This window comes from Brevundimonas diminuta, assembly GCF_039673845.1.
GTDB classification, from domain to species: domain Bacteria; phylum Pseudomonadota; class Alphaproteobacteria; order Caulobacterales; family Caulobacteraceae; genus Brevundimonas; species Brevundimonas diminuta_E.
In genome coordinates this window covers 113,096-313,159 of the sequence record NZ_JBDJMK010000003.1, presented here as the reverse complement: position 1 = coordinate 313,159, position 200,064 = coordinate 113,096, and the positions used below count along the sequence as shown (strand labels likewise).

The 200,064-nt window shown below is 68.0% G+C and carries 192 protein-coding genes, 1 tRNA gene and 1 pseudogene (1 of these 194 running past the window's edge); 100 read left to right on the top strand and 94 right to left on the bottom strand.

Annotation, left to right across the window (positions count from 1 at the left end; translation table 11 throughout):
- The 10 genes from ABE454_RS05000 to leuB form a co-directional block, all read left to right on the top strand.
- Window positions 1-537, top strand: a 537-nt coding sequence (locus ABE454_RS05000; protein ID WP_346529700.1) for a hypothetical protein, incomplete at its 5' end; no start/stop codon positions are given.
- Window positions 538-641: 104 nt separating this feature from the next.
- Window positions 642-2,384, top strand: a complete 1,743-nt coding sequence (locus tag ABE454_RS04995) for a dihydroxy-acid dehydratase (RefSeq protein WP_346529698.1) — start codon at window positions 642-644, stop codon at window positions 2,382-2,384.
- 12 nt (window positions 2,385-2,396) lie between these two features.
- Entirely contained in the window at window positions 2,397-3,410 is a 1,014-nt protein-coding gene (gene ilvC / locus ABE454_RS04990; protein WP_346529695.1) for a ketol-acid reductoisomerase, read from the top strand.
- A 31-nt stretch (window positions 3,411-3,441) separates the two neighbouring features.
- A complete protein-coding gene (gene ilvG, locus ABE454_RS04985) occupies window positions 3,442-5,148 on the top strand; it encodes an acetolactate synthase 2 catalytic subunit (RefSeq protein ID WP_346529692.1) in 1,707 nt (568 codons plus the stop codon).
- A 2-nt stretch (window positions 5,149-5,150) separates the two neighbouring features.
- Window positions 5,151-5,402, top strand: a complete 252-nt coding sequence (locus tag ABE454_RS04980; protein WP_346529689.1) for an ACT domain-containing protein — start codon at window positions 5,151-5,153, stop codon at window positions 5,400-5,402.
- Window positions 5,399-6,652: a 2-isopropylmalate synthase gene (locus ABE454_RS04975; protein WP_346529687.1), complete on the top strand. Its 1,254-nt coding sequence runs from the start codon at window positions 5,399-5,401 to the stop codon at window positions 6,650-6,652. The genes ABE454_RS04980 and ABE454_RS04975 overlap by 4 nt, the downstream gene beginning before the upstream one ends.
- Entirely contained in the window at window positions 6,636-7,607 is a 972-nt protein-coding gene (locus ABE454_RS04970) for a branched-chain amino acid transaminase (RefSeq protein WP_346529684.1), read from the top strand. The genes ABE454_RS04975 and ABE454_RS04970 overlap by 17 nt, the downstream gene beginning before the upstream one ends.
- Complete coding sequence (gene leuC / locus ABE454_RS04965; protein ID WP_346529682.1) at window positions 7,594-9,054, top strand: 3-isopropylmalate dehydratase large subunit; 1,461 nt, start codon at window positions 7,594-7,596, stop codon at window positions 9,052-9,054. The genes ABE454_RS04970 and leuC overlap by 14 nt, the downstream gene beginning before the upstream one ends.
- A complete protein-coding gene (leuD, locus tag ABE454_RS04960; RefSeq protein ID WP_346529680.1) occupies window positions 9,047-9,649 on the top strand; it encodes a 3-isopropylmalate dehydratase small subunit in 603 nt (200 codons plus the stop codon). The genes leuC and leuD overlap by 8 nt, the downstream gene beginning before the upstream one ends.
- Window positions 9,649-10,764, top strand: a complete 1,116-nt coding sequence (leuB, locus tag ABE454_RS04955) for a 3-isopropylmalate dehydrogenase (protein WP_346529678.1) — start codon at window positions 9,649-9,651, stop codon at window positions 10,762-10,764. The genes leuD and leuB overlap by 1 nt, the downstream gene beginning before the upstream one ends.
- A gap of 55 nt (window positions 10,765-10,819) precedes the next feature.
- Here leuB and ABE454_RS04950 read toward each other — a convergent pair whose 3' ends face one another.
- Window positions 10,820-11,413 (bottom strand): TetR/AcrR family transcriptional regulator, encoded by a 594-nt coding sequence (locus tag ABE454_RS04950; protein ID WP_346529675.1) that lies wholly within the window; start codon window positions 11,411-11,413, stop codon window positions 10,820-10,822.
- A 163-nt stretch (window positions 11,414-11,576) separates the two neighbouring features.
- Between ABE454_RS04950 and ABE454_RS04945 the strand changes: the two genes are divergently transcribed.
- The 5 genes from ABE454_RS04945 (at window position 11,577) to ABE454_RS04925 (ending at window position 20,131) form a co-directional block, all read left to right on the top strand.
- Window positions 11,577-12,764 carry an efflux RND transporter periplasmic adaptor subunit gene (locus tag ABE454_RS04945; RefSeq protein WP_346529673.1) on the top strand — a complete coding sequence of 396 codons (1,188 nt, stop codon included), beginning with the start codon at window positions 11,577-11,579 and terminating at the stop codon, window positions 12,762-12,764.
- 30 nt (window positions 12,765-12,794) lie between these two features.
- Window positions 12,795-16,064: an efflux RND transporter permease subunit gene (locus tag ABE454_RS04940; protein ID WP_346529671.1), complete on the top strand. Its 3,270-nt coding sequence runs from the start codon at window positions 12,795-12,797 to the stop codon at window positions 16,062-16,064.
- Complete coding sequence (locus ABE454_RS04935; RefSeq protein ID WP_346529669.1) at window positions 16,065-17,504, top strand: efflux transporter outer membrane subunit; 1,440 nt, start codon at window positions 16,065-16,067, stop codon at window positions 17,502-17,504. It abuts the gene before it with no gap.
- Between the two features lie 189 nt (window positions 17,505-17,693).
- Window positions 17,694-18,860 (top strand): glutamate 5-kinase, encoded by a 1,167-nt coding sequence (proB, locus tag ABE454_RS04930; RefSeq protein ID WP_430825676.1) that lies wholly within the window; start codon window positions 17,694-17,696, stop codon window positions 18,858-18,860.
- Window positions 18,857-20,131: a glutamate-5-semialdehyde dehydrogenase gene (locus tag ABE454_RS04925; protein WP_346529666.1), complete on the top strand. Its 1,275-nt coding sequence runs from the start codon at window positions 18,857-18,859 to the stop codon at window positions 20,129-20,131. The genes proB and ABE454_RS04925 overlap by 4 nt, the downstream gene beginning before the upstream one ends.
- Window positions 20,132-20,320: 189 nt before the next feature.
- On the opposite strand, the gene ABE454_RS04920 is transcribed toward ABE454_RS04925, so the two are convergent.
- Together ABE454_RS04920 and ABE454_RS04915 are read right to left on the bottom strand one after the other, a co-directional pair.
- Window positions 20,321-22,762, bottom strand: a complete 2,442-nt coding sequence (locus ABE454_RS04920) for a membrane-bound PQQ-dependent dehydrogenase, glucose/quinate/shikimate family (protein WP_346529663.1) — start codon at window positions 22,760-22,762, stop codon at window positions 20,321-20,323.
- Window positions 22,763-22,913: 151 nt separating this feature from the next.
- Window positions 22,914-23,570, bottom strand: a complete 657-nt coding sequence (locus ABE454_RS04915) for a TetR/AcrR family transcriptional regulator (RefSeq protein WP_346529661.1) — start codon at window positions 23,568-23,570, stop codon at window positions 22,914-22,916.
- Between the two features lie 455 nt (window positions 23,571-24,025).
- Here ABE454_RS04915 and ABE454_RS04910 point away from each other — a divergent pair, with 455 nt between their 5' ends.
- On the top strand, window positions 24,026-26,146 hold the full coding sequence (locus tag ABE454_RS04910; RefSeq protein ID WP_346529659.1) for a M13 family metallopeptidase: 2,121 nt from the start codon (window positions 24,026-24,028) through the stop codon (window positions 26,144-26,146).
- Window positions 26,147-26,630: 484 nt separating this feature from the next.
- Here ABE454_RS04910 and hisS read toward each other — a convergent pair whose 3' ends face one another.
- The 5 genes from hisS to ABE454_RS04885 all read right to left on the bottom strand — a co-directional run bounded on the left by hisS (window position 26,631) and on the right by ABE454_RS04885 (window position 31,313).
- Window positions 26,631-28,103: a histidine--tRNA ligase gene (hisS, locus tag ABE454_RS04905; protein ID WP_346529656.1), complete on the bottom strand. Its 1,473-nt coding sequence runs from the start codon at window positions 28,101-28,103 to the stop codon at window positions 26,631-26,633.
- Window positions 28,104-28,160: 57 nt separating this feature from the next.
- A complete protein-coding gene (locus ABE454_RS04900; RefSeq protein WP_346529653.1) occupies window positions 28,161-29,381 on the bottom strand; it encodes a DUF418 domain-containing protein in 1,221 nt (406 codons plus the stop codon).
- A gap of 58 nt (window positions 29,382-29,439) precedes the next feature.
- Entirely contained in the window at window positions 29,440-30,009 is a 570-nt protein-coding gene (locus ABE454_RS04895) for a hypothetical protein (RefSeq protein WP_346529652.1), read from the bottom strand.
- Window positions 30,009-30,887 (bottom strand): 3-hydroxybutyryl-CoA dehydrogenase, encoded by an 879-nt coding sequence (locus tag ABE454_RS04890; protein WP_346529650.1) that lies wholly within the window; start codon window positions 30,885-30,887, stop codon window positions 30,009-30,011. Before ABE454_RS04890 ends, ABE454_RS04895 begins: the two co-directional genes overlap by 1 nt.
- A 120-nt stretch (window positions 30,888-31,007) precedes the next feature.
- Entirely contained in the window at window positions 31,008-31,313 is a 306-nt protein-coding gene (locus ABE454_RS04885; RefSeq protein WP_087141580.1) for a YggT family protein, read from the bottom strand.
- Between the two features lie 122 nt (window positions 31,314-31,435).
- Here ABE454_RS04885 and ABE454_RS04880 point away from each other — a divergent pair.
- Window positions 31,436-31,511, top strand: a tRNA-Ala gene (locus ABE454_RS04880).
- A 58-nt stretch (window positions 31,512-31,569) separates the two neighbouring features.
- On the opposite strand, the gene ABE454_RS04875 is transcribed toward ABE454_RS04880, so the two are convergent.
- The 3 genes from ABE454_RS04875 to ABE454_RS04865 all read right to left on the bottom strand — a co-directional run bounded on the left by ABE454_RS04875 (window position 31,570) and on the right by ABE454_RS04865 (window position 36,888).
- Window positions 31,570-32,589 carry an NAD-dependent epimerase gene (locus ABE454_RS04875; protein WP_346529647.1) on the bottom strand — a complete coding sequence of 340 codons (1,020 nt, stop codon included), beginning with the start codon at window positions 32,587-32,589 and terminating at the stop codon, window positions 31,570-31,572.
- 50 nt (window positions 32,590-32,639) lie between these two features.
- Complete coding sequence (locus ABE454_RS04870) at window positions 32,640-34,526, bottom strand: M20/M25/M40 family metallo-hydrolase (RefSeq protein ID WP_346529645.1); 1,887 nt, start codon at window positions 34,524-34,526, stop codon at window positions 32,640-32,642.
- Window positions 34,527-34,644: 118 nt separating this feature from the next.
- Window positions 34,645-36,888 (bottom strand): TonB-dependent receptor, encoded by a 2,244-nt coding sequence (locus ABE454_RS04865; protein WP_346529642.1) that lies wholly within the window; start codon window positions 36,886-36,888, stop codon window positions 34,645-34,647.
- Between the two features lie 279 nt (window positions 36,889-37,167).
- Between ABE454_RS04865 and ABE454_RS04860 the strand changes: the two genes are divergently transcribed.
- Window positions 37,168-38,568 (top strand): metallophosphoesterase, encoded by a 1,401-nt coding sequence (locus ABE454_RS04860; protein ID WP_346529640.1) that lies wholly within the window; start codon window positions 37,168-37,170, stop codon window positions 38,566-38,568.
- Between the two features lie 5 nt (window positions 38,569-38,573).
- Here ABE454_RS04860 and ABE454_RS04855 read toward each other — a convergent pair whose 3' ends face one another.
- The 3 genes from ABE454_RS04855 to chpT all read right to left on the bottom strand — a co-directional run bounded on the left by ABE454_RS04855 (window position 38,574) and on the right by chpT (window position 40,545).
- Window positions 38,574-39,389 carry a CheR family methyltransferase gene (locus tag ABE454_RS04855; protein ID WP_346529638.1) on the bottom strand — a complete coding sequence of 272 codons (816 nt, stop codon included), beginning with the start codon at window positions 39,387-39,389 and terminating at the stop codon, window positions 38,574-38,576.
- Window positions 39,386-39,769 carry a response regulator gene (locus tag ABE454_RS04850; RefSeq protein WP_346529636.1) on the bottom strand — a complete coding sequence of 128 codons (384 nt, stop codon included), beginning with the start codon at window positions 39,767-39,769 and terminating at the stop codon, window positions 39,386-39,388. The genes ABE454_RS04855 and ABE454_RS04850 overlap by 4 nt, the downstream gene beginning before the upstream one ends.
- Window positions 39,770-39,831: 62 nt before the next feature.
- The gene (gene chpT / locus ABE454_RS04845; RefSeq protein WP_346529635.1) at window positions 39,832-40,545 is read right to left on the bottom strand and encodes a histidine phosphotransferase ChpT; all 714 of its coding nucleotides are present in this window, start codon (window positions 40,543-40,545) and stop codon (window positions 39,832-39,834) included.
- A gap of 100 nt (window positions 40,546-40,645) precedes the next feature.
- Between chpT and cysQ the strand changes: the two genes are divergently transcribed.
- The gene (gene cysQ, locus ABE454_RS04840; RefSeq protein ID WP_346529633.1) at window positions 40,646-41,443 is read left to right on the top strand and encodes a 3'(2'),5'-bisphosphate nucleotidase CysQ; all 798 of its coding nucleotides are present in this window, start codon (window positions 40,646-40,648) and stop codon (window positions 41,441-41,443) included.
- Between the two features lie 37 nt (window positions 41,444-41,480).
- Here the strand turns inward: cysQ and ABE454_RS04835 are convergent, their stop codons facing one another.
- The 5 genes from ABE454_RS04835 to map (ABE454_RS04815) all read right to left on the bottom strand — a co-directional run bounded on the left by ABE454_RS04835 (window position 41,481) and on the right by map (ABE454_RS04815) (window position 44,815).
- A complete protein-coding gene (locus tag ABE454_RS04835) occupies window positions 41,481-42,380 on the bottom strand; it encodes an aldo/keto reductase (protein ID WP_346529630.1) in 900 nt (299 codons plus the stop codon).
- A 3-nt stretch (window positions 42,381-42,383) separates the two neighbouring features.
- Window positions 42,384-42,626 (bottom strand): BolA family transcriptional regulator, encoded by a 243-nt coding sequence (locus ABE454_RS04830; protein WP_346529629.1) that lies wholly within the window; start codon window positions 42,624-42,626, stop codon window positions 42,384-42,386.
- A 94-nt stretch (window positions 42,627-42,720) separates the two neighbouring features.
- Entirely contained in the window at window positions 42,721-43,239 is a 519-nt protein-coding gene (locus ABE454_RS04825; protein WP_346529626.1) for a GNAT family N-acetyltransferase, read from the bottom strand.
- On the bottom strand, window positions 43,236-43,967 hold the full coding sequence (radC, locus tag ABE454_RS04820) for a RadC family protein (RefSeq protein WP_346529624.1): 732 nt from the start codon (window positions 43,965-43,967) through the stop codon (window positions 43,236-43,238). Before radC ends, ABE454_RS04825 begins: the two co-directional genes overlap by 4 nt.
- 26 nt (window positions 43,968-43,993) lie before the next feature.
- Entirely contained in the window at window positions 43,994-44,815 is an 822-nt protein-coding gene (gene map, locus ABE454_RS04815) for a type I methionyl aminopeptidase (RefSeq protein ID WP_346529622.1), read from the bottom strand.
- 152 nt (window positions 44,816-44,967) lie between these two features.
- Between map (ABE454_RS04815) and ABE454_RS04810 the strand changes: the two genes are divergently transcribed.
- Window positions 44,968-45,750 (top strand): competence/damage-inducible protein A, encoded by a 783-nt coding sequence (locus tag ABE454_RS04810; RefSeq protein ID WP_346529621.1) that lies wholly within the window; start codon window positions 44,968-44,970, stop codon window positions 45,748-45,750.
- A 184-nt stretch (window positions 45,751-45,934) separates the two neighbouring features.
- Entirely contained in the window at window positions 45,935-47,239 is a 1,305-nt protein-coding gene (locus tag ABE454_RS04805; protein WP_346529620.1) for an OmpP1/FadL family transporter, read from the top strand.
- A gap of 93 nt (window positions 47,240-47,332) precedes the next feature.
- On the opposite strand, the gene ABE454_RS04800 is transcribed toward ABE454_RS04805, so the two are convergent.
- The 3 genes from ABE454_RS04800 to ABE454_RS04790 all read right to left on the bottom strand — a co-directional run bounded on the left by ABE454_RS04800 (window position 47,333) and on the right by ABE454_RS04790 (window position 50,907).
- Window positions 47,333-48,832 carry a DEAD/DEAH box helicase gene (locus ABE454_RS04800; protein WP_346529617.1) on the bottom strand — a complete coding sequence of 500 codons (1,500 nt, stop codon included), beginning with the start codon at window positions 48,830-48,832 and terminating at the stop codon, window positions 47,333-47,335.
- Window positions 48,833-49,092: 260 nt separating this feature from the next.
- On the bottom strand, window positions 49,093-49,731 hold the full coding sequence (locus ABE454_RS04795) for a DUF1345 domain-containing protein (RefSeq protein WP_346529615.1): 639 nt from the start codon (window positions 49,729-49,731) through the stop codon (window positions 49,093-49,095).
- A gap of 60 nt (window positions 49,732-49,791) precedes the next feature.
- Window positions 49,792-50,907, bottom strand: a complete 1,116-nt coding sequence (locus tag ABE454_RS04790; RefSeq protein WP_346529613.1) for an aromatic ring-hydroxylating dioxygenase subunit alpha — start codon at window positions 50,905-50,907, stop codon at window positions 49,792-49,794.
- Window positions 50,908-51,006: 99 nt separating this feature from the next.
- Here ABE454_RS04790 and ABE454_RS04785 point away from each other — a divergent pair, with 99 nt between their 5' ends.
- The 3 genes from ABE454_RS04785 to ABE454_RS04775 all read left to right on the top strand — a co-directional run bounded on the left by ABE454_RS04785 (window position 51,007) and on the right by ABE454_RS04775 (window position 54,709).
- Window positions 51,007-51,939: an alpha/beta fold hydrolase gene (locus ABE454_RS04785; protein ID WP_346529611.1), complete on the top strand. Its 933-nt coding sequence runs from the start codon at window positions 51,007-51,009 to the stop codon at window positions 51,937-51,939.
- On the top strand, window positions 51,936-52,556 hold the full coding sequence (locus ABE454_RS04780; RefSeq protein ID WP_346529609.1) for a class I SAM-dependent methyltransferase: 621 nt from the start codon (window positions 51,936-51,938) through the stop codon (window positions 52,554-52,556). The genes ABE454_RS04785 and ABE454_RS04780 overlap by 4 nt, the downstream gene beginning before the upstream one ends.
- A gap of 83 nt (window positions 52,557-52,639) precedes the next feature.
- Complete coding sequence (locus tag ABE454_RS04775) at window positions 52,640-54,709, top strand: transglycosylase domain-containing protein (protein ID WP_346529607.1); 2,070 nt, start codon at window positions 52,640-52,642, stop codon at window positions 54,707-54,709.
- A gap of 5 nt (window positions 54,710-54,714) precedes the next feature.
- On the opposite strand, the gene ABE454_RS04770 is transcribed toward ABE454_RS04775, so the two are convergent.
- Window positions 54,715-55,605 carry an ATP-grasp domain-containing protein gene (locus tag ABE454_RS04770; protein WP_346529605.1) on the bottom strand — a complete coding sequence of 297 codons (891 nt, stop codon included), beginning with the start codon at window positions 55,603-55,605 and terminating at the stop codon, window positions 54,715-54,717.
- Window positions 55,606-55,753: 148 nt separating this feature from the next.
- Between ABE454_RS04770 and ABE454_RS04765 the strand changes: the two genes are divergently transcribed.
- From ABE454_RS04765 to ABE454_RS04745, 5 genes are all read left to right on the top strand, one after another.
- Entirely contained in the window at window positions 55,754-56,788 is a 1,035-nt protein-coding gene (locus tag ABE454_RS04765; protein WP_346529603.1) for an adenosine kinase, read from the top strand.
- A 66-nt stretch (window positions 56,789-56,854) separates the two neighbouring features.
- Complete coding sequence (locus ABE454_RS04760; protein ID WP_346529601.1) at window positions 56,855-57,574, top strand: heme ABC transporter permease; 720 nt, start codon at window positions 56,855-56,857, stop codon at window positions 57,572-57,574.
- 12 nt (window positions 57,575-57,586) lie between these two features.
- Entirely contained in the window at window positions 57,587-57,739 is a 153-nt protein-coding gene (ccmD, locus tag ABE454_RS04755; protein ID WP_003166605.1) for a heme exporter protein CcmD, read from the top strand.
- The gene (locus tag ABE454_RS04750) at window positions 57,736-58,299 is read left to right on the top strand and encodes a DsbE family thiol:disulfide interchange protein (protein WP_346529600.1); all 564 of its coding nucleotides are present in this window, start codon (window positions 57,736-57,738) and stop codon (window positions 58,297-58,299) included. The genes ccmD and ABE454_RS04750 overlap by 4 nt, the downstream gene beginning before the upstream one ends.
- A gap of 69 nt (window positions 58,300-58,368) precedes the next feature.
- Entirely contained in the window at window positions 58,369-58,596 is a 228-nt protein-coding gene (locus ABE454_RS04745) for a hypothetical protein (RefSeq protein ID WP_346529599.1), read from the top strand.
- Here ABE454_RS04745 and ABE454_RS04740 read toward each other — a convergent pair.
- The 3 genes from ABE454_RS04740 to ABE454_RS04730 all read right to left on the bottom strand — a co-directional run bounded on the left by ABE454_RS04740 (window position 58,593) and on the right by ABE454_RS04730 (window position 61,281).
- Window positions 58,593-59,315, bottom strand: a complete 723-nt coding sequence (locus ABE454_RS04740) for a M48 family metallopeptidase (RefSeq protein ID WP_346529596.1) — start codon at window positions 59,313-59,315, stop codon at window positions 58,593-58,595. The two genes, ABE454_RS04745 and ABE454_RS04740, sit on opposite strands and share 4 nt — an antisense overlap.
- Complete coding sequence (locus ABE454_RS04735) at window positions 59,281-60,561, bottom strand: polyhydroxyalkanoate depolymerase (RefSeq protein ID WP_346529595.1); 1,281 nt, start codon at window positions 60,559-60,561, stop codon at window positions 59,281-59,283. Before ABE454_RS04735 ends, ABE454_RS04740 begins: the two co-directional genes overlap by 35 nt.
- Window positions 60,562-60,660: 99 nt before the next feature.
- Complete coding sequence (locus tag ABE454_RS04730) at window positions 60,661-61,281, bottom strand: SCO family protein (protein ID WP_346529594.1); 621 nt, start codon at window positions 61,279-61,281, stop codon at window positions 60,661-60,663.
- A gap of 94 nt (window positions 61,282-61,375) precedes the next feature.
- On the opposite strand from ABE454_RS04730, the gene ABE454_RS04725 reads away from it, so the two are divergent.
- Both ABE454_RS04725 and ABE454_RS04720 read left to right on the top strand, forming a co-directional pair.
- Window positions 61,376-62,899 carry an ActS/PrrB/RegB family redox-sensitive histidine kinase gene (locus ABE454_RS04725; RefSeq protein ID WP_346529591.1) on the top strand — a complete coding sequence of 508 codons (1,524 nt, stop codon included), beginning with the start codon at window positions 61,376-61,378 and terminating at the stop codon, window positions 62,897-62,899.
- Between the two features lie 70 nt (window positions 62,900-62,969).
- The gene (locus ABE454_RS04720; protein WP_346529589.1) at window positions 62,970-63,536 is read left to right on the top strand and encodes an ActR/PrrA/RegA family redox response regulator transcription factor; all 567 of its coding nucleotides are present in this window, start codon (window positions 62,970-62,972) and stop codon (window positions 63,534-63,536) included.
- Window positions 63,537-63,567: 31 nt separating this feature from the next.
- Here the strand turns inward: ABE454_RS04720 and mmcB are convergent, their stop codons facing one another.
- The 3 genes from mmcB to thpR form a co-directional block, all read right to left on the bottom strand.
- Window positions 63,568-64,014: a DNA repair putative endonuclease MmcB gene (mmcB, locus tag ABE454_RS04715; protein ID WP_346529586.1), complete on the bottom strand. Its 447-nt coding sequence runs from the start codon at window positions 64,012-64,014 to the stop codon at window positions 63,568-63,570.
- Window positions 64,015-64,171: 157 nt separating this feature from the next.
- Window positions 64,172-64,741, bottom strand: a complete 570-nt coding sequence (locus tag ABE454_RS04710; RefSeq protein ID WP_346529584.1) for a GNAT family N-acetyltransferase — start codon at window positions 64,739-64,741, stop codon at window positions 64,172-64,174.
- The gene (gene thpR / locus ABE454_RS04705; RefSeq protein WP_346529582.1) at window positions 64,738-65,277 is read right to left on the bottom strand and encodes an RNA 2',3'-cyclic phosphodiesterase; all 540 of its coding nucleotides are present in this window, start codon (window positions 65,275-65,277) and stop codon (window positions 64,738-64,740) included. The genes ABE454_RS04710 and thpR overlap by 4 nt, the downstream gene beginning before the upstream one ends.
- 126 nt (window positions 65,278-65,403) lie before the next feature.
- Here thpR and ABE454_RS04700 point away from each other — a divergent pair, with 126 nt between their 5' ends.
- Window positions 65,404-66,150, top strand: coding sequence for a Bax inhibitor-1/YccA family protein (locus ABE454_RS04700; protein ID WP_346529580.1), 747 nt, complete (start codon window positions 65,404-65,406; stop codon window positions 66,148-66,150).
- Window positions 66,151-66,429: 279 nt separating this feature from the next.
- On the opposite strand, the gene ABE454_RS04695 is transcribed toward ABE454_RS04700, so the two are convergent.
- A complete protein-coding gene (locus ABE454_RS04695) occupies window positions 66,430-66,771 on the bottom strand; it encodes a DUF2794 domain-containing protein (RefSeq protein ID WP_346529578.1) in 342 nt (113 codons plus the stop codon).
- A 133-nt stretch (window positions 66,772-66,904) separates the two neighbouring features.
- On the opposite strand from ABE454_RS04695, the gene ABE454_RS04690 reads away from it, so the two are divergent.
- The 3 genes from ABE454_RS04690 to ABE454_RS04680 all read left to right on the top strand — a co-directional run bounded on the left by ABE454_RS04690 (window position 66,905) and on the right by ABE454_RS04680 (window position 69,399).
- Window positions 66,905-67,702 (top strand): enoyl-ACP reductase FabI, encoded by a 798-nt coding sequence (locus ABE454_RS04690; RefSeq protein WP_346529712.1) that lies wholly within the window; start codon window positions 66,905-66,907, stop codon window positions 67,700-67,702.
- Between the two features lie 251 nt (window positions 67,703-67,953).
- Window positions 67,954-69,126, top strand: a complete 1,173-nt coding sequence (locus ABE454_RS04685) for a benzoate/H(+) symporter BenE family transporter (protein WP_346529576.1) — start codon at window positions 67,954-67,956, stop codon at window positions 69,124-69,126.
- A gap of 99 nt (window positions 69,127-69,225) precedes the next feature.
- Window positions 69,226-69,399 carry a YegP family protein gene (locus ABE454_RS04680; protein WP_119413254.1) on the top strand — a complete coding sequence of 58 codons (174 nt, stop codon included), beginning with the start codon at window positions 69,226-69,228 and terminating at the stop codon, window positions 69,397-69,399.
- A gap of 52 nt (window positions 69,400-69,451) precedes the next feature.
- On the opposite strand, the gene ABE454_RS04675 is transcribed toward ABE454_RS04680, so the two are convergent.
- The 4 genes from ABE454_RS04675 to ffh all read right to left on the bottom strand — a co-directional run bounded on the left by ABE454_RS04675 (window position 69,452) and on the right by ffh (window position 72,911).
- Window positions 69,452-70,150 carry a glutathione S-transferase N-terminal domain-containing protein gene (locus tag ABE454_RS04675; RefSeq protein ID WP_346529574.1) on the bottom strand — a complete coding sequence of 233 codons (699 nt, stop codon included), beginning with the start codon at window positions 70,148-70,150 and terminating at the stop codon, window positions 69,452-69,454.
- Between the two features lie 68 nt (window positions 70,151-70,218).
- Entirely contained in the window at window positions 70,219-70,746 is a 528-nt protein-coding gene (rimM, locus tag ABE454_RS04670; protein WP_346529571.1) for a ribosome maturation factor RimM, read from the bottom strand.
- A gap of 110 nt (window positions 70,747-70,856) precedes the next feature.
- Window positions 70,857-71,363, bottom strand: a complete 507-nt coding sequence (gene rpsP, locus ABE454_RS04665) for a 30S ribosomal protein S16 (protein ID WP_346529569.1) — start codon at window positions 71,361-71,363, stop codon at window positions 70,857-70,859.
- Window positions 71,364-71,387: 24 nt separating this feature from the next.
- A complete protein-coding gene (gene ffh / locus ABE454_RS04660; RefSeq protein ID WP_346529567.1) occupies window positions 71,388-72,911 on the bottom strand; it encodes a signal recognition particle protein in 1,524 nt (507 codons plus the stop codon).
- Between the two features lie 381 nt (window positions 72,912-73,292).
- Between ffh and ppc the strand changes: the two genes are divergently transcribed.
- Window positions 73,293-75,998 (top strand): phosphoenolpyruvate carboxylase, encoded by a 2,706-nt coding sequence (gene ppc, locus ABE454_RS04655; protein WP_346529565.1) that lies wholly within the window; start codon window positions 73,293-73,295, stop codon window positions 75,996-75,998.
- Here the strand turns inward: ppc and ABE454_RS04650 are convergent, their stop codons facing one another.
- Together ABE454_RS04650 and ABE454_RS04645 are read right to left on the bottom strand one after the other, a co-directional pair.
- The gene (locus ABE454_RS04650) at window positions 75,999-76,964 is read right to left on the bottom strand and encodes a magnesium and cobalt transport protein CorA (protein ID WP_346529563.1); all 966 of its coding nucleotides are present in this window, start codon (window positions 76,962-76,964) and stop codon (window positions 75,999-76,001) included.
- 179 nt (window positions 76,965-77,143) lie between these two features.
- Window positions 77,144-79,300, bottom strand: a complete 2,157-nt coding sequence (locus tag ABE454_RS04645; protein ID WP_346529561.1) for a M3 family metallopeptidase — start codon at window positions 79,298-79,300, stop codon at window positions 77,144-77,146.
- Window positions 79,301-79,419: 119 nt separating this feature from the next.
- Between ABE454_RS04645 and ABE454_RS04640 the strand changes: the two genes are divergently transcribed.
- Window positions 79,420-80,283, top strand: coding sequence for a glutamate racemase (locus ABE454_RS04640; protein ID WP_346529560.1), 864 nt, complete (start codon window positions 79,420-79,422; stop codon window positions 80,281-80,283).
- Between the two features lie 34 nt (window positions 80,284-80,317).
- On the opposite strand, the gene ABE454_RS04635 is transcribed toward ABE454_RS04640, so the two are convergent.
- Window positions 80,318-80,836, bottom strand: a complete 519-nt coding sequence (locus tag ABE454_RS04635; RefSeq protein WP_346529557.1) for an S-type pyocin family protein — start codon at window positions 80,834-80,836, stop codon at window positions 80,318-80,320.
- Between the two features lie 155 nt (window positions 80,837-80,991).
- Between ABE454_RS04635 and coaBC the strand changes: the two genes are divergently transcribed.
- The 3 genes from coaBC to ABE454_RS04620 are packed head-to-tail and all read left to right on the top strand — an operon-like array spanning window position 80,992 to window position 83,129.
- Window positions 80,992-82,227, top strand: coding sequence for a bifunctional phosphopantothenoylcysteine decarboxylase/phosphopantothenate--cysteine ligase CoaBC (gene coaBC, locus ABE454_RS04630; RefSeq protein WP_346529555.1), 1,236 nt, complete (start codon window positions 80,992-80,994; stop codon window positions 82,225-82,227).
- 3 nt (window positions 82,228-82,230) lie between these two features.
- Window positions 82,231-82,680: a dUTP diphosphatase gene (gene dut, locus ABE454_RS04625; RefSeq protein WP_346529552.1), complete on the top strand. Its 450-nt coding sequence runs from the start codon at window positions 82,231-82,233 to the stop codon at window positions 82,678-82,680.
- 47 nt (window positions 82,681-82,727) lie between these two features.
- Window positions 82,728-83,129, top strand: a complete 402-nt coding sequence (locus tag ABE454_RS04620) for a BLUF domain-containing protein (protein WP_346529550.1) — start codon at window positions 82,728-82,730, stop codon at window positions 83,127-83,129.
- 19 nt (window positions 83,130-83,148) lie between these two features.
- On the opposite strand, the gene dapB is transcribed toward ABE454_RS04620, so the two are convergent.
- The 3 genes from dapB to dnaK form a co-directional block, all read right to left on the bottom strand.
- The gene (dapB, locus tag ABE454_RS04615; RefSeq protein ID WP_346529548.1) at window positions 83,149-83,898 is read right to left on the bottom strand and encodes a 4-hydroxy-tetrahydrodipicolinate reductase; all 750 of its coding nucleotides are present in this window, start codon (window positions 83,896-83,898) and stop codon (window positions 83,149-83,151) included.
- Window positions 83,895-85,106: a molecular chaperone DnaJ gene (dnaJ, locus tag ABE454_RS04610; RefSeq protein WP_346529546.1), complete on the bottom strand. Its 1,212-nt coding sequence runs from the start codon at window positions 85,104-85,106 to the stop codon at window positions 83,895-83,897. Before dnaJ ends, dapB begins: the two co-directional genes overlap by 4 nt.
- Before the next feature lie 180 nt (window positions 85,107-85,286).
- Window positions 85,287-87,194 (bottom strand): molecular chaperone DnaK, encoded by a 1,908-nt coding sequence (gene dnaK / locus ABE454_RS04605; RefSeq protein WP_346529544.1) that lies wholly within the window; start codon window positions 87,192-87,194, stop codon window positions 85,287-85,289.
- Between the two features lie 284 nt (window positions 87,195-87,478).
- Here dnaK and ABE454_RS04600 point away from each other — a divergent pair, with 284 nt between their 5' ends.
- Complete coding sequence (locus ABE454_RS04600; protein WP_346529542.1) at window positions 87,479-88,114, top strand: alpha-ketoglutarate-dependent dioxygenase AlkB; 636 nt, start codon at window positions 87,479-87,481, stop codon at window positions 88,112-88,114.
- 188 nt (window positions 88,115-88,302) lie between these two features.
- On the opposite strand, the gene grpE is transcribed toward ABE454_RS04600, so the two are convergent.
- Together grpE and hrcA are read right to left on the bottom strand one after the other, a co-directional pair.
- Window positions 88,303-88,917 (bottom strand): nucleotide exchange factor GrpE, encoded by a 615-nt coding sequence (gene grpE, locus ABE454_RS04595; protein WP_346529541.1) that lies wholly within the window; start codon window positions 88,915-88,917, stop codon window positions 88,303-88,305.
- Window positions 88,914-90,008 carry a heat-inducible transcriptional repressor HrcA gene (gene hrcA, locus ABE454_RS04590; protein ID WP_346529538.1) on the bottom strand — a complete coding sequence of 365 codons (1,095 nt, stop codon included), beginning with the start codon at window positions 90,006-90,008 and terminating at the stop codon, window positions 88,914-88,916. Before hrcA ends, grpE begins: the two co-directional genes overlap by 4 nt.
- A 115-nt stretch (window positions 90,009-90,123) precedes the next feature.
- Between hrcA and rph the strand changes: the two genes are divergently transcribed.
- Together rph and ABE454_RS04580 are read left to right on the top strand one after the other, a co-directional pair.
- A complete protein-coding gene (gene rph, locus ABE454_RS04585; RefSeq protein WP_346529536.1) occupies window positions 90,124-90,849 on the top strand; it encodes a ribonuclease PH in 726 nt (241 codons plus the stop codon).
- 68 nt (window positions 90,850-90,917) lie between these two features.
- Window positions 90,918-91,286 (top strand): hypothetical protein, encoded by a 369-nt coding sequence (locus tag ABE454_RS04580; RefSeq protein WP_346529534.1) that lies wholly within the window; start codon window positions 90,918-90,920, stop codon window positions 91,284-91,286.
- A gap of 321 nt (window positions 91,287-91,607) precedes the next feature.
- On the opposite strand, the gene pnp is transcribed toward ABE454_RS04580, so the two are convergent.
- From pnp to ABE454_RS04550, 6 genes and pseudogenes are all read right to left on the bottom strand, one after another.
- Entirely contained in the window at window positions 91,608-93,836 is a 2,229-nt protein-coding gene (gene pnp / locus ABE454_RS04575) for a polyribonucleotide nucleotidyltransferase (RefSeq protein WP_346529533.1), read from the bottom strand.
- Window positions 93,837-94,092: 256 nt separating this feature from the next.
- A complete protein-coding gene (gene rpsO / locus ABE454_RS04570) occupies window positions 94,093-94,362 on the bottom strand; it encodes a 30S ribosomal protein S15 (protein WP_024354282.1) in 270 nt (89 codons plus the stop codon).
- An 89-nt stretch (window positions 94,363-94,451) separates the two neighbouring features.
- Window positions 94,452-95,384, bottom strand: a complete 933-nt coding sequence (gene truB, locus ABE454_RS04565; RefSeq protein WP_346529532.1) for a tRNA pseudouridine(55) synthase TruB — start codon at window positions 95,382-95,384, stop codon at window positions 94,452-94,454.
- Between the two features lie 90 nt (window positions 95,385-95,474).
- Window positions 95,475-95,921: pseudogene (gene rbfA / locus ABE454_RS04560) on the bottom strand (30S ribosome-binding factor RbfA); the annotation flags it as partial.
- A gap of 66 nt (window positions 95,922-95,987) precedes the next feature.
- A complete protein-coding gene (locus ABE454_RS04555; protein WP_346529530.1) occupies window positions 95,988-96,698 on the bottom strand; it encodes a DUF2459 domain-containing protein in 711 nt (236 codons plus the stop codon).
- A gap of 4 nt (window positions 96,699-96,702) precedes the next feature.
- Window positions 96,703-97,230, bottom strand: coding sequence for a hypothetical protein (locus ABE454_RS04550; protein ID WP_346529528.1), 528 nt, complete (start codon window positions 97,228-97,230; stop codon window positions 96,703-96,705).
- A 213-nt stretch (window positions 97,231-97,443) separates the two neighbouring features.
- On the opposite strand from ABE454_RS04550, the gene ABE454_RS04545 reads away from it, so the two are divergent.
- A complete protein-coding gene (locus ABE454_RS04545; RefSeq protein WP_346529526.1) occupies window positions 97,444-98,190 on the top strand; it encodes an SAM-dependent methyltransferase in 747 nt (248 codons plus the stop codon).
- A gap of 228 nt (window positions 98,191-98,418) precedes the next feature.
- On the opposite strand, the gene infB is transcribed toward ABE454_RS04545, so the two are convergent.
- The 7 genes from infB to htpX form a co-directional block, all read right to left on the bottom strand.
- Window positions 98,419-101,400 (bottom strand): translation initiation factor IF-2, encoded by a 2,982-nt coding sequence (gene infB / locus ABE454_RS04540; protein WP_346529525.1) that lies wholly within the window; start codon window positions 101,398-101,400, stop codon window positions 98,419-98,421.
- 113 nt (window positions 101,401-101,513) lie between these two features.
- Entirely contained in the window at window positions 101,514-102,188 is a 675-nt protein-coding gene (locus ABE454_RS04535; RefSeq protein WP_346529522.1) for an RNA-binding protein, read from the bottom strand.
- A gap of 18 nt (window positions 102,189-102,206) precedes the next feature.
- Window positions 102,207-103,943 carry a transcription termination factor NusA gene (gene nusA, locus ABE454_RS04530; RefSeq protein WP_346529520.1) on the bottom strand — a complete coding sequence of 579 codons (1,737 nt, stop codon included), beginning with the start codon at window positions 103,941-103,943 and terminating at the stop codon, window positions 102,207-102,209.
- Window positions 103,943-104,551, bottom strand: coding sequence for a ribosome maturation factor RimP (gene rimP, locus ABE454_RS04525; protein ID WP_346529518.1), 609 nt, complete (start codon window positions 104,549-104,551; stop codon window positions 103,943-103,945). The genes nusA and rimP overlap by 1 nt, the downstream gene beginning before the upstream one ends.
- Before the next feature lie 114 nt (window positions 104,552-104,665).
- Window positions 104,666-105,088 carry a hypothetical protein gene (locus ABE454_RS04520; protein ID WP_346529516.1) on the bottom strand — a complete coding sequence of 141 codons (423 nt, stop codon included), beginning with the start codon at window positions 105,086-105,088 and terminating at the stop codon, window positions 104,666-104,668.
- Window positions 105,089-105,173: 85 nt separating this feature from the next.
- Window positions 105,174-105,902, bottom strand: coding sequence for a tRNA (guanosine(46)-N7)-methyltransferase TrmB (trmB, locus tag ABE454_RS04515; RefSeq protein ID WP_346529514.1), 729 nt, complete (start codon window positions 105,900-105,902; stop codon window positions 105,174-105,176).
- A 58-nt stretch (window positions 105,903-105,960) separates the two neighbouring features.
- Window positions 105,961-106,956, bottom strand: a complete 996-nt coding sequence (gene htpX / locus ABE454_RS04510) for a zinc metalloprotease HtpX (RefSeq protein WP_346529511.1) — start codon at window positions 106,954-106,956, stop codon at window positions 105,961-105,963.
- 98 nt (window positions 106,957-107,054) lie between these two features.
- On the opposite strand from htpX, the gene ABE454_RS04505 reads away from it, so the two are divergent.
- On the top strand, window positions 107,055-107,297 hold the full coding sequence (locus ABE454_RS04505; protein ID WP_346529510.1) for a DUF1674 domain-containing protein: 243 nt from the start codon (window positions 107,055-107,057) through the stop codon (window positions 107,295-107,297).
- Between the two features lie 321 nt (window positions 107,298-107,618).
- The gene (locus ABE454_RS04500; RefSeq protein ID WP_346529508.1) at window positions 107,619-108,434 is read left to right on the top strand and encodes a hypothetical protein; all 816 of its coding nucleotides are present in this window, start codon (window positions 107,619-107,621) and stop codon (window positions 108,432-108,434) included.
- A 256-nt stretch (window positions 108,435-108,690) separates the two neighbouring features.
- Here the strand turns inward: ABE454_RS04500 and pyrF are convergent, their stop codons facing one another.
- Window positions 108,691-109,425, bottom strand: a complete 735-nt coding sequence (gene pyrF, locus ABE454_RS04495) for an orotidine-5'-phosphate decarboxylase (protein WP_346529505.1) — start codon at window positions 109,423-109,425, stop codon at window positions 108,691-108,693.
- 97 nt (window positions 109,426-109,522) lie between these two features.
- Between pyrF and ABE454_RS04490 the strand changes: the two genes are divergently transcribed.
- Both ABE454_RS04490 and ABE454_RS04485 read left to right on the top strand, forming a co-directional pair.
- The gene (locus ABE454_RS04490) at window positions 109,523-110,221 is read left to right on the top strand and encodes a MarC family protein (RefSeq protein WP_346529503.1); all 699 of its coding nucleotides are present in this window, start codon (window positions 109,523-109,525) and stop codon (window positions 110,219-110,221) included.
- A 122-nt stretch (window positions 110,222-110,343) separates the two neighbouring features.
- Window positions 110,344-110,568, top strand: coding sequence for an oxidoreductase (locus tag ABE454_RS04485; protein WP_346529501.1), 225 nt, complete (start codon window positions 110,344-110,346; stop codon window positions 110,566-110,568).
- Window positions 110,569-110,638: 70 nt separating this feature from the next.
- Here ABE454_RS04485 and ABE454_RS04480 read toward each other — a convergent pair whose 3' ends face one another.
- The 3 genes from ABE454_RS04480 to ftsY all read right to left on the bottom strand — a co-directional run bounded on the left by ABE454_RS04480 (window position 110,639) and on the right by ftsY (window position 113,289).
- Window positions 110,639-111,322 carry a MarR family winged helix-turn-helix transcriptional regulator gene (locus ABE454_RS04480; RefSeq protein ID WP_346529499.1) on the bottom strand — a complete coding sequence of 228 codons (684 nt, stop codon included), beginning with the start codon at window positions 111,320-111,322 and terminating at the stop codon, window positions 110,639-110,641.
- Between the two features lie 380 nt (window positions 111,323-111,702).
- A complete protein-coding gene (locus ABE454_RS04475) occupies window positions 111,703-112,347 on the bottom strand; it encodes an inner membrane-spanning protein YciB (RefSeq protein ID WP_346529497.1) in 645 nt (214 codons plus the stop codon).
- Window positions 112,348-112,353: 6 nt separating this feature from the next.
- Window positions 112,354-113,289 carry a signal recognition particle-docking protein FtsY gene (gene ftsY / locus ABE454_RS04470; RefSeq protein ID WP_346529495.1) on the bottom strand — a complete coding sequence of 312 codons (936 nt, stop codon included), beginning with the start codon at window positions 113,287-113,289 and terminating at the stop codon, window positions 112,354-112,356.
- A 155-nt stretch (window positions 113,290-113,444) separates the two neighbouring features.
- On the opposite strand from ftsY, the gene ABE454_RS04465 reads away from it, so the two are divergent.
- The 3 genes from ABE454_RS04465 to ABE454_RS04455 all read left to right on the top strand — a co-directional run bounded on the left by ABE454_RS04465 (window position 113,445) and on the right by ABE454_RS04455 (window position 116,538).
- On the top strand, window positions 113,445-115,490 hold the full coding sequence (locus ABE454_RS04465) for an NAD(+) synthase (protein WP_346529493.1): 2,046 nt from the start codon (window positions 113,445-113,447) through the stop codon (window positions 115,488-115,490).
- 157 nt (window positions 115,491-115,647) lie between these two features.
- On the top strand, window positions 115,648-116,250 hold the full coding sequence (locus tag ABE454_RS04460; protein ID WP_346529491.1) for a DUF4168 domain-containing protein: 603 nt from the start codon (window positions 115,648-115,650) through the stop codon (window positions 116,248-116,250).
- Window positions 116,251-116,313: 63 nt separating this feature from the next.
- Window positions 116,314-116,538 (top strand): alkylphosphonate utilization protein, encoded by a 225-nt coding sequence (locus ABE454_RS04455; protein WP_003166615.1) that lies wholly within the window; start codon window positions 116,314-116,316, stop codon window positions 116,536-116,538.
- Window positions 116,539-116,757: 219 nt separating this feature from the next.
- Here the strand turns inward: ABE454_RS04455 and ABE454_RS04450 are convergent, their stop codons facing one another.
- From ABE454_RS04450 to ABE454_RS04440, 3 genes are all read right to left on the bottom strand, one after another.
- The gene (locus ABE454_RS04450) at window positions 116,758-117,651 is read right to left on the bottom strand and encodes an alpha/beta fold hydrolase (RefSeq protein ID WP_346529488.1); all 894 of its coding nucleotides are present in this window, start codon (window positions 117,649-117,651) and stop codon (window positions 116,758-116,760) included.
- A 62-nt stretch (window positions 117,652-117,713) separates the two neighbouring features.
- A complete protein-coding gene (locus ABE454_RS04445; protein WP_346529486.1) occupies window positions 117,714-118,220 on the bottom strand; it encodes a D-glycero-alpha-D-manno-heptose-1,7-bisphosphate 7-phosphatase in 507 nt (168 codons plus the stop codon).
- Window positions 118,217-119,326, bottom strand: coding sequence for an AGE family epimerase/isomerase (locus tag ABE454_RS04440; protein ID WP_346529484.1), 1,110 nt, complete (start codon window positions 119,324-119,326; stop codon window positions 118,217-118,219). Before ABE454_RS04440 ends, ABE454_RS04445 begins: the two co-directional genes overlap by 4 nt.
- Window positions 119,327-119,526: 200 nt before the next feature.
- On the opposite strand from ABE454_RS04440, the gene ABE454_RS04435 reads away from it, so the two are divergent.
- Window positions 119,527-120,687 carry a DegT/DnrJ/EryC1/StrS family aminotransferase gene (locus ABE454_RS04435; RefSeq protein WP_346529482.1) on the top strand — a complete coding sequence of 387 codons (1,161 nt, stop codon included), beginning with the start codon at window positions 119,527-119,529 and terminating at the stop codon, window positions 120,685-120,687.
- Window positions 120,688-120,808: 121 nt separating this feature from the next.
- On the top strand, window positions 120,809-121,738 hold the full coding sequence (locus ABE454_RS04430; RefSeq protein ID WP_346529481.1) for a Gfo/Idh/MocA family oxidoreductase: 930 nt from the start codon (window positions 120,809-120,811) through the stop codon (window positions 121,736-121,738).
- A 114-nt stretch (window positions 121,739-121,852) separates the two neighbouring features.
- On the opposite strand, the gene ABE454_RS04425 is transcribed toward ABE454_RS04430, so the two are convergent.
- Window positions 121,853-122,308: a MaoC family dehydratase gene (locus ABE454_RS04425; protein WP_346529478.1), complete on the bottom strand. Its 456-nt coding sequence runs from the start codon at window positions 122,306-122,308 to the stop codon at window positions 121,853-121,855.
- 53 nt (window positions 122,309-122,361) lie between these two features.
- The gene (locus tag ABE454_RS04420; protein ID WP_346529476.1) at window positions 122,362-123,336 is read right to left on the bottom strand and encodes a threonine ammonia-lyase; all 975 of its coding nucleotides are present in this window, start codon (window positions 123,334-123,336) and stop codon (window positions 122,362-122,364) included.
- Between the two features lie 64 nt (window positions 123,337-123,400).
- Between ABE454_RS04420 and ABE454_RS04415 the strand changes: the two genes are divergently transcribed.
- The 4 genes from ABE454_RS04415 (at window position 123,401) to ABE454_RS04400 (ending at window position 126,596) form a co-directional block, all read left to right on the top strand.
- Complete coding sequence (locus tag ABE454_RS04415; protein WP_346529473.1) at window positions 123,401-123,628, top strand: hypothetical protein; 228 nt, start codon at window positions 123,401-123,403, stop codon at window positions 123,626-123,628.
- Between the two features lie 77 nt (window positions 123,629-123,705).
- Complete coding sequence (gene glpK / locus ABE454_RS04410; protein ID WP_346529472.1) at window positions 123,706-125,214, top strand: glycerol kinase GlpK; 1,509 nt, start codon at window positions 123,706-123,708, stop codon at window positions 125,212-125,214.
- A gap of 87 nt (window positions 125,215-125,301) precedes the next feature.
- A complete protein-coding gene (locus ABE454_RS04405; protein ID WP_346529470.1) occupies window positions 125,302-125,778 on the top strand; it encodes an Rrf2 family transcriptional regulator in 477 nt (158 codons plus the stop codon).
- A gap of 11 nt (window positions 125,779-125,789) precedes the next feature.
- Window positions 125,790-126,596, top strand: a complete 807-nt coding sequence (locus tag ABE454_RS04400) for an SDR family NAD(P)-dependent oxidoreductase (protein WP_346529468.1) — start codon at window positions 125,790-125,792, stop codon at window positions 126,594-126,596.
- Between the two features lie 22 nt (window positions 126,597-126,618).
- Here the strand turns inward: ABE454_RS04400 and ABE454_RS04395 are convergent, their stop codons facing one another.
- On the bottom strand, window positions 126,619-127,881 hold the full coding sequence (locus ABE454_RS04395) for a Glu/Leu/Phe/Val family dehydrogenase (protein ID WP_346529465.1): 1,263 nt from the start codon (window positions 127,879-127,881) through the stop codon (window positions 126,619-126,621).
- Window positions 127,882-128,121: 240 nt separating this feature from the next.
- On the opposite strand from ABE454_RS04395, the gene metK reads away from it, so the two are divergent.
- Both metK and ABE454_RS04385 read left to right on the top strand, forming a co-directional pair.
- On the top strand, window positions 128,122-129,321 hold the full coding sequence (metK, locus tag ABE454_RS04390; RefSeq protein WP_346529463.1) for a methionine adenosyltransferase: 1,200 nt from the start codon (window positions 128,122-128,124) through the stop codon (window positions 129,319-129,321).
- A gap of 188 nt (window positions 129,322-129,509) precedes the next feature.
- A complete protein-coding gene (locus ABE454_RS04385; RefSeq protein ID WP_346529461.1) occupies window positions 129,510-130,739 on the top strand; it encodes an argininosuccinate synthase in 1,230 nt (409 codons plus the stop codon).
- Window positions 130,740-130,762: 23 nt separating this feature from the next.
- Here ABE454_RS04385 and ABE454_RS04380 read toward each other — a convergent pair whose 3' ends face one another.
- Complete coding sequence (locus ABE454_RS04380; protein WP_346529458.1) at window positions 130,763-132,082, bottom strand: PQQ-dependent sugar dehydrogenase; 1,320 nt, start codon at window positions 132,080-132,082, stop codon at window positions 130,763-130,765.
- 116 nt (window positions 132,083-132,198) lie between these two features.
- On the opposite strand from ABE454_RS04380, the gene ABE454_RS04375 reads away from it, so the two are divergent.
- From ABE454_RS04375 to ABE454_RS04365, 3 genes are all read left to right on the top strand, one after another.
- Window positions 132,199-132,666 (top strand): translation initiation factor IF-2, encoded by a 468-nt coding sequence (locus ABE454_RS04375; protein WP_346529456.1) that lies wholly within the window; start codon window positions 132,199-132,201, stop codon window positions 132,664-132,666.
- A gap of 123 nt (window positions 132,667-132,789) precedes the next feature.
- Window positions 132,790-133,422, top strand: coding sequence for a LysE family translocator (locus ABE454_RS04370; protein ID WP_346529454.1), 633 nt, complete (start codon window positions 132,790-132,792; stop codon window positions 133,420-133,422).
- 88 nt (window positions 133,423-133,510) lie between these two features.
- Complete coding sequence (locus ABE454_RS04365) at window positions 133,511-134,065, top strand: CC0125/CC1285 family lipoprotein (RefSeq protein ID WP_346529451.1); 555 nt, start codon at window positions 133,511-133,513, stop codon at window positions 134,063-134,065.
- A gap of 218 nt (window positions 134,066-134,283) precedes the next feature.
- Here the strand turns inward: ABE454_RS04365 and ABE454_RS04360 are convergent, their stop codons facing one another.
- Complete coding sequence (locus tag ABE454_RS04360; protein ID WP_346529449.1) at window positions 134,284-135,024, bottom strand: DUF6065 family protein; 741 nt, start codon at window positions 135,022-135,024, stop codon at window positions 134,284-134,286.
- 86 nt (window positions 135,025-135,110) lie between these two features.
- Here ABE454_RS04360 and ABE454_RS04355 point away from each other — a divergent pair, with 86 nt between their 5' ends.
- The 6 genes from ABE454_RS04355 to ABE454_RS04330 all read left to right on the top strand — a co-directional run bounded on the left by ABE454_RS04355 (window position 135,111) and on the right by ABE454_RS04330 (window position 138,839).
- The gene (locus tag ABE454_RS04355) at window positions 135,111-135,659 is read left to right on the top strand and encodes a prolyl-tRNA synthetase associated domain-containing protein (RefSeq protein ID WP_346529446.1); all 549 of its coding nucleotides are present in this window, start codon (window positions 135,111-135,113) and stop codon (window positions 135,657-135,659) included.
- 53 nt (window positions 135,660-135,712) lie between these two features.
- Window positions 135,713-135,943, top strand: a complete 231-nt coding sequence (locus ABE454_RS04350) for a ParD-like family protein (RefSeq protein WP_346529709.1) — start codon at window positions 135,713-135,715, stop codon at window positions 135,941-135,943.
- Window positions 135,940-136,710 carry a type I methionyl aminopeptidase gene (map, locus tag ABE454_RS04345; protein WP_346529445.1) on the top strand — a complete coding sequence of 257 codons (771 nt, stop codon included), beginning with the start codon at window positions 135,940-135,942 and terminating at the stop codon, window positions 136,708-136,710. Before ABE454_RS04350 ends, map (ABE454_RS04345) begins: the two co-directional genes overlap by 4 nt.
- Before the next feature lie 212 nt (window positions 136,711-136,922).
- Window positions 136,923-137,822: a thioredoxin gene (trxA, locus tag ABE454_RS04340; protein WP_346529442.1), complete on the top strand. Its 900-nt coding sequence runs from the start codon at window positions 136,923-136,925 to the stop codon at window positions 137,820-137,822.
- A gap of 11 nt (window positions 137,823-137,833) precedes the next feature.
- Window positions 137,834-138,493, top strand: a complete 660-nt coding sequence (locus ABE454_RS04335; protein WP_346529439.1) for an LON peptidase substrate-binding domain-containing protein — start codon at window positions 137,834-137,836, stop codon at window positions 138,491-138,493.
- Window positions 138,494-138,644: 151 nt separating this feature from the next.
- The gene (locus ABE454_RS04330) at window positions 138,645-138,839 is read left to right on the top strand and encodes a Trm112 family protein (RefSeq protein ID WP_003166576.1); all 195 of its coding nucleotides are present in this window, start codon (window positions 138,645-138,647) and stop codon (window positions 138,837-138,839) included.
- Between the two features lie 183 nt (window positions 138,840-139,022).
- On the opposite strand, the gene ABE454_RS04325 is transcribed toward ABE454_RS04330, so the two are convergent.
- Window positions 139,023-140,276 carry a UbiH/UbiF/VisC/COQ6 family ubiquinone biosynthesis hydroxylase gene (locus tag ABE454_RS04325; protein ID WP_346529436.1) on the bottom strand — a complete coding sequence of 418 codons (1,254 nt, stop codon included), beginning with the start codon at window positions 140,274-140,276 and terminating at the stop codon, window positions 139,023-139,025.
- A 173-nt stretch (window positions 140,277-140,449) separates the two neighbouring features.
- Here ABE454_RS04325 and ABE454_RS04320 point away from each other — a divergent pair, with 173 nt between their 5' ends.
- The 3 genes from ABE454_RS04320 (at window position 140,450) to xth (ending at window position 144,940) form a co-directional block, all read left to right on the top strand.
- Window positions 140,450-142,954 (top strand): FtsK/SpoIIIE family DNA translocase, encoded by a 2,505-nt coding sequence (locus ABE454_RS04320; protein WP_346529433.1) that lies wholly within the window; start codon window positions 140,450-140,452, stop codon window positions 142,952-142,954.
- A 294-nt stretch (window positions 142,955-143,248) separates the two neighbouring features.
- A complete protein-coding gene (locus ABE454_RS04315) occupies window positions 143,249-143,890 on the top strand; it encodes a LolA family protein (RefSeq protein ID WP_346529431.1) in 642 nt (213 codons plus the stop codon).
- A 252-nt stretch (window positions 143,891-144,142) separates the two neighbouring features.
- Window positions 144,143-144,940: an exodeoxyribonuclease III gene (xth, locus tag ABE454_RS04310; protein ID WP_346529429.1), complete on the top strand. Its 798-nt coding sequence runs from the start codon at window positions 144,143-144,145 to the stop codon at window positions 144,938-144,940.
- Between the two features lie 6 nt (window positions 144,941-144,946).
- On the opposite strand, the gene ABE454_RS04305 is transcribed toward xth, so the two are convergent.
- Complete coding sequence (locus ABE454_RS04305; RefSeq protein ID WP_346529427.1) at window positions 144,947-146,335, bottom strand: SLC13 family permease; 1,389 nt, start codon at window positions 146,333-146,335, stop codon at window positions 144,947-144,949.
- An 86-nt stretch (window positions 146,336-146,421) separates the two neighbouring features.
- Between ABE454_RS04305 and ABE454_RS04300 the strand changes: the two genes are divergently transcribed.
- Window positions 146,422-147,333 carry a hypothetical protein gene (locus tag ABE454_RS04300; RefSeq protein ID WP_346529425.1) on the top strand — a complete coding sequence of 304 codons (912 nt, stop codon included), beginning with the start codon at window positions 146,422-146,424 and terminating at the stop codon, window positions 147,331-147,333.
- 7 nt (window positions 147,334-147,340) lie between these two features.
- Here ABE454_RS04300 and ABE454_RS04295 read toward each other — a convergent pair whose 3' ends face one another.
- The 4 genes from ABE454_RS04295 to ABE454_RS04280 all read right to left on the bottom strand — a co-directional run bounded on the left by ABE454_RS04295 (window position 147,341) and on the right by ABE454_RS04280 (window position 150,000).
- Window positions 147,341-147,463, bottom strand: coding sequence for a hypothetical protein (locus tag ABE454_RS04295; RefSeq protein WP_346529424.1), 123 nt, complete (start codon window positions 147,461-147,463; stop codon window positions 147,341-147,343).
- A gap of 113 nt (window positions 147,464-147,576) precedes the next feature.
- Window positions 147,577-148,500 carry a transcriptional regulator GcvA gene (gene gcvA, locus ABE454_RS04290; protein ID WP_346529423.1) on the bottom strand — a complete coding sequence of 308 codons (924 nt, stop codon included), beginning with the start codon at window positions 148,498-148,500 and terminating at the stop codon, window positions 147,577-147,579.
- A 28-nt stretch (window positions 148,501-148,528) separates the two neighbouring features.
- A complete protein-coding gene (locus ABE454_RS04285) occupies window positions 148,529-149,215 on the bottom strand; it encodes a response regulator transcription factor (RefSeq protein WP_346529421.1) in 687 nt (228 codons plus the stop codon).
- A 62-nt stretch (window positions 149,216-149,277) separates the two neighbouring features.
- Window positions 149,278-150,000: a YggS family pyridoxal phosphate-dependent enzyme gene (locus tag ABE454_RS04280; protein WP_346529419.1), complete on the bottom strand. Its 723-nt coding sequence runs from the start codon at window positions 149,998-150,000 to the stop codon at window positions 149,278-149,280.
- Between ABE454_RS04280 and ABE454_RS04275 the strand changes: the two genes are divergently transcribed.
- Window positions 149,999-150,661 (top strand): thiamine phosphate synthase, encoded by a 663-nt coding sequence (locus ABE454_RS04275; RefSeq protein WP_346529417.1) that lies wholly within the window; start codon window positions 149,999-150,001, stop codon window positions 150,659-150,661. The two genes, ABE454_RS04280 and ABE454_RS04275, sit on opposite strands and share 2 nt — an antisense overlap.
- A gap of 15 nt (window positions 150,662-150,676) precedes the next feature.
- On the opposite strand, the gene ABE454_RS04270 is transcribed toward ABE454_RS04275, so the two are convergent.
- Window positions 150,677-151,075, bottom strand: coding sequence for an NtrZ family periplasmic regulatory protein (locus ABE454_RS04270; RefSeq protein WP_346529414.1), 399 nt, complete (start codon window positions 151,073-151,075; stop codon window positions 150,677-150,679).
- Window positions 151,076-151,433: 358 nt separating this feature from the next.
- Here ABE454_RS04270 and ABE454_RS04265 point away from each other — a divergent pair, with 358 nt between their 5' ends.
- From ABE454_RS04265 to holA, 4 genes are all read left to right on the top strand, one after another.
- Window positions 151,434-151,883 carry a DUF3576 domain-containing protein gene (locus ABE454_RS04265; RefSeq protein WP_346529412.1) on the top strand — a complete coding sequence of 150 codons (450 nt, stop codon included), beginning with the start codon at window positions 151,434-151,436 and terminating at the stop codon, window positions 151,881-151,883.
- Window positions 151,884-151,986: 103 nt separating this feature from the next.
- Window positions 151,987-154,581 carry a leucine--tRNA ligase gene (leuS, locus tag ABE454_RS04260; RefSeq protein ID WP_346529409.1) on the top strand — a complete coding sequence of 865 codons (2,595 nt, stop codon included), beginning with the start codon at window positions 151,987-151,989 and terminating at the stop codon, window positions 154,579-154,581.
- On the top strand, window positions 154,578-155,066 hold the full coding sequence (gene lptE / locus ABE454_RS04255) for an LPS assembly lipoprotein LptE (RefSeq protein WP_346529406.1): 489 nt from the start codon (window positions 154,578-154,580) through the stop codon (window positions 155,064-155,066). Before leuS ends, lptE begins: the two co-directional genes overlap by 4 nt.
- A 10-nt stretch (window positions 155,067-155,076) precedes the next feature.
- Window positions 155,077-156,129: a DNA polymerase III subunit delta gene (gene holA / locus ABE454_RS04250; RefSeq protein ID WP_346529405.1), complete on the top strand. Its 1,053-nt coding sequence runs from the start codon at window positions 155,077-155,079 to the stop codon at window positions 156,127-156,129.
- 308 nt (window positions 156,130-156,437) lie between these two features.
- Here the strand turns inward: holA and ABE454_RS04245 are convergent, their stop codons facing one another.
- The 10 genes from ABE454_RS04245 to hemE form a co-directional block, all read right to left on the bottom strand.
- Window positions 156,438-157,325, bottom strand: a complete 888-nt coding sequence (locus ABE454_RS04245; RefSeq protein ID WP_346529403.1) for a ParB/RepB/Spo0J family partition protein — start codon at window positions 157,323-157,325, stop codon at window positions 156,438-156,440.
- Window positions 157,326-157,355: 30 nt separating this feature from the next.
- Window positions 157,356-158,177: a ParA family protein gene (locus ABE454_RS04240; protein ID WP_346529402.1), complete on the bottom strand. Its 822-nt coding sequence runs from the start codon at window positions 158,175-158,177 to the stop codon at window positions 157,356-157,358.
- Entirely contained in the window at window positions 158,167-158,787 is a 621-nt protein-coding gene (gene rsmG / locus ABE454_RS04235; RefSeq protein WP_346529399.1) for a 16S rRNA (guanine(527)-N(7))-methyltransferase RsmG, read from the bottom strand. Before rsmG ends, ABE454_RS04240 begins: the two co-directional genes overlap by 11 nt.
- Window positions 158,787-160,700, bottom strand: a complete 1,914-nt coding sequence (gene mnmG / locus ABE454_RS04230) for a tRNA uridine-5-carboxymethylaminomethyl(34) synthesis enzyme MnmG (protein ID WP_346529398.1) — start codon at window positions 160,698-160,700, stop codon at window positions 158,787-158,789. Before mnmG ends, rsmG begins: the two co-directional genes overlap by 1 nt.
- 63 nt (window positions 160,701-160,763) lie before the next feature.
- Window positions 160,764-162,077: a tRNA uridine-5-carboxymethylaminomethyl(34) synthesis GTPase MnmE gene (gene mnmE, locus ABE454_RS04225; RefSeq protein WP_346529395.1), complete on the bottom strand. Its 1,314-nt coding sequence runs from the start codon at window positions 162,075-162,077 to the stop codon at window positions 160,764-160,766.
- Window positions 162,078-162,101: 24 nt separating this feature from the next.
- A complete protein-coding gene (locus tag ABE454_RS04220; protein WP_003166554.1) occupies window positions 162,102-162,341 on the bottom strand; it encodes a DUF6489 family protein in 240 nt (79 codons plus the stop codon).
- 126 nt (window positions 162,342-162,467) lie between these two features.
- Complete coding sequence (gene rho / locus ABE454_RS04215) at window positions 162,468-163,961, bottom strand: transcription termination factor Rho (RefSeq protein ID WP_346529393.1); 1,494 nt, start codon at window positions 163,959-163,961, stop codon at window positions 162,468-162,470.
- Window positions 163,962-164,232: 271 nt separating this feature from the next.
- On the bottom strand, window positions 164,233-164,700 hold the full coding sequence (locus ABE454_RS04210) for a CopD family protein (protein ID WP_346529707.1): 468 nt from the start codon (window positions 164,698-164,700) through the stop codon (window positions 164,233-164,235).
- An 11-nt stretch (window positions 164,701-164,711) separates the two neighbouring features.
- Window positions 164,712-165,791 carry a ferrochelatase gene (gene hemH / locus ABE454_RS04205; RefSeq protein WP_346529391.1) on the bottom strand — a complete coding sequence of 360 codons (1,080 nt, stop codon included), beginning with the start codon at window positions 165,789-165,791 and terminating at the stop codon, window positions 164,712-164,714.
- Window positions 165,788-166,822 carry a uroporphyrinogen decarboxylase gene (gene hemE / locus ABE454_RS04200; protein WP_346529388.1) on the bottom strand — a complete coding sequence of 345 codons (1,035 nt, stop codon included), beginning with the start codon at window positions 166,820-166,822 and terminating at the stop codon, window positions 165,788-165,790. The genes hemH and hemE overlap by 4 nt, the downstream gene beginning before the upstream one ends.
- A gap of 485 nt (window positions 166,823-167,307) precedes the next feature.
- On the opposite strand from hemE, the gene ABE454_RS04195 reads away from it, so the two are divergent.
- The 6 genes from ABE454_RS04195 to dnaQ are packed head-to-tail and all read left to right on the top strand — an operon-like array spanning window position 167,308 to window position 171,815.
- Complete coding sequence (locus ABE454_RS04195) at window positions 167,308-168,177, top strand: pyruvate, water dikinase regulatory protein (RefSeq protein ID WP_346529387.1); 870 nt, start codon at window positions 167,308-167,310, stop codon at window positions 168,175-168,177.
- A complete protein-coding gene (locus tag ABE454_RS04190; RefSeq protein WP_346529385.1) occupies window positions 168,174-168,773 on the top strand; it encodes a Maf family protein in 600 nt (199 codons plus the stop codon). The genes ABE454_RS04195 and ABE454_RS04190 overlap by 4 nt, the downstream gene beginning before the upstream one ends.
- Complete coding sequence (locus ABE454_RS04185; protein WP_346529383.1) at window positions 168,770-169,609, top strand: shikimate dehydrogenase; 840 nt, start codon at window positions 168,770-168,772, stop codon at window positions 169,607-169,609. Before ABE454_RS04190 ends, ABE454_RS04185 begins: the two co-directional genes overlap by 4 nt.
- A complete protein-coding gene (coaE, locus tag ABE454_RS04180; RefSeq protein ID WP_346529382.1) occupies window positions 169,606-170,226 on the top strand; it encodes a dephospho-CoA kinase in 621 nt (206 codons plus the stop codon). The genes ABE454_RS04185 and coaE overlap by 4 nt, the downstream gene beginning before the upstream one ends.
- Window positions 170,223-171,041 carry an aminoglycoside phosphotransferase family protein gene (locus ABE454_RS04175; RefSeq protein WP_346529381.1) on the top strand — a complete coding sequence of 273 codons (819 nt, stop codon included), beginning with the start codon at window positions 170,223-170,225 and terminating at the stop codon, window positions 171,039-171,041. The genes coaE and ABE454_RS04175 overlap by 4 nt, the downstream gene beginning before the upstream one ends.
- 48 nt (window positions 171,042-171,089) lie before the next feature.
- Entirely contained in the window at window positions 171,090-171,815 is a 726-nt protein-coding gene (dnaQ, locus tag ABE454_RS04170) for a DNA polymerase III subunit epsilon (RefSeq protein WP_346529379.1), read from the top strand.
- On the opposite strand, the gene ABE454_RS04165 is transcribed toward dnaQ, so the two are convergent.
- Window positions 171,773-172,114: a putative quinol monooxygenase gene (locus ABE454_RS04165; protein WP_346529377.1), complete on the bottom strand. Its 342-nt coding sequence runs from the start codon at window positions 172,112-172,114 to the stop codon at window positions 171,773-171,775. The genes dnaQ and ABE454_RS04165 overlap by 43 nt on opposite strands.
- Before the next feature lie 151 nt (window positions 172,115-172,265).
- On the bottom strand, window positions 172,266-172,793 hold the full coding sequence (secB, locus tag ABE454_RS04160) for a protein-export chaperone SecB (protein WP_346529375.1): 528 nt from the start codon (window positions 172,791-172,793) through the stop codon (window positions 172,266-172,268).
- 252 nt (window positions 172,794-173,045) lie between these two features.
- Here secB and timA point away from each other — a divergent pair, with 252 nt between their 5' ends.
- Together timA and ABE454_RS04150 are read left to right on the top strand one after the other, a co-directional pair.
- On the top strand, window positions 173,046-173,663 hold the full coding sequence (gene timA, locus ABE454_RS04155; protein WP_346529372.1) for a TIM44-related membrane protein TimA: 618 nt from the start codon (window positions 173,046-173,048) through the stop codon (window positions 173,661-173,663).
- On the top strand, window positions 173,663-174,814 hold the full coding sequence (locus ABE454_RS04150; protein WP_346529369.1) for an MltA domain-containing protein: 1,152 nt from the start codon (window positions 173,663-173,665) through the stop codon (window positions 174,812-174,814). The genes timA and ABE454_RS04150 overlap by 1 nt, the downstream gene beginning before the upstream one ends.
- A 21-nt stretch (window positions 174,815-174,835) precedes the next feature.
- Here the strand turns inward: ABE454_RS04150 and ABE454_RS04145 are convergent, their stop codons facing one another.
- Entirely contained in the window at window positions 174,836-175,195 is a 360-nt protein-coding gene (locus tag ABE454_RS04145) for a DUF3060 domain-containing protein (protein WP_346529367.1), read from the bottom strand.
- A gap of 83 nt (window positions 175,196-175,278) precedes the next feature.
- Window positions 175,279-176,787, bottom strand: a complete 1,509-nt coding sequence (locus tag ABE454_RS04140) for a helicase HerA-like domain-containing protein (protein ID WP_346529366.1) — start codon at window positions 176,785-176,787, stop codon at window positions 175,279-175,281.
- 140 nt (window positions 176,788-176,927) lie between these two features.
- Between ABE454_RS04140 and ABE454_RS04135 the strand changes: the two genes are divergently transcribed.
- From ABE454_RS04135 to ABE454_RS04070, 14 genes are all read left to right on the top strand, one after another.
- Window positions 176,928-178,097, top strand: a complete 1,170-nt coding sequence (locus ABE454_RS04135) for an AI-2E family transporter (protein WP_346529364.1) — start codon at window positions 176,928-176,930, stop codon at window positions 178,095-178,097.
- Between the two features lie 427 nt (window positions 178,098-178,524).
- Entirely contained in the window at window positions 178,525-183,387 is a 4,863-nt protein-coding gene (locus tag ABE454_RS04130; protein WP_346529362.1) for an NAD-glutamate dehydrogenase, read from the top strand.
- Between the two features lie 201 nt (window positions 183,388-183,588).
- Window positions 183,589-184,056, top strand: a complete 468-nt coding sequence (locus tag ABE454_RS04125) for a universal stress protein (RefSeq protein WP_346529360.1) — start codon at window positions 183,589-183,591, stop codon at window positions 184,054-184,056.
- Between the two features lie 142 nt (window positions 184,057-184,198).
- The gene (locus tag ABE454_RS04120; RefSeq protein WP_346529358.1) at window positions 184,199-184,756 is read left to right on the top strand and encodes a NifU family protein; all 558 of its coding nucleotides are present in this window, start codon (window positions 184,199-184,201) and stop codon (window positions 184,754-184,756) included.
- A 61-nt stretch (window positions 184,757-184,817) separates the two neighbouring features.
- Window positions 184,818-185,402 (top strand): helix-turn-helix domain-containing protein, encoded by a 585-nt coding sequence (locus ABE454_RS04115; protein ID WP_346529356.1) that lies wholly within the window; start codon window positions 184,818-184,820, stop codon window positions 185,400-185,402.
- 60 nt (window positions 185,403-185,462) lie between these two features.
- Complete coding sequence (locus ABE454_RS04110) at window positions 185,463-185,828, top strand: helix-turn-helix domain-containing protein (RefSeq protein ID WP_346529355.1); 366 nt, start codon at window positions 185,463-185,465, stop codon at window positions 185,826-185,828.
- 45 nt (window positions 185,829-185,873) lie between these two features.
- Window positions 185,874-186,575, top strand: a complete 702-nt coding sequence (gene tsaB / locus ABE454_RS04105) for a tRNA (adenosine(37)-N6)-threonylcarbamoyltransferase complex dimerization subunit type 1 TsaB (RefSeq protein ID WP_346529353.1) — start codon at window positions 185,874-185,876, stop codon at window positions 186,573-186,575.
- Window positions 186,572-187,015, top strand: coding sequence for a ribosomal protein S18-alanine N-acetyltransferase (gene rimI, locus ABE454_RS04100; RefSeq protein ID WP_346529350.1), 444 nt, complete (start codon window positions 186,572-186,574; stop codon window positions 187,013-187,015). The genes tsaB and rimI overlap by 4 nt, the downstream gene beginning before the upstream one ends.
- Window positions 187,016-187,042: 27 nt before the next feature.
- Window positions 187,043-187,513 carry a Fur family transcriptional regulator gene (locus tag ABE454_RS04095; RefSeq protein ID WP_346529349.1) on the top strand — a complete coding sequence of 157 codons (471 nt, stop codon included), beginning with the start codon at window positions 187,043-187,045 and terminating at the stop codon, window positions 187,511-187,513.
- 70 nt (window positions 187,514-187,583) lie between these two features.
- Window positions 187,584-188,987, top strand: a complete 1,404-nt coding sequence (gene miaB / locus ABE454_RS04090) for a tRNA (N6-isopentenyl adenosine(37)-C2)-methylthiotransferase MiaB (RefSeq protein WP_346529346.1) — start codon at window positions 187,584-187,586, stop codon at window positions 188,985-188,987.
- A 148-nt stretch (window positions 188,988-189,135) separates the two neighbouring features.
- Window positions 189,136-190,155, top strand: coding sequence for a PhoH family protein (locus ABE454_RS04085; RefSeq protein ID WP_346529343.1), 1,020 nt, complete (start codon window positions 189,136-189,138; stop codon window positions 190,153-190,155).
- A complete protein-coding gene (gene ybeY / locus ABE454_RS04080; RefSeq protein WP_346529341.1) occupies window positions 190,155-190,625 on the top strand; it encodes an rRNA maturation RNase YbeY in 471 nt (156 codons plus the stop codon). Before ABE454_RS04085 ends, ybeY begins: the two co-directional genes overlap by 1 nt.
- Complete coding sequence (gene lnt, locus ABE454_RS04075; RefSeq protein WP_346529340.1) at window positions 190,622-192,211, top strand: apolipoprotein N-acyltransferase; 1,590 nt, start codon at window positions 190,622-190,624, stop codon at window positions 192,209-192,211. The genes ybeY and lnt overlap by 4 nt, the downstream gene beginning before the upstream one ends.
- Before the next feature lie 103 nt (window positions 192,212-192,314).
- On the top strand, window positions 192,315-192,734 hold the full coding sequence (locus ABE454_RS04070) for a helix-turn-helix domain-containing protein (protein WP_346529339.1): 420 nt from the start codon (window positions 192,315-192,317) through the stop codon (window positions 192,732-192,734).
- A gap of 78 nt (window positions 192,735-192,812) precedes the next feature.
- On the opposite strand, the gene ABE454_RS04065 is transcribed toward ABE454_RS04070, so the two are convergent.
- Together ABE454_RS04065 and ABE454_RS04060 are read right to left on the bottom strand one after the other, a co-directional pair.
- Window positions 192,813-193,346 (bottom strand): carboxymuconolactone decarboxylase family protein, encoded by a 534-nt coding sequence (locus ABE454_RS04065; protein ID WP_346529337.1) that lies wholly within the window; start codon window positions 193,344-193,346, stop codon window positions 192,813-192,815.
- 228 nt (window positions 193,347-193,574) lie between these two features.
- Window positions 193,575-194,129 carry a peroxiredoxin gene (locus ABE454_RS04060; RefSeq protein WP_346529336.1) on the bottom strand — a complete coding sequence of 185 codons (555 nt, stop codon included), beginning with the start codon at window positions 194,127-194,129 and terminating at the stop codon, window positions 193,575-193,577.
- 228 nt (window positions 194,130-194,357) lie between these two features.
- Here ABE454_RS04060 and ABE454_RS04055 point away from each other — a divergent pair, with 228 nt between their 5' ends.
- Window positions 194,358-195,251, top strand: coding sequence for a hydrogen peroxide-inducible genes activator (locus tag ABE454_RS04055; protein WP_346529335.1), 894 nt, complete (start codon window positions 194,358-194,360; stop codon window positions 195,249-195,251).
- A 9-nt stretch (window positions 195,252-195,260) separates the two neighbouring features.
- On the opposite strand, the gene ABE454_RS04050 is transcribed toward ABE454_RS04055, so the two are convergent.
- The 4 genes from ABE454_RS04050 to glnD form a co-directional block, all read right to left on the bottom strand.
- Window positions 195,261-195,947 (bottom strand): GNAT family N-acetyltransferase, encoded by a 687-nt coding sequence (locus ABE454_RS04050; protein WP_346529334.1) that lies wholly within the window; start codon window positions 195,945-195,947, stop codon window positions 195,261-195,263.
- Window positions 195,948-195,952: 5 nt separating this feature from the next.
- Window positions 195,953-197,002 (bottom strand): tryptophan--tRNA ligase, encoded by a 1,050-nt coding sequence (gene trpS, locus ABE454_RS04045; protein ID WP_346529333.1) that lies wholly within the window; start codon window positions 197,000-197,002, stop codon window positions 195,953-195,955.
- A 173-nt stretch (window positions 197,003-197,175) separates the two neighbouring features.
- Window positions 197,176-198,873: a murein biosynthesis integral membrane protein MurJ gene (murJ, locus tag ABE454_RS04040; protein ID WP_346529332.1), complete on the bottom strand. Its 1,698-nt coding sequence runs from the start codon at window positions 198,871-198,873 to the stop codon at window positions 197,176-197,178.
- Window positions 198,874-198,903: 30 nt separating this feature from the next.
- Window positions 198,904-200,064, bottom strand: partial view of a [protein-PII] uridylyltransferase gene (glnD, locus tag ABE454_RS04035; RefSeq protein WP_346529331.1) — the 3' portion only. It continues 1,530 nt past the right edge of the window; the window shows 1,161 of its 2,691 coding nt (coding positions 1,531-2,691); its start codon lies beyond the right edge, outside the window — the gene reads right to left on this strand; the stop codon is at window positions 198,904-198,906.

Below are 200,064 nucleotides of genomic sequence, written 5' to 3'. Positions count from 1 at the left end.
AAGACGCTTTTTCAAACCCTTGCCCCGAACCAAACCCCGAAAACCATGTCTCCGAAGCCCGTCGGCCCAGCCCGTCTCCGAGCGAGGCGGCGATATACGTCGGCCCCTTTCCGGTGGCAAGCGCCTTTTCACAAAAAGTCCAAGAATCCCAACAAACCAGAGTCCGCCAGCCAGAGCCCCATACACGCCCTCGCGTATACGCGCGCATTCGTTTGTTTGGTGGAGACGCCCGATCAGGCGCAATTTTCACCCTCGCACCCGCCAATCGGGACGTTTTCTGTCGCCCAATTCGCGAAACGGCCGCTTCAGCGGTGCTTTATTCCATTTTTCTTTTACGAGCCGGTTGCGCCGCAACATCAAGGCAGGCATAAGGGCGGCAGTTCGAAAGGTCTCTCCTTGTCCCACCGCGCCGCCATCGCTGCGATCCTGAGCCCCGCGCAAGCGGCGGCCGATCTGCGCGTGCTGTCGCTGGGCGTACTCCTTCTCTCGGTAATTCTCATTCCGCTTAGCCAAGCGGTGTGGATGCCTGCGACCTGACCTGAACCCAGCCAGTTTCGCCCATTCACCCCGCTCCGGCTCCGGACGCGGGGTTTTTCTTGTGCCCAGCCCAACACCGACAGGCAAGAAGTTCCAAAATCACAATGACGACGCCTTCTGACAGCACGAAACAACCCAACAGCCGCTCTGCGGCTGTGACTCAAGGCCCGAACCGGGCTGCGGCGCGGTCCTATCTGCGCGCGGCAGGGATGCAGGACGCCGATTTCGACAAGCCGATGATCGGCATCGTCAACACCTGGTCGACAGTCACGCCGTGCAACATGCACCTGGACCGTCTGGCCAAGGACGTGCGGGCCGGGATCGTCGCCGCAGGCGGCTATCCGGTCGATTTCAACACCATCGTCGTCACTGACGGCATCTCCATGGGCACGGCGGGGATGAAGGCCTCGCTGATCAGCCGCGAAGTCGTCGCCGACTCGATCGAACTGGCCATCGAGGGGCATCAGCTGGACGGCGTTGTCTGCATCGTCGGCTGCGACAAGACGATTCCCGCCGCGGCCATGGCTCTGGCCCGCATGGATATCCCCGGCCTGGTCTATTACGGCGGCACCATCCTGCCCGGCGTCATCGGCACGAAGGAAGTCTCGGTCCAGGAAGTGTTCGAGGCCATCGGCGCCCACGCCGCCGGGTCGCTGGACGATGCGGGCCTGAAGGCGGTCGAGAGCGCGGTCTGCCCCGGCGCCGGTGCCTGCGGCGGCCAGTTCACGGCCAACACCATGGCCATGGCCCTGTCGATGATGGGGATCAGCCCCATGGGCGCCAATGACGTGCCCGCCGTCGATCCGGCCAAGGGCGCGGAAGGCGAGCGCTGCGGCCGCCTGATCGTCGAGCGCGTCTTCGCCGGAGACACAACCCGCAAATACATCACCAAGGCCAGCCTGAAGAACGCGGCCATCGCCGTCTCGGCCTCGGGCGGATCGACCAACGCCGTCATGCACCTGACCGCCATCGCGGCCGAGGCGGGCGTCGACTTCGGCGTCGAGGACTGCCACCAGGCCTGCGTCGAGGCGCCGGTCATCTGCGACCTGAAGCCGGGCGGCCGTTTCCTGGCCTCGCACCTGTATGCGGCCGGCGGTACGCGCCTGGTCGCCCAGCGTCTGGCCGAGGCGGGCAAGATCGCCAACGTCCCGACCGTCTCGGGCCGCAGCCTGTTCGCCGAAGCCGGCGACGCCGAGGAGCAGCCCGGCCAACAGGTCGTGACCGACTTCGAGGCCCCGGTCATGGCGCGCGGCTCCTACGCCGTCATCTATGGCGATGTCGCGCCGGAGGGCGCCGTCATCAAGCTGACCGGCCATAAGGTCGACCGCTTTGAAGGCCCGGCCGCCGTGTTCGACTGCGAGGAAGACGCCTTCCACGCGGTTCAGGACGGATCAGTCGGCGAAGGCGACGTCATCATCATCCGCTACGAAGGCCCCAAGGGCGGCCCCGGCATGCGCGAGATGCTGCAGGTCACCGCCGCCCTGAAGGGCCGCAAGGTCGAGAACGTCGCCCTGCTGACCGACGGCCGTTTCTCGGGCGCCTCCTACGGCTTCGTCGCCGGGCACGTCTCGCCCGAGGCGGCGGCGGGCGGCCCCATCGCTCTCATTCGCGATGGCGATCCGATCGTCATCGACGTCACCAACCGAAGGATCGATGTGCTCGTCGATCTGGAGGCGCGCCGGGCGGACTTCGCCCCCAACCGGATCCGCCCGGCGCAAGGCGTCTTCGCGAAATACCGCGCCGCCGTCGCCTCCGCCTCGCAAGGGGCCGTGACCATTCCCAATCCGCCGCCGGCCCAGATCCCCGCCGATCTGGCCGCCCGCTCCACCGAAACCGCTGCTTCCTAAGGACCCCCTCCCATGGCCATCACCATCTACACGAATGAAGACATCAAGCCGGGCGCCATCGCCGGGCAACGCATCGCCGTCATCGGCTATGGCTCGCAGGGCCGCGCCCACGCCCAGAACCTGAAGGATTCGGGCCACGACGTGATCGTCGGCGTTCGCCACGGCGGTACGGGCTGGAAGCACGCGACCGAAGACGGCCTGGCCACGGCCGAACCCGCCGAGGCGGTCAAGGACGCCGACATCATCGCCATCCTGACGCCCGACATGATCCAGAACGAGATCTATCGCGATGTCATCGAACCGAACGCCAAGCCGGGCTCGGCCCTGCTGTTCGCCCACGGCTTCTCGATCATCTACGGCCGCATCACGCCGCGCGACGACATGGACGTCATCCTGGTGGCGCCCAAGGGTCCGGGCGATCTGGTCCGCCGCGAGTTCGCGCGCGGCCGCGGCGTCCCCTCCCTGTTCGCCATCGAAAAGGACGCGACCGGCAAGGCGCGCGACCGCGCCATGGGTTACGCCAAGGGCATCGGCGGGGCGACCGGCGGCCTGCTTGAGACCTCGTTCCGCGAAGAGACGGAGACCGACCTGTTCGGCGAACAGGCCGTCCTGTGCGGCGGCGCCAAGGAGCTGGTCATCCAGGGCTTCAACACCCTGGTCGAGGCCGGCTACCAGCCCGAGATCGCCTATTTCGAATGCCTGCACGAGCTGAAGCTGATCGTGGATCTGTTCTACGAAGGCGGCATCTCCAAGATGCACCACTTCATCTCGGAAACGGCCAAATGGGGCGCTGTCGCCTCGGGCCCGCGCGTCATCACTGACGAGACCCGCGCCCGCATGAAGACCATTCTGGACGAGATCCAGAGCGGCCAGTTCGCGCGCGAATGGATCGCCGAGAACGAGGCGGGCAAGCCGAAATACGAGGCCCTGCTGACCGAGGATCGCGCCAGCCAGATCGAACAGGTCGGCGCCCGTCTGCGCGACCGCATGGCCTGGCTGCAGACGGCCAAACAGGCCGCCGCCTGAACCTCTATATATATAAAGAGAGACTGAACCGATGAGCGCCGCCGCGCCCGCCCTGAAAACACCCCCCGCCCCGGCCGTCATGACCGGCGCGCGCCTGCTTGTCTCCAGCCTGGAGCGGATGGGCGTAGAGGTCGTGTTCGGCTATCCTGGCGGCGCCATCATGCCGATCTACGACGCCCTGACCGGCTCGTCGCTGAAACACATACTGGTCCGCCACGAACAGGCCGCCGCCTTCGCCGCCGACGCCTATGCGCGTCTGAGCGGCCGGGTCGGGGTCTGTATGGCGACCTCGGGCCCCGGCGCCACCAATCTGATCACCGGCATCGCCAACGCCATGATGGATTCGGCGCCGATGGTCTGCATCACCGGCAATGTCCCTCAAGGGGTCATGGGCACCGACGCCTTTCAGGAGATCGACATCCTGGGCGTCACCCTGCCGATCGTGAAACACTCCATCCTGGTCCGTGACGCCGCCGAGATTCCGGCCGCCATCGAACAGGCCTTCCACATCGCCGCCTCGGGCCGCCCCGGCCCGGTGCTGGTCGACCTGCCCAAGGACGTCCAGTTCGCCGAAACCGTCGCCCCCTTCGGCTTCAACATTCCCAATGAGACGACTGAGGCCGATCCCGACGCCATCGCCGAGGCCGAGCGTTTCATCCGCACGTCTGAGCGCCCGCTGATCTACATCGGCGGCGGGGTGAAGATCGGCCGTGCGACCGAGGCCCTGCGCGCCTTCGCCGAAACCACCGGCATTCCCGCCGTCGCCACCCTGAACGCCCTGGGCACGGTGCCGACCGACGCCCCTGGCTTCCTGGGCATGCTGGGGATGCACGGCACGCGCGCGGCCAATGAAGCGGTTCAGGCGTCCGACCTGCTGATCGTCATGGGCGCCCGCTTCGACGACCGCGCCACCGGCAAGCTGGCCGAGTTCGCCCCCCACGCCCGCGTCGTCCACTTCGACGTCGACGCCTCGGAAATCGGCAAGCTGCGCGAGACCCACGTCGCCGTCGGCGGCGAGATCCGCCCGGCCATCGAGGCCCTGACCGAACGCTTGGCGGCGGCGCCGCTGGCGATCGATCCGTGGGTCATCCGCTGCGCCTCAGCGGCCGAACGCCACGCCGCCCGCTATGACGCGCCCGGCGAAGGCGTCTATGCGCCCGCCCTGCTGAAGCAGTTGTCCGAAATGGCGGGCGACCGCTTCGTCGCCGCCTGCGACGTCGGCCAGCATCAGATGTGGGCCGCCCAGCACTGCCGCTTCGCCCGTCCTGAAGCCCACATCACCTCGGGCGGTCTGGGCGCCATGGGCTTCGGCCTGCCCGCCGGTCTGGGCGCCCAGATGGCCGACCCCGATGCGGTCGTCGTCACCATCGCCGGCGACGGCGGCTTCATGATGAACGTCCAGGAGCTGGCCACCCTGCGCCGCTATGGGGTGCCGCTGAAGATCGTCCTGCTGGACAACTCTTCGCTGGGTCTGGTGCGCCAGTGGCAGGAGCTGTTCTTCTCGGAGAACTATTCCGAGATCGACCTGTCCGACAATCCGGACTTCGTGAAGGTGGCCGAAGCCTTCGGCGTCGAGGCCTTCCGCATCGACCGCCGCGATCAGGTCGAGGCCGGTCTGGCCCGCCTGCTGGCAGCCAAGGGTGCCTGTCTGGCCCACGTCGTCATCGACCCCAAGGAAAACGTCTGGCCGCTGGTGCCGCCGGGCAAGAGCAACGCTGAAATGATGGAAGGCGCATGAACATGAGCGACACCATTCACATCCACATCGACCGGGCCGACGGCTCGCTTCAGCGTCTTATCGGCCTTGTGGAGCGCCGCGGCTTCCACATCGACGGCATCAATATGGCGGATGAAGGCGCGATGCGCCGCATCGCCCTGACCGTTCGCGGGCGCGACGCCGCCCGCTCCATCGACAACCTGGGCCGCCAGATCGACCGCCTGATCGGCGTCGCGCGCATCCAGGCCCAAACCTTCCAGTCCGAGGCTGCATGATGTCCCGAGTAGAAAGCGTATCCAGAACCGCCCAGATTGCGGCGTCCGACCCCAACCGGGTCATCATCTTCGACACCACGATGCGGGACGGCGAACAGGCGCCCGGCTTCTCCATGTCGACCGACGCCAAGCTGACGATGGCGGCGGTGCTGCGCGACCTGGGCGTCGATGTGATCGAGGCCGGTTTCGCCGCCGCCTCGCCGGGCGACGAGGATGCGATCCGCCGCGTGGCGGGCGAGATCGAGGGACCGGTCTTCTGCTCCCTGTCGCGCGCCAACGAAAAGGACATCGACGCCTCGCACCGCGCCCTGTCGACGGCCCCGGCCTCGCACCAGCGCTGCCACATCTTCCTGGCGACCAGCCCCCTGCACCGCTCGGCCAAGCTGCGGATGAGCACCAATCAGGTTCTGGAGGCCATTTCGCGCACTGTGGAACACGCCGCCTCCATGTTCGCCGACATCGAGTTCTCGGCCGAGGACGCATTCCGCACCGAGCCGGAGTTTCTGGTCGAGGCCCTGATCGCCGCCGCCGATGCGGGCGCCCGGACCCTGAACGTGCCGGACACCGTCGGCTACGCCATGCCCGAGGAAGTGACCAAACGCTTCGCCTATCTGAACGAACAGATCCGGCCGCGTCATCCCGACGTGATCTTCTCGACCCACTGCCACGATGATCTGGGTCTGGCCGTCGCCAACTCCCTGGCCGCGGTCGAGGGCGGCGCCCGTCAGATCGAAGGCGCCATCAACGGCATCGGCGAGCGCGCCGGCAACGCCTCGATCGAGGAAGCCATCATGGCCCTGCGCACCCGCGCCGACCGCTTCGGCGTGTCGACGGGAGCCGACGCGCGCCAGCTGGTCCGCGCCTCGCGCACGCTGTGCGAAGTGACCGAGAGCGTCATCGCCCGCAACAAGGCCATCGTCGGCATGAACGCCTTCGCCCACGAGTCCGGCATCCACCAGCACGGCATGATGGCCGACAGCCGCACCTATGAAATCATCCGCCCGCAGGACGTGGGCTTCGACGGCACCAGCTTCGTTCTGGGCAAGCACTCGGGCCGCCACGCCGTCGCCAAGCGCGCCGAGGTGCTGGGCCACGCGCTGGAAGGCGAGGCCCTGGCCGCCGTCTTCGCCGGCTTCAAACGCCGCGCCGACGAGATCGGCGAGATCAACGACATCGAACTGACGGCCATCATCAACGCCGCCGCCCAAACCGAGACCCGACAGGAACCCGCCTATGCCGCCGCTGGCTAAGAACATCTGGATCAATGGCGAACTGATCGCGTGGGAGAAGGCCACGGTTCACGTCATGAGCCACGCCCTGCACTACGGCACCTCGGTGTTCGAGGGCATCCGCGTCTATGACACCCCGAACGGCCCGTGCGGCTTCCGCCTGACCGACCATGTGCGCCGCCTGTTCGACAGCGCGCGCATCTACCACTTCCCCATGCCTTATAATGAGGACGAGCTGGTTCAGGCCTGCAAGGACGTGGTGCGCGCTGAGGGCCTGCGCTCGGCCTATTTGCGTCCGCTGGCCTTTCTGGGCGAGTGCGGCATGGGCGTCAGCCCCTCGGCCGAGACGATCCGCAGCGATGTGATGATCTCGGCCTTCGCCTGGGGCGCCTATCTGGGCGAAGAGGCGCTGGAGAAGGGCGTCGACGCCTGCATCTCCAGCTGGAACCGCGTGGCGCCGAACACCGTCCCGGCGGGCGCCAAGGCGGGCGGCAACTATCTGTCCTCCTATCTGATCGGGCGCGAGGCCCGCGTGCGCGGCTTCGGCGAAGGCATCGCCCTGGGCGCCGACGGCCTGCTGTCCGAGGGCGCCGGCGAGAACCTGTTCATCGTCAAGGACGGGGTGCTGATGACCCCGCCTGCCGCCGCCTCCATCCTACAGGGCATCACCCGCGACAGCGTGATGAAGCTGGCGCGCGGCCTGGGCTATGAGGCGCGCGAACAGGTGCTGCCGCGCGAAGCCCTCTATGTCGCCGACGAGGTCTTCATGACCGGCACGGCCGCCGAGATCACCCCCGTCCGCTCCATCGACGGCATCATGACCCGCGCAGGCGGCCCCGGCCCGGTGACCAAGGCCGTGAACAAGGCCTTCCGCGGCCTGTTCGACGGCACGACGCCCGACCGCTTCGGCTGGCTGGAGCCTATCGGCGAGGCGGCCGCCGCCCCGGCGAAGGAGCGCGCGCATGAGCCAGCCTAAAACCCTGTATCAGAAGGTCTGGGACCGGCACGTCGTCGTGCCGGAAACCGCCGAGACTCCGGGCGTCATGTATGTGGACCTGCATCTGGTCCACGAAGTCACCTCGCCCCAGGCCTTCTCCGAGATCGAGGCGCGCGGGCTGAAGGTCCGCCGTCCCGATCGCACCTTCGCCACCCTGGACCACTCGACCCCCACCCTACCCGCCGGGCCGAATGGCCAGCGCCCCTATGTCACCGAACAGGCGCGCCGTCAGGTCGAGACGCTGGAGGCCAACTGCGCCCGTCATAATGTCGAACTGGCGGGCTGGGGCTCGGACCAGCGCGGCGTCGTCCACGTCATGGGACCGGAGCTGGGCCTGACCCAGCCGGGCATGACCGTCGTCTGCGGCGACAGCCACACGGCCACCCACGGCGCCTTCGGGGCGCTGGCCTTCGGCATCGGCACCTCGGAAGTCGGCCATGTACTGGCGACCCAGTGCCTGTTGCAACGTCGGGCCAAGGCCATGCGGGTGACGGTCGATGGGCGCCTGCGTCCCGGCGTGTCCGGCAAGGATGTGGCGCTGGCCGTCATCGCCGCCATCGGTTTCGGCGGCGGCACCGGCTACGTCATTGAATATGCAGGCGAGGCCGTGCGTTCGCTGGACATGGAAGGGCGCATGACCCTGTGCAACATGTCAATCGAGGCGGGCGCCCGCGCGGGCATGATCGCGCCGGACCAGACCACCGTCGACTGGCTGCGCGGACGTCGGCATGTCCCCGCCGACTATGAGGCCGCCGTCGCCGACTGGCTGGCTCTGGCCACCGATCCCGGCGCAGTCTTCGACAAGGAGGTCGTGCTGGACGGCGGCGCCATCCGCCCGATGGCCACCTGGGGCACCACCCCGGACGCCGGCGCCCCCGTCGGCGCCCCCGTACCCCAGCCGCGCTCGGCCTCGGACCAGAAGGCCATCGACTACATGGGCTTCACCGCGGGCGAAGCGACCACCGGCCACAAGGTCGACGTGGTCTTCATCGGCAGCTGCACCAACGGCCGCCTGCCCGATCTGCGCGCCGCCGCCGACGTCCTGCGCGGCCGCAAGGTCCAGCCGAGCGTGCGGATGCTGGTCGTCCCCGGCTCCGAAGCCGTCCGCCGCGACGCCGAGGCCGAAGGTCTGGACCGGGTCTTCACCGAGGCGGGCGCCGAATGGCGCATCCCCGGCTGCTCCATGTGCATCGCGATGAACGGAGACTTCGTCGCGCCGGGCCAGCTGGCCGTCTCGACCTCCAACCGCAACTTCGAGGGCCGTCAGGGCAAGGGCGCCCGCACCATACTGGCCAGCCCCGCCACCGCCGCCGCCAGCGCCGTGGCCGGTGTGCTGACCGACCCGCGCGTCTATCTGTCGGGGTCGGCCCCCCTCAAACAGCCGAGCGCCGCGCGCGAGGCGGTAGGGGAGGCTCAAAATGTCTGAAGCATTCAAGGTTCTGACGTCGAAGACCCTGACGCTGAGTCAGGCCAATATCGACACCGATCAGATCATTCCCGCGCGCTTCCTGACCACCACGACGCGCGAGGGTCTGGGCGCCCACGCCTTCCACGACTGGCGCTATGAGGCCGACGGTTCGCCCAAGCCCGAGGCGGTGCTGAACCGCATCGACCCCACCGAACAGCGCATCCTGCTGGCCGGGCCGAACTTCGCCTGCGGCTCGTCGCGCGAGCACGCGCCGTGGGCCTTGCTGGACTACGGCTTCCGGGCGGTGATCTCGACCGAGATCGCCGACATCTTCACCTCCAACGCCCTGAAGAACGGCTTTCTGCCCATCGTCGTCGATCAGGCGGTCTGGGACGATCTGGCCGCCCACCCGGAACAGCCGGTGACGATTGATCTGGACGCCAATGAGATCCGGCGCGGCAACGCCCCGGCCGTGCCGTTCAAGGTCGAGTCCTTCGCCCGCCAGTGCCTGCTGGACGGGGTCGACGCCCTCGGCTGGCTTCAGTCGAAACTGCCTGACGTGACCGCCTTCGAACACGCCCGAAACGACGCCTTTCAGCCGGAGACCGCCTGATGACCGCCCATGAAACGCCCGCCGCCCGCACCTTCGACATCGCCGTCCTGCCCGGCGACGGCGTCGGTCCCGAAGTGACACTGGCCGCCCAGCGGGTGCTGACCTGCATCGGCGACATCTACGGCCACCGCTTCAACTTCACCGAACATCTGATCGGCGGCGCCGCCATCGACACGACGGGCGAGTCCCTGCCGGAAGAGACCAAGGCCGCCTGTCTGGCTTCCGACGCCGTGCTGCTGGGCGCCGTCGGCGGGCCCAAATGGGACGGCGCCCCGGTCCGTCCCGAGCAAGGCCTGCTGGCCATCCGCAAGACCATGGGCCTGTACGCCAACCTGCGCCCGCTGCAGGTCTCGCCGGTGCTGGCCCACCGCTCGCCGCTGAAGAAGGAGATCGTCGAGGGCGTCGACCTGATCGTCTTCCGCGAGCTGACCAGCGGCGTCTATTTCGGCGAGCGCACCCGCACCGAAACCCAGGCGTCCGACCTGTGCGTCTATACGGTCGAGGAGATCGAGCGCGTCGCCCGCGCCGCCTTCCAGGCCGCCGAACAGCGCCGCGGCAAGGTCACCTCGGTCGACAAGGCCAACGTCATGGAGACCAGCCGCCTGTGGCGCGAGGTCGTGACGCGCATCCACGCCGAGGAATATCCGCAGATCACCCTGGAGCACGCCCTGGTCGACTCCATGGCCATGCACCTGATCCGCAAGCCACGCGAGTATGACGTCATCCTGACCGAGAACATGTTCGGCGACATCCTGTCGGACGAGATTTCGGTGCTGGGCGGCTCTATCGGCCTGCTGCCTTCGGCCTCGCTGGGCGCGGATGGGCCGGGCCTGTTCGAGCCGATCCATGGCTCGGCGCCCGACATCGCCGGACAGGATCTGGCCAATCCGGTCGGAATGGTGCTGTCGGCGGCGATGATGCTGCGCCACAGCTTCCAGCTGGAGGACGAAGCCGACTCCATCGAGGCGGCGGTCGCGGCCGTGCTGGCGTCCGGCGCCGTCACCGCCGATCTGGGCGGAGAGCTGGGCACGGTGGCCGCCACCCGCGCCATCGTCGACGCCATCCGCGCCATCCACTGGGCGGCGGCGCGTCATGTGCCGATGCACTGGGCCTGAAGCCTGAATATCAAGGAAGACAGGAGGCGGGCCGCACGGTCCGCCTCTTTTCAATTCAGCCGTCGATCAGGCCCTGCAGCGCCGTGGCCATGCGGCGACACAGGGACGCCTTCTGTTCCGCATCCAGGCTGGCGAAACCGTCGGACAGCTCGCGGCCGATGGCCATGCCCATGATCAGGCCCGCCACCAGCCGGGCGCGCACCGGCGCATCCGTCCCGCCGATCCACTGGGTCAGAGGCTCGAAGAAACGCACGTTCGAGGTGCGCTGCACCAGATCCATCGCCTTGGTCGAACCGATGGAGCGCAGCAGGATCAGCAGCCCCCGGATCTTGACCTCGCCGTCGTTCTGATCGCACGGGGCCAGGTCGCCGAAGACGATTTCACGCGCCAGACGCTCGCCGAAATCGGCCCGGTCGCCGTCCATCAGGTCGCGGCCGTTCTTGCAGCTGTCCATGACGGCGACGAACAGATCTTCCTTCGAACCGAAGTAACGGCTGATCAGCGCCGCATCGACGCCGACGTCGCGCGCCACATCGCGCATGCCGACATCATCATAGCTTTCGGCGCAGAAACGCTCCCGCGCGGCCTCGAGAATGGCCTGGCGGGTGGCGTTGGCGTTACGCGGTCGTGGGACGTCGCAAAGGACCAATTGGTCGCACTCCAATAAACCTTACGGGCTATATGGCCTTGTCATCAGACGTTGACAAGCGCTGCCTGCGTCGTCTTTAAGTCAGCCAGTGTTGACTGGACGCATCCTCCCCTTAGTGCGCACAGTCCATTCTGATCACGTTACTCCCGAGGAGATTGCGCCGATGCGCACGGTTAAGATCGCGGCCGCGTCCGCTTTGATGGCGGCTGCTCTCTATGGCTGTTCCAAGGGACAGGAAGCGCCCGCCCAGGGCGCGCCGCCCGTCACAGTGGCCGCGCCCCTGTCGCAACAGGTCGTAGACTGGGACGAATTCACCGGCCGTTTCGAAGCGCCGCGCAGCGTCGACGTGCGTGCGCGGGTGGGCGGCTACATCCAGTCGGTCCACTTCAAGGACGGCGACAATGTCCGTCAGGGCCAGCTGCTGTTCACCCTTGATCCGCGTCCGGCCCAGGCCGCCCTGGCCGCCGCCCGCGCCCAGCTGGCCCAGAGCCAGGCGCAGCTGACGCTGGCCCGCACCGAACTGACCCGCGCCGAGGGCCTGCTGGCCTCCCAGGCCGTGTCCCAGGCCGAGGTCGACACCAAGCGCGGCGCCGTCCAGACCGCAGAAGCCTCGCTGGCTTCCGCCAACGCCGCCATCCGCACGCGTGAGCTGGACCTCGAGTTCACCCGCGTCACCGCGCCGATCTCGGGCCGCGTGTCCGACCGCCGCGTCGATCCGGGCAACCTGATCGGCGGCGGTTCGTCGGCAGGCGACATCCTGACGACCATCGTTTCGGCCTCGCCGATCTACTTCGTCTTCGACGGTTCCGAAGCCCTGGCGCTGAAGTATCAGCGCGACGCGCGCAACGGTTCGGCCCCGATCCGCATCCGTCTGCAGGATGAGACCAGCTATGACCGCACCGGCACGCTGGACTTCACCGACAACGCCATCGACGCCTCCTCCGGCACCATCCGCCTGCGCGCCGTGGTGCAGAACGCTGACGGCTTCCTGAAGCCGGGCATGTTCGGCCACGCCCAGCTGGCGGGCTCGGGCGGTTACGCCGCCATGCTGGTGCCGGACTCCGCCGTCGTGACCGACGGTCCGCGCAAGGTGGTCTATGTCGTCGCCAAGGACGGCACGGTCGGCGCCAAGCCGGTCCAGCTGGGCCCGTTGGCCAACGGCCTGCGCGTCGTGCGCACGGGCCTGACGCCCGACGACCGCGTGATCATCAACGGCATCCAGCGCGCCCGTCCGGGCCAGAAGGTCACCGCCCAGAACGGAACCATCAAGGCCGAGGAAACCAAGTCCCAGGCGCCCGTCACCACGGCGCCCGTCGCTTCGTCCGCCACCTTCGTCGCCAGCGCCGGCTGAGGAGGGGGCTCACGGGCCGGAACCTGATTCATGAACATATCCCGCTTCTTCATCGACCGACCGATCTTCGCGATCGTGATCTCGGTCTTCATCACCCTGGTCGGCGCATTCGCCATGCCGATGCTGCCGCTGGCGCAGTATCCAGAGATCGCGCCCCCGACCATCGGCGTCACCGCCTCCTACGCCGGCGCCTCGGCTGAAACCCTGTCCGAGACGGTCGCTGCGCCGCTCGAACAGGAAATCAACGGCGTCGAGAACATGCTCTACATGACCTCGTCGTCCTCCTCGGACGGCCAGGTGAAGGTCACCGTGACCTTCCAGCCGGGCACCGATCTCGACACCGCCCAGGTGCTGGTCCAGAACCGGGTCGCCCTGGCTGAGCCGCGCCTTCCGGCGCAGGTCCGTCAGGTCGGCGTGGTCGTCAACAAGGAGTCCTCGGGCTTCCTGATGCTGGCCTCGCTGACGTCGGACGACCCCGGCATCGACAGCGACTATCTGGGCAACATGGCCCAGTCGACGATCCGCGACCGCCTGCTGCGGATCGACGGCGTCGGCGGCGTCATGGTCTTCGGCGGCGGCAACTACTCCATGCGCATCTGGATCGATCCGGCCAAGGCGGCCGCACGCGACCTGACCGCGCCGGAAATCGTCGCCGCCCTGCAGGCCCAGAACATCCAGGCCGCCGGCGGTTCGATCGGCCAGCCTCCCTTCCCGACCAACGCTGCCGCTTTCGAGCTGCCGGTTCAGGTCGAAGGCCGCCTGTCGGCCCCTGAAGAGTTCGGCCAGGTCGTCATCAAGACCGACGCCCAGGGTCGCGTGACCCGCGTCAACGACATCGCCCGCATCGAGCTGGGCTCGGAAATCTATGGCGTTGAAGGCTATTTCGACGGCCAGCGCGGCGTCGGCGTCGCCATCATCCAGCAGCCGGGCTCCAACGCCCTGTCGACGGCCACCGCGGTCATCGCCGAACTGGACCAGATCAAGGCCGATTTCCCGCCGGGCGTGAAATACGCCATCCCCTATAACCCGACGGAATACGTCGCCGCCTCGGTTTCGGCCGTGGAGCACGTGCTGATCGAAGCCGTCTTCCTGGTGATGATCGTCATCCTGGTCTTCCTACAGACCTGGCGCGCGGCCATCATCCCGATCCTGGCCATCCCGGTCGCCCTGGTCGGCACCTTCGCGGTGCAGCTGGCGCTGGGCTATTCGATCAACTCCCTGTCGCTGTTCGCCCTGGTTCTGGCCGTCGGCATCGTCGTCGACGACGCCATCATCGTGGTCGAGAACGTCGAGCGTTACATCCGCGAGGGTCTGACGCCCAAGGAAGCCGCCTATCGTTCGATGCAGGAAGTGTCGGGCGCCCTGGTGGCCATCTCCCTGGTGCTGACCTCGGTGTTCGTGCCGACCGCCTTCGTGCCCGGCATCCCCGGCATCTTCTTCCGTCAGTTCGCCGTCACCATCGCCTCGGCGACGCTGATCTCGCTTCTGGTGTCGCTGACGCTGTCGCCGGCCCTGTCGGCTCTGCTGCTCAAGCCGCACAAAGACCACGACCATCACCGCAAGCCGGGCCTGCTGGGCACCGTCACCTATTATGTCGGCTGGGCCGGAGCCAAGTTCAACGAAGGCTTCGACTGGGTCTCGGACCGTTATGGCCGCCTGACCGGACGCCTGATCCGCATGACCACCCTGATGCTTGTCGTCTACGCCGGTCTTCTGGCGTTGACGGGCTGGCGCATGGCCGACACCCCGACCGGCTTCATTCCCGACCAGGACCAGGGCGTCCTGATCGGCGTGGTCCAACTGCCGCCCGGCGCCTCGCTGGAACGCACCAAGGCCGCGATGAACAAGGCCGTCGACATCGTCAAGAACACTGACGGCGTTCTGCAGGTCACCGCCTTCGCCGGTCTGGACGGCTCCAGCTTCTCGCTGTCGTCCAACGCCGCGACCATGTTCATCAAGCTGGACGACTATGAAGAGCGAACCCGCCCCGAACTGAAGGCCGCCGCCCTGGCCGGCGCGCTCAGCGGCGCCACCGGCGTCATCGAGGAAGCCACCATCTTCATGCTGTCGCCTCCGCCCGTTCAGGGCATGGGCACCGGCTCGGGCTTCAAGATGATGATCCAGGACCGCTCCGGCGCAGGCTTCAAGGCCCTGGAAGGCGCGACCTTCGCCATGATGGGCGCCGCCGCCCAGGCGCCCGATCAGGTGCAGCAGGTGTTCAGCCTCTACAACACCGGCTCGCCGCGCATCGCCGCCAACGTCGACCGCGACAAGGCTCTGTTGATGGGCGTCCAGCCTTCAGCCGTGTTCAGCACCCTGGGCACCTACCTCGGCTCGACCTACGTCAACGACTTCAACTTCCTGGGCCGCACCTTCCGCGTGACCGCCCAGGCCGAGCCTGCCTATCGCGACAAGCTGGCCGACATCGCCAACCTGAAGGTCCGTTCGGCCTCGGGCGGCATGGTGCCGGTCGGCGCGGTGACGACCCTGGCCGACGATTCCGGTCCCTCGCGCGTCGTTCGCTACAACCTGTTCCCGGCTTCGGAACTGCAGGGTGAAGCGGCGCCGGGCGTCTCGACCGGCAGCGCCATCGCCGCCATGGAAGAGCTGGCGGCCAAGACCCTGCCCGACGGCTTCGGTTACGAATGGACCGAAATCGCCCTGCAGGAGAAGGCGGCGGCCGGCGGGTCGACCATCATCTTCCTGATGGCCGTGGTCTTCGTCTTCCTGGTGCTGGCCGCCAACTATGAGGCCTTCACCCTGCCGCTGGCGGTCATCCTGATCGTGCCCATGTGTATTCTGGCGGCGATCCTGGGGGTGAACCTGCATGGTCTGGACAACAACATCCTGACCCAGGTCGGTCTGGTCGTCCTGATCGCGCTGGCGGCCAAGAACGCCATCCTGATCGTGGAGTTCGCCAAACAGGCCGAGGACAACGAAGGCCTCGACCGCTGGCAGGCCGCCGTTCAGGCCGCCCGTCAGCGCCTGCGCCCGATCCTGATGACCTCGTTCGCCTTCATCTTCGGCGTGCTGCCTCTGGCCATCGCCTCGGGCCCCGGCTCGGAGATGCAGAACGCCCTGGGCATCGCGGTCGTCTATGGGATGCTGGGGGTGACCTTCTTCGGTCTGATCTTCACCCCGGTCTTCTATGTCATCTGTCGCTGGATGGCGGGCAAACTGCCCAAGGCGCCGGGCAAGGATCGCGAGCTTCCGACCAGCTTCGGCTCCACGCCGCACGACCCCTTTGACCCCGACGGCCCGGAACCGGCTCCCGCCGCTCCGCGCCAGGGAGATGCGTAAATGAACGGCAAACTCCGCACTCTGCTGACCGCCGCGGGGTCGGCCGCCCTGCTCGCCGCCTGCGCGGTGGGCCCCAAGGCGCCCCTCCCCACCCTCCCCGTCGAAGGCCAGGGCGCCTTCGTCGGCTCGCAGTCCGCCTCGGTCTCGACCGCGGCGGCCCGGGACGACTGGTGGCGGCTGTATCAGGATCCGACGCTGGACGGCCTGATCCAGCAGGCCCTGACCGAGAACAACGAGCTGGAGGCGGCCGCGGCCAATCTGCGCGCCGTCCGGGCCTCGCTGTCCGAAGCCCGCTCGGGCCGGTTCCCGACCACCACCACATCGGCCGCCTACAACCGCAGCCGGGCCTCGACCGACACCGTACCCACGGCGGGCGGCGCCAAGCTGCCGGAAGTCGACAGCTATGACGTCGGCCTCGACGTCTCCTATGAGATCGACCTGTTCGGCCGGGTGGAGTCCTCCATCCGCGCCGCGCGGGGCGACGTGGCCGCCGCCGCCGCTGCGCTGGAAGTCGTGCGGGTGACCGTCGCGGCCGAAACCGCACGGGCCTATGCCGACACCTGTTCGGCCAACGCCCAGATCGGCGTGGCCGAGCGGACCATCGACCTGCAGACCCAGACCGTCGACCTGACCCAGCGCCTGCTGGACGGGGGCGCCGGCAATGGTCTGGACGTGGCCCGCGCCCGCGCCGCCCTGGAACAGACCCGCGCCAGCCTGCCGCCCCTGCGGGCGTCGCGCGACGGCGCCCTGTTCCGTCTGGCGACGCTGACCGGACGCACCCCGGCCGAGGCCAGCGAAGCCGCCCGCGCCTGTCAGGCCCCGCCGCAACTGTCGCAGCCGATCCCGGTCGGCGACGGCGCCGCCCTTCTGGCCCGCCGTCCTGACGTGCGTCAGGCCGAGGCCCGCCTGTCGTCCGCCGCCGCCCGCGTCAACGTCGCCACGGCCAACCTCTACCCCAGCATACGTCTGGGCGGGTCGATCGGTTCGATGGCGCTGGATTCCTCGGATCTGGGCAAGGACGCCCATATGCGGTTCAACGTCGGCCCGCTGATCTCGTGGTCCTTCCCCAACGTCTGGGCGGCCCGGGCGCAGATCAAACAGGCGGGCGCCCAGTCGGACGCGGCCCTGGCGACCTTCGACCAGACCGTGCTGACGGCGCTGCAGGAAACCGAGACAGCGCTCAGCGCCTACGCCAACGAACTGGACCGCCGCATGGCCCTGCGCACCGCGCGGGATCAGGCGGCCACCGCCGCGCGGCTGTCGCGCCTGCGCTTCGACGCGGGCGCCGACAGCTTCCTGACGGTCCTGGACGCCGAACGGACGCTGGCCAGCGCCGACGCCTCCCTCGCCGCTTCGGAGGCCCAGGTGACGACCTATCAGATCGGCCTGTTCAAGGCTCTGGCGGGCGGCTGGGATCAGGCGCCCGACCCCGAAGCCTGACCTTCAGCTCCACGCTGAAATCAAGACGCCCGGTTGGTTCGCCAGCCGGGCGTTTTCTTTGGCGCTTCTTCTGCTGAACAGACCCGACACACGAATATATTTCATCGCAACCAGACAATCGGCACGCCCAAATGAATAATCATCGCCGCGCGCTTGGCCGGAACGATGATCTTGCGATAGTGAGGCTGTGTGACCGCCTCCTCCGCCCTCTCTCAGCGCCCTGAGACCGCCTCGCCCGCCGCCGCCCTGACGCAGGCGCGTCGGGTCGTGGTCAAGATCGGCTCGTCCCTGCTGTTCGACGCCGGACGCCGGGCCGTCGCCGCCGACTGGCTGTCCGGTCTGGCCGCCGACATCGCCGCGCTGCGCCGACAGGGTCGTGAGGTCATCGTCGTCTCCTCCGGCGCCGTCGCGCTGGGACGCGGCAGACTGAACCTGCCGACCGGCCGCCTTCAGGACAAACAGGCGGCCGCCGCCGTGGGCCAGTCCCTGCTGATGCACGCATGGGAAGAGGCCCTCGCGCCCCACGGACTGGTCGTCGGTCAGGTGCTGCTGACCCGCGACGACACCGAGCGCCGCCGTCGCTGGCTGAACGGCCGCGCCACGCTGGAGGCGCTGCTGGGCCACGGCGTCATCCCCGTGGTCAATGAGAACGACACCGTCGCCACCGAAGAGATCCGTTATGGCGACAACGACCGGCTGGCGGCCCGCGCCGCACAACTGGGCCGGGCCGACCTGCTGGTGCTGCTGTCCGATGTAGACGGCCTCTACACCGCCGATCCGCGTCGCGACCCCGACGCCCGCCACCTGCCGCTGATCGAGCGGCTGACGCCCGACATTCTGGCCATGGCCTCTGGCGCCAACACACAGGCCGGGGTCGGCACGGGCGGCATGGCGACCAAGCTGGCGGCAGCCCAGATCGCCGCCTCGGCCGGGTGCGCCACCATCATCGCCTCAGGCCTGACCGACCACCCGTTGAAGGCCATCGCCGACGGCGCCCGCGCCAGCCTGATTTTGGCCCCCGCCACCCCTCTGGCTGCGTGGAAGCAATGGATCGCGGGCAGCGTGGCGCCCGGCGGCGCCCTGACGCTGGACGCCGGGGCCGTCGCCGCCCTCCATGCCGGAAAGAGCCTGCTGCCGTCCGGCGTCATCGCCGTCAGCGGCGATTTCGGCAAGGGCGACAGCGTGCGCCTGAGCGGCCCTGACGGCGCGCGGCTGGGCGTCGGTCTGGCGTCCTACGCCGCCGAGGAAATCGCCCTGATCCGGGGGCGCCATTCCGACGCCATCGAAGGCCTGCTGGGCTATCGCGGGCCCTCGGTCGTCATCCACCGCGACGATCTGGTTCTGGAGGACCGATGAGCGACCTCGACGCCGCCATGCTGGACATGATGATCGACATGGGCCGCCGCGCCCGCGCCGCCGCCGACGCCTTGCGCGCCACGACGCCGGACGCGCGCACCGAAGCCCTTCACCGCCTCGCCAAAGGCCTGCGCGCCGCCGAGGCCGACATCCTGTCCGCCAACGCCCGCGACGTGGCCCGCGCCCGCGACGGCGGCCTGTCCGAAGCCCTGATCGACCGGCTGGCCCTGACGCCCGCCCGCGTCGAGGGCATGGCCGTCGCCGTCGAAACCATCGCCGCCCAGCCCGATCCTGTCCGCGGCGAAATGGCCCGCTGGACCCCGGCCAACGGTCTGGACATCGCCCGCGTCCGCACCCCGATCGGCGTGCTGGCCGTCATCTATGAGAGCCGCCCGAACGTCACCGCCGACGCCGCCGCCCTGTGCCTCCGGTCCGGCAATGCGGCGATCCTTCGTTGCGGCTCGGACTGTCTGGATTCGTCACGCGCCATCGCCGCCGTCGTCGCCCGGGCCGTGGGCGAGGCGGCCCTGCCCGCCGACGCCGTCCAACTGGTCCCCGTCCCGGACCGCGAGGCCGTCGGCGCCATCCTGTCGGGTCTGAACGGCGCCGTCGACCTGATCATTCCGCGCGGCGGCAAGAGCCTGGTCGCCCGTGTGCAGGCCGAAGCCAAGGCGCCCGTGCTGGGCCACCTCGAGGGCCTGTGCCACACCTATCTGGACGCCGCCGCAGACCTCGATGTGGCCCGCCGCGTGAGCCTGAACGCCAAGATGCGCCGCGTCTCTGTCTGCGGCGCGACCGAGACCCTGCTGGTCGACCGCGCGGCGGCGGAGCGCCTGCTGCCCGCCGTCGCCGCTGATCTGATCGCCGCCGGATGCGAACTGCGCGGCGACGCCGAGGCCCGCGCTCTGGTTCCCGGCATGGACGAAGCAGTGGAGGCCGACTGGACCACCGAATACCTGGCTCCCATCCTGTCGGTGCGCGTGGTGGACGGCGTGGAGGGCGCTATTGCGCACATCCGCGCTTACGGCTCGGGCCACACCGAGGCCATCGTCACCACCGACGAGCAGGCCGCCGAGCGCTTCGCCAACGGCGTCGACAGCGCCATCGTCCTGATCAACGCCTCGACCCAGTTCGCCGACGGGGGCGAGTTCGGTTTCGGCGGAGAGATCGGCATCTCGACCTCAAAGCTGCATGCGCGCGGGCCGGTCGGGGCGGAACAGCTGACCACCTACAAATACGTCGTGCGCGGCGAAGGCCAGACGCGCCCCTGAAACAAACGCCACGCCTCTCCCTCCCCGTCCCGGGGAGGGTGGCTGAGCCCGTCAGGGCGAAGCCGGGTGGGGGCGGCAAGGCTATACAAGCACTGACACATCAGGCGCGGAGGGCCGATCACCCAGCCCTCCCCGCTCGGACGCTTCGCGACCACCCTCCCCGGGACGGGGAGGGAGAGGCGCCGCGCCCTATTTCTTCTCGGGCAGGGCGTAGGCGATCACATAGTCCCCGCGCGGCGTCTCCATGAAGTGATGGCCGCCGGCCATGATGACCAGATACTGGCGGCCGTTCTGCTCATAGATCATCGGATTGGCCTGACCGCCTGCCGGAAGCACGTCCGACCACACCGTCTTGCCCGTCTCGATGTCGATGGCGCGGATCAGGTCGTCCGTCGCGGCGGCGATGAAGATCAGCCCGCCCGCCGTCACGGCCGATCCGCCGTTGTTCGGCGTGCCGATCTCCAGGGGCAGCATGGAGGGGATGCCGAACGGTCCGTTCTTCCTCGCCGTGCCGAACGGACGATCCCACAGGGTGCGGCCGCTCTTCAGGTCGATGGCGCGCATCCCGCCATAGGGCGGCTGTTTGCACAGCAGGCCGGTGAACTTGACCCGCCAGCCCGCATTGACGTCGATGGCGTAGGGCACGCCCATCTGCGGATCGCCCGCGCCCTCGGCCTTGGACTTCGACAGATTGCCGCCGCGGTTGGCCGCCTCCTTCTCGCGCTCGATGTAGCGAGGGTCGTCGCGCGGGAACCAGCCCAGGCGGTCGGCCTCGGCGCGGGGCACCAGACGGTTGTGGTTGGGCATGTCGTTATAGTTGGCGACGATCACACCGCGCGCCGGATCGACCGCCACGCCGCCCCAGTCCGAACCGCCATTATAGCCCGGATACTGGATCCAGTAGCGGTCCGCCGTCGGCGGGGTGAAGTAGCCGTCATAAGACGCCTGACGGAACTGGATGCGGCAGACCATCTGGTCGATCGGCGACATGCCCCACATGTCACGCTCGGTCAGGTCAGCCTTCCTCAGCGTGTGGAACAGGGAGAAGGGCTGGGTCGGGCTGCGTTGCGACGGCTCGACGCCGCCCTGCGGCACGCGGCGCTCCTCCACCTTGTGCAGCGGTTGGCCCGTGCGGCGGTCCAGAATATAGAGGTCGCCCTGTTTGGATGGCAGGATCACCGCCGGGACCATCGCCCCATTGACCGGCATGTCGACAAGCGTCGCCTGCGAGCCCAGGTCATAGTCCCAGACATCCTTACGCACCGTCTGGAAATGCCAGCGCGGCTTGCCCGTGGTGACGTCCAGCGCGACCAGAGAGGTCGAATATTCATTCTCCGCCGGACGGCGCAGGCCGGAATAGTAGTCGGCCGAGGAATTGCCCATCGGCAGGAAGACCAGCCCCAGCGCCTCATCCGCCGTGGCCGTGGTCCACATATTCGGCGTGCCGGGCGTATAGGTCTCGCCTTCGGGCGGCGTCGTCGTGATGTCAGGCCGCATCATGTCCCAAGCGAAGCGCAGCTCGCCCGTCACGGCGTCAAAGCCCTGAATGACGCCGGAGGCGTTCCAGCGCTTCTGGCCGTCCAGCACCTGATGGCCCGTGACCACCACGCCGCGCACCACGACCGGCGCCGAGGTGATCGACACCATGCCGGGATAGGGGTCGCCCATGCCGTGCTTGATGCTGACCGAGCCGTTGCTCCCGAAGCCGGCGCAGGGAACGCCCGTGCGCGCGTCCACCGCCACCAGCCGGCCGTCCAGCGTGCCTTCGATGATGCGCGTGGCGCAGGGCTGGGCCGCATCGACATTGGGCGCGGCGTAGTAGGTCACGCCGCGACAGGCGGCGGTATAGGGAATCTGGTCGTCGGCGACCTTGGGGTCATAGGTCCACTTCTGCTTGCCCGTCGCCGCATCGACCGCGAACAGCCGGTTGCGGGCCGAGCACATATAAAGGGTGTCGCCGATCTTCAGCGGCGTCGTCTCGGCGCCCCAGCGTTCGTCCGGCAGGTCGCCCGTGCGGAAGGTCCAGGCGCGCTGCAGCCCCTTCACATTGTCCCTGTTGATCTGGTTCAGCGGGGAATAGCGCTGGGCGCTGTCCGAGCCGCCCCAGGCGGGCCAGTCGGCGCCGACCTTCACCATCGCCGGATCGCCCACGCCGCCGTTCGCGGCGCCGGGAACGGGGCTGAGCACCCGCGCCTTGTTCGCCTGTGCCACCACCACGCCGGAGATCAGGCCGAAGACCACGACGGCCGCCAGACCGCCCAGCATCAGCCGGCCTCCGCCGCCTTCGCGCTTCAGAACCGGGAAGCTGCACACCACGGCGATCAACAGCACCAGCGGCGCCACCACGCGCGGGACCAGGGCCCAGCCGTTCAGCCCGACCTCCCACAGCGCCCAGACCACGGTGCCTATGAAGATGGCCACATACAGCCAGGCGCCGAACGGTCTGAGCAGGGCCAAAAGCCCGCCCGACACGATCATCAGCAGGCCGACGATCAGATAATAGGCGGATCCGCCCAGCATCATCAGCTGGCCCCCGCCGATGACCAGCGTCAGGCCGATCAGGCCGATGATGATCCCCAGAAGCCTGACAAGGACGCTTCCAAACCCGCGTCCGCGTTCGATGGACGACATCGGCGCCCTCCCACATTCAGCTTGGCCTTGGACTGCAACACGCCAGAAAGACCCGCGTTCCCCCTGATCTGAAAAACAGTGACATGCCCCATGCAAAAGGGGCCGCGCGTCTGCTCGACGCACGGCCCCTGATGGCGGATTCTCGTTGGGCTTACTGACGCGCCAGCTGGCTGGACATGATCAGTTCCAGCTGCTTGCGGATGTGGCCGGTCAGCTCTTCGATGCCCCAGTCGTCATAGGCGGCGAAGCGGAAATTCATGACGTAGACGTCCCAGATCAGACGCGCCAGCAGTTCGACATCGACGTCCTGGCGGACTTCGCCTTCGCTGATCCCGGCCTGCAGCACCTGGGCCACGGCCTCGACCAGCGGGCGGACGAAGGCGCGCGAACGCTCGTCGGCGTCTTCCGGCTGGAACCACGAGCGGGCCACCATGGCCTGCATCAGCGGCAGATGCTCCAGCGAGCGGTGATAACCGGCGGTCAGGCCGCTGGACAAACGCTCCAGCACGCGGCCGTCGGCGGCGGCGATGGCGGTGCGGATATCGGCCAGCATGCCTTCCATCTCTTCCGAGAAGACGGCCTCGAACAGTTCGGCCTTGTCCTGGAAGTTGGCGAAGACGGCGCCGGTCGACATGCCCGCGCCCTTGGCGATGTCGCGGATGGTGGCGGCGTCATAGCCGCGCTCGGCGAAGAGGGTGCGGGCGGCGTCCAGAACCTTCTGACGCGTCCGGACCTTGGCGGCCTGACGACGGTTCAGCCGAGGCTGGGCTTCGGCGGCGGCAGGGACGGTCGAGGAAGTTTCAGGCATCGGCGACGACTCTGACTTTCGTTTTTTGCGCGGCGTTCGCCCATTCCGCCCGACCATCGGTATGACGGGGGCTGATGATTGACGACTGCTGCGCTTCTAGGAGGAAGAGCGAACTTTCATCACCGAACAGTGACCAAAATGGGTCATGAACGGCATAAAACTCTGCCATAAAGCGTTTTGGCGCTCAAAACGACTAGGGGTTCCTACGGATACCGTGGCGCTCAAGACGTGTTTCGGCATGAAGCTTGGCAGTATCTGCCTTTTATTGCCCGCCCCCGCCGCTACGTCCTCCCCGGCGGAATGACGTCTCCGCCGGGCGAAACTCAATCCATGCTCGCACTGGCGGTTGAAATTTCTTAACACCGTAACACCAGCCAGGGTCGCTTGCGGCCCCGGCGTATGCGCTGGCCGCGTCGCAATGGCGATCGGCCACACAGACATTGAGGAAACGACGCATGAGGAAACTGTTCGCGGGAGTCGCCGCAGCGGCCCTTCTGGCCCCCGCCGCCGCCGCCATGGCGCACGACCACGCCTGCATCGATGAAGCCTGCACCGTCTTCGAACTGTTCCAGACCCCGGCGGCCCAGGGCGGCGCCTCGGGCTGGCAGGGCGTGGAAGCGCCCCGCTACGGCAGCTGGGGCTTTGATCTGGCCGGTCGCGACACCTCGGTCGATCCGGGCGACAGCTTCTTCCGCTACGCCAACGGCGCGGCCATCGACCAGCTGACCATTCCGTCGGACCGCACCTCCTACGGCTCGTTCGCCCTGCTGCGCGAACTGTCCGACAACCGCATGAAGAAGCTGGTGACGGATCTGGCCGCGCGCCGCGATCTGGCTCCGGGCTCGGACGAGCAGAAGATCGCCGACGCCTATCGCGCCTTCATCGATCAGGCCCGCGTCGACCAGTTGGACGCCCAGCCCCTGGCCCCCTATCTGGCCGCCATCCGCGCCGCCGACAGCCATGAGAAGATCGCCGCCTATATGGGCCAGACCCAGGGCCGCGTCGGCGGCTCCTTCTTCGGCACCGGCATCACCATCGACCAGAAGAGCCCCAACCGTTACGCCGTCTCGACCGGCCAGTCGGGTCTGGGCATGCCCAACCGCGACTATTATCTGGACGCCCGCTTCGCCGATAAGAAAGAGAAGTATCAGGCCTATATCGAGCGCACCCTGACCAACATCGGCTGGGCCGACCCGGCCGGTTCGGCCGCCGCCATCATCGCGCTTGAAGACAGCATCGCCCAGGCCCACTGGACCCCGATCGAGAACCGCAACCGCGACAAGACCTACAACCCCTATACGATCCAGACCCTGACCGCAGAGGCGCCCGGCTTCGACTGGGCCGGCTATTTCAACGCCGCCGGTCTGGGCGACGTCGATCGGGTGATCGTGCGCCAAAACACGGCCATGCCGAAGATGGCGGCCCTGTTCGCCGCGACGCCGGTGGCGACCCTGCAGGCGTGGCAGGCCTTCCACACCACGGACGATGCGGCGCCCTATCTGTCGCAACGCTTCTCGGACGCCCAGTGGGAGTTCTATTCGCGCGATCTGGGCGGCCAGCCCGAACAGCGCAGCCGTGAAAAGCGCGCCATCAGCTTCGCCGAGGGCGCCCTGGGCGAGGCGGCGGGCCGTCTCTATGTCGCCGAATACTTCCCGGCCGAATCCAAGGCCAAGATGGAAGAACTGGTCGCCAATCTGCGCACGGCCCTGTCGCACCGCATCGACAACCTGACCTGGATGGGCGCCGAGACGAAGACGGCGGCTCAGGAGAAGCTGCGCAAATTCACCGTCAAGATCGGCTATCCGGACAAGTGGCGCGACTATTCGGGGCTGGAGATCAAGGCCGACGACCTGTTCGGCAACAGCCAGCGCATGGGCCAGTTCCAGTGGGACTACCGCCTGTCCCGCCTGCACCAGCCGGTCGACAAGTCCGAGTGGGGCATGACGCCCCAGACGGTGAACGCCTATTACAACTCGGCCAATAATGAGATCGTCTTCCCGGCCGCCATCCTGCAGCCGCCCTTCTTCGATCCGGACGCGGACCCGGCCGTCAACTACGGCGGCATCGGCGGCGTGATCGGCCACGAGATCGGCCACGGCTTCGACGATCAGGGCTCCAAGTCCGACGGCGACGGCGTGCTGCGCAACTGGTGGACCGACGAGGACAAGGCCAAGTTCGAGAGCCTGACCACGCGTCTGGGCGCCCAGTATGACCAGTTCGAGCCCCTGCCCGGCTTCCACGTCCAGGGCGGCCTGACCATGGGTGAGAACATCGGCGATGCGGCCGGCACGGCGGTGGGCCTTGAGGCCTATCACCTGTCGCTGAAGGGCCAGCCCGCCCCGGTGATCGACGGCACGACCGGCGACCAGCGCTTCTTCTACGGCTGGGCCCAGGTGTGGCAGTCCAAATACCGCGAGGACGCCCTGAAGAACCAGATCGCCACCGATCCGCACAGCCCCGCCGAGTTCCGCGTCATCGGCCCGGTGCGCAACGTCGACGCCTGGTATGAAGCCTTCGGCATCAAGCCGGGGACCAAATACTATCTGGCGCCGGAAGACCGCGTCCGCATCTGGTAAGGCGCGACGCCTGCTGAATGAAGAGGGCCGGAGCGGCGACGCTCCGGCCCTTTTTCATTGCGGCCAGTTTCATCCCCTGCCGTCATCCTCGGGCTTGACCCGAGGATCCAGTGAAGGCGCGCGCTCACGCTTCCTCAGACCCTCGCCAAAGATCAGCCGCCCTCGCGGCCACACGCCCAGAAGTAGAGCGCCCCAAGCCACCGCCTCAGCGCTCTCGAATACCCTTCAACAACAGACCTGACTCTCAGGCATGAAAAAGCCCGCTGCGGGGGATACATCGCAGCGGGCCTTCTCGCTCTCTAAGGAGCGGACGTTTCCTCCCCGAAACGCCTTCAAGATGTCGCTGCGTCTCTTCGCTGCGCCTCTTGAGTGAGACCAAATGACGCCATCGGGGGGTTCGAGTCAATCAGCCCACGGCGGAAACCGGGCGCATTCGTAAGTGAACGTCGATAACTCACGTCTTCGTCATGGATATTATCGAAGCCTATTCGATAATGGAGCAAACCACGGCGACCAGTTGATCGCGCGCCACGGTCTGCTGGCCCGGACGCTCGGCCTTCCAGGCATCGTTGTCGGCGATGGCGGCGGCGCGGGCGCGTCCGGCGTCCAGATCCTTGATCGTCACCTGACCGGCGGCGATCTCATCCCCGCCCAGAATGACGGCGGCCGGAGCCCCGCGCCGGTCGGCGTATTTCATCTGCGCCTTCATCCCCGCCCGGCCCAGATACAGTTCGGCCGGGATGCCCGCCGCCCGCAGCTCGGACACAGCGTCGAGGTAGTGCTGCATGTCGTCTTCAGAGAAGACGATGGCCACCACCGGCCCGCGCGTCTCATCCTCGCCGCCGCGACCGGCCGCGCGCAGGGCCGAGGCCAGACGCGACACGCCGAACGAGAAGCCCGTCGCCGGGGTCGACTGGCCGGTGAAGCGCGACACCAGATCGTCATAGCGCCCGCCGCCGCCGATCGAGCCGAAGCGCACCGTGCGCCCCTTCTCATCCTTGGTGTCCAGTAGCAGTTCGGCCTCGAACACCGCCCCGGTGTAATATTCCAGACCACGCACGATGGTCGGATCGAAGCGCACGTCGTCCTGCGACACGCCCATGGCGTTCAGCGCGCGGTCGATAGCGGCCAGTTCCTTCAGAGCCTCTTCGCCGGCTGCGCCCAGGGCAGCGCCTGACACAGCGTCCAGCACGCCCGCGCGGCTGAGGCCCGGCGTCTCGGCCGAGGCCAGAAACGCCTCGATCGCACCGATCACCGAGGCGGGCAGATTGGCGCCCTTGGTATAGTCGCCGGACTCATCCAGACGCCCCTCGCCCAGCAGCAGGCGCACGCCCTCGACGCCCAGACGGTCGTATTTGTCCACCGCGCGCAGAGCCGTCAGCCGCTGCACAGGATCGGTGATCCCGCCCGCGTCGAACAGGCCGTCGAACAGCTTGCGGTTGGAGACGCGGATCACCGCCTGCCCGGCCGCCAGCCCCGCCGCGCGCAGGCCCTCGCAGCCCATGGCTATGATCTCGGCGTCGGCCTCGGGTCGGTCGGAGCCGACGGTGTCGGCGTCGCACTGCCAGAACTCGCGAAAGCGGCCCGGCCCCGGCTTCTCATTGCGCCACACCGGCCCATAGGCGTAGCGGCGGAACGGCTTGGGCAGTGTCTCCCAGTTCTGCGCAGCGAAACGGGCCAGCGGCGCCGTGTGGTCATAGCGCAGGGCCATCCACTGATCGTCATCGTCCTGAAGCGCGAAGACGCCCTCGTTCGGACGGTCGGCGTCGGGCAGGAACTTGCCCAGCGCATCGGCGTATTCAAACGCCGGAGTCTCCAGCGCCTCAAAGCCCCAGCGCTCATAGACCTCGGACACGCGCGCGACGATGCGGCGCTCGGCGGTCAGGTCGCGGCCGCGACGGTCGGCGAACCCACGCGGCGCGCGGGCTTCGGGGCGGTTGGAGGCTTCGTCGGTCATGAGGCGGCGATTAAGCCATCAGTTCCGTCGCCGCAACTCACAGTCCGCCCGAGGCTCTCAAGCCGTGCGGCGCAGCGGCAGGTCGCGGCCATAGCTGAGGCGCCGCCACAGCCACTCGAACGGCCCCATGGTGAACTTCGACAGCCACAGCGGCGACCAGATCAACTGCAGCGCCCAGACGCCGACGACAATGGCCCACTGCATCGGATAGTCGACCTGACCAAACAGGCGCGGCCCCCACGGCATGTAGAAGATCGTCGTCATGATCAGGGTCTGGGTCAGATAGTTGGTGAAGGCCATCCGCCCCACCGGCGCCAGAGCCTTGCGCAGCCAGCCCACGCCCCGCGTCGTCGCTAGGATCAGGACCGAGGCGTAGCCCAAGGTGACGATCAGCGGAAACGATCCGACCACATCCGCCCAGCCGCCGGTCGCCTCGACGGCTGGCCCGGCCTGAACCTCCCGCCACTCCAGCACGCCCAGCAGCGCCAGCACCACCGCACCGCCCGCCATCAGGACCAGATAGATCCATGACCTGACCCGGCCGTGGAAGAAGCCCGCCTTGAACAGGCCCAGCCCCAGCATCATCAGCGCCACGGTCGAAAACACATAGAGGAACAGGCTGAGGCCCTGCATGAAGGCCCAGGCCTTCAGGTTCTCCAGCGCCGCCCAGACCCAGCCGCTCTGATAGGCGGCGATGACGGCGGCCACCGCCCCATCCGCCGCCGCTCCGCCCTGCATCGCCTCGGGAAAGCGCGCCGTCGCCAGCATCAGCCCGGCCTGCAGCACGGCCATCACAACCGTCGCCCCCGCCCCGATCCAGATCAGCGGCCGCGCAGACATCGAGCGCATCAGCATCATGAACAGCCCCGCCCATGCATAGAGCAGCAGGATGTCGCCGTACCAGAAGGCCGCCCCGTGGATCACGCCAAACAGGGCCAGAAACATCAGGCGCCGACGCAGGACGCGCCCCTTCGCCTCATCCCCCCGCTCGCCGCCGACCAGAAAGACCGACACGCCGAACAGCATGGAGAACAGGGTCACGAACTTCTGGCGAAAGAAGACGTCGACGACCCACTGGGCCACGCCCGACACTCCCGCGACCGCTGGAAACGGCGACTGCTCCGGCGCCATTTCGATCGCCACCATCGGCAGGGCGAAGGCCGCCGCATTGACCGCCAGAATCCCCAGCACGGCCGCGCCGCGCAAAACGTCCAGCGTCTGGATGCGCTGTCCCGTCGCCACCGGCGCGGGCTCGGCCGCGGCTGTCAGATCCCTCATGCCCATCCCCTGTTCCGCATCGGGCCAAGGCTAGGCGGGACCGCCGCACCCGTTAACGTTAAATCCCCGTAACGTCCCGTTCGGACATGACGCCCATGCGGTTGCGAACCGGCGGCGGCGCCGGGGCGAAGGCCAGCCACGCCACGCAGACCCCGCCCCACAGGGCGTAGCTGACGCCCATCATGATCGCCAGCGGCAGGCCGCCGACGCCATAGATCAACAGGGCCGTCTCGATCGCGCCTAACCCTTGCGAAAAGGTCTGTGACGACAGCCCCGCCAGCGTCCCCATCACCACAGCCATGATGGTCTGCATCGCCGCCGCCAGCAGGCCGCCGAACACGGTGAACCGCCCCACCACGCCCAGTCGCGTCGACGGGCGCCCGGTCTTCTCATGGCTGTTCAGCAAAACCCACAGACCGACCGGCGCCGCGATCAGACCGACCGTCAGCATCACCAGCCGCCAGTCCGTATCCACGCCCGACGCCCAATTCTCAGGCGGCCAGATGAACAGGGTCAGGATCAGCGGAGGCCAGGCCGCCGCCGCCAGCGCAGCCGGAACCAGAGCGGCCGCACCGCGTCGCGGCGCCACGCGCTTCATGCCCGGAACGGAGGGAGGAACGGCGGCCATCAGCGCGTCGGAACCGGCGTCGCGCCGGAGTAGTCATAGAAGCCGCGCCCGCTCTTCTTGCCCAGCCAGCCGGCCTCGACATATTTCACCAGCAGCGGACAGGGCCGATATTTGCTGTCGGCCAGACCTTCATACAGCACGTTCATGATGGCCAGCGCCACGTCCAGCCCCATGAAGTCCGCCAGTTCCAGCGGCCCCATCGGATGGTTGGCGCCCAGCTTCAGCGCCTTGTCGATCGAGGCCACGTCGCCGACGCCCTCATACAGCACATAGACCGCCTCATTCATCATCGGCACCAGGATGCGGTTGACGATGAAGGCGGGGAAATCCTCGGACTCGGTCGTCGTCTTGCCGAGGCTTTCGGCGAAGGCGACCGCCGTCTCGAAGGTCGAGGCCGAGGTGGCGATGCCGCGCACCAGTTCGACCAGCTTCATCGTCGGCGCCGGCTTCATGAAATGCAGGCCGATGAAGCGCTCGGGCCGGTCCGTGACCGAGGCCAGCCGCGTGATCGAAATCGACGAGGTGTTCGAGGCCAGCAGCGTCTGCGCCCCCAGCAGGGGCGTCAGTTCGGCGAAGACGGCCTTCTTGACCGCCTCTTCCTCGGACGCCGCCTCAATGATCAGATCGGCCTCGGCCGCCTCGGCCAGACTGGCGACGGCCTTGATGCGGCTCATGGCGTCGTGCGCCTCGGCTTCGCTGGACAGTCCGCGCGCGGCGCGGCGGGCCAGACTGGCCGCGATCTCGCCCAGCGCCAGCGTCACGCGGTCGGGCGCGACGTCATACAGCTTCACCTCATAGCCGCCGGAGGCCACCACCTGAGCGATGCCCGAACCCATCTGCCCGGCGCCGATGATGGCGACTGTCCTGATCGTGGTCATGAATTACGCGTGAAATGCAGTCCAACCGGACCTGTCGTCGGCACCTTAGGAGCCCGCTCGCATCGCGCAAGGGCGGATTGGGCTCCGAGGGCGGATTCTGTGGTTACGGCTTCGCGTCGATCAGCCCAGCGACATGATCAGCATCGGCGCCACCGTCCGGTTGAACAGCACGCTCAGGAACTGCAGCGCCAGCAGGGCGATGATCGGCGTGATATCGATACCGCCCAGTGACGGCACCACCCGCTGGATCGGCCCCAGAATGGGCCGCGTCACCGTATCCAGCACATAGGCGATCTGGCCCACGAAACGGTTGCGCGGATTGATCACGTCAAAGGCGAACAGCCAGCTCAGGATCGCCGAGGCGATGATGCACCAGATCATCAGGGTGACGACCGCGTTCACCAGCCAGACAAGGGCGAAACCCATGAGAAACTCCTGCTTCGTTCACGCCGCTTCTAGCGGTCCGCCGCCAGAACGCCAAGGATTCGTGCGCGGCCCGTTGACACGCCCCCCTGCACGCTTCTATGTCCCGCCCCTGCCTGTCGGTCGGGGCCGTAGCTCAGTTGGTAGAGCGCGTCGTTCGCAATGACGAGGTCAGGGGTTCGACTCCCCTCGGCTCCACCAGGGCATCTCCGCAAAATCGCTGACGTTAGACCGCCCTTCAGGGGGCCCGTCCTGCGCCTCAGTTTTCGCGGTAGAAGTTGCAGTACCAGTCGACAAAGCGGGCGACGCCCTCCTCCACCGGGGTCGAGGGGGCGTAGTCGAGGGCGGCCAGGGTGTCCGTGACGTCCGCCTCGGTGTCGGCCACGTCGCCGTCCTGCATCGGCATAAGGTTCAGCTTCGCCTTGCGGCCCAGCTTGGTCTCCAGCACCTCGATATAGCGCATCAGCGGCACCGAGCGGCCTGCGCCCAGGTTCAGGATGCGCCACGGCGCGACCCCGCTGGTCGCCGGATTGGGGGCTGTCGCATCCCATGCCGGATCGATCGCGGCGGGGCGGTCCAGCGCAGCGATCACGCCCGTCACGATGTCGTCGACATAGGTGAAGTCGCGGCTCATCCGGCCCTCGCCGTAGACGTCGATCGGCTCGTCTTTCAGGATGGCGCGGGTGAATTTGAACAGGGCCATGTCCGGACGGCCCCACGGTCCATAGACGGTGAAGAACCGCAGGCCCGTGGCCGGAAAGCCGAACAGATGGGCGTAGGAGTGGGCCATGGCCTCATTGGCCAGCTTGGTCGCGGCATAGACGGTCAGCGGGTGATCGGCGGGCTGGCGTACCGAAAACGGCAGGGCGCGATTGGCCCCGAACACCGAACTGGTCGAGGCGAAGACCAGATTGGCCGCCCCCACCGCACGGCATCCCTCAAGGATGCTGAGGAAGCCGACGATATTGGAATCCACATAGGTTTCAGGCGCTTCCAGGCTGTAGCGGACGCCTGCCTGAGCCGCCAGATGCACCACCCGGCGCGGCGTCTCGGCGGCGAACAGAGCCGCGACGCCCGCGCGGTCGGCCAGATCCAGCGTGTGGTGGCGATAGTTCGGATAGGCCTGAAGCTGCGCCAGCCGCGCCTGTTTCAACGCCGGATCATAATAGGCGTTGAGGTTGTCCAGCCCGATCACGACCTCGCCCCGCTCCAGCAGGCGCCGGGCGGTGTGGAAGCCGATGAAACCGGCGGAACCGGTGACCAGTACGGGATCGCTCATGACCGGCTGCGATAAACCGTCGCGCAGCCGGACGCCAGCGTCCGCTTTGCTCAGGACAGGACCTTGGCCGCCGGCGGCGACGGCGCCAGCGCCTGCGACGACAGGTTCATCCCCGCGCCGGCGATCAGGCAGGCTGCGGCGGCCAGAACGACGATGCGCGTCGCCTTGCCCTCGGGCGCCAGCGGGCGGACGAACAGCAGGGTCAGCAGGGCCAGCAGCGCCATGACGCCCGGCAGGTCGATGCCGACGCCCAGGAAGACGAAGTGAGCGATCCCCATCAACCAGGCGCCGCCCACAATGGTCGCCGCCGCCGCAGGGGCCAACGCCGCGGGCCGCGTCAGGGTCGGGTCGATCAGGGCCGCCAGCGCCGCCGCCGCCGCCGCCAGCAACGCAGGCCAGACGAACAGCAGCGCCGCCTCCGGCGTCATCATCTGCAGCACCAGACCGACGATCAGCGCCAGTGCGATCAGACCCAGCCAGCCGCCCCAGGTCGAACGCTCGACCCTGCCGGGGACCAGAGACAGAACCGCCGCGACCGCGCCCATGCCCAGCATCACCGGACTGAACCCGCCGCCGATCAGGACGGTGGCAGTCAAGGCCACGGCCAGTCCCGCCGTCGCCAGCGGACGCGTGCGGCGCATCCCCGCCAGCAGCAGAAGCGCCAGACCGGCGATGGCCAGACTCATGCCGACCTCCATCCACGGCAGTCGGCGCATCAGGGTGTAATAGACTTCCTTCGATTCAATCCGGCTCGACATCGGCCCGGCCAGCAGACGCGTCGCCTGCAGCAGGATGACCCCGCCGGTCAGGAACCAGACGCCGTCCAGCGCCCCTAGCCCAACCTGTCGGAATGACAGCCGGACGCCCTGTCGCGCACGCCATGCGGCGAACCCGGCCAGCGCTGCAGTCAGCGCCAGCAGGGCCCAGCCCATGCCTTGCGAATGGGCGATCACCCAACGGCCGAAGACGTCGGAATAGACGAGGTTCTGCCCCTTCTGCGGCAGGGCGGGCGCGCGCAGCAGATCGTCCGCGGCCTCAAGCGCCTGCGAACCCAGATGCTGGATCGCGCCGCGGTCCAGATTTTCCGGCGTCGCATGGGCGGCGTGATACTGGTCAGCGCGGCCGATGAAGGCGATGTTCAGGCCGCCGACGCCGCGATCCTTGGGCACGGTGAAGTCGGTGCCGTTGGGCATCCGCTCATACATGAAGGCGGCCAGAGAGGTGGCGGTCGTCCCGCCGTCGGCCCGCGCGGCCGAACGGGTGAACAGGCGCACGGTCGGACCGGATTCGCGCCCCGTCTCGAACATGGCCGCACGGCCGCCGCCGCCGCGCGCTTCAAGGTTCACCACCGAGCCGATCCGGTCGCGCAAGGGGTGGCCGCCGAAGAAGATGCGCGCCCCGTCCAGACCCATCTCCTCGGCATCGGTCAGCAGGACGACCAGATCGCGCTCGACCGGGCCGCGCGCCTTGATGGCCCGCACGGCTTCGAGGATGGAGGCGACGCCTGCGGTGTCGTCCGCCGCGCCCGGCGATCCGACCACGGTGTCATAGTGGGCCATCAGCATGACGGCGGGCTGGCTGCGGTCCTTGCCGGGCAGGACGCCGATCACATTGATCGCCTCATTGTTCGCCGCCACCGGGTCGCCGCCCTTGCTTATCAGACGCTTGATGGCCGCGGGCGACAGGGCGCCGGTCTGTTCGCTGACCTCCAGCCCCAGCTGGTTCAGGCGCGCGTTCAGATAGGCGCGGACGCGGGTGTGTTCGGCCGAGCCGACCGGGTGCGGCGCACGGGCGATCTGTTCGACGTCGGCCATGGCGCGGATGGCGGAAAACGCCGTCTGCGGCGCATCAGCCGGGCGCGGCCTCGGCGCCTGCGTGGTCCACACCGCCAGCAGCAGCGCCAGCGTCAACGATCCGAACAGCAGGGCCAGCCGCATGAAATATCCTCCCCCAAAACCCGCGCGCAGTAGTGACGCCTGACGGGCGGATGGCAAGAGGGCGGCGACAGGTTCCCCCATCGCCGCCCTCCTTTTTTCTTCAGCTTGGCGTCCGGCTTTAGAAGCGCTTGGATAGTTCCACGCCGTACATGCGCGGCTCGTTGACGAAGGCCGTCAGGTTGTTGAAGTCGATGGCGCCCAGGACGTTGGCCTCATCCGTCAGGTTGCGGACAAAGGCGGCCGCCTCGATGCCGCGGTTCAGATCGCGCCAGCCCGCGCGCAGGCCGCCTTCGAACTGCGTGCCCTGTTTGAACTCCACGGCCTCATAGAGGAACAGGTTGAAGTTCTTGCGCATCACCCAGTCCGTCGAGGCGAACAGTTCCTGATCGTCGCCGATCGGGCGGACGTAGGACAGGGTCAGGTTGGCCGTGTATTCCGGCGCCTGCGGGAAGGGGTTGCCGTTGATGTTGGCGCGGTCGGCGCCGCCGACGCTCACCATCGGATCGGTGATGGTGCACAGGTGGTTGCCGCAGATGGCGACCAGCAGGTCCTTGTCCTTGATCTCGGTGTGGTTCCACGCCACGCCGCCGGCCAGCGAGAAGCCCGCGCCCAGATAGACGTCGCCGTCGACTTCCAGACCATAGCCCTGGCCCTTGTCGGCGTTGATCAGGCGGTTGGAGTTGTCGATGCCGCCGATGGCCGTGAACTGCATGTCCTTGACGTCATACAGATAGGCGGTGGCGTTCAGTCGGGCGCGGCCGTTCCACATGCGGGCCTTGAAACCGGCCTCATAGGACATGACCGTTTCCGAATCCGCCGTGGTCAGAACCGGCAGGTTGCGGCCCTGGATCGACGGACCGCGATAGCCGCTGGCCACGCGGGCGAACAGGTTCAGGCTGTCGTTGACTTCATACAGGGCGCTGACGTCCCAGCTGACCTGCTCGTCGCCGACCGAGACTTCGCCCAGCGCATTGGCGGGCGTACCGACCAGGATGCGGCCCAGATAGTCGCGGCTGTCGTCGGTGTAACGCACGCCGCCGGTCACCTTCAGGGCGTCCGTGACCTGATAGTTGGCCTGACCGAAGATCGACCAGGAGTCCGACTTCTGCACGATGTCCGTGACCTTGACCGGGAACAGACCGCCGACGCCGTCGAAGGTGCCCGACACCAGGTTGATGCGCTCGTCCCAATAGAAGGCGCCGACCTGCCAGCCCAGACGCCCCTCGCCGTTCGAGGCCAGGCGCAGCTCATAGGTGTTCTGCTTCAGGTCGCTGGACAGGGTGCCGGACTCAACGTTGAACGGCGTCTTGAAGGGCGAACCGGCGGGGGCCGAGGCGACGCCGCCGTCGATGTCGCCGTCGCCCTGGCTCGAACCCTGGTACGAGCCGATGACGCCCGTCAGGGTCGCCGGACCGAAGTCATAGGCCAGTTGCAGCGACTGCGAGGTCGTCTTCTGCTTCTGGAAGTTGTTGCGGCCGCCGTCATACCAGACCGTGTCGCGGTTGAAGTTGTCGTTCAGCTTGTTCGAGCCCTTGGTCAGGACGTTGGCGCGGTTCATCGTGCCCGTGCCGTCATAGTCGCGCGCCTGCAGGGTCATCAGCGCCGAGAAACGGTCCGTCGGGGTCCAGGCGACGTGGACGCGGCCCGCCACGTCGTCGAACTGGCCCATGTCCTTGCCGTCCTTCTTGGCGAAGGGGGCGTCCCAGGCGTTGTTGATCCAGTTGTCGCGATGGTTCCACAGGGCGGCGACGCGCACCGACAGGGTGTCCGTCGCGGGCAGGGTCGCGGCCGCCTCGGCGCGGGTCGAGCCGTAGTTGCCGTAGGAGATGGAGCCGAAGCCGGTGAACTCGTCACCCGGCTTGGTCGTCTCGATCTTGATGACGCCCGCCGGGGTGTTGCGGCCGAACAGGGTGCCCTGCGGGCCGCGCAGCACTTCCAGCTGCTGCACGTCGAACAGGGGGAAGCCCTTCAGATAGACGCTCTCCAGGACGATTTCGTCCATGACCATCGACACCGGCTGCGAGGCGGTGAAGTCGAAGTCCACATTGCCCAGGCCGCGGATGTAGAAGCGCGGGGCGTAGCGGCCGTTGGAGCTTTCGACCTGCAGGCTGGGCACGCGGCCCGACAGCTGCAGGATGTCGCCGCCGCCGGCGTTCACGGCGTTCAGCGTCTCGGCGTTCATGGCGGTGACGGCGAACGGCACGTCGCGGATGTTCTCGCGGCGGCGCTGGGCGGTGACGACGATGTCGCCGACAGCGGCGGCCGGATCGGCCTGAATGTCGACCGTGTCCGCCAGAACCGGCGTTGCGATCAGAAGGGCCAGACCGCTGGCGGAGGCGGCGAGGGCGGCGAGACGGGTCATCGGGGTATCCTAATGGACGGGGAGAAATTGGCCGCTGCCCTAGGCCCGATGCGGCCCCTGCGCCAGCGCGGAAACGCCCGGTTTGATGAACCTTTCACGACATGGCCACACCGTTTCAAAAACCGGCGCAGATGACGGATATGAGACGAGCCTCAAGTTGTGCGGCGCAGCAATCCGTGGCATTCAGATCGGCTGCGTCGTCTTCCGCAGGTCCCGCGCGCCGGTTCCGCGCCGCTGGCGACATCCTGCCCGGACACGCCGGGCGCCGGAGACTTTCAGATGGGTTTCGCCTCGCCTTCGCGCCGCCGCCTCATGGGCGCCGCCCTCGCCCTGCCCCTGATGAGCGTTGCGCCGTCCGCGCTGGCCCAGACGCGCCGCAGCCGAAAGGATCCGCACGCCGTCATCGGCCGCGTCCTGGCCATGTCGGACCTGCACTCCGCCTATGAGCGCAGCGCCCAGCTGCTGGCCGCCCTGCGCGCCGAGGTCCGCAGCCAGAAGGTTCCGCACCTGATCGTCATCGACGGCGACATCTTCGAACACGGCAATGTCGTCTCAGTGCGATCCGAGGGGGCCATCGACTGGGCCTTTCTGGCCGCCCTGCCCGACATCGCCCCCACGGTCGTCAATCTGGGCAATCACGACAACGACCTGATCCCCGACCTGCACACGGTGGTCGAGCGGATGCAGGGTCTGGGCATCGTCGTCCTCAGCAACATCGTCGACGCCCGCAGCGGCCGTCCCTACGCCCCGTCCTCGACCGAGCTGACGTTCGCCGGGCGGCGGATGCACATCGTCGGCTTCGGCACCAATGCGCTGAACACCTATCCGAAGGACACGCGCGACTGGCTGTCCATCCCCGATCCGACCGAATGGGCCAGGGCCGAACTGCCCCGCCTGCTGGACGGCGCCCAGCTGTCGCTGGTGCTCAGCCACGCCGGGGTGGCGGGGGACCGGGGGATGCTGGCCGCCCTGCCCGACGGCGCCCTGATGATCGGCGGGCACAATCACCTGCTGTTCCAGGAACCGCTGGGCCGCGGCCTCTACGCCCACACCGGATCGTGGAGCAACGCCTATACGGCGGCCGACTATCTCAACGACGGCAGCGTGCGGGCGCAGTCGCGCACGGTCGCCTTGGACGGCCCCGCCGACCCGGCGCTGGCCGCCCTGATCCGCAGGACGCTGGACCGGCATCTGACCGAACAGGAGCGCGCCATTCTGGGGACCAGCCCCGCCGCCCTGTCGCTGGGCGACACCGGCCGCGCAGTCGCCGCCGCCTTCGCCCGTTTCGCGGGCGCGCAGGCGGGCTTCATCGGCCACACGACGCTGGGCACGGGTCTGGCGGAGGGTCCGGTCAGCCGCTACGCCTTCGATTCCGTGGTGCGTTTCGACGGCAAGCTGATGGCCGCCGAGGTTCCGGCCGCGCGTCTGGCCGAACTGACCGCCCTGGCCAATCAGGACCGGGTCATGCCCTTCGCCCGCCGCACCGGCGACTTCGTCTATGGTGCGGTCGGGGGCGCGGTCGGGGGCGCAGAGGGGCGCCCCAGCGTCCGCATTGTCACCACCGACTGGTGCGCCCTGAACCAGCAGGAATATTTCGGCGTCAACGATCTGAGCTTCACCGAGGTCGACAGCCCCGGCGTCAAGGCCGTCGCCGAACAGGGCCTGCTGACGGCGTCCTGAAGCCGTCAGGCCGCGCGCCGCGCCGCCGCCCCGCTCTTGACATAGAGGCCCCGGCGCCGCGCGACGGGACGGAAGGCGACGCTGTCGCCCTCGGCCTGTTCGCCCTGTCCCAGAAACAGGCAGCCGTCGTCGACCATGCGCCGCTCCAGTCCGTCCAGAACCCGGGCGCGTCGCTCGGGCGCCATGTCGTTCAGGACGTTGCGGCAGAAGATGACGTCGAAGCGCTCCTCGTCCGTCGGCTCATCCAGCAGATTGGCGCGGCCGAAGCGGATGGCGGCGCGCAGTTCGGGCCGCGCCCGCCACTGATCGTCGACCTGTTCGAACCAGCGCAGCATGGTCCGCGCCGACAGGCCGCGCTGGATCTCGAACGAGGTGTAGAGCCCCGACATGGCCTTCTCGATCGCCTGCCGCGACAGGTCCGTGGCCTCGATCTCGACGCAGGCGCCCGCCTCCAGCCCGGCGATGGCGAGGGAATAGGCTTCCTGTCCCGTCGAGACGCCCGCGCACCAGATACGCACCCGCCCGCCCGGCCGCGCCGCCGTCAGCGCAGGCAGAAGCTCGCGCTCCATCACGTCGAAACTGGCGCGATCGCGCCGGAACCAGCTTTCGCCGTTCAGCAGGGCCTCGATCACCGCCCAGCCCAGCGAAGCCACCGGGCGGCTCCACAGACTGGCCAGCATGGCCTCGACGTTATGATAGCCCTCGCGCCGCGCCACCGGGCCCAGCCGGTGTTCAGCCAGCTGCATCCGGTCCCGGGTCAGCCGATAGCCGGCGCGGGACGCCAGCAGGGACTGAAGGCGATCAAAATCCTCCGGCGTCATGACAGCGACTGCACCACCCCGACCTCGGCGAGCTTGGATTGCAGGATCTCGCCATCGAAGGGCTTCATAACATATTCGTCCGCGCCTGCGGACAGGGCTTCGGCGATGCGGTCCGCCCGCGTCTCGACCGAGCAGAACACCACCTTGGGCGCCATGCCGCCGGGCAGTTCGCGCAGACGGCGCAGGAAGGTCAGGCCGTCCATCACCGGCATCTGCCAGTCCAGCAGCACCACCTGCGGCATCGCCGCCAGACAATAGTCCAGCGCCTCGGCGCCGTCGCCCGCCTCCGCCACCTCAAGGGACAGGTCCTCAAGAATGCGGCGCGCGACCTTACGGATGATGCGGCTGTCATCCACGATCAGGCAGGTTCTGGCCTCCATCGCATCCATTCCCGTTTGACGCGAAATGCGTTTTATATTCTCGCCATGGTCATTCATGCGGGTTAACGGAGCGTTGGCTCCGCCTCGCCCGGACGCGCATCCCTGTCGGGCAGGCTCGCCATCAGGGCCACCCGGCCTTCCTCCAGCGCCAGATTCAACCGACCGCCCGCCTCGCGCGCCGTCAGCCACAGCCAGTAAGGCTGGATCCATTGACCGGCGAGCCCCTCGGTCAGCCGCTCGCCTTTCAGGCCGACGACCGCTTCGGGCTTGAGCCGCGCCCGCGCGCCCTCTGCCGAACCGACCAGCAGCATCTGCCCGCCCTCGCGCCGGATGGTGACCACCGCCGTCCCGCCCATCGGCAGGGCCGAGACGGTCAGATAGGCCAGGTTGATCAGGGCGCGCGCCTGTATCTTGGAAAAGGTCTCATCGCCCACGCGCCAGTCCAGCGTGGCGCGACCGCCTTCGGTCAGACCCGTGACCAGACCCTGCAGTTCGGCGCCCGAAAACTGTTCGCTGCTGGTCGCCGCGCCGAAGGCCACGCGGGCGAAATGCACCAGGGCCACCATCTTGGCCGCGCTCTGCCGGATCAGGCCCAGGGCGTCGTCGCGCATGTCCTGCGCGCCGGGGTCGTCCAGCAGGTCCAGCCCCGACACCACCGCCCCGGCCGGGCTGATGAAGTCGTGGCACAGCTTGGCGGCGATGAAGGCGGCCAGTTCGGCACCGTCCACCGGCAGATCGGCGGCGGATAGGGCGATAGGGTCGTCGGAAACGGTCATTATGCCAACGCTCGGGCGCTCGGAATCTTGGAATGGTCAAGGTCAAGGTGGCCTGATTTGCCGGTTCGTTAAACCGGCCGCATGGTCTATCGAGCGCTTCATGAGCACCGACGCCTACTCCGATCCTGAATCCGACCTCGCGTCCGGCCGTCTGGCCGAGGTCATCGCCGACATCGCCGAAGAGGCCGCGCGCCTGATCCTGCCGTGGTGGCGCGCCGGAACCGCCGTCGAGACCAAGGCCGACTCCAGCCCCGTGACCGAGGCCGACCGCGCCGCCGAGGCCCTGATCCTGAGCCGTCTGGCCGGATGCTGGGCCCAGATCGAGGCCGTCGCCGAAGAGGCCGTATCGGTGGACGGCGCCCCGGCGTCGGTCGGCGAATGGTTCTGGTTGATCGACCCCCTGGACGGCACCAAAGGCTTTGTTCAGGGCCGCGAGAGCTATTCGGTCAACATCGCCCTGATCCGCGGCGACGCGCCGGTGGCGGGGGTGGTGTCGGCGCCGGCGCTGGGCGTCACATGGCGTTCGGCGGCGCCCGGTCAGGGCGCCCTGCGCCGCGCCTTCGGCGAGCCGTGGCGGCCGATCCGGGTGCGCGAACGCCCGGCCGACGCCATCGCCCTGGTCAGCCACAGCATCAGCGAGGACGACGCCGCCCGACTGGCCGCCCGCAACGGTTGCACCCGCTGGCAGGGCATGGATTCCTCGCTGAAGTTCTGCCTGATCGCCGAGGGCCGCTTCGACGCCTATCCGCGCACCGGCCCGACCTGCGAATGGGACACCGCCGCCGGTCAGGCCGTGCTGGAAGCGGCGGGCGGACGGGTTCTGGACGGCGAAGGCCGCCCGCTGGCCTATCGCAAGCCCGGCTTCCTGAACGGCCCCTTCTCCGCCATCGGCGCCTGAAGCGCATCAGGCCAGAGCGGGTCAGCCCAAGAGCAGATCAAGCAGGGGAATCGACCCGCGCCATTTCGATCTGGGCCGACAGACCGGCCGGCAGGTCGCGCTCGGGCACGGCCGCCATTTCTTCCAGATGCGCCCGATCGCGCGGCCGGACCAGCACGCTGGCCACCGCCGGGTCCGCCAGGGCGTAGGCCAGGCAGATGGCCTCGCCCGTCCAGCCCGGCGTCCGGTGCAGAAAGGCGAAGGAGCCTCGCGCCTCGGCCCCCGCGTCGCCGCGTCCGCCGCCCCAGCCCACCGCCCCGAACAGGCCGCGCTTCTTCACGGCGCCCGCCTCGGCGGCGCGGCGCTCGGTCGACAGGCTGTCGGGGAACCAGTCGCAGGCGAACAGGCTCATTTCCCGGTCACGCGCCGCCTTCATCCGCGACCGCACATGCCACGGCACATTGGCGTTGAAAGGGGTCAGCAGGACATCAAAGGCCCCGGTCGAGACATAGAGGTCCGTCACCGGCTCATCGCCCGACACGCCCAGCATCCGCACATGCCCGGCCTTGCGCATGGCCTTCAGCGCCGTCAGCGAGGTCTGGGGCAGTTCATCCTCGGCCGGATGATCCAGCACCCCCAGATCGAACCAGCCCAGACCCGAGGCGTGCAGCCCCTGTTCGATCGAACGGCCCAGCCCCGTAGCCGAAAAGTCCCGATCCTCGCCCAGCGCCAGACTGACCCACAACAGGCGCCGCTCGACATGGGCCAGCGCCTCGCCCGCCGCCTGCAGCAGCATCGGGTCGGGCCGTTCGAAATGATAGACGTTCACGCCCGCTTCTAGCCCGGCGAACACCAGGTCGCGGATATGGGCCGGACCGCGCGCCGCCGCCTCGGCCCCCAGGCTGAGCGTCAGGCTGGAAACCGCGCCCCCCGAGGCGCCGAAGGGGCGATAGCGCATGGGTCAGCCTGCCTCCACCGGCGCGGACGTCTCCAGCGCCAGAGCATGAAGTTCGCCGCCCATCTTGCCCTTCAGCGCAGCGTAGACGGTCTGGTGCTGGCGCACGCGGTTCATGCCGCGGAACGCCTCGGACACGATGCGGGCGCGATAGTGGTCGCCGTCGCCGGCCAGATCCTCGATGGCGATGTCCGCATCAGGGAAGGCCTCCACCAGATGGGCGCGAAGGTCGTCGACGGACATGGGCATGAAGAAAGGCTCCGAAAGGCGGCGGACCGGCGAACCGGCCCTGAAGATTGTAAAGCTTACCCGGCGGCGGCGTCCGTGTCAGCCATCGCCGCCATCATCCTCCTTTGGGCCGCTCGAACAGTTCGACGACGGATCCCTTGTAGTCAGCGCGCGCATAGGGGCGATAGCCGACCCGCTCCGCCAGACGGATCGACGGCGTGTTCTCGGGCGAGATCATGCAGACCGTGCGCGGCTCGTCCCGATGGGCGTCGGTCCAGCCCAGCGCCGTCTGAAGGGCCTCGCGCGCCATGCCCGTTCCCTGAAAGGCGGGCGCCACGCCCCAGCCCAGTTCCGGCGCATCGAACGGCGGCTCGATCTCGCGGCGATAATCCAGCACCCCGACGCTGCCGACATAGGCGCCGCTCGCCGTCTCGCGGATCGACCAGTTGCCATATCCCCGCGCCTGCCAGTGGCCCAGATCGCGCAGCAGGCGGAACCACACCTCCTCCTCCGACAGGCCGCGCCCCATGATGTGCCGGGTAAAGTCCGCGTCGGACCACAGGGCGATCAGGTCCGCCAGATCGCGCTCGGTCACAGGCGACAGCGTCAGGCGCTCGGTCGAAAGAACAGTCACATCAGTCCCAGTTGCTTGAAGCTGGCCACGCCTTCGCGGCCGACGATCAGATGGTCGTGGACGGCCAGGCTGAGGGCGCGCGCCGCCTCGACCACCTGTTTGGTCATGTCGATGTCGGCCCGGCTGGGCGTCGGATCGCCCGAGGGGTGGTTGTGGACGATGATCATGGCGCTGGCCGACAGCTCCAGCGCGCGGCGCACCACTTCGCGCGGATAGACGGGGGCGTGGTCGACCGTGCCCCGGTTCTGGATTTCATCGAGGATCAGCTGGTTCTTCTTGTCCAGATAGAGAACCCGGAACTGCTCCCGCGGCTCATGCTGAAGGCTAAGGCGCACATAGGCCAGCAGCGCCGTCCACGACGAGATGACGGTGCGCCTGTTCGCCTCTTCCTTGGCCACCCGGCGCGAGACTTCATGCAGGGCGGCGATATCCAGCGCCGTCTCGGCGCCCACCCCCTTGGCCCGCCCGCGCGAGTCCTCGGCCTTGACCGTCATCAGATCCTCGACCGAGGCCGCCAGCACCGCCGCCAGCGATCCGAACCGCGCCAGCAACGCCTTGGCCACCGGCTTGACGTCGCCCTGCGGCTGGCTGCGGAACAGGAACAGCTCCAGCAGTTCATAGTCCGGCAGATGGTGGATGCCCGCCGTGCGCGCGCGTTCGCGCAGCCGCTCGCGATGACCGGCGTGGTGCGGCTTGGCCTTCGGTTGTTCCGGCGGTTGATCGAGCATCAGCCTCCCCCACGGGGGAGACTAGCTCAGAATTTCGGGCGGAAAAGACCCTTGGGCGAGGCGGTGAAGATTTCCAGCCCGTCCTCGGTCACGCCGATCGAGTGTTCGCACTGCGACGACAGCGACTTGTCGCGCGTCACGGCGGTCCAGCCGTCCGACAGCACCTTCACCGCGGGCTTGCCCAGGTTCACCATCGGCTCGACCGTGAAGAACATGCCCGGCTTCAGCACCGCGCCCTCGCCGCGACGGCCGTAGTGCAGGACGTTGGGGCTGTCGTGGAACACCCGGCCGATGCCGTGGCCGCAGAAGTCACGGACCACGCTCATGCGCTGGGCCTCGACGAACTTCTGGATGGCGAAGCCGATGTCGCCGAAGGTGTTCCCCGGCTTGACCTGCGCCAGACCCAGCTCCAGCGATTCATAGGTGACGTCGATCAGGCGCTTGGCGCGCGCGTTGATCTCGCCGACCGGATACATCCGGCTGCTATCGCCATGCCAGCCGTCGACGATGACCGTGTGGTCGATGTTGACGATGTCGCCTTCCTTCAGAACCTTGTCGCCCGGAATGCCGTGGCAGACGACGTGGTTGATCGAGGTGCAGACCGTCTTCGTATAGCCCTTGTAGCCCAGGCAGGCGGGCGTGCCGCCATTGTCCAGGGTGAACTCGCGCACCAGATCGTCCAGCTCGCCCGTCGTCACGCCCGGTTTGACGTGCTCGGTGATCATGTCCAGCGCCTCGGCGACCAGACGGCCAGCCTTGCGCATGCCCTCGAACCCTTCCGCGTCATACAGGCGGATTTCGTGGCTGCGGACAAAGACGTCGGTTTCCAGGTCGGGGGTCTCGTACATGCTCGGCTTTCAGGAACGCGCACGATCCGCAGGCAGGCGGACCGGGCGAAGAAACGATTTTCAGGACTTCAGATGGTCAGACTAGCACAAAACCTCAAGCCCGTCAGGGTTCGCCGCTGACGCAGCAACAGTGCGTTTCCTATATCCGTCCCATGTCACAGCCATCCTCGTCCCCCTCCGCCTCCCCCACCGCCGCCGTCCTGATCATCGGCGATGAGATCCTGTCCGGCCGCACGCGCGACGCCAATCTGAACACCCTGGCCCGGTTTCTGGCGCCGCTGGGCGTCGACCTGATGGAGGCCCGCGTGGTCGGCGACCGTCAGGATCAGATCGTCGGGGCGCTGAACGCGCTACGCGCAGCGCACGACTATGTCTTCACCACCGGCGGCATCGGCCCGACCCATGACGACATCACCGCCGATGCGATCGGCGCCGCCTTCGGCGTTCCCGTCAACGAACACCCCGAAGCCCTCGCCATCCTTGAGCGCCGCTATCCGCCGGGCGAGTTCAACGCCGCGCGCCGCCGCATGGCCCGCGTGCCGCAAGGCGGCGTCCTGATCGCCAATCCGGTCAGCGGCGCGCCCGGCTTTCAGGTCGAGAACGTCTTCGTCATGGCGGGCGTGCCCAAGATCATGGAGGCCATGCTGGACGACGTGGCGCCGCGCCTGAAAACCGGCGCCCCGGTGCACAACCGCGCCCTGCGCGTCACCGACGTCGGCGAAGGCGCCGTCGCCGACATATTGCGCGCCGCCGCCGAGGCCCGGCCGCATCTGTCCTTCGGTTCCTACCCCTTCGGTTTCAGCGGCGTGGACGGTCCCGGCGAGATCGGAACCCAGCTGGTGATCCGTGGCCGTGACGCCGCCGAAGTTGACGCAGCGGCACAAGAACTTGCCGCAGAACTGCGTTCTTTCGGCATCAAAATTGCCGTTACGTAACCTCACTAAGGTGTGAAATTGTGCGCCTTCTGCGCCACGTTTTCGCCGGGAAGCCGCCGGACGGTGGCCCCGGGCGCAACGCTTTCATGACACGGACGCTGTGATGAATGGCGCGGCGGCTCTCCCCGAACCAAGGCCGCCCGCCGTTTTTCAAATGGTCGGCCCACGACATAGGTGAAGCGTTATGACCCCCAGGAAAATTGTCCGCCTCGGCGGCGCGGCCCTGACCACCGCCCTGATGGCGGGCGTCGCCGCCCCGGCCTTCGCCGGCTCCTTCTATCTGCAGGAACAGTCCGTGCGCGGCGCCGGACGCGCCTATTCGGGCGAGGCCGCTGATCGCGGCGTCGGCTCGATGTGGTGGAACCCCGCCTCCATCGCCCGCAGCGGCCGTGAAGCCTCGATCGGGCTGAACGCCATCCGCATCGATTCCGAAGTGAAGAACGCCGGATCCTACGTCACCTATCCGGGCGGCGTGGACGTGCCGGTGGTCAATCCGCGCAATACCGAAGTCGATCCGATCGAAAGCGGTCTGGTGCCGAACTTCGCCTTCGCCACCCCGATCGGCGACCGCTTCGCCATCGGCATCGCGGTGGCCGCGCCCTATAACTTCACCACCAAATATGAGACGCCGTCCTTCGCCCGCTATGACGCCCTGACGTCCGAGCTGCGCTCGGGCGATGCGGGCCTGACCGTAGCCTATCAGGTCAATGACTGGCTGGACGTCGGCGCCGGCGTCAACGCCCAGTATGTGAAGGCCAAGCTGACCTCGGCCATGCCGAACCTGTCGCCGCTGCTGCCTGACGCCTCCAACAGTCTGGAAGGCGACGGCTGGGACTTCGGCTGGAACGTCGGCGCCCAGATCCACAACGGCCCGTGGGATTTCGGCCTCAGCTACCGCTCCAAGATCGAGCATGAGCTGGAAGGCGACGTGAACGTGGCCGGCCTGCTGGGCCCGCTGGCGGGCGCCAACGTCTCGACCGACGGCAAGGCCAGCTTCAACACCCCGTGGTTCGCCTCGGCCTCGGTGCGCTACGCCGTCAGCGACAAGCTGACCCTGAACGCCCAGGTCAACCGCATCGGCTGGTCCGAGTTCGACGCCATCACCGTCGAATACACGGGCGGCGGCGACGTCATCCATCAGGACTATAAGGACGTCACCACCGGCGCCATCGGCCTGGACTACGCCATCAGCGACAAGACCACCCTGCGCGCCGGCGTCGGCTATGACCCCACCCCGACCCGCGACAGCCTGCGCACCGCCCGCATCCCGGACGCCGACCGCTGGCTGTTCTCGGTCGGCGGCTCGACCGAGGTGACCAAGGGCGTCACCTTCGACGCGGGCCTGACCTACATCGCCTTCAGCGACGCCACGATCCACGATGACCGCACCTTCTATGCGGGCACGCCCGCGGCCGTGACCTCGCACCTGCGCGGTGAGGCGGAAGGCTCGGCCCTTGTGGCCTCGATCGGCGCCCGCTGGGCCTTCTGATCTCCGCCTGACAGCGGACAAGCAAACGGCGGCTCCCGCAAAGGAGCCGCCGTTTTTATATCTTCCCCACCCTGTGGGGAGGAAATCTCGACCTCAGCCCTGGGCGCCGTGGCCCTTGCCGCCGTTCGACGGGCGGCGACGGCGCGGGCGGCGTTGCAGTTCGCCGACCGGCTTGGGCTCAGCCGCCGGGGCGGCGCGCACCGACAAACGGGCGCGGTCGCCCGCCATAGGATCATAGGCGACGGCCGGACGCTCGGCCGCAGGCGCGCCGTTGCGGCCGCGACGCTGGCGGTGCGGCTGACCGCCGCCCTCCTGCTTGACGCCTTCGCGGTGCGGGTTGCGGCCGCCGCGACGGCCGCCGCGCCCTTCGCCGTCCGACCGGCCTTCACGCTCGGGCAGGGTCGCCTTCTTGGCCACGCCCGCCGACATGATGGAGGCGTCCAGCTGGGCCAGCGCCTTGTCGTTGCGGCGGTCGACGGCCGGGATCTTCTGACGCGTGACCTTCTCGATGTCCTTCAGCAGCTTCATCTCGTCGCCGGCGACGAAGCTGATGGCGGTGCCGTCCTTGCCCGCGCGGGCCGTACGGCCGATGCGGTGGACATAGGCTTCCGGCACATAGGGCAGCTCGAAGTTCACCACGTGGGTGACCTTGTCCACGTCGATGCCGCGCGCGGCGATGTCGGTGGCGACCAGAACGCGCAGCTTGCCGTTCTTGAAGGCTTCCAGAGCGCGCTCGCGTTGCGGCTGGCTCTTGTTGCCGTGGATGGCGCCGGCCTCGACGCCGCCGGCTTCCAGATAGGCCGCGACCTTGTCGGCGCCGTGCTTGGTCTTGGTGAAGACCAGGCAGCGCGTATAGGCGGGATCAGAGAACAGCTCGGTCAGCAGGGCGCGCTTCTTGCCCTGCTCGACCCAGATCACCGACTGTTTGATGCGCTCGACCGTGGTGGCCTGCGGCGTGACCTGGACCTTGACCGGGTCCTTCAGCAGCTCGCCCGCCAGCTTGCCGATCTCCGACGGCATGGTGGCCGAGAAGAACAGGTTCTGGCGCTTGGCCGGAATGCGGCTGACGATCTGGCGGATCGGCTTGATGAAGCCCAGGTCCAGCATCTGGTCGGCTTCGTCCAGGACGAAGATTTCCGTCTGCGACAGGTCCAGCGTCTTCTGTTGCAGGTGGTCCAGCAGGCGACCCGGCGCGGCGACCAGGACATCGAGACCCTGTTGCAGGGCGCGTTCCTGCGGGCCGTATTTCACGCCGCCGAAGATGACGGCGACGCGGAAGCCCAGATGGGCGCCGTATTGCTTGAAGCTGTCGGCGATCTGGGTCGCCAGTTCGCGCGTGGGGCTCAGGATCAGGGCGCGCGTGGTGCGCGGCTTGGGCGCCACGCGGTTCTCGGCCAGACGGTGCAGGATCGGCAGGGCGAAGGCCGCCGTCTTGCCGGTGCCGGTCTGGGCGATGCCCAGCAGATCCTTGCCCTTCATCACGTCGGGAATGGACTTGGCCTGAATCGGCGTCGGCTTCTCATAGCCGGTCGACGCCAGGGCGGTCAGCAGAGCCTTGTTCAGGCCCATGGTTTCAAAGGTAATTTCGCTCACGTCTATCTTTCACGAACGACGACGGGCGCAGCCGGACAGGGCCGGTTTCACAAAGGGCGCACGTCGCCTGCCCGAAGCTCGGGCGGGGAACGGGCGCCGCCCCGCGTGTATGGACGACGTATGAAATCGAATGATCCGGCCGCTCGACAGACAAGCTTTTCGCAGAGGAAAAGCCCAACACGCGCTGGAACGCGCCGGTCACCGCATTGTGCGATGCCGCGCTAAATGGCGACGCCGCGCCCCTGCGTCAACCTTCGCCGTCAGAAAAGGTTGATGACCAGATTGATCGTCAGCGCCAGAATGATGGTGTTGAACAGCCATGAAATCAGGCCATGCAGCGTCAGAACCCGCCGGATTCGGCGGCTGGAGGCCGCCACCGTCCCCTGATTGGCCACGCCGACCGCCAGCGCCAGATGCAGGAAGTCCCAATAGTCCGGCGCCTCATCGCCCGCGAACTCCAGCCCGCCGCGCACCCCGTCCTGGCCGGGCGCATAATATTCATGGGCGTAATGCAGGGCGAAGATCACATGGACGAACAGCCATGAGATCAGGATGGTCAGGACGGTATAGGGCGCGCTGGCCAGCGACGGCCGCTCGGTCGCGGAGGTCTCGGCGATGACCACGAACAGGCTGGCCGCCGCCGACAGTATGCTGAGCGGCAACAGGAAGGCGCCCGCCTGATCCAGATTTCCGGCGCGATGCTCGATATCCTCGGTCGAGCGGCGGCGCAGGGCCTGCACCAGCGTCAGTCCCAGAAAGGTCGCGATCCCCGCATTCCATCCGGTCGCCAGCTGCATGGAGTTGCGCCATTCGCTGGCGATCCAGAACACGGCCAGCATGACCGCCAGCCCCAGCCACAGGGTCGCGTGCAGGCGGAAGATGCGGGTGAACCAGTGCATACGGCCATGCTTAGGCCGTTTCGCAAAAAGCGCCAGAGCGCGCCGTTCTTCGCCCCGCCGTCAGCTCTTCCAGCGCAGCACCGTCTCCTTGATCGGATTGACGAAGGCGCGGCCCTCGGCGCGGCTCTTCAGCCATTCGCGCTTCAGCTGCTGATACCATTTGGCCTGTTTGTCGGCGTCGTCGATCCAGATCAGGGCCGGGTCGTATTTCAGCCCCTCGTTCTGCAGATTCACCATGCCGCCGTCCTGCTTCAGGAAGGCCACCACGCCCATTCGCAGGAAGGGCTTGGCGATGCCGAACACCCAGTGGTCGGACCAGAAGATCTGGGTGATGCGGGTCTTGGTCTCGTTCACCGGCGTCAGGCAGGTCAGGGCCAGCACCTGCTTTTCGCCCACTTGGATATGCTCCCAGCGATAGCCCGGCAGGCGGAAGGTGATCTCGGTCGCGGGCGCTCCGCCCAGCACCTTGTACAGTCGGCTGTTCGACGACGGCGCATGGCGCACCATGGCCCAGCCGAAGTCGACGGGGGCGAAGGTCTTCGCCTTCTCGTGCATCGAATGCTCGGACCGCCACCACCACTGCTGGTGGACATAGGGGCCGTGGGCGGGGTCCATCAGGCCGACGACGGCGTGGTCGATATGGCTGTCGAAATCCATCCACTCGACCAGACGCGGCTGGCCGACTGCGCCGGGGAACTGCGGCGGTTCCTGATCGGGTTCGGACGGGTTGCGGGCGTCCGCCGCCATCCAAACGAAGACCATGCCCTGGCTCTCGCGCACCGGGTAGGACCGGACCTTGATGCGGTTCGCCTCGAACGCCTGACCCTCGACCAGCGACGGGATGGCCGCGCACACGCCGTCAGGCCGGAAGCGCCAGCCGTGATAGGGGCATTCGATCGTCTCGCCCTCGCCCGGCTTCTCGACCAGCCGCCCGGCCGACAGCGGCGCCGCGCGGTGGGGGCAGATGTCGCGCATCCCATAAACCTCGCCCGCGCGGGTGCGCCCGATCAGCACCGGCTCGCCCATGATCTCATAGCGTTTCAGGCTGGCGACCGGCACGTCGCGCGCCAGGGCGACGAAATACCAGGCGTCGGTGATGAAGCCCTTGCCGAATGCGGTCGGCGGGGCCTTGGCTTCAGGCGTGGCGGAAGATGCGGTCGCGGCGTCTGCGGTCATGGCCGCCTTGTAGCAGCAGGGACGGGCGGCCGTCCAAAGGCCATTCCCTTCCTCAGCCGATGAATTAATCTGGCTCAAATTCTCTTTGGGAGAGACGCCTTGATCCGCACCGCCTCCGCCGCCTTCATCGCCGCCGCCCTGTTGCTGGGCGCGGCCCCCGCTGTGGCGCAGAACGGCGCCGCCGATCCTGCGGCGTACAGCGTCTTCGCCTCCGACCGCCTCAGCGTCCGCGTCGACGGGCCGGAGGGCGCGCCCGATCTGATCCTGATCCCCGGCCTGTCGTCTTCGCCCGACATCTGGCAGGGCACGGTCGATCATCTGGCCGGGCGCTATCGCATCCACCGCATCCATGTCGCCGGTTTCGCGGGCGCCGCGCCGCAGGCCAACGCCCAGAGCGACGCGCCCCAGCCTGTCGGCGCCCCCGTGGCCGAGGAGATCGCCCGCTACATCCGCGAACAGCACCTGAACAGGCCCGCCGTCGTCGGCCACTCCATGGGCGGGACCATGGGCATGATGCTGGCCGCGCGCCACCCGGACCTAGTCGGCAGGCTGATGGTGGTCGACATGATCCCCTTCATGGGCGCCATGTTCGGCGCGCCCGGCGCGACAGCCGAGAGCGTGGCTCCCGTCGCCGATCAGATATGGACCGCCCAGTCGACCAGCCCGCGCGAGGCTTACGTCGCCCAGGCGACCACCGCCATCAACGGCATGATCAACACCGAGAGCCGCCGCGAAGAAGCCCTTCAGGACATGCGCGACAGCGACCAGAAGGTCTCGGCCGCCGCCTTCCGCGAACTGGTCACCACCGACCTGCGCCCCGAACTGGCGAAGATCACAGCCCCGACCGAGGTGCTCTACGTCAAGTTCAACGACGCCCGCATGACCGACGCCGTCACCGACGCCATCTATCAGATGTCCTTCGCGACCCTGCCCGGCGCCAGGCTGAAGCGCATCGACGACAGCGCCCACTTCATCATGTTCGACCAGCCGACGGCCTTCTACGGCGAACTGGACGCCTTTCTGACCCGATGAGTCATCCAGCCGCGGATCGGATCATCGGCCTTTATCAGGACAGGGCGGCCGACTGGATTCGCGACCGGGGCGCAACCCTGCGCCGTCATGAAGGCGACTGGGACGAGGCCGCATGGCTGGACCGCTTCACGCAGGACTGGCCGCCCGGCGCCCGCGTGCTGGACGTCGGCTGCGGCTCCGGCTGGCCGATGGGCGCCGCCCTGCTGGAGCGCGGCTTCGAGGCCGTCGGCCTCGACGCCTCGCCCGGCCTGATCGCCCATGCGCGCCAGACCCTGCCCGGCGGCGACTGGCGCATAGGCGACATGCGCGACGGCCTGCCGGACGGCGCCTTTCACGGCGTACTGGCCTGGCACAGCCTGTTCCACCTGACCCCGCAGGCCCAGACGATGGTCCTGCCTGCACTGGCCGCCCGCGTCGCGCCGGGCGGGCGGCTGATGTTCACCGCCGGTCCCGACCACGGCGAGGCCATCGGCGAATGGAGAGGCGAGCCGCTCTATCACGGCAGTCTGGCCCCGGACGCCTATCGCGACCTGCTGACCGATGCCGGTCTGAGCCTTGAAAACAGCGGCGATAACGGCGTCTGGCTCGCCCGGCGCGCCATTCTTTCGGCGAAATAAACGCACACGCTGGCGTGATCGGAAACGGGGGCGTTTTCGCGGGCGACGGGAACGGCTAGGGTTCTTCCTGCTGGCATAAAGGGATGTTCATGGCGCGCAACGACCGCGGACCCGACCGGAACGATCAGGGCGGAGGAAAGCCGCGCCGATCCGTCATGCGCCGTCTGCTCTACTGGGCCGCGGTGCTGGCCGTCTGGTGCCTGATCTTCGCCGTCGTCTTCCTGGCCGTCTTCGCGCGCGACCTGCCCGATACATCCGGCCTGTACGACATCGATCGCCAGCCTTCGATCACCTATCTGGACCGGTCCGGCGCCCTGATCGCGGTGCGCGGCACCCAGATGGCGCCGCCGGTCGATCTGGACGCCCTGCCCGACTATGTCCCGGCCGCCTTCGTGGCCATCGAGGACCGCCGCTTCTATCACCACCCCGGCTTTGACCCGATCGGCATGAGCCGGGCCATGGCCTCGAACCTGAAGGCCCGGCGCGTGGTCCAGGGCGGTTCGACCATCACCCAGCAGCTGGCCAAGAACCTGTTCCTGACGCCCGACCAGAACATGAAGCGCAAGGTGCAGGAGCTGATCCTCGCCGTCTGGCTGGAGATGAAGTTCTCCAAGAAGGAAATCCTCGCCCTCTATCTGAACCGCGTCTATTTCGGCGCGGGCGCCTATGGCATCGAATCCGCCTCGCAGCGCTATTTCGACAAGGGCGCCGACAAGCTGACGGTCGGCGAGGCCGCCCTGCTGGCGGGCCTGCTGAAGGCCCCCTCGCGCTATTCCCCCGTCTCCGAGAGCGAGCGCGCCGCCACCCGCGCCAACGTCGTGCTGAACGAAATGGTCGAGGTCGGCGCCATCACCCCGGCCCAGCGCGAAGCCGCCGTGGCCGAGCCGGTGCGGGTCTCCAAGACCCTGGCCAGCCAGCACGCCCAATACTTCATCGACTGGCTGGACAAGCAGATCCGCGGTCTGGTCGGCGAACCGACCGAGGACATGGTCGTCGAGACAACGCTGGACCTGACCCTTCAGACCGACGCCGAGCGCGCCGTGCGCCGCATCCTGGACCGCGACAAGGGCCGGGGCGTCGAACAGGCTGCTCTGGTCGCGCTGGACGGCGACGGCCGGGTGCGCGCCATGATCGGCGGCTCATCCTATGGCGACAGCCAGTTCAACCGCGCCGTCGATGCGCGCCGTCAGGCGGGCTCGGCGTGGAAGCCCTTCGTCTATCTGGCGGCGGTCGAGGCAGGCTATACGCCCCAGACCCCGGTGGTCGACCAGCCCGTGACCATCGGCGGATGGTCGCCGCGCAACTATTCCGGCAACTTCTCGGGCCAGATGACCCTGGCTCAGGCCGTGGCCCAGTCGACCAACACCGTGGCCGCCTATGTCGCCGATCAGGTCGGGCGCGACAGCGTCGCCCGCGCCGCGCGCCGTCTGGGCATCACCAGCGACATCGGCCTGCAGCCGTCCATGGCCCTGGGCGCCGTCGAGGTCAGCCCGCTGGAGATGGCCCAGGCCTATGACGCCTTCGCCAACGGCGGCCGCCGCATCGACGCCTATGGCATCAGCCGCATCCGCACCCCGTCCGGCCGGGTGATCTACACCCACGGCCCGACCGAAGGCGGTCAGGCGATCAACAATCCGCCGCTCTACTACATGAACCAGATGCTGCGCGGCGTCGTCACCTCGGGCAGCGGCCGCTCGGCCGCCATCGGCGGACGCGACATCGCGGGCAAGACCGGCACCACCTCGGATTACAAGGACGCCTGGTTCGTCGGCTACACGGGCGGCTTCGTCGCCGCCGTCTGGGTGGGCAAGGACGACAACAAGCCGATGGCCCGCGTCACCGGCGGCTCCTCGCCCGCCGCCATCTGGCGCGGCTTCATGGAGGCGGCCCTGCCGCGCCTGGCCGTCCAGCCCATCCCCAACGGCCCGCCCCTGCCCGAAGGCTGGACCCCGCCCGATCCCGTCGGCGACCTGATGGGCCAGGTGGAAGACCCCTATGCGACGGCTGTTCCCTATGACGCCCAGCCGCCCGCCGCCGACGCGCCCGCGCCGCAACCGATCCAGCCGCAACAGCCCGCAGCGGCGCGCCCTGCCCCGCCGCAGGCCTTGCCCGCACCGCAGCAGGAACGCCGCCCGGACGCCCTGTTCTTCTGACTGTATCAGCGCTCCAGTCGTGCCCGGACGGCGCGGCCGAAGCGTTCGGCGGCGTGGGGGGCGGCGGCGAGGTAGAAGTCCGGCTCGATCAGTTCGGCCTCCATCAGCACCCACTCGCCGTCGTCGCCCTTCGTCATGTCGATGCGGGCGTAGAGCAGGTCTTCATCGATGGCGGACAGGGTGCGTTCGGCCAGGTCCAGCGCGCCCTGCGGCGCGGCGTCCAGCGCCTGATACTGGCCGCCGTACTGGGTCTGGATGCGGAACTCGCCGGCCTGGCCGGGGCGCTTGTTCACGACGTGGCTCAGTTCGCCGCCGAAATAGAGCAGCGAGGTCTCACCTTCGGTCTCGATGGCCTTGAGGTAGGGCTGGATCATCGCCCCGCCGACAGGCGCGTCGATCAGGGCCGCGTCCAGCAGGTCGCCCGCCGCCACCCGCAGGGTGCGCCAGGCGCCGCCTGAGACGGTCGGCTTGACGATCAGGGTCTCGGCCCCCGTTGCGGCGAAGGCGGCCTCGACCACGCCCGCGTCGACATGGTCGGTGAAGATCGTCTCGGGGATGGCCACGCCCTTTTCAGCCAGACGGCCCAGATAGCGTTTGTCGGCGTTCCAGCGCACGGTCGCGGCCGGATTGGCCAGGGGCGCGCCCGCCTCGCTCCAGGTCGTGCAGGCCTGAAGCCAGCGGTCGTGGTCCTGATGATAGCCCCAGACCAGCAGCGGCAGGACCAGCGGATAATCCATCAGGCCGCGCGCGTTCTCTATGTGGTCGGTCCACGGCGTGGGTCGGGCTGTGATCCCCGCCGTCGCCAGCGCCTCGCCTAGCCGGTCCAGCACGCCGGGCCACAGGGTCGAATAGGTGGGATCGGCCGGATCGGGGGTCAGGACGGCGACATCGGTCATCAACAGGGCTCCGCTCGGCCCGGCGGGGCCGCTGTGCAAGGGAACCCCGGACTTAGGCGGCCTGCGCGGGCGGGTGAAGGGCCGCTTTTCTTTTTAGGCTGAGGCCGTTCCTCTGGCGCAGCGGCGCGCCGCCGGTTATGGGGCGGACATGACCCAGTCTCTGCCCGCCTTCGCCCAAAACGCACGCTTCGACGTCTGCGCCCTGGGCAACGCCATCGTTGACGTTCTGGCCCCGTGCGAACCGGCCTTCCTTGAGGCCAAGGGCTTGATCCCCGGCTCGATGCAGCTGGTCGATGAGACGCAGAGCGCGACCCTTTATGAGGCCATGGCCGCCGGGGTCGAGGCGTCGGGCGGTTCGGCGGGCAACACCGTGGCGGGCGTCGGCTCGTTCGGCGGGCGCGCCGCCTATATCGGCAAGGTGGCCAGGGATACGCTGGGCGAAGTCTTCAGCCACGACATCCGCGCCGTCGGCGTCCACTTCGACACCCCCGCGCTGGAAGGCGGCGCAGGCAACGGCTTCGGCACCGGGCGGTGCCTGATCAACGTCACGCCGGACGGCCAGCGCACCATGTGCACCTTCCTGGGCGCCGCCAACCAGCTGACCGTCGCTGACGTCGATGCGGGCGTGATCGGCGACAGCGCCATCGTCTATCTGGAAGGCTATCTGTTCGACCCCGAGCCCGCCCGCGCCGCCTTCGAGGCCGCCGCCGCCGCCGCCCACGCGGCGGGCCGCAAGGTCGCCATCACCCTGTCGGACAGCTTCGTGGTCCACCGCTGGCGCGCCGAGCTGCTGGCCTTCATCGAGACTTCGGCGGACATCGTCCTGGCCAATGAAGCGGAGCTTCAGGCCCTGTTCGAGACGGAAGATTTCGACGCCGCCGCCGCTCATCTGGGCCGCATCGTCGAGGTGGCGGCCGTGACGCGCGGCGCTGCCGGCTCCGTGCTGTTCCGCGGCGAAGAGCGGGTCGAGGTCGCCGCCTGTCCGGTCGAGAAGGTCGTCGACACCACGGGCGCGGGCGATCAGTACGCGGCGGGCGTGCTGCTGGGCCTGTCGCGCGGCCTGTCGCTGGCCGAAGCCGGGGCGATGGGCTCGCTGGCGGCGTCGGAAGTCATCGCCCACTGGGGCCCGCGTCCGATGGCGGCGCTGAAGGATCTGGCGGCGCAGAACGGCCTGAGCCTGTAAGGCCGCGGCAGCGTCAAATGCAGCGCCCGCTTGCCGTGAGGCGCGGGGCCGCGTAATCGGCAGCCCATGTTCGGCCTCGCCAATCCTGACCGCTTCATGCGCTTCACCGGTCCTCTGGTTCCGGTGCTGTGGGTCTGTGCGCTCGCCCTGCTGTTGCTGGGGGTCTGGTTCAGCTTCACCGCGCCCGCCGACTATCAGCAGGGCGACACCGTCCGCATCATGTTCATCCACGTTCCGGCGGCCAGTCTGGGTCTGATGGCCTATGGAGCGCTGGGCGTGTCCAGCTTCTTCGCCCTGGTTTTCCGTCATCCGCTGGCCGATGCGGCGGCTCGGGCGGCGGCGGTGCCGGGCGCGGCCTTTACGGCTCTGGCGCTGATCACGGGCTCCTTGTGGGGCAAGCCGATGTGGGGGACGTGGTGGGTGTGGGACGCCCGCCTGACCAGCGTGCTGGTGCTGTTTCTGTTTTACCTAGGCTACATGGCCCTGCGCGCCTCGATCGACGATGAAGCCAAGGCCGGGCGGGCCGCGGCGGTGCTGGGTCTGGTCGGCCTGATCAACCTGCCCATCGTGAAGTTTTCGGTCGACTGGTGGAACACCCTGCATCAGCCCGCGTCGCTGTTGCGCTCGGGCGGGGCCAGCGTCGATCCGGTCTTCCTGCCTGCCCTGCTGACCATGATGGCGGCCTATGTGGTGCTGTTCGGCGCGATCTGGCTGACGTCGATCCGCACCGAGGTGCGCCGCCGCCGTGTTCTGACCCTTCGCGCCCGCGCGGCGCTGGCGGCCTGATGGAGGTCTTTCATGCTTGATCTGGACATGAGCCCCTATGGCGCCTTCGTCTGGCCCGCATGGGGGATCAGCGCCGTGGTGCTGGCCGCCCTGTCGGCGCGCGCCCTGATCGCCGCCCGTCGCTGGAAGCGCGAGCTGGCGCGGCTGGAGGCCGCGCGCAAATGAAGCGCTGGCTGGCCCTTCTGCCCATCGCGGTCCTGGCGGCGCTGGGGATCTTTCTGATGACGCAGATGGACCGGATGGCGGGGGATCCCGCCGCTGGGCCGACCTATCGCCCCGACGCCCTGGTCGGCCAGCCGATCCCTGAAACGACGGTTCTGTCCGTCCTGATCGACGGCAAGGCGGGCAATGACCTGCTGGACCTGAAGACGGCGGGCGTGGGCAAGCCGATGATCGTCAACGTCTTCGCCAGCTGGTGCGCGCCGTGCCGTCTGGAGCATCCGCAGCTGATGAAGCTGAAGGAACAGGGCGTCGCCGTGGTCGGCGTGGCCTATAAGGACGATCCCGTCGCCACCGACGCCTTCCTTGAAGATCTGGGCGATCCCTATCGTCTGGTGCTGGTGGACCGCGAAGGCCGCGCCGGGCTGGATCTGGGCGTGTCGGGCGTGCCGGAAAGCTTCGCCGTCGACGCCTTCGGGACCATCGTCGCCAAATCGTCGGGGCCCATTCTGACGGATGCCGATCTGAAAACGCTGACAGACGCCCTGAACGCACCCGCGCGCTGAGGCGACCGCCCGAAACAGGGTGAATCGCGCGTTAACCATATCTAGACGAAGCGCGGCCATCTTCGGCCCATGTCCGCGATTTCATCCGAGCGGCCGGCCTTTCCGCCTCAGGCGGGCGGCGCGGCCCATGCCCTGAGAACGGCCCAGTCGGCCTTCTTCCGACAGGCGATGGGCGTGGCGACGCCGGTTGCGGCTCAATCCTCCGTTGAACAGGCCGCTGCGCCAAAGCCGTCAGAAGCCTCCACCGCATCCGCACGCCTGCAACGCCCCGGCTCCCTGCTCGACATTCGGGTTTAGGCGGGCGCCCCGCCCATGGCGTGCAGCGATGCGCCGTGTTCCCGGAGCCAGTTGCGATGGGGGCGGTGGTCGCCGATCAGGCGGGCCACGACAGCCCAATAGGCGGGGCTGTGGTCGGCGTGGACCAGATGGGCGACCTCGTGCGCGGCCAGATAGTCGGCCACGGCGGGCGGGGCCATGATGACGCGCCAGGAATAGCGGATCGAACGGTTGTGCGGGCTGCACGAGCCCCAGCGCGAGCGGGTGTCGACGATGGACACCTTCACCGGCGTCTGGCCCAGGGTCTTCAGGTGGATGTCCGTGCGCTCGGTCAGGAAGTCGCGCGCGGCGCGGCGGAACCAGTTCTCGATGCGGCGGGAAAAGGCCTCGCCCTCGCCGCCGGAACGCAGCACCGGCCCGTCCGGCGTGTCGATCAGGCGGGCTGCGCCTGCGCCGCCGGTCGCCTCCAGCCGCACGGGGCGGCCCAGCCAGGTCACGACGGCGCCCGGTTCAAAGGGCTGTGCATCAAGGCGCGCGGCCAGCCGTTCGGCGATCCATCCGGCCTTGGTGCGGGCGAAGGCCACGACCTCGCCAAGGCGCCGCTCGCTGGGGGCCACGGCCACGGCCTCGCCCGCGCGGGCGTCGATGCGGATCGACAGCCGACGCGCGCGCGGATTGACCGACAGTCTCAGGGCGCCGCCGCCCTCAAGCGGCAGACGCTGACCGTTCCGGTACGACACTGATCGCTTCATTCTTGGCGATGAAATCGCGCACGCGGGGATAGATCTCCTCGCGGAAACGGCGGCCGTTGAAGACGCCGTAGTGGCCGACCTTGGGCTGGACGTAGAGCAGGCGACGGTCGTCAGGGATGTTCGGCGTCAGGCCGTGCGCGGCCTGGGTCTGGCCGACGCCGGAGATGTCGTCCATCTCGCCCTCGATGGTAGCCAGACCGATGTCGGTGATGGCCGTCAGATCGACCGGCTTGCCGCGATGCTCCAGCAGGCCGCGCGGCAGCAGATGCTGCTGGAAGACGATGTCGATGGTCTGAAGATAGAATTCCTCGGTCAGATCCAGCACCGACAGATATTCGTCGTAGAATTGTTCGTGCTTCTCGACCCCGTCGCCGTCGCCCGCGACCAGATCATTGAAATAGCGGCGGTGGGCGTCGATGTGCTTGTCCTCGTTCATCGACATGAAGCTGTAGAGCTGGACGAAGCCCGGATAGACCCGCCGACCAACGCCCGGATAGGGCAGCGGCACGGTATGGATCATGTTCGACTTGAACCAGGTGAAGGGCTTTTCCTCAGCCAGCTGGTTCGTCACCGTCGGCGACAGGCGCGCATCGATGGGCGAGCCCATGAAGGTCATGGAGGCGGGGCGGTTCGGATCGTTCTCGGCCGCCATCACGGCGCAGGCGGCCAGCACCGGCGGTCCCGGCTGGCAGACACCGACGACGTGGGCGCGCGGGCCGACGGCGGCCAGCATTTCGCGCACTTCGTCGATGTAGTCGTAGAAGTCGAAGCGGCCTTCCAGCATCGGCACCTGACGGGCGTTCGACCAGTCGGTGACATAGACGTCGTGGTCCTGAAGGAAGGTCTCGACCGTGCCGCGCAGCAGGGTGGCGTAGTGGCCCGACAGGGGCGCCACGATCACCACGGCGGGCGCCGCCGTCGCCTTTCCGGCGCGCTTCAAATCGCCGATGTTGCGGGCGAACCGCACCAGACGGCACCACGGCGAGGACCAGACGACCTGTTCCGTCGTGCGGACAGGTTTGCCGTCGATCTCGATCGTCTCAAGGTTCCAGTCAGGCTTGCCGTAACGGCGCGTCAGGCTTTCGAACACCTCGGCGGCGGCATAGGCGGTGCGACCGATCGCCGTGTCGGCCGCCGGATTGAGCGGAGAGGTCCAGAACTGGCGGGCCATCTGGGCCCCGATCCGGAACGGCGTCGCCGAATGATAGGCGAGCTCGTGAAAAGCGTAGAGCATGAAACCCCGGTTGCGGCCTCCGCTGACAGCGGAACGCTGATCATACAGGGCGCCGCGTCGCAAAATAAGGCCGGTTTCGTCCCGTTCAGGGAAAGGTGATCAGCCCTTCTCCATCGCGTTTTCGATCAGGGTCGCGGTGCGGCTGGGCCCCAGATCATGGGCGACGGCGCTGCGGAACTGTCCGTCCGGCCCCATCAGATAGACGGTCAGGCCGTGGTTCATGGTATAGCCCTCGCCCTCGCCGACCTTCTGATAGAAGGCGCGATAGGCCTTGGCCGCCTGCGCCACCTGTTCCGGCGTGCCGGTCAGGCCGATGACGCCGTCGGGGAAACCGTCGGACGACAGATAGTCCTTCAGCATCTGCGGCGTGTCGCGCTCGGGGTCGATGCTGACGAACAGGATCTGCAGATTCTTGGCCTTGTCGCCCATCCGTTCCTGCACGGCGTTCAGCACGCCCAGCGTGGTCGGGCAGTAGTCGGGGCAGTAGGTAAAGCCGAAGAAGACCAGGCTCCACTTGCCCTCAAGGATCTTCTCGGTGACGACCTGGCCGTCCTGATTGGTCAGGGTGAAGGGGCCGCCGACCAGAGGCTGACCCGTCGCGGCGTCCGTGGTCTGGGCCGACTGCTGACGGCCGCCGACCACCACCATGGTCACAACGCCCAGCGCCAGGGCGATGACGGCGCAGGCGGCGGCGAATAGGATTACGGGACGGCGGGGCATGGCGTCTCCTTGAACAGAAGCGGGACGGCGGACATTCGGCGGGCGCGACACGGCGGACCGTGCAGCCGATCTTTCCCCGGTCTATAGAAGAGGGGTGAACCCTACAGAAGCCCCCATCCGGTCGCAGGCCGCCTTGAACCCCGCCGCCTCGCGCCTCGCTCTCGACGCCCTGACGCAGGCGGGCGGCGAACTGGCCGGTCTGCCGGAACTGCCCCGACGCGGGCGCGGCCTGTCGCTGCGCACCCTGATCGTGTTGCGCTGGCTGGCGGTGATCGGCCAGACCTGCGCGATCCTGACGGCCTATTTCGCCCTGCACTTCCCCCTGCCTCTGTGGGAGTGTCTGGCGGTGATCGGCGCGGGCGTGGCGATGAACCTCGCTACCATGGCGCGGGCGCGCCGCATCGACGGCAGCCTGCCTGACGGGCCGAGAACCGCCGCCCAGCTGGGCTTCGACATCCTGCAGCTGGCGACCCTGCTGGCGCTGACCGGGGGGCTGGCCAACCCCTTCTGCCTGCTGCTGGTGGCGCCGGTGACGATCGCGGCGGCGGCCCTGCCTGCGCGACAGGCGGTGGTGCTGGGCGTGATGGCCCTGATCGCCGTGGGTTTCCTGTTTTCGTGGTCCCTGCCTTTGCCGTGGCGGCTGCATGAGCATCTGGAGCTTCCGGGCCTCTATCGTCTGGGGCTGGGGCTGGCGCTGGTGACGGGGGTGCTGTTCACCGCCGGCTATGCCTGGAAGGTGGCGGCCGACGCCGACAAGCTGGAACTGGCGCTCGCCACCACACAGGACGTGCTGCAGCGCGAGCAGAGGCTGGCGGCTCTGGGCGGTCTGGCCGCCGCCGCGGCGCATGAGCTGGGCACGCCGCTGGCCACCATTCAGGTCGTCGCCAAGGAGATGCTGCGCGACGCGGCCGCAGACAGCCCGGCCGCCGAAGACGCCGCCCTGATCCTGCAACAGGCGGAGCGATGCCGCGACATCCTGAAACAGCTGTCGGCCCAGCCCGAGGAGGGCGACGCCCTGTTCGCCGACATCGGCCTGAAGGCCCTGCTGGAGGAGGTGGCCGAACCGCATCGCGGCTTCGACCTCGATTTCGACATCGCCGTGAAGATCCCGTCCGGTCAGGACACGCCGCGCCTGCGCCGCCTGCCTGAAATCGTCCATGGCCTGTCGACCCTGGTCGAGAACGCCGCCGATTTCGCCACCGCACGGGTCCAGCTGGCCGCCGTGGTCGACGCCGGGTGGATCGAGATCGACATCGTCGACGACGGCCCCGGCTTCGCCTCGGAAATCCTGCCGCGTCTGGGCGAGCCCTATGTGACCAGCCGCCCGCAGGCCAAGGCCCGCCGCGCCCTGGCCGCCCAGATCGCCGCCGCCTCGCGCCCGGCTCGCCGCGAGCGCCTGGCGCCGCCGCCGATCACCGCTCCGATCGCCCCCAGTCAGGGCGGCATGGGACTGGGCTTCTTCATCGCCCGCACCCTGCTGGAGCGGTCCGGCGCCAAGGTTTCGGTAGGCGCGGGCGATCCGGCGCGAGGCCAGCCGGGCGGCGCCCGCGTCTCGGTGCGCTGGCCGCGTCAGGTGCTGGAAGTCACCGCCTCGGCGATGGAAGGCGATGGAACCTGATGTCGCAGTCGGGAGCTTGGCCCTTGACCCTGCGGCCGTGACGCACGACCTGAAACCTCAGGAGAAATACATGTCCGAACCCGAGACCCAGATCACAGAACAGATCGCCGCCCTCAGCGACCGCTCGCTGTTGTTGCTGGATGACGATCAGGCTCTGCGCACGCGGCTGGGCCGGGCGCTGGAATCGCGCGGCTTCACCGTCACCGTCGCCGGGTCGCTGGCCGAGGCGGCCGACGCCCTGCGCCAGTCCACGCCCGCCTTCGCCGTTCTGGACATGCGGCTGGAGGACGGCAACGGCCTGAAGGTGGTCGAGACCATCCGCGAGCGGCGCGAGGACGCCCGCATCGTCATGCTGACCGGATACGGCGCCATCGCCACGGCGGTCGCGGCGGTCAAGGCCGGCGCCGTCGACTATCTGCAGAAGCCTGCCGACGCCGACGACGTGGTCAAGGCCCTGCTGTCCACCGGCGAAGCGCCCGAGCCGCCGGAAAACCCCATGTCGGCCGACCGGGTGCGCTGGGAGCATATCCAGCGCGTCTATGAACTGTGCGACCACAACGTCTCCGAGACGGCCCGTCGTCTGGGCATGCACCGCCGCACCCTGCAACGCATCCTGGCCAAGCGCGCGCCGCGTTAAGTCGCCCATCTCCCCTTGAGGGAGAAGCGCGTTACTCCCGCATAGTCCTGAGCGCGCCCAGACGGGCGAAGGCCAGCGTCAGGGCCTTGCGGCGCGCGGGGGCCAGGGGCGTGGCGGGCGCGTCGCGCACCACCGCCCCGCCGAAACCGTCAGCGACGATCAGGCCCGGCTCGTACGGCAGGACGCCCTCGGGAAACTCTGGCGCGACGGCGAAGTAGAAGGCGTCGCAGAAGGGGCCGTATTCCTGCCATTTGCGGTCGACGCGATAGTCGTCGACGCCCGACTTCACCTCGCAGATGATGATGTCGCCCTTCGGTCCCAGCGCCATGACATCAGCGCGCCGCCCGTTGGGCAGGCAGACCTCCAGCAGGGGCGCATAACCCATGTCCAGCATCAGCCGCGCCGCGCCCCGCGTGACCGACAGGGTCGTCTCAGGGCGACTGAAAACCAGTTCGAGGTGAAGGGCGGCGGCGGCCATACGCCTTTATGTTCCGCCTATGTTCCGGCCGCAAGCCTTTCCTCCCTATGTAATGGGGAGGGGGACCGCAAAGCGGTGGAGGGGCTTTGCCACAGCAGAACCGGGCGTCCCGCCGTCACGTAGGCTGCGCCGCCTCTCCACTACATGGGGCGCAAAATCAGCGCCCCAGCTTCAGGCGGTTCTCCCGCCACGCGTCCCGCGTCTGGCCCCAGATGTTGACCGGATGCTCATGGAAGGGCGGCGGCGCCCGTCCCGGCCCGCGATTGGTCGAACCCAGCCGCTCGGCCACCTTCTCCGACGCCCGGTTGTCCGGGTCGATGCAGTGGATGACATCAGGCCAGTCCAGCACGTCGCAGGCGTAGTCCATCGTCGCGACCGCCGCCTCGACCGCATAGCCCTTGCCGGTGGCGTCGGGGTGCAGGCTCCAGCCCACCTCGCGGCCCGGCCAGTCATAGGGATGCAGCGGCCCGATCCGGCCCATCCACAGGCCGGTCGCCTTCTCAATCACCGAGAACATGCCCTCGCCATGCAGCGCCCACATGCCTGCGACCGAGGCGATCGTGCGCCACACCTGATGCTTCGACTGCGGTCCGCCGATGAAGCGCGTCGTCTCCGGGTCCGCCTGAAACTCGGCCCAGCGGGGGAAGTCCTCCAGCGTCGGCGGGCGCAGGAACAGGCGCTCCGTCTCCAGCGTGGGACCAAGCGAGGAGGTCGGGCGGTCGATCACAACAGATACTCGCGTTCCAGGGTGTAGACGCTGCCGTCGCCGGTCAGGACGCTGGAATAGAGGCCGAAGCGATCCACGCGGATCGGCGGCGACTTCAGCAGATTGTGCCCGGCGATCCAGGCGCCGATGCGGTCGGGGTTCGCCTGCGGCTTCAGATAGGCCAGGGTGACGTGCGGTCGATATTCGCGCTTTTCCGGAGGGACGCCCGCCCGCTCGCCCGCCGCACGGCAGCGCCCGGCCAGCACGTTCAGCGGCTCGGACCGCTCCAGTCCCGCCCACAATGTATGGCTGCGGTGATTGTCGCCGAAGGCGCCGACGCCGTTCAGGGTGATCTCGAACGCCCCGCCGCCCTCGGCCCGCGTCAGCTCCGACGCCAGATCATCGGCTGTGCGTTCGGACGCCTCGCCATAGAAGGCCAGGGTGACGTGCAGGGCGTCCAGCGGCCGCCAGCGCGCGCCGGGCAGGCCCGATTGTCGCCGCGCCAGCGTCTCGGCGACGTCTTCAGGGATGGAGATGGCGGTGAACAGGCGTAACATGCGACCCTTGGTAGCGGGCTGAACCGGCGACTGAAAGTCCGGTTTTTCTTGCAAGGATGCGTCTGCATCCCGATATTTCAGCCAAAGGTCGGGATCTTCTCGGCCGAATGGGAGACTAGTTTCGCGATGAGCGACTTCAACAACGGCTATGCGCGCCCGCTTCCGCAGTCGGCGGACATGTCCGTCGACGCCGGTCTGCGCGCCTTCATGCTGGGCGTCTACAACAAGCTGGCGATCGGTCTGGTCGTCGCGGGCGCCCTGGCCTACGTCACCGGCAACGTCCCGGCGGTGCAACAGCTGCTGTTCGCCCGTATGCCGGACGGCCGCATCGGCATGACCATGCTGGGCATGATCGTGCAGTTCTCGCCGCTGGTCATGCTGTTCGGTTCGATGTTCTTCATGAAGAACCCGACCGCCAAGGGCGTCAACATGCTCTACTGGGCGGTGGTCGCCACCATCGGCGCCGGTCTGGGCGTGCTGTTCCTGCGCTATACGGGCGGTTCGCTGGCCTCGACCTTCTTCGTCACCGCCGCCGCCTTCGCGGGTCTGAGCCTGGTCGGCTACACGACCAAGAAGGACCTGACCGGCATGGGCACCTTTCTGATCATGGGCGTGATCGGCCTGATCATCGCCTCGATCGTCAACATCTTCATGCAATCGGGCGTGATGTATCTGGTGATCTCGGGCGCGGGCGTGCTGATCTTCTCGGGCCTGATCGCCTATGACACCCAGCGTCTGAAGATGACCTACTACGCCCTGGGCGGCGATCAGAACGCGCTGGGCGTGGCCACGGGCTTCGGCGCCCTGAGCCTGTTCATCAACTTCATCAACCTGTTCCAATTCCTGCTGGCCTTCATGGGCAGCCGCGAATAGGGGATTCTTAAGCGCGCTATGGCTGTGACGCGGTCACAGCCGACTTGAGCGCAGCTTGATAGGCCAAGACAGAATGGGGCCTCGACGGCGACGTCGGGGCCTTTTTCTTGGCTCTGTCCACGTTAGGTTTTGACGGCTACCTACCTCCGCTCATCCCGGCAGACGCCGGGATCCTGTGCTTTGGCTTCAGAGCATCCGGTTCAGCGGTCAGGCTCAGGTTTGGCTTACTCACTGGGTCCCGGCGTCCGCCGGGATGAGCGGGTATGAATGGGGCGCCCCCTACTCCACCACCGTGAACCTGCGGCGGTCGAAGACCCTCAGCACCTGCGCCAGGTCGCGGCCGCGTTTCAGCACATGGCCGCCCTCGCCGATCACGGCCCACTGACCCTGTTTCAGGCGCAGCGCCGGGCGCTTCTCGATGCGATAGAGCGGCGCGTCGCCGTGACGGCGAAAGACGGCGAACTCGGCGCGATCCTTCTGACCCGCCATGGCGTAATCGCGCCACTCGCCCGCCGCCACCATCCGTCCATAGACCCGCAGCATCTGGTCCAGTTCACGGCGGTCGAAGAAGACCGGTCCCGCCTCTGGTTGCGCATTCGGACTGTCGGCGTCGAAGCTCATCACGCCAACTTAGGCCTACGGCGGATAAACGCCAGCGTCCGCACTCACTTGTCACCCGCCGCGCGCCCGTCCAAAAGGCGGATCAAGTTCTAGATACGGAGACGAACCCATGGCGACGAGCGAAGGCTGGGACATGCCCACCGGCGAACTCATGAAGGGCAAGAAGGGCCTGATCATGGGGGTGGCCAACTCCAACTCCATCGCCTGGGGCATCGCCTCGCAACTGGCCGCCCAGGGCGCCGAACTGGCCTTCACCTACCTGGGCGAGGGTCTTGAGCGCCGCGTGCGCCCGCTGGCCGAAAGCGTCGGCGCCAAGCTGCTGATCCAGGCCGACGTCACCGACGACGCCTCCATGGACGCCGCCTTCGCCGAGCTGGAGAAGGAATTCGGCACGATCGACTTCGTCGTCCACTCGGTCGCCTTCGCCAACAAGGACGAGCTGAAGGGCTCCTTCGTCGACAACACCACCCGCGACAGCTTCCTGCTGGCCATGAACATCTCGGCCTTCAGCTTCGTCGACGTGGCCAGGCGCTCGGCCAAGCTGATGCCCAACGGCGGGTCGATGATCACCATGACCTATCTGGGCGCAGAGCGGGTCATCCCCAACTACAACACCATGGGCGTGGCCAAGGCCGCGCTGGAGGCCGCCACCCGCTACATTGCGCGCGACCTGGGGCCGAAGGGCATCCGCGTCAACGCCATCAGCGCGGGCGCCATGCGCACCCTGTCGCTGGCGGGCATCTCGGGCGGACGCGGCCTGCACTCCAAGTCGGCGCAATTCTCCCTGATCAAGGAAGAAACCTCGATGGAAGGCGTCGCCGGCGCCGCCCTGTGGCTCTGCTCGGACCTGGGCCGCTCGACCACGGGCGAAGTCGTCCATGTCGACGCCGGTTTCCACGCCGTCGGCCTGCCGGACGATATGGAAGGCTGAGCCCGACCGGGTTTGGGACAGACAGAGGGCCGCCGGGCGAACCGGCGGCCCTTTTTGCATTCCCCCACTACCCGCTCATCCCGGCGGACGCCGGGATCCAGTAAGCGCCGCAAGCGCATCCCTCAGATATGCGCCTCAATCCCGACCACGCGGATGAGGCCAAAGCACTGGGTCCCGGCGTCCGCCGGGATGAGCGGAAGAAAGGCGCATTTCCACTTTCAGGCGCCCGCCCATCGGCCTAGCTTGGGCGTATGAGTTCCGTGCGCCTGCCTCCTCCCGCCAGCTTTTCCGCCGCCGCCGTGGCGACCGTCGTCGGCTTCGGCGGCACGGTCGCCCTGATCGTTCAGGCCGGTCAGGCCATGGGCGCGTCGCCGGGCCAGATCATCTCCATGGTCACCGCCCTGTGTCTGGGCATCGGCCTGCCCGGCGCGGTGCTGAGCTGGCGGCTGAAGATGCCCGTGGTCCTCGCCTGGTCGACGCCGGGGGCGGCGCTTCTGGCCGCCTCGACGCTGGGTCTCGGCTGGTCGACGGCCGTAGGCGCCTTCGTCATCGCCGGGCTGATGATGGTGCTGACCGGGCTGGTCCCGGCGCTGGGCCGGTTGGCCGAGCGTATTCCCGCCGCCGTGGCCTCGGCCATGCTGGCGGGGGTGCTGTTGCCCTTCTGCCTCAAGCTGTTTCTGGTGTTCCCGACCGATCTGATGCTGGCGGCGGGCCTGCTGCTGGTCTTTCTGGTCATGCGGCGGCTGGCGCCCGCATGGTCCCTGCCCGCGGTTCTGGTCGCCGCCTTCGCCGTTCTGGCCGTGCGCGGTCAGGTCGCCCTGCCCGAGGGAACCGGCCTGTTCGGCAATCTGTCGCCGGTCATGCCCGCCTTCGACTGGAAGGCGGCGGTCAGTCTGGCCCTGCCGCTGTATCTGGTGACGCTGGCCTCGCAGAACCTGCCCGGTCTGGTGGTGCTGAGGGCCGCAGGCTACGCCCCGCCCGCCGGAAAGCTGATCTTCTGGGGCGGGCTGACCAGCACGCTTCTGGCCCCCTTCGGCGCGCACGGGGTCAATCTGGCCGCCATCACCGCCGCCATCTGCACCGAGCCGGACGCCCACCCCGACGCGACGAAGCGCTGGACCGTGGGCGTGATCTACGGCCTGTTCTATCTGGTCGTCGCCCTGTTCGCGGCGCCGCTGGCGGGGCTGTTCATCGCCATGCCGACCGGGGCGCTGGCCGCCATCACCGGCCTGGCCCTGATCGCGCCTCTGACCGGATCGCTGGGCGCCATGATGGCTGAGGTCAAGGATCGCGAAGCCGCCGTCCTGACCTTCGCCGCCACGGCGTCGGGCGTGGCCCTGTTCGGGGTCGGCTCGGCCTTCTGGGGGCTGGCGGTCGGCTTTGCAGCGCTGGCGGTGCGGCGCTGGATTCCGGCGCGCGGCTGAGCGCCTCACCGGCTTTTACATTTCCCGCCCTTTACGAGCCAAGCGGGGCCGTGTCAGCCTCCCTCCCGGCCGACTGGCGGCCGTCAGAGCGAGGCGATCATGGCGCACAAGTTCGAAGTCTATAAGGACAAGGCAGGCGAGTACCGCGTCCGGTTCAAATACAACTCCGAGATCATCTTCTCGACCGAGGGCTATTCCGACAAGTCCGGCGCCAAGCGCGCCATCGAGTCGATCAAGAAATACGTTCCTGACGCCCCGACCGAAGAAATCTGATCCTTGAGACGGCGGGGGCGCGCGAACCGCCCGCCCCCGCCGCTCCTTGATATCAAGCCGGGATATTGAGGCCGCGCTGCACGGCCGGACGGGCCACGCCGCGCGCCAGCCAGGCGGCGACAGCAGGAAAGTCCGCATAGCCGACCAGATCGCCCGCGCCATAGTGTTCGACCAGATTGCGCACCCAGCCCAGAATGGCGATGTCGGCGATGGTGTAGTCGTCGCCCATGATCCACTGGCGATCCTTCAACCGCCCTTCCAGCACGCCCAGCAGGCGGCGTGATTCGGCGACGTAACGATCGCGCGGACGCTTGTCCTCAAAGGCGCTGCCCGCATATTTGTGGAAGAAGCCGACCTGACCGAACATCGGCCCGATGGCCGCCATCTGGAAGAAGACCCACTGCAGCGTCTCATAGCGCGCGGCCGGATCGGTCGGCAGGAAGCGTCCAGATTTCTCGGCCAGATAAACCAGAATGGCGCCGGACTCGAACAGCGGCAGCGGCTTATTCCCCGGACCGTCGGGGTCGATGATGGCGGGAATCTTGCCGTTGGGATTCAGCGACAGGAACTCGGGCGTCCACGTCTCGTCCTTGCCGATATCGACCCGGTGGACCTCATAGGGCAGGCCCAGTTCCTCCAGCATGATCGAGATCTTCACCCCGTTCGGCGTCGCCAGCGAATAGAGCTGAAGCCGGTCAGGGTGCTGCGGCGGAAACTGGCGGGTGACGGGAAAGGCGGACAGGTCGGCCATGGAATGCTCCGGCTGGTGTGACCTGTTCCATGTCGGAAGCCGAAGGCCAATCCGCAACCGTGTCGGCGTCAGTCTTCGTCGCGGTCGCTGACTTCGCTAGGGCGAACGATGCGCAGCCAGCCCTCATTGATATGCAGTTCCGGCGCCGCCTCGCGGGTGAAGGGCAGATACCACGTCGGGCCGCCCTCGGCCGGGGCGATCTCCAGCATGTCGTCGGCGCCGAAATTCTGGACCGACTTCACCTTGCCCAGCACCACATCGGCCGGATCGCGCCCCTCCAGCCCGACCAGATCGGTCAGGTAGAATTCGTCTTCGTCCGGCTCAGGCAGGGCGTCGCGGGTGACGAACAGCTTCTGGCCGCGCCGGGCGTCGGCCTCTTCCTTGGAGGCGATCTCCTTGACCCGCGCCACCACGCCCGCCTTGTCCGGCCGCGCCGAGATCAGGGTCAGCACCGGTTTGCCGTCGGCGCCCAGCAGCGGCGAATAGCCGACCAGAGCCATGGCGTCGGCGGTATAGGCGCTGATCCGCACCTCGCCCTTCACCCCGAAGGCGCCGCCGATCTGGCCGACCAGGATCAGTCTGTCTTCGCTGCTCATGGCCGGGCTCCGTTTGCCGATGCGATGGGTCCAGATAGCAGAAAAGCAGCGCCCCGGAAGGACGCTGCTTTCCCATTTCAACCGGCCGGAGCCGGATGAAGAGATAAGGCTCAGGCCTGCTCTTCGGTTGCTTCAGCAGCAGCTTCGGCAGGCGCTTCAGCAGCCGGAGCTTCTTCAGCAGGCGCTTCTTCCACGGCCGGAGCAGCAGCGGCGGCGGCGGCGGCTTCAGCGGCCTCGGCCTTGGCGGCGGCTTCGGCTTCCAGGCGGTCGGCTTCGCGCTGGGCGCGCTCGGCGGCGCGTTCCTGGGCCTTCTTGCCCGGCTCGGCCTTCTTGGGGTTGTTGCCCTGCGTCCACTGGACCTTGGCGCCCAGAACTTCGTCCTGCGACAGGAAGCGAGCGACGCGGTCGGTCGGCTGGGCGCCCTTGGCCAGCCATTCCAGGATGCGCTCCTGCTTCAGGACGATGCGCGGGGTGGCGCTGTCCTTCGGCAGCATCGGGTTGTAGCTGCCGACGCGCTCGATGAACTTGCCGTCGCGCGGGGCGTGCGAGTCAGCGATGACGATGTGGTAGTAGGGGCGCTTCTTGGCGCCGCCGCGGGACAGACGAATCTTCAGCATTTTCAGTCTCTTTCTGGAAGGTCGTTATTTCTTTTTGGGGAAGCCCGGCAGACCCGGAAGGCCCCCCGGAAGTTGTCCGCCGCCCAGACCCGCCAGGCGGTCCTGAATGGCTTTCATTTCATCGGCCGAGGGTTCCGGCATCTTGCCGCCGCCCAGGGCCTTCAGACGGTTCATGTCGGGACCGCCGCCGCCCATGCCGGGCAGGCCCCCCATCATGGAGGCCATCTTCTGCAGGTTCTTGCCGCCGCCCTTGGACAGCGACTTGACCATGTCGGCCATCTGCCGGTGCTGTTTCAGCAGGCGGTTGATGTCCTGAACCTCGACGCCGGCGCCCTTGGCCACGCGCTTCTTGCGGCTGGCGTTCAGCAGGTCGGGCTTCTTGCGCTCGGCCTTGGTCATGGAGCTGATGACGGCCAGCTGGCGGTCGATCATCTTGTCCGAGACATTGTTCTCGGCCATCTGGTTCTTCAGCTTGGCCACGCCGGGCAGCAGGCCCATGATGCCCTGAAGACCGCCCATCTTCTTCATCTGGTTCAGCTGGCCCGCCAGATCGTCCAGATCAAACTGGCCCTTGGCCAGCTTGCGGGCCATCTTCTCGGCCTTGGCCTGATCCAGCTCGCCCGCGGCCTTCTCGACCAGGGCGACGATGTCCCCCTGACCCAGGATGCGGCCGGCGACGCGGCGGGCGTCGAAGACGTCCAGTGCATCGACCTTTTCGCCCGCGCCCAGATATTTGATCGGCAGGCCGGTGACGGCGCGCATCGACAGCATGGCGCCGCCGCGCCCGTCGCCGTCGGCGCGGGTCAACACCAGACCCGTCAGGGGCAGGCGCTCGTGGAAGGCGGCGGCCGTGCGCACCGCATCCTGACCGGTCAGGCTGTCGGCGACCAGCAGGGTCTCGACCGGCTTGGCGATTTCGGCGACCTCGGCCACCTCATTCATCAGCCCTTCGTCTAGGGTGATGCGGCCGGCGGTGTCGAGGATCAGGACGTCGAAGCCCTGCAGCTTGGCCGACTGAAGCGCGCGGCGGGTGATCTGGACCGCGCTCTCGCCCGCCACGATGGGCAGGGTCGCGACCTCGATCTGCTGGCCCAGAGTGGCCAGCTGCTCCATGGCCGCCGGACGACGCGTGTCCAGCGAGGCCATCATGACCTTCTTCTTGTCGAACTTCGACAGACGCAGGGCCAGCTTGGCCGAGGTCGTCGTCTTGCCCGAGCCCTGCAGACCGGCCATCAGCACGACGGCGGGCGGGGTCGCATTGGTGTTCAGCGGAACCGGCTCTTCGCCGCCCAGCATGTCGACCAGACCGTCATAGACGATCTTGACCACCTGATCGGCGGGCTTGACCGCGCGGATGACTTCCTCGCCGGTCGCGGCCGTCTTGGCGCGGGCGATGAAGTCCTTGACCACCGGCAGGGCGACGTCGGCCTCGAGCAGGGCGACGCGGACCTCGCGCAGGGCCTCCTCGACATCCTTTTCGGACAGGGCGCCGCGGCCGGTGATCCGGTCGAATACGCCTGTCAGCCGCTCGTTCAGAGCCTCGAACATTCAAACCCTTTCATGCGCCTGGGCCTTAAGCCTCCGTGAGAAACGCCCATAGGCGGGCGACCTCTGCGAACGATCACGTCGACAGAGGCCCTCTCCCGCCTCGTCCTGAAGAAAATCAGGGGTCGTGCGGGTGGAGGCGCAGGTTCAATTGCGCCGGAAGTCGCGGCTTATGACGGAAAAACAAGCGGGAGTCGATAGGCCCCATGGAAAGTCGAGCGCAGTTTCACTGCAAGCCCTCCCCATCGAGGGGGAAGGGAGAAGATCATCGCGCCCGCGACGTCGCCACCACACAAAGGGTTTGCGCGTTGCAACATGGACTGGCGCATTCGGATTCCGCTGATACGGTTCCGCTTCCGGCCTCCCCGCTGAGAGACGACCTCAATGACCCAGACCTCCGAGTTTCCCCACGACCGCCTGCGCGAAGAGGTCCGCCTGCTGGGCGCCCTGCTGGGCGAGGTGATCCGCGATGAGGGCGGACAGGACCTCTACGACCGGATCGAGGCGGTGCGGCGCGCCTCGGTGGCCTATCACCGCGACGCGGCCTCGGACGAGGCGCCGGAGCTGGAGCGGCTGCTGGGCGAGCTGTCGCTGGATCAGGCCATCGGCCTGACGCATGGTTTCGCCGCCTTCTCCCTGCTGGCCAATGTCGCCGAGGATCGCGCAGGCAAGCGCCGCGCCCAGGCCCAGGCCGAAGCGGGCGAACGGGCCGACACGCCCGAGGGCGCGCTTAAACGACTGGCCGCGGCGGGCGTCGACCGGGACGCCGTGCGCGACCTGCTGGCGCAGGCCCTGATCTCGCCGGTGCTGACCGCCCACCCATCCGAGGTGCGCCGCAAGAGCGTCATCGACCGCACCACGGCGGTCGGCGAACTGCTGGACGGCTGCGACCGCGACGGAATCGCCTGCGACGCCGAAACCCTGAAGGCGGCCCTGCGCCGCCAGATCGTCATCCTGTGGGCCACGCGGCTGACCCGCGCCTCGGCCCTGGTGGTGCAGGACGAGATCGACACCGTGGTCGACTGGCTGCAGCGCATCTTCCTGCACGTCGCCCCGGCCCAGCTGGCCGAATGGCGCCGCCTGCTGGACGCGCCCGATCTGACGCCCTTCGTGCGCATCGGCTCATGGGTCGGCGGCGACCGCGACGGCAACCCCAATGTCGACGCCGACACCCTGCGCGCCGCCTTCCGCAGTCAGGCGCGCGCCGCGCTTGGCTTCTATCTGGACGAGGTGCACGCCCTGGGCGCCGAGCTCAGCCTGTCCATCGACCTGACCCGCGTCACGCCCGAACTGGCCGCCTTGGCCAAGGGGTCAGGCGACGCCTCCATCCAGCGCGCGGACGAACCCTATCGTCTGGCGCTCAGCCAGATCTACGCCCGGCTATCGGCCGCCTATCCGGCCCTGACCGGCGAGCCGACGCCCCGCCCTGCCCGTTTCGACGCCCCGGCCTATGACGGCCCCGACGCCTTCCGCGCCGACCTGAACATCCTGCACGACAGTCTGGTGCAGACCCACGGCGCCGTCTTCGCCGACGACCGGCTGGCGCGGCTGATCACGGCGGCGGACGTGTTCGGCTTCCACATGGCGACGCTGGACCTGCGCCAGAACTCGGACGTGCATCAGCGCGTAGTCGCCGACCTGTTGAAGGTCGCGGGCGCCTGCCCCGACTACGCCGCCCTGGACGAAGACGCCCGGCTGGCCGTGCTGGCGCGCGAACTGAACAGCCCGCGCCCCCTGTTCTCCCCCTATGCCGACTATGCGCCCGAGACGCTGAAGGAGCGCGCCATCCTTCAGGCCGCCGCCGAGGCCCTTTCAACTTTCGGCCCGCAGGCGATCCGCACCCATATCGTGTCCAAGACCGACGCCGCCTCGGACATGCTGGAGGTCTATCTGCTGCTGAAGGAGGTCGGCCTCTACGACCCGGCCGATCCCGGCGCCTGCCCCATTCAGGCCGCCCCCCTGTTCGAGACCATCGACGACCTGCGCGCCGCCCGCGCCACGCTGGAGCGCGCCCTCGCCGAACCTTCCGCCCGCGCCGTGGCCGAGGCGCGCGGGGTGCAGGAGGTGATGATCGGCTATTCGGACTCCAACAAGGACGGCTCCTACCTGACCTCGGGCTGGGAGCTGCATGAGGCGTCGCGCGCCCTGCTGGACGTCACGCGCGCAGCGGGGGTGCGGCTGCAACTGTTCCACGGCCGGGGCGGCGCCGTGGGGCGCGGCGGCGGCTCGGCCTTCTCGGCGGTGCTGGGCCAGCCCGCCGGCACCGTCGCGGGCCGCATCCGCGTCACCGAACAGGGCGAAGTCATCGCCAACAAATACGGCGAACCCGAAGTGGCTCACCGCAACCTCGACGCCCTGACCTGCGGAACCCTGCTGGCCTCGCTGGGGCCGCAGTCGGACGCCGGCTACAGCGCAGAGCACGGGGCCACGGCCGCGCGCCTGTCGGCCGCCTCGATGGAGGCCTATCGCGCCCTGGTCTATGAGACGCCCGGCTTCGTCGACTATTTCCGCGCCGCCACCCCCATCGCCGAGATCGCCGACCTGAAGATCGGCTCGCGGCCCGCCAGCCGCACGACCTCCACCGCCATCGAGGATCTGCGCGCCATTCCCTGGGTGTTCAGCTGGTCGCAGTCGCGGGTCATGCTGCCCGGCTGGTTCGGCTTCGGCTCGGCGGTTCAGGGCGAAGACCCCGCCGAACTGCGCGCCATGGCCGAGACCTGGCCCTTCTTCCGCACCGTGGTCCAGAACATGGAGATGGTGATGGCCAAGGCCGACATGGCCATCGCCCGCCGCTATGCCGGACTGGTCCCCGACGCGGCGCTGGCCGGGCGCATCCACGCCGCCATCCGCGCCGAATGGGATCGCACCGTCGCCGCCGTCCTGTCGATCACCGGCCAGCAGAGCCTGCTGGGCGGCCAGCCCGAACTGGACCGGCTGATCCGCCAGCGCCTGCCCTATGTCGAGCCGCTGAACCATGTGCAGATCGAACTGATCCGCCGCCGCCGCGCGGGCGACGACGATCCGCGCGTGCGCAACGGCATTCTTCTGGCCATCAACGGCGTGGCGGCGGGCCTTAGAAACAGCGGCTGATCACAGCCACTTCGACCGCTTGAAGGCGACATACAGCCCCACGCAGATAGACAGGATCACCAGCAGCACCGCCGGATAGCCATAGGTCCAGCGCAGCTCGGGCATATGTTCGAAATTCATGCCGTAGATGCCCGCCACCGCCGTCGGCGTGGCCAGTATGGCGGCCCAGGCGGCCAGCTTGCGGGTGATGACGCCCTGCCGCTGCTGCTCCAGCAGGTTGGACACCTCGAACACCGAGGCCAGGATGTCGCGCAGGCCCGCCGCCCGGCTGGCCACCCGGCGCACATGGTCGGCGACATCGCGGAAATAAGGCCGCACCTCGCGGTCGATGCAGGGCAGGTCCAGCGACTGCAGCTTGACGCAGACCTCCTCCATCGGCCCCAGCACCCGGCTGAACTTCAGCAGCTCGCGACGCAGTTCGAACAGGCGGGTGATCTCGACGCGCGACAGGAAGCTGTCCAGCGCGACCTGCTCCATCTCCAGCACCTTGTCCTCGATGGCGTCGATGATGGGGATGTAGCCGTCGACGACGAAGTCCAGCACCCCGTGCAGGATGAAGTCCGGCCCGTGGCTCAACTGCTGCGGCGAGGCCTCCAGCTGGGCGCGCAGCTGGGTATGGGCGCGGGCCGATCCATGGCGGATGGTGATGACGTAGTCGGGGCCGACGAAGACATGGGTCTCGCCGTACAGGATGCGGTCGCCCTTGGCCTGAGCCGTGCGGGCGACGATGAACAGCTCCGAGCCATAGACCTCCAGCTTGGGGATCTGGTGCGCCGTCAGCGCGTCCTCGACCGCCAGAGGGTGCAGGTGGAAACGCCGCACCAGACCGTCGAACTCCTCGTCCGTCGGCTCATACAGGCCGATCCAGAGGTATTCCCCCTTGGCCAGCGCCAGCCCCTGATCCGTCAGCGGCGCCTCGCGCACCCGCTTGCCGTCCTTATAGACCCAGGAGGCGACGACGCTCATGCAGACCTCTCCAGCAGAACCACCGTCGAGGCTTACGCACCCCGGCAGAAATAGAAAAGGCCCGGCAGGACATCCCCGCCGAGCCTTCCATTTCAGCGCCCCACGGCCTCAAGTAGGCCGAAGGCCGATAGGCCCACTTAAAAATTGGCCTCAAGCAGCCCGAAGGGCGGTAGGCCCCCTTAAGAAGTCGGGAAGCCGCGCACCTTCAGCAGAGCCTTCACGTCCGGGTCGCGGCCGCGGAAGGCGCGATAGGCTTCGCCGCGGTCCGTGGTGTTGCCCGGCGCCAGAATGATCGACTTGAAGCGACCGGCGATGTCCGGGTTGAAGACGTCGCCCGACTCCTCGAAATAGGCCCAGGTGTCGGCGTCCATCGTCTCGGACCACAGGTAGGAATAGTAGCCCGCCGAATAGGCGTCCGAGGTGAACAGGTGGTTGAACTGCGGCAGGCGGTGCCGCATCACCATCTCCTTGGGCATCCCCAGCCGCGCCAGAGACGCCTTTTCAAAGGCGCCGATGTCGGTCGGCGGCGAAGCCTGCGTATGCAGGTCCATGTCGACCAGGGCCGAGGACAGATAGCTGACCGTCGCATAGCCCTGATTGAAGGTCGAGGACGCCTCGATCTTGTCCACCAGCGCCTGCGGCATCGGCTGCTTGGTCTCGACGTGCTTCATGTATTTGTCGAGCAGCGGGCGCGTCAGCACCCAGTGCTCATGCACCTGCGACGGATATTCCACGAAGTCGCGCGGCGTGTTGCCGAACGACGGATAGGTCACCACCGACGAGAAATAGTGCAGGGCGTGGCCGAACTCGTGGAACAGCGTCTCGGCGTCGTCCAGCGAGATCAGCAGGGGCTGGCCCTCGGCCGCCTTGACGAAGTTGTTGTTGTTCGAGGCCAGGATCGGCCTGGAGCCTGTCAGCGTCGAGAAGGACCGATAGGTGGTCATCCAGGCGCCCGAACGCTTGCCCGCCCGCGCGAAGTCGTCGGCGTAATACAGGCCGATCAGCTTGCCCGTGGCCTTGTCGGTGACCTCATAGGTGGTCACGTCCGCCTCGAAGACCGGCACCTTGTCCTTGGGCAGGCGCTTGAAGACGAAGCCGTACAGGCGCTCGGCCATGTCGAAGGAGGCGTCGCGGACGGCGTGCAGTTCGAAATAGGGCTTCAGCTCGTTCTGATCGAGGTCGTACTTCGCCTTGCGCACCTTCTCGGCGAAATAGAGGTAGTCCCACGGCTCGATGTCGTGGCCGGCGATCGCCTTCATGTCGGCGACCTCTTCGGCGACGCGGGCCTTGGCCGGGGCCCAGACGCGCTGCATCAGGTCCATCGCCGCGGCCGGGGTCTTGGCCATGGTGTCCTGCATCCGCCATTCGGCGTGGTTGGCGAAGCCCAGCAGGCGGGCGCGTTGCTGACGCAGGGCGACGATGCGGGCGATGGTCGCCTTGGTGTCGTTGGCGTCGCCGTTGTCGCCGCGCTTGACGAACTTGGTCCACACCTGCTGGCGCAGGGCGCGGTCGTCGGCGAAGGTCAGGAAGGGATCGACGCTGGAGCGGGTGTTGACGATGGCCCAGCCCTGGACGTTGCGGGCGCGCGCAGCCTCGGCGGCGGCGGCCTTGTTCGATGCGGGCAGGCCCTTCAGCCCCACCTCATCGGCGATGACGGTCCAGGTGTTTTCGTCCGCCACGACCTTCTGGCCAAAGGTGGTGAAGGCGTTCGACAGCTCGGTGTTGATGCGGCCCAGTTCGGCCTTGCCGGCCTGGTCCAGGGCGGCGCCGTTGCGGATGAAGGCGTCGCGGCTGCGCTCGGCCAGACGCTTCTGCTGGGCGCTCAGACCGGCGGCGTCGGCGCCGTCGGCCACAGCCTTGATGCGCTGGAACAGCTGTTCGTTGAAGGTGATCTCGTCCGAGGCCGCCGACAGGACGGGCGACAGCTCCATCTCGAGCGCGTCCCATTCCTCGCCGCCGATGTTCGACGTCATGACGCTGAAGATGTTCAGGGCGCGGTCCAGCGGTTCGCCCGCCATCTCCATCGCCGCCATGGTATTGGCGAAGTTCGGCGCCTCTGCGTTGGCCGCGATCGCGGCGATGTCGGCGCGTTGCAGCTCAATGCCTTCCAGCACGGCCTCGCGCATCTTGGGCACCGTCACCTTGTCCCACGGCGGCACCCCTTCATAGGGGCCGGTCCACGGCTGCAGCAGTTCGGCGCGCGGCGCGGTCGTAGGCAGGACGGCGCGGGCGATGCGGGCTTCCTCGTCGGTGTTCACCACGCTGCCGCCGTCCGAGGCGCAGGCCGCCAGGGCGAAGAGGCTCGCGCCCCCGATGAGAAGATGGCGTCTGTGCATCCGGTTCTCCCAACCTTTGATATTCGACGCGGCTCCTGTCCGTGTGACGGAACCGTCAGCATTGAAGGTGTAATCTGAACCATTGGACGGCGAAACCCCGCGGGTCTAAAGGCGTCGGCATGGCGATTGGCGTATTCGACTCCGGCGTGGGGGGCCTGACGGTCCACCGCGAACTCACAACCCGCTTTGCGACGCGGGATTTCATCTATCTGGGCGATCAGGCCCACGCCCCCTATGGCGGGCGCGGCGGCGAGGACATCGTCGAACTGACGCGCGCCGGGTGCGAGCGCCTGTTCGAGGCGGGCGCCTCTGTGGTCGTGCTGGCCTGCAACACGGCCTCGGCCATTGCGCTGCGCCGCCTGCAACAGACCTGGATTCCGGGGATGCGCGAAAAGCTTGGCCGTCCGGTCAATGTGCTGGGCATCATCGTCCCGACCATAGAGGCGGCCACCGGCCTCCCCTGGTCGTTCGAGGCCGAACGCGAAAGCCGTCTGGAGGGCGAAAAAAAAGAGGCGATCGAGATCACCGGCGTCTTCTGCACCGCCGCCACCGCCATGAGCCGCGTCTATGAGATCGAGATCGACAAGCGCCGCGACGATCTGGCCGTCTTCACCGAGGCCTGCCCCGGTCTGGCGGGCCTGATCGAACTGGGCGCCCCGGCCGAGGAACTGAAGGTGGTCGTCGACGACCACGTGGACGCCCTGCGCCGCCGCATCGGCCGCCACCCGGACAAGGCCGTTCTGGGCTGCACCCACTATGAGATCGTCGCCGACCTGTTCGCACAGGCCCTGCCGCCCGGCGTGCAGGTCATCAGCCAACCAGTCTCGGTGGCCGACTCGCTGGAGCGCTATTTCAACCGGCACCCGGAATACGACCTGGGGTCGTCGAGCCGCCGCGACTTCCTGACCACAGGCAAGCCGGGACCGCAGTCGGATCTGGTCGCCCAGTTCTGGGGCGCGCCCCTGACATTCGACCCGGCCTGATCTTCGACCCGGCCTGAACGCACGGCGCAACGGCCTATTGCTGAGCCCGGGTCTGGCCGCGCCTCTGGCCGAAGGTGGGGGCCATCTCCTTCTGCCGCGCCCAATAGTCCGCCCCGTCGTCCGGCTTGAACATGGTGCGCGGCACCCCGTTGCGGTCCACCACGGCGAAGGTGTTGGTCGAGGCCTGATAGAAGAGGGTGTCGCCGTTGGGCCGCTTCACCGTCTCGGTTCCGCGCGGCGTGTTCTCGGTAAAGGCGCGCACCTTCACCAGATAATCCTCGGCCGTCCGGGCGCCGAAGTCGGCCCCGTTGCGCTCGAACAGACGCTGCACCTTGGCGTCGGCGGTTTCGCGCCGGTTGGCGGTGACGGGTGGGGGCGCGGCCGTCGGCGGCGCCTCGGTCGCCATGTCCTGCGTGACCTCGGCCAGCAGGCCCTGCGACGCCTGCGGACTGCGCTCGCGCGTCTCGACCGCCGAGCCGCCGTTGTCGCATCCGCTCAGGATCAGGGCCGCCAGCACAAGAGCGGCCCCGCCAAAGGCTGTCTGCATCCGCATGGCGTTCCCTCCCCGGATCCCTGCCGAACGCAGTTATGCACACTCCGCCAGCGCCGACAACGCGCGATGTAAGACGCGCCGACCGCGCCGCCCGAACATGATCCGGACGCGGCTTTGTCTCGACGCCGTCACGCGGCGCGGCTACAGATTTCGCCATGACCGCACCCTCGCTTTCCAGCGCCCTGGCCGGCCGCAAGATCCTGCTGATCATCGGCGGCGGCATCGCCGCCTATAAGGCGCTGGAGCTGATCCGCCTGCTCAGCAAGGCGGACGCCGAGGTGATGACCGTGCTGACCCGGGCCGGTGCCGAGTTCGTCACCCCCATGTCGCTGGCGGCCCTGACCGGCCATCCGGTCCGACAGAACCTGTTCATGCCGGAAGACGAAACCGCCATGGGTCATATCGAGCTCTCGCGCTGGGCCGATCTGGTGGTTGTGGCGCCCGCCACCGCCGGTCTGATCGCCAAGGCCGCTAACGGCATGGCCGACGATCTGGCCTCGACCACGCTTCTGGCCACGGACAAGAAGGTGCTGCTGGCCCCGGCGATGAATGTGCGCATGTGGCTGCACCCGGCAGTGCAGGCCAATGTCGCGCGGCTGAAGGGTTTCGACGGCTTTCACGGCATGGCCGTGGTCGGGCCGGACGACGGGATCATGGCCTGCGGCGAGTTCGGCCCCGGCCGCATGGCCGAGCCGCCGGTCATCCTGGACACCGTCGCCCGCCTGCTGGCCGGACCGGACGGACGCCCGCTGACCGGCCGGACCGCCGTGGTCACGGCCGGACCGACCTTCGAGCCGATCGACCCGGTGCGCGGCCTGACCAACCGTTCCAGCGGCAAGCAGGGCTATGCGGTCGCCGCCGCCCTGGCCGAACTGGGGGCGCAGGTGACGCTGATCTCCGGCCCGGTGGCGCTGGACGCCCCTGTCGGCGTCGACCGCGTCTGGGTCGAGGCCGCGACCGAGATGAAGGCCGCCGTCGAGGCGGCTCTTCCCGCCGACATCGCCGTGATGAGCGCCGCCGTGGCCGACTGGCGCGTGGACGGCGTGGCTTCCGGCAAGATCAAGAAGGCGCCGGGCGGCCCGCCGTCGCTGGCCCTGATCGAGAACCCCGACATTCTGGCGGGCGTCTCCGCCCCCGGCCCGCGTCGTCCGAAACTGGTCGTCGGTTTCGCCGCCGAGACCAGCGACCTTGAGGTCAACGCCCGCGCCAAGCTGTCGCGCAAGGGTTGCGACTGGATCGTCGGCAACGACGTCTCGGACGAGGTGTTCGGCTCGGACGGCAACGCCGTGACCCTGTTCACGCAAAACGGCGACGAGCCGTGGCCGCGCCAGTCCAAGACCGAAGTGGCCAGAAAACTGGCCCAACGCATCGCCGATCACTTCAAGGCCTGAGAAATGACCACCATCCGCGTCGAACGCCTGCCCCACGCCCAGGGCCTGGCCCTGCCCGCCTATGAGACCGCCGGTTCGGCGGGCATGGACCTGCGCGCCGCCCTGGCCGAGGGCGAGACGCTGGTGCTGGAGCCGGGTCAGCGCAAACTGATCCCCACCGGCCTGAAGATCGCGCTGGAACCCGGCTATGAGGCGCAGGTGCGCCCCCGTTCGGGTCTGGCGCTGAAGCACGGCATCTCGGCACCCAACGCGCCCGGCACCATCGACAGCGACTATCGCGGCGAGGTCGGGGTCATCCTGATCAACCACGGCGAACTGCCGTTCGAGATCAAGCGCGGCGACCGCATCGCCCAGATGGTCATCGCCCGCTATGAACAGGCCCGGATGATCGAGGTCGAGGCCGTGGACGAAACAGAGCGGGGCGACGGCGGCTTCGGCTCAACCGGACGTTGAGCCAGTCTCTGCTTTCACATCCCTGGATACTGGTCTAACCTGCCGGCATGAACACGCTGGAACAGCTGGTCTACTGCAGCCGATCGACCCTTTCCCCCGGCGATGAGGCGGCGGCGATTGCGGACATCATCCACGTCGCGGCCTTCATGAATGCGCGCAACGGCATCACCGGGGCCCTGACGCTTCAGGACGGGGTGTTCGTGCAGTTTCTCGAGGGTCCGCCCGGCGCGCTCGATATCCTGATGCTGCACCTGCATTTCGACAAACGGCACGACGACATCGAGATCGTCGCCCGCGACCGGATCGAAAGGCGCAGCTTTCCGACATGGGGCATGATGACCCCGGATCGGGGCCAGTCCCAGGCGCTGGGGCGGCTGGTCGCCCAGCGCCCGGCCGATCTGCTGGCCTGGCGCGGCGCCATGACCGAGCTTCTGGCCGAAGCCGCCTGATCCTGAAGCGGCCCCGCTATCAGGCCTGACGGAAGCCCAGAACGTCCTGCATGTCATAAAGGCCCGGGCGGCGGTTGCGCACCCAGGCGGCGGCGGCCACGGCGCCCTTGGCGAACAGGCTGCGGTCCATGGCCGAGTGCGACAGGGTCAGCATCTCGTCTTCCGAGGCGAACATGACCGTGTGATCGCCGATCACCCCGCCTGCACGAAGGGACGCAAAGCCGATCTTGCCCGTTTCGCGCGGACCGGTGATGCCGTCATAGGGCGCGCTGCGCACGTCCTTCAGGTCGCGGCCCCGGCCGTTGGCGGCGGCCTCGCCCAGCATCAGGGCCGTGCCCGAAGGGGCGTCGACCTTGCGCCGGTGATGGGTCTCCAGCACCTCGATGTCCCAGTCGCGCGCGTCCAGCCGCAGCGCGGCGTGCTCGACCAGACCGATCAGGATGTTCACGCCCAGCGAGAAGTTGCCGCTCATGACGATGGCGATCTTGTCGGCGGCGGCCTCAATCTCGGCTTCCTGCTCGGGCGTCAGGCCGGTCGAGCCGACGACCAGCGCCGGTCCGCCCGCCTCGGCGCAGGCCTTGGCCAGGGCCACCGAAGCCTCGGGCGTCGAGAAGTCGATGATGACGTCGCACAGCTTCAGATCGACCGTCTCGCCACGGTCGAAACGGGCGGCCACCACCACGTCCTCGCGGGCGTCCAGAACCTGTGAAACAGCGCGGCCCATACGGCCCCGGGCGCCGGAGATGCCGGCGTGGAAGATGTCGCTCACGCGGTCTCTTTCGGATTATCGGCGTCGCCGCCCAGAATATCGGCCCAGAAGCGCTTGGCCTTGCCGGCGAAACTGGTGTTGCGGGGGGTCTGGGTCTCGCCCAGCGACGCCGCCAGTTCGGTCAGCAGCTCCTTCTGGCGCGCGGTCAGTTCGGTCGGCGTCTCGACGAACAGTTCGACCACCAGATCGCCGCGACCGCGCCCGTTCAGGTGCGGCATCCCCTTGCCCTTGATGCGGACGGTCTTGCCGGTCTGGGCGCCCGCAGGCACCTCGACCGCCGCCTTGCACTTGCCGTCGCAGGCGTCCGAAACCAGACAGGGCGCGTCGACGATGCCGCCCAGCGCCGCCACCGTCATCGGCACCGGCACCGTGACCAGCAGGTCCAGATTGTCGCGCTCGAACAGTTCGTGCGGCAGCACCGACAGGAAGACATAGAGGTCGCCGCGCGGGCCGCCGCGCTGGCCCGCCTCGCCCTCGCCCGACAGGCGGATGCGCGAGCCGTCGTCGACGCCCGCCGGCACCTTGAGGCTCAGCTTGCGGGTCTTGCGGACCTGGCCGTGGCCGCGGCAGGTGGTGCAGGGATCGGCGATCATCTCACCCGAGCCGCCGCAGCGGGGGCAGGTGCGCTCGACCTGGAAGAAGCCGTTGGCCTGACGCACGCGCCCGGCGCCGCCGCAGGTGGAGCAGATGCTCGGCTTGGTGCCCGCCTTGGCGCCCGAGCCGTCGCAGACCTCGCAGGCCATCAGGGTCGGGATGGCGATCTCGACCTCGGCGCCCTTATAGGCCTGCTCCAGCGTGATCTCGAGGTCGTAGCGCAGATCCGAACCGCGGCGCGGGCCGCTCTGTTGCTGGCGCCCGCCGCCCCGGCCGCCGAAGGCGTCTCCGAAAGCGTCGCCGAAGACCTGGGAGAAGATGTCGTTGATGTCGTGGAAGCCCTGGCCGCCGCCCTGACCGAAGGGGTTGCCGCCGCCCGCGCCGCCGCCGTTCACGCCCGCATGGCCGAACCGGTCATAGGCCGCGCGCTTCTGCTCGTCCGACAGGACGGTGTAGGCTTCGGAGATTTCCTTGAAGCGGGCCACGGACTCTTCGGAGCCGCCGTTGCGGTCGGGGTGGTGCTCCATCGCCAGTTTGCGATAGGCGCTCTTGAGCACGACGGCGTCCACCGTCCGCTCGACCCCCAGAATCTCGTAATAGTCACGTTGCGCCATCAGGCGTTCGTCCTCTTACTTTCCCGCCGCTTCAGGCCTCTCTTGATCCGGAGGCGTTCCGTTCGCGGATGACCGACGGCCTGCCTGATGACATGGGCGCCCGGTCGAATGATGCAAGTTTCATGAAACGGCCCCGCCTGCCGTCTGGCAAGCGGGGCCGAACATTCTCGAGACGCTGTCTTAGGCGTCCTTCTTCTCGTCCGTGTCCGAGACTTCCTCGAACTCGGCGTCGACCACGCCGTCGTCGGCCGGTTGGCCCTCAGCGTCGCCTTCAGCCCCGCCCTGCTGGGCGGCGTACATGGCCTCGCCCAGCTTCATCGAAGCCTGCGCCAGCGTATTGGTCTTCTCGCGGATGGCCTCGGGGTCCGTGCCGTCCTTGGCCGACTTCAGGTCGTCCAGAGCCGACTGGATGGTCGCCTTGGTCGCTTCGTCGATCTTGTCGCCGTGCTCGGACAGGGCCTTCTCGGTCGAGTGGATCAGGGCGTCGGCGCCGTTCTGGGCCTCGACCAGTTCCTTGCGGGTCTTGTCGGCCGCGGCGTTGGCCTCGGCTTCCTTGACCATGTTCTCGATGTCGGCGTCCGACAGACCGCCGTTGGCCTGAATACGGATCGACTGCTCCTTGTTCGTCGCCTTGTCCTTGGCCGTCACGTGGACGATGCCGTTGGCGTCGATGTCGAAGGCGACCTCGATCTGCGGCATGCCGCGCGGCGCGGGCGGAATGCCCATCAGGTCGAACTGACCCAGCACCTTGTTGTCGGCGGCCATCGGGCGCTCGCCCTGGAAGACGCGGATCGTCACCGCCGACTGATTGTCGTCAGCGGTCGAGAAGGTCTGGGCCTTCTTGGTCGGGATCGTCGTATTGCGCTCGATCAGCGGGGTGAACACGCCGCCCAGCGTCTCGATGCCCAGCGTCAGCGGGGTCACGTCCAGCAGCAGCACGTCCTTGACGTCGCCCTGCAGCACGCCCGCCTGAACGGCGGCGCCCAGAGCCACGACCTCGTCCGGGTTCACGCCCTTGTGCGGCTCCTTGCCGAAGAATTTCTTCACGGCTTCCTGCACGGCGGGCATGCGGGTCATGCCGCCGACCAGAACGACTTCATCGATGTCCGAGGCCTTCAGGCCCGCGTCCTTCAGCGCCTTGGCGCAAGGCTCGATCGTGCGCTGGATCAGGTCGTCGACCAGGGCTTCCAGCTTGGCGCGCGACAGCTTGATGTTCAGGTGCAGCGGGCCGGAGGCGTTCATGGTGATGAACGGCAGATTGACCTCGTACTGGGCCGTCGAGGACAGCTCCTTCTTGGCCTTTTCGGCTTCTTCCTTCAGGCGCTGCAGGGCCAGCTTGTCCGAGCGAAGGTCGACGCCCTGCTCCTTCTTGAACTCGTCGGCCAGGTAGTCGACCAGACGCATGTCGAAGTCTTCGCCGCCCAGGAAGGTGTCGCCGTTGGTCGACTTCACCTCGAACACGCCGTCGCCGATCTCCAGAATCGAGACGTCGAAGGTGCCGCCGCCCAGGTCGTAGACGGCGATCTTCTGACCGTCGTTCTTCTCAAGACCATAGGCCAGGGCCGCGGCGGTCGGCTCGTTGATGATGCGCAGGACTTCCAGACCGGCGATCTTGCCGGCGTCCTTGGTCGCCTGACGCTGGGCGTCGTTGAAGTATGCGGGAACGGTGATGACGGCCTGGGTGACCTTCTCGCCCAGATAGGCCTCGGCGGCCTCCTTCATCTTGCCTAGGGTGAAGGCCGAAACCTGCTGGGGCGAATAGTCCTTGCCGTGCGCCTGAACCCAGGCGTCGCCGGTCGGACCCTTGACGATGTCGAAGGGCACCATGCCCTTGTCCTTGGCCACCACCGGGTCATCGAAATTGCGGCCGATCAGGCGCTTGATGGCGAAGAAGGTGTTGGCGGGGTTGGTCACCGCCTGACGGCGCGCGGGCTGGCCGACGAGGATTTCGCCGCCGTCCTGAATCGCGACCACCGACGGGGTGGTGCGGGCGCCTTCGGCGTTCTCGATGACCTTGGGGTTCTTGCCGTCCATGACGGCGACGCACGAGTTGGTCGTGCCGAGGTCGATGCCGATGATCTTGGCCATGGGCTTGTCTTTTCACTCCTTGCGGCGGGCGATGCGGCGGCCTTGGATCAAGCGCCGCGCGTGACCGCCCCCAGATGGGCTTTTGAAACGATGCCGCGCCGGACGCGAGGCCCGGTTCGGCGGTGGATGGGGTCGGCGGACAAACCCCTAAGGATTTGGGGGTTATCGCCGGATTGGCTCGGATATGGGAAAGACGGCAGGGGCTGCAAGGCCTTCCGCCCGCTTCCGGCCAGATTCCGCGCCTTATGGCGGACAAGGCGGCGCGGCGCCGCTAAATTCAGCCGATGATCCCGCAAAACCTGCCGCAATCGCCCAAAGAAGCGCCCACAACCCTGCCCGGCTTTCGCCTGTGGCCGGGCCTGCTGGACGCAGGCGCGCAGGCCGCCCTGCTGGCCGAGGTGCGGCAGGGGCTTGAGACAGCGCCGCTCTATCGGCCCGTCACGCCGGGCGGGCGGCCGTTTTCCGTGCGGATGAGCAATTTCGGGGCCCTGGGCTGGGTGTCGGACCGCGCCGGCTATCGCTATCAGCCGACCCACCCCGTGACCGGCGCCCCGTGGCCCGCCATTCCCGACCGCCTGCTAAAGCTGTGGGACGCCCTGACCGGCTGGCCCGCGCCGCCCGACGCCTGTCTGGTCAACCTCTATCAGGGCGAGGCGAAGATGGGCCTGCATCAGGACCGGGACGAGCGCGATCTGACGGCGCCGGTGCTGTCCATCTCGCTGGGCGATACGGCGGTGTTCCGCATAGGCCGAGCCGGAGGCGGCGCCACCCGCACGGTGCGTCTGGCCTCCGGCGACGTCTGCGCCCTGACCGGGCCTGCAAGGCTGGCGCGCCACGGGATCGACAGGCTGTTGTCGGGCTCTTCCCGCCTGCTGCCCAGCGGCGGGCGGGTCAACCTGACTTTGCGGGTCGCAGGCTGACAGCGACAGCCCCTCCTTCCCGCCCACCCCGGCGGACGCCGGGGCCCAGCACTTTGGCTGCAAGGCCCTCGCGTGAAGCTCTCACTAGGTCCCGGCGTCCGCCGGGATGAGCGGTTTTTTATACAGGCGCATGAAAACGGCCCGGCGCGTCTGCACCGGGCCGTCGTCATTTCAGCACGTCAGACCGATCAGGCCTTGGCGTCGAAGTTTCCGCCCGAGGCGCCCGGTTCGGCATAGGCGCCGCCCGCCGCCGCGCCCGAGCCCTTAGCCGCGACCACCACCATGGCCGCGCGCACCGTGCGGCCAAACAGGGCGTAGCCCGGTTGCAGCGTCTGGATGACGGCGCCGCCCGGCACGGTGTCCGAAGGCTGCTCCATCATCGCCTGATGCAGGTGCGGGTCAAAGGCGTCGCCCGGCGCCGGGTCGACGCGAACCAGACCGTTAGCCTCAAAGGCCGACAGCAGGGATTTCTGCGTCAGCTCCAGCCCCGTGACCATGGCCGCCGCCGGGCCGTCAGCCTCCTTGGGCGCCGTCGCCAGACCGCGCTCCAGCGTGTCGGCCACGCCCAGCAGATCCTTGGCGAAGCGCTGGATAGCATAGGCGCGGGCGTCGTTCTGCTGCGTCTCGGCGCGGCGCTTGACGTTTTCAGCCTCGGCCACCGCACGCAGGGCGCGGTCCTTCCACTGATCCCGCTCGGCGATCAGGGCGTCGACCACGGCGTTTTCATCGCCTTCGGGCGCAGCCTCTCCTTCAAGGATGTCCTGCTCGAGTTGGTCCCGGGTCTCGTCGTTGATGTCGTTCACGTCTCTTGTCCGTCCAGAATCCGGCCCAGCACCCGGGCGGTATAGTCCACCAACGGTATGACACGGGCGTAGTTCAACCGCGCGGGCCCGATGACGCCGATGGCGCCCAGCACCCGCTGCCGGCCCGACATATAGGGCGCCGCGATCACGGCGGAACCCGAAAGCGAAAAGAGTCGCGTTTCCGCGCCGATATAGATGCGCACGCCCTGGGCCGCGCCGACGTCGTCCAGCAGGCCGATCAGCTGTTCCTTCTGCTCCAGATCGTCGAACAGCACCCGCACCCGTTCCAGATCCTCGGCCGCGCGGGCGTCCTGCAACAGATTGCCGCGCCCGCGCACGATCAGGTTGCGGTCGTGGCCTGCGCCGCCCGCGCCGCCGCTCCACGCGGCCAGCCCGTCCTCGACCAGACGGGCGGCGGCGGCGTCCAGATCGCGCCGGGCCGCCTCCATCTCGGCCTTCATCTCATGACGCGCCTCAGCCAGCGGACGCCCCTTCAGCCGCGCGCTCAGAAAGTTCGACGCCTCCTGCAGGGTCGAGGGCGTCACGCCCGGCGCCAGATTCATCAGCCGGTTCTCGACCACCCCGTCGTCGGCGACCAGCACCGCCAGCGCCTGTCCGCCGCCCAGGGCTACGAACTCCACATGACGCACCCCCGCCTCGCGCACCGGGCTGGCGACGATGCCCGCCCCGCCCGCCAGACCCGACAGCAGGGAGGAGGCCGCATCCAGCGCCTCCTCGACATTGCGGCCGCCGCCTTTGGCGCCCAGCACGGCCAGCCGGGCGTCGATCTCGCGCCGCTCCTCCTGACCGATGTCCCCGACCTCCAAAAGGCCGTCCACGAACAGCCGCAGCCCCGCATGGGTCGGCGCCCGCCCGGCCGATGTGTGCGGAGAGGCCAGCAACCCGGCCTGCGTCAGCGCCTGCATGGTGTTGCGGATCGAGGCGGGCGACAGGTCCAGCCCGGCGCGCGACAGGGTGTGCGATCCCACCGGCTCCCCCGTCTCCAGATAGCTTTCGACCACCCGGCGGAAGATGTCGCGCGCCCGCGCATCCAGCGTCGCCAGACCCGGCGAGGGATAAAGCAGGCTCATGCCGACGCCCTCCGTCCCGCCGGAACGGGCCGGGCAGGCGCTGCAAACAGGTCAGGGCGGGACAGGCTCATGGTTTCAGGATAAGCACGCGCCATCCCGCTTCCAAGGAATTCCCATGCGCCCGTCCGAACGCACCCCTGAACAACTCCGCACCGTAACGCTGGAAACCGGCGTCAACCGCTACGCCGAGGGCTCGTGCCTGGTGTCCTTCGGTCACACCAAGGTGCTGGTGACGGCCTCGATCGAGGAAAAGGTGCCGGGCTGGATGCGCAACACAGGCCAGGGCTGGGTGACAGCCGAATACGGCATGCTGCCGCGCGCCACCCACACGCGCGGCCGCCGCGAAGCCGCCGCCGGCAAGCAGTCGGGCCGCACCCAGGAAATCCAGCGCCTGATCGGCCGCTCCCTGCGCGCCGTGGTCGACCTGAAGGCGCTGGGCGAGCGTCAGGTGCTGATCGACTGCGACGTGATCCAGGCCGACGGCGGCACCCGCACCGCCTCCATCACCGGCGCCTGGGTGGCGATGGCCTCGGCGCTCAACTACCTCAAAGACGAAGGCGTGCTGGCGACAGACCCCATTCTGGATCAGGTGGCGGCCGTGTCGTGCGGCGTGTTCAGGGATCTGCCGGTGCTGGACCTCGACTATGAGGAAGACTCCACCGCCGAGGCCGACAGCAATTTCGTCCTGACCGGCGCGGGCCAGATCGTCGAGATCCAGGCCACCGGCGAGAAGCGCGGCTTCAGCCGGGCCGAGTTCGACCGCCTGTTCGAACTGGCGGAAATCGGCTGCACCGAACTGTTCGCCCTGCAGCGCGCCGCCGTCGAGGCCGCCCGCCGATAAGGCTTTTTCTGGAGCCGGATCGGGATCATCGTCGTTGAACAGGCGAACCCGATCCGGAGCCCTCCCGCATGACCCGACCGTCTTTTCTGGCCTGCCTGATCCTTAGCGGCCTGCTCGCCGCCTGCCAGCCGCGTCCTGAACCGGCCGCCGCCCCCGCGCCGTCGCCCTCATCCAGCCCCGAGACCGAAGCCCGCCTGCCCGAAAGCCCGAACATGGCGCCCCGGCTCGTTCCGCTCGAAGACGCCCGCGCCTGTCGCGAAACTCTGGGCGAAGCGGCCTCGGCCCGTCTGGTCCAGCGCTGCATCGCCGTCAGCCCGGCCACGCGCCCGCCCTGCAACAGCGCCAACCCCTGCGACCTGATCCAGGGCGAGATCGACCGCGCCTGCGCCCTGTGGACCCGCGACGGCGAAACCCCGCCCAAAGAGTGCAAGGGCTGACTCCCTCTCCCGATGGGAGAGGGCTTGAGGCTCGGAGAGCCGAAGGCGATCCGCCAGCCGAAAGGGTGAGGGTTCGCGGCTGAAGTCGGCCGAAGGTCGTTGCGCGACGGCTGACGCCGACGGACAGGACAAGCCCCTCACCCTTTCGCCTTAGCCAATCGCTTCGCTCTTGGAGGCTCAAGCCCTCTCCCGCCGGGAGAGGGTTCAGCGAAAACATCGTGCTCAGGCAGCGAGCCGTCGCGTCGCGAGCGATAGCGCCCAAGAAAAAAGGCCCCGCCGTTTCCAGCGGGGCCTTCTTCAGTTCAGCAATGACGCCGAGGCTTAGTCGCGACGGCGACGGCCGCGGTCGCCGCCGTTGCGGTCGCCCTTGGGACGGCCGCCGGTGTCTTCCGACAGCGGGGCTTCACCGCGTTCAGCGCGCTCGGCGTTGATCTTGTCGGTGATGTCCTCGCCGGTTTCCTGATCGACGACCTTCATCGACAGCTTGGTCTTGCCGCGATCGTCGAAGCCCAGGAACTTGACCTTGACCTCCTGGCCTTCCGACAGGACGTCGGCCGGGTTGGCGACGCGTTCCAGAGCGATCTGGGACACGTGGACCAGACCGTCCTTGGCGCCGAAGAAGTTCACGAAGGCGCCGAAGTCGACGACCTTCACGACCTTGCCGGTGTAGATGGCGCCGACTTCCGGCTCCGAGGCGATGGACTGGATCCAGGCCTTGGCGGCTTCGATCTTTTCCTGCTCGTTGGCGGCGATCTTGATGGTGCCGTCATCGCCGATGTCGATCTTGGCGCCGGTCTTTTCCACGATCTCGCGGATGACCTTGCCGCCCGAACCGATCACTTCACGGATCTTGTCGACCGCGATCTTGACGGATTCGATCTTGGGCGCGAACTCGCCCAGCTCGGCGCGCGGAGCCTCCATCGCCTTCGACATTTCGTCCAGGATGTGCAGACGACCGGCCGAAGCCTGCGTCAGGGCCTGCTGCATGATCTCCTTGGTGATGCCGGCGACCTTGATGTCCATCTGAAGGCTGGTGATGCCTTCCGAGGTGCCCGCGACCTTGAAGTCCATGTCGCCCAGGTGATCTTCGTCGCCCAGGATGTCCGACAGGATGGCGAACTCGCCCGACGGCTCCAGGATCAGACCCATGGCGATGCCCGAGACCGGACGGGCCAGCGGCACGCCCGCGTCCATCAGAGCCAGCGACGAACCGCAGACCGTGGCCATCGAGGACGAGCCGTTCGACTCGGTGATCTCCGACACCAGACGGATGGTGTAGGGGAAGTCTTCGCGCGACGGCAGCATCGGACGGATGGCGCGCCAGGCCAGCTTGCCGTGACCGATTTCGCGACGGCCCGGCGAGCCCATGCGGCCCGCTTCACCGACCGAATAGGGCGGGAAGTTGTAGTGCAGCAGGAAGGACTCTTTGTAGGTCCCGGTCAGGCTGTCGATATACTGCTCGTCCTCGCCGGTGCCGAGCGTGGCGACGACCAGGGCCTGTGTTTCGCCGCGCGTGAACAGCGACGAACCGTGGGTGCGCGGCAGGACGCCGACTTCCGAGACGATGGCCCGGACCTTGTCCAGGGCGCGGCCGTCGACGCGGTGGCTGTTCTCGATGATGTCGCGACGCAGGACGTCGGCTTCGCATTCCTTGAACGCGGCCGAGAACTTGGACGAGTCGACGCCTTCCGGCTTCTCGTCGGTCTTCACCAGGGCCTCGGCGGCCTTCTTCTTGGCGGCGTCGACGCCCGAGCGGCGCTCATACTTGCCCGGGTGGGCATAGGCGGCCTTGATCTCTTCGCCGACCAGCGACTTGATCGAGGCGACCACGTCCGAGTGGTCCTCGGCCTGGAAGTCGAACGGCTCCTTGGCGGCGTGCTCGGCCAGGTCGATGATGGCGTCGATCACCGGCTGCATGCCCGCGTGCGCGAACATCAGGGCCTCGAGCATCTTCTCTTCCGACAGCTCCTTGGCTTCGGATTCGACCATCATCAGGGCGTCCTGCGTGCCCGCGACGACCAGGTCCAGGGCGCTTTCGCCCATCTGGTCGATGGCCGGGTTCAGCACCAGCTCGCCGTCGATCATGCCGACGCGCGCGGCGCCGATCGGGCCCATGAAGGGCACGCCCGAGAGGGTCAGGGCGGCCGAGGCGGCGACCATGCCCAGGATGTCGGGATCGTTCTCAAGGTCGTGCTGCAGCACGGTGACGATGACCTGGGTCTCGTTCTTGAAGCCCTTGACGAACAGGGGGCGGATCGGGCGGTCGATCAGGCGGGAGACCAGGGTCTCCTTCTCGGTCGGACGGCCTTCACGCTTGAAGTAGCCGCCCGGAATCTTGCCGGCGGCGAACGTCTTCTCTTGGTAGTTGACGGTCAGGGGGAAGAAATCCAGACCCGGCTTGGGCTGGCGGCCATAGACGACGGTGGCCAGAACCACGGTCTCGCCGTAGGTCGCCAGCACGGCGCCGTCAGCCTGACGGGCGATGCGGCCGGTTTCCAGCGTCAGCGGGCGTCCGGCCCACTCGATCGTCTTGCGTTTGATATCGAACATTATTCTTCTTTCGTCTCCCGCGGGCGTATTCCCGTCGGGGGTGTGCGGAGCGGCAGGCCGTTCAGTCCTGCGGTCCCCATGAGCCAGGCCGCGTCATCGCGGCCGGACGGGTGATTGAGGACCGGATTTCAGGCCCTCGCGTCGGTTGCGCCGGTAAGACCCGCGGCGCGCGGGAAGCCTACTTCTAATAGCGGAACGAGGCGCGGACGTGTCCGCCCGCGCCTCGTGGAATTATCCGATCCGCAACCGGGGCGCCTTAACGACGCAGGCCCAGCTTGGCGATCAGCGCCTGATAGCGGGCGCTGTCGGTCTTGTTCAGGTGGTCCAGAAGGCGACGACGCTGCGAAACCTGCTTCAGCAGGCCACGACGCGAGTGGTTGTCCTTCTTGTGGGTCTTGAAGTGCTCGGTCAGGTTAGCGATGCGTTCCGTCAGGATCGCGACCTGCACTTCGGCCGAACCGGTGTCACCCGTCGAGCGGGCGTTGTCGGCGATGACTTCAGCTTTACGTTCAGCTGTAATCGACATCGGAGGTCCTTTCTTGCCCTATGCTCGCCTCGCGGAGGCTCGCGTCTTGAGGGCGTTGGAGTTCCTGTCGGCAAGCGGTTGGGCCTGCGTCAGGGGAGGTTGAAAACACGGTCAGGTTCAAGCCGACCGGCCCTGAGATTGCCGAGCGCGACCAGGGTTCCGCCCTCGAAGACCGAAACCAGCCGCGAACCGGCAGGCAGCCGGTCCTTGAGCGTTTCAATCTGTCGGGGGAGCAGAACGATCGGCCGTCCCTGCCTCATACAGAGGGCGTCCTGATCCGTCACGGCCAACTCCGGGATGTCGTCCAGAGCGGTCGAAACGGGCAGCAAGCCCTCAAAGGCGGCGCCCTTATGCGCCAACTCTTCCAGAAAATCCAGCGTTACGGCGTTGTCGACCGAGAACGGCCCCACCCGCTCGCGCCGCAGGTCCGAGACATGGCCCTCGGCGCCCAGCATGATCGCCAGGTCGCGCGCCAGGGATCGGACATAGACGCCCTTGCCCGTCCGCATCGTGATCTCGACGTGATCGGCGTCGGGCGCGGCCGTCACCGCCGCCTCATGAATGGTCACGCGACGCGACTGAAGTTCGACCTCGACCCCCGCCCGCGCCAGATCATAGGCGCGCTCGCCATTGACCCGCACGGCCGAAAAGGCGGGCGGCGTCTGGTCGATCTCGCCCACAAACGACGGCAGGGCCGCCGTCACCGCCTCGACCGACGGCCGCACGTCCGAGCGGGCGATGATCTCGCCCTCGCGGTCGATGCTGTCGGTCGAAATGCCCCAGTGGATGGTGAAGCGATAGACCTTCTGCGCCTCCATCATGAAGGGCACCGTCTTGGTCGCCTCGCCCAGCGCGATAGGCAGTATGCCCGAGGCCAGCGGGTCCAGCGTCCCCGCATGGCCCGCCTTCTGGGCGTTGAACAGGCGGCGGATCTTCGTCACCGCCTCGGTCGAGCCCATCTCATAAGGCTTGTCGAGGCAGACCCAGCCGTTGACGATGTCGCCCTTCTTGCGTCGCGCCATCGCCTATTCTTCCTCTGGGCCTGCTGCACCTTGCGCTGCTTGAGGCTCGTCTTTCTCTGGGCCTACCGCGCCTTGCGCTGCTTGAGGCCCGTCATCCTCATCGTCAGCGTGTTCGATGTCGGCGCGCACGCGCGGATCATTGAACAGACGGTCCATGTGGCTGGCCGTGTCGAAGCTTTCGTCGTGGCGGAACTTCAGGTCCGGCGTGAACTTCATGTCGATGCGGCGGCCCAGCTGACCGCGTAGGAATTTGGCGTGTTCGTTCAGCGCCTTGATGATGGCGCTCTCCTGCCCGGCCGTCTCGGCCGCGTCGACGCCGGCGCCCAGAGGCTCGACGAAACAGGTCGCATGGCGCAGGTCCGGGCTCATCCGCACCTCGGTCACGGTGACGGAGACGCCGACCAGGGCCTCATCGTGGATCTCATGCTCGCGCATCACGTCGACCAGGGCGTGACGGATCAGTTCGCCGGCGCGCAGCTGGCGTTGCGACGGTCCCAGCGGACCGCTGGCGTTGCGGGTGTGTTGTTTGCGGGCCATCACAGGCTCCTCCTGCTCGCGCCGCCGGGGATCGGACGCCGGCTCTGAAACGCGAAGGGGCGGGGTCTAGTCTCCTGCGCCGCCCAAGTCCAGTTCCGCCGCGCGCTGTTCGGCGGTGCGCGCCGCCCGCATCACCGCGCCCGAGGTCAGGCTGCGGGCCATCGGCATGGGCAGGCCGCCCGCGTTCAGCACCTCGGCCGTCCAGTGATTGCACAGATGCCCCACCCAGAAGGTCTCGCCGCTGGCGTAGAAGACGGCGTCGTCGCCGGGCCTGCGCGCCGCGACCACGGCCCGCCCGTCATCCGCCAGCTTCAGCGACGTCGCCACCCGCCGCCGCAGCCCGGCGAAGCCCTCGGGCGACAGGCGCAACGTCGCTCGCGTCTCGTTGGACAAAAGAGCCGGATCGACCAGATCCGGGTCCAGCATCAAGACCGACGGATTGCCGCCCGGCCTGAAGAAGGCCCGCGCCCCATCAGGCAAGCGCCCGCTGATCGGCCCCTGCTCGACATAGAAGACGGCGTCGCCCCAGCCGATCCGCACCCAGTCGCCCGGCGGCAGGGCGCGCACCGCCCGCGCCAGCGCATCGTCTCCAGCCGCCAGCGCCGCGCGCGGCGCGGCCAGATCCGTATGAAATCCGTTGTCGAGCAGATGGACGACGATCGCTCCCTGCCCTTCCTGCGGCGGAAACAGCGCCGGATCGCCGGGCCGCTGCGCCGTCCACAGCCCCGCCAGCAGGCCGACCAAGACCGCGAAGCTCCAGCGGACCCACACCGCCACGCGCCTAGTTGTTGCCGAAGGCGGCGGGCGCGTCGCGCGCGGGCGAAGACCCCTGCATCGTCGCCCATTCGCCGCGATAGCTGTAGTTCAGGGTGACGCAGTGGCGGAACTGGCCGTCGGCCCAGCGCCCCACGGTCTCGATCGTCAGCGGATGGCCCGCGCGCACCCGCCCGACGACGATGAAGGCCTCGTCCGAACCGGGGCACAGGGCGCGCGACAGGGCGCGGCCGTCGCCGTCGGTCATGATGCTGTAGACGCCCCCGTCCGCCGCCCCCTGCGGCAGGACGCGCCGCACCTGATCGGGTCCGCCGCGCTCGAACCGGGCCGACCCGCGCGAGGTCGAGGAGAACAGATTCTTCACCGAGGTGGCGCCGAACAGGCCGCGCTCAACCTGCAACGTCACGCCGCGCGTCAGCGCCTGCGTCGCCCGATCGCTGGCGTCGAAAGACAGGAAGCGCGTGTCGGCCATGGCGGGCGACGCCGCCGTTGCAGCGACGGAAAGCAGGAGCAGAGACAGTCCAGGACGTGACATTGGCGGCTCATTCTTCGGCGCCCCCCGACGCGTCGCGTGAACCCTAAAGCCAACCGCGCGCCAGATGAAGTCTGAAGGACGCCTCATAATCCCGCATCCACGCCCGTCTGGCGGCGCCGGCCCCGATCCGGCATGATACGCCTGCCAAGATTCCGGGCGCACGAGCGGACCCATCCATCCCGCGCCCGCCCCTCCCTTCATGACCCGAGCGCCGTGTTCAAAGACCCCTTCGACATCGACAACTACGCCCAGGACCCGGACCATTATCTCGCCGTGCCTTTCGTCCCGACCGAGGAGGACACGGTGGCGGCCATGCTGGCGCTGGCGGGGGTTGGACCGAAGGACCGGCTCTATGATCTGGGCTGCGGCGACGGCCGCATCGTCATCGCCGCCGCGCGCGACCGCGACGCCCACGGCGTCGGCGTCGATATCGACCCCACGCGCATCGCCGACGCCATGGAATACGCCGGATGGGCCGGGGTCGAGCACATGGTCGACTTCATCGAAGAAGACCTGTTCAGCGTCGATGTGCGCGAAGCGACCGTGGTGAGCCTCTATCTGCTGCAATCGATCAATGTCGAACTGCGCCCTCGCCTGCTCAGCCAGTTGAAGCCCGGCGCCCGCATCGTCTCCCACGCCTTCGACATGGGCGACTGGCCCGCCGACGAGCGGATCAAGGTCGCCGACGGCCATATCTACAAATGGACGGTCCCCGCCCCGGTCGCCGGGCGCTGGGACTGGATGCGTGCAGACGGGACGCCCTGTCGGCTGGAGTTGGAACAGGCCTATCAGAAGGTCACGGGTCGGGCATGGCTGGGCGAGATCGAGGTCGACCTCGTCGCGGCCGAACTGACCGGCGAACGGCTGGAGATCGAGCTTCAGGCCGACGAGGCGGCGCCGGTCCAGCGCTTCAACCTGACCTTCGCGGACGGCGCGCTGAAATCCGCCGTCGAGGGCTGACCCTCTCCCACCCGCTCATCCCGGCGGACGCCGGGATCCAGTGAGAACTTCACGCTCGCCCCTTCCCAAAGCCTGGGGTCCTGCGCGCGCTTGCGGCCAAAGAACTGGGTCCCGGCGTCCGCCGGGATGAGCGGGATTAGAAGTCAGTGCGCCCCTTCCAAACACAAAGGGCGCGGCTTCTTTCGAAACCGCGCCCTTCTGCATTTCAGGCCGTGAGGCTCAAACGCCCTAGTCCAGGGTGCGCTTGATCTCTTCGACGGTGAAGCACTCGATGTAGTCGCCTTCCTTGATGTCCTGGAAGCCGGCGAACTGCATGCCGCATTCCTGACCCGAAGGCACTTCGTTGACCTCGTCCTTGAAGCGCTTGAGCGTGTTGAGCACGCCCAGTTCCAGCACCACCACGTCGTCGCGGATGATGCGGACGCGCGCGCCCTTACGGACCACGCCCTCGGTGACGCGGCAGCCCGCGACCCGGCCGACCTTGGTGATGTCGAAGGTCTGCAGCACCTTGGCGTTGCCCAGGAAGGTTTCGCGCTGGAGCGGCGCCAGCATGCCCGAGAGCACGCCCTTGATGTCGTCCAGAAGGTCGTAAATGATCGAGTAGTAGCGGATCTCGACGCCTTCACGCTCGGCCAGATCGCGCGCCTGCTTCGACGCACGGACGTTGAAGCCCAGGATCGGCGCCCCGGCCGACTTGGCCAGGTTGACGTCGCTCTCGGTGATGCCGCCGGCGCCCGAATAGACGGTGCGGGCGCGGACCTCGTCGTTGCCCATCTTGTCCAGCGAACCGACGATCGCCTCGGCCGTGCCCTGAACATCGGCCTTGATGAGGACCGGCAGTTCATTGGCCTTCTTGGACTGCAGCTTCGACATCATGTCGACCAGCGACAGCGAGCCGCCCGAGACCTGGGTCTTCTCACGCTTCACGCGCTGACGGTATTCCGTCAGTTCGCGGGCGCGGGCCTCGGATTCCACCACGGCGAAGACGTCGCCCGGCGACGGCGCCTCGTCCAGGCCGAGGATCTCGACCGGAACAGAAGGACCGGCTTCCGTCAGCTGTGCGTTGCGTTCATCCAGCAGGGCGCGCGCCTTGCCCCAGGCCGAACCGGCCACGACGATGTCGCCGCGCTTCAGCGTGCCGCGCTTGATCAGGACGGTTGCGACCGGGCCGCGGCCCTTGTCCAGCTTGGCCTCGATGACCACGCCTTCGGCCGAACGATCCGGATTGGCCCGCAGGTCCATGACCTCGGCCTGCAGCAGGATGGCGTCGGTCAGGCCGTTCAGGTTCAGCTTTTCCTTGGCCGACAGTTCGATGATCTGCGTGTCGCCGCCAAGACTCTCGGCGATGACTTCATACTGAAGCAGCTCATTGACGACCTTCTGCGGATTGGCGTCCGGCTTGTCGATCTTGTTGACCGCCACGATGATCGGCGCGCCCGCCGCCTTGGCGTGCTGGATGGCCTCGACCGTCTGCGGCATGACGCCGTCGTCGGCGGCGACCACCAGGACGACGATATCGGTGACGTTGGCGCCGCGCGCCCGCATCGCCGAGAAGGCCGCGTGGCCCGGCGTGTCCAGGAAGGTGATGCGCTGATCATCGGCCAGGCGAACCTGATAGGCGCCGATGTGCTGGGTGATGCCGCCTGCTTCGCCCGCCGCCACATCCGTGGTGCGCAGGGCGTCCAGCAGGCTGGTCTTGCCGTGGTCGACGTGGCCCATGATGGCCACGACCGGGGCGCGCAGCTCGGTCGCGTCGCTGTCGTCGGCTTCGGTGATGAAGCCGTCTTCAACGTCGGATTCCGACACGCGCTTGACGGCCATGCCGTATTCCTCGGCCACCAGTTCGGCGGTGTCGGAATCGATCACGTCGTTGATCTTCATCATCAGGCCCTGACGCATCAGGAATTTGATGATGTCGACCCCGCGCACGGCCATACGGTTGGCCAGTTCGCCCACGGTGATGACGTCAGGAATGACGACTTCGCGCGGACGGTTGGGGGCGTCGGTCGAGCCGCCGCGGCGCTTTTCCTTCTCGCGTTCACGAGCACGGCGCACCGAGGCCAGCGAGCGCATACGCTCGACGGCGTCCTCATCGCCTCCCGCCACCGAATGGATGGTCAGGCGGCCTTCGCGGCGCTTGGGCTCGCCGCGCGTGCGGCTGACGGCCTTGCCGGGCGCATTGTCGCCGAAGCGCTTCTCGCGGTCATCCTCACGACCGGCCGGACGGGCGAAGCCGCCGCCGGCGCGGCTGGGGCGAGCCACTTCCGGCTGGGCCGGAGGCTGGTTCGGGGCCGGACGGCCGCCCGGACGCGCAGCAGCGGCGCCGGTGCGGTTGGCGCCGGGCGCCGGGCGCGGGTTCAGCGCCGAATAGCGAACGGTCTGAGCCGGACGGGCGGGACGCTCCTCACGCGGCGCGGCCTGATCGGCTTCGCGGGCCTGCGGGCGGTCATTGCCGCCGCTCAGAGCCTGTTCGCGGGCCGAGCGGCCGCCGAAGGCCGGACGCTCCAGCGGGGCGCGGCCCTGCGGAATCTTGGGCGCGCGCTGGCCGAAGTTGACGGCCGGACGCTTGGGCGCAGCCGGGGCGGCGGGCGCCGCAGGCTTGGCCGGTTCCGGTTTGGCTTCAACCTTGGGCGCTTCGACCTTCGGAGCCTCGACCTTGGCGGCGGGCTTGGCCGGAGCCGGCGCAGGCGCGGCGGCGCTCAGCTTGGCGGCCTCGACGCGGGCGGCGTCAGCGGCGGCCTTGGCGGCGGCGGCGTCCGCAGCAGCCTTGGCGGCGGCGGCTTCGGCGGCGGCGGCCTGCTGGCGTTCGGCAGCCTCGGCGGCGGCCTTGGCGGCTACAGCCTGGCGTTCCTTTTCGGCGGCCTGTTGCGTCGCCAGGGCGATGGCGCGGCGGCGGGCCTCCTGTTCCTCGGGCGACAGGGCGCCTCCGGCCGGTTGGCGCGGCGCGGACGAGCGCGGCGCGCCGCCCTCGGAACGCGGACGGGCGACATCGAAGCCCTGCGGCCGCTGATGGCCGGGCGCGCCTGAACGGCGCTTGGTCTCGACGACGACGGTCTTGGAACGGCCGTGGCTGAAGCTCTGTTTCACCGTGCCGGTCGAGACCGAACCCGCGGCACGCGGCTTCAGGCTCAACGGGGCGCGCGGCCCCGTTTGCGAAGGCGTGTTGGCAGGAGTCTTGCCGTCGTTGGAATTGTTGTTTTCGTCGCTCATCCGGTCGCTTTACTCAGGGCGGAGAATTCCGCCTTCGTCTCTTCTTGTGCACCCATAGCAGAATGCGGCCCCGCCTCCGTCATGCCGGAAACAGGCCCGCAGCCGCTGAAACCCTAAGGCTCTCCTTCCGGAGCCGCGCTCCGGCCGTCCTCTGCGCCGTTTTCGGGCCCCGCCCGGTTCCAGCTCTGGGGACAGAGAGGTCGAAATCCCGCCAGCCGCTGAACCTCCATGGTCCAGCGATCGGCCCGCCCGCCTTGCAGCAGGACGGCGTGTATCGCATTTTCCAGCCCAAGGGCCAAACTCAAATCGTCCGCGCTGAAAGCCCCGCAGATTTCGGGGGCGGGCGAGGCGTGTCTGGAGAGGGCCAGAAGCTTGCCGCGCCCATCGGCCGAGCCGTCGGCGGCTTCGATCAGCCATGCGGCGCGGCCGCTGCGGATCGCCGCAGCGCATTTCTCGAACCCAGAGATAAGCACACCTTCGCGCCGGGCAAGCCCCAGTTGGTCCAGACAGCGCCGGGCCAGCAGGCTTTCGACCAGATCGGGCAGGTCCGCAGCCGGTTTCAGCGGCGCCTTGGCCGCCCGCGCGAACAGGTTCTTCTTGATCGCCGCCTCCAGCGAGGCGCGGTCGGCCGCGACCCACAGGCCGCGCCCCGGAAGCTTGCGCCCCAGATCGGGCGCCACCGCCCCGTCCGGGGCCGCCACAAAACGGATCAGGCGAGATTCATCGAGGGCCTGGCGCGACGCCAGGTCCTGACGATCCCTATCGATCAACGTCTCGGACGACCTCATGGACGGCTGCGGCTCCCATCACATGTCGCGGGACTGATCGTCGAGGTCGTCGGAGGCGACCTCTGCATCAGCGTCGACGTCAGCGTCAGCCGCGACGGCGTCTTCATCGCCCTCGGCTTCGGCCTCTTCCTCGAAGGTTTCTTCCTCGACGTATTCCGGCTGAGGCAGTTCCGAGGCGTCGATCCAGCCGGCGGCCACGCGCGCCTGCAGGATCAGCATTTCGGCGTCTTCCTGGCTCAGGTTGAAGCTTTCCAGAACGCCCGGAACCTTCACGCGCTCGCCGCCGCGGACTTCATAGCCGCCGCGGATTTCATCGGTGGCCAGATCGGCCAGATCCTCGACCGTCTTCACCCCGCCTTCGCCCAGGGCGACGGCGATGGCGGCGGTCACGCCCGGCACTTCAAGCACGCCGTCCTCGACGCCCAGAGCCACGCGCTTGGCGTCCAGTTCGGCGGCCTGACGGTCCAGATGTTCGCGGGCGCGGGTCTGCAGTTCCTCGGCGGTGTCTTCGTCGAAGCCCTCGATCTCCGAGATTTCATAAGGCTCGACGAAGGCCAGGTCCTCGACCGTGGCGAAGCCTTCGGTGACCAGCAGCTGGGCGATCGTCTCGTCCACGTCCAGGGCTTCCTGGAACAGGGCGGTGCGCTCGGTGAACTCACGCTGGCGACGCTCGGAATCCTGCGACTCGGTGATGATGTCGATCTGCCAGCCGGTCAGCTGCGAGGCCAGACGCACGTTCTGGCCGCGACGGCCGATGGCCAGCGACAGCTGCTCGTCCGGCACCACGACTTCGACGCGGTCGGCTTCCTCGTCCAGCACCACCTTGGCCACTTCGGCCGGGGCCAGGGCGTTGACGATGAAGGTCGGCTCGTCGTCGACCCACGGAATGATGTCGATCTTCTCGCCCTGAAGTTCGGCGACCACCGCCTGCACGCGCGAACCGCGCATGCCGACGCAGGCGCCGACAGGGTCAATCGAGCTGTCGTTCGACAGCACGGCCATCTTGGCGCGCGAACCGGCGTCGCGGGCGGCGGCGCGGATCTCGATCACGCCATCATAGACTTCCGGCACTTCCTGGGCGAACAGCTTGGCCATGAAGCCGGGGTGGGCGCGCGACAGCATGACCTGCGGGCCCTTGGCCTCCGGGCGCACGTCATAGATGTAGGTGCGGACGCGGTCGCCGATGTTGAACACTTCACGCGGGATCGACTGGTCGCGGCGCATGATGCCTTCGCCACGGCCCAGATCGACGATGGTGTTGCCGTATTCGACGCGCTTGACCGTGCCGTTGACGATTTCGCCGACGCGATCCTTGAACTCTTCGTACTGGTTGGCGCGCTCGGCCTCGCGGACCTTTCCGGTCACGACCTGACGGGCCATCTGCGTCTGGACGCGGCCGAACTCGAACGGCGGCAGGATCTCGACGTATTCCTTGCCGACCTCGGCCTCGGCGTCGCGCTTCAGCGCGTCGCGCAGGCGCACCATGGCGCTGTCGTTGAACTCTTCCAGCTCGTCTTCCGGCTGCCAGTCGTCAGCGACGATGGTGACGTGACGCGTCAGGCTCAGCTCGCCGGTCTTGTGGTCGATCTTGGCGCGGATGTCGTGGTGCGCGCCGTAACGCGACTTGGCGCCCTTCTGGATCGCCTCCTCGATCGCGTCGATGACGATTTCCCGGTCGATGCTTTTCTCGCGCGCGACGGCGTCGGCGATGGAGAGCAGTTCCAGGCGGTTGGCGGAGATTCCGGTCACGGCCATCAGGCGTCGTCCTTAGTGGAGTCGGAGTTGGATTGTTCTGTATCCGGCGCGCCCCCAGACGTATCTTGGGGCAGGCCGTCGTCTTCAGGTTCGCCGCGCGCCGCGCGCAGGGCCGCGCCGCGCTTCAGCAGTTCGTCGGTCAGCACCAGCTTGGCGTCGGCCAGCCAGGCGAAGGGGATCAGGGCCGTCTCTTCCTCGCCGTCCAGGTCGATGGCGACGTTCTCGCCCTCGGTCCCGGCGACAATGCCCTTGAAGCGCTTGCGCCCCTCGACCATGCGGTCGGTTTCGAGGCGGGCTTCCAGCCCTTCAAACAGGTCGAAGTCGATCAGGCGCGTCAGCGGCCGGTCGATGCCGGGCGAGGAGACTTCCAGCAGATATTCGCCCGCGATCGGGTCGGCGGCGTCCAGCACCTCGGACACGGCGCGCGACAGGCGGGCGCATTCCTCGACCGAGATGTCGTGATCGAGATTGCGCTCGGCCATGATCTGCAGACGACGACGCAGGGTGCCGCCCATCAGGCGCACGCGCACGACCGCCAGCCCCAGGCTCTCGGCCACGGGGTCGATCAGCTCCAGCAGAGCACGGTCTTCGGCGGTCTTGGCCCGCAAGCGGATACTCCAGAAAACAAAAGCGACGGACCGTCCGGGCCGCCGCTTGATACGACGCCGTTGGACGCCGGTCTAACGATGTGAGCGGTCATATAGGCCAAAGCGGGAGCCGTGTCAGCCCCCTGTCGACGTCCTCGCCGTTCGCGGCCTCGACAGCCAGCGATAAAGCGCCCCGGCGGCGAATCCGGACATGACAATACAGAGCGGCGCGCTCCAGCCGCCCATGCCCAGCGCGTCCTTGCCGTTTCCGACAACCTTCCACGGCGAGAAAAAGCCCACCGCCTCAAGTCCCAGCCCCGCCGCCCCCAGCGACGCCGCCACATAGGTCGAAGCCGCCACAGCGCCCGCCACGCTCCACAGGACCACGGACGCCTTCGAAAGGAAACGCTCGGCCAGAATGCAGCCTATGCTCCCGAACAGCAGCGACGGAAGAAGGCCGTAGAACAGCACGAACATCCACACGACCGGCGACAGCATCGCCAGCGTGTCAGGAGCGCCCATCAGGCGGCCCGCCAGACCGTAGAAAATCGCCGACATAACCGGCGCGAGCACCACACAGAGCAGAAGCTGGGGCCAGTGAGGATCAGCCGTTCCGGACACTGATCGCCGCTCGCCCATCGCCTTAACTCCGCACGAACTCGAGGAAGATCGGATCGGTGTCGCCCAGCTTCTTTTCCTCATAGCGGGTGACGACATGGTCTTCGGGCGCAGCGAACCAGTCGGCGCCTGTCTCCCGGCGCGTCAGGCCCGGCGTGCGCGCCAGACGCTCCAGCGCCCAGTCGGCATAGTCCAGCCAGTCGGTGACGAAGCGCACCCTGCCGCCCGGCTTCAGCAGGCGGGCGATCTCGACCGCCGTCTCGTCCTGCAGGAAGCGGCGCTTGTTGTGGCGCGCCTTGTGCCAGGGGTCGGGGAACAGGATCATCACCCGGTCCAGCGAGGCGTCCGGCAGGGCCGCCATCACCGCGCGGGCGTCGTCGGCGTGCAGGCGCACATTCTCTAGCTCGCCCTCCTCGACGTGGCGCAGGGCCGAGGCGACGCCGTTCAGAAAGGGCTCGCAGCCGATCATCACCGCCTGCGGGTGACGCGCCGCCTGGGCCGCCAGATGCTCGCCGCCGCCGAAGCCGATTTCCAGCCACGCCGCGTTCGCGCCGGGCATCAGGGCCAGAGGGTCGATCGGCCCCCTGGCCGGGTCCGGCACGGCGATGCGCGGCATCAGGGTGTCGAACAGGGCCGCCTGCTTCGCCTTGATCGGCCGCGACTTGATGCGCCCGAAGGAGCGCAGCGGGCCATGCGCCCTGGCCCATTCGGGGCGCTCGGCGTCAGACGGTTTGGGATCGGTCTCGTCGGTCATGGCGCGCGCTCTAGCGGCTTAAGCCCGCACACGCAAAGGCCCATGCCTGCGGAAAGCCTCAGCCCCACGGCCCGCGCGGCGACACAGCGGGCGCGTCGTCGGTCGTCGGCACGCTGGTTCCCCGGATCGGCGCGCCCGATGACTCAGGCGAAGGCGCAGGCGCCGCGAAGGCCGCCGCCGGACGCCCGCGCCCGCCCATGCCCATCTTCGCCCCCAGCTCCATCAGGGCGCGCACGCGGTTGCCCGTGGCCGGGTGGGTCGAGAACAGATTGTCCGCCCCCTTCCCGTTCAGCGGATTGATGATGAACATATGGGCCGTCGCCGGATTGCGCTCGGCCGGAGCGTTCACCGCCCCGCGTGCATAGGCCTCGATCTTCTGCAGGGCCGAGGCCAGGGCCTGCGGATCGTTGGCGATCTCGGCCCCGACGCGGTCGGCCTCATATTCGCGGGCGCGGCTGATGGCCATCTGCACCAGACCCGCCGCCATCGGCGCCAGCAGCATCAGGGCGATGGTCCCGATCATGCCGCCGGGCCGTTCGCGGTCGTTGCCGCCGAAGAACATGGCGAAATTGGCCAGCATGGCGATGGCCCCCGCCACCGTCGCCGTGACCGTCATGGTCAGGGTGTCGCGGTTCTTCACATGGGCCAGTTCATGCGCCATCACGCCGCGGATCTCTTCGCGCGTCAGCATGTCCAGCAGGCCCGTCGTCGCCGCCACCGCCGCGTTCTGGGGATTGCGCCCGGTGGCGAAGGCGTTCGGCTGATCGTTCGGGATGATGGTGATGTTGGGCAGGGGCAGGCCCGCGTCCTGCGCCATCTGCTTCACATCGGCGACATAGGCCCGCACCACGGCGTTGGGGTGGGTCTCGTCCACCGGCTGGGCGCGGTACATCTTCAGGACGATCTTGTCCGCGTTCCAATAGCTGAAGACATTCATGCCCGCCGCCACGACCAGGGCGATTCCCATGCCGGTCGCGCCGCCGATCAGATAGCCGATCCCCATGAACAGGGCGGTCATCACGGCCAGCAGGGCGAATGTCTTCAGGTGGTTCATGCGGCGCTTCGTCGAAGGGTTTCGGGCATCAGGGGTGGCTTGTTCAGCCTGAACGTCTATTTGAGCCGCAGTATCCCCGCTCTCAAGGCAGGCGACCTGTGACCGAACAGCCCACCCCCCCGATCCAATCCTCGCCCGAGGACGCCTTCAACGCCGACGTGCCCCACGCCACGCCGGAACGGCCGCTGGGCGACATCGCCCGCCGCGCCCTGCTGGAGGCCGCCGAACGCCGCGCCGCCGAGGAAACCGCCGCGCTCCCCCACGAAGTCGGCGGCCGCAAAGGCCCCGAACCCACCCGCTTCGGCGACTGGGAGAAAAAGGGCATCGCGGTAGATTTTTAAGGCGCTATCGCTCGCCGCGCCGCGGCTCGCTGCTTGAACTGAGTTAAGGCGCTACCGCTCGCCGCGCGGCGGCTCGCTGCTTGAGCGGATTAAGTTCGCCCTCCGCCCTTCCTCCCCATTTCATGGGGAGGGGGACCGCGTAGCGGTGGAGGGGTTTGCGACGCCGCAACCCGGCGCCCCTTTCGTTACGGCCCATATCCCCTCCACGCCGCCACTCCCTTCACATGAGCAGCAAAACGCCCCCGTTCCCTTGAGGGGAGAATAATGAACGCTCCGGCGATATCCGCATTAACCTTTGCGGCTGAAACAGGGAGCATGGCCATGAAGGCTCTATTCTACGCCGCCGCAGGCGCGGCGATCCTCATCGCCGGCGCCGCCGAGGCCCGCCAGGCGGACGCCCGCTACAACGCCGCCGCAGGCTATGCGCGCGGCCCCGTGGTCCAGAGCCGCGCCCAGACCTGGTACAGCGACACCGGCTGGCAGGGCGGCTACGGCCCGATCGAAAGCTACGGCTATGGTTACGGCTACGGCGGCGCAGGCGTGCGCCCGCCGGTCGTGGTCGCCCCGTCGCAGCCGCCGATCCAGCACGGCGGCCAGGCCTACTCAGGCGTCACCCGCTCGATGCCCTTCGGCTATCCGGTCGACGGCTACGGCCGTTATCCGTGGGCGCGCTACGGCTATGGCGGCTACGGCGGCCAATACAGCGGCGGCCAGTATGACGGCGGCCAGCAGCAGGGCTATTACCAGCAGAGCTATTATCAGGGCGGATACGCCGCTCCGGCCCAGCAGTATCGCGGCGAACCGATCTACGTCAGCCAGCCGCCGGTCTACGTCTCGCAGCCGCCCGTCTATGTCGAGACGCCGCCCATCTATGTGCAGCCCGCGCCGGTCTATGTCGAACCGGCCCGCGTCCACGTCGCCCCGCCGCCCGTCCATGTGGCCGCCGCGGACGTGCGCGTCGCCCCGGCTCAGGTCGATGTCGCCCGCCCCAACGTCCACGTCGAGCCGCCGCGCGTCGAGACGGCCCCGCCGGTCGTGAACTTCGAACAGGGCTATTACGCCGTGCCTCCGGCGGCGCCCCCCCCGCCTTCGCCCACCGAGCGGCCCTACCGCCAGGAACGCGGCGAACGCGGCTGATAGTGAAAAAGGGCGGCGTCCGCAGACGCCGCCCTTTCTTGTCTTGCAGTAACTGGAGGGGCTGCCCGTCCTCTCCCCCGCTCATCCCGGCGGACGCCGGGACCCAGTGCTTTGGCTTCAGGCGCTACCGTTCCGGAAGCACAGACCCGCTCGGCGGGATAACTGCGGAAACGAAAAGTCCGCGCCCGCCCTCAACACGCGGCCGCCTTCCTGTTTCACGTGAAGCACGATCCTTTTCAGGATCAGAGGCTTGCCCTCAGACCAGCGCAATCTCCTGCGTGATCGCCTGCGCCGCCGCGCGCGGATCGGCGACGGCGGTGATCGGACGGCCGATGACCAGATGGGTCGCCCCCGCCTCCAGCGCGCTGGCCGGGGTCGCCGCGCGCGCCTGATCGTCCATGGCCGCGCCCGCAGGCCGCACGCCCGGCGTCACGATCAGAAAGTCCTCATGCCCCGCCGCCGCCGCGATCTCACGCGCGCGCCCCGCCTCATGCGGGCTGGAGACGACGCCGTGAATTCCGGCCTCCAGCGCCTGACGCACCCGCTGCTCCACCAGTTCCGCCGCCGACAGGCTGTGATCGTCCGCCTTCAGATCATCGTCGGTCAGGCTGGTCAGGACCGTCACGCCCAGAATCTTCAGGTCCGATCCCGCCGCGCCGCGCGCCGCCGCCGCCATCACCTGCGGCCGGGCGTGGACGGTCAGCAGGTCGCAGCCTGCGTTCGCCAGCACCGCCGTCGCCTTCTCCACCGTCGCGCCGATGTCGTGCAGCTTCCAGTCCAGAAACACCTGGGCGCCCGACGCCTTCAGCTCGCGCGCCAGACCCATGCCGTCCGAGGCGAACAGCTGCAGCCCCACCTTATAGAAGCCCACCGCATCGCCGATCCGCTCGACCAGAGCCCGCGCCTCATCGGTCGTCGGCACGTCCAGGGCGCAGATCACGCGCGGGTCAAAAGGGCGATTGGGGCGGTCTGTAAAGCGATCGGGGGACATTTCCGGCTCTCGGCGGCTTGCAGGCGCGCGCGGATGCCCCGATAGGTGGGGCAAGGAGTCGCGGTCGCGCGGCGGGTTTTCAGGGCAAGGTGCAGCAATGAACGCGGTCGATCTGGGGGTCAACCTGTTCGTGGCGCTGTTCGCCCTGCTGGACCCCATCGGCAATGTGCCGATCTTCGCAGCGGCCACGGCGGGCGCCTCCCTGCGTCAGCGCATCACCGTCTCGGCCATGATCTGCGCCTTTGCGGCGGTCTTCCTCGGCTTCTTCTTCTTCACGGGCCTGGGCCTGCTGCAGTTCTTCGGCATTTCACTGGCCGCCTTCCGCATCGCGGGCGGCATCCTGCTGCTGCTGCTGGGTCTGGACATGGCGCGCGAGGACTTCCTCAAGATCTTCGCCGACGCCGACGCGGCGACCGACGCCCAGGACGTGCGCGGCTACGCCAAGCGCCGGTTCAAGCGCCTGATCGTGCCCTTCGCCATTCCCCTGATGATCGGGCCGGGCGCCATCTCGGCCATCATCATCCAGGCTGGCGAGGCGCAGAAACTGGGCTTCGCCGGCACCATCGCCTCCCTGGTCGCCATGGGGGCGGCCTGCGTCGTGACCTTCCTGTGCTTCTCGGCCACCGGCCCGATCAGCCGCATCCTGGGCGATGTCGGCATGGCCATTGTGGTGCGGGTGCTGGGCCTGATCCTGTGCGCCCTGGCGATCCAGTTCATCCTGATGGGTCTGGGCGAGGCCCTGCCGGGCATGTTCAGCGCGGGCGTCACCACCCCCTACCCTTCCGGCGGCCATTAGACCCCCGCAGCACAACACGGTTGAGCGTCCCCTCGATCTTCTTCAAAGCGTCGTCTTTCCCGCGATCGCCTGTCATCATCTCCGGGCAAGGAAGCCGCGCCTGAACGCCGGGAGCGCGCCCCATGGATGTCTTCTACTGCCTGGTCCACACGCCCGAGGCGATTACGCCTGAGCTGTGCGTCCTGCCGGGCGTCACGGAATGTGAGGCTGTTCGTGGTCTGAACGACGTGGCGCGTGAGTGGCCTCGCCTGGAACGCATTGACCTCTATCGCGGCAATCACGAAGTCCGCAGCTTCGCCCCTGCAGACCTGACGCCGAACAGGCAGGCCCGTCGACTGGCCGCCTGAGCTTTCGGCCCCACCGTGCAGTCGGGCTCACGCCCCGTTAGCGTGTTGTTGGAAACGCACCCCTTGGGCGTCAGCTTTCCACCTTATCAAAAGACGAAGCGGTCTCCGTGTCCGCCTGATTTACGTCCGACGTTGCGGACGAGAGTTCGCCCGTCAGGACGATCTCAGCGACAGTCTTCTTCTTTTTCTTGCCGCGGCCGCCAGCCTTGCCGTCGCCCTTGCGCGCAGCTTTCTCCGCCTTCTTGGCGTCCTTGGCGGCTTTTTTCGCGGCCTTGATCTCGGCGCGGGCCTGTTCGGGGGCGGCGTCAGCGGCGTCCGACAGGCTGCACAACAGGTCCAGGAAACTGTCGCGCTTGGACTTGGGCAGCAGGCCCATGATGCGCTTGTCGGCGGCCTCGACGCGCGGGCGGGCGGCCAGCAGGGCGGCCTCGCCTTCGGGCGACAGGCGCACGGCCTTGGCGCGTGCGTCCAGCGTCGAGCGTTCGCGCTCCAGCAGGCCCTTGGTCGTCATCCGCGCCACCAGATCGGCCAGGGTCGAGCGGTCGATGCCGGTCGCCTTGACCAGATCGGTCTGCGTCAGGCCCGAGCGGGCGGCCACGGCCTCCAGCACGGCGAACTGGCGCTGGGTCAGGCCGTCCGGCCCGGCTTCCTCGGCGTAGATGTCCAGCGCCAGCTGCAACGCGCGGTGCATCAGGTGGCTGGGCGATTCCGCCAGCCCGCCCTTGATCTTCGCCTGCTTGCCCGACTTGATCATCGTCTTCGTTCCCGAACCAGCCCGATACCGGCCGTGGCCGGATGATGCTGCAACAGCTAACAGCCCCTCTTAACGCTTTGACGACGTTAAAGCTGACGGTTTGAAGACATTTAAGTGGGCCTACCGCGCGTTCGCGCTACTTGAGGCCGTTGTTTAGCGGGCCTACCGGGCTTCGCCCTACTTGAGGCCCGGAACGGGTGAGACCTGCCGCGCGCTGGCGGCGCTTGAAACTCCCAGCCTCGTCATCCCGGAAGCCCGTCAGGGCTATCCGGGACAGCCAGGGCCGCGACGCTGGACCTGCCTTCTCTCCAAAGCCGCGGGCGGGGCGGTCCCGGCTCGTCGCTTCGCTGAGGCCGGGATGACCAGAGGAGAGCGCGGCGTCAGAGCCCCGTGTCGGGCGAGATGGGGCCGGGCTCTTCGTCCTTGATCATGTTCTTCATGATCAGCGGCACCTGCGACAGGCCGAAGACCGAGGCGGCGATCCACAGCACGCCGCGGAAGGCGGTCCAGACGCCGTTCGGATCGGGCGCGCCAAGGTTCAGGGCCGACCAGATGGCGGTGACGGCGGTCGGGCTGCGGAACACCTCATTGGCGATGGCGACGGCCAGGAAGTAGAGGCCGTAACGGAAGGTCAGCTTGCGCCAGGCCTCGTCCGTCACCTTGAGAGCTGAACCCAGCAGGGCCTTGAACGGAGACTTCTTCAACGGGATCGAGCCGAGCAGGACAGCCGCCAGCAGGCCGTTCTGCACCGTCAGTTTCAGCTTCACGAACAGGTCGTCGTCTGTGACGATGGTCAGGACGCCGAACACCAGGGCGAAGCCGCCGGTGATCAGGGGCATGGGCGCCAGGCGGCGCTCCAGCACGAAGCCCACGGCCAGAGCGATCATCGAGGCGATGACCAGAACCCAGGTCGCCTTGATCATGTCGCGGGTGATGAAATAGGCGGCCATGAAGGCGACCAGGGCGCCGAAATCGACGGCCTGACGGATCCACTGCGGACGTTTGGTTTTGGTCGCTTCACTCATAGGCAATCAGTCCTCAAGCCCGACCAGCGATCGGGAAAACGCGCGCGCGTCGAACGGTTGCAGGTCCTCGGCCCCCTCGCCGACGCCGATCAGCTTGATCGGAGCGTCCGAGGCCTGGGCCACCGGCACCAGAACGCCGCCGCGCGCGGTGCCGTCCAGCTTGGTCATCACCACGCCCGAGACATAGGCGGTGCGGCCGAAGATCTTTTCCTGCTCCAGCGCATTGCGGCCGACGGTGGCGTCCAGCACCAGCAGGGTTTCATGCGGGGCGTCGGGGTCGACCTTCTTCAGCACGCGCACGATCTTCAGCAGTTCGTCCATCAGGGTCGACTTGTTCTGCAGCCGCCCGGCCGTATCGATCAGCACGACGTCGAAGCCTTCTTCCTTCGCCTTGGTGAAGGCGTCGAAGGCCAGCCCTGCGGCGTCGGCGCCGTCGCGGCGGCTCTCGAAATGAGCGCCGGCGCGGTCGGCCCAGACCTTGAGCTGCTCACGGGCGGCGGCGCGGAAGGTGTCGCCGGCGACAATCATCACCTTGGCGCCCCTGCCCGTCAGGTCCGAGGCGATCTTGCCCAGCGTCGTGGTTTTGCCCGAGCCGTTGACGCCGACAAACAGGACCACATAGGGCTTGGGCCCGCTGAGAGGATCGAACGTCGCCTGACGCGGCGTCAGTTCGGCGGCGACGGCCTCCGCCAGCGCCTCCTTGACCTCGCGCTCGTCGGAGGTCTTGCCGAAGCGCAAGGCCCGGAAGCGCTCGACGATGCGGGCCGAGGCGGCCGGACCCAGATCGCTCTCGATCAGATGTTCCTCCAGCCGCTCCAGCGCCTCCTCCGAGAGGGGCTCCTTCACGAAGGTCGAGACGACCTGATCGGTCATCTGCTTGGAGGATCGGGACAGACCCGCGCTCAGCCGCTGAAACCAGCCTTTTTTGGGCGTATCGCTCATGCGCAGAGCCTTAGCCGAGAGCGGTTCGCAGGTCACTATAAACCGCAATCCTTGGGCTTCACCGCGCAACCCTATATTGATCGCGCAGGCTGTAGGGTCTGTGCCCTATGGTTCTCACTGGGTCTCGGCGTCCGCCGGGATGAGCGGAAAGATTGATGGCGAAGACGCATCCCTTCCATGCCCCGAGCAGCCACGGCTTCGTGCGCGTCGCCGCGGCGACGCCTGTGGTTCATATCGCCGACCCGGCCGCCAATGCTGAAGAACACGAACGGCTGATCCGTCAGGCGGGCGCGCAGAGCGTAGACCTGCTGGTCTTCCCCGAACTGTCGCTGAGCGCCTACGCCATTGACGACCTGCATATGCAGGCGGCCCTGTTGGAAGAGGTCGAGCGCCAGATCGCCCGTCTGGCCGGGGTGGCGGACGAAGCGGGCGTCATTGCCGTCATCGGCGCGCCGATCCGCAACGGGGACGCCCTGTTCAACTGCGCCGTGGTGCTGGGCAGGGGCGAGGTTCTGGGCGTGGTCCCGAAGACCTACCTGCCTAACTACCGCGAATACTATGAGAAGCGCTGGTTCGCGCCCGCGGCCAGCCGCAGCGAGGACGCCGTCTTGCTGAACGGCACGAGCGTCGATTTCGTGCCCGGCCTGATCTTCGAGGCGACGAACCGGCCCGGCTTCGTCTTCGCGGTCGAAATCTGCGAGGACTTCTGGGCGCCGCAGCCGCCCTCGACGCGGGCGGCGCTCGCGGGCGCGCGCATCCTGTGCAACCTGTCGGCCTCCAACATCGTCATCGGCAAGGCGGACGAGCGCGCCCTGCTGTGCGCCAGCCAGTCGGCGCGCACCCTGTCGGCCTATGTCTTCGCCGCCTCGGGCTGGGGCGAGAGCACCACCGATCTGGCCTGGGACGGTCAGGCGACCATCCATGAACTGGGCGCCCGTCTGGCCGAGGGCGAGCGCTTCGCCCTGCACAGCCATCTGACCATCGCCGACGTGGACGTGGACCGTATCGGTCTGGACCGTCTGCGCAACGGCACCTTCGCCGACTGCGCCCGTCTGGAAGGCGAGGCCGCGACGGTGGTTCCGTTCGAGGCGGGGGAGGGGCCGACCGACGCCCTGATCCGTCCGCTGGACCGTTTCCCCTTCGTGCCGGACGACGCGGCGCGTCTGGATCAGGACTGCTTCGAGGCCTTCAATATTCAGGTCCAGGGCCTGATGCGCCGGATGACGGCGACGGAGTCGAAGACGCTGGTGATCGGCGTCTCGGGCGGGCTGGATTCGACCCAGGCCCTGCTGGTGGCCTGCCGCGCCTTCGATCGGTTGGAGCTGCCGCGCAGCGGCATCCTGGCCTTCACCATGCCGGGGTTCGCCACCTCCGACGGCACCAAGTCCAACGCCTGGGCGCTGATGACGGCGCTGGGGGTGACGGGGGCAGAGATCGACATTCGCCCCGCCGCCGAACAGATGCTGCGGGACATCGGCCATCCGTTCGCGGACGGCCAGCCGGTGCACGATATCACCTTCGAGAACGTCCAGGCGGGTCTGCGCACCGATTATCTGTTCCGTCTGGCCAATCAGAACAACGGCTTCGTGCTGGGCACCGGCGACCTGTCGGAACTGGCGCTCGGGTGGTGCACCTATGGCGTCGGCGACCACATGAGCCACTACAACGTCAACGGCGGGGTGGCGAAGACCCTGATCCAGCACCTGATCCGCTGGGTGGCCGAGCGCGGCCTGGTGGGGGAGGCGGCCGTTCCGACCCTGCACGCCATTCTGGCCACGGAGATTTCGCCGGAGCTGGTTCCTGCGGGCGCCGATGGGGCGATACAATCGACGCAGTCCATCGTCGGTCCTTATGCGCTGAACGACTTCTTCCTGTTCTACATCAGCCGTTTCGGCCTGAAGCCGTCGAAAGTCGCCTATCTGGCGCATCAGGCCTGGGGCGACGCCGCGCGCGGAGATTGGCCGTCCGGCCTGCCGCAGGGCGAACGCGTCGCCTATGACCTGCCGATCATCAAGGGCTGGCTGAGGAAGTTCCTGATCCGCTTCTTCCAGACCAGCCAGTTCAAACGCTCGGCCGTGCCGAACGGGCCGAAGGTGGTCACGGGCGGGTCGCTGTCGCCGCGCGGCGACTGGCGGGCGCCGTCGGATTCCTCGGCGCGGGTGTGGCTGGACGAATTGGACGCCAATACCCCTGAGGGTTGAAAGCGCCGATTCGGGGTTTACCCGCCCGCATGACGCGGGTTAGCGTTTCGACCTCCCCGCCCTCTGTGAGACTGACATAGCCCGGTCGTGCGGGAGAGCCCGGACCTGTCCGGGTCAGCCTTGGGGCTGAGCGTTCGGGACTGAAGAAGGATACGCCATGCGCTTTGCAACGGCCGCCGCCCCGACCGCCATCCTGGCCGCCCTGTTCCTGATCGCTGCGCCCGCCATGGCGCAGGACGCGCCCCCCGCGCCCGCGGCTGCGCCCGCCGCAGCCGGTGAACCGACGGACGCCGAACTGGCCCAGTTCGCCGCCGCCATGAAGACGGTCCAGAGCGTGGCCGCCGCCGTTCAGAACGGCGCCCCGACCGAGGACCAGCAGGCCCAGATGTCCGCCGCCGTCCAGAACTCCGGTCTGGCCATCGAACGTTTCAACGCCATTTCGACCGCCGTCTCGGCTGATCCGGTGCTGCAGGCCCGCGCCGCCGTGGCGGGCGCTGCGCCGTCGGCGCCGGGTTCGGTCGGCGCCAGCGTCACCGACGCCGAGGCCGCCCAGTTCGCCGCCGCCATGTCTGAAATCTCGGGCATCGCCCGCGCCTTGGGCGGCGCCCAGCCGAACGAGGAGCAGCAGGCCCAGATGGCCGCCGCCATCGAGAACTCGGGCCTCGACATCGAGCGCTTCAACGCCATTTCCGGCGCCACGGCGGAAGACGAGCACCTTCGTGCGCGCATCGGTCTTGCCCAGGCGCGCCGGGGGGCATAGGCCTTAAGGGGAAGGGCCGTCGCGGATGCGGCGGCCCTGTCTCCATTTTCTGCAGGACCGATCATGAGCGACGACGTCACCAAGGACTCCAACGGCAACCTTCTGTCGGACGGCGACAGCGTGACCCTGATCAAGGACCTGAAGGTCAAGGGCTCGGGCGGGGTGACGCTGAAGCGCGGAACCCTGGTCAAGAACATCCGCCTGACCGGCGACCCCGACGAAATCGAAGCCAACGTCGAAAAGGTACGCGGCCTCGTCCTGCGCACGGAGTTCGTGAAGAAGGCGTGATTTAGAGGGCCTATCGCGCTTCGCGCTACTTGAGGCTCTTCTTAAGCTGGCCTACCGCGCGTTGCGCTACTTGAGACCCGTGACCTCGCAACCCTGTCATCCCGGAAGCCCGCAGGGCTATCCGGGACCGCCGGAAACGCGGCGGTTAATGGCTGGCGGCAGCGCCCTCGGCGGTCCTGGCTCTCCGCTCCGCTACGGCCGGGATGACGTGAGGCTGCGTCAGCCCACGCCCGCCAGAAACTCGAAGATGGCCGCGCGCGCCTCGGGCTCGTCCAGCATGGGCGCGTGGCCGACGCCGGGAACCTCGGCATAGGCCATGGCGGGCGCCGCCTTCTTCATCTTGTCGACAATGGCCGGGCTGAGTAGGTCCGAGGTTCCCCCGCGCACCACCAGCGTCGGCTTTTTGCGCGCCAGCGCCCGGAACGAGGGCCACAGATTGGGGACCAGAGCCTTGGACCCTGCCGCCTTGATCGGCGCGGAGATGTCGGGGTCGTAGTCCAGAACCGGCGCCCCTTCTGTCCCCTCGCGGAAGATGCGGCGAGCGAAGGCGGCCCAGTCGGCGTCCGTATAGTCGGGGAAGGCCGCCTCATTGATGCGCCGGGCGTAGGCCGTGGCGTCATCCCAGCTCTCGATCACGACCGGCTGGCCGGTATAGGCGGCGATGCGGGTCAGGCCCTCGACGGCGACCTCGGGGCCGACGTCGTTCAGGATGGCGGCGGCGATGGCCTTGGGCTTCAGCGCCGTCAGCGCAAGCGTGATCAACCCGCCCATGGAGGTGCCAAGGAAGACCACCCTGTCGATCCCCAACTGCTCCATCAGCGCGACCACGTCCTTGGCGTAGACCTCCGGCGTATAGGTCATGGGATCGGGCGCGCGGTCCGACCGGCCGCGCCCGCGCACGTCGACGGCCAGCACGCGGCGGCCGCTGTGGGCGATCAGGCCGGCGATGACGCCGAAATCGGCGCTGTTGCGCGTCAGGCCGTGGATGGCGATGACCGGCAGGCGCGCCGGTCCCTCGGCCGGGGCGTAGTCGCGGGCGTAGAGGCTGAGGCCGTCCGGCGAGGTCCAGCGCCGCTCGACAAAGCGGTCGGCCAGCGGGGTGGTCATCGGCATGGGGCGTCTCCGGCAGCAGTCTTGCTCGGGACAAGGTTAATTCATCGCATGGGGAATAGCGATCAGGCGGGCGGCAGATCGCGGATGAATTGATCGAGATCGCCCTCGGTGAAGCGGTGGCCCGCCACGCCCGCGCGCCGCGCCGCCTCCATGTCCGACGGCTGGTCGCCGATCATCAGCGAACGCGACAGGTCCAGATCATGCTCGGCGGCCGCTCTCAGCAACATGCCGGGATTGGGCTTGCGATCCGGATGGTCGGGGTGGCGATAGCGCTCGTCCGCCGCCTCGGCATGGAAGGGACAGGCATAGACGGCGTCGATACGCCCGCCGCCCTCGGCCAGCCGCTGGACCAGCAGGCGGTTGAAGGCGTGCATGGTCTCTTCGCTGAACATGCCGCGCGCCACGCCCGACTGGTTGGTGACGATGACGGTCACATAGCCCGCGTCGTTCAGCCGCTTCACCGCCTCGACCGCGCCGGGGATCAGCACCAGTTGATCGGGCCGGTGCGGATAGCCGCAATCGACGATCAGCACCCCGTCGCGGTCGAGGAAGGCGGCAGGTCGGCTCATGAAGGCTCCGTCAACAGGGCCGAAAAGGCCGTCATCAGGTGGTAGAAGGTCGAGGCGGGAACGGCGGCGTCCTGCGGCTGGCCGTCGGCGTCGAAGGCGTCGAACCACAGGCCGGGAACGGGCGTCGCCAGATGCGTCGCGAACAGGCGATCCAGCAGTCGGGCGGCCTTGTCCTGATCGCCGCGTACATGCAGGGCGCGCAACAGCTCCGTCTGGGCCCACAGGCGCACGCCGCCGTCGCGGACCTGACCGATCCGGCTGATCTCGCGCACGGCCAGACCATCGGCGCGAACCCCGCAGGTCAGGGCGCTGGTATAAAGCGCGCGCGCCGCCGCGCCGTGATCCGGCAGACCGAGGCGCGCGGCCCGGTCCAGCAGCCAGACCCACTCCATGTGATGGCCCGGCTCGATGCACTGGCCTTCAGACCCCGGACGCACGCTCCAGTCACGCTCATAGAATTCGCCCAGCATCAGATGCTCGCGGTCGAAGAAGCGTCGGTTGAACAGGTCCAGAACCAATCGAGCCGCCGTCTCGAACGCAGGATCGGGCGCCGTCGCCTGCCAGGCCAGCAGGGCCTCCAGCATGTGCATGTGCGGGTTCTGGCGGCGGGGCAGGACGGGCGGCAGGGCTTCCTGCCAGCCGCCGTGTTCCGGGTCGGCCATCTGCGCCTCGATGGCGGCCAGCGTCTCCAGCGCCAGAGGCCGCGCCCGCCCGTCCTTCAGCACCCGATGCGCCCCGGCCAGGGCGAACAGGACGAAGGCCAGGTCATAAAGGTCGGGCGTGGCGTCGACGACGGCGCCTGCGTCGTCGGTGGCGCGCACCCACAGGCCGTCGTCGCGGCGGGCGCCGTCGATCAGGGCGTCCAGCCCGGCGCGGGCGATGATCTCGCCTTCGGTCCAGCCCAGCGCCGACGCCTCGGTGAAGACATGGACCTGGCGGGCCTGAACCCGTGTGCGACGCGTAACGCCCGTGACGGCCCGCCCGTCGAAATCCAGCTTCTCAAAGAAGCGTCCGTCGGCGCCGACCCCGGCCTGCGCCCACAGCGGCAGGGCCTGGCCGAACAGCCAGTCGCGAACCTGTTCCTTGGCGGCGGGATCGAAGCGCATGACCCCGGATTAGGCGGCGCCCATGCCTTTGCCAAGCCGCCCTTTCGTTGCATCGCGCAACGCGAAGTGACCCCGGGGGGTTTGTTCAGCACCCCGCCGCTTTGGTAGGACGCAGACTGACACAGACGACCCGCCTTCGCGTCCGCGCCCCGGAAGACGATCCGCCGCCGCGCAGACCCTATCGAGAGAGCGACATCGCAATGACCATTCCCTTCATCGACCTTCAGGCCCAGCGGCTGCGTCTCGGCGGCAGGATCGAGGTCGCCGTTCAGGAGGCCGTTGTCGGCGGCGCCTGGGTCATGGGCCCGCAGGTGCGCCAGTTTGAGGCCGACCTGGCCGCCTTCGGCAAGGCGAAGCACGCTCTGGGCTGCGCCAACGGCACCGACGCCCTGGCTCTGCCGCTGATGGCCTGGGAGATCGGGCGCGGGGACGCCGTCTTCGTGCCCAGCTTCACCTTCGCCGCCACGGCCGAGGTCGTGCCGTGGTTCGACGCCGAGCCGGTCTTCGTCGATGTGGACGAAAACACCTACAACATGGACCCGGCGGCGCTGGAGCGCGCCATCGAGGGTATCAAGGCCGAGGGCCGCCTGACCCCGCGCGTGGTCATCGCCGTCGACCTGTTCGGCCAGCCCGCCGACTACCCGGCCATCAAGGCGGTCTGCGACAAACATGGCCTGAAGCTGATCTCGGATTCGGCGCAGGGTTTCGGCTGCACCATCGACGGCGAACACCCGCTGAAATGGGCCGACGTGACCACCACCAGCTTCTTTCCGGCCAAGCCGCTGGGCTGCTACGGCGACGGCGGGGCGGTGCTGACCAATGACGACGAACTGGCCCAGTTGATGGATTCCATCCGGGTTCACGGCAAGGCGGTCGGCGTCGACCTGAAGGACCGAACCTTCGACCACGACCCCAAATATCTGAACATGCGCGTCGGCCTGAACAGCCGTCTGGACACCATTCAGGCCGCCGTCCTGATCGAGAAGCTGAAGGTCTTCGCGCAGGAAATCGAGTGGCGCAACGCCGCCGCCGCCCGCTATAATGAGGGCCTGCGCCTCCACGTCGCCAAGGTTCCGGACGTCCCGGCGGGCAATGTCTCCAACTGGGCGCAGTACACGGTCGAGCATTCAGACCGCGACGCCCTGGCCGCGCATCTGAAGGATCAGGGCGTGCCGACGGCGGTCTATTATCCGATCCCGCTGCACCTTCAGCCCGCCTATGAGCACTATCCGCGCGGCGCGGGCGGCCTGCCCGTCACCGAACGGCTGAAGGACGAGGTGATCAGCCTGCCGATGCACGCTGATCTGGACGCGGACACCCAAGACCGCATCATCGCCGCCGTCGCCAGCTTCAAGGCCTGATCGCCCCCGTCATCCCGGCCGAAGCGCCAGCGCAGAGCCGGGACCGCAACAGACGCCGGTGTTTCCGGTGGTCCCGGACAGCCCTGCGGGCTTCCGGGATGACGAAGAGAAAAGAGATCGCATGATCCAGCAGACCCCCCTCAAGATCGGCGTCGCGGGCGCAGGCGTCATGGGCCGCAACCATGCGCGTGTCCTGTCCGAACTGCGCGACGTCGAACTGACGACCGTTTTTGATCCCGACGCCGTGACGGCCGAGGGCGTGGCCGCCGCCTATGGGGCGACCGCCGTGACGACCGCCGAGGCCTTCGTCGCCGCCGGGCTGGACGCCGCCGTCATCGCCACGCCGAACCGCTATCATGCCGAACTGGGCGTGGCCCTGCTGAACGCCGGGGTTCATGTGCTGGTGGAGAAGCCGATCGCGGCCACGGTGGCCGATGCTCAGGCCATGATCGATGCGGCCCGCGCCAATGACTGCGTGCTGATGGTTGGCCATGTCGAGCGCTTCAACCCGGCGGTCGAAACGGTCAAGCGCGCCATCGACGGCGATGAGATCATCTCCATCCAGATCACCCGCGTCGGCCCCTTCCCGCCGCGCATGGGCGAGGTCGGGGTGGTCATCGATCTGGCCGTGCACGACATCGACATCATCCGCCACCTGACGGGGTCGGAGATGACCGAGGTCCAGTCGCTGCTGGGCCACACCCACGCGTCGCGTGAGGATTCAGCCCTGCTGCAGTTCCGCATGGACAATGGGGTGATCGCCCACATCACCACCAATTGGGTCACGCCCTACAAGACCCGGGTCCTGCAGGTGGCGACCAAGAGCCGCTTCATCGTCGCCGATCTGATCACCCGCCAGGTGACGGAATTCTTCGGCCAGCAGCCGGACGGCTCATACTCCACGCGGATGCTGAACGCCTGGCCCGCCGAGCCGCTCAAGAAGGAGCACGAGGCCTTCGTCCACGCCATCCGCACCGGCGAGACGGCGGCCGTCAGCGGCGAAGACGGCCTGCGCAATCTGGAAGTGGCGCTGAGGTGTCTGGAGGAGTGATCGCCTGATACTCCGCTCCCCCCGGCGGACGCCGGGGCCCAGTGAGAACTGCAAGCGCGGCGTCTGGGGCCAAAGCACTGGATCCCGGCGTCCGCCGGGATGAGCGGGGAGAGTTTAGGCCTTCACTACCTGCATCGTCAGCCATTCGGCGATCAGGGCGGGCTTGTCGCCGCCGTCGATCTCGACGGTCAGTTCGTGCTTCAGCAGCCACCGGCCGCTGCCCTTGTCCTCGGCCGACAGCAGTTTGAAGCGGCCGCGCACGCGCGATCCGGACGGCGCCGGGGCGAGGAAGCGCAGGCGGTCGAAGCCGTAGTTCACCCCCATGACCAGATCATCCAGCGGAGCGACCGCATCCATGCTCATGGCCGAGGCGAGGCTGAGGGTCAGGAAGCCGTGCGCAATGGTCCCGCCGAAAGGCGTCGCCTTGGCGCGCTCGGGATCGACGTGGATGAACTGCTCGTCCTCGGTCAGACCGGCGAAGGCGTCGATGCGCGCCTGATCCAGCGCGAACCAGCGGCTGACGCCGACCTCCTGTCCGATCAGGGATTGAAGTTCGCTGGCCTTGGTCATGTAACGCCTCCCGTTTGCACCAGCCTTGCGCGCGGAAGGGGCGGAAGCAAGAGCTACCCCGCGAACCGCCCCTCGATGATCGCGCTGAACAGGCCGGGATCGACGTTGCCGCCCGACAGGACGACGCCGGTAGTCAGGCCCTTCGCCTCGACCTTGCCCGCCAGCAGGGCCGCCAGCGACACGGCGCCGCCCGGCTCGATGACCAGCTTCAACCAACGGAAGGCGAAGCGCATGGCCTCGGCGACCTCGGCGTCGGTGACGGTCGCGGCGCCCGCCAGACGCCGGTTGATCGGCCAGGTCAGTTCGCCCGGCATCGGCGCCATCAGGGCGTCGCAGATGGAGGGCGACCCTTGCGGATGGGCGGTGCGGGCGCCCGCCTCCAGCGAGCGGCGGGTGTCGTCGAAGGCCTCGGGCTCGACCACGATGACGCGGGTGTCCGGGCTCTGTTCGGCCATGACCAGATTGATCCCGGCGATCAGTCCGCCGCCCGAGGCGCCGCACAGCAGTTGATCCATCGGCACGCCCGCCTGCTCCAGCATCTCCAGTCCGACCGTGCCCTGACCCTCGATGATGAAGGGATCGTCGAACGGCGGGACCAGCACCGAGCCGCGCTCGGCCGCGATCTCGGCGCCGATGGCCTCGCGGCTCTCGGTCCAGCGGTCGTAGAAGCGCACCTCGCCGCCGAAGGCGCGCACGCCCTCGACCTTTACCGCCGGGCTGTCGGACGGCATGACGATCAGGGCGGGCGTACCGACGCCCTTGGCCGCCGCCGCCACGCCCTGCGCGTGGTTGCCGGAGGAATAGGCCACGACGCCGCGCGTTTTCTCTTCGTCTGTCAGGCGGCTGATGCGGTTATAGGCGCCGCGGAACTTGAAGGCGCCCGCCACCTGAAACGTCTCGGCCTTCATCAGGACGCGGCCGCCGACGGCCTCGTTCAGGGCCGGATGCTCGATCAGCGGCGTGCGGACGGCGGCGGAGGCGATCTGGCGGGCGGCGTCGACGACGCCGGGGAAGCTGGGCGTATGCATGAGAGATCGATACCTTCATCTGTCGGCTTGTCGAGTTCGTATGCGCCACGCAGGATACGGTCTTATGAACCCCTATTTGCTCATGGACGCGCAACTGGACCGTCAGGCCGCCGAAAAGGGGTGGGTCGTGTTCAGGGAATGGGCGAACGCCCCCGCGCGCTTTTTCTATGTCTCCGGGTGTGACGGCCGCGACTGTTTTCAGGTCGCGATCGAGCCTCCTGTCATGGGCGCGCTTGTCGTGACGGCACGCTCTGTAGATACGAATGACGATCAGGACTTCGAGCAAGTCTAGCGAGGCGGAATCGATGAACTCGACAGTCTTCTGGCCTTGGCCATCGATCAGATCAAAATCTGGAAAAGCCGCGTCTCATGAACCGTCTCATCCTCGCCATTGATCAGGGCACCACCTCGACGCGGGCGATCGCGTTTGAAGTCTCGCCTGAGGGGGTCTTCAACGCCGTCGCGGTCAGCCAGATCGATCTGGCGCAGCACTTCCCGCACTCCGGCTGGGTCGAGCATGACGCGGCCGAGATCTGGCGCGCCACCCTGCAGACCTGTCGCGAGGTGGTCAGAAAGGCGGGCGGCGTCGGCCGTTTCGCCGCCATCGGCATAACCAACCAGCGCGAGACCTCGGTGATCTGGGACGCGGCGACGGGCGAGCCTCTGCACCGCGCCATCGTCTGGCAGGACCGGCGCACGGCCGAGGCGACGGGCAGGCTGGCGGCGGCAGGACATGAGGCGATGGTGCAGGCGGCGACGGGCCTGATCCTTGACCCCTATTTCTCGGCCTCCAAATACGCCTGGCTGCTGGAGGCCGTGCCCGGCGCGCGCGAGCGGGCGGCGCGCGGCGAGGTGAAGCTGGGCACCATCGACGCCTGGTTGATCTGGAAGCTGACGAGCGGACAAAGCCACGTCACCGACGCCACCAACGCGGCTCGCACCAGTCTGATGGACCTGACGACGCGCGCGTGGCGCCCGGACCTGTGCGACCTGTTCGGCGTGCCGATGGAGGCCCTGCCGGAAATCCGCGATTGTGACGCCCTGCTGGGCGAGGCGGATCCTTCCCTGCTGGGCCGCGCCCTGCCTATTCACGGTTCGGCGGGGGATCAGCATGCGGCGCTGGTCGGCCACGGCGCGCTGACGGCGGGCGACGCCAAGATCACATACGGGACAGGCGCCTTTCTGGTGGCCAATGTCGGCGATGCACCGGTGACCTCGACTTCGCGCCTGCTGGGGACGCTCGGCTATGCGGCGGGCGGCGAGGCGGCCTATGCCTTGGAGGGGTCCATCTTCTCGGCCGGATCGGCGATCCAGTGGCTGCGCGACGGGCTGAAGGTGCTGTCGGACTCGCGCCAGTCCGAGGCCGTGGCCCAGTCGCTGACGGACAACGGCGGGGTCTATCTGGTTCCCGGCTTCACTGGCCTCGGCGCGCCGTGGTGGGAGCCGGAGGCGCGCGGAACCGTCGTCGGCCTGACCCGCGACAGCGGTCCGGCGCACATGGTGCGGGCGGCGCTGGAGAGTCTGGCCTATCAGACCCGCGACTTGCTGGACGCCCTAACGAAGGACGGGGCGCCGCCGCTGAAACGGCTCAAGGTCGACGGCGGGGTCACCGCCAACGCCTTCGCCATGCAGTTTATCGCCGACATCTGCGAGGTCGAGGTCGAACGCCCCGCCTTCCAGGAGATGACGGCCATGGGGGCGGCCCGGCTGGCGGCCTATGGCGTGGGGCTGACGGGCGAACTGTGGACCGCCCCGGCCGAAGCGCCCGCCGTGTGGCGGCCGCAGATGAAGGCGGACGCGCGCGAGCGCCTGCTGAACGGCTGGCGCGGGGCGGTGCGGGCGGCGATCGCAGCGGCCCAGCCTGCTGCAGGCGATTGATCGTGCAATATAAAACAGTTTTTGTTGCGGATTGATTTGTGAAACGGGCGCGGAAGGCCTACCTATCAGTCCGGAGCATGAACCCAGATGTCTGACAGCCAACGTTTTCCCGTCGCCGCCCACGCCCTGGCCTATCTGGCCCACAAGGGCGCCTATGCGGCGACCGAGGCCGAGCCGAGCGCCGTCCTGGCGGCTTCGGTGCCGACCAATCCGGTGGTGATCCGCCGGGTGACCGCCCTGCTGGCCAAGGCGGGCCTGATCGCGACCCGTCCGGGCGCCTCGGGCGGATCGTGGCTGCTGCGGCGGCCGGAAGACATCTGTCTGGATGAGGTGCTGCGCGCCGTGAACGGCTGCGCCCAGCTGGGCTCGCCGCCTGCGGGGGCCAAGGGCTGCCCGGTCGGCCAGCACATTCCACGTCAGGTGGCCAAGGCCCTGACGGCGGCGGATCAGGCGGCGGGCGCGGCCCTGTCGAAGATCACCATCGCCGACCTGCTGGCCGAGGACGCCGAGGTGCTGCGCCCCTTCGCGCCGCATCCCTGCTGCCCCAACGCCGACGCAGCCTGACGGAGGCGGCTTTGGGGGAAGCGCGCCGCACCATTCTGATCACCGGCGCCTCTGCGGGCATCGGCGCGGCGCTGGCCCGCGTCTGCGCCGCGCGCGGCTACGACCTGATCCTGACCGCCCGTCGCGAGGGGCCGTTGCAGGCGCTGGCGCACGAGCTGACGGCGGCGCATGACGTGGCCGCGACCGTCATCCCCGCCGATCTGGCCGAACCTGACGCGCCTGCGCGTCTGGTCGAGGCGATCACGGCGCGAGACCTGAGCGTCGACGGCCTGATCAACAATGCAGGCTTCAGCCGCACCACAGGCTTCCTGACCACGGACCCGTCCGACCACGCCGCCATGATCCGCGTCATGCTGACGGCGCCGGTCGAGCTGTCGCGCCTGCTGCTGCCCGGCATGGTCGCGCGCGGCTGGGGCCGGGTGCTGAACGTCGCCTCCCTGGCCGGACAGATGCCCGCGACCGGCGGCGACACCCTGTACGGCCCGATCAAGAGCTTCCTGATCAAGGCGTCGCAGGGGTTGTGGCTGGAAACGCGCGGGACCGGCGTCCACGTCACCGCCCTGTGCCCCGGCTACACCTATACCGAGTTCCACGACGTCAACGGTTCGCGCGAACAGGTCTCGTCCGCCTATCCGAAGTGGATGTGGATGGACGCCGACCGCGTGGCCCGCATCGGCTGGGACGCGGTCGAGGCGAACCGCCCGCGCGTGACGCCGGGCTTCGCCAACATTGTGCTGGCGGCGCTGGGCGGCCTGCTGCCCGACACCCTTGCGCTGAAGATGGTCGGCGGCCACGCCAGACGGCTGGACCGTCTGTAGACGCAGCCGCCCTCCCCGCGTCCTAGCTGGTGAAGAACTGCTGGGTGCCGTGCGCCTCGATGGCGGCGGCCAGGCGGCCCAGCGCGTGGATATAGGCCGCCGTGCGCAGGGTGACGCCCTTGTCCTCGGCGATCGACCAGACGGCGTCGCCCTCGGTTTCAATGATGGTCTTGAGGCGCGACTGCACCTCGTCCAGCGTCCAGTAATAGCCCTGGCGGTTCTGGACCCATTCGAAATAGGACACCGTCACCCCGCCCGCATTGGCCAGGATATCGGGCAGGACCACGACGCCCTTGTCCGCCAGGATGCGGTCGCCCTCGGGCGTGATCGGGCCGTTGGCCAGTTCCAGCACGACCTTCGCCCGCACCGAGGCGGCGTTGCCGTCGTGGATCATGTCCTCCATCGCCGAGGGCGCCAGGACGTCGCATTCGACGGCGATCAGGTCTTCCGGCGAAATGGTCTTGCCGCCGTGTTCGGCCTGAACCACCGAATGACCCGCCGCCTTGGCCGCCAGCAGGGCGTCCACGTCGAGGCCGGAGGCCGCGTAAACGGCGCCGCCCGAGTCCGACACGGCGACGATCTTGGCCCCGATGCTGCGGAACAGGCGCGCCACATGCTGGCCCGCATTGCCGAAGCCCTGCACCGCCACGCGCAGGCCTTCGGTCGGCAGGCCCAGCCGTTCGGTCAGGTGACAGGTCAGGTAGAAGCCGCCGCGCGCCGTGGCGTCCTCACGCCCGACCGAACCGCCCAGCGCGATCGGCTTGCCGGTGATGACGGCTGGCGCCGCCTCGCCCTGGATGGAGGCGTATTCATCGGCCATCCAGCCCATGATCATGGCGTTGGTGTAGACATCGGGCGCAGGGATGTCGCGATCCGGGCCGATGATGCCGGCGAAGGCCTGGACATAGGCGCGCGACAGCCGCTCCAGTTCGGCCTTGGACAGGCTCTTGGGGTCGACCTGCACCGCCCCCTTGCCGCCGCCGTAGGGCAGGTTGGTGACGGCGCACTTCACCGTCATCCAGAAGGCCAGGGTCTCGACTTCCTCCACCGTGGAGTCGGGGTGGAAACGGATGCCGCCCTTGGTCGGACCGCGCGTGTCGTCATAGCGGCAGCGCCACGCCAGGAAGGATTTGCGCGACCCGTCGTCCATGCGGATCAGCAACCGAACCTTCATCGTCTCGCGCGGATATTTCAGTTTCTCCAGCACGTCGCTGTCGATCTGAACATGGCGGGCCGCCTCATCAAGGCGCGTCAAAGCCGAGTCGAGAATGTTCGGGTTGGGCATTATCTTTCCAAACGTCTAGGCAATTACTCAGGTCAAAAGAACGAATTTGTACTCAGTTCGCGAAGAACTGGAATTTGCTGACATGGAGAATGCTGCGGCGCAAGAACTATCTTGCACTTGCGAAGGCGGAAGTTTCCGTTCGCACCCGGCGTCATTCGACCTTCAGGGGAAGATGTCGCCTTGCAGGTATAAGCATATCTTTATATGTCTGGCGGCATTGTCGTCACGCAGGAGCCTGCCTTGGCCCGTTCGTCGTTCCTCTTCACCTCCGAGAGCGTCTCGGAAGGCCACCCCGACAAGGTCGCCGATCAGATTTCGGACGCCATCGTCGATCTGTTCCTGTCCAAGGACCCCGAGGCGCGGGTGGCCTGTGAGACCCTGACGACGACCAATCTGGTGGTGCTGGCCGGCGAGATCCGCGGCAAGGGCATCATGGACGTCGAAGGCAATTGGGCGCCGGGCGTTCAGCAGGAAATCGAAGATACGGTGCGCGGCGTGGTGCGCGACATCGGCTATGAGCAGGACGGCTTCCACTGGCAGACGCTGGAGTTCCAGAACCACCTGCACCCGCAGTCGGCCCACATCGCCCAGGGCGTCGACGCCGCCGCCGACAAGGACGAGGGCGCGGGCGATCAGGGGATCATGTTCGGCTACGCCTCGAACGAAACGCCCGAGCTGATGCCAGCCACCCTGCAATACAGCCACAACATCCTGAAGGCCCTGGCCGAGGCCCGCCATTCCGGCAAGGAGCCGGGCCTTGAGCCCGACGCCAAGAGCCAGGTCACCCTGCACTATGAAGACGGCCGCCCGGTGCGCGCGACCTCCATCGTCGTCTCGACCCAGCACAAGGCGAACCTGAGCCAGGATCAGGTCGCCGCCATCGTGAAGCCCTATGTCGAACAGGTGCTGCCGGCCGGCTTCATCACCGCCGGGACCGAGTGGCACATCAACCCGACCGGCACCTTCGTCATCGGCGGGCCGGACGGCGACGCCGGCCTGACCGGGCGCAAGATCATCGTCGACACCTACGGCGGCGCAGCCCCGCACGGCGGCGGCGCCTTCTCGGGCAAGGATCCGACCAAGGTCGACCGTTCGGCCGCCTATGCCTGCCGCTACCTGGCCAAGAACGTCGTCGCGGCGGGTCTGGCCGACCGCTGCACCATCCAGATCAGCTACGCCATCGGCGTGTCCAAGCCCCTGTCGGTCCACGTCGACCTGCATGGCACGGGCAGGATCGACGAGGCCGTGCTGGAGCGTGAACTGCCCCGTCTGATCGGCGGCGCCTCGCCGCGCGCCATCCGCGAGCACCTGGGTCTGAACAAGCCGGTCTACCGCCGCAGCGCCGCCTATGGCCACTTCGGCCGCACGCCCGACGCCGACGGCGGCTTCTCGTGGGAAAAGACCGACCTCGTCGACCAGCTCAAGGCTCTGACGGCCTGACGCCCTCAAACGGCTGAAAATCCAGCCTGAAACGGGGGCGCCGCGGGTCTGATCGCGGCGCCCTCGATGCATTCGGCCCTCTTGGCGCCAATCACACCCTTGCATCGCGGCGCGTCTGGTCCTTTAAGCGCGCCGAACGCCTCCCCCGCGTCTCTTGATCCGCGTCTTCTGAAAGGACTCTCCGACCGATGAGCAAGCCCGCCCCCAAGAAAGTCGTCCTCGCCTATTCGGGCGGGCTGGACACGTCGATCATCCTGAAGTGGCTTCAGACGGAATATAACGCCGAGGTGGTGACCTTCACCGCCGACCTGGGCCAGGGCGAGGAGCTCGCCCCCGCCAAGGAGAAGGCGCTGAAGCTGGGCATCAAGCCCGAGAACATCTTCATCGACGACCTGCGCGAAGAGTTCGTGCGCGACTTCGTCTTCCCGATGTTCCGCGCCAACACCGTCTATGAGGGCCAGTATCTGCTGGGCACCTCGATCGCCCGCCCGTTGATCTCCAAGCGCCAGATCGAGATCGCGCGTCAGGTCGGCGCCGACGCCGTCTGTCACGGGGCCACCGGCAAGGGCAACGATCAGGTCCGCTTCGAGCTGGGCTATTATGCGCTGGAGCCCGACATCCGCGTCGTCGCCCCGTGGCGCGAGTGGGACTTCAAGTCCCGCGAGGCTCTGCTGGAGTTCGCCGAAAAGCACCAGATCCCCATCGCCAAGGACAAGCTGGGCGAGGCCCCCTTCTCGGTCGACGCCAACCTTCTGCACTCCTCGTCCGAGGGCAAGGTGCTGGAAGACCCGGCCGTCGAGGCGCCCGAGTTCGTGCACCAGCGCACCATCTCCCCGGAAGACGCGCCGGACACGCCGACCATCATCACCATCGCCTATGAAAAGGGCGATCCGGTCGCCATCGACGGCGAGGCCCTGTCGCCCGCCGCCCTGCTGACCCGTCTGAACCAGCTGGGCCACGACAACGGCATCGGCCGTCTGGACATGGTCGAGAACCGCTTCATCGGCATGAAGTCGCGCGGCGTCTATGAGACCCCGGGCGGGACCATCCTGCTGGCCGCCCACCGCGGCATGGAGTCGATCACGCTCGATCGCGGCGCCATGCACCTGAAGGACGAGCTGATGCCGAAATACGCCTCGCTCATCTACAACGGCTTCTGGTTCAGCCCCGAGCGCGAGATGCTGCAGGCCGCCATCGACCACAGCCAGAAAAAGGTGTCGGGCACGGTCCGCGTCAAGCTCTACAAGGGCAACATCACCATCATCGGCCGTGAAAGCCCCAACAGCCTGTACGATCAGGATCTGGTGACCTTCGAGGAGGGCGTCCAGGCCTATGACCACAAGGACGCCGAAGGCTTCATCAAGCTGAACGCCCTGCGCCTGCGCGTTCTGGCCAAGCGGGACGGCCAGAAGGGCTAAGCCGCCCTCTCAAAAACCCAAGCCTACCGGGGCCGGGCGATTCTCAGGATCGCCCGGCTTCTGTCATCCGTGACCCAGATGGAGCCGTCCGGCGCCGTCGCCATCGTCACCGGCGAGCCGCGCGGATGGCGCCCAGCGATCTTGTCCCAGCCCGGCGTCAGCACCTTGCCGTTCACGCTGGGCGCCCCGGCCGGATAGGACAGCGCCCCACGCGGATAGATGGCGTAGCGCCCGCCGATGTCGGTCAGAGGCCGCCCCGTCTCATCCGTCTCGGCCGCCACGATACGCCCGGCCGTGCGGCGGAAACCGTGCCAGGTCATCAGCAACCGCCCCTGAAGTTCGGGGAACATCGCCCCCTCATAATAGATCAGGTCCAGCGGCGCCGCGTGCGGCGGCAACAGGGCGATCGGCTTCTCGCGCTCATTGCAGCGCGCCTGACGCGCGGGCCAGCCCGGCAGGGGCGTGGCCAGATCGACGCAATAGGGCCAGCCGTAATGACGCCCCTGCGTCAGGACGTTGATCTCGTCATAGGGATGATCCGGCGTCTCCAGATCGACCGAGTTCTCGGCCTGAAGCACCGTGCCCGACGGGTGCCGCACCAGGGCGATGGAGTTCCTCAGTCCGCTGGCGAAGACGGTGCTGTCTTCCGCCCAGCGACCGTTCCCCAGATAGGCGTGGCGCCGCACCTGTGCCGTCGCGGCGTCCTCGACGCAGGCCCCGCGCGCATCCGTCTTCGGCTTGCCCGCCGCATCGAGACAGCGGTCGCTGGGCGCCCCGACATTGACCAGCAGGTCGCCGTTCCCGTCGAAGACAAAGCTGGACAGCGGGTGGCGGTTGTCATGCAGACGGTTGTCCGGCAGGTCGCCGATGACGGTGCGGACGCTGGCCTGGGCATCGGCCGCGTCGGGGTCCAGCGTCAGGATGCGGTTCATCTCGGACACATAGATCCGCCCGTCCGGCCCGCGCTTGACCGTGTGCGGCATCGACAGTCCGCCCGCCAGTCGCCGCCAGCGCGCCGCGCCGTCCGCCGCAAACGACAGGCGCCACACCGCCCCCTTGCCCGCCTCCCACGCGCCAAGATCGGTGACCAGCCAGTCGCCGCCCTCCAGCGGCATCAGGCCGCGCGGCATCTGCGGCCCCGCTTCACGCGCAGATCCCTGCCAGACCAGCCCCAGACAATAGCCGGGCGCCATCCGCACCCCGGTCGCCGGGCGGCCGTCGCAGCCGCCTTCGACGGCATAGGTCCGCGCCGCCGTCTGGGCGGCGGCAGGCCCGGAACCCCCCGTCATCAGGGTGGTCGCCACGGCGAAAGTCAGGACGGTCGCAAGGGAATTCAGCTTCATGTCCCCATGCTGGCGCTTGCGCTCGGCCTATGGCAAGGCCAACCTTCATCCATCTCCGGTCGACCGGCCGGCGTATTCTCTCTGACGGCCCCGCCGTCGCCAGCCGGAGCCATCCCGTGAACCGTATCGCCCTCGCCGCCGCCGCGGCCCTGACCCTGTGCGCCGCCCCCGCCTTCGCCGTGGTTCAGGACCCGCCGCCGCCCGCGCCCGCCCTTACCGACCAGGCGCCGCCCTCGCCCGAGGAACTCGCCTTCCAGGCCAAGGGCGAAGCCTTCGAGACCGAGGCCGAGCGCATGGGCGCCGAACTTGAAACCATCATGAGCGACGAAAGCCTGGACGCCGCGACCAAGAAGGCGCGCACCGACGCCGTTCTGGACCGCTATGAGCCGACCTTCACGGCCTTCGCCGACGAATACGACGCCTTCATGCGCGCCATGGCCGAAAAGCCCGAGCACGCCGAGAACAAGGCCCAGATCCTGAGCGCCGCCGAGGCCGGTCCCGCCGCCCTGCGCGCCGTCCCGACCCAGCTGCGCGCCGCCATCAGCGCCGCTCTGGCCGAAGCCGCCGCGCCCACGGCCGACTGATCCGCCAAACGGCGACGACGTCCCGCGCGGGCGCCGTCGCCTGATCGCGGTTTCAGGCCGCGCAACATAAGCTTTCGGCGCACAGCCGCTTGACCCGCCCGCGCGCTGGGCGGAAACCGCCTCATGGCCACGCTTCCCGTCGATCCGCACCTCTACGCCGCCTATCTGGGGATCATGGCCGTGATGGCGGTGACGCCGGGTCCGGCCAATATCTTCGCCGTCGCCACCGGCATGGAGAAGGGCAAGGCCGCCGCCCTGACCGCCGTGCTGGGCATGAACACGGCCACACTGGTCTGGTTCGCCGCCGCCGCCCTGGGTCTGGGCGCCCTGGTGATGGCCTTCCCCCAGGTCTTCCGCATCATCGCCGTTCTGGGCGCCCTCTATGTCGCCTGGCTGGGGATCAAGGCCCTGCGCGGCGCCTTCGCCACGGCGGCCGAACCGGCCCACATCGAGGTCAAGCGCGGGCGCAGCGCCCTGATCGACGGCTTCATGGTCCAGATCGCCAACCCCAAGGCCATCCTGTTCTTCACCGCCGTCCTCCCGCCGTTTCTGGACATCCACCGCCCGCTGGCGCCGCAACTGGCCCTGTTCGCCGTCACCACCGTCGCCATGGACGGGCTGTCGATGTCCGGCTACGGCCTGGGCGGGGCGGCGCTGGCGCGACAGATGACCGCGCCGCGTTTCCGCAAGGGTTTCGGCATTGTGGTGGGATGCCTTCTGCTTCTGGCCGCCGTATTGATCGTCTCGCGCCTGTGATCGGACGAAGGTGAGCGATTCGGAACTTGACCATTCACCCCTCGTTCAGACCGCAGGGCGTTCAATGAGCGCTCAAGGAGATTTTTCCATGATGAAGCTTCGCCAAACCCCGGTGCTGATCGCCCTCGCAGGCGCGCTGGCCCTGGGCGCGTGCGCGACGGCCACCCCCTATCAGCCCGTCGGGGCCAAGGGTCAGGGCGGCTATGCCGAGCAGCGCCTTGAATCCAACCGCTACGCCGTCAGCTTCTCGGGCAATTCGGTCACCTCGCGCGATCAGGTCGAGATGTCGCTGCTGCTGCGTTCGGCCGAACTGACGGTCGAGCAGGGCTATGACTGGTTCGCCACCGTCAACCGCGCCACCGACCGCGACACCCGGTTCTATTCGACGCCGGACCCCTTCTACTACGACCGTTACGGCCCCTACTGGGGTCCGTCGTGGCGTTTCTACCAGCGCGGCTACTGGAGCACCTGGGACCCCTACTGGGGCCGCGAGCGCGACATCCGCCAGGTCGACCGCTATGAGGCCACGGCCGAAATCGTCATGGGCCGCGGCGCCAAGCCCGCCGGCGACATGAACGCCTTCGACGCCCGCGAGGTCATCAACAACCTCGGGCCACGCGTAGCGCGGCCGGTCTCTAAGTAAGGGCGCTATCGCTCCTCGCGCGGCATAAGCACGCGCCCGACACGACAACGCCCGCTTCCGTCACCGGAGGCGGGCGTTTCTTTTTCCTCTCCATTTCATGGGGAGAGGGACCGCGAAGCGGTGGAGGGGTCAACGACAGCGGAACCCAGCACCCCCTCCGTCACGTCGGCTCCGCCGCCGCGCCACCTCCCCATGAAATGGGGAGGAAAGCCCCCGCCTCACCCCACGCGCGGATTCTTCAGGCGGCGCTTGTTCGCGTGGGTGGCCGGCGCCGTGCCCAGGGCCTCCGGCACCTCGCCCTTAAAGTAGAAGCGCTGCCACGCCTCCTTGGCCGCGTCGGGATCGCCCGAGGCCAGACGGGTGTTGAAGTCCGTGCGCGCCCGGTTCCACGCCTCGAACTGTCCCTTCATGCCGGGGTTGGACTCCAGCGAACGGATGACCGGCTCGAACTGCTCCACCTTGCGGTGCTCGACCGGCAGGATGAAGCAGAAGGGCTCGCCCTTCTCGAACCGGATGCGGCCCGGCCGCGTGAAGATCCAGTTCATGGTGAAGGGGAACGGCAGCCAGTCCGTCTCAATCAGCCCCGTCAGCGGCTGGATGCCGTCCTTGACGTGGTTCGGCGAGCCCTGCGCGATCAGGCCCCAGCCCGGCGGCGTGCGGAACAGATACTGCGGGTGCATGGTCAGCACCCCGCGCGAGAAGTGCGAGGTGACGAAGTGGTCCAGCTCCCGCTGCGGCTGGTCCGGCTTGATGGTGATGTCGGTCTGCGACGGCCCGCCGTTCCACTCGGCCGTAAAGCTGAAGGGGCACAGGATCTCCCAGCCCGTAGTGTTGGCCATGGTCAGCGGCAGGCAGCGATAGGGGTGTCGGCTGGCGAAGGCGTCCATCCAGTTGCGCGACTGGCGGCCCGGCACCAGGTCGCACGGACGCGCATTCATCGGATAGCATTCCAGTTCCAAGACGCGGCTCCCAAACTTGTCGAACAGGGGGTAACGATAAGGCCCCCTCCCCCTATCGCCCTCGCCGCCCGCCCGACAAGGCCAAGATGACAGACTCCCCCATTCCCGAAGACGCTCCTGAACCCGCCGCCGATCCCGCTTACGACCGTGCGCGACTGCTGGAATGGATGGCCGCGAACGCCATCGACCAGACCACCCACGACCACCCGGCCGTCTTCCGCGTCGAGGAAGGGCTTGAGCTGAAGGCCGCCCTGCCCGGCGTCCACACCAAGAACCTGTTCCTCAAGGACAAGAAGGGCCGCCTGTGGCTGATCTCGGCGGCGCAGGACACCGTCATCGACCTGAAGCGCGCCCATCGCGCCATGGGCTCGGACCGCCTGTCCTTCGGCAATGAGACCCTGTTGTGGGAGACCCTGGGCGTGCGCCCCGGCTCGGTCACGGCGCTGGGGCTCATCAACGACACGGACCGCCGCGTGACCTTCGTGCTGGACCAGCGCCTGTGGGACGCCGCTGTCGTCAACTTCCACCCCCTGACCAACACGGCCACCACCGCTCTGCGCCAGAGCGACTTCCGCCGCGTGCTTCAGGCGCTGGACCGCGAACCGATCGTCGTGGATTTCACCGCGCTGGACTGACGCCGCCCTCTTTGATACGAACCATATACGGATCGTATATGGAGAAGCCCCCCATGGGCATCGTCAACATCGAGGACGAACTGCACGAACAACTGCGTCGCGCCAGCCGCGTCTCGTGCCGCTCGATCAACGCCCAGGCCGCCTTCTGGATCAGGATCGGCATGTTGGGCGAACTGAACCCCGGCCTGTCCTTTCAGGAACTGGCCGCGCGCGAGCTGAAGGCGGCGGGCGTCGCCGCCCCCAACCAGACGCCCGACCAGACGCCCGATCAGGCCGCCGCATGACCAAGACCCCGGCCGAGATCGAACTGATGGCCGAGTCCGGCCGCCTGCTGGCCTCGGTCTTCACCTGGCTGAACGGCCTGCCGCTGGCGGGCATGAACACGCTGGAGATCAACGACCGGGTCGAGGCCTTCATCACCGACGATCTGACCGCCCGCCCCGCCAGCAAGGGTCAGTACGGCTATGGCTTCGTGCTGAACGTCTCGCCCAATCAGGTCGTCTGCCACGGCGTGCCGTCGCGCGACGACGTGCTGAAGGACGGCGACATCGTCAATCTGGACATCACCCTGGAAAAGAACGGCTTCATCGCCGACTCCAGCAAGACCTATCTGATCGGTCAGGTCGCCGCGCCCGCCCGCCGTCTGGTCGAAACGACCTATCAGGCCATGTGGAAAGGCATCCGCGCCGTGCGTCCCGGCGCGACCCTGGGCGACATCGGCCACGCCATCGAGCGCCATGCGACGCGGCGCGGCTATTCCATTGTGCGCGACTTCTGCGGCCACGGCATCGGCCGCGAAATGCACGAGGCGCCGCAGGTGCTGCACTTCGGCCGCCCCGGTTCGGGCCTGACCCTGCGCGAAGGCATGGTCTTCACCATCGAGCCCATGCTCAATCAGGGCCGCCGCACCGTCCGCACCGAGGATGACGGCTGGACCGTGGTCACCGCCGACGGCAAGCTGTCGGCCCAGTTCGAGCACACCGTCGCCGTCACCCGCAACGGCGTCCGCGTCCTGACCCTGCGTCCGGAGGAAGCCCGTCTGGTCGCCTGATGCGCGTCTGCACATGACCGCTTGTGGCGCAGCCGCCTGCTATGGCGCGTTGAAATCAGGCGTCGATTTCAGACGATTCAGACGAATTGGACTCTGTTTTTCCCGATCCCGACGCCTTCGGCTGCGGCAAGGCGCGCTTTCGGCTTGATGGACAGGCATCCCGACGCCATCTGAACCGTTACCTTACCTCGTCTTGCCTTGCGGACCCGACCATGACCTTCGCCGACCCGTCCCTGACCACCCCGCCCGATCTCATCAAGGACGGCACGGACGCCTCCTTCATGACCGATGTGATCGAGGCCTCGAAGCATCAGCCGGTCATCGTCGACTTCTGGGCCACCTGGTGCGGCCCGTGCCGGACGCTGGGCCCTGCGCTGGAAAAGGCCGTGCGCGCCGCCAAGGGGGCGGTGAAGATGGTCAAGATCGACGTCGACGCCAACCCGGCCTATGCGGGCCAGTTGCGGGTGCAGTCGATCCCGACCGTCTACGCCTTCGTCAACGGCCAGCCGGTCGACGGCTTTCAGGGCGCCATTCCCGACAGCCAGATCAAGGCCTTCATCGACAAGCTGACCGGCGGCGAAGGCGTCAACACCGATGTCGAGCAACTGCTGTCGCTGGGCGAGGAATCCCTGACGCTCAATGATCTGGGCGGCGCGGCGCAGGCCTTCGCCCACGTCCTGACAATGGAGTCGGACAATCAGAAGGCCATCGCCGGCATGGCCCGCGTCTATCTGGCCGAGGGCGACGCCGAACAGGCGGCCCAGACCATCGCCATGGCGCCGGCCGATTCCACCGAGCCGACAGTGCAGGCCGTGCGCGCCCAGCTGTCGCTGGCCTCGGCCGCCCCGACCGGCGCGACCGGCGAACTGGAAGCCCGGCTGGCCGCTGACAAGAACGACCATCAGGCCCGCTTCGACCTCGCACAGGCCCTCGCCTCGGCAGGCGATCTGAAGGGCGCGGTCGATCACCTGCTGACCATCGTTCAGGCCGACCGCGAGTGGAACGAACAGGCCGCCCGCAAGCAATTGCTGACGGTGTTCGAGGCCGCCGGTCCCACCAGCGAAGTCGCCCGCGACGGTCGACGGCGCCTGTCCTCCATTCTGTTTTCGTAACGGGCGCGATCATGGCTCAGGGTTACGTCAAGGCCAGCGAACTGCCCCAGGTGATCCCGGTGTTTCCTTTGCCGGGATCCATCCTTCTGGCGCGGGGCCAGCTGCCGCTGAACGTGTTCGAGCCGCGCTATCTGAACATGGTGGACGACGCCATGGCGGGCGACCGGATGATCGGCCTGATCCAGCCGGTCGGCCCTGCCGGGATCAATCCGCCCCTGACCCGCGTCGGCTGCGCCGGACGGATCACCAGCTTCGCCGAGACCTCGGACGGCCGCTATCTGATCACCCTGACCGGCGTGTGCCGCTTCGCCGTGGCGACCGAGATGCAGGTCCGCACCCCCTATCGTCAGGTGCGGGCCGACTTCCTGCCCTATGAGGGCGACCTGCGCGCGCCCGATCCCGACGAGGCCTTCGACCGCGAGCCCTTCCTGTCGGCCCTGGCGCCCTATCTGGAGGCGCGCGGCATGGACATCGACTGGGACACCGCCCGCGCCGCCCCGCAGGAGGCGCTGGTCAACAGCCTGGCCATGGGCCTGCCGTTTGATCCGCCCGAGAAACAGGCCCTGCTGGAAGCCCTGAGCCTTACCGACCGCGAAGCCGCCCTAACCGCCCTGCTGCGCATCGAAGCCATCGCCCCCGACGACGACGAGCCCGGCCCCGCGATGCAGTAGTCTGAGCGCACTCAACGCGATAAACACACGACCAACAGAACGGGGCGCCCGGCGCCCTCAAGCAGCGAGCCGCCGCGCGGCGAGCGATAGGGCACAGACTTCCTCAAACAGTGAGCGCCCGCGGCGCGAACGATAGGAAACTAAAAAGATCATGAGCGACGCCTTCAACACCCCCGTCTCGGTCGATCCCCGCCTGCTGGAGGTGCTGGTGTGCCCGGTCACGCGCGGCCGCCTGACCTATGACCGCGAGCGCAATGAACTGGTGTCCGCAGGCGCCAAACTCGCCTTCCCCATCCGCGACGGCGTGCCGATCATGCTGGCCGAAGACGCCCGCCCGCTGGACTGAGGCAAACGCTTTCCTCCCCACTTCGTGGGGAGCGGGACCGCGCAGCGGTGGAGGGGGCGACACAACATCCGCCGTCGAGACGCCGCCTCCGTCACGGCGCTGCGCGCCGCGCCACCTCCCCATGAAATGGGGAGGAGAAGCCCTCAAGCAGCGAACCGCCGCGCGGCGAGCGATAAGGCCTCTTTAAAGCGCCTCGCCCCGAAGAAGCCGCGGCAGATCCCCCGTCGCCCCGCCCGCCTCGTGCATGAAGGCCCGGCGCAATGGCGCGATCCGATTGACCGCCGCCATGCCCAGATCGCGAGCCAACCGCACCGGGGCGATGTCGTTGGAAAACAGGCGCACAAACCCATCAAAGCCCGCCGCCAGCGCCGCCGTATCGAACCGCCGCCAGCGGGCGTAACGCTCCAGCACCAGCTCCGAGCCGATGTCCTCGCCGATGCGCGCGGCCTCGGTCAGCACCTCGGACAGGGCGGCGACATCCTTCAGCCCCATGTTCAGCCCCTGCCCCGCCACCGGGTGCACCCCGTGGGCGGCGTCGCCGATGATGGCCATGCGCGGCGACGTCAGCCTCTCGGCCAGTTGCAGAGATAGGGGATAGACGAAGCGCGGCCCCTCGATCGTCAGCCCGCCCAGAAAGTCGCCGAACCGCCGCGTCAGATGGGCGTGGAAGGCCTCGTCCGAGGCCGAGCGCAAGGCCTCGCCCCGGCGGGTGCTTTCCGTCCAGACCAGATTGGCCCGGTTCTCCGTCAGCGGCAGGATGGCGAAAGGGCCGTCCGGCAGGAAATACTCATGGGCGACGTTGCCGTGCGGCTTTTCCATGCGGACGGTGCAGACCACGCCGCTCTGCTGATAGGTCCAGCCGAAGACGTCTATGCCCGCCGCGCGGCGCACGGTCGAGTTGCGGCCCTCGGCCCCGATCACCAGCGGCGCCGACAGGGTCGAGCCGTCCTTCAGCGCCACCGTCGCCCGGCCCGGGCCGACCGCCACATCGGCTACGGCGGCGGGGGCGCGGACTTCCAGTCCCTGCGCCTGGACCAGTTCGGCCAGCGCAGAACGCAGGCGGCGATTCTCGACCATATAGCCCAACGGTTCGCCGCCGTTGCGGTCGCCGATCTCGTCCGCGTCGAAGCGGATATAGGCGGCCGAAGGCTTGCGGCTGGCGGCGCCGGGACGACGGCCGTCCGTCACCAGAATACGGTCCATGCGACAGGCGTGCGGCTCCAGCGCCTCGCCCAGCCCCAGCGCCTTCAACATGCGGAAGTTGGCGTAGGAGATGGCCGTCGCCCGCCCGTCGAATGTCGGCGCCATCTGGGCGTCAAAGGGCTGGGGGTCCACCATGACGGGCCGCAGGCCGCCCTGCGCCGCCGCCAGCGCAAAGGTCGCCCCGACCAGCCCTGCGCCGGCGATGATGATGTCGTAGTCGTCCGATCCGCTCATGCTGTCGTTCTAGGCCCCTATCGCGCGTCACGCCACCTCAAGCCCGCGCGCCTGCTGGGACATAAGGGCTCATCCGCGCCTGCAAAGACCGGGCTGGTAAATGCCGCTTTAACCTTATGTGAGGCACTAAGGATCGGAGTCCGCTTTCAGTCCCATTTCAGGGGTCCGCCTTCATGTCCGCCGCCCTCGCGCTCGGCCAACGCGTCTGGAGCACCGTCCGCATCGTCTGGGCGGCGCCCTTCGCCGTGCGGTTCAGGGGGGTGCTGCAGGCCATGCTGGCCGCCCTTCTGCTGGTGGCCCTGATCTCGTGGAACCCGGCCGATCCCAGCTGGAACGCCGCATCGGCGCAGGCGCCGACCAACTGGCTGGGCGGGGCGGGCGCGACCTTCGCCGATCTGATCATGCAGTCGCTGGGGCTGGCGGCGTGGCCTGCGGTCCTGCTGCTGATCGCCTTCGGGCTGGCAGTGGCGATCGGCGACGCCCTGCAGCACCGGCTGCAGCCGACGCCGTTCAAGATCTTTTGCGCCGTCGCGGGCGTGCTGCTGCTGTCGGCCGCCCTGTCGGCCCCCGCGGCGCCCGCCAAATGGCCGCTGGCGGCGGGCATGGGCGGGCTGTGGGGCGACGCCGTCACCGGCCTGACCGCCAATGGTCTGGGCGCGCTGAAGGTCCCCGGCGCGCGCATCATTCTGGGCCTGCTGTTCCTGGCGCTGGCGCTGTGGAGTCTGGCCTATACCGTGGGCCTGCGTCTGCGCGACTTCACCGACACCGCCGGCTGGGCCGCCCAGAAGGGCGCTGAGGCCCGCGCCGCACGACCGGCCAAGGCCGCCAAACCGGGCAAGGCGCCGCGCGCCGTCGCCGAAGCCGCCACCCCGGCCCGCAAGCCGCGCCACCGCCTGCCCGAGGCCGACGGGATGGAGGCGGACAGCCCTCTCGCCGCGCCTGTCTCAACGCCGTCTCAAGCCGCCTTCGCGCCTCCGTCCGAAGCTCACGACGACGCGGACGCCTATGCCGACGAGGTCGACGCCTACACCCCGCCGTGGGAGGACGCGGCCCCCGCCCCCATCGCTCCGCCCTCGGCGCGTCCGAACCGCCCGGCCGAGCCCAAGGTCGCGGCGGTCAAGGCGCCCAAGCCCGTGCGCAGCGACGCCGACCAGCAGGCCTTCGACTTCGCCAATGAGGGCGGCTTCGAGCTGCCGCCGCTGGGCATATTGGCCAAGCCCGGCCAGCGCGGCGGCGCCGTCGACGAGGAATCGCTTAAGGCCAACGCCAAGATGCTGGAGGGCGTGCTTCAGGAATTCGGCGTGCGCGGCCAGATCGACCAGATTCGCCCCGGCCCCGTCGTCACCCTGTATGAACTGGTGCCCGCGCCCGGCGTGAAGCACGGCCGCGTCGTGGCCCTGGCCGACGACATCGCCCGCTCCATGTCGGCCCGCGCCTGCCGTATCAGCGTGGTTCAGGGCCGCAACGCCATCGGCATCGAACTGCCCAACGCCAAGCGCGAGACCGTCTTCCTGCGCGACCTGCTGGCGTCCGGCGAATACGACAAGAAGAGCCATCTGCTGCCGCTGGCGCTGGGCGAGACCATCGGCGGCGAGCCCTATGTCGCTGATCTGGCGCGAATGCCCCACCTGCTGATCGCGGGCACCACCGGCTCGGGCAAGTCGGTCGGGGTCAACGCCATGATCCTGTCGATCCTGTATCGCCACTCGCCCGCCGAGTGCCGCTTCATCATGATCGACCCCAAGATGCTCGAACTGTCGGTCTATGACGGCATTCCGCACCTGCTGGCGCCGGTCGTGACCGACCCCAAGAAGGCGGTCGTGGCCCTGAAGTGGACCGTGCGCGAGATGGAGGACCGCTATCGCCGAATGTCCAAGCTCGGCGTTCGCAACGTCGCCAGCTACAACGAGCGCGCCCGCGAGGCTCAGGAAAAGGGCGAGCATTTCGAACGCACCGTCCAGACCGGCTTCGACGAGCAGGGCCGCCCGGTCTACGAGAGCGAGAAGATCCGCCCCGAACCCATGCCCTATCTGGTCGTGGTCATGGACGAGATGGCCGACCTGATGCTGGTCGCGGGCAAGGACGTCGAAGGCGCCGTCCAGCGTCTGGCCCAGATGGCGCGCGCGGCAGGCATCCACCTGATCATGGCGACGCAGCGCCCGTCGGTGGACGTCATCACCGGCACCATCAAGGCCAACTTCCCGACCCGGATCTCCTTCCAGGTCACGTCGAAGATCGACAGCCGCACCATCCTGGGCGAACAGGGCGGCGAGCAGCTGCTGGGTCAGGGCGACATGCTCTATATGGCGGGCGGCGGCCGCATCACCCGCCTGCACGGCCCCTTCGTCGGCGACCAGGAGGTCGAGGACGTCTGTAAACACCTGAAGGCCCAGGCCGAGCCGGAATACCTCGACCTGATCACCGACGAGCCGGACGGCGACGGCGACGGCGCCATGGGCGAAGACGGCGGCGGCACTGGCGACGACCTGTATGACCGCGCCGTGGCCGTGGTCACGCGCGACCGCAAGGCCTCGACCTCCTACGTCCAGCGCCGTCTGCAGATCGGCTATAACCGCGCCGCCACCCTGATCGAACGCATGGAGCAGGAAGGCGTCGTCAGCCCGGCGAACCATGCGGGCAAGCGCGAAGTGCTGGCCGGACCGCCTCCCATGGTTTGATCGGCTTCGCCGAGGCGGCGGCTTTGCCGCCGGGCGCTATCGCTCGCCGCGCGGCGGCTCGCTGCTTCAGCGCCAATCGCGCGCGCACGCTTGGGAACCCCGCGGTTCAGTCAACGCTTAAACGCCTCACGTCCTCAAGCAGCGAGCCGCCGCGCGGCGAGCGATAGGACACTAAACAATGAACACCGCTTCATCGGAGCGCCGGAATATGGTCAGGCTGGCGTCATCAGCCTGCCGGATGAAGCCCACACTCTCATCGGGTCGAAAACCGTTCAGAACGGGAGAAGAAAAGACATGAGCATTTCCCGCCGCGCCTTCGGCCTCGGCTCCGCCGCCGTGATGGCCTTCGCCGCCGCCCCCGCCGCCGTTCTGGCACAGGCCGGACTGTCGGCCGACGATCAGGCCGTCCTGCGTCAGGCCCAGACCTATCTGACCGGCATGACGACGGCGCAAGGAACCTTCGTCGAGACGGGACCGAACAACCAGCGCCGCACCGGCCGCTATTATCTGCAGCGCCCCGGCAAGATGCGGTTCGAATACACCGAGCCCGCCGGCCTGCTGGTCGTGGCCGACGGCAATAACGTCAGCCGCTGGGACCCGCGCCTGAACGTCTTCCGTCAGGCGCCGCTGGGTCAGACGCCGCTGTCGACCTTTCTGGCGCGCGAGGTCCGGCTGGATCAGGGCGTGACCATCGACCGGGTGACGCGCATGGATTCGGGCGCCTTCGCCATCACCGCTCGCGACGCCAAACGGCCGAACGAGGGCTCGGTCATCCTGGCCTTCGCCGGTTCGCCCGTGCGGCTTCAGGAATGGACCATCACCGATGCGCAGGGCTCGCGCACGCGGGTGCAGCTGACCACGCTGGACCCTGCGCCCGGTCTGGCCGCCAGCCTGTTCCAGCTGAGGGACCCGACCCGTCGCAACCGCCGCGGCTGACGTCACAAACGTGACGTGATCGGCACACATAAATTACAACGATGATAGTTTGACCTTTTTTGTTGCCCGTGACACTTTGGGCACAGGACGGCGGCGGCCGTCCCGCCCGCCACGGATTCATCCCCGCCTGGCGGCGAGAGAGACGAACTTCAAGCGCCCGGAGCCCTGCTCCGGGCGTCTTTTTATCAAGGCAGCGGCCTCGCCGGGTTGTCGGCTTAGACCCCGCCCCGCCAAGCTGCTAAGGCCGGTCGCATGAGCCTTCGCATCGTCACCTGGAACATCAACTCGGTCCGCCTGCGCATTGATCAGGTCGCCCGTTTCGTCGCCGAGAACGCCCCGGACGTCCTGTGCCTGCAGGAGATCAAATGCACCGAGGACCAGTTCCCGCGTCAGGCCTTCATCGACATGGGCCTGCCCTACCTGCGGATCGGCGGCCAGAAGGGCTGGCACGGGGTGGCCATCGCCAGCCGCCTGCCCATCCTCGACAGCCCCAGGCTGGATGTCTGCCGCGAGAGGCACGCCCGCTGCGTCTCGGCCGTGGTCGAGGGGGTGGAGGTGCAGAACTTCTACATCCCGGCGGGCGGCGATCTGCCTGACCGCGAACTGAACCCCAAGTTCGATCACAAGATGGACTTCTATGAACGGCTGACCGCCGAGATGAAGACCCGCGACCGCCAGCGGCCTCTGGTTCTGGCCGGGGATTTCAACATCGCCCCGGGTGAGAACGACGTCTGGAACCACCGCTTCATGTCCAAGGTGGTCAGCCACACCCCCGGCGAGGTCGAGACCCTGTACCGGCTTCAGGACGCGGGCGGTTTCACCGACGTGCTGCGCGACCAGATCCCCGACCCGGTCAAACTGGCCAGCTGGTGGAGCTATCGCGCCAAGGATTTCCGCAAATCGAACCGGGGCCTGCGGCTGGACCATCTGTGGACCTCGCCCGGCCTGACGCCAGCCGTGGTCAAGGGCAGCGCCCGCATCATGGATACGGTGCGCGAGTGGGAGCGGCCCAGCGACCACGCCCCGGTCGTGATGGATCTGGACGTCTGACCCGCCTCAGAACGGGAAGAAAATCGGAATCGCCGCCATGCCGGTGGCCCAGGTGATCAGGTTCAGCGGCAGGCCGACCTTCACAAAGTCCATGTAGCTGTAATTGCCCATCTGATAGACGAGCACATTCGTCTGATAGCTGAAGGGCGTGGCGAAGGCGGCCGAGGCCGCCATCATCACCGCCACCAGAAACGGCCGCGCATCCACGCCCAGCGCGGCCGCTATGGCCACGGCGATGGGCGAGAACAGCACCGCCACCGTGGCGTTCGACAGGATGTCCGTCGAAAACAGCGTCACCCCGTAAAAGACGAACAGCGCCGCCCATGGCCCATAGGGACGGATCACGTCGATCAGGGCGTCGGCCCCGGCCTGCGCCAGACCTGTCACCTCCAGCGACGAGCCGATGACCACCATGCCCGCGACCAGCAGCAGGATTTCGGGCCTCAGCCCGGCATAGGCCTCCTCGGCCGTAATGACCCGCATCAGGATCAGCGCCACCGCCCCCGCAAAGGCCGAGGCCGCGATCGGCGCCAGACCCAGGGCCGCCGCCACGACCACGGCGACGAAGACCGCCAGCGACGCCACGGCGCGCTTCAGCTCCAGCGGGCGATCCGCGCCTTTTTCATACAGGTCGACATTGCCCAGCACCGCATCGCCCGACCCGCCGGGGCTGGCGCGCTGCTCCATCAACCACGGCAGGCGCAGAGAGGAGAACAGGCTGCGCTTGCTCTTTTCAGCCTCAGCTTCGCGCCGGGCCGCCATCTCGGCTTCGTCGCGCGCGGCAGTCTTTTCCAGCACGCGGGAGCCGATGAAGTACAGATAGAGGCCGCCGACCGTGGCGATGCACAGCCCCACGCCGGTGATCTCGAACAGAGAGAAGACCGGCTGGCCCGCATTGCGCGCCATGTCGCTGACCAACAGATTGGTCGAGGTGCCGATCAGGGTCAGCAGACCGCCCATGATGACCGCATAGCTGAGCGGCATCAGGAACCGCTTGGGCGACAGGCCCAGCGACAGCGCCATGTCGCGGACGACCGGCGCCGCCAACACCACTACAGGCGTATTGTTCAGAAAGCCGCCGACAGAGCCGCAAAGCCCGATCACGATCCAGACCGCGTGACGCCCGAAAATACGAGTCAGGCCCATGGCCTTGCGGATCAACCAGGCCAGCAGGCCCGACAGCTCCATGGCGTAGGCGATGACGAACAGACCAGCCAGCGCCATGATGGCCGGGCTGGCGAAGGCGCCCTGCACCTCGACCGGGCGCACCACGCCGAACAGCAGCAGGGCCGCAGCGCCGCTGAGGGCCACCACATCGGACCGCAGGCGTCCGTGGATCATCACCCCGACCACGACGACCAGGACGACGAGAGCGATAATCTGGTCCAGCGTCACCCGCGCAAGGGCCCCTCTTCCGCCTGACGCCGAACCCGATCACAGGCCGGGACGCCAATCCGTCATTCCCGTGTTAGGCTGCTTCCATGGCGATAACAACGACCCGTCTTGCTGCACCGCTCGCCGTCGCGGCGGCCCTGCCCTTTCTGGCCTGGTGCCAGCGGCCGCCCGAACCTGCCGCGCCTGAAGCCCCGGCGCCCGAGACGCCGACGGTCGTTCTGGACTCCACCCTGAACCGCGCCGCCCTGCTGGCCGCCCTGACCGAGGCGCGGGCCGCCACCGCCGATGCTCGCCAGCGCGAGGCCGCGCTGAACGGCCGGACCGTATCGGTGCGCCTGCCCTTCGGCTGTCAGGGCGCAGGCGACGCCGATCATGTGGAGGCGGGCCTGCCGTCCGTCGTGCGCGGCGCCGACGGGGCCTTGATGCTGACCGTCATGCCCGAAGACCTGAGCGCCTCAGCCCTGATCGGCGTATCGCGCGCGAACAGCGACGGCGCCGCCCCGGCCGACGCGACCGGCAAATGGGAAGCCATCGAAGGCTTCTGGATCCCCCGACCCTGGAGCGGGCTGGAAACCTGCGCGCCGCGCCAAACCGTCGCCGCTGTAACGGCTCCTGAAGAGGATGCGCCGGATAAGGCCCTGAACGACAAGACCCCGCCCGCCACGCCGGACGCGACCGCGTCCCTCAGCAAACCCGAGCGCAGCGCCGGGCTGGCCGCCGTCATGGAAAGCGGCGGGTCGCGTCTGGGCCGCCGTCAGGGGCAGGCCTATGTTCATGTGATCCGGGGAGAAAAGGGCGCCGTCGCGACGCCTGCGCCGGGCGGCTATGCGCTGCGGCTGGAAGGACGGCTGACCGCCTTCGCGGACGGCAAGGCCGTCCATTGCGTCCAACAGGACGCTGAAAGCCGTCCGGTCTGCGTCGCCGCCCTGCGGCTGGACCGGCTGGCCTTCGAGGAGGGAGCCACGGGCGCCGTTCTCAGCGAATGGCGCCCGCATTGATCTAAGATCAGGCGGCGCCCATCAGGGCGGCGCCGGCCAGAACGCCCAGCAGGATCAGGGTGACGCTGCCGGTGAAGACGACCAGACCTTCGAACGAGAAGCCCGAAGCGCGGGGATGCACGAGTTTCATGAGTGAGTTCCTTTCGGCGGGGGAGTTCCGAATGGTCTCAAGATAGGCGGAGCAAGGCCTGTGGACAAACCACGGTTAGGCCGCATCGAGTGATCTGAGATCACCCGATCCCTTCAAACGTCGCGATCCGGCCGGGATTCCGCCTCGATCCAGTTCATGAAGCGCCGCAGCTTGGGCTCGTCGGCCCGTTCGGGCAGCACCACCGCCCAATAGGCCAGATCATTGGTCAGGGCGTGGTCGACCGGCTGGATCAGGCGCCCTTCACGCAACTCATCGGTCACCAGCGGCGCCGAGGTCAGGGTGACGCCGCGCCCCGACCGGGCCGCCTCCAGCGCCAGATAGCTGTGGCTGAAGTGGGGGCCGCGCAGGCTCTGGACGCGCGGATCCTCGACCCCCGCGCTTTCGAACCACGCCTTCCAGCCCATGCGGTCGGCATAGGGCATGTCGTGCCAGGTCTCATGGATCAGCACCACGTCCAGCAGATCGGCCGGCTGGCTCAGGCGGCGTCCGGCGACGAAGGACGGGGCGCAGACCGGGATCAGCCGCTCATTGACCAGACGACGCGCCACCTGACCGGGATAGGGGCCTTCGCCATAGCGCAGGGCGACATCCGCCTCGCCGTTGGCCAGATCGACGACCCGATCCTCGGCGAAGACGATCAGGTCCAGATCGGGGTTTTCCTCGCTGAAGCGATGCAGGCGCGGCGACAGCCATTTGCTGGCCAGCGACGGCAGGGCGGTGATGCGCAGCTGGCGCGAACGGCCCGGCCGCACGGCCTCCAGCGCGCTTTCCAGCCGCTCGAAGGCGTCGGCGACGCCCTGGGCCAGACGCCTGCCGTCGGCGGTCAGGCGCACCGATCGGTTGAAGCGGTCGAACAGCCGCAGGCCCAGCCGCATCTCCAGCGCCTTGACGTGGCGGCTGACGGCGCCGGGGGTGACGCCCAGTTCGGCCGCCGCCTCGCGGAAACTGCCCAGCCGGGCCGCCGCGTCGAAGGCGCGCAGGGCCACAAGCGGCGGTGTGGGGCGACGCTCGCTCATGATCGACGCCCTCTCATGTGCGCGGGGTTCAGGGTTGGAGGCGATAGCCGCCTGCATCAGTCAGCAGCAGGCGCGCCTGACCCGGCTCGGCCTCGATCTTCTGACGCAGGCGGTAGATGTGGGTTTCCAGCGTGTGGGTCGTGACCCCGGCGTTATAACCCCACACCTCGGTCAGCAGCTCTTCGCGCGACACCGGCTTGGCCCCGGCGCGATAGAGATACTTCAGGATGTTGGTTTCCTTTTCCGTCAGCCGGACCTTCTTGCCCTTGTCGTCGACCATCAGCTTGGAAGCCGGGCGGAACTCATAGGGGCCGACCTGGAAGACGGCGTCCTCGGACTGTTCGTGGCTGCGCAGGTGGGCGCGGATGCGCGCCAGCAGGACGGCGAACCGGAAAGGCTTGGTGACATAGTCATTGGCGCCGGAATCCAGCCCGAGGATGGCGTCGGAATCCGACGACTGCCCCGTCAGCATGATGACCGGTGTCGAAATTCCGGCCTTGCGGATCAGGCGACAGGCCTCGCGGCCGTCCATGTCGGGCAGGTCGACGTCCAGCAGGATCAGATCGGCCCGCGTCTCCTTGGCCTGACGCACGCCGTCGGTCGCCGTGGAGGCCTGGGCCGGACGGAATTCCTCGTGAAGCGCCAGCTGCTCGGCCAGGGCTTCGCGCAGGTCATTGTCGTCGTCGATGATCAGAATGGTTTTGGGCGTGCGCATGGTGCCTTTAAGAATGGCGAGGCTTGAGCCGAACGCCAAGGGCGCCGGACGGGTTTCTGGGGCTATATTGTCTTCCAAGAGGTCGCAGGGGCCATATTTCGTTCCCCGAAGAGTGCAGAACCGACCCGGACATGGGTCGCGCCCGCTGCAATCGCCGCCTCATAGTCGCCGCTCATCCCCATCGACAGCACGCGCAGACCGTTGCGTCGGGCGATCTGGGCCAGCAGGGCGAAGTGCGGCGCCGGGCCTTCATCAGCCGGAGGGATGCACATCAGCCCCTCGATCGTCAGACCGTGATCGTCGCGCACGGCGGCGATGAAGGCGTCTGCGTCATCGGGCAGGACGCCCGCCTTCTGCGGCTCGGCGCCGGTGTTGACCTGAACCAGCAGACGGGGACGACGGCCGGTCTTCGTCATCGCCGCCGCCAGCGCCGAGGCCAGACGGGGCCGGTCCAGCGTCTCGATGACGTCGAACAGTTCGACCGCCTCCTGCGCCTTATTGGTCTGAAGCGGGCCGATCAGGCGCAGTTCGAGATCCGGCAGGGCTGCACGACGGGCGCTCCAATGGGCCTGCGCCTCCTGCACCCGGTTCTCGCCGAATACACGCTGGCCCGCCGACAGGGCGGCGTCCAGCGCCGCATCGCCCTGCGTCTTGGATACGGCGGTCAGGACGACCGAGGCCGGGTCGCGTCCCGCCGCAGCGGCCGCCTCATGGATGCGGCGGCGGACCTGTTCGAAACGCTCAGCGATGGACGAAGCGGCTGAAGCGGGATTAGTGGCGGTCATGACCCTGTCCGATTTCATGGCCGAGGATGCACGCGCACTGTGGGCGACGGCGCTGGCCCTGTCGCAGTCTGTAGCCCTCGCCGGGGCGGCTGTCAGCCCGCGCCCCCTGCCGCCCCTGCTGTTCTTCACCGACCCGGCGCGCACGCCCCGCCCGTGGGAGACGGCCGCGCGCCTGCCAGCGGGCGCAGGCGTGATCTATCGCGCCTTCGGGGCCCCCGACGCCGTCGAGACAGGCCTGCGCCTGCGCGAAGCGACGCAGGCGGCAGGCGCCCTGCTGCTGGTCGGGCTGGACGCGGAACTGGCCGAACGGATCGGGGCGGACGGCGTCCACCTGCCCGAGCGCGCCCTGTCGGCGGCCTATGCCCTGTCTGGGCGGCGCCCTGACTGGCTGCTGACCGGGGCGGCCCATTCGCAGGCCGCCGTGCGCGGCGCCCGCGACCTGCACGCCCTTGTCCTGTCGCCGGTGTTTCCGGCGGGCGGGGCGTCGGCTGCAAAAACGGCGCTGGGCGTGGAAAGGTTTTCGGCGCTGGCGGCGCAGGCCCCCTGCCCCGTCTATGCGCTGGGCGGGATCACGGCAGGCAATGTCGCGGCCCTGAACGAATCAGGCGCGTGCGGACTGGCGGGCGTCGATGCGATCCAGACCGCTTTTTCCCGCCCATAGGGCAGGAAGCGACATTCAGAACTTGAAGATTGTTTCGAGGCGGACGCGCGGCGCGGCGCGGCGGTCGCTGCTTTCCGGGGCGCGGGCCGGGTCGACTTCCGGCGAGGCCAGATTGGCCGCGGCGCCGACGCGCAGGCGCGGGCTGAGGCGGTAATAGGCCCCGGCCTCGACATCGCCCCAGTCGGCTTCGCGGCCGACCGGCTGGCTGAGGTTGAAGTTCAGGCCCCAGCGGCCGTTCTCGTTCCAGCGCAGGCCGCGACGCTGGGTGGCGGCCGGGGTGCTGGGCGACTGGGCGGCGGCGTCGGCGAGCGACACGGCGGGCGCCCGGCCGCGCGTCTGTGCGGCAGCGTCGGTCGCCGTCCCGGCCAAGACCAGGACGCCCACGCTTGCAGCGATGACGGCGACGATGCGCATTCCACCTACCCAAACGGATCAGACGTCTGTCGCGCCGATCCTTCGTTAGAAGTCTTCGCCCCTTGTGAGGCTGGGGATAACATATGGACTGCATCCACCCGGTCAACGCGCAGATGCCCATATGGCCGAGGTTAAGGACGACTCCGGGCGGGCCTGTGGCGCCTGTGTCACGCCTTCAGGTCTCGCGGCGGCTGGTCCGGGTCGTCCTCTGGCGCTCATTCGCAATGTCACGGCGTCGGATCGCCTTGTCATCGCCCCTTTTCACCGTGTTATAGAGCGTTGCTGACGTGCGTGTGCGTGGGCGTCGTTTGACGCCGTCTGCGTCATGCGTCGTCAAACCCTTTACGGAGATCACCGAATGGCTCTTGTTCGCGGCGCTGCGGTCGCCCTGATCGCCTCGGGCCTGCTGCTCGGGGGCTGCTCCAGCCTGCCGTTCGGCGGGTCGAAGGCCAAGGCGCCCACGATGGAGGCCCAGCTGGGCATCGGCGTGAACGCCTATCTGTGGCGCGCCACGCTGGACACCCTGTCCTTCATGCCTCTGGCCAGCGCCGACCCGTGGGGCGGCGTGGTCAACTATGACTGGTACGTCAATCCGCAGGCGCCGAACGAGCGCTTCAAGGCGACCGTCTTCATCCTGGATCGCCGCCTGCGCGCCGACGCCCTGAACGTCTCCATCACCAAGGAGGCCAAGGACGCATCCGGCGCCTGGGTTTCAGCCCCGGTCGCGGCCCAGACCGAAACCGATCTGGAAAACGCCATCCTGACCAAGGCGCGCCAGCTCAACCTCGCCAACGCGGCCCGCCGCTGATCCAACCGGGCGGCTGCAACAGCCGCCCCTTCGCCTTTTGTCTTCAATGCGTCCCCAGGCCCGCCTCAAGCTTCGCGCCTGAGGCGCCGCCTCAGGATACGCCGTGGCCCCCTCCAGCCCGTCCCGCTACGAGCCCAAGACCGCCGAACCCCGCCAGCAGGCCCGCTGGGCCGAGGCTGACGCCTTTTCGGTGTCCAACGCCGATACCGGCCGCCCGAAATACTATGTCCTTGAGATGTTCCCCTATCCGTCGGGCAACATCCACATGGGTCACGCCCGCAACTATGTGATGGGCGATGTCGTGGCGCGCTGGAAGCGGGCCAGCGGTTATGACGTGCTGCATCCGATGGGCTGGGACGCCTTCGGCATGCCCGCCGAGAACGCGGCGATGGAGCGCGGCGTCCACCCCGGCGACTGGACCTGGTCCAACATCGCGACCATGCGCGACCAACTGAAGCTTCTGGGCCTGTCGCTGGACTGGAGCCGCGAGTTCGCCACCTGCGACCCCGAATACTATGGCAAGCAGCAGGAATGGTTCCTCGAACTGTTCAAGCGCGGTCTGGTCTATCGCAAGGACGGGGTGGTCAACTGGGACCCGGTCGACAACACGGTTCTGGCCAATGAACAGGTCATCGACGGGCGCGGCTGGCGCTCGGGCGCTGTGGTCGAGAAGCGCAAGCTGAACCAGTGGTTCCTGCGCATTACTCAGTATGCGGACGATCTGATCGACGGCCTGGCCGAGCTGGAAGGCCGCTGGCCTGAAAAGGTCCGTCTGATGCAGGAAAACTGGATCGGCCGGTCCAAGGGTCTGCAAATGAAATGGGCCTGGTCGGGCGCTATCCCGGCCGGTTTCGATGACGGACTGGAGATCTACACCACCCGCCCGGACACCCTGTTCGGCGCCAGCTTCATGGGTCTGGCCCCCGATCATCCGATCTCGAAGCAACTGGCCGAGGCCGACCCGAAGGTCGCCGCCTTCGTCGCCGAATGCCGCAAGGGCGGCGCCAGCCAGGCCGACATCGAACAGGCCGAGAAGATCGGCTGGGACACGGGGCTGAAGGTCGTCCACCCCTTCACCGGCGCCGAGGTTTCGGTGTGGATCGCCAACTTCATCCTGTCCGACTACGGAACGGGCGCCATCTTCGCCTGCCCGGCGCATGACCAGCGCGATCTGGACTTCGCCCGCAAATACGACCTGCCGGTGATCCCGGTCGTCCGCCCCGAGGGCGCGGGCGACGACTTCGCCGTGACGGACGAGGCCTATACCGGCCCCGGCGCCATCTTCCATTCCGACTTCCTGAACGGTCTGGATATCGAGGCCGCCAAGGCCGAGGCCATCCGACGCATCGAGGCCGCCGGAACGGGCGAAGGCGCGACCATCTATCGCCTGCGCGACTGGGGCGTCAGCCGCCAGCGCTACTGGGGCTGCCCGATCCCGGTCATCCACTGCGAGGCCTGCGGCGTCGTGCCGGTCCCGACCGACCAGCTGCCGGTCGAACTGCCCAAGGACGTCACCTTCGACGTACCGGGCAACCCGCTGGACCGCCACCCGACGTGGAAACACGTCAACTGTCCGTCGTGCGGCGCCGCCGCCCGGCGCGAGACGGACACGCTGGACACCTTCGTCGACAGTTCCTGGTATTTCGCCCGCTTCGCCGACCCCAAGGCGGCCGAGCCGATCAACAAGGCTGCCGCCGCCAAATGGCTGCCGGTCGACCAATACATCGGCGGCGTCGAACACGCGGTCCTGCACCTGCTCTACGCCCGCTTCATCACCCGCGCCCTGTCGGACGCCGGACTGATGGACGTGAAGGAGCCGTTCGCCGGCCTGTTCACGCAAGGGATGGTGGTCCACGAGACCTATTTCGACGGCCATGAAGACAGCGGCAAACCCCGCTGGATCGAGCCGTCCGACGTGCGCATCGAGACGGTAGACGGCAAACGCGTCGCCACCCGCCTGTCCACCGGCGCCGCCGTCACGATCGGCGACATCGAAAAGATGTCCAAGTCCAAGAAGAACGTGGTCGCGCCCCAGGACATCATCGCCGCCTATGGCGTGGACGCAGGGCGCCTGTTCATCCTGTCCGACAGCCCGCCCGAGCGCGACATCCAGTGGTCGACCGGCGGGGTCGAGGGCGCCGCCCGCTTCGTCCAGCGCGTCTGGGGCGAATACGCCGCCTTCGACGCCGCCGCTCCGGCCAACCCCGATGCCGACGCCGCCCTGATCCGCGAGACGCACAAGGCCATCAAGGCCGTCAGCGAGGGCGTCGAGCATTTCCGCTTCAACTCGGCCGTGGCCAAGCTCTACGCCTTCCTGGCGACCATCCGTCAGCACGACAAGGCGGGCGCCGAGGCGAAGAAGACGGCCCTGTCGGCTCTGGCGCGGCTGATGGCGCCTTTCACCCCCCACCTGGCTGAGGAATGCTGGAGCCAGCTGGGCGAGGCCGGAATGGTGCTGGACGCGCCCTGGCCCGTCTTTGACGCCGCCCTGGCCGCTGACGATCAGGTCACCCTGCCCGTCCAGATCGGCGGCAAGCGTCGCGGCGAGGTCGTCCTGCCGCGCGGTTCGGACAATGCGACGGTCGAAGCCGCCGCCCTCGCCAATCCGACGGTTCAGGCCTACCTTGCCGCCAACAACCTCAGCATCCGCAAGGTGATCGTCGTGCCCGACCGTATCGTCAATCTGGTGGCCGGATGATGCCGGGCGGGCGTCGCCTCCTGCTGGCCGTGGCCGGGACGGTTCTGCTGTCCGGCTGCGGCTTCACGCCCATGTACGGCGAAACCGGCGTCAGCGGCGGCCTGTCGCGCATCGCCGTGACGACGCCGGATGATCGTCTGGGCTATCGCCTGCGCGAACAGCTGGAGGACGCCTTCGGCCGCGACGGCGCCCAGGCGCCTCTCTATCGCCTGTCGACCGAGGTCGAGCATCGTCGCCGCCCGCTGGGTCGCCGCATCGACGACACGGCCAGCCGCTATGAACTGACGGTCAGGGCCGCATGGGCGCTGACCCCCGCCGCGGGCGGCGAGACCATCAAGGGCGTGCAGACCACCACGGTCACCTATGCCGCCGCCGACCAGCCCTATGCCGCCATCGCCGCCCAGCAGGACGGTGAAGACCGCGCCGCCGCCGATCTGGCGCGCCTGATCCGTCTGGACATGATGCGCGTCCTGGCGGGACGTTGAAGGCCGCCGCATGATCCTGTCCAGGCGGCCTGACGTCGACCGCTTCCTGAAAGCGCCGGACCCTACCGTCCGCGCCGCCGTCATCCACGGCAAGGACCGCTCGGGCGTCACCGAGCGCGCCCTGACGCTGTGCAAGACGATCACACCGGATCTGAACGACCCCTTCAACGTCACCCTGCTGACCGAAGCCGACATCGACGGCGACGCCGTACGGCTGGAAGAGGCGCTGACGGCGCTCAGCATGATCGGCGGGCGTCGTCTGGTGCGCATCCGTATGTCGGATGGCAAGGCCGGCGTAGACAAGGCGGTGGCCGCCGCCCTGACCGCCCACGCCGAGGGCGCCTACAACCCCGACGCCATGCTGGTGATCGAGGCCGGGGCTCTGGGCCGCGAATCCGCCCTGCGCAAGGCCGCCGAAAAGGCCCAGGGCGCCGTCGCCATCGCCTGTTACGAAGACGAGGTCGGCGATGTCGCCCGCATGACGCGCGAAGCCCTGGGCGCAGACATGGTCGGCCTGTCATCCGACGCCCTGGACCGTTTCGTCGCCCGCCTGCCGCGCGAACGCGGCCTGATGCGTCAGGAGATTGAACGGCTGATCCTCTACATCGGCCCCGGATCCGGCCGCACCATCGACGTCGAGGAACTGGACGCCCATCTGGGGGTCGAACCCGACGCCTCCCTGTCCGATGCGGCGCTACAGGCCTTCGGCGGTCGCCCCGGTCCCGCTCAGGCGGGCCTGCGCCGCGCCCTGGCCGAAGGGGAAAGCGCCGTCATGGCCGTGCGCATGGCCTCGATCCATCTGGGAAAGCTTCGCCGGATCAATGTCCTGCAAGCCAACGGCGCAGGCGCCAAGGAGGCCGCCAAGTCCGCCGGCGTCTTCTGGAAACAGGAGGCCGAAATGCTGCGTCAGGCGCGCGGCTGGCATCTGGATCTGCTCGATCAGGTGCAGGACAGCGTCAACACCGCCGACATCATGACCAAGACCACAGGCATGCCCGAGGCCCTGATCGCCGAACGCCTGCTGCTCGAAATCGCCGCCCGCGCCAAACGGATGGGGCTTTAAGTCAGCGCCTTGAACCTAAACGCCGCGAAGAAGGAAGGTCCATTCCTGACTGCTTCCATACTCGTTCAAGAAACAGAATATCACCCGCGCTTCGATGCGCGCCGGAAAGCGGGCTTGTTAAGCGCCAGAGACGCCCGCTGAACCGACTTTCCAGAAGTTATGGCGCCCGTGTCGCCGCCAAAAGCTCCAGCCTTTCGGCTTGCGGCCTTCTTCGCAGCCAGAGCGCGTTTCAAGGCGTCAGCCGCACTGTTTTTATCGGTGTTTTCAGTCATGCCCTTATCTTGGCATGAATACCGTCGGAAAGCGCCTCAGCCCCGCATCAAGCGGCGGCAAAGATCATCCAGCTGTTCCAGACTGCCGTATTTGACCGTGATCTCGCCCTTGCCGCCCTTGTCGGCCAGCGCCACCTTAAGGCCCAAGGCGTCGGACAGATCCTGCTCCAGAGCCGCGATGTCAGCGGCGCCTTCCCCCCCCAGCACCGCTCTCGCCTTCACAGGCTTGGGCCCCTCGGCTGCGCGACGCGCCAAAGCCTCGGTCTGACGAACGTTCAAACCCTTGGCGATGACGTCCCGCGCCAGTTCTTGCGCGTTCGGCGCAGTGATCAGGGCCCGGGCGTGACCGGCTGACAGTTCGCCCCGCACCACATGTTCGCGCACCGCCTCGGGCAGTTGCAGAAGACGCAGGGTGTTGGCGACATGGCTGCGGCTCTTGCCCACCACGCCGGCCAGAGCGTCCTGGGTGCGGCCAAAGCGCTCCATCAGGACGGCATAGGCGTTGGCCTCTTCCATCGGGTTCAGGTCGGCGCGCTGGACGTTTTCGATGACGCCGACTTCCAGCACCTCGATGTCGTCCATCTCGCGCACGACGATGGGCACCTGCGTCAGACGCGCCGCCTGCGCCGCGCGCCAGCGACGCTCGCCGGCGATGATCTGCCACACGCCTTTTTCGCCCGGTTGCGACCGCACCAGAATGGGCTGCAACACGCCCTTGTCGCGGATGGAGGCCGTCAGTTCGTCCAGATCCGTCTTGGCGAAGATCTTGCGCGGCTGATCCGGGTTCGGCTTCAGCGCCTCGATCGGCGCGCGTTGCACGCCGGCCGGCGCCGGGCCGGTCGCGTCGATGGCGACGGGCTCCTGTGCATTTTCACCCATGAGCGCCGAGAGACCCCGGCCCAGACCACGCTGACGTTCAGACAAGATGCTGTTTCCGTTTACTTATCAAATAGATCAGGCCGCGATGGCCTGACGGCGTTGGCGCTCGCGCGCCACCAGTTCGCGAGCCAGTTTCAGATAGGCCTGACTGCCCGCACATTTCAGATCATAGATGAGGGCGGGCTTGCCGAAGGACGGCGCCTCGGACACCCGGACGTTGCGCGGAATGACGCTGTCATAGACCTTGTCGCCGAAGTGGGCGCGTACATCGGCCGCCACCTGCCCCGACAGGGCGTTGCGGCGGTCATACATGGTCAGGACCAGACCCTGAATCTCCAGCGCCGGATTGAGGCTCTGGCGCACCATGTCGATGGTCCGCATCAGCTGGGTCAGGCCTTCAAGAGCAAAGAACTCGCACTGTAGCGGCACCAGCACCGCATCCGCCGCCGCCATGGCGTTCAGCGTCAACAGGTTCAGCGACGGCGGGCAGTCGATCAGCACATAGTCATACCGGGAATGACCATTGCCGCCCTGTTTCGCCAGCGCGTCACGCAGACGATAGGAACGGCGGTCGGCTTGGCTCAGTTCGATCTCGACGCCCGACATGTCAGGGTCCGCCGCGACGATGAACAGGCCCGGCACGGCGGTTTCAATCGCCGCCTCGTCCACCGGGCGACCGTCAACGATGACGTCGTAGATCGTCACCCGGCGTGTTTCACGTGGAACACCCAGGCCGGTGGAGGCATTGCCCTGCGGGTCCATGTCGACGATCAGCACCTTTTCGCCGATGGCCGCCAGGGCCGTGCCCAGATTGATGGCGGTTGTGGTCTTGCCCACTCCCCCCTTCTGGTTGGAAACCGCCAGGACGCGGGGCTGCTTTACGGACTCAACGGACACGGCGAAGGCTCCCCAGTGAAACGATGCGGCCGCGCGGATCGCTGCGCGAGACCGTAAGCTCAGCCTCAAACTGCCAGACCCGACGGGCCTCTTTCAACTCAAGCTCTGCCTTCTCTCCCTTCAGGAAGAGACCTTTTGCACCGCGTTGGAAGTAAGGCTGTGCATAACCCAGTAGTTTCTCCATCGCCGCCACTGCCCGCGCCGTGACGATGTCGACCTTGATCGCCTGTTCCTCCGCCCGGCCGTTGACCACGGTCGCGGGCAGTTCGAGCGCATCGACGATGGTCTGAAGAAAACGGCACCGCTTGCCCAGACTGTCGACCAGCCAGACATGGGCGCCCGGGCGACCTTTCAGCAGAATGGCCAGAACCACGCCGGGGAAGCCCGCCCCCGCCCCCAGATCGGCCCAGGTCTTAGCCTCGGGCGCCAGATCCAGCAGTTGCGCGCTGTCCCAGGCGTGACGGTTCCAGAAGTCAGGGATGGTGTCCGGCCCGACCAGATTTATCACCTCATTGGCTTCCGTCAGCATGACGAGAAAAGCCTGCAGGTCGGCGATGTTGGCGTCGCTGGCGCCTGTCTGCGCGCGGAAGGTCTGAATGGCGTCCGACATCAAGCGACGACCGCCGCAAGGTCGGCTTCCACGCCCTTCACCTTTTTCACATGAGCCAGAAGCGCCGTCAGGGCGCCCGGCGTCATGCCTTCGATCCGACCGGCCTGGCCCAGAGTCAGCGGCCGGATCATGGCCAGTTTCTCACGCACCTCGTTCGACAGGGCGCCGATGGCGGCGTAGTCGAGATCGGCAGGCAGGGCCAACCCCTCCTCCCGCCTCAGGGCCTCGGCATCCTGCGCCTGACGATCGAGATAGCCGGCATAGACAGCGTCGATCTCGACCTGCTCGCGCACCGCGGGCGACCAGTCGGCGATCTCGGGTCGGATGACGACGAAGTGGTCCAGCGACACATTCGGGAAGGCAAGCAGATCGCGAATCGAACGGCGCTGCCCATCGGCGTTGACCGTGATGCCCAGGGCGCCCGCTTCCTTGGGCGTAAACTGCGTTTCACGTGAAACACGGTTCGCCCGGTCTAACCGGTCAGCCTTGTCCAGCCATACCGCCGCGCGATCCGAACCGACGATGCCCGCCTCAATCCCGATCGGCGTCAGGCGCTGGTCGGCGTTATCAGCACGCAGCGTCAACCGATACTCAGCCCGGCTGGTGAACATGCGATAGGGTTCGGTGACGCCCCGCGTCACCAGATCGTCGATCATCACCCCGATATAAGCCTGATCGCGACCCAGGATCAGCGGGTCAAAGCCCGCCGCCGCGCGCGCGGCGTTGAGGCCCGCGATCAGGCCCTGTGCGCCCGCTTCTTCATAGCCCGTCGTGCCGTTGATCTGGCCCGCCAGATAGAGGCCGGGACGTTTCTTGACCTCCAGCGCCGGGGTCAGTTCGCGTGGGTCGACATAGTCGTATTCGATGGCGTAGCCGAAACGGAAGACCGCCACCGCCTCCAGCCCCGGCATGGTGTGCAGGAAGGCCAGTTGGGTCGCGTCCGACACCGACGTCGAAATCCCGTTCGGATAGACGCTGGGATCATCCAGCCCTTCCGGCTCCAGAAAGACCTGATGGCTGGTCTTGTCGGCGAAGCGGACCACCTTGTCCTCGATCGAGGGGCAGTAGCGCGGGCCGCGCCCTGACAGACGTCCGCCATAGACAGCGCTTTCGCCCAGATTGTCGGCGATGATGCGGTGTGTCTCTTCGGTCGTATGGGTGACGCCGCAGGCGATCTGAGGCACCTCGATCCTGTCGGTCAGAAAGCTGAAGGGCACAGGCTGGTCGTCCGCCGCCTGCATCTCTAGCCGATCCCAGGCGATAGTGCGGCCATCCAGACGCGCGGGTGTTCCGGTCTTCAGTCGGCCCATCATCAGCTCGGCCGCATGCAGATCGCCCGCCAGACCCGTCGAGGGGTCTTCGCCATACCGTCCGGCTGGAATGCGCAGATCACCGCGATGGATCACGCCATTGAGGAAGGTGCCCGTCGTCAGCACCACAGCGCCGGCGCGGATCGTCTCCCCTGCGCCGGTCGTCACGCCGATGACGCGGCTGCCGTTCAGGATCAGGCCCTCGGCCGTGCCCGCCATCAGGGTCAGGTTGGGATAGTCGGTCAGCTCGGCCTGCATGGCTTCGCGATACAGACGACGGTCGATCTGGCTGCGTGGACCGCGCACGGCGGCGCCCTTCGACCGGTTCAGCATGCGGAACTGAATGCCCGACACATCGGCCAGACGCCCCATCACGCCGTCCAGCGCGTCGATCTCGCGCACCAGATGGCCCTTGCCCAGACCGCCGATGGCCGGGTTGCAGCTCATCTCGCCGATAGTTTCCAGCTTCTGCGTCAGCAGCAGGGTGTGGGCGCCCGCGCGCGCAGCGGCAGTCGCGGCCTCGCAACCGGCATGGCCGCCGCCGATAACAACAACGTCGAAGGTATGGTCAGGGGTCGAACTCATGGCGTTCCCATAATCCATTCGGGCCGGAATCGCCACCGGCCCCAGGCCCGTTGTTTCACGTGAAACAGGCGAAAGCCGAGCCTATTTGCCGATGCAGAAGGAGGAGAAGACCTCGCCCAGAATGTCCTCCACCCCGATCGCGCCGGTCACGCGGGCCAGGGCGTCGGCGGCGCGGCGCAGGTCGTCCCCCGCCATCTCGGGCGCGAGGTCGAGCGCGCGGCGCCCGTCCTCGACCGCAGCCAGAGCTTCGGCCAGACGACGGCGATGCCGCTCGCGCGTCACGGCCGGGAAGTCAGCACCCGACAGATCATGCGCCAGACGAGCGGCGATCCAGTCGTGTAGATCCGGCAGCCCCTGCCCCGTGGCGGTGCTGACGCTCAGGGCTTCAAGGTCAGGCGTGGCCGCGACGGCACCCAGATCAGCCTTGTTCAGCACCTGCAGATCGGAAGGTTGGATGAAGGCCGAGGCCGGATCCTCAACACCATCGGTTGAGGGGGAGCGGACCCACAGGCGCAAATCGGCGCTCTCAGCGCGCAGGCGAGCGCGGCGAATGCCCTCGGCCTCGACCGGGTCGTCGCTGTCACGCAGGCCCGCCGTGTCCGACAGGGTGACGGCGTAGCCGCCGATCATGATGTCTGCGTCCAGCACGTCGCGCGTCGTCCCGGCGATGGGCGTGACGATGGCCGCCTCGCGCGCGACAAGGGCATTGAACAGCGACGACTTGCCCGCGTTCGTCTCGCCGATCAGGACGATGCGATAGCCTTCACGCACCCGCCGCCCGCGATTGGAATCCGCCAGGGCCGCGCGCAGATCGGCGGCCAGCGCCTCCAGAACCGGCCCGGCGGTGCGCGCCAGATTGTCAGGCACTTCCTCATCAGGGAAGTCGATTTCGGCCTCGACCAGAGACAGGGCCTTCAGCAGATCGCGGCGGAAGCCTGCGTAGGCGGCGGACAGGGCGCCGTCGAGTTGCCCCAGCGCCTGAGACTTCTGGGCTTCGGTTTCGGCGTCGATCAGGTCGGCGACGGCCTCGGCCTGGGCCAGGTCCATCCGGCCGTTCTGGAAGGCGCGGCGGGTGAACTCGCCCGGCTCGGCAGGACGCAGTCCGAGCGCGATCAGGGCGATGCTGGCCGCCTCGACCACGGCGCGGCCGCCGTGCAGATGCAGTTCCGCCGAATCCTCGCCCGTATAGGATCGCGGGGCGATGAAGCGCAGCACCAGGGCTTCATCGATCAGGCGGCCGTCGTGGCGCAGACTGCGCACCGAGGCCAGGCGTGGCGTCAGCCCCCCTGCCCCCAGCGCCGTCAGCGCGGTCTCCGTGCCGGGCCCCGACAGGCGCAACACGGCGATAGCCCCCCGCCCCGGCGGGGTGGCGAGGGCGAAGATGGTGTCGCTCACGTCGTCAGGCCCACGTCGTCAGATTCAGGGTTTGGCGGCGCCCGTGACGGCGGCTTCCATCAGACGGCGGAACTGATCCTGGGCCTGAACGCCGAAGCTGGTCCATGTCTTCATCAGTTCGTCGGGCTGCATGGCGGCCATGTTGGCGTCCATGCGCTTCTGCATCTCGGCGACCAGATGGTCGTTGAGCGGCGTCACATCCGGCAGACCCAGAAAGGCCCGCGCCTCGGCCGGGGTGCAGTCGATCTCGATGTTCAGCTTCATGACCCACGCTCCTGTTTCACGTGAAACACATTCCTGGTTCTCTACCGCCGCACGCGCGGCGTGCGGCTGCTTGAGAGAACGTCCCTCAAGCAGCCTGGCGCCGCGCGCCAGGCGATAGGGACCCTATCAAGTGTTCATCGACTGGAAGAAGTCGCCGTTGTTCTTGGACTGGCGCAGCTTGTCGAGCAGGAACTCGATCGCATCCTGCGGGCCCATCGGGTTGAGGATCCGGCGCAGGACATAGGTCTTGGCCAGCTGGTCCTTCGGCGTGATGAGGTCTTCCTTGCGGGTGCCGGACTTGAGCACGTCGATGGCCGGGAAGATGCGCTTGTCGGCGACCTTGCGGTCCAGCACGATTTCCGAGTTGCCGGTGCCCTTGAACTCTTCGAAGATCACCTCGTCCATGCGGCTGCCGGTGTCGATCAGGGCCGTGGCGATGATGGTCAGCGAACCGCCCTGCTCCACATTACGCGCGGCGCCGAAGAAGCGCTTGGGCCGTTGCAGGGCGTTGGCGTCGACGCCGCCGGTCAGCACCTTGCCCGACGACGGGACGGTGGCGTTGTAGGCGCGGCCCAGACGGGTGATGGAGTCCAGCAGGATCACCACGTCCTTCTTGTGCTCGACCAGACGCTTGGCCTTTTCGATCACCATTTCAGCAACGGCGACGTGGCGGGTGGCGGGCTCGTCAAAGGTCGAGGCGACGACCTCGCCCTTCACCGTGCGCTGCATATCGGTGACTTCCTCGGGACGTTCGTCGATCAGCAGGACGATCAGGAAGACTTCCGGATGGTTGCGCTCGATCGACTTGGCGATGTTCTGCAGCATGACCGTCTTACCGACGCGCGGCGGGGCGACGATCAGGCAGCGCTGGCCCTTGCCGAGCGGGGCGACGATGTCGATGACCCGGCCCGAGCGGTCCTTCAGCGTCGGGTCCTGGATTTCCATGTGCAGACGCTCTTCGGGATAGAGCGGCGTCAGGTTGTCGAACAGGACCTTGGTCTTGACCATCTCCGGATCTTCGAAGTTGATCGTGTCGACCTTCAGCAGGGCGAAGTAGCGCTCGCCCTCGCGCGGGCCGCGCACGGCGCCGTGCACGGTGTCGCCCGAACGCAGGCCGAAGCGGCGGATCTGCGATGGCGAGACATAGACGTCGTCCGGCCCCGGCAGATAGTTGGCGTCGGGGCTGCGCAGGAAGCCGAAGCCGTCCGGCAGGATCTCCAGCACGCCCGAGGCGATGATTTCGACCTCTTCGTCGGCCAGCGTCTTCAGGATGGCGAACAGCAGGTCCTGCTTGCGCAGGTTGCCGGCGTTCTCGATGTCCAGCCCTTCAGCGAAGGCGACCAGATCTTCCGGCGTCTTCTCGTTCAGTTCCTGAAGCGTGATACGGCCATTGGGGACGATGGGCTCGCCATCATCGTCTTCATCATCCTCGGCCGTGGTGTCGACGCCGTGGTCATCGTGGTCCGAAGCCGCGTGAACGGGGATTTCCGGCTCGGCCTCTTCGACCGGCGCAGCAGCGCGGCTGCCGCCCAGGCTCAGGGTGCGGCGCGGGCGTTCGGCGGGGGTTTCCGCTGCGTTTTCAGTGACTTCGTTTTCCGGAGTCTCAGGGGTATCGGTCATGGTGGCGTGCTCGTTCGCGCGCCCGGACGCCAAGGGGCGGCCAGGAGCAGAAAGGTCGTAATGGCTTCAGCCGCAGGGGCTGTAAGGGAGGGCGAAGGGCTCCCGCAGGCTCAAACCGGCAGGCGTCGCAAAAAGAGAGGGACCGCACTGCACGGATCGGCCGCACGGTTCACCGCAGCGGAACCACGAAAGCGGGTGCGCGGTCAAGCGAAAGCAGGAGACGCCCCTCGCCCTCAAGCAGCGAGCGACCGCGTCGCTCGCGTCAGGGCGTTTAAAATGTCCACTCCAGCGTCACCGACAGCACCATGATGATGGCCAGGACGAAGGGAATCTCATTGGTCATGCGCCAGAAGCGGCCCGAATATCTGGACGTTCCGGCCGCGATCTTCTTGCGCTGTCTGGCCAGAAAGCCATGCCATGCGGCCAGCAGGAAGACGCCGATCAGCTTGGTCACCATCCACGGCTGATGGGCGAAGGACCAGTCGGCCCCTTCTCCGCTGCGCAGCCACAAAAGCCAGCCTCCGAAGATGAAGGCCAGGATCATTGCCGGATTGATGATGATGCGCAGCAGTCGCGTCTGCCAGACGCGGAGCAGCGCCTGCATCTCGCCGCGCAGGGGTTCAGGCTTGCTGTTCTGCTCGGCGTCATAGGCGAACAGGCGCGGCAGAAAGAGCATTCCCGCCATCCAGGCGATCACCGCCAGAATGTGAAGCCCGCGGGCCAGGTTGTAATAGTCCATGTCGGTCCCCCTCAGGCCGCCCTGGGGGCCTTTGAACAGCCAGACGGGCAGGCTTTCAAGTGGGCGCATGGTCCACCCTGAGAGACGCCCTGCGGGGCCGTGCCCGGCGTCTCCAGCGCCCGCCCGACCGCATCGGCCAGGGCGGAGATGAAGACCGGGTCGGCGCTGACCGTCGGGGCCCGCAGATAGGGCGCGCAGCCGACCTTGTGCGCCAGCTCGCCGTATTCCATGTCCAGCTCGACCAGGGTCTCGATATGCTCCGAGACGAAGGCGATGGGCACGACGACGGCGCCGACGCCGTCCTTCGCCGCCTGTTCGATGGCGTCGGGCGTGGCCGGGCCCAGCCATTTCAGCGGCCCGACGCGGCTCTGGTAGCAGATGGCCCAGTCGGTCAGGCCCATGCGGGCCACGACAGCGGCCACCGTGGCCTCGATCTGCGCCTGATAGGGATCGCCCGCCGCGACCAGTTTCTCGGGGATGCCGTGAGCCGAGAACAGCACGCGGACGGGCCTGCCTTCGGCCTTGTCCAGCGTCTGGCCGATCAGCCGGGCCTGCGCCTCGATCAGACCTTCGGCGTCAGGATAGCAGCAGACGACGTGGGTCTCGCCCGGGCCGTCATAGCATTCGGCCCACTTCTTCAGCGACGAGGCCGTCGTCGTGGTCGAGAACTGCGGATAGAGGGGCAGAAGGACGATCCGGTCCGGCTGGAAGGCCTTGACCGCCGCCGCCGTCTCCTCGGTCATCGGATGCCAGTAGCGCATGGCGATGAAGACGCGGGTGTCGTCGCCCGGCGAAGCGTCCGCCAGGGCGCGTGACAGGGCTTCGGCCTGTTTCTGCGTCTCGGGCAGCAGGGGCGAGCCGCCGCCCATCAGGGCGTAGTTGGCCTGCGCCGAGGCTTCGCGGCGACTGGAGATCAGCTTCGCCAGCGGCGTGCGGAACACCCCCGGCAGGCCGATGATGGCCGGATCGTTGAACAGGTTGAACAGGAAGGGTTTGACCGCCTCGGGGCGATCAGGCCCGCCCAGATTGGTCAGGACGACCGCCACGCGCCGGTTGGGCCGTTCCTTCAGCTTCGTGGCGGTCGCGCTCATTGGGCGCCGATCCGCTTCAGCACCTGCTCGACATGGGCGATCGGCACGTCCGGCAGGATGCCGTGGCCCAGGTTGAAGATCCACGGCCCCTGCCCCCAGGCCTCCATCAGTTGATCGACGCGGCGATCCAGAGCATCGCCGCCCGCGCGCAGCAGCAGGGGGTCCAGCGCGCCCTGAATGGGCTTGATCGCCTGAACCCGCTTGCCGACCTCCAGAGGACAGGCGGTGTCCAGCGCCACGCCCTGCACGTCGCATTCGCGCGCATAGCGTTCCGCCAGCGCCGCCGAGCCTCTCGGGAAGCCAATCAGCGGCACGGTGACGCCCAGTTCGCGGGCGCGGGCCACCAGCTTCTGGTGCGGTTTCAGAACCAGGGTTTCAAACAGATCCTCGGGCAGGCCCTCGGCCCAGCTCTCGAAGATCTTCAGCACCTGCGCGCCCGCGTCCTGCTGCATCTTCAGATAGTGGGCGGTGGATTCCACCAGCACGTCCAGCACGCCCGCCACCAGTTCAGGCTGGGTGTAGGCATAGGTGCGGGCGGCTGCGCGCTCGCCCTTGCCCATCGTGCGATGTTCGCCGTCCAGCATATAGGTGGCGACCGTCCACGGCGCCCCGGCGAAACCGATCAGGGCGCGTTCAGGCTCCAGTTCCGCGCGCACCAGACTGAGGGTCTGGCCCACGGCCTTGAGGGCCTCTCCAGCCTGCTGAGCCTTGTCGGCCATCGACTGCACTGACGGCAGGGCGCCCAGACGCGGCCCTTCCCCCGCCTCGAACCACACCTTCTGGCCCAGGGCGCCGGGGATCAGCAGGATATCGGCGAAGACGATGGCGGCGTCGAAGCCGAAACGGCGCATCGGCTGCAGGGTCGCTTCGGCCGCCATCTCGGGGTTCAGGCAGAAGGCGATGAAGTCCGGCGCCTTGGCCCGCAGTTCGCGGTATTCCGGCAGGTAGCGCCCAGCCTGACGCATGAACCACACGGGCGGTTGGGAAAGGGTTCGGCCCTGGAGAGCCTGGATCAAAAAGGGCGTGCTCATGTCCCGGGCTTTAGGATGCACACCCCCAAGCCTCAATCCCTATTCAGATTTAAGAATTGAAAGAATTGGTAGGTGGAAGCAGGGCCGGGGAGCGCGGGGATAACTGAGGACAGTCCCGGTTCGACTCCCTTTTGTCCCCTGTCCGGACCGCGAAAACCCGGGCGTTTACAGGGCGGGCTGTGGGTTATGGGGATAAGCCGTGAAACACCCGCGGGACTCGGGCTTGCCTCTGGGCGCCGTTGTGGGTGAATCCGCAGGCGCCGTTGTTGGACAAAATGTCCTGCCCCCAGCACGGGATGAATCTCCGGCGCCCAGGCGGACGAATCCGGCGCCGATCCCGGCAACGGCGCCCGCGATCCCCGCTCGCGACGGGCGGCCAGGCTTGCTAGAGGATTCGGCGCCCGGTCTTTCACGAACGGCGCCCCGGCTTTTCAACAGGGCGCGGGGATGATCCGACCGCCGCCCTGGAAGGAGACGCCGCCCTGATGAGCCCCGCCCGCCCGATCGGCGCATCGCGCCTGGCCACCTATTTCCACGTCCATCTGGTGTCAGACTCGACCGGCGAGACGCTGAACGCCATGGCCAAGGCCGTGGTCGCCCGCTTCGACGGCGTCATTCCCATCGAACACATCTATGCGCTGGTCCGCTCGCCCAAGCAGATGGAGCGGGTGCTGGAGACCATCGCCGCTGCGCCCGGCGTGGTGCTGCACACCCTGGTCGATCGCGAACTGCGCGAACAGCTGGAGGAAGGCTGTCGTCAGCTGCAGATGCCGCAGATCGGGGCGCTGGACCCGCTGGTCGGCGCCCTGTCGCGCTATCTGGGGGCGGATGTTTCGGCGCGGGTCGGGGCGCAGCACGCGCTGGACACCGGCTATTTCAACCGGATGAGCGCGCTGGATTACGCCATCGCCCATGACGACGGTCAGGGCACGGTCGAACAGCTGGAACAGGCCGATGTGGTGCTGTGCGGGGTCAGCCGCACCTCCAAGACGCCGACCTGCATCTATCTGGCGCATCGGGGCATCCGCGCGGCCAATGTCCCGCTGGTGCCGGGTCAGGAAGACGGCGAGCGGCTGACGGCGCTGAAGAATCCGCTGGTGGTGGGGCTGACGGTGTCGCCCGACCGTCTGGTGCAGATCCGGCGCAACCGTCTGGACGGGCTGAATGCGGGCCATGCCTCGGCCTATGTCGATCATGACGCCGTGCGCGAGGAAACCATCAAGGCCCGCCGCGCTTTTGAGCGGCGCGGCTGGCCGACCATCGACGTGACCCGCCGCTCGGTCGAGGAGACGGCGGCCGCCATCGTCAATCTGTTGAGCGAGCGGCGCAGCCGCAATCCGGGAGCCCCGATGTGACCACGACCGACGGCGAACGCCTGATCCTGGCGTCCAAGAGCGCCGCGCGCCGCGCCATGCTGACCAATGCGGGCGTGCCCTTCGCCGTGCAGGTCGCCGATGTGGACGAAGACGCGCTGAAGACGCCGGGCGTCGACCCGGTCGAACTAGCGGTCGAACTGGCGCGGGCCAAGGCGCTGGCCGTCTCGCGCCATGACCCGGACGCCTGGGTTCTGGGTGCGGACCAGACCCTTTCGTTCGACGGCGGGCTGGTGTCCAAGGCGCCGACGCTGGACGCTGCGCGCGAACGGCTGACGGCCATGCGCGGCCGTTCGCACCAACTGCATTCGGGCGCCGCCCTGGCCCGCAACGGACAGGTGGTCTGGTCGGGCGTCGACACGGTCGGAATGAGGATGCGGGATTTCTCGGACGCCTTCCTCGACGCCTATCTGGCGACGGAGGGCGAGGCCCTGCTGTCCTGTGTCGGCTCCTACCGGCTGGAGGGGCTGGGGTCGCAGTTGTTCGAGGCGGTCGAGGGCGATTATTTCACCGTTCTGGGCCTGCCGCTGTGGCCGGTTCTGGCGGAAGTGCGCCGCGTGGGAGTGATCGCAGCATGAGCCGGACGCCTCTTAGCCGCATCACCGGCGCCGCCCTGCTGGGCGGGATCGTCGGCCAGCCGGTCAGCCATTCTCTCAGCCCGGTGATCCACAACGCCTGGCTGGAGGCCGGCGGCATCGACGGAACCTACGCCGCCTTCGCCCCGGTCGACGCAGCGGGGTTCGAGGCTCTGGTCGCGGCCGGGCGCGCTGGACTGATCGCCGGGGTCAATGTCACCGCCCCGTTCAAGGAACAGGCCTTCGCCATGGCCGATGAGGCCGGGACGGCGGCGCGCGCGACCGGGTCGGCCAATATTCTGGTCTTTGAAGGCGGCCGTGCGCGCGCCGACAGCGCCGACGGCGCGGGCGTGCTTTACGCCCTGGCCGAACAGGCGCCGCAGCTGACGCTGAAGGGCGCGTCCGTCGTCATTCTGGGCGCGGGCGGCGCGGCGCGGGCCGGCGCGGGCGCCCTGATCGAGGCGGGCGCCGCCCTGTCCATTCTGAACCGCACGCGCGAGCGGGCCGAGGCTCTGGCTGACGATCTGGGACCGGCGGTCTCTGTCGCGGCGGATGCGGCCGTGCTGGAAGGCGCCGATCTGGTCATCAACGCCCTCAGCGTAGCGCCGGACATCGATCTGTCGGCGTTGAAGCCCTCGGCCGTGGTCATGGACATGACCTATAAGCCGGTCGTCACGCCTCTGCTGGCGGCGGCGCAGGCGCGCGGGCTGACGACGGTGGACGGACTGGCCATGCTGATCGGTCAGGCGGCGCCGTCGTTCGAGGCCATCTTCCGCCGCCCGCCCCCGCCGCTGGACCTGCGCGCCCTGCTGCTGCGTCATCTGGGAGAGGCGGCGTGATCGTTCTGGGCCTGACCGGCTCGATCGGCATGGGCAAGTCGACCACGGCGCAGATGTTCGCCGATGAAGGCGCCGTGGTCTGGGACGCCGATGCGGCGGTTCACCGGCTTTACGGACCGGGCGGGGCGGCCGTGGCCCCTCTGGCGCAGGCTTTCCCCAGTGTAGTCGTGGACGGCGCCGTCGACCGCCCGCGTCTGGCCGAAGCGCTGGGCCGCGAAGAAAGCGCCTTTCAGCGGCTGGAGGCCATTGTCCATCCTCTGGTGGCGGCAGACCGGGCGCAGGCGCTGAAGGCGGCGGCCGAGGGCGGCGTGCGGCTGGCGGTCGTGGACGTGCCCCTGTTGTTCGAGACGGGCGGAGACGCCTATGTCGACGCCGTGGTCGTGGTCACGGCGGATGCTGAGGTTCAGGCCGAGCGCGTTCTGGCCCGCCCCGGCATGACGCGCGAGCGGATGGACGCCATCCTGTCGCGCCAGACGCCGGACGCTGAAAAGCGCGCCCGGGCCGATTTCCTGATCGACACGGGCCGAGGTCTGGACGCCGCGCGCGAACAGGTCCGCTCGGTGGTGACCAAGGTGCTTGCGCCGGGCTGGCGCCCGACAGGAAAGACCGGCGGGTGAGCCTGTCCGCCACCCCGCCAGCCGAATGGGGTCTGACGCGCCTGACCTTGCTGGCCGAGGGCGTCGGCGGAACCGTCTGGCGCGCGATGACGGCGGATGGCCGATCAACCGTGGTCAAGCGCCTGAGCGAACAGGCGGCGCCCGATACGCCCCCTGCCCTGATCTGGCTGAAATGGCGCGGCGGCGACGGCGCCGTTCGGCTGTTGGGCGCCCGGGACGACTGGCAATGGCTGGAAGACGGCGGGGATCGCACCCTGTCGGCTCTGTTGCAGGTCGAAGGCGATGAGGCGGCGACCCGCATCGCGGCGGATGTTCTGCGCGCCCTTCATGCGCCGTCGGATCAGCCTTTCGCGGGCCTGCAGACGATGACTGACCGTTTCGCCGCCCTGTGGATCGAGGCGGAGCGTCAGGGCGGTCTGTTCGCCGAGGCCGCCGCTGTCGCCACGCAACGGATGGCCGAAGAGGCTCTGGTGCGGCCCCTGCATGGCGATCTGCACCACGAAAACATCCTGCACGGGCCGCGCGGCTGGCTGGCGATCGATCCGCACGGCGTACTGGGCGACCCGGCCTATGATGCGGCCAATCTGCTGTATAATCCGCTGGAGAGGGATGATCTCAGGACCGACCCGGCGCGGGCGCGTCGTCTGGCCGAAACGCTGGCGCCCGTCGTCGGGCGGCCCGCGGAGGCGGTGCTGGACTGGGGCTTCTGTCACGCCTGCCTGTCGGCGTCCTGGCATCTGGAAGACGAATATGAGGCAGAGGCGGGGCGCAGTCTTCAGGTCGCCCGCGCCATTCGGCTGGCCCGGCAGGGTTGAGGCGGTCGGCGGGCTTTTGTTCGGGGCCGAACCCCGGCATTAAGGGCCATGTCCCGTGAAATCGTCCTTGATACTGAAACGACCGGCTTTGATCCCAAGACCGGCGACCGTCTGGTTGAAATCGGCTGCATCGAGATCGAGGACCTGCTGGCCACCGGCCGGACCTTTCACCGCTTCGTCAATCCGGAACGGCTGATCCCGCCCGAGGCGATCAAGGTCCACGGCATCACCGACGACAAGGTGAAGGACGCGCCCAAATTCCATGAGGTCATCGATGATCTGATGGACTTCATCGGCGATGCGCCCCTGATCGCGCACAACGCCAACTTCGACCGCAACTTCATCGATTTCGAGATCAGCCGCATCGGCCGCACGCCGCCGCCGCAGGACCGCTGGATCGACACCCTGGCCCTGGCCCAGAAGCGGTTTCCGGGGATGCCCAACTCGCTGGACGCCCTGTGCAAGCGCTACAAGATCAGCCTGGTCGAGCGCACACTGCACGGCGCGCTGATCGACGCCCGCCTGCTGGCCGAGGTCTATCTGGAGCTGCGCGGCGGCAAGGAGCGGGCGCTGGACCTGACCTCGACGCGCGGCGGGGCGGCTGAGGCGGCGCAGCGCGCGACCTATGGCGCCCGGCCGCGTCCCCTGCCCTCGCTGGTGACGGCCGAGGAAGAGGCCGCCCACATCGCCTTCCTGAAGGCGACGATCAAGGATCACAGCCTGTGGGCGGGCTATGGGGTGATGGTCGAGGCAGAGGCTGAACCCACGGTCTGATCCGTGTCCGTCAGGACCGGGTTCATCAGAATATAGGTTCCGGGCCGGATCTGGTGCGCGTCGATCTGCGGGACCAGACGGCGGAAATGCTCGCTGGCGCAGTGGGCGTCCAGCGCGGCCTGATCGGGCCATTCCTCGATGAAGACGAAGTGTCCGGGCTGTTTGCGGTCCTCGAACAGGTCATAGGCCAGGCACAGGGGTTCCTGCCGGGTCAGCCGCACCAGTTCGGCGTAGAGGGGGCGGACCGTCTCGATGTGTTCGGGCCTGATGAAGTCCTCGGCGATGACCTTGAGTATCAAACAGTTTCTCCGAAAGAAAAGGGGCGCCCGACCGGACGCCCCCAACTCAAACCCGTCGCTCAAGCAGCAGGACGCCGCGCGTCCTGCGGTAGCGGCCAAGCTTCTCGCTCAAGCAGCGAGACGCCGCGCGCCTCGCGTTAGCGACCCTAAATCAAGCCTGACCGGTTTCGGCCGGGGCGCCGGCGATCTGCTGCTGGCGGGCGACGTAGATGGCGGCGAAGTCGATCGGGTCGACCATGAAGGGCGGATAGAAGCCGCCGTCCATCGTGGCCTGGGCGATGACCTGACGCGCGAACGGGAACAGATAGCGCGGGCACTCGATCAGCAGCAGGGGCTCGATGTCCTGCGGCTGGACGCCCTGCAGGGCGAACAGGCCGCCATAGAGCAGTTCCACGTGAAACACCGGGGTCTGGTCTTCGGCGGTGGCCTTGATCGACAGCTTCAGGTCGACTTCGAACAGGCCGTCGGGGCGGCCCTGGGCGTTCATCTCGACGCCCATGTCGATGGCGGGCTTGCCGTCCATGCGCAGACTGTCGGGGGCCTTGGGGTTCTCGAACGACAGGTCGCGGACGTATTGGGCCAGGATGCGGAAGCCGGGGCCCTGGGGCTGGCCGCCCTGCGGCTGGGCCTGGTCGGGGGTCTGGCCGTTGGCGTCGGCGGGCGGCGTGGCGTCGGTCATGGGTCTGTAAACCGTCTTGCAGGAATGGGGCGTCCCGCTCCCTCCGGAGGCGGGCATGAGGGGGCGGCGGTAGCATGGCGGGACCCTGTGTCGCAATGATCAGACCGGTGTTCGGCTCCTGCTTCGCCTTGCGCCCGCCCGGATCGCCCCCTAATCACGTTGTACGACCTGCCTTTTCGCCCGTGGGGAGAACCTGCGGCGCTTCCCTGTCGGGAAGATGGGGCCAGACCAGCCGAGGAACCCACCGTGCCGGTGACCTTTCAGATTGTGATCTTCGCCGTCATCGCGGCGGTCCTGCTGTTTCAGCTTTATAATGTGTTGGGCAAGAAGGTCGGGCGCCAGCCGGGAGACAACCCCAAGCCTCTGCCGGTTCCCGCCGCCCCTGTCGGCGCGCCCGAAGCGCCGCGCGGGCCGGTGATCGATCCGGCCCTGACGGCCGCTATCGCCGGGCTGAAGGCGCGCGACCCCAATTTCGACCCGCACCGTTTTCTGGAGGGCGCGCGTCAGGCCTATGAGACGATCGTCACCGCCTATGCGCGCGGCGACCGCGAGGCCCTGCGCCCTCTGCTGACGGAAAAGGTGATGGGCTCGTTCGAGGCCGGGATCGCGGCGCGTGAGGCGCGCGGCGACGCCGAGAGCGCCGAACTGGTCCACCCGCCCCGCGCCGATCTGGAACAGGCCTCGGCCGAGGGCGATCGCGCCCTGGCCCGGGTGCGCTTCCTGGCCGAGGTGCGCGGTTCGCTGACCCCTGCGGGCGGCGAGACGGTGACGGAGGAGCGCCGCACGGCCGAGGTCTGGACCTTCGAGCGCCGTCTGGGCGCCTCGGACCCGAACTGGGCCCTGGCCTGCGTCGAGCCGGCGACCGCCTGATGACGGCACGGTCCGCGCCCCTCGATCAGACGGGCGCGGCCCGTCTCCTTACGGCTCCGCTTGGCGGGGCGATCCACAGGCGACGCGCTGCAGGCCTGTCCGTGGTTGCGGCGCTGGGCCTGCTGGCCGCGGCCTGCGCCTCGACGCCGCGACCGGTTCCGCCGCTGGATCCCGGCACGATTGTTCCGCGGCCGGTTTCGCCGCCTGTGGCGGGCGACCTCAATCTGGCCGCCCTGCCGGGCTGGGCCGAGGAAGACCATCTGGCGGCCCTGCGCGCCTATGCCGAGGGTTGCGGCCCTTCGCGCATCGCGGTCGAGACGTGCCGCGACGCCCGCGCCCTGGTCGCCCGCGCCAACCCCAGCGACGCGCGGGCTTTTCTGGAAAGCCGTTTCACCGCCGCCGAGGTCCGCACCGATGACGGCGGGCGCGGCCTGCTGACGGCCTATTTCGCGCCGGAATATCCGGCCCGCCGCACGCCGGATAGCGAGTTCGACGCCCCGGTCCTGAGCCGCCCGGACAATCTGGCGGGCGTGGGCGATCGCGCTGCGATCGAGGCAGGTTCGGCCCGGTCTTCGGTGTTGGCGTGGATGCGGGCCGAGGATCTGTTCTTTCTGCAGATTCAGGGATCGGGGACGCTGACCTTCCCGGACGGGGGCCGCCTGCGCGCCGCCTATGCGGCCGACAACGGGGCCAAGTTCGTCGGCATCGCCCGGCCGATGGCGGAACAGGGCCTGCTGCCGCGCGACGGCACTTCGGGCGAGGCGATCCGTGCCTGGCTGGCCGCACATCGCGGCCCTGAAGCGCGCCGGGTGATGGCGCTGAATCCGCGCTACATCTTCTTCACGACCAGCCCGGAAGACGGAAATGAGGCGACGGGCGCGGCGGGCGTGCCCCTGCCCGCGCGCCGGTCCGTGGCGGTCGACCCGTCACGCTGGACCTATGGCGAGGCGGCGTGGATCGAGGCGGACGGCGGCAATCTGCGCGGCGCCCGCGCTAGCTATCGCGGTCTGGTCATGACGCTGGACACCGGCTCTGCCATTCGCGGGCCGGTGCGGGCGGACCTCTATATGGGCCGTGGCGACGCTGCGGGGCATGAGGCAGGCGCGGTGCGCCACCCCTTGCGGATGTGGCGCTTGATCCCGCGCGGCTGATCCCGCCGGAGTGGGCTCCCGTCAGTCGTGGATGCGGCTGACGCTGTTGTCGACGCCGTTCAGGACCAGACGCGGTTGACCGGACGAGCGCCAGCGCACCACCTGCCCGGTTCCGGCGACGTCCAGCACAGCGTTGGGCGCCAGGGTGATGACCACCTTATTGTCGGTCCCGGCCAGTTCCAGACCCGAGCAGACGCCGGTGAAGGTCAGGTCATGGCCCGAACCGCCGACATCGACGCGGCGGCCTTCGCACGGAATGGTCCGTTTGTGCCCCAGCCCGGAGACCTCGATGACTTCGGGGCCGATCTCGACCGAGCCGATCTGCGTCGGCAGAAGGGCCAAAGCGGCGACGGCGAGGGGGACGAAGGGCGACAGCAGCATGGGCGCAGATCCTGACAGGTCCGAAGATGGACCGGCGGTGAAATGCCGTGACGCGCCGCCGGGTTCCGGTTCGTCGGGCTCTGCTAGCGCTTCTTCAGTCCCCCCAGCACGCCGCGCAGCAGTTCGCGGGTGACGGTCGTGCCGACGGTGCGTAGAACGGAGGTGGTCAGGGCCTCCATCGGCGTCTGGCGGGTCGAGGCGCGCGGGCGCGGCGCGGCGGGCGTCTTGGCCGCCGGGACGCGGGCGGCTTTTTCGGCGGCCTTGGCCTCGGCGACGGCGCTGGCGGCTTCGGCCTCGACACGGTCGGCCTGGGCGCGGCGGGCCTTCAGCACCTCTTCGGCGGACTCGCGGTTGATCGGGGTGTCATAGAGGCCGCGCACGGCGCTGGAGGCCACAATGGCCGCGCGCTCGGCGTCGGTGGCGGGGCCCAGGCGCGAGTCCGGCGGACGGATCTTGGTCTGGGCCACGACGGTCGGGGCGCCCTTTTCATCAAGGGTCGAGACCAGAGCCTCGCCCACGCCCAGCGCCTGAATGGCCTCGGCGGTGTCGAAGGCCGGGTTGGCGCGGAAGCTCTGGGCGGCGGCGCGCAGTCCCTTCTGCTCGGCCGGGGTATAGGCGCGCAGGGCGTGCTGGATGCGGTTGCCCAACTGGGCCAGCACGCTGTCGGGAATGTCGGCCGGGTTCTGGGTCACGAAGTAGACGCCGACGCCCTTGGACCGGATCAGGCGCACCACCTGCTCGACCTTTTCCAGCAGGCCCTTGGGCGCGTCGCGGAACAGCAGGTGGGCCTCGTCGAAGAAGAAGACCAGACGCGGTTTTTCCGGGTCGCCGATCTCGGGCAGGCGCTCGAACAGTTCGGACAGCAGCCACAGCAGGAAGGCCGCATACAGGCGCGGATTGTTCATCAGGCGGGTGGCGTCCAGCACATTGACCTGACCCCGGCCGTCCAGCGCCGTGCGCATCATGTCCTCAAGCCGCAGGGCCGGTTCGCCGAAGAAGGCCTTGCCGCCCTGCTGCTCCAACTGAAGCAGGGCGCGCTGGATGGCGGCGATCGACTGGGGCGAGACATTGCCGACCTCGCGGCCGATGGTCTGGGCGTTCTCGCCGACATAGGCGAGCAGAGAGCGCAGATCCTCAAGGTCCAGCAGCAGCAGGCCTTCCTTGTCCGCGACGTGGAAGGCGACGGTCAGTACCCCCTCCTGCACGTCGTTCAGCTCCAGCATTCGCGCCAGCAGGACCGGGCCGACGTCGGATATGGTGGCCCGCACCGGGTGGCCCTTTTCGCCATACAGATCCCAGAAGACGACCGGCGCCGCCTGACCGTTCAGCGTCAGGTCCATCTTGGCGGCGCGTTCGGCGAACTTGTCCGTGCCGCCCGCCTGACTGATGCCGGACAGATCGCCCTTCACATCGGCGCAGAAGACCGGCACCCCGGCTTCGGAGAATCCCTGCGCCATGATCTGCAGCGTCACCGTCTTGCCGGTGCCGGTCGCCCCGGCGACAACGCCGTGCCGGTTGGCGCGGTTCAGCAGCAGGCGCTCGGGCGCGCCCTCAAAGGACTGACCCAGAAACAGGGCGGAAGCGTCGGTCATGCGGGTTCTCCTGCGGGTCTGGCCAGTGCGCCCGTTCAGCGTGTCCGCCATGCTTAATCGTCAGGGCTGCGGCTGCAAGACGGAACCTCTGCGGTTTACAGCGATTGACGCGGTTCCCGGCCGTGGCGACAACTCCGATCATGAAGCTTCCCATCACCGTCAGTCATTCTTCTCCGGCCGCCAATGCGGTGGTGCTGATCGCCGTCGTGGCGGGCGGCGCCGCCCTGTATTGGCTCAGGGACATACTGACCCCGCTGGCCATGGCCCTGTTCCTGATGATCATGATCGACGGGGTGAAGCGCGCTATCGAGCGGCGCACGCCCATCCCGCCCCAGTTCGCCGGGGCGGCGGCCCTGATCGTGGTGGTGCTGGGCTTTCTGGCCTCGATCTGGATCATCGTCGACGGGGCGGCGGGCTTCTTCACCGACGCCTCGGGCGTGGCGGGCAGCATCGGTCCGCGCATCGATCAGATCAGCAGCGACGTCGCCAATCTGTTCGGCGTCAGCGAGCCGCCGACGCTGAACGACATGATCGCCGGCATCGACGTGCGCGGCTGGCTGACCAGCGCCGCCTTCCAGGTTCAGGGCGCGGCGACAGGCGCCTTCTTCGTCATGATCTATCTGGGCTTCCTGCTGGCCTCGCAGGCGGGCTTCCGCAAGAAGATGGTCGGCATGTTCCCCGAACGCGGCCCGCGTCAGGAGGCGCTGGCGGTGTTCGAGCGCGTGCGCGGCGGGGTCGAGGGCTATCTGTGGGTTCAGGCCGTGACCGGCGCCATGGTCTGCGCCGTGGCCTGGGTGCTGATGCGGGCCGTGGGGCTTCAGAACGCCGAGTTCTGGACCTTCGTCATTTTCATCGTCGGCTTTATTCCCATGCTGGGCGGCGCCGTGGCGGGATGCGCGCCGCCGCTGTTCGCCCTGGTGCAGTTCGAAAGCTACTGGCCGGCGCTGATCTTGTTCGTCGGACTGCAGGTCCTGCTGTTCCTGGTCGGCAATCTGGTCCAGCCGCGGATGCAGGGCGACAACCAGAACATCGACCCCATCGTCGTCCTTCTGGCCCTGGCGTTCTGGGGCAAGCTGTGGGGCGTGGCGGGCATGTTCCTGTCGACGCCGCTGGCGGTCATGGCCATGGCCATACTGGCCGAGTTCAAGGGATCGCGCTGGATGGCGGTGCTGTTGTCGGGTGATGGGGAGCCCTATGCCGTCAAGCATCCGAAGAAGAACGACAAGAAAACTGAGGACGATCCCAAGAATCGGGGCGGTTCTTCCCTGTTGAATCGTATACTGGGGCGCGACGTCCCGCCGCAGGCTTAAAACCAGAAATATTCGTCTTCTTGTCCTTGAACTGCCGCAATCGTCGCCTATTTGATCCTCACACGACGACGCGGTCCTCCCCTCCCCCTCCCGGATCGCGACGTCCCAGGCCGGTGCTTCCCTCCCCCTCCTGAGCGCCGGACCGAGCAGGCCGTCGGACATCGTTCGACGGCCTTGTTCGTTTCTGGGGCCTGGCTGATGCGGCGGACGTTCAGATCACGGCTGAAATGGGGCGTTTAAGTCTCGGGATGAAGGCGGCCGGACCATATGTCGCCATCTTGTGGGCCTGGAAGGCCACATGGTGCGCTGCACACTGAAAATACGGGCGTTTCAGCCCCATCGCGGCCTAGCCAGGATCGCCAGCCACGCTAAGGTGCGGGCGCTTTTTCCCCAGCGGCTTCCGGCCGCGCTGTCCGAGACCTCAGTCATGCCCGCCGCTTCGCGCATCGTTCCCGCCATTCCAGCAGATCTGGAGGCGCTGGAAACGGCTTATGCGCGCATCACGGCGCCGCCGGGCGCGGCGGAAAAGGCCCTGCTGGCCCAGGCGTTCGACGACTACGCTTCGGACGAGACGCCTGAACTGGGCGGCGACGATCTGGCGGTTCTGCTGGGCGGCGCCTGGACCGAGGCCAAGGCCCGCAAGGGCGGCGAGCCCGCCCGCATCATCGTGCGTCCGCTGGTCGACGCGACCGGCGTCAACACCGGCTATGATCAGGTTCTGATCCTGCAGGACGACGGCCCCTTCCTGGTCGACAGCGTTCTGGGCGAACTGGCCGAGGCGGGCGTCACCGTCCGCGCCCTGTTCCACCCGGTCGTCGAGGTCGAGGCGGGCCGTCGCGACTCCCTGATCATCGTCGTCATCGACCCCCTGCCGCAGGAGCGCCGCGACGCCCTGGGCGAGGGTCTGGCTGCGGCCATGGCCGATGTGCGCGTCGCCGTGCGCGACCACGCCGCCATGCTGGAGGCCATGGGCGCCGAAATCGCCCGTCTGGAAGCCCGCCCGCCCGTCGGCGTGGCCAAGGACGTTCTGGACGAAAACCTGGCCTTCCTGCGCTGGGTCAAGGATGAGCATTTCGTCTTCCTGGGCGCGCGCCAGTACGACTATCCGCGCGGCGCCGACGGCGCCTATGAGGCTGAGGCGCCCCTCAGCCAGTCCAGCGACGGTCTGGGCGTGCTCAGCGACCCTGAGCGCCGCGTCCTGCGCCGCGCCAATGAACCCGCCGTCCTGACCCCGGCCATGCAGGCCCAGTTGAACCAGAGCGATCCGGTCACGGTCGCCAAGGGCAATATGCGTTCGCGCGTCCATCGCCGCGCCTATATGGACTATGTCGGGATCAAGCGTTTCGACGATCAGGGCCGCGCCACGGGCGAGACGCGCTTCGTCGGCCTGTTCACCCATGAAGCCTATGACGTCATGGCCCATGAGGTGCCGCTGATCCGCCGCAAGGTGGACAACGCCCTGGCCCGCGCCGACAAGGCGCCGGGCAGCCACAACCACAAGCGCCTGCGCACCATCCTCGAAAACTATCCGCGCGACGAGCTGTTCCAGATCGGCGAGGACGAGTTGCTGGATACGGCGCTGGGCATACTGCACCTGTATGACCGCCCGCGCATCCGCCTGTTCACCCGCCGCGACCCGTTCGATCGGTTCGTCTCGGTGCTGTGCTTCATCCCGCGCGAGCGTTTCGACGCGGGCCTGCGTCAACGCATCGGCGCCATCCTGGCCCAGGCCTGGGGCGGCCGCGTCTCGGCCTGGTATCCGCAACTCAGCGACCAGCCGCTGACGCGCGTCCACTACATCATCGGCGTGGAGCCGGGCGATCACCCGGTCCCCGACCTCAAGGCGCTTGAGGCCGAGGTGGCCGAGGCCGGCCGCAGCTGGATCGACCGCTTCGAACGCGCCCTGCGCAAGGCCGGGGTGGACGAAGCCGCCGTCGGCCCGACCAGCGCCCGCTGGGCCGAGGGCTTCGGCGTCGCCTTCCGCGCCCGCTATGACGCGGCCGAGGCCGTGGCCGATCTGGAGCAGTTCGACCGCCTGAACGACGGCTCGGCCGCTGACGGCGTCCATGCCGAGCCGGTGGCCGTGCGCGCCTTCCGCACCGCGGATGAGACCAAGCTGCAGTTCCGCATCAAGCTGTATCGTCGCGGCGCGGCTCTGCCGCTGTCGGACGTGCTGCCGATCCTGGCGGACATGGGGCTGAAGACGCTGGAGGAATCCGGCCACGTCGTGCGCGCGACCGGTCAGGAGCCGATCTACATCCACGACTTCCTGCTGGAAGATCCGCACGGCGCCGATCTGGTCTTCGCCGACCTGAAGACGCCGTTCGAGGAAGCCTTCAAGGCTGTGTGGAACGGCCGCACCGAAAGCGACGGCTTCAACCGTCTGGTGCTGGAGCTGGGCGTCGACTGGCGCGAGGCCGCGCTGATCCGCACACTGGCCCGTTATCGCCAGCAGACGGGTCTGGACCCGTCGCAGGCGGTGCAGGAAGCCGCCCTGCGCGAATATCCGGACGTCGCGCGCGCCATCCTGTCGCTGTTCAAGGCCAAGTTCGACCCGGCCCACGGCGGCTCCATCGCCGAACGCGAAGCCGAGGTGGCCGAACTGGACGCCCGGATCGAGACCCTGCTGCAGGACGTGAAGAGCCTGGATCACGACCGCGCCCTGCGCCGGATCGCGGCCCTGATCGACGGGATCAAGCGCACCAACTTCTATCAGATGGACGCCGACGGTCATCCGAAGGCGCACATCTCGATCAAGATCGCCGGTCAGGAACTGGCTGACCTGCCCCTGCCCAAGCCGTTCCGCGAAATCTTCGTCTGGGCGCCCCACATCGAGGGCGCGCACCTGCGCTTCGGCCCGGTGGCGCGCGGCGGCCTGCGCTGGTCGGACCGTCGTGACGACTTCCGCACCGAGGTTCTGGGTCTGGTGAAGGCCCAGCAGGTCAAGAACTCGGTCATCGTGCCGGTTGGCTCCAAGGGCGGCTTCTATCCCAAGCAGCTGCCGGTCGGCGGCACGCGTGAGGAAATGCAGGCCGAGGCCATCCGCGCCTACAAGACCTTCCTGTCGGGCATGCTGGACATCACCGACAACATCGTCGGCGAAGGCGCCCCGGTGCGCCCGGCCGATGTCGTGGCGTGGGAAGGCGACGACCCCTATCTGGTCGTGGCCGCCGACAAGGGCACGGCGACCTTCTCCGACATCGCCAACGGCGTGAGCCAGTCCTACGGCTTCTGGCTGGACGACGCCTTCGCTTCGGGCGGGTCGGCCGGTTACGACCACAAGGAAATGGGCATCACCGCGCGCGGCGCCTGGGAGGCGGTCAAGCGTCACTTCCGCGAAGTCGGAAAGGATATCCAGACCGAGCCCTTCACCGTGGTCGGCGTGGGCGACATGTCCGGCGACGTCTTCGGCAACGGCATGCTGCTGTCCAAGGCGACCAAGGTCGTGGCCGCCTTCGATCACCGCGACATCTTCATCGACCCGAACCCGGATCCCGCCAAGTCGTGGGAAGAGCGCAAGCGTCTGTTCGAAACGCCGCGCACCAGCTGGCAGGACTATGACAAGGGTCTGATCTCGGAAGGCGGCGGCGTCTTCTCGCGCTCGGCCAAGTCGATCACCCTGACCCCGCAGATCAAGGAACTGCTGGATATCGAGGCCGACACGGTCGACCCGGTCACCCTGATGCAGGCCATCATGACGGCCCGCGCCGAACTGCTCTACTTCGGCGGCATCGGCACCTACATTAAGGGTTCGGGCGAGACGAACCTGCAGGTCGGCGACAAGGCCAATGACGCCATCCGCGTCAACGGCGGCGACATCCGCGCCCAGATCATCGGCGAAGGCGCCAACCTGGGCATGACCCAGCTGGGCCGCATCGAGGCCGCGCGCGCAGGGGTTCGTCTGAACACCGACGCCATCGACAACTCGGCCGGCGTGGACTCCTCCGACCAGGAGGTGAACATCAAGATCCTGCTGGGCGGCGCCATCGCCTCGGGCCATCTGAAGGCGGAAGACCGCAACGCCCTGCTGAAGTCGATGACCGATGAGGTCGCCGATAACGTCCTGCGTCACAACTACGATCAGACGCTGGCCGTGACCCTGCAACAGGCCGAAGGCGCCGCCGCGCTGGACGCCCAGCAGGCCTTCATGCAGCACCTGGTCTCGATCGGTAAGCTGAACCGGGCGGTCGAATACCTGCCCGACGACGCCCGCATGGCCGAGATGAAGCTGCAGGGTCAGCCCCTGTCGCGGCCGGAACTGGCGGTTCTGACCGCCTATTCCAAGCTCGAACTGTTCGACGGGATCGTCGCCTCGGCGGCGCCGGACGACGCCTTCTTCGAACGGATGCTGGTCGACTACTTCCCGACCCCGCTGGCTCAGTTCGAAGAGGACATGAAGGGCCACCGCCTGCGTCGCGACATCATCGCTACCGTGCTGTCGAACGAGATCGTCAACATGGCCGGGCCGACCTTCCCCGACCGCCTGCGTGCGGCGGCGGAATGCGACACCGCCGCCATGGTTACGGCGTTCGAGACCGCCCGCCACGTCTTCCGCCTCGACGAGGCCTGGAAGGCGGTGTCGGCCCTGGATCTGAAGATCCCGGCCGAAGCCCAGACGGCCCTCTATCAGGAGATCGCCCTGGTCCTGCGTCGTCAGACCTTCTGGCTGGCGCGCCGTGCGGCCCGCACCGAAACGACGGTCGGCGGCATGATCGCCGCCTATCAGCCCGCCGCCGACGCCCTGCGCGCCGCCGGTCCGGAAGTGCTGTCGCGTTATGAGCACGCCCGTTACGAAAGCCGCGTCCAGACCTTCATTGGTCTGGGCGCGCCCGAAGAGCTGGCTCGCGACATCGCCATGCTGCGTCCGATGGTGGCCACGGCCGACATCGGCGATCTGGCCGGCGAACTGGGCTGGGACGCTCCGGCCATGGCCCGCGTCTACCACCAGGTCGGGGCCGCCTTCGACTTCGACCGCCTGCGCGTGGCGGCCGGGTCGGTGCAGTCGGACGATCACTTCGACCGTCTGGCCGTGCGTCGCCTGATCCAGGACCTGATGACCGAGCAGCAGCAGCTGACCCGCGCCGTGGCCAAGGCCTCGGCTCAGGCGGCGGGCGCGGGCGAGGACAGCGCGGAACAGGCGGTCGACGCCTGGATCGGCGCCCGCATGGATCAGGTGGAGGCCCTGCGCGCCTCGGTCGACGGCATCGAGACGTCCGGCTCCGGCTGGACCTTCGCCAAGCTGACCATCGCCAACGGCGCCATCCGCGAAGTGCTGGCTTCAGCAAGCTGAAGCCATTCCTAGTAAGAGCGCTAACGCTCGCCGCGCGGCGGCTCGCTGCTTGAGCGCATGAGGCGCTCGAAAGAGAGCGGCTCGCGTCGGCGTCGTAGTCAGGGCCCGCTCGTTTCGTCGTCTGGCGAGGCGGGCGGGCCTTGGCGTTTGGGGCGGGGTCGGTTTAGGTGGCGCCTTGCTGTTCAGTGAACCGGAGGGCCCATGCCCAGGAAGTTCCTTGTCGTCGTCGACGACAGTCCCGAACTCAGCGCCGCCCTGGCTTATGCCTCGCGCCGCGCGCGTTCGACCGGCGGCCATGTGGTGCTGCTGCGCGCCCTGCCCGGCGGCTCTGACGAGCACTGGTCCGGCGTGCGCGATGAAATCCGCCGCCAGCAGCGCGAAGAGGCTGAAGACCTGCTGGCCAAGCTGGGCGACAAGGTCGCCGAAACCTCCGGCGCCGCGCCCGTCTATCTGATCGAGGAAGGCGACCCGCAGGCCGCCATCCGCAAGGCCGTCGGCGATGACCCCGACATCAAGATCCTGATCCTGGCCGCCGGGGCCAATGGACGCGGCCCCGGTCCTCTGGTGTCGGCGGTGCTGAAACAGGGCGCGGCCTTCACCGGCCGCAAACTGCCCGTCACCATCGTCCCGGGCGAACTGACCGAGGCCGAGATTCTGGATCTGGCTTGATTTCAGGGTCGCTATGCCCGGCCCGCGGGGCCTCGCGGCTTGAGCGACGTTGGGGAGCGTGAATGCAGGGGCGCTGACGACATGCGCCCTTGAGGCTTAACGCCCACTTGAACCCCGGCGGCGCAGGGCGCATCTGAGGCCCATGTTCATCCAGACCGAAGCCACGCCCAACCCCAACGTCCTGAAGTTCCTGCCCGGACGCGACGTCGCCGTTCAGGAGACGCTGGAGTATCGCACCATCGACGAGGCCGCCGCCTCGCCCCTGGCCGAGGCCCTGTTTGAACTGGAAGGGGTCGAAGGCGTCTTCTTCGGCGCCGACTATGTCTCAGTCACGCGCGCCGCTCAGGGGCCGGACTGGACCGAGATGAAGGCCCCGATCCTGTCGGTCATCATGGATCATTTCGTCTCGGGCGCGCCTCTGGTCCGCGCGGGCGAAACCGTGGTCGAGGACGCCGGCGAAGACAGTGAAATCGTCGCCGAGATCAAGGGCCTGCTGGACAGCCGCATCCGCCCGGCGGTGGCTCAGGACGGCGGCGACATCCTGTTCGACCATTTTGATGAAGCGACCGGCGTCCTGCGTCTGCGGATGCGCGGCGCCTGCGCGGGCTGCCCCTCGTCTTCGGCCACGCTGAAGGCCGGGGTCGAGCAGATGATGCGCCACTACGTCCCCGAAGTGACCAGCGTCGAACAGGTTCTGTAAGCGCCGCCCTGTTTCACATGAAACACTCGTCTGACGGCGCGCCGTCAGGCATGATGCGCGCATGAGCGGTTCGGACGAGAGTTCTCAGGCGCGCGCCCTGGGCGAGGCCCTTGCGGCGCTGCGGCGCGAACGCGGTTTAAGTCAGGCCGAGGCGGGCGCCCGGATCAGCATGACCAGTCAGGGCTGGGGCCTCTATGAAGCAGGCAAGCGCTCCAGCCTGTTTCGCCCCGACGTGCAACGCCGCCTGACCGGCGCCCTGGGCGCGACGCCCGAGGCGCTGGCGCTTCAGTCCGGCCCCTCGGCCTCCCTTTCGGAAGCCGTTGTCGTAACAGGGGTTTCATCGCGCGGCCGGGCGTTTGAGGACGCGCCGGTACAGACCCGTCGGCTGCGGCTGGAAACGGATGAACTGGCGCCGTGGGCGTCTGCGGGCACAGTGCTGGAATATGTGCTGGGGCGCTGGCCCCGCCGGGGTCAGGGCTGCGTCATCCAGCTGGCGGACGGGGGCAGACGCATCCGCCTTTATGAGTGGGCCGATGATGTCGACGTGGTGGTGTCAGGCGCAGGCGCGCTGGACCGGAGCGAGCGCATCGCGCGTCAGGACATCCTGTCGATGTCGGCGGTCATCGGCCGGTTTGACGATGAATGAAACATAATGGTTGTATTTTGTGCGAGGGCATGAAACGTTCTAGTTGAAGCGGGAGGGGGCATGTCGCGTATCAATCCTATCGATCAGGCCGTCGGCCTGCGTATCGCCGCGCGTCGTGCGGCGTTGGGCTGGTCCCAGTCGGCGCTGGCCCAGAAGCTGGGCGTCAGCTTCCAGCAGGTCCAGAAATATGAGACCGGCGCCAACCGGGTGTCAGCCTCGCGCCTGCATCAGGCGGCGATGGCGCTGGGCTGTGCGGTCGGCGATTTCTTTCCGGATACGCCCGGACGGCGCGAAGAGGTCGAATGGCTGCATCCCACGCTGGCCAGTGTCGAGGGGCGAGGTCTGGCGGCGGCTTTCGCCCGTATTTCCGACGTCTCTGCGCGGCGCGCCCTGACCCGCGTGGCGCAGGCCATGGCCCGGGCTTGATCGAAGCGGTCGCATCCGGCCGGATTTCGCATTAGGGACAGGGCCATGAAGATCATGGTCATCGACACGGCGCTGGGCGCCTGCGCTGCGGGTGTTTTTGAAGGTGAAGACGGCGCGGCCCTGCGTCCTCTGGGCCTGCGCGTGGACGTCATGACCAAGGGGCATCAGGAGCGGCTGGGCGGTCTGGCGCGCGATGCGGCGGCTGAGGCAGGCGGTTACGACGGCGTCGACCGTATCGGGGTGACGGTCGGGCCGGGGTCGTTCACCGGGCTGCGGGTCGGGCTGGCCTTTGCGCTGGGCCTGGGCGCGGCGCTGGATCGGCCGGTGGTGGGGATTTCGACGGTGGATGCGCTGGCGGCCTCTGTTCCGGATAGTGATGCGGGGTTGGTCGCCGCTGTGATCGATGCGCGGCGGGGGCAGGTCTATGCGCGCCTGTTCCGCGACGGCGTGGCGCTGGGCGAGGCGGAGGCCCTGCCGCTGGAGACGGCGCGCGACCGTATTCTGGCGGCATCCGGTGCGACGACGCCGGTGCTGGTCGGCAGCGGCGCTCTGGTTCTGGCCGAGGCCTTTGTCGAACTGGCGCAGGCGAGGCTGCATCCCCTGCCCGCGCCTGCTCCCGAAGCGCTGGCCGCCCTGACGATGGCCGCCGATCCGGCGAGCGCGCCGCCGCAGCCGATGTATCTGCGCGCGCCGGACGCCACCCCGCCCAGCCGCCTGCCCGGCCAGCCGCGCCAGCCTACGGCATGAGCGAGCCGCTTTTTCCGGCGGCGGATCCCGCTCTTCTGGCCGCGATCCACGCCGAGGCCTTCGATGCGCCGTGGTCCGAAGCGGCGCTGGGCGAACTTCTGGCCTCGCCGGGCGTGTTTGCGGTGGCCGAGGAAGGCGGCTTCATCCTGATCCGGGTCGTGGCGGATGAGGCCGAGATCCTGACGCTGGCGGTGCGGCCGTCGGCGCGCCGGGAGGGTCTGGGCGCGCGTCTGGTCGAGGCGGCGGTGGTGCGAGCCGCTGCGCTGGGGGCTGAACGGATGTTTCTGGAGGTGGCCGAAGGCAATGCGGCCGCCTGCGCCCTCTATGCCCGAAGCGGCTTCGTTCAGATGGGGCGGCGTCGCGGCTATTATTCGCATGCGGACGGAAGCCGCGAGGATGCGCTGACGCTTGTCCTGAACTTCGCTGAACAGCTTCCATAAAAGAGCGGTCCATCCTATCTTCACCGCATGGACCGGATCGAAAAACTCTGCGCCGAACGCGGCATGCGTATGACCGAGCAACGTCGGGTGATCGCCCGCGTCCTGTCGAATGCCGAGGATCACCCCGATGTCGAGGAACTGTATCGCCGCGCTTCGGCGATCGACCCGCACATTTCGATCGCTACCGTCTATCGCACCGTGCGCCTGTTCGAAGAGGCGGGCGTGGTCGAGAAGCACGATTTCGGCGACGGTCGCAGCCGTTATGAAGAGGCGGGCGAGGATCACCACGATCACCTGATCGACACCAAGACGGGCGAGGTCATCGAATTCTTCGACGCCGAGATCGAACGGCTGAAGGCCGAGATCGCGCGCAAGCTGGGCTATGAGCTGGTCGGTCACAAGCTGGAGCTGTACGGCCACGTCATCCCCGGCGCCGAGCCGGTCGACCGCGAGGGGCTGATCTACAAGCGTCGCCCGCGCGACGAGGTCGAAGACTGATCCGGGCGGGCGTCCCCCGTGCACGGCGCGGCGGCTTGCCGTCGGCCGTTTCGGCGATCATAAGCCGATCATGACCGATACGCTCGAAAAGCCCGTTCCGGCCGACAGCGTCGCGCCCGAAGGCGGGGCTGCGCCCAAGCGCCTGTTCATCAAGACCTACGGGTGCCAGATGAACGTCTACGATTCCGAACGCATGGCCGATGTGCTGCGGCCGCTGGGCTATGCGCCGACGGATACGCCCGAAAGCGCTGATTTCGTCATCCTGAACACCTGCCACATCCGCGAGAAGGCGGCCGAAAAGGTCTATTCCGAACTCGGCAAGCTGCGGATGATGAAGGAGGAAAAGGCGGCGTCGGGCGCGGGCGCCATGACCATCGCCGTGGCCGGCTGCGTCGCCCAGGCCGAGGGCGAAGAGATCATGAAACGCCAGCCGGCGGTCGATCTGGTCGTCGGGCCGCAGGCCTATCACCAGCTGCCGGAGCTGCTGACCCGCACGGCGCGGGCGCGGGGCGAGCGCATCGGCGCAGACTTCGCGCCGAATGAGAAGTTCGACGCCCTGCCCGCCGCGCGCGGGACCGAGGGGGTGACAGCCTTCCTGACGGTGCAGGAAGGCTGCGACAAATTCTGCACCTTCTGCGTCGTGCCCTATACGCGCGGCGCCGAGTGGTCGCGCCCCGTCGCGGCGGTGCTGGACGAGGCCCGCGCCCTGGCCGACCGGGGCGTGCGTGAAGTCACCCTGCTGGGCCAGAACGTCAACGCCTATGACGGCGAGGGACCGGACGGAAAGCCCTTCACGCTGGCGAAGCTGGCCTATGCCCTGGCGGCCATCCCCGGCATCGATCGCATCCGCTATACGACCAGCCATCCGAACGACATGTCGGACGACCTGATCGCGGCGCACGGCGATCTGGACGCCCTGATGCCCTATCTGCACCTGCCGGTGCAGTCAGGCTCGGACCGCATCCTGCGCCTGATGAACCGCAAGCACGGGCGACAGAAGTATTTCGACCTGATCGACCGCATCCGCGCGGCGCGGCCGGACATGGCGCTGTCGGGCGACTTCATCGTCGGCTTCCCCGGCGAGACGGACCGCGATTTCGAGGACACCATGGATCTGGTGCAGCGGGTGAACTACGCCAGCGCCTTCTCCTTCATGTATTCGCCGCGCCCCGGCACCCCCGCCGCGACCATGGCGGCCCAGGTTCCCGACGAGGTGGCCAAGGCGCGCCTGCACGCCCTTCAGGCCCTGCTGACCGAACAGCAGGTCGCCTTCAACCGGTCGCTGGCCGGGCGCGTCCTGCCGGTGCTGTTCGAGAAGAAGGGCCGCCACGGCGCCCAGGCCATCGGCCGCTCGCCCTATCTGCAATCGGTTCACGTCGAGGACGCGGATCACCTGATCGGCCGGAGCGTTCCGGTCGAGATCATCAGCGGCCAGCAGAACAGCCTGTCCGGCCGCCTGATCCAGACGAACTGACGCCTGTTTCGCCACGCGCCGTGCGTGAGATGGGTCCGCGTTCCCTCAGCAGTCTCACGTCGCGCGTGGGCCGCCGGGAACGCACAGACTGTCCCCCAAGCAGCCGCGCGCCGCGCGCGAGGCGATAGGGACGCTTAAAGGAGACCTCATGGCGCGCGAGTCCGAGTTCCTGTCCCTCAGCGATGAGGCGCTGCGCGCCGTCATCGGGCCGCAGAGCCGTCATCTGGCCCTGATCGAGGACGCCTTCAAGGTGTTGGTCGAGACGCCGGGCGGCGGGGTGTCGATCAACGGCTCGACGCGCGATCGGGCGCAGGCGCGCCGGGTCATCGAGGCCCTGTCGAACCGTGCCGAGGCGGGAGCGGAGATCACCGAGGCCGACGTCCGCACCGCATTGGGCGCCGCCGTCACCCAGCCGCGTCCTGAACCGGCCAACCGCAACGCGGGCCGCAGCATGGGCCGCAGCGTGCCGGAAGGCGCCGCCCTGCCCGTCGGCCGTCGCGGCGCCATCGCGCCCAAGACGGCGTCGCAGGCGCGCTATCTGGAGATGCTGGGCCGTTGCGAACTGACCTTCGGCGTCGGCCCGGCGGGCACGGGGAAGACCTTTCTGGCGGCGGCCTATGGCGCCTCCCTGCTGAAGCGGGGGCAGGTGGATCGGCTGGTCATCACCCGCCCGGCCGTCGAGGCGGGCGAGAAGCTGGGCTTTCTGCCCGGCGACCTAAACGAGAAGGTCGACCCCTATCTGGCTCCCATCTGGGAGTCGCTGAACGACATCCTCGGCGTCGACGACGTGCGCCGCCGCCGCGAGAAGGGCGAGATCGAGGCCGCCCCCATCGCCTTCATGCGCGGCCGCACCCTCAGCCACGCCTTCATCATCGTCGACGAAGCGCAGAACACCTCGCGCATGCAGATGAAGATGGTGCTGACCCGTCTGGGCGAGGGGGCGCGCATGGTGGTGACGGGCGACCCGTCGCAGGTCGATCTGCTGAACCCGCGCGATTCCGGCCTGGCCCACGCCCTGCGCATCCTCAAGGACGTGGAGGGCGTCGGCGTGCAGCAGTTCAAGTCCGAGGACGTGGTGCGTCACGCCATGGTCGAGCGCATCGTGCGCGCCTATGACAGCGACGCCGCGCGCAGCCGCCCCTTCCCCGACCTTGAGGACGATGCCTGATGATCGAGGTCGAGATCGACAGCGAGGGCTGGACGCAGGCCTTGCCGGACGCGGAGGAGGTGGTGGAGCGCGCCGCAGCGGCGGCGCTCGGAACGGTCGAGGGCGATGTGGTCGTGCTGTTGGCCGACGATGCGGCGGTGCAGGATCTGAACGCCCGCTTCCGCGACAAGGACCGGCCGACGAATGTGCTGTCTTTCCCGGCCGCCGAAAGCGCCTTTCCGCATCTGGGCGACGTGGTGCTGGGTTACGCCTATTGCGCGGCGGAGGCTGAAACACAGGGCAAGACCCTGTCGGATCATCTGAGCCATCTGGTCGTCCACGGCGTGCTGCACCTGCTGGGCCGCGACCACGAGGACGACGCCGAGGCCGAGGAAATGGAGGCCGAGGAGCGCGAGATTCTGGCCGAACTGGGCGTCGCCGATCCCTATGCCAGCGAGAATGGGGCCGCCGAGCATGAGGGCGCCGCGTGAGCGGGGCGCTGGCCGCCCGGTTCTCGGGCCTGCTGGACAATCGCTGGAGCCGGATCGGTCTGGCGCTTCTGGCCGGGGCGGGCGCCGCCCTGATGCATCCGCCGTTTGGTTTCCTGCCGGGCCTGCTGGGCTATCCGCTGCTGCTGTTGTTGGCCGATCGCGCCGGGGGCATGAAGGGCGGCTTCTGGGTCGGCTGGCTGGCGGGGTTCGCCTATTTCTTCATCGGCTGCTGGTGGGTGGCCGAGGCTTTTCTGGTCAATCCGGCGCAGGCGTGGATGGCGCCGTTCGCGGCAAGCCTGCTGCCGGCGGGCATGGGGCTGTTCTGGGGGCTGGCGACGTTGGCCTATCGTCGGTTCAGCCCGGCCGGGGCGCGGCGCGTCCTGTTGTTCGCCGCCCTGTTCGCCCTGTTGGAGTGGACGCGCGGCCATGTGCTGACCGGCTTTCCGTGGAATCCGGCGGGTGCAGGCTGGGCGGCCGGATCGGCCATGTCGCAGTTCGCCTCGGTTGCCGGGGTCTATGGGCTGGGTCTGGTCACGGTGGCGGCGGTCAGCGCCTTTGCGCCCCTGATCGACGCGGGGCCGCGCCGTCCGCGCCTGATCGCGGCGGGGTTGGGCGTGCTGACGCTGGGGGGCCTGTTCGCCTTCGGGGCGGCGCGCCTGTCGTTTGCGCGGGTGGTGGAGACGCCGACGCTGGTGCGTCTGGTTCAGGCCGACATCGCGCAGGACTATAAGTGGAGCCCCGAGGCCTATCAGGCCATTCTGGGCCGCTATCTGGCGTTGACGGCCCAGCCGGCCGACGCCGTGCCTGATGTGGTGGTCTGGCCTGAAGGCGCCCTGCCGACCACGGCCAATGATCTGTTGAGCGGCCCCGACCTCCATGCGGTGGCGACGGCCCTGCAGACGGGACAGACCCTGCTGGCGGGCCTCAGCCGGGGCGAGCCGGACCCCACGGCCGAAACCGGCGCGCGCTATTACAACAGCATGCTGGTGCTGCGCGACGTGGGCGCGGACCAGCTGAATCTGGACGCCATCTATGACAAGCATCGTCTGGTGCCGTTCGGCGAATATCTGCCGCTGGGCGATCTGATGGGCCGGATCGGGGTGCGCAGTCTGGTGCATGTCCCGGCGGACTTCAGCCCCGGCCCGCCGCCCGCGCCCATCAGCCTGGCCAACGCCCCGGCGGTGCAGCCGCTGATTTGTTATGAGAGCCTTTATCCGGGGTTTACGCCCGCGACGGCGGCGACCCGCCCGGCGTGGATCGTCAACGTCTCCAATGATGCGTGGTTCGGCAAGACGTCCGGCCCTCGCCAGCACCTGAACCTCGCCTCCTATCGCGCGTTGGAAACGGGTCTGCCGGTGGCGCGGGCGACGCCCACCGGCGTCTCGGCCATGATCGATCCGTGGGGTCGGATCATCGACGGCAAGAGGCTGGATCCGGGTCAGGCCGGGGTTATCGATGTTCACTTGCCGCAGGCGGCGAAACCTACGCTATACGGACGCTGGGGCGACCTGGGTTTTGCGGCTCTTTTGCTGTTTTTTTTCACCTTTGGTCGCCGTAGCGCTGGATATCGACAACTCTTGCGTTAAAATATGAGATCGTCTTCAGTTTTCTGGGTCCGGTCGCTGAGAAGCGTCGGTTCCGGCAGGAGGCGTATGCGTCTCCGATAAAAAAACGGGATGAGGGGTATTTATGGCCAAGGGTGCGGGGATTGAGGGTCCACATCTTGTGGACCGTCACGTCGGGCGGCGGGTTTGCGAAAAGCGCATCGCCCTGGGGTACAACCAGACGGATCTGGGACAGGCGCTGGGCGTCACCTTCCAGCAGGTTCAGAAATACGAGAAGGGCGCCAACCGGATTTCCGCGTCCAAGCTGTGGGATATCGCGCGCTTCTTCCGCGTCGATATCGGCTACTTCTTTGAAGGGCTGACCAGCGTCGCACAGCCGGGAATGGGGGAGCCGGACGCCGAGCCGTTCGTGCACGATTTCCCGGCCACGCGTCAGACCATAGAGATCGGCCGGATCGCCCCGCGCCTGTCGTCACGCCAGCAGAAGCTGGTGGTCGACTTGATGCGGGAACTGGTCGACGAGGGGGCGAGCGGCGACGATTGAACCGGGGGGTTCGATCGGCCTTACCGGGGGGGAAAGGCAAAAGGCGCGGAGCGATCCGCGCCTTTTTCGTATCCGCCATCAGGCCTTCAGCGCCGTTTCCGAGGCGATGATGCGGCTGGCGGCGTGAACCACGGCGCCGATGCGCAGGGCGGCCTGAATCTGCAGGGCCGGAATGGCGTGCTTGCGCAGTTCGCCTTCGTGGGCGTCCATACAGGCGCCGCAGCCGTTGATGGCCGAGACAGCGGTCGACCACAGCTCGAAGTCCAGCTTTTCGACGCCCGGATTGGCGATGATGTTCATCCGCAGCTTGGCCGGCAGGGTCGTGTATTCCTGGTTTTTCATCAGGTGCAGCGAGCGGTAGTAGATGTTGTTCATGCCCATGATGGCGGCGGAGGCCTTGGCGGCGTTCATCGCTTCGGGCGTCATGACGGTCGCGGCCTGGGCCTCGATCAGCTTGACCACGGGTCCGACGCCTATGGCGTGGGCCGAGGCGACGAAACAGCCCCACTTCTGCTGATCGTTCAGCACCGTCTCATTGGCGAGCGAGGACAGGTTCAGCGAGATGTCCTTGCCATAGGCCGGGATCAGGTCGCGCAGGGCGTCGATGGACATGTTCGTGTTCCTTTCGAGAAGCGGCTATCGTTCGCGACGCGGTCGCTCACTACTTGAGCCGCATGGTTTGGATAGGCGCTCAAGCCGCGAGGCTCCGCGAGCCGAGCATAGCGCCCAAATAAAATCAGCAGGCATGAAAAAGGCGGCGACAGTCGCCCGCCGCCGCCTCTTTCGAGGGGCGGCCCGGACCCTGTTCAGACGGTCCGGGCCTGGCCTTGGAAGCCTGTGTTAGGCAGCCAGGGTGTCGCCGCCGACCGGACGGTTGCAGGCGCACAGTTCGTCGGTCTGCAGGGCGTCGACGACACGCAGGGTGTCTTCCGGCGAACGGCCGACGTTCAGGTTGGTGACGTAGACGTGCTGGATGATGTTGTGCGGGTCGACCACGAAGGTCGCGCGCAGGGCCACGCCTTCTTCTTCGTCCAGCACGCCCAGGGCGCGGGCCAGCTTGCCGCCGTTGTCGGCGAACTGCCAGATCGGCAGCTTGTTCAGGTCGGCGTGGTCGCGGCGCCAGGCCAGCTTGGTGAACTCATTGTCCGTCGAACCGCCCAGAACCACGGTGTCGCGGTCCTCGAAGTCCTTGCCCAGCTTGGCGAAGGCGGCGATTTCGGTCGGGCAGACGAAGGTGAAGTCCTTCGGGTAGAAGAAGATGACCTTCCACTTGCCCTCAAAGCTGTCCTGCGTGACGGCTTCAAAGGCGGAAGCGCCGTTTTCTTCGTGGCTGTTGAAGCCCGGCTTGACGCCGATAATTTTGAAATCAGGCAGTTTTTGACCGACACCGAGCATCGCGCTTCTCCTGGATGCAGAAAATAATGGATCGCCGGAACGCGGGGAGTGCGATCCGTCGAGGCCATGAGATGGGCGTTGGGGCAGCTTAAGTCAAATCGATCATTTTGCTCTTGCGAATAGATTTATCTTATCATCGCCGTCCTGTCGTCATAAAGGCTGGTGATGGTTCCGACCGGGGCGGCGGTCGCGCCTGCGCCCTTCTCATTTTCAGACCTGTGTGAAGCCTTGTCCGTTCTGCCCACCCTGCGACAGCTGCAATATCTGAAGCTTCTGGCCGAGCACGGCTCGTTCAGCCGCGCGGCCGACGCCGCCCATGTCAGCCAGCCCGCCCTGTCGTCCGGGGTGCAGGAGCTTGAGCGGGTGCTGGGCGCGGCGGTGGTCGAACGCACGCGCGGGGCGGTGATCCTGACCGCCGTGGGCGCCGAGGCGGTACGCCGGGCCGAGGACGTGCTGGCCCGCGCCGAGGATCTGGTCGAGGCTGCCCAGAACGCGGGCAAACCGCTTTCGGGCCGGTTCCGTCTGGGCATCATCCCCACGGTCGCCCCCTTCCTGCTGCCGCGCGCCTTGCCGGGTCTGAAGGCCCTCTATCCGGGTCTGCGGCTGTTCCTGCGCGAGGATCTGACGCCGCGCCTGATCGCGGGCCTGAAGGCGGGACAGCTGGACGCCGCCATCATTGCCCTGCCCTATGACGCGCCGGGCATCGACCATGCCCGGATCGGCGATGACGAAATCATGGCCGCTGCGCCCGTGGACCATCCGCTGGCGGGCGCTGGGCCGATCCCGGACGGCATGCTGAAGGCGGAGGACCTGATCCTGCTTGAGGATGGTCACTGCCTGCGCGATCAGGCGCTGGCGGCGGTCAACATCGAGGCGCCGCGCGGCGAAGACGTCTTCGCCGCCACATCCCTGCATACGCTGGTGCAGATGGTGTCGTCGGGTCTGGGGGTCAGCTTCCTGCCGCAAATGGCGGTTCAGGCGGGACTGGCGAACGACCCCGGCGTGGTGATCCGCCCCATCTCCGAAGACGCCCCGCGCCGCGAGATCGTCGTCGCCTGGCGCGCAGGCTCCAGCCGCGCCGCTGAGGCCCGCCTGCTGGCCGAGGCCCTAAAGCTGGACTGAGGCGCTATGTCAGGCGCTCTTGGTCAGCATCCGCATCTGCATCTCGGCGCGGATGGTGAAGCCCAGAGAATGATAAAGGGCGATGGCCCCGGCGTTGTCGGCGTAGGAGTGCAGGAAGGCGGTCTCGCCGCGCGCCAGAATGCGCTCAATCACAGCCCGCATCAGCGCGCCGGCATAGCCTCGCCCGCGCGCGTCGGGGTGGGCGCAGACGCCGGAGACCTCTGTGAAGCCGTCCGGTTTCAGCCGCTCGCCCGCCATGGCCAGAAGGCGACCGTCCTGTTTCACGCCGAAGAAGTCGCCCAGTTGGTGCGTCCGGTCGAAGAAGGGGCCGGGCTCCGTCAACGTGGCCAGGGCCAACATGGCGGGGGCGTCGGCTTCGGTCAGCGGTTCAATGGCGATGTCGCGCGCCTTGGCGGGCGTCAGGTCGACCAGCACCATCTGCGCCAGCACCGCCTCCTTCAGCACGTTCAGGCCGGGCGGGACCGGCGTGTGCTCGGCCTCGACAGTGGCCAGCATTCCCTCGGGCTGCTCCAGCGCGCTGAGGGCGGTCAGGCTCTGCGGCGACGGATCGACCGTCGCCGCAAAGACGCCATAGCCGGGCGCGAGGCGCAGGGCGCCGGCTGCGCCGAGGGCCAGCGGCGCCTGACGCGCAGACGTCAGCGCGCTCCAGACCGGGCGGTCTAGCGGATGAGCCATGATGCTCAACCCTGCCAGAAACCGACGATCTTTTTGACCTCGGCGATGGTCGGCTCGGCGATCTCGCGGGCCTTTTCGGCGCCGGCGGACAGGGCGCGGTCGATCTCGGCCGGGTCGTTCATCAGGCGGCGCATCTCAGCCGTGACGTTGGCCATGGAGGATACGGCCAGTTCAGCCAGCCTGGGCTTGAAGGCGCCGAAGCCCTGACCCGCAAACTCGGCCAGCACCGCCTCGCGCGTGGTGTCGGCCAGGGCGGCGTAGATGGCGACCAGGTTCTTGGCCTCTGCGCGGCCGTCCAGACCCTCGAGCGTTTCGGGCAGGGGCTCCATGTCGGTCTTGGCCTTGCGGATCTTGTTGGCGATGGCGTCGGCGTCATCGGTCAGATTGATGCGCGACAGGTCCGAGGGGTCGGACTTGGACATCTTGGCCGCGCCGTCGCGCAGGGACATGACCCGCGTCGCCGGACCCTGAATCAGAGGCTCGGGCTGGGGGAAGAAGCCGGGCACGCCATAGTCGTTGTTGAACTTGGCGGCGATGTCGCGCGTCAGCTCCAGATGCTGCTTCTGGTCCTCGCCGACGGGCACCTCGGTCGCCTTGTACAGCAGAATGTCCGCCGCCATCAGGGCCGGGTAGGTGTAGAGGCCGACGCTGGCGCGTTCCTTGTGCTTGCCCGACTTCTCCTTGAACTGGGTCATCCGGTCCATCCAGCCGAGGCGGGCGACGCAGTTGAAGATCCAGGCCAGTTCGGCGTGGGCGGGCACGGCCGATTGCGGGAAGATGACCGACTGCGCCGGATCAAGGCCGGACGCCAGATAGGCGGCGGCGATCTCGCGCGTCTGTGCCGTCAGCTTGTCCGGGTCCTGCCAGACGGTGATGGCGTGCATGTCGGCGACGAACAGATAGCAGGGATCGCCTGCGTCCTGCATCTCGACGAAGCGCTTCAGCGCGCCGAGGTAGTTGCCCAGATGCAGGGCGCCGGACGCCTGAATGCCGGACAGGATGCGGCGCGGGCCCTCATAGACCGGAGTTTGCGGGGCCGGGGTCTGGTCAGTCATGATTGTGGATCTCGGAACTCGAAAGGCGGATGTCGGCGCACGGTTTCGCGTGCGAAAAAAGGACGTGCAGAGGGGAAGGGCGGCGGTTCAGCCGCGCCATCGTCCATGAGCAATCTGTCGTCCCGAAAGCGCCATGACCTCGCGCTTATCGGTTCGGGCTGAGAAGGGCAAGCTCACCGCGAGCGCCGGACCAGACCTTTGACCTCGGCGACCGTCACGGCGCGCGTCAGGAAGGCCAGAGCGACATAGGACAGCCCGCCCGCCGTCACGACCAGCAGCAGGGTGAACTCCTTGGCGCCGTGGCTGGCGCCCATTATGGCCAGCAGGTCTGCGACCGGCGCCTGCAGCATGGGCCGCGCCCATGACGCCGCGCCGACCACCGCCGCCAGACCCGCGCTGGCCAGGGCGATGCGGCCCAGACGCCAGACGGCGCGCGGGCCGGGCCGGTAATGGCCGCGCCGCCACAGGGTCGCGCCCAGAAGCAGCACATTGGTCCAGGCCGAGGCGCTGACCGCCGCCGCTATGCCCGACACCCCCATGCCCAGATTGAACAGGCCGATCGCCAGCGCGGCGTTCACCGCCACGGAGACGAGGGCGAACATCATGGGCCTGCGCGTATCGCCGCGCGCGAAGAAGGCCGGGGCCAGAATGCGGATCAGCACGAAGGCCGGCACGCCCCAGCCGAAATGCAGCAGGGCGTGGGCCGTGTTGACGGCGTCGACCTGCAGGAAGGCGCCGCGCGTAAACAGGGCGTCGATCAGGAAGTAGGGCATGGCCATCAGGGCCGCCGCCGCCGGCAGGGTCAGGGCCATCGACAGGATCAGCGCCTCGTCCATCGACGCCTGCTGCTGGCCCTTGTCCTCTGACGCTACGGCCGCCGACAGCTTGGGCAACAGGGCGATGCCGATGGCCACCCCGACCAGACCCAGCGGCAGCTGATACAGCCGGTCCGCCGTCGCCAGCCAGGTGCGGCCGCCATTGACGAAGCTGGACAGGTTGCCGGAGATGAAGACGTTGATCTGGGTCGCGCTGTTGCCGATGGCGGCGGGAATGGCGGTGATGATGATGGCCTTCACGGCCGGGGTCATCTTCGGCAGGCTGAGGCGGATGTTCGCCCCCGCCCGGCGCGCCGCCCACCAGCACAGGCCTGCCTGCGCCACGCCCGCGACCAGCACGGCCCATGAGGCAGCGTAGGCGGCCTCGATCTGGTCGCCCTTCACCGGGATGACGGCGGCCAGCATGATCAGGTTCAGCAGGATCGGATAGGCGCCCGAGACGATGAAGCGCCCCCGCGCATTCAGCACCCCGCTGAGCAGGGAGGCGATCGCCATACAGGGCAGATAGGGCATGGTGATCTGGGTCAGGATCACCGCCAGCTTGAACCGCACCGGATCGTCCAGAAAGCCGATGTTGATGACGGTCATCAGCCACGGCATCGTCAGTTGGGCGACAAGGGTCAGGGCCACGGTGACGGCGGCCACAGCGGCCAGGGCGTCGGTCGCCACCTGATCAGCCGCCGCCGCGCCTTCGCTCTTCAGCGTCCGGGCGTAGGCGGGCACGAAGGCGGCGGCGAAGGCCCCTTCGGCGAAGATGCGCCGGAACAGATTGGGGAAGTTCAGCGCCGTATAATAGGCGTCGGCCGCCGGTCCTGCCGAGGCGCCCAGCGCCGCCGTGATGACCAGATCGCGCGCGAACCCGGCCAGACGGCTGAGGAGGGTCATGGCGCTGAAGATGGCCGAGGATCGCGCCACCCCGCCTGACTTCGCCTTGTCGGTCGCGGCCGAGGCGGGCGGCTGGACCACCGGCTCGACCGTGGCGTTCGCCGCAGAGATGGGCGCGGCCGGTTCGATGGGATCGGTCTTGTCGTTCACGGCTGTTCCTGCGCTCGGTCCCGAAACGCCTTAGCGCGCCTGCGGGCCGCTGGATACGGGCTTGCGGCCCAGCGCGCCTTCCAGATCCGAGACGTCGCGCACGCTGGCGCGCACGGGAACGATGCGCCGTCCCGCCGGGCCTTGCGGCGCGCGGTCCAGCACCTCCAGCAGGTCGACCTTCAGCGCCTCCAGCTTCGACTTGCTCCTGGGTTTCCGGCCGTCGGCGTCGGTGATGTAGAAGCCGTCCACCGCGCGCTCGCCGAAGCTGGCGACGTGGGCCGAGCGGGTCGAATAGCCGTGCGCCGAAATCGTCCGCGCAAGGTCCGCCAGCAGGCCGGGGCGGTCGGCGCCCGAGACTTCGATCACCACGGCGCTGGTCCCCGTATCGGCGTCGATCCGCACCACCGGCCGCACATCGAAGACGGCGCGGCGGGCGCTGACGCGCGGCGCCTCCAGCGTCGAGGTCCGCGCGCCTTTCAGCACCGCCCGCTCCATCGCCCGGGCCAGAATGGCCAGCCGTCGCGGCTCGCGCCCGCCATAGGGCTCGCCCGCCCCGTCCTGAATCTCGAACACGTCCAGCGCCATGCCGTCGTCGGCCGTGGCCAGCCGCGCGCCCACCACGTCGGCGCCCGCCATCGACAGCGTCGCCGCCAGATCGGCGAACAGGCCGGGCCGGTCGCGCGCCGCCACAGCCACGCGGGCGGTGGATTCCAGCGGCCCTTCGGCGGGCAGGGCCTCGACCGCGGCGCCCTCTCGCCGCGCCCGCTCGACCAGCGCCGGGTGATCGGCCAAGGGGTCTTCGCGCGTCACGGCGTCGCCCCGGAACAGGGCTTCAGTCGCCTCGAACAGGGCGCGCATCAACTGCCCTTTCCAGCCATTCCACACGCCCGGCCCCACGGCGCGGATGTCGGCCACGGTCAGCACCATCAGCATCCGCAGACGCTCCGGATCGCCCACAGCCTCCGCAAACGCCCGGACGGTCGAGGGGTCGGACACGTCACGCTTCTGGGCGTAGTCGCTCATCAAGAGGTGATGGCGCACCAGCCAGACGACCAGCTCGATCCGGCGCGGATCGACGCCCAGCCGCTCGCACGCCCGGCGCGCGGCGATGGCACCGTCCTCCAGCTGGCCCCGGTCGCCCCCCTTGCCCACGTCGTGCAGCAGCATGGCCAGCATCAGAGCCTCGATATC

Excerpts from the sequence above, each read along its gene's own strand:
- ABE454_RS04995 (WP_346529698.1), top strand. The coding sequence starts at position 642 with ATGACGACGCCTTCTGACAGCACGAAACAACCCAACAGCCGCTCTGCG.
- ilvC (WP_346529695.1), top strand. The coding sequence starts at position 2,397 with ATGGCCATCACCATCTACACGAATGAAGACATCAAGCCGGGCGCCATC.
- ilvG (WP_346529692.1), top strand. The coding sequence starts at position 3,442 with ATGAGCGCCGCCGCGCCCGCCCTGAAAACACCCCCCGCCCCGGCCGTC.
- ABE454_RS04980 (WP_346529689.1), top strand. The coding sequence starts at position 5,151 with ATGAGCGACACCATTCACATCCACATCGACCGGGCCGACGGCTCGCTT.
- ABE454_RS04975 (WP_346529687.1), top strand. The coding sequence starts at position 5,399 with ATGATGTCCCGAGTAGAAAGCGTATCCAGAACCGCCCAGATTGCGGCG.
- ABE454_RS04970 (WP_346529684.1), top strand. The coding sequence starts at position 6,636 with ATGCCGCCGCTGGCTAAGAACATCTGGATCAATGGCGAACTGATCGCG.
- leuC (WP_346529682.1), top strand. The coding sequence starts at position 7,594 with ATGAGCCAGCCTAAAACCCTGTATCAGAAGGTCTGGGACCGGCACGTC.
- leuD (WP_346529680.1), top strand. The coding sequence starts at position 9,047 with ATGTCTGAAGCATTCAAGGTTCTGACGTCGAAGACCCTGACGCTGAGT.
- leuB (WP_346529678.1), top strand. The coding sequence starts at position 9,649 with ATGACCGCCCATGAAACGCCCGCCGCCCGCACCTTCGACATCGCCGTC.
- ABE454_RS04945 (WP_346529673.1), top strand. The coding sequence starts at position 11,577 with ATGCGCACGGTTAAGATCGCGGCCGCGTCCGCTTTGATGGCGGCTGCT.
- ABE454_RS04940 (WP_346529671.1), top strand. The coding sequence starts at position 12,795 with ATGAACATATCCCGCTTCTTCATCGACCGACCGATCTTCGCGATCGTG.
- ABE454_RS04935 (WP_346529669.1), top strand. The coding sequence starts at position 16,065 with ATGAACGGCAAACTCCGCACTCTGCTGACCGCCGCGGGGTCGGCCGCC.
- ABE454_RS04925 (WP_346529666.1), top strand. The coding sequence starts at position 18,857 with ATGAGCGACCTCGACGCCGCCATGCTGGACATGATGATCGACATGGGC.
- ABE454_RS04920 (WP_346529663.1), bottom strand. The coding sequence starts at position 22,762 with ATGTCGTCCATCGAACGCGGACGCGGGTTTGGAAGCGTCCTTGTCAGG.
- ABE454_RS04915 (WP_346529661.1), bottom strand. The coding sequence starts at position 23,570 with ATGCCTGAAACTTCCTCGACCGTCCCTGCCGCCGCCGAAGCCCAGCCT.
- ABE454_RS04910 (WP_346529659.1), top strand. The coding sequence starts at position 24,026 with ATGAGGAAACTGTTCGCGGGAGTCGCCGCAGCGGCCCTTCTGGCCCCC.
- hisS (WP_346529656.1), bottom strand. The coding sequence starts at position 28,103 with ATGACCGACGAAGCCTCCAACCGCCCCGAAGCCCGCGCGCCGCGTGGG.
- ABE454_RS04900 (WP_346529653.1), bottom strand. The coding sequence starts at position 29,381 with ATGAGGGATCTGACAGCCGCGGCCGAGCCCGCGCCGGTGGCGACGGGA.
- ABE454_RS04895 (WP_346529652.1), bottom strand. The coding sequence starts at position 30,009 with ATGGCCGCCGTTCCTCCCTCCGTTCCGGGCATGAAGCGCGTGGCGCCG.
- ABE454_RS04890 (WP_346529650.1), bottom strand. The coding sequence starts at position 30,887 with ATGACCACGATCAGGACAGTCGCCATCATCGGCGCCGGGCAGATGGGT.
- ABE454_RS04885 (WP_087141580.1), bottom strand. The coding sequence starts at position 31,313 with ATGGGTTTCGCCCTTGTCTGGCTGGTGAACGCGGTCGTCACCCTGATG.
- ABE454_RS04875 (WP_346529647.1), bottom strand. The coding sequence starts at position 32,589 with ATGAGCGATCCCGTACTGGTCACCGGTTCCGCCGGTTTCATCGGCTTC.
- ABE454_RS04870 (WP_346529645.1), bottom strand. The coding sequence starts at position 34,526 with ATGCGGCTGGCCCTGCTGTTCGGATCGTTGACGCTGGCGCTGCTGCTG.
- ABE454_RS04865 (WP_346529642.1), bottom strand. The coding sequence starts at position 36,888 with ATGACCCGTCTCGCCGCCCTCGCCGCCTCCGCCAGCGGTCTGGCCCTT.
- ABE454_RS04860 (WP_346529640.1), top strand. The coding sequence starts at position 37,168 with ATGGGTTTCGCCTCGCCTTCGCGCCGCCGCCTCATGGGCGCCGCCCTC.
- ABE454_RS04855 (WP_346529638.1), bottom strand. The coding sequence starts at position 39,389 with ATGACGCCGGAGGATTTTGATCGCCTTCAGTCCCTGCTGGCGTCCCGC.
- ABE454_RS04850 (WP_346529636.1), bottom strand. The coding sequence starts at position 39,769 with ATGGAGGCCAGAACCTGCCTGATCGTGGATGACAGCCGCATCATCCGT.
- chpT (WP_346529635.1), bottom strand. The coding sequence starts at position 40,545 with ATGACCGTTTCCGACGACCCTATCGCCCTATCCGCCGCCGATCTGCCG.
- cysQ (WP_346529633.1), top strand. The coding sequence starts at position 40,646 with ATGAGCACCGACGCCTACTCCGATCCTGAATCCGACCTCGCGTCCGGC.
- ABE454_RS04835 (WP_346529630.1), bottom strand. The coding sequence starts at position 42,380 with ATGCGCTATCGCCCCTTCGGCGCCTCGGGGGGCGCGGTTTCCAGCCTG.
- ABE454_RS04830 (WP_346529629.1), bottom strand. The coding sequence starts at position 42,626 with ATGCCCATGTCCGTCGACGACCTTCGCGCCCATCTGGTGGAGGCCTTC.
- radC (WP_346529624.1), bottom strand. The coding sequence starts at position 43,967 with ATGCTCGATCAACCGCCGGAACAACCGAAGGCCAAGCCGCACCACGCC.
- map (WP_346529622.1), bottom strand. The coding sequence starts at position 44,815 with ATGTACGAGACCCCCGACCTGGAAACCGACGTCTTTGTCCGCAGCCAC.
- ABE454_RS04810 (WP_346529621.1), top strand. The coding sequence starts at position 44,968 with ATGTCACAGCCATCCTCGTCCCCCTCCGCCTCCCCCACCGCCGCCGTC.
- ABE454_RS04805 (WP_346529620.1), top strand. The coding sequence starts at position 45,935 with ATGACCCCCAGGAAAATTGTCCGCCTCGGCGGCGCGGCCCTGACCACC.
- ABE454_RS04795 (WP_346529615.1), bottom strand. The coding sequence starts at position 49,731 with ATGCACTGGTTCACCCGCATCTTCCGCCTGCACGCGACCCTGTGGCTG.
- ABE454_RS04790 (WP_346529613.1), bottom strand. The coding sequence starts at position 50,907 with ATGACCGCAGACGCCGCGACCGCATCTTCCGCCACGCCTGAAGCCAAG.
- ABE454_RS04780 (WP_346529609.1), top strand. The coding sequence starts at position 51,936 with ATGAGTCATCCAGCCGCGGATCGGATCATCGGCCTTTATCAGGACAGG.
- ABE454_RS04775 (WP_346529607.1), top strand. The coding sequence starts at position 52,640 with ATGTTCATGGCGCGCAACGACCGCGGACCCGACCGGAACGATCAGGGC.
- ABE454_RS04770 (WP_346529605.1), bottom strand. The coding sequence starts at position 55,605 with ATGACCGATGTCGCCGTCCTGACCCCCGATCCGGCCGATCCCACCTAT.
- ABE454_RS04765 (WP_346529603.1), top strand. The coding sequence starts at position 55,754 with ATGACCCAGTCTCTGCCCGCCTTCGCCCAAAACGCACGCTTCGACGTC.
- ABE454_RS04760 (WP_346529601.1), top strand. The coding sequence starts at position 56,855 with ATGTTCGGCCTCGCCAATCCTGACCGCTTCATGCGCTTCACCGGTCCT.
- ccmD (WP_003166605.1), top strand. The coding sequence starts at position 57,587 with ATGCTTGATCTGGACATGAGCCCCTATGGCGCCTTCGTCTGGCCCGCA.
- ABE454_RS04750 (WP_346529600.1), top strand. The coding sequence starts at position 57,736 with ATGAAGCGCTGGCTGGCCCTTCTGCCCATCGCGGTCCTGGCGGCGCTG.
- ABE454_RS04745 (WP_346529599.1), top strand. The coding sequence starts at position 58,369 with ATGTCCGCGATTTCATCCGAGCGGCCGGCCTTTCCGCCTCAGGCGGGC.
- ABE454_RS04735 (WP_346529595.1), bottom strand. The coding sequence starts at position 60,561 with ATGCTCTACGCTTTTCACGAGCTCGCCTATCATTCGGCGACGCCGTTC.
- ABE454_RS04730 (WP_346529594.1), bottom strand. The coding sequence starts at position 61,281 with ATGCCCCGCCGTCCCGTAATCCTATTCGCCGCCGCCTGCGCCGTCATC.
- ABE454_RS04720 (WP_346529589.1), top strand. The coding sequence starts at position 62,970 with ATGTCCGAACCCGAGACCCAGATCACAGAACAGATCGCCGCCCTCAGC.
- mmcB (WP_346529586.1), bottom strand. The coding sequence starts at position 64,014 with ATGGCCGCCGCCGCCCTTCACCTCGAACTGGTTTTCAGTCGCCCTGAG.
- thpR (WP_346529582.1), bottom strand. The coding sequence starts at position 65,277 with ATGTTACGCCTGTTCACCGCCATCTCCATCCCTGAAGACGTCGCCGAG.
- ABE454_RS04700 (WP_346529580.1), top strand. The coding sequence starts at position 65,404 with ATGAGCGACTTCAACAACGGCTATGCGCGCCCGCTTCCGCAGTCGGCG.
- ABE454_RS04695 (WP_346529578.1), bottom strand. The coding sequence starts at position 66,771 with ATGAGCTTCGACGCCGACAGTCCGAATGCGCAACCAGAGGCGGGACCG.
- ABE454_RS04690 (WP_346529712.1), top strand. The coding sequence starts at position 66,905 with ATGCCCACCGGCGAACTCATGAAGGGCAAGAAGGGCCTGATCATGGGG.
- ABE454_RS04685 (WP_346529576.1), top strand. The coding sequence starts at position 67,954 with ATGAGTTCCGTGCGCCTGCCTCCTCCCGCCAGCTTTTCCGCCGCCGCC.
- ABE454_RS04680 (WP_119413254.1), top strand. The coding sequence starts at position 69,226 with ATGGCGCACAAGTTCGAAGTCTATAAGGACAAGGCAGGCGAGTACCGC.
- ABE454_RS04675 (WP_346529574.1), bottom strand. The coding sequence starts at position 70,150 with ATGGCCGACCTGTCCGCCTTTCCCGTCACCCGCCAGTTTCCGCCGCAG.
- rimM (WP_346529571.1), bottom strand. The coding sequence starts at position 70,746 with ATGAGCAGCGAAGACAGACTGATCCTGGTCGGCCAGATCGGCGGCGCC.
- rpsP (WP_346529569.1), bottom strand. The coding sequence starts at position 71,363 with ATGCTGAAGATTCGTCTGTCCCGCGGCGGCGCCAAGAAGCGCCCCTAC.
- ffh (WP_346529567.1), bottom strand. The coding sequence starts at position 72,911 with ATGTTCGAGGCTCTGAACGAGCGGCTGACAGGCGTATTCGACCGGATC.
- ppc (WP_346529565.1), top strand. The coding sequence starts at position 73,293 with ATGACCCAGACCTCCGAGTTTCCCCACGACCGCCTGCGCGAAGAGGTC.
- ABE454_RS04650 (WP_346529563.1), bottom strand. The coding sequence starts at position 76,964 with ATGAGCGTCGTCGCCTCCTGGGTCTATAAGGACGGCAAGCGGGTGCGC.
- ABE454_RS04645 (WP_346529561.1), bottom strand. The coding sequence starts at position 79,300 with ATGCACAGACGCCATCTTCTCATCGGGGGCGCGAGCCTCTTCGCCCTG.
- ABE454_RS04640 (WP_346529560.1), top strand. The coding sequence starts at position 79,420 with ATGGCGATTGGCGTATTCGACTCCGGCGTGGGGGGCCTGACGGTCCAC.
- ABE454_RS04635 (WP_346529557.1), bottom strand. The coding sequence starts at position 80,836 with ATGCGGATGCAGACAGCCTTTGGCGGGGCCGCTCTTGTGCTGGCGGCC.
- coaBC (WP_346529555.1), top strand. The coding sequence starts at position 80,992 with ATGACCGCACCCTCGCTTTCCAGCGCCCTGGCCGGCCGCAAGATCCTG.
- dut (WP_346529552.1), top strand. The coding sequence starts at position 82,231 with ATGACCACCATCCGCGTCGAACGCCTGCCCCACGCCCAGGGCCTGGCC.
- ABE454_RS04620 (WP_346529550.1), top strand. The coding sequence starts at position 82,728 with ATGAACACGCTGGAACAGCTGGTCTACTGCAGCCGATCGACCCTTTCC.
- dnaJ (WP_346529546.1), bottom strand. The coding sequence starts at position 85,106 with ATGGCGCAACGTGACTATTACGAGATTCTGGGGGTCGAGCGGACGGTG.
- dnaK (WP_346529544.1), bottom strand. The coding sequence starts at position 87,194 with ATGGCCAAGATCATCGGCATCGACCTCGGCACGACCAACTCGTGCGTC.
- ABE454_RS04600 (WP_346529542.1), top strand. The coding sequence starts at position 87,479 with ATGATCCCGCAAAACCTGCCGCAATCGCCCAAAGAAGCGCCCACAACC.
- hrcA (WP_346529538.1), bottom strand. The coding sequence starts at position 90,008 with ATGAGCCTGCTTTATCCCTCGCCGGGTCTGGCGACGCTGGATGCGCGG.
- rph (WP_346529536.1), top strand. The coding sequence starts at position 90,124 with ATGCGCCCGTCCGAACGCACCCCTGAACAACTCCGCACCGTAACGCTG.
- ABE454_RS04580 (WP_346529534.1), top strand. The coding sequence starts at position 90,918 with ATGACCCGACCGTCTTTTCTGGCCTGCCTGATCCTTAGCGGCCTGCTC.
- pnp (WP_346529533.1), bottom strand. The coding sequence starts at position 93,836 with ATGTTCGATATCAAACGCAAGACGATCGAGTGGGCCGGACGCCCGCTG.
- rpsO (WP_024354282.1), bottom strand. The coding sequence starts at position 94,362 with ATGTCGATTACAGCTGAACGTAAAGCTGAAGTCATCGCCGACAACGCC.
- truB (WP_346529532.1), bottom strand. The coding sequence starts at position 95,384 with ATGGCGCGACGCAAGAAGGGCGACATCGTCAACGGCTGGGTCTGCCTC.
- ABE454_RS04550 (WP_346529528.1), bottom strand. The coding sequence starts at position 97,230 with ATGTCACGTCCTGGACTGTCTCTGCTCCTGCTTTCCGTCGCTGCAACG.
- infB (WP_346529525.1), bottom strand. The coding sequence starts at position 101,400 with ATGAGCGACGAAAACAACAATTCCAACGACGGCAAGACTCCTGCCAAC.
- ABE454_RS04535 (WP_346529522.1), bottom strand. The coding sequence starts at position 102,188 with ATGAGGTCGTCCGAGACGTTGATCGATAGGGATCGTCAGGACCTGGCG.
- nusA (WP_346529520.1), bottom strand. The coding sequence starts at position 103,943 with ATGGCCGTGACCGGAATCTCCGCCAACCGCCTGGAACTGCTCTCCATC.
- ABE454_RS04520 (WP_346529516.1), bottom strand. The coding sequence starts at position 105,088 with ATGTCGGCGATTTTCTACGGTCTGGCGGGCCGCCTGATGGGCGCTCCT.
- trmB (WP_346529514.1), bottom strand. The coding sequence starts at position 105,902 with ATGACCGACGAGACCGATCCCAAACCGTCTGACGCCGAGCGCCCCGAA.
- htpX (WP_346529511.1), bottom strand. The coding sequence starts at position 106,956 with ATGAACCACCTGAAGACATTCGCCCTGCTGGCCGTGATGACCGCCCTG.
- ABE454_RS04500 (WP_346529508.1), top strand. The coding sequence starts at position 107,619 with ATGAAGGCTCTATTCTACGCCGCCGCAGGCGCGGCGATCCTCATCGCC.
- pyrF (WP_346529505.1), bottom strand. The coding sequence starts at position 109,425 with ATGTCCCCCGATCGCTTTACAGACCGCCCCAATCGCCCTTTTGACCCG.
- ABE454_RS04490 (WP_346529503.1), top strand. The coding sequence starts at position 109,523 with ATGAACGCGGTCGATCTGGGGGTCAACCTGTTCGTGGCGCTGTTCGCC.
- ABE454_RS04485 (WP_346529501.1), top strand. The coding sequence starts at position 110,344 with ATGGATGTCTTCTACTGCCTGGTCCACACGCCCGAGGCGATTACGCCT.
- ABE454_RS04480 (WP_346529499.1), bottom strand. The coding sequence starts at position 111,322 with ATGATCAAGTCGGGCAAGCAGGCGAAGATCAAGGGCGGGCTGGCGGAA.
- ABE454_RS04475 (WP_346529497.1), bottom strand. The coding sequence starts at position 112,347 with ATGAGTGAAGCGACCAAAACCAAACGTCCGCAGTGGATCCGTCAGGCC.
- ftsY (WP_346529495.1), bottom strand. The coding sequence starts at position 113,289 with ATGAGCGATACGCCCAAAAAAGGCTGGTTTCAGCGGCTGAGCGCGGGT.
- ABE454_RS04465 (WP_346529493.1), top strand. The coding sequence starts at position 113,445 with ATGGCGAAGACGCATCCCTTCCATGCCCCGAGCAGCCACGGCTTCGTG.
- ABE454_RS04460 (WP_346529491.1), top strand. The coding sequence starts at position 115,648 with ATGCGCTTTGCAACGGCCGCCGCCCCGACCGCCATCCTGGCCGCCCTG.
- ABE454_RS04455 (WP_003166615.1), top strand. The coding sequence starts at position 116,314 with ATGAGCGACGACGTCACCAAGGACTCCAACGGCAACCTTCTGTCGGAC.
- ABE454_RS04450 (WP_346529488.1), bottom strand. The coding sequence starts at position 117,651 with ATGCCGATGACCACCCCGCTGGCCGACCGCTTTGTCGAGCGGCGCTGG.
- ABE454_RS04445 (WP_346529486.1), bottom strand. The coding sequence starts at position 118,220 with ATGAGCCGACCTGCCGCCTTCCTCGACCGCGACGGGGTGCTGATCGTC.
- ABE454_RS04440 (WP_346529484.1), bottom strand. The coding sequence starts at position 119,326 with ATGCGCTTCGATCCCGCCGCCAAGGAACAGGTTCGCGACTGGCTGTTC.
- ABE454_RS04435 (WP_346529482.1), top strand. The coding sequence starts at position 119,527 with ATGACCATTCCCTTCATCGACCTTCAGGCCCAGCGGCTGCGTCTCGGC.
- ABE454_RS04430 (WP_346529481.1), top strand. The coding sequence starts at position 120,809 with ATGATCCAGCAGACCCCCCTCAAGATCGGCGTCGCGGGCGCAGGCGTC.
- ABE454_RS04425 (WP_346529478.1), bottom strand. The coding sequence starts at position 122,308 with ATGACCAAGGCCAGCGAACTTCAATCCCTGATCGGACAGGAGGTCGGC.
- ABE454_RS04420 (WP_346529476.1), bottom strand. The coding sequence starts at position 123,336 with ATGCATACGCCCAGCTTCCCCGGCGTCGTCGACGCCGCCCGCCAGATC.
- ABE454_RS04415 (WP_346529473.1), top strand. The coding sequence starts at position 123,401 with ATGAACCCCTATTTGCTCATGGACGCGCAACTGGACCGTCAGGCCGCC.
- glpK (WP_346529472.1), top strand. The coding sequence starts at position 123,706 with ATGAACCGTCTCATCCTCGCCATTGATCAGGGCACCACCTCGACGCGG.
- ABE454_RS04405 (WP_346529470.1), top strand. The coding sequence starts at position 125,302 with ATGTCTGACAGCCAACGTTTTCCCGTCGCCGCCCACGCCCTGGCCTAT.
- ABE454_RS04395 (WP_346529465.1), bottom strand. The coding sequence starts at position 127,881 with ATGCCCAACCCGAACATTCTCGACTCGGCTTTGACGCGCCTTGATGAG.
- ABE454_RS04385 (WP_346529461.1), top strand. The coding sequence starts at position 129,510 with ATGAGCAAGCCCGCCCCCAAGAAAGTCGTCCTCGCCTATTCGGGCGGG.
- ABE454_RS04380 (WP_346529458.1), bottom strand. The coding sequence starts at position 132,082 with ATGAAGCTGAATTCCCTTGCGACCGTCCTGACTTTCGCCGTGGCGACC.
- ABE454_RS04370 (WP_346529454.1), top strand. The coding sequence starts at position 132,790 with ATGGCCACGCTTCCCGTCGATCCGCACCTCTACGCCGCCTATCTGGGG.
- ABE454_RS04365 (WP_346529451.1), top strand. The coding sequence starts at position 133,511 with ATGATGAAGCTTCGCCAAACCCCGGTGCTGATCGCCCTCGCAGGCGCG.
- ABE454_RS04355 (WP_346529446.1), top strand. The coding sequence starts at position 135,111 with ATGACAGACTCCCCCATTCCCGAAGACGCTCCTGAACCCGCCGCCGAT.
- ABE454_RS04350 (WP_346529709.1), top strand. The coding sequence starts at position 135,713 with ATGGGCATCGTCAACATCGAGGACGAACTGCACGAACAACTGCGTCGC.
- map (WP_346529445.1), top strand. The coding sequence starts at position 135,940 with ATGACCAAGACCCCGGCCGAGATCGAACTGATGGCCGAGTCCGGCCGC.
- trxA (WP_346529442.1), top strand. The coding sequence starts at position 136,923 with ATGACCTTCGCCGACCCGTCCCTGACCACCCCGCCCGATCTCATCAAG.
- ABE454_RS04335 (WP_346529439.1), top strand. The coding sequence starts at position 137,834 with ATGGCTCAGGGTTACGTCAAGGCCAGCGAACTGCCCCAGGTGATCCCG.
- ABE454_RS04330 (WP_003166576.1), top strand. The coding sequence starts at position 138,645 with ATGAGCGACGCCTTCAACACCCCCGTCTCGGTCGATCCCCGCCTGCTG.
- ABE454_RS04325 (WP_346529436.1), bottom strand. The coding sequence starts at position 140,276 with ATGAGCGGATCGGACGACTACGACATCATCATCGCCGGCGCAGGGCTG.
- ABE454_RS04320 (WP_346529433.1), top strand. The coding sequence starts at position 140,450 with ATGTCCGCCGCCCTCGCGCTCGGCCAACGCGTCTGGAGCACCGTCCGC.
- ABE454_RS04315 (WP_346529431.1), top strand. The coding sequence starts at position 143,249 with ATGAGCATTTCCCGCCGCGCCTTCGGCCTCGGCTCCGCCGCCGTGATG.
- xth (WP_346529429.1), top strand. The coding sequence starts at position 144,143 with ATGAGCCTTCGCATCGTCACCTGGAACATCAACTCGGTCCGCCTGCGC.
- ABE454_RS04300 (WP_346529425.1), top strand. The coding sequence starts at position 146,422 with ATGGCGATAACAACGACCCGTCTTGCTGCACCGCTCGCCGTCGCGGCG.
- ABE454_RS04295 (WP_346529424.1), bottom strand. The coding sequence starts at position 147,463 with ATGAAACTCGTGCATCCCCGCGCTTCGGGCTTCTCGTTCGAAGGTCTG.
- gcvA (WP_346529423.1), bottom strand. The coding sequence starts at position 148,500 with ATGAGCGAGCGTCGCCCCACACCGCCGCTTGTGGCCCTGCGCGCCTTC.
- ABE454_RS04285 (WP_346529421.1), bottom strand. The coding sequence starts at position 149,215 with ATGCGCACGCCCAAAACCATTCTGATCATCGACGACGACAATGACCTG.
- ABE454_RS04275 (WP_346529417.1), top strand. The coding sequence starts at position 149,999 with ATGACCCTGTCCGATTTCATGGCCGAGGATGCACGCGCACTGTGGGCG.
- ABE454_RS04280 (WP_346529419.1), bottom strand. The coding sequence starts at position 150,000 with ATGACCGCCACTAATCCCGCTTCAGCCGCTTCGTCCATCGCTGAGCGT.
- ABE454_RS04270 (WP_346529414.1), bottom strand. The coding sequence starts at position 151,075 with ATGCGCATCGTCGCCGTCATCGCTGCAAGCGTGGGCGTCCTGGTCTTG.
- ABE454_RS04265 (WP_346529412.1), top strand. The coding sequence starts at position 151,434 with ATGGCTCTTGTTCGCGGCGCTGCGGTCGCCCTGATCGCCTCGGGCCTG.
- lptE (WP_346529406.1), top strand. The coding sequence starts at position 154,578 with ATGATGCCGGGCGGGCGTCGCCTCCTGCTGGCCGTGGCCGGGACGGTT.
- holA (WP_346529405.1), top strand. The coding sequence starts at position 155,077 with ATGATCCTGTCCAGGCGGCCTGACGTCGACCGCTTCCTGAAAGCGCCG.
- rsmG (WP_346529399.1), bottom strand. The coding sequence starts at position 158,787 with ATGTCGGACGCCATTCAGACCTTCCGCGCGCAGACAGGCGCCAGCGAC.
- mnmG (WP_346529398.1), bottom strand. The coding sequence starts at position 160,700 with ATGGATTATGGGAACGCCATGAGTTCGACCCCTGACCATACCTTCGAC.
- ABE454_RS04220 (WP_003166554.1), bottom strand. The coding sequence starts at position 162,341 with ATGAAGCTGAACATCGAGATCGACTGCACCCCGGCCGAGGCGCGGGCC.
- rho (WP_346529393.1), bottom strand. The coding sequence starts at position 163,961 with ATGACCGATACCCCTGAGACTCCGGAAAACGAAGTCACTGAAAACGCA.
- ABE454_RS04210 (WP_346529707.1), bottom strand. The coding sequence starts at position 164,700 with ATGGACTATTACAACCTGGCCCGCGGGCTTCACATTCTGGCGGTGATC.
- hemH (WP_346529391.1), bottom strand. The coding sequence starts at position 165,791 with ATGAGCGCGACCGCCACGAAGCTGAAGGAACGGCCCAACCGGCGCGTG.
- hemE (WP_346529388.1), bottom strand. The coding sequence starts at position 166,822 with ATGAGCACGCCCTTTTTGATCCAGGCTCTCCAGGGCCGAACCCTTTCC.
- ABE454_RS04195 (WP_346529387.1), top strand. The coding sequence starts at position 167,308 with ATGAGCCCCGCCCGCCCGATCGGCGCATCGCGCCTGGCCACCTATTTC.
- ABE454_RS04185 (WP_346529383.1), top strand. The coding sequence starts at position 168,770 with ATGAGCCGGACGCCTCTTAGCCGCATCACCGGCGCCGCCCTGCTGGGC.
- dnaQ (WP_346529379.1), top strand. The coding sequence starts at position 171,090 with ATGTCCCGTGAAATCGTCCTTGATACTGAAACGACCGGCTTTGATCCC.
- secB (WP_346529375.1), bottom strand. The coding sequence starts at position 172,793 with ATGACCGACGCCACGCCGCCCGCCGACGCCAACGGCCAGACCCCCGAC.
- ABE454_RS04150 (WP_346529369.1), top strand. The coding sequence starts at position 173,663 with ATGACGGCACGGTCCGCGCCCCTCGATCAGACGGGCGCGGCCCGTCTC.
- ABE454_RS04145 (WP_346529367.1), bottom strand. The coding sequence starts at position 175,195 with ATGCTGCTGTCGCCCTTCGTCCCCCTCGCCGTCGCCGCTTTGGCCCTT.
- ABE454_RS04140 (WP_346529366.1), bottom strand. The coding sequence starts at position 176,787 with ATGACCGACGCTTCCGCCCTGTTTCTGGGTCAGTCCTTTGAGGGCGCG.
- ABE454_RS04135 (WP_346529364.1), top strand. The coding sequence starts at position 176,928 with ATGAAGCTTCCCATCACCGTCAGTCATTCTTCTCCGGCCGCCAATGCG.
- ABE454_RS04130 (WP_346529362.1), top strand. The coding sequence starts at position 178,525 with ATGCCCGCCGCTTCGCGCATCGTTCCCGCCATTCCAGCAGATCTGGAG.
- ABE454_RS04125 (WP_346529360.1), top strand. The coding sequence starts at position 183,589 with ATGCCCAGGAAGTTCCTTGTCGTCGTCGACGACAGTCCCGAACTCAGC.
- ABE454_RS04120 (WP_346529358.1), top strand. The coding sequence starts at position 184,199 with ATGTTCATCCAGACCGAAGCCACGCCCAACCCCAACGTCCTGAAGTTC.
- ABE454_RS04115 (WP_346529356.1), top strand. The coding sequence starts at position 184,818 with ATGAGCGGTTCGGACGAGAGTTCTCAGGCGCGCGCCCTGGGCGAGGCC.
- ABE454_RS04110 (WP_346529355.1), top strand. The coding sequence starts at position 185,463 with ATGTCGCGTATCAATCCTATCGATCAGGCCGTCGGCCTGCGTATCGCC.
- tsaB (WP_346529353.1), top strand. The coding sequence starts at position 185,874 with ATGAAGATCATGGTCATCGACACGGCGCTGGGCGCCTGCGCTGCGGGT.
- rimI (WP_346529350.1), top strand. The coding sequence starts at position 186,572 with ATGAGCGAGCCGCTTTTTCCGGCGGCGGATCCCGCTCTTCTGGCCGCG.
- ABE454_RS04095 (WP_346529349.1), top strand. The coding sequence starts at position 187,043 with ATGGACCGGATCGAAAAACTCTGCGCCGAACGCGGCATGCGTATGACC.
- miaB (WP_346529346.1), top strand. The coding sequence starts at position 187,584 with ATGACCGATACGCTCGAAAAGCCCGTTCCGGCCGACAGCGTCGCGCCC.
- ABE454_RS04085 (WP_346529343.1), top strand. The coding sequence starts at position 189,136 with ATGGCGCGCGAGTCCGAGTTCCTGTCCCTCAGCGATGAGGCGCTGCGC.
- ybeY (WP_346529341.1), top strand. The coding sequence starts at position 190,155 with ATGATCGAGGTCGAGATCGACAGCGAGGGCTGGACGCAGGCCTTGCCG.
- ABE454_RS04070 (WP_346529339.1), top strand. The coding sequence starts at position 192,315 with ATGGCCAAGGGTGCGGGGATTGAGGGTCCACATCTTGTGGACCGTCAC.
- ABE454_RS04065 (WP_346529337.1), bottom strand. The coding sequence starts at position 193,346 with ATGTCCATCGACGCCCTGCGCGACCTGATCCCGGCCTATGGCAAGGAC.
- ABE454_RS04060 (WP_346529336.1), bottom strand. The coding sequence starts at position 194,129 with ATGCTCGGTGTCGGTCAAAAACTGCCTGATTTCAAAATTATCGGCGTC.
- ABE454_RS04050 (WP_346529334.1), bottom strand. The coding sequence starts at position 195,947 with ATGGCTCATCCGCTAGACCGCCCGGTCTGGAGCGCGCTGACGTCTGCG.
- trpS (WP_346529333.1), bottom strand. The coding sequence starts at position 197,002 with ATGACTGACCAGACCCCGGCCCCGCAAACTCCGGTCTATGAGGGCCCG.